The sequence below is a fragment of the Streptomyces capitiformicae genome (genome assembly GCF_002214185.1).
GTDB lineage: Bacteria > Actinomycetota > Actinomycetes > Streptomycetales > Streptomycetaceae > Streptomyces > Streptomyces capitiformicae.
The window spans coordinates 7,561,660-7,790,582 of sequence record NZ_CP022161.1 but is presented as its reverse complement, the minus strand read 5'-3'; the positions used below and the strand labels follow the sequence as shown (position 1 = coordinate 7,790,582).

General features: G+C 70.7%; 206 protein-coding genes and 8 pseudogenes (2 of these 214 only partly in view). 101 read left to right on the top strand and 113 right to left on the bottom strand.

Annotation, left to right across the window (positions count from 1 at the left end):
- The 5 genes from icmF to CES90_RS34895 form a co-directional block, all read right to left on the bottom strand.
- Positions 1–1,633, bottom strand: the 5' portion of a protein-coding gene (gene icmF / locus CES90_RS34915) for a fused isobutyryl-CoA mutase/GTPase IcmF (RefSeq protein WP_189785736.1). 1,595 nt of this gene lie to the left of the window's left edge; only the first 1,633 of its 3,228 coding nucleotides appear in the window; its start codon is at positions 1,631–1,633; its stop codon lies beyond the left edge, outside the window.
- Between the two features lie 82 nt (positions 1,634–1,715).
- A complete protein-coding gene (locus CES90_RS34910; protein WP_189785735.1) occupies positions 1,716–2,684 on the bottom strand; it encodes a PDR/VanB family oxidoreductase in 969 nt (322 codons plus the stop codon).
- 19 nt (positions 2,685–2,703) lie between these two features.
- A complete protein-coding gene (locus CES90_RS34905) occupies positions 2,704–3,894 on the bottom strand; it encodes an acetyl-CoA C-acyltransferase (RefSeq protein ID WP_189785734.1) in 1,191 nt (396 codons plus the stop codon).
- Positions 3,895–3,923: 29 nt separating this feature from the next.
- Positions 3,924–4,529 carry a histidine phosphatase family protein gene (locus CES90_RS34900; protein ID WP_189785733.1) on the bottom strand — a complete coding sequence of 202 codons (606 nt, stop codon included), beginning with the start codon at positions 4,527–4,529 and terminating at the stop codon, positions 3,924–3,926.
- 63 nt (positions 4,530–4,592) lie between these two features.
- Positions 4,593–6,131: an AMP-binding protein gene (locus CES90_RS34895; RefSeq protein WP_189785732.1), complete on the bottom strand. Its 1,539-nt coding sequence runs from the start codon at positions 6,129–6,131 to the stop codon at positions 4,593–4,595.
- Positions 6,132–6,326: 195 nt separating this feature from the next.
- On the opposite strand from CES90_RS34895, the gene CES90_RS34890 reads away from it, so the two are divergent.
- The 3 genes from CES90_RS34890 (at position 6,327) to CES90_RS34880 (ending at position 9,206) form a co-directional block, all read left to right on the top strand.
- Positions 6,327–7,568 (top strand): acyl-CoA dehydrogenase family protein, encoded by a 1,242-nt coding sequence (locus CES90_RS34890; protein ID WP_189785731.1) that lies wholly within the window; start codon positions 6,327–6,329, stop codon positions 7,566–7,568.
- A gap of 72 nt (positions 7,569–7,640) precedes the next feature.
- Positions 7,641–8,405 carry an SDR family NAD(P)-dependent oxidoreductase gene (locus tag CES90_RS34885; RefSeq protein ID WP_189785730.1) on the top strand — a complete coding sequence of 255 codons (765 nt, stop codon included), beginning with the start codon at positions 7,641–7,643 and terminating at the stop codon, positions 8,403–8,405.
- A gap of 3 nt (positions 8,406–8,408) precedes the next feature.
- Positions 8,409–9,206, top strand: a complete 798-nt coding sequence (locus tag CES90_RS34880) for a ThuA domain-containing protein (protein ID WP_189785729.1) — start codon at positions 8,409–8,411, stop codon at positions 9,204–9,206.
- Positions 9,207–9,242: 36 nt separating this feature from the next.
- Here the strand turns inward: CES90_RS34880 and CES90_RS34875 are convergent, their stop codons facing one another.
- Genes CES90_RS34875 through CES90_RS34860 form a run of 4 tightly spaced genes read right to left on the bottom strand, consistent with a single transcriptional unit; the run spans position 9,243 to position 14,061 of the window.
- Positions 9,243–10,286, bottom strand: coding sequence for an NAD(P)-dependent alcohol dehydrogenase (locus tag CES90_RS34875; RefSeq protein ID WP_189785728.1), 1,044 nt, complete (start codon positions 10,284–10,286; stop codon positions 9,243–9,245).
- Positions 10,283–11,383 (bottom strand): ABC transporter permease, encoded by a 1,101-nt coding sequence (locus CES90_RS34870; RefSeq protein WP_189785727.1) that lies wholly within the window; start codon positions 11,381–11,383, stop codon positions 10,283–10,285. Before CES90_RS34870 ends, CES90_RS34875 begins: the two co-directional genes overlap by 4 nt.
- Positions 11,384–11,410: 27 nt before the next feature.
- The gene (locus CES90_RS34865; protein WP_189785726.1) at positions 11,411–12,922 is read right to left on the bottom strand and encodes a sugar ABC transporter ATP-binding protein; all 1,512 of its coding nucleotides are present in this window, start codon (positions 12,920–12,922) and stop codon (positions 11,411–11,413) included.
- Entirely contained in the window at positions 12,919–14,061 is a 1,143-nt protein-coding gene (locus CES90_RS34860) for a sugar ABC transporter substrate-binding protein (RefSeq protein ID WP_189785725.1), read from the bottom strand. Before CES90_RS34860 ends, CES90_RS34865 begins: the two co-directional genes overlap by 4 nt.
- Positions 14,062–14,429: 368 nt before the next feature.
- Between CES90_RS34860 and CES90_RS34855 the strand changes: the two genes are divergently transcribed.
- From CES90_RS34855 to CES90_RS34840, 4 genes are read left to right on the top strand one after another with little or no spacing between them, the layout of a single operon-like run.
- A complete protein-coding gene (locus CES90_RS34855; RefSeq protein ID WP_232791341.1) occupies positions 14,430–15,836 on the top strand; it encodes an aromatic ring-hydroxylating oxygenase subunit alpha in 1,407 nt (468 codons plus the stop codon).
- Complete coding sequence (locus tag CES90_RS34850; protein WP_189785756.1) at positions 15,833–16,147, top strand: 2Fe-2S iron-sulfur cluster-binding protein; 315 nt, start codon at positions 15,833–15,835, stop codon at positions 16,145–16,147. The genes CES90_RS34855 and CES90_RS34850 overlap by 4 nt, the downstream gene beginning before the upstream one ends.
- 6 nt (positions 16,148–16,153) lie before the next feature.
- Complete coding sequence (locus tag CES90_RS34845; protein WP_189785723.1) at positions 16,154–16,369, top strand: transposase; 216 nt, start codon at positions 16,154–16,156, stop codon at positions 16,367–16,369.
- A 4-nt stretch (positions 16,370–16,373) separates the two neighbouring features.
- Entirely contained in the window at positions 16,374–17,405 is a 1,032-nt protein-coding gene (locus CES90_RS34840) for an NADP-dependent oxidoreductase (RefSeq protein WP_189785722.1), read from the top strand.
- Positions 17,406–17,449: 44 nt separating this feature from the next.
- Here CES90_RS34840 and CES90_RS34835 read toward each other — a convergent pair whose 3' ends face one another.
- The 4 genes from CES90_RS34835 to CES90_RS34820 form a co-directional block, all read right to left on the bottom strand.
- Complete coding sequence (locus CES90_RS34835; protein ID WP_189785721.1) at positions 17,450–17,764, bottom strand: putative quinol monooxygenase; 315 nt, start codon at positions 17,762–17,764, stop codon at positions 17,450–17,452.
- Between the two features lie 79 nt (positions 17,765–17,843).
- Positions 17,844–19,580, bottom strand: coding sequence for a PEP-utilizing enzyme (locus CES90_RS34830; protein WP_189785720.1), 1,737 nt, complete (start codon positions 19,578–19,580; stop codon positions 17,844–17,846).
- Between the two features lie 52 nt (positions 19,581–19,632).
- Positions 19,633–20,424 carry an SDR family NAD(P)-dependent oxidoreductase gene (locus CES90_RS34825; protein ID WP_189785719.1) on the bottom strand — a complete coding sequence of 264 codons (792 nt, stop codon included), beginning with the start codon at positions 20,422–20,424 and terminating at the stop codon, positions 19,633–19,635.
- A gap of 29 nt (positions 20,425–20,453) precedes the next feature.
- Positions 20,454–21,620: an aromatic ring-hydroxylating oxygenase subunit alpha gene (locus tag CES90_RS34820; protein ID WP_229914147.1), complete on the bottom strand. Its 1,167-nt coding sequence runs from the start codon at positions 21,618–21,620 to the stop codon at positions 20,454–20,456.
- 305 nt (positions 21,621–21,925) lie between these two features.
- Between CES90_RS34820 and CES90_RS34815 the strand changes: the two genes are divergently transcribed.
- The 4 genes from CES90_RS34815 to CES90_RS34800 all read left to right on the top strand — a co-directional run bounded on the left by CES90_RS34815 (position 21,926) and on the right by CES90_RS34800 (position 25,878).
- Positions 21,926–22,372 carry a VOC family protein gene (locus CES90_RS34815; protein WP_229914143.1) on the top strand — a complete coding sequence of 149 codons (447 nt, stop codon included), beginning with the start codon at positions 21,926–21,928 and terminating at the stop codon, positions 22,370–22,372.
- A 103-nt stretch (positions 22,373–22,475) separates the two neighbouring features.
- On the top strand, positions 22,476–23,480 hold the full coding sequence (locus CES90_RS34810) for a thiamine pyrophosphate-dependent dehydrogenase E1 component subunit alpha (RefSeq protein ID WP_229914142.1): 1,005 nt from the start codon (positions 22,476–22,478) through the stop codon (positions 23,478–23,480).
- Positions 23,481–23,485: 5 nt separating this feature from the next.
- Entirely contained in the window at positions 23,486–24,496 is a 1,011-nt protein-coding gene (locus CES90_RS34805; protein ID WP_189785716.1) for an alpha-ketoacid dehydrogenase subunit beta, read from the top strand.
- 5 nt (positions 24,497–24,501) lie between these two features.
- Entirely contained in the window at positions 24,502–25,878 is a 1,377-nt protein-coding gene (locus CES90_RS34800) for a 2-oxo acid dehydrogenase subunit E2 (protein WP_189785715.1), read from the top strand.
- 43 nt (positions 25,879–25,921) lie between these two features.
- On the opposite strand, the gene CES90_RS34795 is transcribed toward CES90_RS34800, so the two are convergent.
- Positions 25,922–26,527, bottom strand: a complete 606-nt coding sequence (locus CES90_RS34795; RefSeq protein ID WP_189785714.1) for a TetR/AcrR family transcriptional regulator — start codon at positions 26,525–26,527, stop codon at positions 25,922–25,924.
- Positions 26,528–26,672: 145 nt separating this feature from the next.
- On the opposite strand from CES90_RS34795, the gene CES90_RS34790 reads away from it, so the two are divergent.
- The gene (locus CES90_RS34790; protein ID WP_189785713.1) at positions 26,673–27,335 is read left to right on the top strand and encodes a TetR/AcrR family transcriptional regulator; all 663 of its coding nucleotides are present in this window, start codon (positions 26,673–26,675) and stop codon (positions 27,333–27,335) included.
- Between the two features lie 65 nt (positions 27,336–27,400).
- Here the strand turns inward: CES90_RS34790 and CES90_RS51395 are convergent.
- The 7 genes and pseudogenes from CES90_RS51395 to CES90_RS34760 form a co-directional block, all read right to left on the bottom strand.
- Positions 27,401–27,805: pseudogene (locus CES90_RS51395) on the bottom strand (SDR family NAD(P)-dependent oxidoreductase); the annotation flags it as partial.
- Positions 27,802–28,956, bottom strand: coding sequence for a thiolase family protein (locus CES90_RS34785; protein ID WP_189785712.1), 1,155 nt, complete (start codon positions 28,954–28,956; stop codon positions 27,802–27,804). The gene CES90_RS34785 and the pseudogene CES90_RS51395, both read right to left, overlap by 4 nt.
- Positions 28,953–29,414, bottom strand: a complete 462-nt coding sequence (locus tag CES90_RS34780; RefSeq protein WP_189785711.1) for a Zn-ribbon domain-containing OB-fold protein — start codon at positions 29,412–29,414, stop codon at positions 28,953–28,955. The genes CES90_RS34785 and CES90_RS34780 overlap by 4 nt, the downstream gene beginning before the upstream one ends.
- 21 nt (positions 29,415–29,435) lie before the next feature.
- Positions 29,436–30,614 carry an acyl-CoA dehydrogenase family protein gene (locus CES90_RS34775; RefSeq protein WP_189785710.1) on the bottom strand — a complete coding sequence of 393 codons (1,179 nt, stop codon included), beginning with the start codon at positions 30,612–30,614 and terminating at the stop codon, positions 29,436–29,438.
- Entirely contained in the window at positions 30,611–33,196 is a 2,586-nt protein-coding gene (locus tag CES90_RS34770) for a putative PEP-binding protein (RefSeq protein ID WP_189785709.1), read from the bottom strand. The genes CES90_RS34775 and CES90_RS34770 overlap by 4 nt, the downstream gene beginning before the upstream one ends.
- A complete protein-coding gene (locus tag CES90_RS34765) occupies positions 33,193–33,825 on the bottom strand; it encodes a hypothetical protein (protein ID WP_229914141.1) in 633 nt (210 codons plus the stop codon). Before CES90_RS34765 ends, CES90_RS34770 begins: the two co-directional genes overlap by 4 nt.
- A gap of 94 nt (positions 33,826–33,919) precedes the next feature.
- Positions 33,920–34,756, bottom strand: coding sequence for an enoyl-CoA hydratase/isomerase family protein (locus CES90_RS34760; RefSeq protein WP_189785708.1), 837 nt, complete (start codon positions 34,754–34,756; stop codon positions 33,920–33,922).
- A gap of 118 nt (positions 34,757–34,874) precedes the next feature.
- Here CES90_RS34760 and CES90_RS34755 point away from each other — a divergent pair, with 118 nt between their 5' ends.
- From CES90_RS34755 to CES90_RS34745, 3 genes are all read left to right on the top strand, one after another.
- On the top strand, positions 34,875–36,092 hold the full coding sequence (locus CES90_RS34755) for an acyl-CoA dehydrogenase family protein (protein ID WP_189785707.1): 1,218 nt from the start codon (positions 34,875–34,877) through the stop codon (positions 36,090–36,092).
- Positions 36,093–36,568: 476 nt separating this feature from the next.
- Positions 36,569–37,375 carry an SGNH/GDSL hydrolase family protein gene (locus CES90_RS34750; protein ID WP_189785706.1) on the top strand — a complete coding sequence of 269 codons (807 nt, stop codon included), beginning with the start codon at positions 36,569–36,571 and terminating at the stop codon, positions 37,373–37,375.
- An 11-nt stretch (positions 37,376–37,386) separates the two neighbouring features.
- Entirely contained in the window at positions 37,387–37,584 is a 198-nt protein-coding gene (locus CES90_RS34745) for a hypothetical protein (RefSeq protein ID WP_189785705.1), read from the top strand.
- A 160-nt stretch (positions 37,585–37,744) separates the two neighbouring features.
- Here CES90_RS34745 and CES90_RS34740 read toward each other — a convergent pair whose 3' ends face one another.
- Positions 37,745–38,320, bottom strand: coding sequence for a PadR family transcriptional regulator (locus CES90_RS34740; protein WP_189785704.1), 576 nt, complete (start codon positions 38,318–38,320; stop codon positions 37,745–37,747).
- Between the two features lie 133 nt (positions 38,321–38,453).
- On the opposite strand from CES90_RS34740, the gene CES90_RS34735 reads away from it, so the two are divergent.
- The 6 genes and pseudogenes from CES90_RS34735 to CES90_RS50240 all read left to right on the top strand — a co-directional run bounded on the left by CES90_RS34735 (position 38,454) and on the right by CES90_RS50240 (position 42,010).
- Positions 38,454–38,846 (top strand): nuclear transport factor 2 family protein, encoded by a 393-nt coding sequence (locus CES90_RS34735; protein WP_189785703.1) that lies wholly within the window; start codon positions 38,454–38,456, stop codon positions 38,844–38,846.
- Between the two features lie 23 nt (positions 38,847–38,869).
- Positions 38,870–38,974: an NAD(P)-binding protein gene (locus tag CES90_RS34730; protein WP_229914140.1), complete on the top strand. Its 105-nt coding sequence runs from the start codon at positions 38,870–38,872 to the stop codon at positions 38,972–38,974.
- 431 nt (positions 38,975–39,405) lie between these two features.
- Positions 39,406–39,588, top strand: a pseudogene (locus tag CES90_RS34725) (DUF418 domain-containing protein); the annotation flags it as partial.
- A 7-nt stretch (positions 39,589–39,595) separates the two neighbouring features.
- Positions 39,596–39,979: a PrnB family protein gene (locus CES90_RS34720; protein WP_189785702.1), complete on the top strand. Its 384-nt coding sequence runs from the start codon at positions 39,596–39,598 to the stop codon at positions 39,977–39,979.
- A gap of 173 nt (positions 39,980–40,152) precedes the next feature.
- On the top strand, positions 40,153–41,442 hold the full coding sequence (gene kynU, locus CES90_RS34715) for a kynureninase (protein WP_189785701.1): 1,290 nt from the start codon (positions 40,153–40,155) through the stop codon (positions 41,440–41,442).
- A gap of 109 nt (positions 41,443–41,551) precedes the next feature.
- Positions 41,552–42,010, top strand: coding sequence for a hypothetical protein (locus CES90_RS50240; protein WP_229914148.1), 459 nt, complete (start codon positions 41,552–41,554; stop codon positions 42,008–42,010).
- Positions 42,011–42,069: 59 nt separating this feature from the next.
- On the opposite strand, the pseudogene CES90_RS34705 reads toward CES90_RS50240, so the two are convergent.
- The 3 genes and pseudogenes from CES90_RS34705 to mhpA all read right to left on the bottom strand — a co-directional run.
- A pseudogene (locus CES90_RS34705) lies at positions 42,070–42,414 on the bottom strand (dioxygenase); the annotation flags it as partial.
- Positions 42,415–42,422: 8 nt separating this feature from the next.
- Positions 42,423–43,520 (bottom strand): alpha/beta hydrolase family protein, encoded by a 1,098-nt coding sequence (locus tag CES90_RS34700; RefSeq protein ID WP_229914139.1) that lies wholly within the window; start codon positions 43,518–43,520, stop codon positions 42,423–42,425.
- Positions 43,517–45,082 carry a bifunctional 3-(3-hydroxy-phenyl)propionate/3-hydroxycinnamic acid hydroxylase MhpA gene (mhpA, locus tag CES90_RS34695; protein ID WP_189785700.1) on the bottom strand — a complete coding sequence of 522 codons (1,566 nt, stop codon included), beginning with the start codon at positions 45,080–45,082 and terminating at the stop codon, positions 43,517–43,519. The genes CES90_RS34700 and mhpA overlap by 4 nt, the downstream gene beginning before the upstream one ends.
- Before the next feature lie 180 nt (positions 45,083–45,262).
- Between mhpA and CES90_RS34690 the strand changes: the two genes are divergently transcribed.
- The 6 genes from CES90_RS34690 (at position 45,263) to CES90_RS34665 (ending at position 51,524) form a co-directional block, all read left to right on the top strand.
- Entirely contained in the window at positions 45,263–45,910 is a 648-nt protein-coding gene (locus CES90_RS34690) for a TetR/AcrR family transcriptional regulator (protein WP_189785699.1), read from the top strand.
- Between the two features lie 205 nt (positions 45,911–46,115).
- Entirely contained in the window at positions 46,116–47,309 is a 1,194-nt protein-coding gene (locus tag CES90_RS34685) for a cytochrome P450 (RefSeq protein ID WP_229914138.1), read from the top strand.
- A 5-nt stretch (positions 47,310–47,314) separates the two neighbouring features.
- Entirely contained in the window at positions 47,315–47,509 is a 195-nt protein-coding gene (locus CES90_RS34680) for a ferredoxin (protein WP_189785698.1), read from the top strand.
- A complete protein-coding gene (locus CES90_RS34675) occupies positions 47,506–48,636 on the top strand; it encodes an NAD(P)/FAD-dependent oxidoreductase (RefSeq protein WP_189785697.1) in 1,131 nt (376 codons plus the stop codon). Before CES90_RS34680 ends, CES90_RS34675 begins: the two co-directional genes overlap by 4 nt.
- 10 nt (positions 48,637–48,646) lie before the next feature.
- Positions 48,647–49,837, top strand: coding sequence for a cytochrome P450 (locus CES90_RS34670; RefSeq protein ID WP_229914137.1), 1,191 nt, complete (start codon positions 48,647–48,649; stop codon positions 49,835–49,837).
- Positions 49,838–50,285: 448 nt separating this feature from the next.
- A complete protein-coding gene (locus CES90_RS34665; protein WP_232791340.1) occupies positions 50,286–51,524 on the top strand; it encodes an MFS transporter in 1,239 nt (412 codons plus the stop codon).
- A gap of 457 nt (positions 51,525–51,981) precedes the next feature.
- Here CES90_RS34665 and CES90_RS34660 read toward each other — a convergent pair whose 3' ends face one another.
- A complete protein-coding gene (locus CES90_RS34660; RefSeq protein WP_189785695.1) occupies positions 51,982–52,314 on the bottom strand; it encodes a hypothetical protein in 333 nt (110 codons plus the stop codon).
- Entirely contained in the window at positions 52,278–52,550 is a 273-nt protein-coding gene (locus tag CES90_RS34655; protein WP_189785694.1) for a transposase family protein, read from the bottom strand. The genes CES90_RS34660 and CES90_RS34655 overlap by 37 nt, the downstream gene beginning before the upstream one ends.
- A 71-nt stretch (positions 52,551–52,621) precedes the next feature.
- Between CES90_RS34655 and CES90_RS34650 the strand changes: the two genes are divergently transcribed.
- The 3 genes from CES90_RS34650 (at position 52,622) to CES90_RS34640 (ending at position 55,283) form a co-directional block, all read left to right on the top strand.
- The gene (locus CES90_RS34650) at positions 52,622–52,960 is read left to right on the top strand and encodes a cupin domain-containing protein (RefSeq protein ID WP_229914136.1); all 339 of its coding nucleotides are present in this window, start codon (positions 52,622–52,624) and stop codon (positions 52,958–52,960) included.
- A gap of 150 nt (positions 52,961–53,110) precedes the next feature.
- A complete protein-coding gene (locus CES90_RS34645) occupies positions 53,111–53,989 on the top strand; it encodes an amidohydrolase family protein (RefSeq protein ID WP_229914146.1) in 879 nt (292 codons plus the stop codon).
- An 898-nt stretch (positions 53,990–54,887) separates the two neighbouring features.
- Positions 54,888–55,283, top strand: a complete 396-nt coding sequence (locus tag CES90_RS34640; protein ID WP_189785693.1) for a PucR family transcriptional regulator — start codon at positions 54,888–54,890, stop codon at positions 55,281–55,283.
- Between the two features lie 70 nt (positions 55,284–55,353).
- Here the strand turns inward: CES90_RS34640 and CES90_RS34635 are convergent.
- A pseudogene (locus tag CES90_RS34635) lies at positions 55,354–55,521 on the bottom strand (transposase); the annotation flags it as partial.
- Positions 55,522–55,776: 255 nt separating this feature from the next.
- Here CES90_RS34635 and CES90_RS34630 point away from each other — a divergent pair.
- Positions 55,777–56,475, top strand: coding sequence for a TetR/AcrR family transcriptional regulator (locus CES90_RS34630; RefSeq protein ID WP_208921479.1), 699 nt, complete (start codon positions 55,777–55,779; stop codon positions 56,473–56,475).
- A 23-nt stretch (positions 56,476–56,498) separates the two neighbouring features.
- Here CES90_RS34630 and CES90_RS34625 read toward each other — a convergent pair whose 3' ends face one another.
- The 3 genes and pseudogenes from CES90_RS34625 to CES90_RS34615 form a co-directional block, all read right to left on the bottom strand.
- On the bottom strand, positions 56,499–57,521 hold the full coding sequence (locus CES90_RS34625; protein WP_189787386.1) for an aldo/keto reductase: 1,023 nt from the start codon (positions 57,519–57,521) through the stop codon (positions 56,499–56,501).
- A gap of 99 nt (positions 57,522–57,620) precedes the next feature.
- A pseudogene (locus CES90_RS34620) lies at positions 57,621–58,385 on the bottom strand (VOC family protein).
- 83 nt (positions 58,386–58,468) lie between these two features.
- Positions 58,469–58,861 (bottom strand): VOC family protein, encoded by a 393-nt coding sequence (locus CES90_RS34615; RefSeq protein WP_189787387.1) that lies wholly within the window; start codon positions 58,859–58,861, stop codon positions 58,469–58,471.
- A 76-nt stretch (positions 58,862–58,937) separates the two neighbouring features.
- Between CES90_RS34615 and CES90_RS34610 the strand changes: the two genes are divergently transcribed.
- Entirely contained in the window at positions 58,938–59,477 is a 540-nt protein-coding gene (locus CES90_RS34610; RefSeq protein ID WP_189787388.1) for a GNAT family N-acetyltransferase, read from the top strand.
- 3 nt (positions 59,478–59,480) lie between these two features.
- On the opposite strand, the gene CES90_RS34605 is transcribed toward CES90_RS34610, so the two are convergent.
- The gene (locus tag CES90_RS34605) at positions 59,481–60,164 is read right to left on the bottom strand and encodes a glycerophosphodiester phosphodiesterase (RefSeq protein ID WP_189787389.1); all 684 of its coding nucleotides are present in this window, start codon (positions 60,162–60,164) and stop codon (positions 59,481–59,483) included.
- Between the two features lie 340 nt (positions 60,165–60,504).
- On the opposite strand from CES90_RS34605, the gene CES90_RS34600 reads away from it, so the two are divergent.
- The 6 genes from CES90_RS34600 (at position 60,505) to CES90_RS34575 (ending at position 65,514) form a co-directional block, all read left to right on the top strand.
- Positions 60,505–61,902, top strand: coding sequence for a DUF6421 family protein (locus CES90_RS34600; RefSeq protein ID WP_189787390.1), 1,398 nt, complete (start codon positions 60,505–60,507; stop codon positions 61,900–61,902).
- A 47-nt stretch (positions 61,903–61,949) separates the two neighbouring features.
- Positions 61,950–62,702 carry an SDR family NAD(P)-dependent oxidoreductase gene (locus CES90_RS34595; protein ID WP_189787391.1) on the top strand — a complete coding sequence of 251 codons (753 nt, stop codon included), beginning with the start codon at positions 61,950–61,952 and terminating at the stop codon, positions 62,700–62,702.
- Complete coding sequence (locus tag CES90_RS34590) at positions 62,699–63,769, top strand: threonine aldolase family protein (protein WP_189787392.1); 1,071 nt, start codon at positions 62,699–62,701, stop codon at positions 63,767–63,769. Before CES90_RS34595 ends, CES90_RS34590 begins: the two co-directional genes overlap by 4 nt.
- Positions 63,770–63,844: 75 nt before the next feature.
- Positions 63,845–64,417, top strand: a complete 573-nt coding sequence (locus CES90_RS34585) for a transglutaminase domain-containing protein (RefSeq protein WP_189787393.1) — start codon at positions 63,845–63,847, stop codon at positions 64,415–64,417.
- An 8-nt stretch (positions 64,418–64,425) separates the two neighbouring features.
- Complete coding sequence (locus CES90_RS34580) at positions 64,426–65,121, top strand: B3/B4 domain-containing protein (protein ID WP_189787394.1); 696 nt, start codon at positions 64,426–64,428, stop codon at positions 65,119–65,121.
- A 39-nt stretch (positions 65,122–65,160) separates the two neighbouring features.
- Positions 65,161–65,514 (top strand): hypothetical protein, encoded by a 354-nt coding sequence (locus tag CES90_RS34575; RefSeq protein WP_189787395.1) that lies wholly within the window; start codon positions 65,161–65,163, stop codon positions 65,512–65,514.
- A gap of 46 nt (positions 65,515–65,560) precedes the next feature.
- Here the strand turns inward: CES90_RS34575 and CES90_RS34570 are convergent, their stop codons facing one another.
- Both CES90_RS34570 and CES90_RS34565 read right to left on the bottom strand, forming a co-directional pair.
- The gene (locus CES90_RS34570) at positions 65,561–66,289 is read right to left on the bottom strand and encodes a lysophospholipid acyltransferase family protein (protein ID WP_189787396.1); all 729 of its coding nucleotides are present in this window, start codon (positions 66,287–66,289) and stop codon (positions 65,561–65,563) included.
- A 185-nt stretch (positions 66,290–66,474) separates the two neighbouring features.
- Positions 66,475–66,891: a DUF4395 domain-containing protein gene (locus tag CES90_RS34565; RefSeq protein WP_189787397.1), complete on the bottom strand. Its 417-nt coding sequence runs from the start codon at positions 66,889–66,891 to the stop codon at positions 66,475–66,477.
- 75 nt (positions 66,892–66,966) lie between these two features.
- Between CES90_RS34565 and CES90_RS34560 the strand changes: the two genes are divergently transcribed.
- The 5 genes from CES90_RS34560 (at position 66,967) to CES90_RS34545 (ending at position 70,307) form a co-directional block, all read left to right on the top strand.
- Positions 66,967–67,380 carry a thioredoxin family protein gene (locus CES90_RS34560; protein WP_189787398.1) on the top strand — a complete coding sequence of 138 codons (414 nt, stop codon included), beginning with the start codon at positions 66,967–66,969 and terminating at the stop codon, positions 67,378–67,380.
- 91 nt (positions 67,381–67,471) lie between these two features.
- Complete coding sequence (locus CES90_RS52120; protein WP_373313591.1) at positions 67,472–67,546, top strand: putative leader peptide; 75 nt, start codon at positions 67,472–67,474, stop codon at positions 67,544–67,546.
- Positions 67,547–67,595: 49 nt separating this feature from the next.
- Positions 67,596–68,105: a flavin reductase family protein gene (locus tag CES90_RS34555; protein WP_189787399.1), complete on the top strand. Its 510-nt coding sequence runs from the start codon at positions 67,596–67,598 to the stop codon at positions 68,103–68,105.
- A gap of 231 nt (positions 68,106–68,336) precedes the next feature.
- The gene (locus CES90_RS34550) at positions 68,337–69,125 is read left to right on the top strand and encodes an electron transfer flavoprotein subunit beta/FixA family protein (RefSeq protein ID WP_189787400.1); all 789 of its coding nucleotides are present in this window, start codon (positions 68,337–68,339) and stop codon (positions 69,123–69,125) included.
- A gap of 219 nt (positions 69,126–69,344) precedes the next feature.
- Positions 69,345–70,307, top strand: coding sequence for an electron transfer flavoprotein subunit alpha/FixB family protein (locus CES90_RS34545; protein ID WP_189787401.1), 963 nt, complete (start codon positions 69,345–69,347; stop codon positions 70,305–70,307).
- Between the two features lie 57 nt (positions 70,308–70,364).
- Here the strand turns inward: CES90_RS34545 and CES90_RS34540 are convergent, their stop codons facing one another.
- Positions 70,365–71,270, bottom strand: a complete 906-nt coding sequence (locus tag CES90_RS34540) for an endonuclease/exonuclease/phosphatase family protein (protein WP_189787402.1) — start codon at positions 71,268–71,270, stop codon at positions 70,365–70,367.
- 193 nt (positions 71,271–71,463) lie between these two features.
- On the opposite strand from CES90_RS34540, the gene CES90_RS34535 reads away from it, so the two are divergent.
- Both CES90_RS34535 and CES90_RS34530 read left to right on the top strand, forming a co-directional pair.
- Positions 71,464–72,792 (top strand): DUF6986 family protein, encoded by a 1,329-nt coding sequence (locus CES90_RS34535; protein WP_189787403.1) that lies wholly within the window; start codon positions 71,464–71,466, stop codon positions 72,790–72,792.
- Positions 72,793–72,893: 101 nt separating this feature from the next.
- Positions 72,894–74,618 (top strand): serine/threonine-protein kinase, encoded by a 1,725-nt coding sequence (locus CES90_RS34530; protein WP_189787404.1) that lies wholly within the window; start codon positions 72,894–72,896, stop codon positions 74,616–74,618.
- A gap of 26 nt (positions 74,619–74,644) precedes the next feature.
- Here the strand turns inward: CES90_RS34530 and CES90_RS34525 are convergent, their stop codons facing one another.
- Both CES90_RS34525 and CES90_RS34520 read right to left on the bottom strand, forming a co-directional pair.
- The gene (locus CES90_RS34525; RefSeq protein ID WP_189787405.1) at positions 74,645–75,412 is read right to left on the bottom strand and encodes a hypothetical protein; all 768 of its coding nucleotides are present in this window, start codon (positions 75,410–75,412) and stop codon (positions 74,645–74,647) included.
- A 3-nt stretch (positions 75,413–75,415) separates the two neighbouring features.
- Positions 75,416–76,492 carry a LacI family DNA-binding transcriptional regulator gene (locus CES90_RS34520; protein ID WP_189787406.1) on the bottom strand — a complete coding sequence of 359 codons (1,077 nt, stop codon included), beginning with the start codon at positions 76,490–76,492 and terminating at the stop codon, positions 75,416–75,418.
- A 245-nt stretch (positions 76,493–76,737) separates the two neighbouring features.
- On the opposite strand from CES90_RS34520, the gene CES90_RS34515 reads away from it, so the two are divergent.
- The 3 genes from CES90_RS34515 (at position 76,738) to CES90_RS34505 (ending at position 79,405) form a co-directional block, all read left to right on the top strand.
- Positions 76,738–77,694 (top strand): ROK family protein, encoded by a 957-nt coding sequence (locus CES90_RS34515; RefSeq protein ID WP_189787407.1) that lies wholly within the window; start codon positions 76,738–76,740, stop codon positions 77,692–77,694.
- Between the two features lie 231 nt (positions 77,695–77,925).
- Complete coding sequence (locus tag CES90_RS34510) at positions 77,926–78,198, top strand: hypothetical protein (RefSeq protein WP_189787408.1); 273 nt, start codon at positions 77,926–77,928, stop codon at positions 78,196–78,198.
- Positions 78,199–78,364: 166 nt separating this feature from the next.
- Complete coding sequence (locus CES90_RS34505; RefSeq protein ID WP_189787409.1) at positions 78,365–79,405, top strand: NUDIX hydrolase; 1,041 nt, start codon at positions 78,365–78,367, stop codon at positions 79,403–79,405.
- Positions 79,406–79,425: 20 nt separating this feature from the next.
- On the opposite strand, the gene CES90_RS34500 is transcribed toward CES90_RS34505, so the two are convergent.
- A complete protein-coding gene (locus CES90_RS34500; protein WP_189787410.1) occupies positions 79,426–80,781 on the bottom strand; it encodes a dipeptidase in 1,356 nt (451 codons plus the stop codon).
- 182 nt (positions 80,782–80,963) lie between these two features.
- Here CES90_RS34500 and CES90_RS34495 point away from each other — a divergent pair, with 182 nt between their 5' ends.
- Entirely contained in the window at positions 80,964–82,169 is a 1,206-nt protein-coding gene (locus CES90_RS34495; RefSeq protein ID WP_189787411.1) for a geranylgeranyl reductase family protein, read from the top strand.
- A gap of 49 nt (positions 82,170–82,218) precedes the next feature.
- On the opposite strand, the gene CES90_RS34490 is transcribed toward CES90_RS34495, so the two are convergent.
- Positions 82,219–82,668: a nitroreductase family deazaflavin-dependent oxidoreductase gene (locus CES90_RS34490; protein ID WP_189787412.1), complete on the bottom strand. Its 450-nt coding sequence runs from the start codon at positions 82,666–82,668 to the stop codon at positions 82,219–82,221.
- Positions 82,669–82,847: 179 nt separating this feature from the next.
- On the opposite strand from CES90_RS34490, the gene CES90_RS34485 reads away from it, so the two are divergent.
- From CES90_RS34485 to CES90_RS34475, 3 genes are all read left to right on the top strand, one after another.
- Positions 82,848–83,579 (top strand): TetR/AcrR family transcriptional regulator, encoded by a 732-nt coding sequence (locus tag CES90_RS34485; protein WP_189787413.1) that lies wholly within the window; start codon positions 82,848–82,850, stop codon positions 83,577–83,579.
- A gap of 229 nt (positions 83,580–83,808) precedes the next feature.
- Positions 83,809–84,978, top strand: coding sequence for a sensor histidine kinase (locus CES90_RS34480; RefSeq protein WP_189787444.1), 1,170 nt, complete (start codon positions 83,809–83,811; stop codon positions 84,976–84,978).
- Positions 84,975–85,640, top strand: coding sequence for a response regulator transcription factor (locus tag CES90_RS34475; RefSeq protein WP_189787414.1), 666 nt, complete (start codon positions 84,975–84,977; stop codon positions 85,638–85,640). Before CES90_RS34480 ends, CES90_RS34475 begins: the two co-directional genes overlap by 4 nt.
- On the opposite strand, the gene CES90_RS34470 is transcribed toward CES90_RS34475, so the two are convergent.
- The 4 genes from CES90_RS34470 to tgmA all read right to left on the bottom strand — a co-directional run bounded on the left by CES90_RS34470 (position 85,601) and on the right by tgmA (position 87,995).
- Complete coding sequence (locus CES90_RS34470; RefSeq protein WP_189787415.1) at positions 85,601–85,900, bottom strand: DUF6332 family protein; 300 nt, start codon at positions 85,898–85,900, stop codon at positions 85,601–85,603. The genes CES90_RS34475 and CES90_RS34470 overlap by 40 nt on opposite strands.
- Before the next feature lie 62 nt (positions 85,901–85,962).
- On the bottom strand, positions 85,963–86,712 hold the full coding sequence (locus CES90_RS34465; protein ID WP_189787416.1) for a maleylpyruvate isomerase family mycothiol-dependent enzyme: 750 nt from the start codon (positions 86,710–86,712) through the stop codon (positions 85,963–85,965).
- A gap of 73 nt (positions 86,713–86,785) precedes the next feature.
- Complete coding sequence (gene tgmB, locus CES90_RS34460) at positions 86,786–87,787, bottom strand: ATP-grasp ribosomal peptide maturase (protein WP_189787417.1); 1,002 nt, start codon at positions 87,785–87,787, stop codon at positions 86,786–86,788.
- 16 nt (positions 87,788–87,803) lie between these two features.
- Positions 87,804–87,995, bottom strand: a complete 192-nt coding sequence (tgmA, locus tag CES90_RS34455) for a putative ATP-grasp-modified RiPP (RefSeq protein ID WP_149822920.1) — start codon at positions 87,993–87,995, stop codon at positions 87,804–87,806.
- A gap of 368 nt (positions 87,996–88,363) precedes the next feature.
- Here tgmA and CES90_RS34450 point away from each other — a divergent pair, with 368 nt between their 5' ends.
- Positions 88,364–89,011 (top strand): phosphoribosyltransferase, encoded by a 648-nt coding sequence (locus tag CES90_RS34450; RefSeq protein ID WP_189787418.1) that lies wholly within the window; start codon positions 88,364–88,366, stop codon positions 89,009–89,011.
- Here CES90_RS34450 and CES90_RS34445 read toward each other — a convergent pair.
- Together CES90_RS34445 and CES90_RS34440 are read right to left on the bottom strand one after the other, a co-directional pair.
- Positions 88,965–89,705, bottom strand: a complete 741-nt coding sequence (locus tag CES90_RS34445; RefSeq protein ID WP_229914352.1) for an MBL fold metallo-hydrolase — start codon at positions 89,703–89,705, stop codon at positions 88,965–88,967. The two genes, CES90_RS34450 and CES90_RS34445, sit on opposite strands and share 47 nt — an antisense overlap.
- Positions 89,702–90,883, bottom strand: coding sequence for a CapA family protein (locus tag CES90_RS34440; protein WP_189787419.1), 1,182 nt, complete (start codon positions 90,881–90,883; stop codon positions 89,702–89,704). The genes CES90_RS34445 and CES90_RS34440 overlap by 4 nt, the downstream gene beginning before the upstream one ends.
- A gap of 102 nt (positions 90,884–90,985) precedes the next feature.
- Here CES90_RS34440 and CES90_RS34435 point away from each other — a divergent pair, with 102 nt between their 5' ends.
- A complete protein-coding gene (locus CES90_RS34435; RefSeq protein ID WP_189787445.1) occupies positions 90,986–92,398 on the top strand; it encodes an RtcB family protein in 1,413 nt (470 codons plus the stop codon).
- 23 nt (positions 92,399–92,421) lie between these two features.
- On the opposite strand, the gene CES90_RS34430 is transcribed toward CES90_RS34435, so the two are convergent.
- Positions 92,422–92,877, bottom strand: coding sequence for an archease (locus CES90_RS34430; RefSeq protein ID WP_189787420.1), 456 nt, complete (start codon positions 92,875–92,877; stop codon positions 92,422–92,424).
- Between the two features lie 179 nt (positions 92,878–93,056).
- On the opposite strand from CES90_RS34430, the gene CES90_RS34425 reads away from it, so the two are divergent.
- On the top strand, positions 93,057–93,722 hold the full coding sequence (locus CES90_RS34425) for a dienelactone hydrolase family protein (RefSeq protein ID WP_189787421.1): 666 nt from the start codon (positions 93,057–93,059) through the stop codon (positions 93,720–93,722).
- A gap of 235 nt (positions 93,723–93,957) precedes the next feature.
- Positions 93,958–94,938: an SMP-30/gluconolactonase/LRE family protein gene (locus tag CES90_RS34420; protein WP_189787422.1), complete on the top strand. Its 981-nt coding sequence runs from the start codon at positions 93,958–93,960 to the stop codon at positions 94,936–94,938.
- Here the strand turns inward: CES90_RS34420 and CES90_RS34415 are convergent.
- Positions 94,935–95,403 (bottom strand): annotated as a pseudogene (locus CES90_RS34415) (HAD family hydrolase); the annotation flags it as partial. The gene CES90_RS34420 and the pseudogene CES90_RS34415 overlap by 4 nt on opposite strands.
- Positions 95,404–95,550: 147 nt before the next feature.
- On the opposite strand from CES90_RS34415, the gene CES90_RS34410 reads away from it, so the two are divergent.
- Positions 95,551–96,528: a hypothetical protein gene (locus CES90_RS34410; protein WP_189787423.1), complete on the top strand. Its 978-nt coding sequence runs from the start codon at positions 95,551–95,553 to the stop codon at positions 96,526–96,528.
- A gap of 42 nt (positions 96,529–96,570) precedes the next feature.
- The gene (locus CES90_RS34405) at positions 96,571–97,395 is read left to right on the top strand and encodes a class I SAM-dependent methyltransferase (RefSeq protein WP_189787424.1); all 825 of its coding nucleotides are present in this window, start codon (positions 96,571–96,573) and stop codon (positions 97,393–97,395) included.
- Between the two features lie 8 nt (positions 97,396–97,403).
- Here CES90_RS34405 and CES90_RS34400 read toward each other — a convergent pair whose 3' ends face one another.
- Together CES90_RS34400 and CES90_RS34395 are read right to left on the bottom strand one after the other, a co-directional pair.
- Positions 97,404–98,915 carry an amidase gene (locus CES90_RS34400; RefSeq protein ID WP_189787425.1) on the bottom strand — a complete coding sequence of 504 codons (1,512 nt, stop codon included), beginning with the start codon at positions 98,913–98,915 and terminating at the stop codon, positions 97,404–97,406.
- Positions 98,912–100,243 carry an Nramp family divalent metal transporter gene (locus CES90_RS34395; protein ID WP_189787426.1) on the bottom strand — a complete coding sequence of 444 codons (1,332 nt, stop codon included), beginning with the start codon at positions 100,241–100,243 and terminating at the stop codon, positions 98,912–98,914. The genes CES90_RS34400 and CES90_RS34395 overlap by 4 nt, the downstream gene beginning before the upstream one ends.
- A 198-nt stretch (positions 100,244–100,441) precedes the next feature.
- Here CES90_RS34395 and CES90_RS34390 point away from each other — a divergent pair, with 198 nt between their 5' ends.
- The 4 genes from CES90_RS34390 to CES90_RS34375 are packed head-to-tail and all read left to right on the top strand — an operon-like array spanning position 100,442 to position 104,055.
- The gene (locus tag CES90_RS34390; protein ID WP_189787427.1) at positions 100,442–101,443 is read left to right on the top strand and encodes an Lrp/AsnC family transcriptional regulator; all 1,002 of its coding nucleotides are present in this window, start codon (positions 100,442–100,444) and stop codon (positions 101,441–101,443) included.
- 28 nt (positions 101,444–101,471) lie between these two features.
- Positions 101,472–102,362 carry an SIS domain-containing protein gene (locus CES90_RS34385; RefSeq protein ID WP_189787428.1) on the top strand — a complete coding sequence of 297 codons (891 nt, stop codon included), beginning with the start codon at positions 101,472–101,474 and terminating at the stop codon, positions 102,360–102,362.
- 13 nt (positions 102,363–102,375) lie between these two features.
- Positions 102,376–103,269, top strand: coding sequence for a class II fructose-bisphosphate aldolase (locus CES90_RS34380; protein WP_189787429.1), 894 nt, complete (start codon positions 102,376–102,378; stop codon positions 103,267–103,269).
- 12 nt (positions 103,270–103,281) lie between these two features.
- Positions 103,282–104,055: an AraC family transcriptional regulator gene (locus CES90_RS34375; protein ID WP_189787430.1), complete on the top strand. Its 774-nt coding sequence runs from the start codon at positions 103,282–103,284 to the stop codon at positions 104,053–104,055.
- 9 nt (positions 104,056–104,064) lie between these two features.
- Here the strand turns inward: CES90_RS34375 and CES90_RS34370 are convergent, their stop codons facing one another.
- Positions 104,065–105,228 (bottom strand): methyltransferase, encoded by a 1,164-nt coding sequence (locus tag CES90_RS34370; protein ID WP_189787431.1) that lies wholly within the window; start codon positions 105,226–105,228, stop codon positions 104,065–104,067.
- Positions 105,229–105,295: 67 nt separating this feature from the next.
- Here CES90_RS34370 and CES90_RS34365 point away from each other — a divergent pair, with 67 nt between their 5' ends.
- Together CES90_RS34365 and CES90_RS34360 are read left to right on the top strand one after the other, a co-directional pair.
- On the top strand, positions 105,296–105,946 hold the full coding sequence (locus CES90_RS34365; protein ID WP_189787432.1) for an alpha-ketoglutarate-dependent dioxygenase AlkB family protein: 651 nt from the start codon (positions 105,296–105,298) through the stop codon (positions 105,944–105,946).
- Between the two features lie 45 nt (positions 105,947–105,991).
- Entirely contained in the window at positions 105,992–107,233 is a 1,242-nt protein-coding gene (locus CES90_RS34360) for an ROK family protein (protein WP_189787433.1), read from the top strand.
- Here CES90_RS34360 and CES90_RS34355 read toward each other — a convergent pair.
- From CES90_RS34355 to CES90_RS34330, 6 genes are all read right to left on the bottom strand, one after another.
- Positions 107,202–107,669 carry a GtrA family protein gene (locus CES90_RS34355; protein ID WP_268257062.1) on the bottom strand — a complete coding sequence of 156 codons (468 nt, stop codon included), beginning with the start codon at positions 107,667–107,669 and terminating at the stop codon, positions 107,202–107,204. The two genes, CES90_RS34360 and CES90_RS34355, sit on opposite strands and share 32 nt — an antisense overlap.
- The gene (locus tag CES90_RS34350; protein ID WP_189787434.1) at positions 107,669–108,655 is read right to left on the bottom strand and encodes a glycosyltransferase family 2 protein; all 987 of its coding nucleotides are present in this window, start codon (positions 108,653–108,655) and stop codon (positions 107,669–107,671) included. The genes CES90_RS34355 and CES90_RS34350 overlap by 1 nt, the downstream gene beginning before the upstream one ends.
- Before the next feature lie 22 nt (positions 108,656–108,677).
- A complete protein-coding gene (locus tag CES90_RS34345; RefSeq protein ID WP_229914353.1) occupies positions 108,678–111,329 on the bottom strand; it encodes a YfhO family protein in 2,652 nt (883 codons plus the stop codon).
- A gap of 304 nt (positions 111,330–111,633) precedes the next feature.
- On the bottom strand, positions 111,634–111,828 hold the full coding sequence (locus tag CES90_RS34340) for a DUF1272 domain-containing protein (RefSeq protein ID WP_189787435.1): 195 nt from the start codon (positions 111,826–111,828) through the stop codon (positions 111,634–111,636).
- A gap of 93 nt (positions 111,829–111,921) precedes the next feature.
- On the bottom strand, positions 111,922–112,515 hold the full coding sequence (locus CES90_RS34335) for a DUF4865 family protein (RefSeq protein ID WP_189787436.1): 594 nt from the start codon (positions 112,513–112,515) through the stop codon (positions 111,922–111,924).
- A gap of 31 nt (positions 112,516–112,546) precedes the next feature.
- Positions 112,547–113,107: a TetR/AcrR family transcriptional regulator gene (locus CES90_RS34330; protein WP_189787437.1), complete on the bottom strand. Its 561-nt coding sequence runs from the start codon at positions 113,105–113,107 to the stop codon at positions 112,547–112,549.
- Positions 113,108–113,338: 231 nt separating this feature from the next.
- On the opposite strand from CES90_RS34330, the gene CES90_RS34325 reads away from it, so the two are divergent.
- The gene (locus CES90_RS34325) at positions 113,339–113,620 is read left to right on the top strand and encodes an SHOCT domain-containing protein (RefSeq protein ID WP_189787438.1); all 282 of its coding nucleotides are present in this window, start codon (positions 113,339–113,341) and stop codon (positions 113,618–113,620) included.
- A gap of 89 nt (positions 113,621–113,709) precedes the next feature.
- Positions 113,710–113,889 (top strand): ABC transporter permease, encoded by a 180-nt coding sequence (locus tag CES90_RS34320; protein ID WP_229914355.1) that lies wholly within the window; start codon positions 113,710–113,712, stop codon positions 113,887–113,889.
- A gap of 39 nt (positions 113,890–113,928) precedes the next feature.
- On the opposite strand, the gene CES90_RS34315 is transcribed toward CES90_RS34320, so the two are convergent.
- Together CES90_RS34315 and CES90_RS34310 are read right to left on the bottom strand one after the other, a co-directional pair.
- Entirely contained in the window at positions 113,929–114,456 is a 528-nt protein-coding gene (locus tag CES90_RS34315; protein WP_189787439.1) for an ATP-binding protein, read from the bottom strand.
- A gap of 282 nt (positions 114,457–114,738) precedes the next feature.
- Complete coding sequence (locus CES90_RS34310; RefSeq protein WP_189787440.1) at positions 114,739–115,062, bottom strand: hypothetical protein; 324 nt, start codon at positions 115,060–115,062, stop codon at positions 114,739–114,741.
- A 365-nt stretch (positions 115,063–115,427) separates the two neighbouring features.
- Between CES90_RS34310 and cds1 the strand changes: the two genes are divergently transcribed.
- A complete protein-coding gene (cds1, locus tag CES90_RS34305; protein ID WP_232791339.1) occupies positions 115,428–116,552 on the top strand; it encodes an L-cysteine desulfhydrase Cds1 in 1,125 nt (374 codons plus the stop codon).
- Between the two features lie 22 nt (positions 116,553–116,574).
- Here the strand turns inward: cds1 and CES90_RS34300 are convergent, their stop codons facing one another.
- Positions 116,575–117,405, bottom strand: coding sequence for a DeoR/GlpR family DNA-binding transcription regulator (locus tag CES90_RS34300; protein WP_189787441.1), 831 nt, complete (start codon positions 117,403–117,405; stop codon positions 116,575–116,577).
- Positions 117,406–117,861: 456 nt separating this feature from the next.
- Between CES90_RS34300 and CES90_RS34295 the strand changes: the two genes are divergently transcribed.
- Positions 117,862–120,150: a hypothetical protein gene (locus CES90_RS34295; RefSeq protein WP_189787442.1), complete on the top strand. Its 2,289-nt coding sequence runs from the start codon at positions 117,862–117,864 to the stop codon at positions 120,148–120,150.
- On the opposite strand, the gene CES90_RS34290 is transcribed toward CES90_RS34295, so the two are convergent.
- Complete coding sequence (locus CES90_RS34290) at positions 120,147–121,643, bottom strand: alpha/beta hydrolase (RefSeq protein WP_373313590.1); 1,497 nt, start codon at positions 121,641–121,643, stop codon at positions 120,147–120,149. The two genes, CES90_RS34295 and CES90_RS34290, sit on opposite strands and share 4 nt — an antisense overlap.
- An 88-nt stretch (positions 121,644–121,731) precedes the next feature.
- Entirely contained in the window at positions 121,732–124,173 is a 2,442-nt protein-coding gene (locus CES90_RS34285) for a right-handed parallel beta-helix repeat-containing protein (protein ID WP_189787449.1), read from the bottom strand.
- A gap of 668 nt (positions 124,174–124,841) precedes the next feature.
- Between CES90_RS34285 and CES90_RS34280 the strand changes: the two genes are divergently transcribed.
- Both CES90_RS34280 and CES90_RS34275 read left to right on the top strand, forming a co-directional pair.
- Positions 124,842–125,918, top strand: coding sequence for a heavy metal transporter (locus CES90_RS34280; RefSeq protein ID WP_189784630.1), 1,077 nt, complete (start codon positions 124,842–124,844; stop codon positions 125,916–125,918).
- Positions 125,919–126,258: 340 nt separating this feature from the next.
- Positions 126,259–126,693, top strand: a complete 435-nt coding sequence (locus CES90_RS34275) for an ATP-binding protein (RefSeq protein WP_189784631.1) — start codon at positions 126,259–126,261, stop codon at positions 126,691–126,693.
- A 135-nt stretch (positions 126,694–126,828) separates the two neighbouring features.
- Here CES90_RS34275 and CES90_RS34270 read toward each other — a convergent pair whose 3' ends face one another.
- Together CES90_RS34270 and fdxA are read right to left on the bottom strand one after the other, a co-directional pair.
- Positions 126,829–127,923, bottom strand: a complete 1,095-nt coding sequence (locus CES90_RS34270; protein ID WP_189784632.1) for a bifunctional succinyldiaminopimelate transaminase/glutamate-prephenate aminotransferase — start codon at positions 127,921–127,923, stop codon at positions 126,829–126,831.
- 195 nt (positions 127,924–128,118) lie between these two features.
- Positions 128,119–128,436, bottom strand: a complete 318-nt coding sequence (fdxA, locus tag CES90_RS34265) for a ferredoxin (protein ID WP_005480604.1) — start codon at positions 128,434–128,436, stop codon at positions 128,119–128,121.
- A gap of 141 nt (positions 128,437–128,577) precedes the next feature.
- On the opposite strand from fdxA, the gene CES90_RS34260 reads away from it, so the two are divergent.
- Together CES90_RS34260 and CES90_RS34255 are read left to right on the top strand one after the other, a co-directional pair.
- Positions 128,578–129,660 (top strand): GNAT family N-acetyltransferase, encoded by a 1,083-nt coding sequence (locus CES90_RS34260; RefSeq protein WP_189784633.1) that lies wholly within the window; start codon positions 128,578–128,580, stop codon positions 129,658–129,660.
- 17 nt (positions 129,661–129,677) lie between these two features.
- Positions 129,678–130,538, top strand: a complete 861-nt coding sequence (locus CES90_RS34255; protein ID WP_189784634.1) for a transglutaminase-like domain-containing protein — start codon at positions 129,678–129,680, stop codon at positions 130,536–130,538.
- 67 nt (positions 130,539–130,605) lie between these two features.
- On the opposite strand, the gene CES90_RS34250 is transcribed toward CES90_RS34255, so the two are convergent.
- The 4 genes from CES90_RS34250 to CES90_RS34235 form a co-directional block, all read right to left on the bottom strand.
- Positions 130,606–132,771 (bottom strand): hypothetical protein, encoded by a 2,166-nt coding sequence (locus CES90_RS34250; RefSeq protein ID WP_189784635.1) that lies wholly within the window; start codon positions 132,769–132,771, stop codon positions 130,606–130,608.
- 160 nt (positions 132,772–132,931) lie between these two features.
- Positions 132,932–133,363 carry a DUF6113 family protein gene (locus tag CES90_RS34245; RefSeq protein ID WP_189784636.1) on the bottom strand — a complete coding sequence of 144 codons (432 nt, stop codon included), beginning with the start codon at positions 133,361–133,363 and terminating at the stop codon, positions 132,932–132,934.
- A 64-nt stretch (positions 133,364–133,427) separates the two neighbouring features.
- Positions 133,428–134,504 carry an N-acetyl-1-D-myo-inositol-2-amino-2-deoxy-alpha-D-glucopyranoside deacetylase gene (gene mshB / locus CES90_RS34240; protein WP_189784637.1) on the bottom strand — a complete coding sequence of 359 codons (1,077 nt, stop codon included), beginning with the start codon at positions 134,502–134,504 and terminating at the stop codon, positions 133,428–133,430.
- A 108-nt stretch (positions 134,505–134,612) separates the two neighbouring features.
- On the bottom strand, positions 134,613–134,807 hold the full coding sequence (locus CES90_RS34235; protein WP_189784638.1) for a hypothetical protein: 195 nt from the start codon (positions 134,805–134,807) through the stop codon (positions 134,613–134,615).
- A gap of 225 nt (positions 134,808–135,032) precedes the next feature.
- Between CES90_RS34235 and CES90_RS34230 the strand changes: the two genes are divergently transcribed.
- The gene (locus CES90_RS34230; protein WP_189784639.1) at positions 135,033–137,189 is read left to right on the top strand and encodes a S9 family peptidase; all 2,157 of its coding nucleotides are present in this window, start codon (positions 135,033–135,035) and stop codon (positions 137,187–137,189) included.
- A 245-nt stretch (positions 137,190–137,434) separates the two neighbouring features.
- On the opposite strand, the gene CES90_RS34225 is transcribed toward CES90_RS34230, so the two are convergent.
- From CES90_RS34225 to CES90_RS34190, 8 genes are all read right to left on the bottom strand, one after another.
- Positions 137,435–138,484: an ABC transporter ATP-binding protein gene (locus CES90_RS34225; protein ID WP_189784640.1), complete on the bottom strand. Its 1,050-nt coding sequence runs from the start codon at positions 138,482–138,484 to the stop codon at positions 137,435–137,437.
- Positions 138,477–139,460, bottom strand: coding sequence for an ABC transporter ATP-binding protein (locus CES90_RS34220; protein WP_189784641.1), 984 nt, complete (start codon positions 139,458–139,460; stop codon positions 138,477–138,479). Before CES90_RS34220 ends, CES90_RS34225 begins: the two co-directional genes overlap by 8 nt.
- Before the next feature lie 216 nt (positions 139,461–139,676).
- The gene (locus CES90_RS34215; protein ID WP_189784642.1) at positions 139,677–140,675 is read right to left on the bottom strand and encodes an ABC transporter permease; all 999 of its coding nucleotides are present in this window, start codon (positions 140,673–140,675) and stop codon (positions 139,677–139,679) included.
- Positions 140,668–141,591 (bottom strand): ABC transporter permease, encoded by a 924-nt coding sequence (locus tag CES90_RS34210; RefSeq protein WP_189784643.1) that lies wholly within the window; start codon positions 141,589–141,591, stop codon positions 140,668–140,670. The genes CES90_RS34215 and CES90_RS34210 overlap by 8 nt, the downstream gene beginning before the upstream one ends.
- A gap of 7 nt (positions 141,592–141,598) precedes the next feature.
- The gene (locus CES90_RS34205; protein WP_189784644.1) at positions 141,599–143,221 is read right to left on the bottom strand and encodes a peptide ABC transporter substrate-binding protein; all 1,623 of its coding nucleotides are present in this window, start codon (positions 143,219–143,221) and stop codon (positions 141,599–141,601) included.
- A 211-nt stretch (positions 143,222–143,432) separates the two neighbouring features.
- The gene (locus CES90_RS34200; protein WP_189784645.1) at positions 143,433–143,846 is read right to left on the bottom strand and encodes a VOC family protein; all 414 of its coding nucleotides are present in this window, start codon (positions 143,844–143,846) and stop codon (positions 143,433–143,435) included.
- A gap of 143 nt (positions 143,847–143,989) precedes the next feature.
- A complete protein-coding gene (locus CES90_RS34195) occupies positions 143,990–144,328 on the bottom strand; it encodes an HAD-IA family hydrolase (RefSeq protein ID WP_229914005.1) in 339 nt (112 codons plus the stop codon).
- A 638-nt stretch (positions 144,329–144,966) separates the two neighbouring features.
- Entirely contained in the window at positions 144,967–145,482 is a 516-nt protein-coding gene (locus CES90_RS34190) for a DinB family protein (protein ID WP_189784646.1), read from the bottom strand.
- Between the two features lie 507 nt (positions 145,483–145,989).
- Here CES90_RS34190 and CES90_RS34185 point away from each other — a divergent pair.
- From CES90_RS34185 to CES90_RS34155, 7 genes are all read left to right on the top strand, one after another.
- Positions 145,990–146,538: a hypothetical protein gene (locus CES90_RS34185; RefSeq protein WP_189784647.1), complete on the top strand. Its 549-nt coding sequence runs from the start codon at positions 145,990–145,992 to the stop codon at positions 146,536–146,538.
- A gap of 271 nt (positions 146,539–146,809) precedes the next feature.
- A complete protein-coding gene (locus tag CES90_RS34180) occupies positions 146,810–148,666 on the top strand; it encodes an ABC transporter substrate-binding protein (RefSeq protein WP_189784648.1) in 1,857 nt (618 codons plus the stop codon).
- Positions 148,659–149,723, top strand: coding sequence for an ABC transporter permease (locus CES90_RS34175; protein WP_189784649.1), 1,065 nt, complete (start codon positions 148,659–148,661; stop codon positions 149,721–149,723). The genes CES90_RS34180 and CES90_RS34175 overlap by 8 nt, the downstream gene beginning before the upstream one ends.
- The gene (locus CES90_RS34170) at positions 149,720–150,868 is read left to right on the top strand and encodes an ABC transporter permease (RefSeq protein WP_189784650.1); all 1,149 of its coding nucleotides are present in this window, start codon (positions 149,720–149,722) and stop codon (positions 150,866–150,868) included. Before CES90_RS34175 ends, CES90_RS34170 begins: the two co-directional genes overlap by 4 nt.
- On the top strand, positions 150,865–151,842 hold the full coding sequence (locus CES90_RS34165; protein ID WP_189784651.1) for an ABC transporter ATP-binding protein: 978 nt from the start codon (positions 150,865–150,867) through the stop codon (positions 151,840–151,842). Before CES90_RS34170 ends, CES90_RS34165 begins: the two co-directional genes overlap by 4 nt.
- Entirely contained in the window at positions 151,839–152,879 is a 1,041-nt protein-coding gene (locus tag CES90_RS34160; protein ID WP_189784652.1) for an ABC transporter ATP-binding protein, read from the top strand. The genes CES90_RS34165 and CES90_RS34160 overlap by 4 nt, the downstream gene beginning before the upstream one ends.
- A gap of 457 nt (positions 152,880–153,336) precedes the next feature.
- Complete coding sequence (locus tag CES90_RS34155) at positions 153,337–153,882, top strand: hypothetical protein (protein WP_189784653.1); 546 nt, start codon at positions 153,337–153,339, stop codon at positions 153,880–153,882.
- A 193-nt stretch (positions 153,883–154,075) separates the two neighbouring features.
- On the opposite strand, the gene CES90_RS34150 is transcribed toward CES90_RS34155, so the two are convergent.
- From CES90_RS34150 to CES90_RS34130, 5 genes are all read right to left on the bottom strand, one after another.
- Entirely contained in the window at positions 154,076–155,224 is a 1,149-nt protein-coding gene (locus CES90_RS34150) for an ABC transporter ATP-binding protein (protein WP_189784654.1), read from the bottom strand.
- Positions 155,217–156,275, bottom strand: coding sequence for an ABC transporter ATP-binding protein (locus tag CES90_RS34145; protein ID WP_189784655.1), 1,059 nt, complete (start codon positions 156,273–156,275; stop codon positions 155,217–155,219). Before CES90_RS34145 ends, CES90_RS34150 begins: the two co-directional genes overlap by 8 nt.
- 14 nt (positions 156,276–156,289) lie before the next feature.
- The gene (locus CES90_RS34140) at positions 156,290–157,237 is read right to left on the bottom strand and encodes an ABC transporter permease (protein ID WP_189784656.1); all 948 of its coding nucleotides are present in this window, start codon (positions 157,235–157,237) and stop codon (positions 156,290–156,292) included.
- The gene (locus CES90_RS34135; protein ID WP_189784657.1) at positions 157,230–158,156 is read right to left on the bottom strand and encodes an ABC transporter permease; all 927 of its coding nucleotides are present in this window, start codon (positions 158,154–158,156) and stop codon (positions 157,230–157,232) included. Before CES90_RS34135 ends, CES90_RS34140 begins: the two co-directional genes overlap by 8 nt.
- A 143-nt stretch (positions 158,157–158,299) precedes the next feature.
- Positions 158,300–159,913, bottom strand: coding sequence for a peptide ABC transporter substrate-binding protein (locus CES90_RS34130; RefSeq protein ID WP_189784658.1), 1,614 nt, complete (start codon positions 159,911–159,913; stop codon positions 158,300–158,302).
- An 881-nt stretch (positions 159,914–160,794) separates the two neighbouring features.
- Here CES90_RS34130 and CES90_RS34125 point away from each other — a divergent pair.
- The 4 genes from CES90_RS34125 to CES90_RS34110 all read left to right on the top strand — a co-directional run bounded on the left by CES90_RS34125 (position 160,795) and on the right by CES90_RS34110 (position 162,892).
- Complete coding sequence (locus CES90_RS34125; RefSeq protein ID WP_189784659.1) at positions 160,795–160,935, top strand: hypothetical protein; 141 nt, start codon at positions 160,795–160,797, stop codon at positions 160,933–160,935.
- A 9-nt stretch (positions 160,936–160,944) separates the two neighbouring features.
- Positions 160,945–161,307 (top strand): hypothetical protein, encoded by a 363-nt coding sequence (locus CES90_RS34120; RefSeq protein WP_189784660.1) that lies wholly within the window; start codon positions 160,945–160,947, stop codon positions 161,305–161,307.
- A 230-nt stretch (positions 161,308–161,537) separates the two neighbouring features.
- Positions 161,538–162,077 (top strand): SigE family RNA polymerase sigma factor, encoded by a 540-nt coding sequence (locus tag CES90_RS34115; protein ID WP_189784661.1) that lies wholly within the window; start codon positions 161,538–161,540, stop codon positions 162,075–162,077.
- A gap of 26 nt (positions 162,078–162,103) precedes the next feature.
- Positions 162,104–162,892 (top strand): hypothetical protein, encoded by a 789-nt coding sequence (locus CES90_RS34110; protein WP_229914006.1) that lies wholly within the window; start codon positions 162,104–162,106, stop codon positions 162,890–162,892.
- Between the two features lie 65 nt (positions 162,893–162,957).
- Here CES90_RS34110 and typA read toward each other — a convergent pair whose 3' ends face one another.
- The 3 genes from typA to CES90_RS34095 form a co-directional block, all read right to left on the bottom strand.
- The gene (gene typA, locus CES90_RS34105) at positions 162,958–164,865 is read right to left on the bottom strand and encodes a translational GTPase TypA (RefSeq protein ID WP_189784663.1); all 1,908 of its coding nucleotides are present in this window, start codon (positions 164,863–164,865) and stop codon (positions 162,958–162,960) included.
- Positions 164,866–165,023: 158 nt separating this feature from the next.
- The gene (locus tag CES90_RS34100; RefSeq protein ID WP_189784664.1) at positions 165,024–165,713 is read right to left on the bottom strand and encodes a hypothetical protein; all 690 of its coding nucleotides are present in this window, start codon (positions 165,711–165,713) and stop codon (positions 165,024–165,026) included.
- Positions 165,714–165,840: 127 nt separating this feature from the next.
- Positions 165,841–168,099 carry an ABC transporter family substrate-binding protein gene (locus CES90_RS34095; RefSeq protein ID WP_189784765.1) on the bottom strand — a complete coding sequence of 753 codons (2,259 nt, stop codon included), beginning with the start codon at positions 168,097–168,099 and terminating at the stop codon, positions 165,841–165,843.
- Between the two features lie 362 nt (positions 168,100–168,461).
- Between CES90_RS34095 and CES90_RS34090 the strand changes: the two genes are divergently transcribed.
- The 4 genes from CES90_RS34090 to CES90_RS34075 all read left to right on the top strand — a co-directional run bounded on the left by CES90_RS34090 (position 168,462) and on the right by CES90_RS34075 (position 172,433).
- Positions 168,462–168,752: a hypothetical protein gene (locus CES90_RS34090; protein ID WP_189784665.1), complete on the top strand. Its 291-nt coding sequence runs from the start codon at positions 168,462–168,464 to the stop codon at positions 168,750–168,752.
- 107 nt (positions 168,753–168,859) lie between these two features.
- Positions 168,860–169,696 carry a hypothetical protein gene (locus tag CES90_RS34085; RefSeq protein WP_189784666.1) on the top strand — a complete coding sequence of 279 codons (837 nt, stop codon included), beginning with the start codon at positions 168,860–168,862 and terminating at the stop codon, positions 169,694–169,696.
- Positions 169,696–171,660, top strand: coding sequence for a fumarate reductase/succinate dehydrogenase flavoprotein subunit (locus CES90_RS34080; RefSeq protein ID WP_189784667.1), 1,965 nt, complete (start codon positions 169,696–169,698; stop codon positions 171,658–171,660). Before CES90_RS34085 ends, CES90_RS34080 begins: the two co-directional genes overlap by 1 nt.
- Positions 171,657–172,433, top strand: coding sequence for a succinate dehydrogenase/fumarate reductase iron-sulfur subunit (locus CES90_RS34075; RefSeq protein WP_189784668.1), 777 nt, complete (start codon positions 171,657–171,659; stop codon positions 172,431–172,433). Before CES90_RS34080 ends, CES90_RS34075 begins: the two co-directional genes overlap by 4 nt.
- On the opposite strand, the gene CES90_RS34070 is transcribed toward CES90_RS34075, so the two are convergent.
- Together CES90_RS34070 and CES90_RS50235 are read right to left on the bottom strand one after the other, a co-directional pair.
- Positions 172,408–173,415: a phosphotransferase family protein gene (locus tag CES90_RS34070; RefSeq protein ID WP_229914007.1), complete on the bottom strand. Its 1,008-nt coding sequence runs from the start codon at positions 173,413–173,415 to the stop codon at positions 172,408–172,410. The two genes, CES90_RS34075 and CES90_RS34070, sit on opposite strands and share 26 nt — an antisense overlap.
- Complete coding sequence (locus CES90_RS50235; RefSeq protein ID WP_229914008.1) at positions 173,412–173,702, bottom strand: hypothetical protein; 291 nt, start codon at positions 173,700–173,702, stop codon at positions 173,412–173,414. Before CES90_RS50235 ends, CES90_RS34070 begins: the two co-directional genes overlap by 4 nt.
- A gap of 170 nt (positions 173,703–173,872) precedes the next feature.
- Between CES90_RS50235 and CES90_RS34065 the strand changes: the two genes are divergently transcribed.
- On the top strand, positions 173,873–175,309 hold the full coding sequence (locus tag CES90_RS34065; protein WP_229914009.1) for a hypothetical protein: 1,437 nt from the start codon (positions 173,873–173,875) through the stop codon (positions 175,307–175,309).
- A gap of 134 nt (positions 175,310–175,443) precedes the next feature.
- On the opposite strand, the gene CES90_RS34060 is transcribed toward CES90_RS34065, so the two are convergent.
- The 6 genes from CES90_RS34060 to CES90_RS34035 form a co-directional block, all read right to left on the bottom strand.
- A complete protein-coding gene (locus tag CES90_RS34060; RefSeq protein ID WP_373313443.1) occupies positions 175,444–178,218 on the bottom strand; it encodes a SpoIIE family protein phosphatase in 2,775 nt (924 codons plus the stop codon).
- Between the two features lie 318 nt (positions 178,219–178,536).
- Entirely contained in the window at positions 178,537–178,944 is a 408-nt protein-coding gene (locus CES90_RS34055; protein WP_189784670.1) for an ATP-binding protein, read from the bottom strand.
- A 620-nt stretch (positions 178,945–179,564) separates the two neighbouring features.
- Entirely contained in the window at positions 179,565–179,972 is a 408-nt protein-coding gene (locus CES90_RS34050; protein ID WP_189784671.1) for a (deoxy)nucleoside triphosphate pyrophosphohydrolase, read from the bottom strand.
- Between the two features lie 45 nt (positions 179,973–180,017).
- Complete coding sequence (locus tag CES90_RS34045) at positions 180,018–180,218, bottom strand: SPOR domain-containing protein (protein WP_189784672.1); 201 nt, start codon at positions 180,216–180,218, stop codon at positions 180,018–180,020.
- Positions 180,219–180,692: 474 nt separating this feature from the next.
- Positions 180,693–181,445: a GntR family transcriptional regulator gene (locus CES90_RS34040; RefSeq protein ID WP_189784673.1), complete on the bottom strand. Its 753-nt coding sequence runs from the start codon at positions 181,443–181,445 to the stop codon at positions 180,693–180,695.
- A gap of 147 nt (positions 181,446–181,592) precedes the next feature.
- Positions 181,593–182,840 (bottom strand): DUF4190 domain-containing protein, encoded by a 1,248-nt coding sequence (locus CES90_RS34035; protein WP_189784674.1) that lies wholly within the window; start codon positions 182,838–182,840, stop codon positions 181,593–181,595.
- 146 nt (positions 182,841–182,986) lie between these two features.
- Between CES90_RS34035 and CES90_RS34030 the strand changes: the two genes are divergently transcribed.
- On the top strand, positions 182,987–184,258 hold the full coding sequence (locus tag CES90_RS34030; protein WP_189784675.1) for a serpin family protein: 1,272 nt from the start codon (positions 182,987–182,989) through the stop codon (positions 184,256–184,258).
- Positions 184,259–184,286: 28 nt separating this feature from the next.
- Here the strand turns inward: CES90_RS34030 and CES90_RS34025 are convergent, their stop codons facing one another.
- The gene (locus tag CES90_RS34025; RefSeq protein WP_189784676.1) at positions 184,287–185,855 is read right to left on the bottom strand and encodes a S8 family peptidase; all 1,569 of its coding nucleotides are present in this window, start codon (positions 185,853–185,855) and stop codon (positions 184,287–184,289) included.
- Between the two features lie 264 nt (positions 185,856–186,119).
- Here CES90_RS34025 and CES90_RS34020 point away from each other — a divergent pair, with 264 nt between their 5' ends.
- A complete protein-coding gene (locus CES90_RS34020) occupies positions 186,120–187,232 on the top strand; it encodes a threonine synthase (protein WP_189784677.1) in 1,113 nt (370 codons plus the stop codon).
- A gap of 57 nt (positions 187,233–187,289) precedes the next feature.
- Here CES90_RS34020 and CES90_RS34015 read toward each other — a convergent pair whose 3' ends face one another.
- The 5 genes from CES90_RS34015 to CES90_RS33995 all read right to left on the bottom strand — a co-directional run bounded on the left by CES90_RS34015 (position 187,290) and on the right by CES90_RS33995 (position 192,195).
- Positions 187,290–187,463, bottom strand: a complete 174-nt coding sequence (locus tag CES90_RS34015) for a hypothetical protein (RefSeq protein ID WP_189784678.1) — start codon at positions 187,461–187,463, stop codon at positions 187,290–187,292.
- Between the two features lie 213 nt (positions 187,464–187,676).
- The gene (locus tag CES90_RS34010) at positions 187,677–188,849 is read right to left on the bottom strand and encodes an ROK family transcriptional regulator (protein WP_229914010.1); all 1,173 of its coding nucleotides are present in this window, start codon (positions 188,847–188,849) and stop codon (positions 187,677–187,679) included.
- A 60-nt stretch (positions 188,850–188,909) separates the two neighbouring features.
- Positions 188,910–189,575, bottom strand: a complete 666-nt coding sequence (locus CES90_RS34005; protein WP_189784679.1) for a haloacid dehalogenase type II — start codon at positions 189,573–189,575, stop codon at positions 188,910–188,912.
- Positions 189,576–189,660: 85 nt separating this feature from the next.
- A complete protein-coding gene (locus CES90_RS34000; RefSeq protein WP_229914011.1) occupies positions 189,661–190,653 on the bottom strand; it encodes a phosphotransferase in 993 nt (330 codons plus the stop codon).
- Between the two features lie 114 nt (positions 190,654–190,767).
- A complete protein-coding gene (locus CES90_RS33995; protein WP_229914012.1) occupies positions 190,768–192,195 on the bottom strand; it encodes an aspartate aminotransferase family protein in 1,428 nt (475 codons plus the stop codon).
- Positions 192,196–192,346: 151 nt separating this feature from the next.
- Here CES90_RS33995 and CES90_RS33990 point away from each other — a divergent pair.
- From CES90_RS33990 to CES90_RS33980, 3 genes and pseudogenes are all read left to right on the top strand, one after another.
- Positions 192,347–192,694, top strand: a pseudogene (locus CES90_RS33990) (DNA-directed RNA polymerase subunit alpha); the annotation flags it as partial.
- A pseudogene (locus tag CES90_RS33985) lies at positions 192,687–194,984 on the top strand (thioester reductase domain-containing protein); the annotation flags it as partial. The pseudogenes CES90_RS33990 and CES90_RS33985, both read left to right, overlap by 8 nt.
- A 221-nt stretch (positions 194,985–195,205) precedes the next feature.
- Positions 195,206–195,880, top strand: coding sequence for an NAD(P)H oxidoreductase (locus CES90_RS33980; RefSeq protein ID WP_373313586.1), 675 nt, complete (start codon positions 195,206–195,208; stop codon positions 195,878–195,880).
- Between the two features lie 141 nt (positions 195,881–196,021).
- Here CES90_RS33980 and CES90_RS33975 read toward each other — a convergent pair whose 3' ends face one another.
- The 6 genes from CES90_RS33975 to CES90_RS33950 all read right to left on the bottom strand — a co-directional run bounded on the left by CES90_RS33975 (position 196,022) and on the right by CES90_RS33950 (position 204,164).
- On the bottom strand, positions 196,022–197,662 hold the full coding sequence (locus tag CES90_RS33975) for an MFS transporter (protein WP_189787375.1): 1,641 nt from the start codon (positions 197,660–197,662) through the stop codon (positions 196,022–196,024).
- 141 nt (positions 197,663–197,803) lie between these two features.
- Positions 197,804–199,408, bottom strand: a complete 1,605-nt coding sequence (locus CES90_RS33970; RefSeq protein ID WP_189787374.1) for an FAD-binding oxidoreductase — start codon at positions 199,406–199,408, stop codon at positions 197,804–197,806.
- Positions 199,409–199,460: 52 nt separating this feature from the next.
- A complete protein-coding gene (locus tag CES90_RS33965; protein WP_189787373.1) occupies positions 199,461–199,661 on the bottom strand; it encodes an acyl-CoA carboxylase subunit epsilon in 201 nt (66 codons plus the stop codon).
- An 11-nt stretch (positions 199,662–199,672) separates the two neighbouring features.
- A complete protein-coding gene (locus CES90_RS33960) occupies positions 199,673–201,205 on the bottom strand; it encodes an acyl-CoA carboxylase subunit beta (protein ID WP_189787384.1) in 1,533 nt (510 codons plus the stop codon).
- A 41-nt stretch (positions 201,206–201,246) separates the two neighbouring features.
- The gene (locus CES90_RS33955) at positions 201,247–202,836 is read right to left on the bottom strand and encodes an aspartate aminotransferase family protein (RefSeq protein WP_189787372.1); all 1,590 of its coding nucleotides are present in this window, start codon (positions 202,834–202,836) and stop codon (positions 201,247–201,249) included.
- Between the two features lie 140 nt (positions 202,837–202,976).
- Positions 202,977–204,164, bottom strand: coding sequence for an acyl-CoA dehydrogenase family protein (locus CES90_RS33950; protein WP_189787371.1), 1,188 nt, complete (start codon positions 204,162–204,164; stop codon positions 202,977–202,979).
- Positions 204,165–204,459: 295 nt separating this feature from the next.
- Here CES90_RS33950 and CES90_RS50230 point away from each other — a divergent pair, with 295 nt between their 5' ends.
- Positions 204,460–206,643: an alpha/beta fold hydrolase gene (locus CES90_RS50230; protein WP_229914347.1), complete on the top strand. Its 2,184-nt coding sequence runs from the start codon at positions 204,460–204,462 to the stop codon at positions 206,641–206,643.
- A complete protein-coding gene (locus tag CES90_RS33935; RefSeq protein WP_189787370.1) occupies positions 206,640–207,392 on the top strand; it encodes a thioesterase II family protein in 753 nt (250 codons plus the stop codon). The genes CES90_RS50230 and CES90_RS33935 overlap by 4 nt, the downstream gene beginning before the upstream one ends.
- 451 nt (positions 207,393–207,843) lie before the next feature.
- Here the strand turns inward: CES90_RS33935 and CES90_RS33930 are convergent, their stop codons facing one another.
- Both CES90_RS33930 and CES90_RS33925 read right to left on the bottom strand, forming a co-directional pair.
- Positions 207,844–210,144 (bottom strand): AfsR/SARP family transcriptional regulator, encoded by a 2,301-nt coding sequence (locus tag CES90_RS33930; protein WP_189787369.1) that lies wholly within the window; start codon positions 210,142–210,144, stop codon positions 207,844–207,846.
- Positions 210,145–211,400: 1,256 nt separating this feature from the next.
- Complete coding sequence (locus CES90_RS33925; protein ID WP_189787368.1) at positions 211,401–212,018, bottom strand: TetR/AcrR family transcriptional regulator; 618 nt, start codon at positions 212,016–212,018, stop codon at positions 211,401–211,403.
- Between the two features lie 297 nt (positions 212,019–212,315).
- Between CES90_RS33925 and CES90_RS33920 the strand changes: the two genes are divergently transcribed.
- The gene (locus CES90_RS33920) at positions 212,316–213,500 is read left to right on the top strand and encodes an IS701 family transposase (RefSeq protein ID WP_189787367.1); all 1,185 of its coding nucleotides are present in this window, start codon (positions 212,316–212,318) and stop codon (positions 213,498–213,500) included.
- Between the two features lie 497 nt (positions 213,501–213,997).
- Here CES90_RS33920 and CES90_RS33915 read toward each other — a convergent pair whose 3' ends face one another.
- The 3 genes from CES90_RS33915 to CES90_RS33905 form a co-directional block, all read right to left on the bottom strand.
- Positions 213,998–214,753: an SDR family NAD(P)-dependent oxidoreductase gene (locus tag CES90_RS33915; RefSeq protein WP_189787366.1), complete on the bottom strand. Its 756-nt coding sequence runs from the start codon at positions 214,751–214,753 to the stop codon at positions 213,998–214,000.
- A gap of 129 nt (positions 214,754–214,882) precedes the next feature.
- Positions 214,883–215,752 carry an NAD(P)H-binding protein gene (locus tag CES90_RS33910; protein WP_332836407.1) on the bottom strand — a complete coding sequence of 290 codons (870 nt, stop codon included), beginning with the start codon at positions 215,750–215,752 and terminating at the stop codon, positions 214,883–214,885.
- The gene (locus CES90_RS33905) at positions 215,752–216,381 is read right to left on the bottom strand and encodes a ScbR family autoregulator-binding transcription factor (protein WP_189787365.1); all 630 of its coding nucleotides are present in this window, start codon (positions 216,379–216,381) and stop codon (positions 215,752–215,754) included. Before CES90_RS33905 ends, CES90_RS33910 begins: the two co-directional genes overlap by 1 nt.
- A 142-nt stretch (positions 216,382–216,523) precedes the next feature.
- On the opposite strand from CES90_RS33905, the gene CES90_RS33900 reads away from it, so the two are divergent.
- The 4 genes from CES90_RS33900 to CES90_RS33885 all read left to right on the top strand — a co-directional run bounded on the left by CES90_RS33900 (position 216,524) and on the right by CES90_RS33885 (position 223,136).
- The gene (locus CES90_RS33900; protein ID WP_189787364.1) at positions 216,524–217,549 is read left to right on the top strand and encodes a ScbA/BarX family gamma-butyrolactone biosynthesis protein; all 1,026 of its coding nucleotides are present in this window, start codon (positions 216,524–216,526) and stop codon (positions 217,547–217,549) included.
- A 188-nt stretch (positions 217,550–217,737) separates the two neighbouring features.
- Positions 217,738–218,451 carry a FadR/GntR family transcriptional regulator gene (locus CES90_RS33895; RefSeq protein WP_189787363.1) on the top strand — a complete coding sequence of 238 codons (714 nt, stop codon included), beginning with the start codon at positions 217,738–217,740 and terminating at the stop codon, positions 218,449–218,451.
- 98 nt (positions 218,452–218,549) lie between these two features.
- Positions 218,550–221,468 (top strand): ATP-binding protein, encoded by a 2,919-nt coding sequence (locus tag CES90_RS33890; protein WP_189787362.1) that lies wholly within the window; start codon positions 218,550–218,552, stop codon positions 221,466–221,468.
- A gap of 39 nt (positions 221,469–221,507) precedes the next feature.
- Positions 221,508–223,136: a carboxylesterase family protein gene (locus tag CES90_RS33885; RefSeq protein ID WP_189787361.1), complete on the top strand. Its 1,629-nt coding sequence runs from the start codon at positions 221,508–221,510 to the stop codon at positions 223,134–223,136.
- A 181-nt stretch (positions 223,137–223,317) separates the two neighbouring features.
- Here the strand turns inward: CES90_RS33885 and CES90_RS33880 are convergent, their stop codons facing one another.
- The 5 genes from CES90_RS33880 to CES90_RS33860 all read right to left on the bottom strand — a co-directional run.
- Positions 223,318–224,235, bottom strand: coding sequence for a TauD/TfdA family dioxygenase (locus CES90_RS33880; RefSeq protein ID WP_189787360.1), 918 nt, complete (start codon positions 224,233–224,235; stop codon positions 223,318–223,320).
- An 85-nt stretch (positions 224,236–224,320) separates the two neighbouring features.
- Complete coding sequence (locus CES90_RS33875) at positions 224,321–225,913, bottom strand: AMP-binding protein (RefSeq protein ID WP_189787359.1); 1,593 nt, start codon at positions 225,911–225,913, stop codon at positions 224,321–224,323.
- Positions 225,900–226,538, bottom strand: coding sequence for a thermostable hemolysin (locus CES90_RS33870; protein WP_189787358.1), 639 nt, complete (start codon positions 226,536–226,538; stop codon positions 225,900–225,902). The genes CES90_RS33875 and CES90_RS33870 overlap by 14 nt, the downstream gene beginning before the upstream one ends.
- A 5-nt stretch (positions 226,539–226,543) precedes the next feature.
- Positions 226,544–227,926 (bottom strand): aspartate aminotransferase family protein, encoded by a 1,383-nt coding sequence (locus CES90_RS33865; RefSeq protein ID WP_189787357.1) that lies wholly within the window; start codon positions 227,924–227,926, stop codon positions 226,544–226,546.
- On the bottom strand, positions 227,923–228,923 hold the 3' portion of the coding sequence (locus CES90_RS33860) for an aminotransferase class III-fold pyridoxal phosphate-dependent enzyme (RefSeq protein ID WP_189787356.1). It continues 244 nt past the right edge of the window; 1,001 of the gene's 1,245 nt are visible here — the last part of the coding sequence; its start codon lies beyond the right edge, outside the window; it ends in the stop codon at positions 227,923–227,925. Before CES90_RS33860 ends, CES90_RS33865 begins: the two co-directional genes overlap by 4 nt.

Below are 228,923 nucleotides of genomic sequence, written 5' to 3'. Positions count from 1 at the left end.
CGCCGTGGTCGGTGAAGCGGGGCAGGGCGACTCGGGGGATCTTGTTGCCGGACAGGGACTCGCGGGTGAGCTTGGTGCGGATCTCCTTGTCGCGGATCGTCACGACCTGCTCGTCGCCGGAGTAGGAGGCGATGACAGCGGGCCAGTTGTCGATCTGCTCCCTGACGTCGAGCGGGAGCCGCTTGTGGGCGTCATCGAGCAGCGCCTGAACGTTCCCGGCGTCGGAGCCCGCCTCGACGAGCTCGCCCTTGACCGCCTCCAGGCGCTGCACCCGCCGGGCCGCCTCGGCCAGCCGCCCGGTTTCCGCGTGGTACGTACGGACGGAGTCGGTGATCTCGGCGAGGTAGCGCACCCGGTCCGCGGGAACCACCTGCCGGATGCCTGAGGAGTGGCGCACGTCGACCGGTACCAGCGCGCCCTCGGACAGCGACAGCCCTTTCTCGGCCAGGCCGGTCCGCAGGTGCTGATAGAGCGCGGTCACGCCGTCGTCGTTGAAGGTCGCCGCCGAGGTGCCGTACACCGGCATGTCCTCGGGCCGCATGTCGAACGCCTCGCGGTTGCGGATCAGTTGGCGGCCCACGTCGCGCAGCGCGTCCTTGGCGCCGCGCCGCTCGAACTTGTTGATCGCCACGACATCGGCGAAGTCGAGCATGTCGATCTTCTCCAGCTGCGAGGCGGCGCCGAACTCCGGCGTCATCACGTACAGCGAGGTGTCGACGAACGGCACGATCGCCGCGTCGCCCTGGCCGATGCCCGGCGTCTCGACGATCACCAGGTCGAACCCGGCGGCCTTCACGACGTCGATCACATCGGACAGGTGCTGGGGCAGCTCATGGCTGCCGCGGGTGGCCAGGCTCCGGAAGAACACCCGGTCCCCGTCCAGGGAGTTCATCCGGATCCGGTCACCGAGCAGGGCGCCGCCGCCTCGGCGGCGCGTCGGGTCGACCGCGATCACCGCGATCCGCAGCTTGTCCTGCTGGTCGACACGGAAGCGGCGCACCAGTTCGTCGGTCAGCGAGGACTTGCCCGAGCCGCCGGTGCCGGTGATGCCGAGCACCGGTACGACCCGGGCCGCGGCGGCACGCAGCCGCTCCAGGAAGCCCGTGGGCAGCTTGCCGAGTTCGGCGCCGGTGATGGCGCGGGCGACCGCGAACCGGTCACCGGCGAGCACGGCGGCCGCATCGGTCGGCCTGCCGTCCCAGAGGTCGAAGTCGCAGTCCCGCACGACCGAGTTGACCATCCCGGCGAGGCCCATCCGCTGCCCGTCCTCCGGGGAGAAGATGGTCACCCCGCTCCCACGCAACCGGGCGATCTCGTCGGGCACGATGACGCCGCCTCCGCCGCCCACCACCCGGATGTGCCCCGCTCCCCGTGAGCGCAGCGACTCGACCAGGTACTCGAAGTACTCGACGTGCCCGCCCTGGTAGGAGGAGACCGCCACGCCGTGTGCGTCCTCCTCCAGCGCCGCGTCCACGATCTCCCGCACCGACCGGTTGTGTCCGAGGTGGATCACCTCGGCGCCCTGGGACTGGAAGATGCGCCGCATGATGTTGATCGAGGCGTCGTGCCCGTCGAACAGAGCCGAAGCGGTGACCAGGCGGACGGGGTGCACGGGTCGATGCAGATCGCTCATGAGGGCCTTCCCGGGCAGGGCGGGGTGGTGCGGGACGATGAAATACTAGGACGTCCTAGTAAATCCCTGGGGGTGATCGCCGTCACAGGTCGAGGACCAGGCGGGGTCCGCACGAGCGGGAGACGCAGATGAGCATGGTGTCGCCGGCGGCCCGCTCGTCCTCGGTCAGCAGCGAATCGCGGTGGTCGGGCCTGCCGTCGAGTACGTCGGTCTCGCAGGTGCCGCACGTGCCTTCCCGGCAGGAGAAGTCGACCGTGACGCCGGCCGCCTCCACGGTTTCGAGCACCGAACGGTCCGGGGGCACGGTGAGGGTGAGCCCGGAACGGGCGAGCTCCAGTTCGAAGGCCCCGGTCGGGCCGGGTTCGGCCGTCCGCGTCGGGGCGAACCGTTCGACGCCCAGGGTGCCGGGCGGCCAGCCCGCGCAGTGCTCCTGCACCGCCTGCAGCAGGGGTTCGGGACCGCAGGCGTGCACCAGGGTGTTCTCTTCGGGCTCGCCGAGGTGGGCGGCGAGGTCCAGTAGGCCGTACTCGTCCTGCGGGCGGATGAGCACACGGTCACCGTGCGGGGCGAGGCGGTCCAGGAACGCCATGGAGGCGCGGGTGCGGCCGCCGTACAGCAGACGCCAGTCGGCCCCAGCGGCCTCGGCGGCCTCGACCATGGGAAGGATGGGCGTGATACCGACACCGCCGGCGATGAACAGATGGCGCGCGGCGGGCCGCAGCGGGAAGTTGTTCCGCGGTCCGCGGACTCGCACGGTGGCGCCTTCGCGCAGGTGGTCGTGGATGTACGCGGAGCCGCCGCGGCCCCCTGGCTCGCGCAGCACGGCGATCTGCCAGGCCCCGCGTTCGGCCGGGTGTCCGCACAGGGAGTACTGACGGATCAGATCGCCGTCGTCGCTGTCCAGGAGTACGTCGATGTGGGCGCCCGGCGTCCAGGAGGGGAGCGGACCGCCGTCAGGGCGGCGAAGGGTGAGGGAGGCCACGCCGTCGGCGGCGAGGACGCGGGCGGTCACCGTGAGGGCTGTCGGGGCCGGGGGCAGTCGGTCGTTCATGGTGGTTCAGCTCCGCATCTCAGGCCTGCGTCGGTACATGCAGCAACAGCGCGTCGCCCTGGCCGCCGCCCCCGCACAGCGCCGCCGCTCCGCTGCCGCCTCCGCGCCGCCGCAGTTCCGCCGCGAGAGTCAGCACCAGCCGGGCTCCGGTCATGCCGACCGGGTGGCCGAGCGCGATCGCCCCGCCGTTGACGTTCACCTTGTCCAGCGGGATGTCCAGCTCCCGCACGGAAGCCAGGGCCACTCCCGCGAACGCCTCGTTGATCTCGAACAGGTCGAGGTCGGCGGCCTTCAGCCGGCCGTCCCGGGACAGGGCGTCGCGAACCGCGCCGGCCGGCTGCACGAGGAGCGAGGGATCGGGTCCCGCGACCGTGCCGTAGGCGCCGATCTCGGCGAGCGGCGTCAGGCCCTCCCGCCGGGCGCGCTCCGCGCTCATCACCACGACGGCCGCGGCGCCGTCGGAGAGTTGTGACGAGTTGCCCGCGGTGATGGTGCCCTCGCCGGAGAAGGCCGGCTTCAGGCGCCCAAGGCCCTCGGTGGTGCTTCCCGGCCGTACGCCCTCGTCGGCCTCCACCACCGTCCCGCCCCGGCGTCCGGCCACGGTGACGGGGGTGATCTCCTCGGACAACGCGCCCGACTCCTGGGCGTGGGCGGCCCTTTGATGGGACCGCGCGCTGTACTCGTCCTGTTCCTCACGGGTCAGGGCGAACGGCTGCTGGTACCGCTCGGTGGCGGCGCCCATGGAGACGCCGTCGAAGGCACAGACGAGGGCGTCGCGGTCGAGGGCGTCCTCCGCGGCGGCCGAACCGTACTTCCAGCCGGTGCGAGCCGTACGCAGCAGATGCGGGGCGCCCGACATGGACTCCATGCCACCGGCGACGACCACCTCGTGACGGCCGGAGGCGATCATGAGGTCGGCCAGGGCGATGGCATGCAGACCGGACAGACAGAGCTTGTTGACGGTGCTCGCGGGGACGGAGAACGGAACGCCGGCGAGGGTCGCGGCCTGCCGGGCCGAGTTGGGGCCGGCCCCGGCCTGCACGACATGTCCCATGACGACGGCCTGCACGGCGGCCGGGTCCAGGTGGACGGCGGACAGGGCCGCGCCGATGGCGTGGGCGCCGAGGTCGACCGCGGACAGGGTGCTCAGGGCGCCCATCAGCTTGCCGATGGGCGTCCTGGCTCCGGCGACGATGACGGATCCGGGCATGACCGGGACCTCCTGGGTGTGGGGCGGGGTCAGGCGACCGCGTCGACGGCACGTTCGGCGATCATGTGGGCCATCTCGTTCACCGAGTGCGGAACGATCCGGCCGCCGGGCATGCGCCGCACCCGGCTGACGGACGTGTAGCCGGGGTGGAACCAGAACATCGTGGGCAGTTGGAGCACCGTCGCCAGGTAGGTGTTGGTGATGCCGCCGTGGCACACGGCCGCGACCCGCTCGCCGGGGTGAGCGTCCAGCATGGTGTCCATCGCGCGCACCGCCCGGTCCCGGAAGGCGTCCCAGTCCAGATCGGGCACGAAGTCCTCGTACCGTCCCTCGGAGAGCGCAACGGACCGGGGGTCGTCCGCGTTGATCTGCTCCGGTGGCGTGTAGGGGTGCGAGACGTCGGTGTCCCACTCGCGCAGGTCGTCCAGCACGGTGGCGGTCATGCCGGTGAGCCGTTCCAGGGGCGCCGCCGTCTCCCGCGCCCGCTGGAACGGGCTGGTGTACAGGGCGTCGATGTCCTCGTGCACGAGCCAGGCGGCGAGGCGTTCGGCCTGCGCGGTGCCCTCCGGCGACAACCCGGGGTCGTACACGCCCGCCTGGGGGAGGCCGTGCCGGATGAGGAGCAGTTCGGTCATGGGTGGTCCTTCGGTCCTTTGTGCTGGGGTGTGTTGCGGCAGGCGGGGCTTTCGCGACACGCCCTAGCCGGCGATGGTGCGCTCGGAGCGCCAGTAGGGGCGGCGCATCGCGCGTTTGTCGAGCTTGCCCATGGCGTTGCGTACGAGCTCCGGGACGAACTCGTACGACTTGGGGCACTTGTAGGCGGCCAGCCGCTCGCGGCAGAACCGGTCCAGCTCATCGGCAGGCGGCTCGTCCGCGGCGGGCACGACCAGCGCCCGCAGGGATTCACCGAAGTCCGGGTCGGGCACGCCGATGACCGCGACCTCGGCTACCGCCGGGTGCCGCCGCAGTACGGCCTCACTCTCCGCCGGGTAGAGGTTGACCCCGCCGGAGACCACGACGTCCGCGGCCCGGTCGGTGATGAAGATGTAGCCGTCTGCGTCGACATAGCCGATGTCGCCGAGCGTGAAGACGCCGGGGGAGAGATAGGCGGCCTTGGTCTTGTCCGGGTCCGCGTGGTACCGGACGCCCTGGTCGTCGGGCGCCCGGAAGGCCAGCAGCCCACGTTCGCCGGACGGCAGCCGCCGGCCGTCCTCATCGGTGACCAGCACCTCGAACGGGGGCCGGACGCGCCCGACAGACCCGGGGTGCGCCAGCCACTCGGCGCTGCTGATGCGGGCCACGGTTCCCGCCTCGCTGGCGCCGTACGACTCGGTCAGCACCGGACCGAACCAGTCGATCATGGCTCGCTTCACGTCCGGTGGACACGCGGAGCCGGTGTGGGAGACCTGCCGAAGGCTGGAGACGTCGTACCGGGCGCGGACCTCTTCCGGAAGGGCGAGCAGCCGTTGGAAGTGGGTGGGCACCATCACCGCCGAGGCGACCTGCCACTTTCGCACACTGTAGAGGAACGTCTCCGCGTCGAATCTCCCGAGGACGACCACCGGCTGACCGGCCGTCAGGTGCCGTAGCGAGGTCAGCGGCGCGTTGTGCTGCAGGGGGCCGCACACCAGGTGCGGGCCCGGAGGGAAACCGGGCCGGGCGGACATCGCGGCGAGATAGGCGGAGGCATCGGCGACCGGGCCGCTCACCCAGCGCACCTCGGTGCCGCGCGCCCGTCCGGTGGTTCCCGAGGTGTAGACGAGCGGAGGCCGGGCGGGCCGGTCCGTGGGGAGGACGCGTCCGGCCGGTGCGGCCGCCAGCCACAGATCCCAGTCGAAGGCGTGCCCGATCGCCGCGGTCCCGTGCATCACCAGCGGCAGGCCCAGTTCCCGGGCCGCGTCGAGGGCGGCACCCGCGCCGACGGGTCCGGTGACGATCCCGGTCACGCCCGCGTCGATGATCTGGTCGACGAGTTCCCCCGAGGTGAGGTTCCGGGACGTGGCCACGGTCCCGACCCCCGCCCGCAGGCCGGCCAGATGGGTCACCAGGGTCGGGATCGCGTTGTCGCCGAGGACGGCGACCCGGTCGTCGGGGCCGGGCGCCAACTCCAGCAGCCGTGCCGCCGCCCGTGCGACCTGGTCGACGAGTCCGGACCAGGACAGCACGGCCAGGTCGTCCGCCAGGGCGGGTTCGTCGGGTGTCTCCTGGGCACGACGGTCGAGTGGCAGCAGCGACATGGCTCCTCCGGCGGCTCCTCGGTCCTCTCCCGATTCGAGGGGAGAGGGGATGCGGAGACTGTAGCGTTTATCAAGAAAGTACGGAACACTCTGATCCCAGAAGGAGCCATTCCCCCATGCTCCAGCAGTGAGGGGGACGTACGTCCCACTCCCCGTTACTGAATCTGCCGTCTGGTAAGTGTCCGAGGAGGAGCCATGTCCCAGCCCGATCCGGACGCATGGCGCACGCAGGTTCGGCAGTGGCTGGCCACTGTGCTCGAACCGGCGCGGGCGCCGGAGTCCGCCCAAGAGGCCGCCGACCTCGCCGTGTTCCACAACCTCCCGGAGGACGAGGAACGCCTGCTGCTGGAGCGCTGCCGTCGCTACCAGCGGGCCCGCTTCGACGCCGGCTACCAGGCGCTGACCCTTTCCGCGGACAAGGGCGGCGCGGGCCTGACCACCGCCCACGCGGCGGCCTTCGCCCAGGAGGAGTCCGCCTTCGAGGTGCCACCGTCCACCGAGCTGATCAGCGTCACCGTGCGGCTGGTCGCGATGGCCGTCTCCCTGTTCGGGACGGCCGAGCAGCGCCATGACTACGCACGCGCGTTCCTGCGCACCGACCTGCTGGCCTGCCAGCTCTTCAGCGAGCCCGGTGCCGGATCCGACCTCGCGGCCGTGCGCACCCGCGCCCGGCAGGAGGACGGGGGAGAGTGGGTCATCGACGGCCAGAAGGTGTGGACTTCGGGCGCCCAGTTCGCCGACTACGGTCTGCTGCTCGCCCGCACCGACCCGGACGTCGTCAAACAGGCCGGCATCACCGCCTTCCTGGTCCCGATGGACGCCCCCGGCGTGGAGGTGCGCCCCATCCGCCAGATGAGCGGCGGCGCCTCCTTCAATGAGGTCTTCCTGAGCGGCGTACGCGTCCCGGACCGGCTCCGGATCGGGCGCCCGGGCCAGGGCTGGGAGGTCGCCACCACCACCCTCGCCTTCGAGCGGACCGCCTCCGGCAGCGGCAACCGCCGCAAGGGCGGCACCTTCTCGGACGTTCTCGCCCTCGCCCGCTCCCTCGGACGGACCGGAGACCCGCTGGTCCGTCAGCGTCTCGCCGACCTGTACGTACGTGCCGCCCTGCGAGCGGCCACCGTCGACCGCGTCGCCAGGACGAGCGCCGCCGGCGGCCGGCCGGGCCCGGAGGCGTCGTTGACCAAACTCATGGCCTCCGACCTGCTCACCCGCACGGGACAGGCAGCTGCAGAGCTGATGGGAGCGCGGATCAGCGCCGACACCGGGGAACCGGGCACCTTCGCCTGGACACAGCACCTCCTCGGCGCCCCCGGCTACCGGCTGGCCGGAGGCACCGATCAGATCCAGCGCAACCTGATCGGCGAGCGGGTGCTGAAGCTGCCGCCGGAGCCGCGGGCGGACCGGGCGCCGTTCTCGCAGCTGCCCGGTAACTGAAGGGCTTCTCCCGGCAGTTGAGTGACCGGGACCGTTTCGGCCATCACGGGCCATCACAAAGGAGTGACATCGATGGATCTGGGACTGACAGGCGCGAAGGCGCTGGTGACAGGGGCGAGTCGGGGCATCGGCCGGGCGATCGCCGCCACCCTGGCGGCCGAGGGCTGCGCGCTGGCGCTGTGCGCCCGGGGCGAGGAGCAACTCGCCAAGGCCGCCGCCGAGCTGCGCGGCGAGGGTGCCACGGTGTTCGCGGAGCCCGTCGACGTCACCGACCCGGCCGCCCTCGCACGCTTCGTGGAGCGGTCGGCCGGTGAACTCGGCGGCCTTGACCTGCTGGTGTCCAACGTGTCGGCGGGCAACGTGAAGGGCCCCGAGTCATGGGAAGCCAGCCTGCGCGGCGACCTGATCCCGTTCGCGGGACTCGTCGAGGCGGCCCTGCCGCACCTGGAGGCCTCCGACCGGGCCGCCGTCGTGGCCATCGGCACCACCAACGCCTCCGACACCGCGCGTCCGGCCGGAGCGAACTCCTACTCCGCGCTCAAGGCGGCCGTCGTCCAGCACGCCTCGGCCCTCGCGCACGCCCTCGCGCCGAAGGGCATCCGCGTCAACACCGTCTCGCCCGGCCCGATCGACTTCCCCGGCGGCGCCTGGGAGACCATCCGCACCAGCCGCCCCGAGGTGTACGAGGAGGTCCTCGCCAAGCTGCCGATCGGCCGCTACGGCACCGCGGAGGACGTGGCCGCGGCAGTGGCGTTCCTGCTCGGGCGGACCGGCTCCTTCTGCGTCGGGGTCAATCTCGTGGTGGACGGCGGGCTGCTCACCCGCGTCCAGTACTGAGCCGTGGCGGGCCCGGCCGGCCGCCTGGACGCCGTACTGGTCTGCGGTGGCCGGTGGCACGACTTCGACCACGCGCGGCTGCGGCTGCTGGAACTGCTCGGTGAGCATCCACGGGTACGCACGACGGCGTATCAGGACTACGACTGCCTGGCCGCCCTCGACAAGGCCGACCTGCTGGTCACCTACACCTGCGACGTCCGGCCCCGCCCGGCGCAGCGGGCCGCACTGGCGCGGTTCGTCGAGCGGGGCGGGCGCTGGCTCGCCCTGCACGGCACCAACGCGGTGATCGAGCCGTCGACCAGCGGCGGGCCGCGGGTGTTCACGACTCCACGGCTCCTCGGGGAACTGGCGGAGGTGCTCGGCAGCCAGTTCCTGGCCCACCCGCCGATCGAGCCGTACGAGGTGCGGGTGACCCGGCCCGACCATCCGCTGGTCGCCGGGATCGGCCCGTTCACGGTCACCGACGAGCTGTACGTGTGCGAGCTGCACGGGGAGCTGGACGTACTGCTGCACACCGAGTACACGGGGCCGTGCCGCGGTTTCGCCGAGGGCGACACGGCGGCGCTCGACCACGCGCCCCGACCGGTGCTGTATCTCAAACGGCACGGCCTCGGCGAGGTCTGCTACTTCACCCTCGGCCACTGCCGGGGCCGCTACGACATGCAGGACCTGGGCGTGGACGACACCGGGCGCGTGGACGTGGGGCCGTGGCGGACACCGGAGTTCCTGACGGTGCTCCGGCGTTGTGTGGAGCGGATGGTGGGTGCGCGAAGCCCCGACGAAGAGCGGGCCGGCGCCTGAGCGAGGCTCGGGCGCCGGCCCTGCGGGAATCGCGGCTCAGGCGTGCGGCAGCACCACCGCGCGGCCGCTGATCTCCCCGGCGTGCAGACGCTCGTACGCCTCGGGCGCCTGCTCCAGCGTGAAGGTCTTGACGTGGGCGGACACGAGACCCCGCCGCGCGAGTTCGAGGACTTCCATGAGCTCCGTGCGGCTGCCCCAGTAAGGGAAGGAGGCCGATACCTCGAACGGCAGCCCGCCCCCGAAGCCGACGGCCAGCGTCCCTCCGCCGAGGCCGACGACGGTGACGTCGCCCTCCACCGCCACCGACGCGGCGGCGACTGCCAGGGTCGTCTCGGCTCCGACGAAGTCCAGGACGACCTCCGCTCCCGTACCACCGGTGAGTTCCTTCAGCCGTGCGGCCGCCTCGCCGTCGGACAGGAGCACCTCGTGGGCGCCGACCTCGCGTGCCAGCTCCAGCTTGTCCTTGCCCACGTCGAGGGCGACCACCCGGGCCGGGGTCAGCGCGCGCAACAGCTGCACGGCGAGATGCCCCAGACCGCCGACGCCGATCACCACCGCCGTGCTGCCGGGCAGCAGCTTCGGCAGCGATCTGCGGATCGCGTGATACGGGGTCAGCCCTGCGTCGGTGAGAGGCGCGGCCTGGACGGGGTCGACTCCGCTGAGCGGAACCAGGTGGCGGGGCGAGTCCACCAGCATGTACTCCGCCAGGGCACCGGGCGAGCCGAGTCCCGGCGGCAGGATGCCGAGCCCGGCGGCGTGCGGACAGCAGTTCTCCTTGCCCTCGGCGCACTTGTGGCAGCGCCCGCAGCCCCATGGCCCGTACACCGCCGCCGCCTCGCCCTCCACCACGGCGGTGACACCGGCGCCCACCGCCGCGACCGTCCCGACACCCTCGTGACCGAGTGTCATCGGCAGCGCGTAGGGGAACTGTTCCTCGGGCCAGCCCATCACCGCCAGATCGGAGTGGCAGAGTCCCGCCGCCGTCACCTTCAGCAGCACCTGGCCCGGGCCGGGTTCCGGCACCGGGATCTCCACGACCTCGGGGGCGTGCCCGACCCGCCGGTACTGAATGGCCTTCATCCTCGGACCTCCTTGCTGGTGGTTGTCTTCGGACGGGTTCCCGTCCGGCGGCGCAGAACGGCGGGCAGGGCGATCCGGCCACCCGTGAGGACCAGCGCCACGATGAGGACCGAGCCGGTGAACAGGCTCGCGGCCCACTGCGCGCTGGTGGCGAGCCCGAGTCCGGTGATGCCCGTGCCGAGCAGGAGTACGGCGAGTACCGTTCCCCAGGCGTTGAAGCGGCCCGCGCGCAACTGGGTTGCCCCGACGAAGGCGGCGGCGTAGGCCGACAGCAGATACGGGGTGCCCGCGGTCGGCGATCCGGAGCCCACCGAGGACGCGAAGACGACGCCGGCGAGACCGGAGAGCAGCGCCGAGGCCACCAGGGTCAGAAAGCGCAGCCGGTCGGTGCGCACGCCCTGCAGCCGGGCCGCGTCGGCGTTGAAGCCGGTGGCGTACAACCGGCGCCCGGTCGCGGTGTGTTCCAGCACGAACCAGATGGCGAGGGCGGCGAGCAGCAGATACAGCACCGGCAGGGTGATGCCGCCCGCGTCCAGCTGGGCGATGTTCGCGAACGGCTCGGCCAGCAACTGCACTCCGGTGATGGAGCTGTCGTTGGTGACCATGGTGATCAGGGACTGGATCAGCGCTCCGGTGGCCAGGGTGGCGATGAACGAGTCGACGCGCAGGACCACCACGACGATTCCGTTGACGACCCCGATCAGCAGCGCCGCGGTCATCGCCAGGGCGATGGCCGCGCCGGGCCCGAGTCCGGCGGAGACCATGAAGTGGGCGGTCAGCACGCTGGTGAGCGACATGGTGTAGGCGATCGAGAGGTCGAAGACACGCGCGGCCAGCGGCGGGACGACGCTGAGTGCCACCAGGCCTGCCACGGCGTTGCCGTTCAGTACCTGCTTGACCGTGACGGCGGTCGGGAACGTGTCCGGCGCCCAGACGGAGAAGAGCACGACGATGACCAGCCACACGTACACGGCGCCGATGTTCCGGAACGACAGGGCCGCCGTCGCCCGTCGGACCGGTGTCCCGGGCAGGGACACCGCGGATCTCTCCGGTGCGGACGGCGGAAGTTCCCCCGCCCGGGTCGAGGTGGACGTCATGTCGCTCGGTCCCTTCCAGGGCTCATGTCACTCGGTTCCTTCCATGGCGTGCACGAGTGCGGACTCGGTGACTTCCCGGCCGCTGATCTCCCGCGCGATCCGGCCGTCCCTGACCACCAGGACGCGGGTGCACAGCGCGAGCAGGTCCTGCGTGTCGGAGGAGGACACGATGACGCCCATGCCCTCACCGGCCTGACGCTCTATCAGGTCGTACAGCTGCAGACGGGTGGTGATGTCCACTCCCGCCGTGGGTTCGCACATTGCCAGCACCGGAGGGTGCTGGGCCAGACAGCGGGCCATGACGACCTTCTGCTGGTTGCCGCCGCTCAGCGTGGTGATCCGCGCCCGGCGTCCGGCCGTTCGGACGCCGACCCGCCGGATCCAGTCGTCTGCCAGGGCGGACTCGCGGCGTCGGCGCAGCCGCCCGGAACGGGCGCGCAGCCGGTCCAGCAGGGGGAGAGTGAGGTTCTCGCCGACCGAGAAGTCGCCGATCACCCCCTCGCCCGCCCGGTCGGCGGGGACCAGGGGAAGGCCCAGGCCGTCGGCGTCACGCGCCTCGGTCCACCGCTCGGAGTGTTCCGGCAGCCGCAGCCTGCCGCTCACCGGCCCGGCATGGGCCCCGCACACCGCGTACGGCACGATCTCGTGGCCGGAGCCGACCAGCCCGGTGATGCCCAGGCGCTCGCCCCTGGCCAGATCGAAGCCGACTCCCCGTAGTGGCCCGGCCCACAGGTCGCGGACCTCCAGCACGGGGGCGGCGGGACCGGAAGGGGGCGCGGGACGGTGGTCGGTGTCCATCTCCTCGCCCGCCATCAGTTCCGCCAGCGAACGCGGAGTGAGCTCGGCGACCGGGCGCGTGGCGATCCGGCGTCCGCCGCGGATCACGGTGACCCGGTCGGCGAGCGCGAAGATCTCGTCCATCCGGTGCGAGACGTACAGGACGGAGGCGCCGGCGTCGCGGACCTCCCGCACGATGTCGAACAGGCGGGCCACCTCACCGGGCGGCAGTACGGCGGTGGGCTCGTCGAGCACCAGGACACCGCGACGGCCCTCCCAGCCCTGCAGGGCGGCGGCGATGGCCACCACCGTGCGCTGGACGGGGGTCGCCGTCGCCAGGGGCCGGCGCACGTCGATGCCGAGGCCGAACCGTTCGACGAGGGCGCTCGTCCGCCGCTCCATCTCCGGCCAGCGGATGTTGCCGAAGGCCGTGCGGGCGAAGCCATGGCTGAGCGCGAGGTTGTCGATGGCGCTCAACTCGCCCACCAGCCCCAGCTCCTGGTGGACGAAGCGGAGACGGTCGTGCCGGGAAGCGGTGACATGGCCCAGGTCGAAGGGCTCGCCGTCGAGTTCGGCCACCGCTCCCGGCTCCGCGTGGTGGTAACCGGCGAGGATCTTGATGAGCGTGGACTTGCCGGAGCCGTTGGGCCCGATCAGGGCGTGGATCTCGCCCGGCGAGACCTCCAGGTCGACGTCCTTGAGCGCCTGGGTGCCGCCGAATCTCTTGGACAGGGCGGCCACCCGTAGGACCGCCCCGGTCAACTCAGGCCCCACAGCGCCTTGAACTGCGCCTGGTAGTCCTCGACGATCGGGAAGTCGCCGTCGGCCGAGGGCAGGTTGTCCTTGGTGACGAGCATGTTGGGGAGTGCGGCCTTCTGGTCCACGTCCATGGGCTGGCCGGTGAAGTGCCGGGCCAGCGCGTCGGCCTGGAGCCAGGCCGTCTCGTGGGAGTTCAGCGCCATCGCGCCGTCGGTGAGACCGCTCTGGATGTACTGGTAGTTCTGCGCGTCACCGACGTTGACGACGATGCGCTTGCCGGTGATGCCGGCGGTCTTCAGCGCGGCCGGCACACCCACGTTGAGCAGACCCAGGGAGAAGACGACATGGGTCACCTTCGGGTGCGACCGGAGGTACGACACCACGCGGTCCGGCATGTCCTTGCCCACCGCGGTGATCGGCACGTCCACCTGGTCCAGCGCGCAACCGTCGCACCATTCCTCGTACTTGGCCGCGAAGGAGTCCTTGACCGGCTTCAGGATCGTGTAGGCGGGCAGATCGAAGTAGACGGTGTTCGCCTTGGCGCCGCTGTTCGACACCACCCATGAGGCGAGCATCTGGCCCTGGACGCCGACGTCGTCGGGCCCGTTCTTGAGCAGGGAGATGCCGTCGCCCAGCAGGTCGTCGGCGTTCGACTGGATGACGGGGATGTCGGCGGCCTTCAGCTGGGCCAGCTGCTTGGCGTAGACGGCGCGTGGGAAACCGGAGGCGACGACGGCGTCCGGCTTGTCGCGTAGGGCCTGCTCGTAGGCGGCCTGGACGGACTCCGGGGTGCCCTGGGTGGCGATCTGCTTCACCTGCCAGCCGAGTTCCTCGGCGGCCTCGGTGAAGAAGTCGGCGAGGTCCTTGCAGGACTGGACGCCGCAGAGGATGAAGTCGATCTTCTTGCCCTTGGGGATCGCCCTGCCGACGGGCTGGGTCACGGAGATCGTGGCCGGGCGCTCGGAGTACTTCGCCAGGGCCGCGCGGGCCGCCGTCAGGCCGGGGGAGCCGGGTGCCGCCGCCTGCGTCGAGTCGGCGGCCGGAGTGGTGCCGGTGCCGCACGCCGCCAGGGCGAGCAGGGAGGCGACGGGGACGGTCGTGGTGAGGGCGCGGCGGACCGCGCGACGGGGTCTGGAACTCATCGTTGAGTACTCCCGTGGTGTGACGCCTGTGCTGCCGCGCCCCGCGTCGCTGCCGCGTCCGCAGGGGTCGGCTCCAGTCAGGCGGATCGATTCCGTGTCGCCCCGGGGCGAACATGCCGCAGGGCTGGGGCCAGGACGGGCAGAGATCGTCCCGGAACAGAGAAACTTATGAGGAACTACAGCCTCAAGTGGCTCGGAGTGTGACACGCCCCAGGGGGCTTGGGGAGGGGGTGCCGTAAGAAATTCCGGGATCACTGGGGAATTGCAGGTAACCGTGGAGGGGGCGGGCTTGTTCGTCGGCGTGAGTGTTGCTCCCAGCTGCAACAGCTAACTACACTCTCTCTAAAGTTTCTGCCGGAGGAGAGATGATGGACGAAACGTCGGAGCCGGCCACTGCGCGGTGCCCCGGGCCCAGCGTCCAGGACTACCTCGACCAAGACAGCCGCCCCGTTCCCCCCGCCCTGAGGTACGAGCACAACGACTACCTCGGCAGCGAGGACATCGACACCGCCCGCTTCACCTCCCGCGAGTGGGCCGAACGGGAGATGCGGCAGGTCTGGCGGCGCGTCTGGCAGTTCGCCTGCCTGGAGAGCGAGATTCCCGAGGTCGGCGACCACGAGGTGTACGAGATCGGCGACGACTCCCTCATCGTCGTCCGCACGGCCCCCGACGAGATCCGCGCCTTCGTCAACGTCTGCCTGCACCGCGGACGCAAACTGCGCACGGGCGGCGGCAACGTCAGCGAGTTCCGCTGCTCGTTCCACGGGTTCACCTGGAACCTCGACGGCACGATGCAGACCCCGCCCTGCGCCTGGGACTTCCCGCACGTCACCCCGGAGAAGTTCGCCCTCCCCGAGGCCCAGGTGGCCACCTGGCGCGGCTTCGTCTTCATCAACATGGACCCGTACGCCGAGTCCTTCGACAGCTACCGCGGCACCTTCGACGACTACTACATCTGGCCGCTGGAGAACCGCTACAAGTCGCTGCACATCGGCAAGGTGCTGCCCTGCAACTGGAAGATCGCCCAGGACGCGTTCATCGAGTCCTTCCATGTGATCGCCACACACCCGCAGATGCTGCCGTGGCTCGCCGACGCCAACTCGCAGTACGACGTCATGGCGGACCAGCCGAACTGGAACCGGATGATCAACATCCAGGGCGCGCCCAGCCCGCACGTGGCGGACTCCGTCACGGAGGAGGACGTCCTGGAGACCTTCTACGACTCGCGCGCCTTCTATGCCGCCGCCCAGGGCCGTGACCTGGTGAGGCAGGAGGGTGACGAACTGCCGGCGATCCCTCCCGGCGGCACCGCCCGCCAGGTCCTCGCCGAGCGGATGCGCGCGCAACTGGCGGCCACCTCGCAGCAGGACTTCTCGGAGACCCCCGACACCGAACTGCTGGACGCCATCAACTACTTGCTGTTCCCCAATTTCAACCCCTGGGGCGGCGCCAAGTCGAACATCATCTACCGGTTCCGTCCCCACGGCCTCGACCCCGACTCCTGCACCGCCGAGATCATCTTCATGTCGTCCCCGAAGCAGCCCGGCGAGATGCCGCCCCCGGCGAGGATCCGCTGGGTGCCCGAGGACATGCTCTTCGCCGACATCCCCGAACTCGGTGTGCTCGGACCCGTCTTCGACCAGGACTGCGAGAACCTGCCCTACGTCCAACAGGGCCTGAAGGCCATGCGCAAGCCGGGCATCACCCTGGCCAACTACCAGGAGAGCCGCATCCGCCACTTCAACCGAACCCTCGACCAGTGGATGGACAAGTGACCCACCGGGTGTCGGTCAGACCCTCCGGCGTCGAGCTCGAAGTCCTCGACGGCGAGGACCTGTTCACCGCCGCCCAGCGACTCGGCTACCGCTGGCCCACCGTCTGCGGTGGCAAGGGCACCTGCCGCACCTGCTTCGTCCGGGTCGAAGAGGGCGCCGAGAACTGTTCCCCCGTGGGCCCGCTGGAGCGCGAGGGCATCGAGTCCTTGCGCAGGCCGGTGGACGGCTCGACCCGGCTCGCCTGCCGGCTCCGGGTCGAGGGCCCGGTGACCGTGACCAAGAGCGGCGTGCGCCGCCGAGTGCAGGAGTGAGGCCCCATGTCCAAGCAAGTGATCCACCCACTGACCGGGCATGTGTACCGGCTCACCGAGGACGGCCTGGTCGAGGTGACCGACCCCAGGACAGGGGCACGGGGCGTCTTCGACTTCCAGGCCCGGTGGCAGTCGGGCGAACTGCGCCACGCCGACCTCCAGATGGCCGGCTGGGTCGGCCGACTCGCCCAGCGCCGCAGCAGCCGACAGCCGGAGGAGTGACCCGGTGACGCCCCGCACCACCCGGGTGGTCTGTCTGGTGCGCAGGCCGGACGGAGAACCGCTCCCCGGTGACTTCGCCGTCGAGGAACGCCCGCTGCCGCCCCTCGGGGAGGGACAGCTCCTCGTGCGCAACCTTTACATGAGCGTCGACCCCTCCATGCGCGGGCGTCTGGAGAGCACCGAGAAGCACTACACACACAACTTCACCCCGGGCTCGCCGCTCGACGGCCGTGCCCTCGGTGTCGTGGAGGAGAGCCGGTGTGCCCAGGTGCCGCCGGGCACGTACGTACGCCATCAGCTCGGCTGGCGGGAGCGGGCCGTGCTCGACGTGGCGGACACCGACGGCGCCGGTCGCATCGACCCCGGGCTCGCCCCGCTGCCCACCTGGCTGGGCCTGCTCGGTCAGACCGGGTTCACCGCGTACGTGGGCCTGACCCGAATCGCGCAACTGCGTCCGGGCGACACCGTCCTGGTGTCGGCGGCGGCCGGCGCCGTCGGCAGTGCCGCCGGCCAGTTCGCGCGCCTGCTGGGTGCGGACCGCGTCATCGGGACCGCCGGAGGGCCGGACAAGTGCGCCCTGCTGGTGAAGGAGTTCGGCTACGACGCGGCCGCCGACTACCGTGCCGAGCCGGTGCGCGACGCGCTGGCCCGGCTGGCCCCCGAGGGCGTCGACGTGTACTTCGACAACGTCGGCGGTGAGCAGCTCGCCGCCGCGCTGCACGCGCTGCGCACCGGTGGCCGGGTCGCCCTGTGCGGCATGATGTCGCAGTTCGGCGGCGACCGACGGCCCGCGGACATCAACCAGTTGATCCAGGCGGTCCTCAAGCGGCTGACCCTGCGCGGTTTCATCGTCCGTGACCACGACGACCTGCGGCCGGAATTCGAGCAGCGGGTCGCGGGCTGGCTCGCCGAGGGCCGGATCACCGCGCGCGAGACGGTCGTGGACGGCCTGGAGAACGCCGCCGGGGCGCTACTGTCCCTGCTCGGTGGCGGCAACGTCGGCAAGATGCTGGTCCGGCTGGACGATTCCCACTGAACGCCAGGAACGGCTTGAACCGGCGCCCCCGCGGGGGCGCCGGTTCAACGCATGGGGCGTGACTCGGCGATCGTATGGGCCGTCAGGCGGACCCCGACCCGGGTCAGCCCGGCCACGGCCGTCCGGAAGTCCTTGATGTGCTCGGTGGTGAAGTGCTCGTCGAGTGCCTGCCGGGACGTCCAGTGCTCGTACACCCGGATGCGCCGCTCGTCGGTGGGGTCGGCGGTCATGGCGTAGTCCAGGCAGCCGGGTTCCTCCTCGCGGGTCCGCCTGCCCAGCTCGACCAGGGCCGCCAGCATCGTGCCGCGGTCGCCGGCTTCGTAGTCCATCCAGCCGGCGACGATGATCTCCTCAGCCACGGGTTTCCTTTCGCGGTGGTCGGTCGTGCCCGAGGGCCCGCCGCTCCGGTGCAGTCGGAGCGACGGGCCCACGGTGTCCTCAGCTGCCGATCGGCGCGGGGACACTGTCCACGGTGACCGTGCCCGCGTTGCCGTCGACCGTGATCACCATGCCGTCCCGGAGCCGTCGCGTCCCGCCCTCGACGGAGATCACGGCCGGGATGCCCAGCTCACGGCAGACCACCACGGCGTGGCTGTTGAGCGCGCCCACGTCCACGACGGCCGCTCCGGCGACCAGGAACAGCGGGGTCCAGGCCGCGTCCGTGATCGGCGCGACCAGCACCTCGCCGGGCTCCAGCGCCTCGCACGAGGCCGGATCGGTGACCACCCGCACCCTTCCGGTGTACGTGCCGTGGCTGCCACCCACCCCACCGAGCACATCACCCTCGACGGCCGCCGGGGTCCGCTCCTCGGCGCGGCGCGGCCAGCTGTCGATCTCGGTCTGCGCGTCGTCGGCGACGAAGAACGGCGGTTCCAACTCGTGCAGGCCCGCGTACTCCTCGAGCCGCCGCGCGATCACGGGACCGAAGGACTCCGGGGCGGCGACATAGTCGTCGAGTTCGGTGTCCAGGAGCATCATCACGTCCTCGGGCCGGGCGAAGAGCCCCGCCTCGACGCCACGGCGACCCAGCTCCCGTACGGCCATGCGGATCTCGTTGACGACGGTGACGCAGTTCGCCTTGGTGCGCTCGCGGGCCGGGATCCACACCTGCGAGGCGTGCATGCCGGCGTCGAACATGGGCTGCGTGTCCTCGGGCAGCAGGGCCCGGATCTCCCGCGCCGTCCGCTCACGCCCCTCCGCCAGCCGAGCCCGTCGGGCGGCCGGGGAATCGTCGTCGGGACTGTGCCGGATCCGGTCGACCAGGGCCAGCGCCTGGACGGGTGCCGCCTCCCAGGACAGCGCGTGGATGTCCCACTCGTTGGGGCCGCGGTCGCCGGACTCTGCCAGGAACTCCTCGAAGGAGTCACGGAACGCCTTCACGTCCCCGGTCGCCCCGTCGAGCGCCTGCTCCACCGCGGCCGGACCCCGGTCGAACAGCGCGCTCAGCTCGGCCGAGGCCGCCACCTGGCGGGAGAGCGTCCACAGCCCGGTCGAGGGGGAGGCGGAGTCGACGTCGCCGAGACCGCCGATCAGGTCGAGCATGGCGCCGGGGCGGTCCACGCTCGCGCACAGCGGGCCGAGGATCGCCGGTCCGACGGACGCGGGCAGCGACGACTCGACGTGCCGCTGGAAGGTCGTCTCCACCTCGTCCAGCAACGACCGTGCGTGCGCCACCAGTTCGGCGTCGGACAGCCGCGTCAGGTCGGGTCGAGAGCGGCGCAGGGCGCGCAGCCGTTCCCGGTCGGCGTCGGCCTCCGGGAAGCCGGCCTGGCCGAGCATCCGCTGCAGCGTCGCGCCCGCCTTGGCGGTCAGCTCCTCGTCGTGGTCGTCCGGGTGCGCGACGTACACCGGCGTGTCGGAGCGCTGACCGACGAAGGCCGTGTCGATCTGGTCCGCCGTCTGGCCCATGCGGATGCCGAACAGCCGCATGTGGGACAGGTTGAGGTAGAAGTGGCCGCCGAACATGCCGACGAACGGCGGTCGGGGGCCGGCCACCTCCTCCTCGCGGTAGATGCCGAACCCGACGAATCCGCGACGCCAGCCCATGAGGCCCCGCCCCCAGACCAGGGTCCAGCCCAGCGGGCTGGCGGGGTCCGGCAGGGTCTCGCCCGCGTTGGCCCGGGTGTAGTGCGGCAGCCGCTCACTGCGCTGCCAGTCCGTGATCCAGCTCTTCATGACCGAGGTCTCCCGCTGTCCGTACCCGTGCCTGCCCCTGCCCGTCCCGCGCCTACCACTGTGCCGTTCCACCGTCGACGCTGATCAGCGTGCCGGTGATACCCGCCCCGGCCTCGCTCGCGAGCAGCGAGGCGACCGCCGCGACCTGCTCCACGGTGGTGATCTTCTTGGTGGCGGCATGCTCGGCGAACCGGCCCAGCCACTGCTCGTACGAGATGCCCTCGGCCTCGGCCGCGGCGGGACCCGCGGCCCGCATGAGGTCGGTGTCGACGGCACCGGGGCAGATGGCGTTGCAGGTGATGCCCTGGGTGCCGTACTCGAAGGCGGTCGCCTTGGTCAGACCGTGGATGGCGTGCTTGTTGGTGATGTAGTGGCTGATCGCGGGCTTGTTGGCCTGCTTGCCCTCCACCGACGAGATGTTGATGATGCGGCCCCAGCCGCCCTCCAGCATCTTCGGCAGTGCCCGGCGGGTGCCGTAGAAGTAGCCGTTGACGTTCAGCCTGAGGGCGTCGTGCCAGGCCTCGTCGCTGAGCTGGTGGATCGGGGCGAAGCCGGAGCTGCCGCCCACGTTGTTGACCCAGATGTCGAGCCTGCCGAAGCGCTCGGCGGCGAAGTCGGCGAGGCCCTCGATGTCCTCCTGGCTGTTGGCGTCGCAGGGGTGGAAGACGGCCCGGTCCCCGGCGCCCATCTCCTCCAGGGCCTGCTTGCCCTTGACCTCGCTGCGGCCGCTGACGACGACCGTGGCGCCGTCGGCCAGGAAGGCCTCGGCGATGGCGCGGCCGATGCTGCGCGTGCTGCCCGTGATCACCGCGACACGTCCGTCGAGGCTGCCCGTAGCCACCATGGTGTTCTCCCGCGAGTGTTGTTGGTATGTCACCTGGCGGCTCTGGGGGCTGCTGTGGCGCCACTGTCCAGGTGTCGGTGAATGGTGCGGTGGAAGTGCTGGAGCCCGGGCTCGTTGCGTCCGAAGACGAAGTCGGTCCCGTCGAGGGCCTTCAGACCCTGCTGGACTCCGTAGGTGGTCGCGTAGTCCTCGTCGCGGACCACCTCGTGGAACCATGCGCCGAACCGGTCGGCGGCCCGGCGCTCTTCCTCGGTGACCGCCGGTTCCCGCAGCAGGATGATCTGCTGGGTCACCGACTCGGTCGCCGTCCGGGGAAGCACTAGGGAGACGGCGATCTTCTGGCGCCAGCCGCCGGCTATCGCGAGGCCCGGGAAGAGCCAGTAGATCGGCCCGACACAGTCCCCGGGGTCGCGCTGGTCCACAGGCAGCTCGGCCGCCCGCGCGATGGGGCGCAGGGCCGGTGCGATGCGCTGGTGGGGGCCCCATGTGTCATGGGCCATCATGTTCGAGAGGTTCGTCTCGAACACCGTCTTCGGGTGCAGCGAGGCGAAGTGGTACGTCTCCAGGTACCCGTCGAGGGTGACCTTCCAGTTGGGACTGGTCAGCTCGCCGGTGGAGTAGTGGTGGCACTCCGCCAGCCGGAGGCCCTCCAGCAGGGGCTGCAGATCGCCCAGCCAGCCGTCCAGGTCGGGCTCGGCCGCCGGGTCCAGCGAGACGAAGACGATCCCCGCGCGCTCCCCGGCCGGGAGCCTGATGAGGCCGCGGCCTTCGCGCGGAACCTCGCCGAAGGTCTTCTCGGCGTACACGCCCCGCAGCTCCCCGGCCAGGTCGTACGACCAGGAGTGGTACGGGCAGGTGAGCCGCCTCGACACTCCGCAGCCGGGTTCGAGGAGCTTGGCTCCCCGGTGCCGACAAGCGTTGATCATCGCGTGCACGGTGCCCTGTCGGTCACGGGTGATCAGCACGGGGACGCCGAGCACGTCGATCGCCTTGTAGGTGTTCGGCCCGGGCAGCTCGCAGGACATGGCGAGCGGCAAGGGGACGCTGCGGTGGACGGCGTCCATCTCGCGCTGCCAGCGGTCGGCGTCGAGGTAGTTGGCCACGGGTTCCGTCCACTGGCCGTCCGCCTCGTGCGTCGTGTTGTCGCGGTAGTGCGCCATCACACGCTCGACGAGTTCGGCGGCCTCTCGACGCATCGTCACGGACGCGGCGTCGGTGGACCGGTCCTGGCTGATCCACGACGAGTATTCGGGGGCCGAGGGGGCCGAGGGGGCCGAGGGGGCCGAGGCCGGCGACCTGCGCTCGGCGTCTGCTTCCCGAATCTCCGGCGAACTGGTCTGGACCACGATGTCCTCACAATCCTCCCAGCCGCGAGCCGGTGACCGGCTTCGGAACGCGACAGCTGGGCTGTGTCCGAAACGACAACAGGACTTAGTGTGGTCTGTCAATAGAAAGTGGCGAAGTTGCCGCTCGGGGTCCCGTGGGGGTGGGAGTGATGGTCATGACGCGGCCGTTCGAGGTGGGTCTGGTGGTGCGGGACCTGGAACTGATGGAGCGCTTCTACTGCGACGTGATCGGCTGTCGCGCCGAGCGTCGCTCAGGCATACCGGAGTCCATCGGGGGTCCGGCCGGGCTCGGCGGCGAGTTGACCGTCGTCTGGCTGCGGGTGCCCTCGGGGGGGTGCGTCAAGCTGCTCCTTCCCCGGTCGGCCCCTGTGTCGGTATATGCGCCGCCCTTGCCGGCCGGGCGTCCGGGGCTGTCGTATCTCACCTTCCATCTCGAGGATATGGACCCGGTGGTGGCGGCGCTCTCGTCCGTGGGTGCCCGGCCTCTGTCGGACCCGGTCGTCGTCCGGGCGCGCGGTCGGCGGATCAGCTTCTGGGCGGATCCCGAGGGTAACGCCGTGGAGTTGGTGGACATGCGGGGCCACGATCCGGGCGAGAGGTAGTAATTAGAGACGCTGTTCAGTAAGGTGCCCAGTGCTAGTTACTGTAGACCGGCATAAGTAAGTCCGATTGCTTGGCAACCTCCCTCGGGCGAAGGGGCGGACGATGGCTCAACGAGCATCAACGGCGTCGAAGAAATCCGCGCAGGTCAGCACGCAGGTCATCAAGGACCTGCACGAGCGCATGGTGCGCATCCGGCTCTTCGAGACCGAGGCGGGAAAGCTCATGGAGGCGGGCAAACTGCCCGGCTTCCTCCACCTCTATGTCGGCCAGGAAGCCGTGGCCGCCGGAGTGATGGCGGCCCTGCGCGACGACGACCAGATCACCTCCACCCACCGCGGCCACGGGCATGCCGTGGCCAAGGGCGTCGGCTTCCGCGAGATGTACGCCGAGCTGTACGGCCGGGTCACCGGCGCATGCCTCGGCCGTGGCGGGAGCATGCACATCAACGACCTCACCCGGGGCATGCTCGGCGCCAACGGCATCGTCGGGGCGGGCGTCCCGATCGCCGTGGGCGCCGCCTTCGCCGCCCGGTACAAGGGCGAGGACAGCGTCGCCGTGACCTTCTTCGGCGACGGCGCCACCAACATCGGCACCTTCCACGAGGGCGCCAACATGGCCGCGATCCTCGGCCTGCCCGTGGTCTTCGTCTGCGAGAACAACGGCTACGCCGAGTTCACCCCGCAGTCCGGGCACATGCTCCTCACCGACGTCGCCGACCGGGCCGCCGCCTACGGCATGCCCAGCGTGATCGTCGACGGCATGGACGCGGTCGCCGTCCACCGCGCCGCGACCGAGGCCGTCGCACGGGCCCGGTCCGGCGCGGGTCCGATGATGATCGAGGCCAAGACCTACCGCTACTTCGACCACCAGGGCGTCAAGGGTCTGCGTCATCCCTACCGCTCGGACGAGGAGGTCGCCGAGTGGAGAGCCCGCGACCCCATCGACCTGATCGAGGCCCGGGCGGTCGCCGACGGCACCGCGACGCGTGCGGAGCTGGACGACGTATGGCGGCGCACGCGCGACGAGATCGCCCAGGCCATCGCGTACGCCGAGGCCAGCCCGCTGCCCGACCCCGCCGACCTGCTGCTCAACGTCTACTCGGGATGACCGCCATGACCACCACCGAAGCACCGGCCGTCGCCACGCGGAAACTCACCTACGTCAAGGCCTTCAACGAGGGGCTCGCGCAGGCCATGCGCGAGGACGAGAACGTCTTCGTCGCCGGCGAGGACGTCGCCGGATACGGCGGCGTGTTCCGTATGTTCGACAATCTGCTCGACGAGTTCGGCCCCCGCCGCATGATCGACACCCCGATCTCCGAAGCCGCCCTGGTCGGCCTCGGCGTGGGAGCCGCCGCCCGGGGGCTGCGCCCCGTCGTCGACCTGATGTTCATGGACTTCATCGGCGTCTGCCTCGACCAGATCGTCAACCAGGCCGCCAAGATGAAGTACATGTTCGGCGGCGCGCTGTCCGTGCCGCTCACCATCACCACCGCCTCCGGCGCGGGCCTGGGCGCCGCCGCCCAGCACAGCCAGAGCCTGGAGGCCTGGCTGGCCCACGTGCCCGGCCTCAAGGTGGTGATGCCCTGCGACGCGTACACCGCCAAGGGCCTGACCGTCTCGGCCATCCGGGACGACAACCCGGTCGTCGTGATGCTCAACAAGGTCCTGCTCGGCAGCACGAGCGAGGTGCCCGAGGAGATCTACGGCATCCCGCTGGGCCGGGCGCACACCGCCCGGCAGGGCTCCGACGTCACGGTGATAGCCCTCGGCCGCATGGTGGGAGAAGCCCTCGCGGCGGCCGACGAACTCGCGGCCGAGGGCGTGGAGATCGAAGTGATCGACCCCCGCACCGTGCAGCCGCTGGACACCGAGACGATGTTCGCCTCCGTCCGCCGCACCAACCGCGTGCTCGTGGTGCACGAGGCCGTCACCTTCGGCGGGCTCGGCGCGGAGATCGCCGCACAGATCCAGGACGCCGCCTTCGACTACTTGGACGCGCCGGTCCTGCGCATCGGCGCCCCCTTCTCCCCGGTGCCCTTCTCGCCGGTCCTGGAGAAGGCGTACGTGCCCGATCGCGCCCGCATCGCCCAGGGCTGCCGGCGCCTCCTCGAAAGGTCGTGACCGACATGGCGGTCGAGGTTCTGCTGCCGAAGATCGGCCTGACCATGCAGGAAGGCACGATCGACGAATGGCTGGTGCCCACCGGCGCGGCCGTCGCGGAGGGCGACGCACTGCTGCGGCTGGCCACGGACAAGGTCGACGTGGACGTCGAGGCGGAGGCCGGGGGACTTTTCCACCCCGTGGTCCCAGCGGGCGCCACCGTCCCGGCCGGGGCCCTCATCGGCTGGCTGCTGGCCGAGGGCGAGCAGCCACCGGAGGCGGCGGGTGCGCCGACGCCCGGCGCGGACACGGCCGCCGTGGCTGCCCTCAGCGGTGCCGGTGTGGCCCCCGGCGCCGCCGGAGCTGCTGCGGCGCCCACCGTCAACGGCACCGGGGACCGGCTTCTGTCCTCGCCGAACGCCCGGCGGGTCGCCGCGGCCGCCGACGTCGACCTCACCGCCGTACACGGCACGGGGCCGGGCGGCCGGATCGTCTCCGAGGACGTGGAGGACTTCCTCGCGGCCCTCCCCGGCGACCCCGCCACGCCCGCTCCGCCGAGCGGCACCCCCTCCTCGCCACTGGTCCGCAAGCTGGCGAAGGAGCGGGGCATCGACCTCTCCGGCGTGAACGGCACCGGACCCGGCGGACGTATCCGCCGGTCCGACCTCGACGCGGTCGCTCCGCCGCCTCTTCGCCGGGACGCGGCCCCTCAGCCCGGCGACATCCTCCCGCTCACCGGAATGCGCGGCACCATCGCCCGCAGGATGCACGCCAGCCTCCAGGAGATGGCACAGCTGACGCACGGCTACGAGGTGCGGATGGACGCCGTGGTGTCCCTGCGGGACCGGCTCAAGGAGGAGTGGGCCGACAGCGAACTGCCGGTGCCCAGCATCAACGACTTCCTGCTGAGGGCCGCCGCCCTGGCCCTGCGCGAGCACCCGCTGCTCAACGCGACGGTGCGGGAGGACGGTATCCATCTGCTCGACGGCATCCACCTGGGCTTCGCGGTGGCCGTCCCGGGCGGCCTCATGGTCCCCGTGATCGAGGACGCGGTGGCGCTGGCGCTGCCCGAGATCGCCCGCCGGTCGAGGTCCCTGGCCCAGGCCGCGCGGGAGGGGCGGATCTCCCCCGCACAGCTGGAAGGGGCCACCTTCACCGTCACCTCGCTCGGTGGATACGGCGTCGACTTCTTCACCCCCGTGATCAACCCCGGCAATGTCGCGATCCTCGGGGTGGGCAGGCTCAGGGACGGTGTCGAGTGGGTGGACGACCGGCCCCTGCGGACGCGGGTGCTCACCCTGAGCCTCACCTTCGACCACCGTGCCATCGACGGGGCACCCGCCGCCGAATATCTGCGCACGGTCGGTGAGTTGCTGCGCAAGCCTCTCCGCCTGCTCGTGTGATCCGAGGTCAGAGGTCAGAGGCCACAGGCCACAGGCCACAGGCCTATCTGGCCGGGTCGGCGATCCGCTCCGCGAGATCGCCGACCTCGCGGACGAAGAAGCGGTGTCCCAGCGACCGGTAGACGTCGTCGCCCCGGACCTGCGAGATCGCCGCGGTCTCCAGCAGCGCCAGCAGGCCCAGGCCGATCACCGCCGCCTCCGCCTCGGAGACGGACTCGCGGGCCTTGCGGATCAGCCGCACCAGCTCGTTCAGCAACTCCGTTCGGCTCTCCTGACGCAGCGTTTCCGCTTCCTGGCTCATGCCGGCCGACGACACGAAGAACACGGTGGCGGCGGACCGGTGTTCGCCCAGCCAGGCCAGCAGTGCGGTGACCGCCGCCCCCACGTCCGAGCCGGGGGCATGGGCCTTGGTGAGCGCCTCCAACTGTTCGCGCAGCGCGGCGGCGAACGCCCGCATCGCTTCCGCCAGGACCTGGTCCTTGGAGGAGAAGTGGTAGTACACCGCCGCCGAGGTCATCTCCGCACGAGCGGCGATGTCGGCCACCGTCACCTCGTCCGGCGGCTGGGTGGCGAACAACTCCGTGGCCGCCTCGACCACCCACTGCTTGCGCGACGGACGGTGAGCGGCGCGGGTTCCGGATGTCGTCATGGTGTCAAGTATGCCGTGACCTCGGTGCTCCCGAGGCGCACGGACAACGGGAATTATGCGGAAGGGTGATCGGAGTTACTGGATAGAATCATCAGTACCCGGGGCGCAGGAAGCGCGGGGTTCACGGCAGCGGGCAGGGAGCATCATGGCCACCACGAAGAACGGCAAGCAGCCCGCCCACCGACCCTCGAGGCGGCAGCACATCATCACCGCCGCCGTGCGGGTGTTCGGCCGCAACGGATTCGCGGAGACCAGCATTCAGGACATCGCGGACGAGGCCCAGGTGGTCCCCACGGCCGTCTACTACCACTTCGACGGCAAGGAGGAGCTGCTCGAACTCGCCATGCGCCGAGTCTTCGACCAGCTGAACGCGGTCGTCGAGGCGGCCCGGCCGGCCTCCGAGCCAGGTGATTCGGAGGCCCTGGTCCGGGTCATCGACGCCGTGTGGGACTGGGTGGAGCGGAACCCGGACGAGGCCCGTCTGTACCAGGTCCAGGTCGCCTCCGCGAGCGGCAACGTCAAGGTGCTGCGGGACGAGTTCGAACAGCGCCACATCCAGCGCGGCTACGACTATCTGCCCGAGGGCACCACACGCAGCCCCAGGGCGGCGAAGGCCCGGCACGCGGCACAGGCGCTCGCGGTCCGCACACTGATCAGTACGACCATGCTCGTCACCGCACTGCGGGCGGAGGGGGGACCGCTCTCCCAGCTGCCCTCCCGGTCCGTACTGGAGGCGGTCAGGGCGCTGGCGCTGCGCATCGTCGCCGCCGAGCAGAAGCCGGCGGACCAGGCCGGCTCACGCACCTGAGGCGGGTCACCAGGGCAGGGGTCCGCGGTCGGCGAACGCGGGGCGGACAGGCCACCCATACCGCTGAGGGTCCAGCCGGGGGCGGCGGCGTCGACCAGGACTCCCGTGCCGGCCAACTCGGCCGCGAGCATCCGGGTCAGGGCGGTGAGCGCCGTCCTGGAGAGCCGGTAGGCGGGGTGCCGACCGGAGTCCACCAGCGCCGGCGAACCGTACGAGCTGGTGACGTTCACGCCCCGGCCGTAGCCGGCTTCCACCATGCCCCGGACGACGGCTTCCGTCACACGCCAGGCGCTGGTGAGGTGGGTGTCCAATGTGGCGCGCAGGATGCCCTCGTCGAGGTACGGGGGCCGCAGCTCCGCGTCCAACGACACACCCGCGTTGTTCACCAGGACGTCGACCCCGCAGTCCTGGTCGGGGCGCGAGTATCGGCGGCCGCACCGTGCCGCATGGCCTGCCCCCCCGCCTCTCACACCGTCAGGACCGAGCACGCGCTGATCCCGGGCGCCCCGTACACATGGGTGAAGCCCACCCGGGGGGCGCCGGGCACCTGCACACCGGGCGCCCGGCCCTGCAACTGCCGTACGACCTCGTGGAACTGACGCAGCCCCGAGGCGCCGACGGGCTCCCCGCCGGCCAGACAGCCGCCGTCGGTGTTGACCGGTATCCGGCCCGCCGGATCGGTGGCCCCGGCCGCCAGCAGCTCCTCCTGCTCGCCATGGCCGCACAGCCCGGTCTCCGCCAGGTGGATCAGCTCCGAGCCGCTGTCGGTGTCCTGCAACTGGGCGACCTGTACGTCAGCGGGCCGCACCCCCGCCGTGCGGAAGGCCGCCTCCGCGGCGTCGACGCTGGGGCTGTGGTGCGGTCCCGGCGGCAGCCAGGGCGAGAACACCTCGAACGAACCGAACCGCCGGGTCCGGAAGGCCAGCGACGCGAGCCTGACCGGCCGTTCGCACAGATCGAACGCACGGTCGCCGAGTGCGAGCACCAGCGCCGCCGCGCCCTGTCCGGGCGAACAGAACATGTACTGGGTGAGCGGGGGACTGACCTCGGCGGAGTCCAGGATCTCCCGCTCCGTCAGCGGCCTGCGGCGCCAGGCCAGGGGGTGGTGCGAGCCGTTGCGGAAGGCTCGTGCGGCGACCATCGCCAGCGCCCGCTCCGAGACCCCGTGCTCGTACAGGTACCGCTGGGTCTTCAGCGCGAAGAACTGGGTCGTGAGCATCATGCCGGTCTCGGCGTACCAGTCGCCCAGGCCGTAGCGGGCCGCGGAGACGTGGAACGCGCCCCGCTCGTGCTTGTCGAACCCCACCGCCAGTCCCAGAGAGGCCTCGCCCGCGCGCAGCGCGTTGGCCACCGCGAGCACGGTGGACGCACCGGTCGCGCAGCCGTTCTGCACGTTGACGAACGGCACTCCGGTGAGGCCCAGCCGGCCCACCAACGTGTCGGGCTTGCCGGACACGTCGGAGCCGCCGGCCGCGTAGCCGATGTCCGCCCAGGCGACGCCGGCGTCGGCCAGCGCCTCCCGTACCGCATGCTCGGCCATGTCCATTCCGGTGACGCTCTCGTCGCGGCCGAAGGGATGCATCCCGCATCCGACCACGTACACGTCGTCGCGCCCGCTCATCGCTCCCCGTCCCGCTCCGGGCGGAACGCGAAGGTCACCACCTCGGTTCCGTCCTCGTCCCGGTACGCGGGCACCGTGGTGAGCCGGACCGGCAGACCGATCCGGATCTCCTCGCGGGGCACCGCCAGCCGCGCTTCGACCAGTACCTCACCGAGGTCCACATAGCCGACGTGGTAGGGCCGGTGGCCGCCGGACGGCGCCCGGTACGGCGGCTTCGGCGGGAACGCCTGGAGCGTCCACGACCACACGCGCCCGCTCACCGGCAGCACCCGCACCGACATCACCCCGTCCGGACACCTGGGGCACGAGTCCTGCCGGGGGAAGACGACGGTGCCGCAGTCAGAGCAGCGTGCGCCCACGAGACGCGGTGGATACTCGCCGTCGAACTCCTGGTTCTCCAGGTTCTCCAGGTTCTTCCGGTTCTCGAACAACGACTCGTCGATGAGTCTGGTGGTCACGTTCCGTCCCTCCTTTCCACGTCACCAGCCCAGCAGCCCGGCCAGCCGTTCCCGATGGTGTGCGGCGCCGCCCAGCAGCACCGCGTCGGACTGGGCGCGCCGGAAGTACAGGTGCGCGTCGTGCTCCCAGGTGAAGCCCATCCCGCCGTGGAACTGCACACACTCGGCGGCGACGGAGACGAACGCCTCGCCGCACCACGCCTGTGCCACCGCCGCCGCCTCGGCCAGCGCCTTGGGCGAGCCGTCCGCCCGGACCGCGCGCACCACGGCCGACCGTGCGGCCTCGACCTGGAGCAGCATGTCGGCGCAGGCGTGCTTGACCGCCTGGAAGCCGCCGATCGCCCTACCGAACTGGGTACGGTCGCGCACATGGGCCACCGTCATGTCCAAGGCGGCCTGCGCTCCGCCCAGTTGCTCGGCGGCCAGGGCCACCAGGGCCACGTCCAGGGCGCGGGAGACGATGTCCGCCCCCTCGCCGCCGACGGTCAGCGGCCGGGCCCGGGCACCGGAGAAGGTGACCACCGCCTGGCCCCGGCTGAGGTCCAGGGTGGGCACCCGGCGCACCGTGACTCCCGGCTCACGGGGGTCGGCCAGGAAAAGGTCGACGCCATCGGTGCCGGCCGCGGCCACCACCAGCGCCTCGGCGTCGGCGCCGTCGAGGACGAACGGCGCCGTGCCGTTCAGCAGGGGGACGCTGCCCTGCCAGGAGGCGGCCACCGGCACGGCGTCGGCCCGCCACGTCCCGTCGGGCGCGGCCACCGCCAAGGCATGCACGGCGCCCCCGGCCAGGTCGGCCAGCGCCTCGCCGGCACCACCGCAGCCGGCCGGCGCCTTGCCGGCACCACCGCAGCCGGCCGGCGCCTTGCCGGCATCACCGCAGCCGGCCAGCACCTGCCCGGCCAGCACGGTGGAGGACAGCAGCGGTACCGGTGCCAGTGTCCTGCCCAACTCCTCGCAGACGGCGGCGATCTCGGCGAGGCCGCCGATGCCTCCCGTCGATTCGGGCAGGCCGAGGGCCGCGAGGCCGACCTGCCGGCCGAGGGTGCCCCACAAGTCGGCGTCGATGCCGGGGGCCTCCTCGGACAGCCGGCGCACCGCGGCGGTGCCGCCGGAGTCCGCGCACACCGAGCGAACGGTCTCGCGCAGCTCCTCCAACTCGGTGTCCGTCAGGGCCGTGCCGTCGGTCATGGTGCTCGTCATCGTGCGCTCCCGCTCTCGTCACGCCGTTCCCGCAGGGCACTGTGCGCGGCCGCCATCCGGGCCACCGGCACGCGGTGCGCGGAACACGAGACGTAGTCGAGGCCGAGGTCGTCGCAGAACGCGATCGACTCCGGATCCCCACCGTGCTCACCACACACGCCCAGCTTGATATCGGGCCGCACGCCCCGTGCCCGCTCGGCCGCCAGGCGGACCAGGGCGCCCACCCCGTGCGGGTCGAGCCGGGCGAACGGGCTGGCGGTCAGGAACCCGCGTTCCTGGTACGAGGCGAGCACCTGCCGTTCGACGTCGTCCCGGGAGAAGCCGTAGGTGAGCTGCGTGAGGTCGTTGGTGCCGAAGGAGAAGAACTCGGCATGCTCGGCGAGTTCGCCGGCCAGCAGCGCGGCCCGCGGGGTCTCGATCATCGTGCCGAGCCGGTACGGGACCTCCACCCCGGTGCGGGCGGCGACGGCGTCGGCGGCACCGCGTACGTACGCGGCCGCGGCTGCCAGTTCCTCCGGCAGGCTGACCAGCGGGATCATCACCTCCAGCTCCGGACGGACTCCGGTGGCGGCGACATCGGCCCAGGCGGTGAAGAGCGCCTCGGCCTGCGCCGGGTAGAGCCTCTCGTGCAGCAGCGCCAGCCGCACACCGCGCAGCCCGAGCATCGGGTTCGCCTCGTGCAGCGCGGCCGCCCGCTGCTCCTCAGCCGCGTCCATGGCATGCCCGGGGGCGGGCAGGAACTCGTGCAGCGGGGCATCCAACAGGCGCACGGTCACCGGGCGGTTCCCGACCGCGGCCAGCAGCGCGTGGAAGTCCTCGTGCTGGGCGCGCTCCAGCGCCAGCAGCGCCTCGTCGCGGGCGGTCTGGTCGGCCGCCAGGAGCACCCGGCGGATCAGCGGCAGCCGCTCGCCGAGGAACTGGTGTTCCGTACGGCACAGCCCGACACCCTCCGCGCCCAGGGCCAGGGCCGTGTCCACCTCGGCGGCGGTGTCGGCGTTGACCCGCACGCCCAGCCGGCGCACGCCGTCCGCCCACTCCAACAAGGTGGACAGTTCGGGTGGCGGTCCGGCCACACTGACGCTCAGCGTCCCCGCGTACACGGCGCCGGTACGGCCGTCCAGCGAGACCGGGTCGCCTTCACGCACCACCCGCTCCCCGAAGCGGACCGTCCCGGCGGCCAGGTCCACGCGCAGCCCCTCGGCGCCGCACACCGCGGGCTTGCCGGCGCCTCGCGCCACCACGGCGGCATGCGAGGCGATACCGCCACTGCCGGTCAGCACGGCGGCGGAGGCCAGCATCCCGGGGACGTCCGCCGGGGTCGTCTCGGCGGCCACGAGCACGACCCGGGTGCCGTCCGCGGCCAGTTCGAGGGCACGTTCACTGGACAGCACGACCGCTCCGGTCGCCGCCCCCGGGGACGCGGGCAGCCCCTTCGCCAGGAGCTCCTCCCCACCGGTCAGCCGTAGTTGGGGGTGCAGCAGTTCCTGCACCTGCGCGGGCGTGACCCGCCTTACGGCCTCCTCGCGGCCGAGCGCCCCGTCCCGGCCCAGGTCCGCGGCCAGACACACCGACGCCCGTAGCGGCGGGCGGGCCTGCGCCGAGGCGGCGAGCAGGGAGATCTCGTCGTCGCGCACCTCGAAGTCGACCGACACCGGCGCGCGCAGATGCCGCTCCAGGGTGAGCAGGGAGTGCTCAAGGAGCGCGGTGCCACCCGCGAGTTGTTCCAGCGGCTCACCGGTGTGCGGCGGCGGAGCGCTGCGGCGCACCCCCCGGAAGAAGGAGCCCTGGGGAGAGAGGCGCCCGGTCTCAGGGTCGCGGCTGACCGCCGTGCCGTAGCCCGAGTGGTCCGCCGGGCCGATACGCAGGCCCTGCACATGCAGGGCGACGGCCAGGTCGGCGGGGAGCCGCTGGGCTCGGCGGGACCTTCTGGCACGCGGCGAGTCCCACCGGGCGAGGAGGGCACGGGCGGCCAGCGCGAGCTGCTGCGCAGGGTCGTCGGGGAAGGGCCGGGAGCCGTGTTCCCCCGTGAGGGACAGCAGCACCTCCACCCGTGCCCGCGGCACGGGCGTGTCCAGGAGGGCGTCGTCGAGCACCGCGCCGGGCACGTCGAGGGCGTACTCGGCGATCACGCGTACGGTGGTGGCCCACACCTCGTACAGCGCGTCCCCCCGCCCGATGAGGGCGCACAGGTCGTCGGCACGGGCCGGAGTGACGCCGAGACAGGCCAGGTCGGGCGGCAGTCCGGCGATCTCGGTCGGCGCGCTCGCCGACAGGCGCAGCAGCAGCGGCCGGGCCGCGTCCCCGATGCGCCGCCCCGAGAGCTGTTCGACCAGGGCCACGGCGGCTTCGGCGGTATCGGGATCGCACAGCGAGGCGGCGGCGCCGGCGGGCACGGTGAGCCCCGGCACGACCGGCAGGCCGAGGGCTACCAGCCGGTCCATCGCCGCGCCGTGCGCGCCGAGTTCGTCGGCGTCGAGGCCCCGGGTCCGTCCCTGCCCGTAGGGCACCAGGATCCGGCTGTGGGTTCCGGAGGGCGCCCCGGACTGTGCGAGCGGGCCCGCCTCGCGGGAGGTGACGCTCAACCCCGGCTCCTGGTGACCAGTTCCTCTTCGCGGGCCTCGTCCTCGGCCCTGCTGATTCCCAGCACGAGCAGCAGCTCCTGGTGCAGCCGCATCCACACGGTGTGGTACGAGTCGCACAGCGGCGAGGCCAGCCACGCCGGCGCGCCGTCGTCGAAGCGGTCGAGGGCCTCCTCCAGGGCCGTCAGGTACCGTCCGCTGCCCGCGAGTACCCGGTCCAGCCTGCGCAGGACGGGCTGGATGGCCTCGTGCACGTCTTCGAGCGACTCGCGCACCTCGGCGTCGTAGGCGTCGTCGGAGTGGTCGTTGGCGGTGCCGTCGGGGCGGCACTGCCATGCCGTGCAGACGTCGCGGATCTTGCGGTTGACCGGCAGGAACGCCTCGTACGCCGCGGTGATCTGCTGCTCCTGGGCAGAGCCCTTGGGAACCCGCAGGATCTGCGCGGCGGCGGTCTTGGCGCGCTCGGTCGGCAGTACCACCGGCCCCTTCACCATCGCCAGCCCGGCGTCGACCAGCGGACGGTGCTCGGACTCCGGCCGGCCGCGCCACATACCACGCAGAACGAGGTCGACGACGGCTTCGGTGAGGGGTTCGTCGGATGCGTCCGGAAGGTCCACGGCAGCAGATTGCATCGCCACACCTTTTCCCCGGTTCTGTGGTGACCGGTTCCTCGGTTCTGTGTTGCCCGGAGGTTACGCCCCGGCGGGACCGTTAGTGAAGAGGAACTCAAGAAACACTTTCCGATTCCATGGTCTCGGCCCGGCGGTCGCCCGCCTTCGGGCGGCCTCCCGCGGCGAGGAACGACGCCATGCGGTCCTGTGCCTCCCGGCCGTCCGCCAGGGCGGCGATCAGCCGCGCCTCTTCGGTGAGGTGGCGGCGTAGTTCCTCACCGCCGCCGGCGCGCAGCAGGGCCTTCGCGGCGTGCAGCGCGTCACCGGCGCCGGCGGCCAGATCGGCCGCGGTCCGATGCGCCGTGTCGTCCAGTTCCTTCTCGTCCACCGACCGGGAGACCAGGCCCCACCGTTCGGCGTCGTCGCCGGTCAGGACCCGATTGGTCAGAATCAGGTCCGCCGCCCTTCGGGGGCCCACCAGGCGTGGCAGGAACCATGAGGCCCCGCAGTCCGGCGTGAGCCCGACCGCCGTGTATGCCAGCCGGAACCGTGCGGACCGGGCCGCCAGGACGATGTCCCCCACCAGGGCGAGGCCGATTCCGCCGCCCGCGGCCGCGCCGCGCACGGCGGTCACCAGCGGTACCGGCAGTTCGTGCAGGGCCTGTATCGCGGCGTGCGCGGCACTCGCCACGGCGTGCACGTAGCTGCCGGTCTCCGCGCCGCGGCCGGCGAATGCGCGCAGGTCACCGCCCACGCAGAAGCTGCCGCCCGTCGATCGCAGCAGGACCGCGCCGCCCGGGTCCGCGGCCACCTCGACGGCCCTGTCCCGCAGCGCCTCGGCCGTCCTCAGATCAAGGGCGTTGCCCCGACCGGGATCGTCCAGCCTCAGCTCCACGACTCCGTCGGGGTGGTGGACGATCCGGACCGGCTCGGTGGTCACGGGCAGGCTCATGGTGTTTCTCCTGTCGTCTTCCCGTCGCAGGTGCTTCCCGGCAAGATACTGAAGACGCTATACAGTTTCTAGGACGCGACGGGCGCCAGTGCTCGTACGCCCGTCGGCGGGAGGTCCCGTGCCCATCCAGTTCGATGTCGATCCGACTGTCGCTCAACTCGCTGCGTCCACCGCCGAGTTCGTGCGCGAGGTGGTCATTCCTGCCGAGCGCGAGTGCGGCGGGTCCGTGCACGACGCTCCCGAGGCGCTGCGGGAAAACCTGCAGAAAGCCGCCCGTGACGCGGGTGTGTTCGCTCCACACGTACCGACGCGGTGGGGTGGACACGGGCTCGACCTGCGAGGGCAGGCGGTGGTGTTCGAAGCGGCGGGCTACTCGCTGCTCGGACCGCTGGCGCTGAACTGCGCGGCCCCGGACGAGGGGAACATGCACCTGCTGGAGAAGGTGGCCACCGAAGAGCAGAAGCAGAGGTATCTGCGTCCGCTCGCCGCGGGCGGGACCCGGTCCTGCTTCGCCATGACCGAACCGGCTCCGGGCGCGGGTGCCGATCCCCGATCCCTGCGGACCACCGCGACCCGGGTTCCCGGCGGCTGGCGCATCGACGGGCGCAAGTGGTTCATCACCGGTGCCCAAGGAGCCGGCTTCGCCATCGTCATGGCCCGGACCTCGGGCAGCCCTGGCGACCCGGGCGGCGCCACCATGTTCCTGGTCGACGCCGGCACCCCCGGCATGAGCATCGTCCGGACCATCGAGACCCTGGACGAGTCACTCTTCGCCGGGCACAGCGAGATCGTCTTCGAGGGGTGCGTGGTGGGGGAGGAGCAGGTACTCGGGGCGGTGGACAGCGGCTTCGAAGGGGCCCAGGTCCGGCTCGGTCCCGCCCGGATGACCCACTGCATGCGCTGGCTGGGAGCCGCACGCCGCGCTCAGGACGTCGCGCTGGAGCGGGCGGGCAGCCGGATGGCGTTCGGCTCGGCGCTGGGCGACCTCGGCATGGTCCAGCAGATGCTGGCCGACTCCGAGATCGACATCGAGGCGAGCCGCGCACTGATCCTGCGTACCGCCTGGGAGCTGGACACCGGCTCCGCCGCCGCCTCTCAGCTCACCTCGGTGTCCAAGACCTTCGTGGCGGAAGCGGTGAACCGGGTGGTCGACCGGGCGGTGCAGATCTGCGGAGCGCTCGGCATCTCGGCCGCCGACGCCCCGCTGGCCCGTCTCTTCAGGGAGGTGCGGCCGTTCCGGATCTACGACGGCCCGTCGGAGACGCACCGTTTCGCCATAGCGCGCCGCGCGGTGCGGCCCTATCGACAGCCGCGCCCAGGTACCGTCGACGGCTGATCGCTCAGGGGCCGGCCACTCCTCAGGTACCGGGTCGGGAGAAGTGAGTGGTCCGGAAGCGAGACGGCAGAACACGGGCACCGCTGCTGGGGGCACATGCGAATCGTTGCACGCTCCGAAGACCGCGGCTTGCTGACCTCCCGTTCGCTGCGCATACACGGGTGCATGATCACTGACTTGCGCTCGGAACGTTCGAAACTCGCCCGACAGTCCCCGTGGCACGGGGCGAGCCAGTACGGGGCGTATTACCGCCACGGGGTTCTCACGCCCGTGAGACGGCCGACACCCGACTGGGCGGTGGACCGGGGCGGTGGACCGTCCTCGACGGCCTCGGCTCCTCCCAGAGCGGCGTCACTTTGCAGGAAGGTGAGCCCGTAGCTATCGTCATATTCAATAATGCGATTAGGTGCTTAGTTGTCCGGCAGTGGCCGTGTGCCACTTCCACCAACAGCGTTGACGAGAGGCGGTCAGTCCCCGTGCCGAGCAGTGGGTATCTGCGCTATGTCGCCCTGGGGGACAGTCACACAGAGGGGCTCGGGGACGGCGACGATGTCCGTGGTCTTCGGGGCTGGGCGGACCGGCTCGCCGAGCAGGTCGCTCGCCACAGTCCCGGCCTGCTCTACGCCAACCTCGCGGTGCGCGGCCGTAAGGCCGGTCAGGTGCGCGCCGAGCAGCTCGGTCCGGCTCTCGCGATGCGGCCCGACCTCGCCACCGTGGTGGCTGGGGTCAATGACGTGTTGCGTCCGAGGTGCGACCTCGACGAGGTGGCCGGCCATGTCGAGGCGATGTTCGCCGCCCTCACCGCGCAGGGCGCCACCGTCGCGACCCTCATGTTTCCCGACGTCGGACGTATGACGCCGTTGGCCCGCCCGATCGGTCACCGTGTACTCGCTCTCAACGCGCGCATCCGGGAGGCCGCCGACCGCCACGGCGTGGTGGTGGCGGAGACGGCCGCGCACGCGGCGGCGACCGATCCGCGGTTGTGGAGTGCTGACCGGCTGCACGCCGGCCCGTTGGGACACACGCGCATCGCGGCTGCTGTGGCCCAGGCGCTCGGTCTGCCAGGCAGCGACGACAAGTGGGCCCTTCCCCTTCCGGCCGCGGGGACGGACATCTCTGCCTGGAGGGCCGTGGGTGCCGAACTGCGCTGGGTCGGCACCTTCCTCGGCCCCTGGATCGGCCGCCGCCTGCGTGGCCGCTCCTCCGGTGACGGCCGCCAGGCCAAGCGGCCGGCGCTGCTTCCGGTGGCCGCGTCCGCTGGGGACGCCTCCCCGACGGTGTGACGCTCTGGCTTGTGACGACGCCGACGGCTCCTCGTGCTGAACTCTCTTCCTTCTTCCGCGCCCGCTGCGAGTTCGAGCCCCGGCGTCAGATCACCGGCATTGTCTGCTCCATCCTCTACTACGACGTCCAGGGCTACGCCGGACTGACCCGAGGCCGGGTGATGCTGGGCGTGAGGCTCGTGGTCGCGCGCCTCTTCGGCGTCGGTTGACCCGGCTCTACGACCGCAAGGGGCTGCATCGCAATCCCGCCGACGAGGAGCCACAGCCGGTCCTCGCTCGGACGTAGACCGACGACCGCTCAGGGCCGGGCTGATCACGAGCGTGCAGCCCCTCACTTTTGACTAATCGTGCAGGTGGGATTGGCGCAGGTCAGCTCTCGGCCCGGAGCGCGGCCGTGCGCTGTTCGAGCCTGCGCAGTGCCATGTCCCCCCACTGGAGGTTCTCCCGCTCGAACGACATCCCGCGCAACAGCGTGAGATACGGGCCGATACGCTCGGCCTCGGCGAAGTACGCGTCCTCAGAGCGCCCGTCGAGCAGACGTTGCCGGAGCCGCTCGTAGCGGGCCAGCTTGGCGGTGGCCCACTCCATGCGCTCGGCGATGGCGGTCCGGACCGCTTCCATGTCGCCCGCGTCCAGGCACTGCACCTTGACCAGCAGCTCGTCCCGGATGACCGCCGGTTTGCCCAAGGGCTCGGCGGTGTAGGCGCGGACGGCCTTCCGCCCGGCCTCCGTCAAGGAGAACAGTCGCTTGTTGGGGCGTCGCTCCTGCTCGACGACGCGGGCCGTGACGAGTCCTTCGGCCTCCATGCGCTCCAGCTCCCGGTAGAGCTGCTGGGGCGTCGACATCCAGAAGTTGGCGACCGTCGCGTCGAACGCTTTCGCGAGGTCGTACCCGGACGCCTCGCCCTCCAACAGCGCGGCCATCAACGCGTTCCGCAAAGCCATGGACACACGCTAGCACCATTGTGATTACTCAACGAAGTGATTGATTGGTCGCCCTTTCCTTGTAGACAAGCCCTGACGGGCTCTCTAATCTCTCATACACCTATTCAAGTTTTTGAGTATAAGAGGTGGGCTCATGCATCCCTTCCGCAAAGCAGTCGAGAGCGGCGACTTGGAGGCCGTGGCCGCTCTGCTGGCCGACGACGTCGTCTTCACCAGCCCCGTCGCCTTCAAGCCGTACCCGGGCAAGGCCATCACCGCCGCGATCCTGCGCGGCGTGTGCCGGGTCTTCGAGGACTTCACCTACATCCGTGAGATCGCCAACCCCGATGGCCGCGACCACGCCTTCGTCTTCACCGCCGCCGTCGCCGGCAAGAAGCTCCAGGGCTGCGACTTCCTGCACTTCGACGACAACGGGAAGATCGACGAGTTCACGGTGATGGTGCGCCCGCTCTCCGCCGCCCAGGCACTTTCCGAGGCCATGGGCGCCCAGTTCGAGCAGATCGCCCGAGAGGCTGCCGAACACTGACCGCGACGACGGACTTCGACGCGGTGGTCATCGGCGCGGGCAACGCCGGACTGACCGCCGTCGCCACCCTCCAACGCGCGGGACTGCGCACCCTCTTGGTGGAGTGCCACAAGGTCCCCGGGGGCTGAGCCACCTCCTTCCAACGCGGCCGCTTCGAGCTCGAGACGGCGTTGCACCAGTTGTCCGAGTCGGCATGGGGGACCAGCAGTACACGCTGCGCGTGCTGTTCGAGATGCTGGGCGTCGCCGATTCGCTGGAGTTCGTCCAGGAGCATGACCTGCACCGCGCCGTGGTACCCGGTCGGCACGATGTGATCCTGCCCGCCGACTGGGCCGGCGCCGTGGACGCCCTGGAGGACGCCTTCCCCGGCAACCGCGCCCGTGTCGAGCGTTTCTTCGCCCTCGCCAGGGACGTGACGTTCTGGTGCGTCGCCGCCCTGCGCAAGATGCCGGCCGACGGCATCGACCCCCACTGGCGAAGTGTCGGTATTCGAGAGTTGCAGTATTCGCCCGCGGGTGAGCTTGTCCTACCGTTGGCGAGCCTGGCCACCATGGTGGCCGCCATCCGCTACATAGCGGATGGCCACTCGTCGGTCCTGTTCGCCACTCTCGCCGGGTTCTCGCTGATGCTGCTCGCCGGCCGCCGCGAGCCGAAGACGGGCCTGGCGGGCCGGCAGGCGAAGGCCCGGATCGCGATCCGCGCCGTGGTCCTGCTGGTGCTGGGCACCGTGATGGCGATGGAGTCCCGCTGTGCGGCCCGGCCCGGACCAGGCCGGTCTCACCGAGGCGCTGCTCGGTATCCGTGATGTCGTCGACAAGGTGACCGACGCTTTCCTCGACGTCGAGCGCTGGTGCGATCACTACGTCTTCTACCACCGCATCAGGCCGTTCCTCACGGGGTGGTCCGCGCCGGGGCTGCGCTTCGAGGGCGTGGACCGGGAACCGCTGGTGCTGGCCGGCGGGAGCGCCGCACAGAGCTCCCTCATCCAGGCCTTCGACGCCGGACTCGACATACCGCACCCGCACGGGATGACGGCGGGATTCCTGACCGGCAGTCCGGGCGCAACCACTTCGACTCTCCCGTGGAACTCGCCGTGCCCTCCGCCCGAGTTCATGCCGAGACCCTCCGTCTGATGGGTCCGGCCACGGCGCGGCGCTGACCACTTCACTCCCAGCCACCAGAGCGACCAGCCCGCTCATGACCACCTTCCGGCTCATGACCACCTTCCGGGCCCACGCGCGCCGCTTCGGCGCCTCCTTCGACCCGCCTCCGGTCATCCGGCTCCATTTCCCAGAAGGGTATTGCCTTGCTCGCGCGATCCACCGCCTCCGAAGCCGAGGCCCACCAGCTCGACGAAGCCCTGCCGGGGCGCCGCGAGCTGTTCCGCATACCGCCGGCCGACGGCGGCAGATACACCGAGACCGCGTACCTCGCGGGCAACTCCCTCGGCCTGCAGCCCAAGGCCACCCTCGTGGAACTGACGGAGGACCTGTCCGACTGGAGCCGCTTCGGCGTCGAAGGCCACCACGACGCCGTACGCCCGTGGTTCGGCTATCACCGCCTGCTGACCGAACCGGCCGCGCGCCTGGTCGGGGCGCTGCCCGAAGAGACCGTCGTCATGAACTCCCTGACGGTGAACCTGCATCTGCTGATGGTCTCGTTCTACCGCCCCCAGGGGGAGCGGACACAGATCGTGATCGAGGACAGCGCCTTCCCCTCCGACAGTTACGCGGTGCGCAGCCACGTGCGCTTCCGGGGCCTCGATCCGGACCAGGCGGTCATCAGGCTGCGTCCGCGTCCCGGGGAGGACTGCCTGAGCACGCAGGACGTCGTCGACTTCCTCGACCGGCAGGGACACACAGTGGCCCTGATGCTGCTGGGCGGCGTCAACTACCTCACTGGCGAGCTGATGGACATCCCCGCCATCACCGCGGCCGGCCATGCCGCGGGCACGACGGTCGGCTGGGACCTTGCCCATGCGGCGGGCAACGTCCCGCTCCATCTGCACGACTGGGACGTCGACTTCGCCGCCTGGTGCTCCTACAAGTACCTCAACTCCGGCCCCGGCGCGCTGTCCGGGGTGTTCATCCACCAGCGGCACGTCACCGACCGGGGTCTGCAGCGCCTGGAAGGGTGGTGGAGCACTGACGCCGCCACCCGGTTCCGGATGGAACCGGTCTCCCAGCCGCCGGCCACCGCCGACGCATGGGCGATCTCCAATCCGCCGATTCTCGCCATGGGCCCGGTACGCACCTCGCTGGAACTGTTCGACGCCGTCGGCATGGCGGAGCTGCGGGGGCGCAGCGAGAAGCTGACCGGGTACCTGGAGGGGCTTCTCGACGCGATCACCCCCACCCGTCCGCTGACGGTGATCACCCCCAGGGACCCGCAACGCCGAGGCGCCCAACTGTCGCTGCGCGTCGGCCGTACGAGCGCGGCCGCCCTTGCCCGCAGGCTCCGCCACGAGCACGGAGTCGTCGCCGACGCCCGCGAGCCGGACATCATCCGGCTGGCGCCGGTGCCCCTCTACTCCACCTTCCACGACTGCTGGCGAGCCGCCGACGCGCTGGCCCACTGCGTACCGGAAGAGAGATGACCCAGACCGGCAACGCGACACCCCTCCCGCCGGGGCCGCCAGCCGCCGCAGGCGGGGACGGAAAGCCCCGGGCGAGCTCGTACGTTCGCTCACCCACCGCCAGACCACCATGATCGGCCTCGGCTGCGCGCTGGGCACCGGCCTCTTCCCGGGGTCCGGTTCGGCCATCGGCACAGCAGGCCCTGCCGTGATCCTCTCCCGCGGCCGTGGCCCGGCTGGGCCCACACCCCCGGTACGGGAACGCACCGCGCTGCTGCGCCGGGCGGCCGACCTGATCGAGCAGCGCTTCGAGGAGTTCGTGGCCGCGGAGGTCGGCGACACGGGCAAGCCCGTGACCCGGGGCGCCGGGGCTGCCGCCGGAAGCCGCGGGCAGGGAGGCCCACAGGTCGCCGTCCTCGTACGGCAGTTGGGCGACGGAAGCGGTGAGGGACTCGCCGATGGCGAGGGCCTCCGCGTAGCCGAGCGAGGTGGTGAGCCGGTCGATGCCGCGTCGCACCCGGACAGGCCTGTGATGACCGGCCGCCAGGTGCGGGTCGCCGCCCTGGAGCGCGGTGCTCGCGACGAGTGACGCGGAGAGCAGCGCGTGGGTGGTGGGGATCTCGGCGGCCGGGGTGAACGCGGGCAGGAGATGGAGTCGCCGAGTTCGCGGCGGGGCGACTCGGTCATGTGGAAGGGGCCGAGGACGGTGCTCTCGGTTCCCTCCTCGGACCCGTTCAAAGTCTCGACGAGCATGGAGACGCCCAGGATGTCGGAGAGCAGGACGAACTCCTGGCGGGTCTCGTCGCACGTGTGGCCGACGGCGGTGAGGAAACCGATCGCGGCCTCCCACTCCTGGATCGTGGGTTCGATGTCCCGTACGAAGGCGTGGAGGTGGCGGGTCAGGCTCTCCATGATCTGCCGCAGCCGCTCGTCCTTGGTCTGCCGGAAGCTCTCCACCACCGCGTCGGTGGCGGTCTCGACGGTGAAGTCCACTGGTGGCCCTAACCTTTCGGGGTGCTCTGGCCGGTGAGGTGGTCGGTGAACCAGTCGCCGGTGAGCGCGTCGCGTTCGGCCGCGTGGTTGTAGAGGGTGTGTTCGCCGTCGGGCCAGATGCGGACGGTCGCGGCGGCGGGGTCGGCGGCGCGCAGGAACGGCTCCTGGTCCTCGTAGCGGGCCAGGGGGTCCTGGCCGCCGTGCAGCAGGAGCAGCGGGCAGGTGATGCGGTGCTTGTCCGGGTCGAAGCGCAGGGCGTCCATGACCTCGGTCACCCGGTCCGGGTCGTCGGTGCCGACCACGGCGGCCATCTGCTCGCGGGCGGTGCGGAATTCGGGGACCGTGGGCGCGGCCGGGGCGCCGTTGACCACCACCGCGCCGACGCGCGGATCGGCGGCGGCCAGGTGGGCGGCGAACAGGCCGCCGAAGCTGATGCCCTGCACCCCGATCGCGCCGCCGAGGCGGGGATCGGCCTCGACCAGGTCGACGAAGCGGGCGAAGCCCTCCGTGACGCGCTCGTCGACGTACAGTCCGTGCCGCAGCCGCGACTCGCCCTGACCGGGACCTTCCGCTAGCAGGCAGGCCAGGCCGCGCGCGGTGTAGGCGTCGGCGACGGGCAAGTACGCGGCGCCCCAGCCGCTGAGCCCGCCCCAGACGATGACGGTGGCCGGGGCGGCGCCGGTCGGCGGCAGGCACAGCCATCCGCCGAGGACGCCGCCGCGGTGAGTGATCTCCACTCGCTCTACGCCGGGTGCGAGAGCGGCGGTCGCGGTGGTGTGCCGGGCGTACAAATCCCGCTTCTCCGCAGTGTCGCTCTGGTACGCCATCTGCGCGAACATCAGGGCCCCGGAGGCGAACCGGTATGCCTGCCGGGCGGTCGTGCGGTGGCCCGCGGCTTCCGACACCCGAGCGCGCTCCAGTTGTACGTCGGCGATCATCGTGGCGGCATCCTGCCAAGGGATTCCGGCGGTGGTGTCGGCGAGCAGCCGTCGGGCGTCGGCGGGATCCATGCCGCAGTCGGTGAGCCGGGTGAAGGGCATGGCCCGGTGCTGGGCGGCGACCAGCACCGGCAGCACGGCCTCCGCTCCAGGATCTCCGGTCGTCATACGGCTGCCCCTACCGTTCCGGACGCTCCGGACAGCGCGGCGTCGAGGTCGTCCACCAGCGCGCACAGGTCCGTACTGTCGACCGCCGTACCGAACAGCACGAAGTCGGGACGCGCCACATACGCGACCGCGCCGAGCAGGTAGAGGTATTCCCGGTGCTGTCCGTCGAGGTCGTCGACGGTGTCGAGGGCGACCATGGCGCAGCCCAGGCGCTCCAGCCGGGCGAGCCGCTCCGGCCCGAGGGCGGCGGTGGAGTCCTCGGCCGTGACGAGGGTGAAGCCGTATCCGGTCAGGTCGTCGAGGCGTCCGGTGCGGCCGTCGGCCAGACGGACGCGGCCCTGCGGGGTGAGGGTGCCGACCGGTGTGCCGGCTTCCTTGCGCAGCACTCCGCCGCTCAGCGGCGGGAACGGGGGCGGCGGGGGTACCTTGCCGGCGAAGAAGGCCGCGTCCCGGGCCGCCGCGGCCTCGACGTCGTGGGTATTGGCGACCTTTCCGAGGCCGATCGCCATGTGGGTGAGGGCGGTGACGTGCGGGCGGCGCTCGCTCTCGTAGGTGTCCAGCAGGGCGTCGGGCGCCAGGCCGCCGAGGACGAGGTGCAGTTTCCAGGCGAGGTTGGTGGCGTCGCGGATGCCGCTGCACGCCCCCTGGCCGAGGTAAGGGGGCATGGTGTGGGCGGCGTCGCCGGCCAGGAAGACCCTGCCGGTGCGCCAGCGGGTGGCGATGCGGGCCTCGAAGCCGTAGACGAGCTGGCGGGTGATCCGCACATCGTCCGGGCCCAGGTCGTGGTAGTCGCGCAGCAGGCGCCAGGCCGTCTCGGGCGCGGTCATCTCCTCGCGGGTCTCGCCCGGCAGGACGGCGAACTCGAAGCGCTGGCGGGTTGTGCCGATGTTGATGGTCATGTGCCCCCGCGCGGGATCGCAGTACTGGGTGCCGTAGGCGAACTCCGGGGGCTGTGGGCGCAACCACTCGGTGTCGATGTTGACCCAACTCTCGTTGAACCCGAAGTCCTCACGCTCCACTCCGAGCAGTTCCCGCACCCCGCTGCGGCTGCCGTCGGCGGCGATCACATAGCGGGCCCGGACCTCGTCGCGCGGACCGTCCGCACAGCTTGTCTCGGTGTTCCAGCCGCACAGGCGCAGGGTGACGCCGTCGTCGTCCTGGTCGAGGCCGGTGACCGCCCAGCCCTGGCGGACGTCGACCGTGCCGTAGCCGCGCAAGCGCTTGTCGATCGCCTGCTCCACGTCCGGCTGGTACATGGAGATGTGGTCCGGATATCCCATCGGGCCGTCGGGGGTCGCCGGGATGCGCACCAGCGTCTCGCCCTTGCCGTTGACCCACAGGTACTCGCACGGGGACGAGTCCCGCAGCGCCTCCTCGACATCGCCCGCCGCCTGGACGGTCCGTGCGGTCTCGTCATCGATGTGGGTGAGCCGGGGCAGCCCGTACAGGGCCGTCCAGCGTTCGCACACCACCACCCGGTGGCCGAGCCGGCCGAGCAGGGACGCCGCGGCGAGTCCGGTCGGGCCGTAGCCGACGACGGCGATGTCATGGTGCGGAGCCATCGGACACCTCCAAAGACAGCCCCGCGCCGTTGCGAGGGGCCGTGGTGGGAAGGAGAGAGGTGCGGCTCGACCGTGCGGTGCAGGCCGCAGTTCGTGTGAATTCAGATTCACACTTGGAGTGAAGCGAGATTCACACGACGGCAACATGGACGTCAAGACCCCGGTCGATAAACTGCGCAGATGACCGAGTCCCCCACTCGCAGGCCTGCCGCCCTCCGGGAAGGCAGTCGCCGTTCGCAGCAGGACCTCATGCAGGCCGGGTACGCGCTGCTCGAAGAGGGCGGAGTGGACGCACTGACCGTGGCCGCGGTCGCGGAGCGGGCCGGCATGGCGGTCGGCAGCATCTACCGCCGGTTCGGCGACAAGGAAGGACTTCTGCTGGCCATCCAGCACGCCTTCACCGAGAACCTCCAGGCCGAGATCAGCCAGCGCATGTCCCCGGAGCGGTTGCGCATCCTGCGCGATCCGGCCGTGGCGGTCGCCGAGGCGGTAGGCGCGATCACCGACGCCTTCCAGGCCTACGAGTCCCTGCTGCGCGTCTTTCTGCTGCTCGGCACCCGGCATGAAGCGGTACGGGTCGAGGGCTCACGCGTCAGCGTCGAGGGCAACCGCAACTTCGCCGAGGCACTGCGTCACATCCCCGTTGCGCACCCGGATCCCGAGGCCGCGCTGGACTTCGCCTTCCGCTTGGTCTATGCCACGATCGCGCACCGCGTCACGCAGGGCGAGTTCCTGGAGTCCGACCGCCCGCTGCCCTGGAGCGAGTTGCGCAGTCACCTCCAGACCGCGGTCATCTCCTACCTCCTCGCCACCCCGGACGGCCGCTGACCTCCTGGCTCGCCGTTGCGCAAGTGCGCGCACAGGGCTTGACGCGGCACGATCGGTTGTGAGCTCATGCTCACCACGTGCGTGAGTGCTGACTCACACATGGGTTCGCTTCTCTTCGCTTCCCACGCCCTCGTGCCGACAGCTCAGGTCCTCTTCCACCTCCGGAGCTCCGTCGTGGCCCGAGCAACTCGAAGGAGAGTTGTCGATGCATGCGACCTTGCCTCTGCCGACCTCCGACGTCGACCTGTTCGCCGACGACGTGCTGCACGACCCGTACCCCGCGCTCCGTGAGCTCCGGGAAGCCGGCCCCGCGGTACGGCTTGCCGCCTACGACGCCTGGGTCCTTCCCCGCTACGACCACGTCCGCGCGGCTCTGGCCGACCACGAACGCTTCTCGTCGGCGCACGGCGTCGGCTACGAGGACCAGTTCAACGCGCAGATGAAGGGCACCGTGCTGGCCAGCGACCCGCCGGACCACACCCGGCTGCGGGCTCTGCTGTCCGACAAGCTCGCCCCCAAGGCCCTGGCGGGGCTCCGTACCCGGATCGCCGCCCTCGCGGACGTCCTTGTCGCCGACGCCGTGGCCAAGGGCGGCTTCGATGCCGTAGCCGATCTTGCCGCGGTGTTCCCGGTGACCGTGGTCGCCGACCTGGTCGGGCTCGCCGAGGAAGCGCGGGGCCCACTGCTGTCGTCCGCGGACGCGGCGTTCAACACCTTCGGCCCGTTCAACGCCCGCGCCCAGGCGTCCATCCCTTTCATCAGCCAGATGTTCGGGTACCTCAACACGGTGATGGTGCCGGAGAACCTCCGCCCGGACGGCTGGGCCGCCGCCGTCCACCAGGCCGCGGACCGGGGGGACATCGAGGCCGCCTCCGTGGTGCCCCTGCTGTCCGCGTACGTGATCGCCAGCATGGACACCACCATCAACGCGATCGGCAACACGATCCTCCTCTTCGCCCGGCACCCGCAGCCCTACCAGGAAGTCCGCGCCGAACCGGCGCTCATCGGCCCGGCGTTCGAGGAGTCACTGCGACTGGAGTCCCCCGCACAGGGCTTCTTCCGGCGCACCACCCAGCCGGTGGACATCGACGGCATCACCATCCCGGCCGACACCAAGGTCCTGCTGTCCTTCGCCTCGGCCAACCGGGACGAACGCAAGTGGGAACGCCCCGAGGAGTTCCTCGTCCGCCGCAACCCGGTCGACCACGTCGCCCTCGGCTACCGCGTGCGCCTCCAGCCGGGCCAGGGGCTGGCCCGGCTGGAGGCGCACGCGGTGCTCGGCGCGCTGGTACGGCGGGTGTCGTCGATCGAGCTCGCGGGCGAGCCGGTCCGCAAGCTCAACAACGTCATCCGGGGCATGGCTTCGCTGCCCGTCACGGTACGCACAGAAAGGCAGTAAGTGAGATGTCCAGGATCGTGGTGGACTTCGACCGTTGCGAGGGCCACGGACTGTGTGAACAGACCGCGCCCGAGGTCTTCCGGCTCGACGACGAGGGCGAGCTGCAGCTGACCCACGAGGAGGTGGCCCCGGAGGACGAAAGGGCCGTCGCCGCCGCCGTGCGGGTGTGCCCCGTCGCGGCGCTGAAGGTCCGGCCGTGAAGCGGATCGTTGTCGTCGGCGGGTCCATCGCCGCGCTGACGGCGGCGGAGAGCCTGCGGGCCGAGGGCTTCGACGGACAGGTGACCGTCCTGTCCGAAGAACCCCACCAGCCCTACTCCCGCGTCCCGCTGTCCAAGGGCGTCCTTGCCGGCCGCGAACGCGCGCACTCCGCCCTGCTTCCCGCGCCGGGCGAGGACATCGAGTTCCGTACCGGGGCGCGTGCCGTACGGCTGGACGCCCGCTGCCGTGCGGTCACGCTGGCCGACGGCACCGAGGTGCCGTACGACGGGCTGGTCGTCGCCACCGGGGCCCGGGCGCGCCGCCTGACCGGCGGCGCCGACCTGGTGGTGCGCACCCTGGACGACGCCGAGGCCCTCGCCTCCCGGCTGGCCACCGCCCGCAGCGCGATCGTGCTGGGCGGCGGCTTCCTCGGCATGGAGGTCGCCACGACCTGCCGCGCACTCGGCCTGGAGGTCACCGTGGTCGACCTCGTCCCGCCGCTGCTCAGGCTGCTCGGGCCGTGGCTGGCCGATCTCGCCGTCGCGGCCGCCCGGGACCACGGCATACGTATCCGCGTCGCGCCGGACGGCGTCACCGTGATGGACGAACACCGCGTGCGCTGCGGCGAGTCGGTCCTGGAGGCCGACGTGATCGTGTGCGCGGTGGGCGACGTACCGAACACCGAATGGCTCAGGGACTCCGGCCTTCTCCTGGGCGCCGACGGCGGCCTGATCGCCGACGCGTGCTGCCGCGTCGCTCCCGGGGTCGTCGCCGCCGGGGACGTCGTGTCACGGCAGGGACGCCGAACCCCTCACTGGACCAACGCTGTCGAGCAGGGCCGGGCAGCCGCGGCCGGCCTGCTGCACGGCGCGTCGGCACGGCCGTACCACCCGGACCCGTACTTCTGGACCGAGCAGTGCGGACTCGACATCAAGATCAGCGGCGAACTGCCGCTCACCGGGGCCCCCGACATCCTCGCCGGATCGGTGAACGACCGCAGCCTGCTCCTGAGATGGCACCACGACGGGGGCTCGGCCACAGCCGTCGCCGTCAATCACCGCCTCCCCGTCATCAAACTCAAGCGGCTCGGCGCCGGAGCACCCGCCCCTGCCCCAGCCCGTACCTAAGGACATCACCATGGCTCACCCGCACCATGCCCCCTACGATCCGATCGACCCCGCCCACCACGCCGATCCCGCGGCCCGGCTCGCCGAAGCCCGTGATCGCTGCCCGGTGTCCGAACCGCGCCCGGGTGTGCACTTCCTCGCCCGCCACGAGGACGTACGGGGCGTGCTCACCGCCCACGAGACGTACTCGTCGGTCGACAACTTCTCCCTGGAAGGCGGCACCAGGACGGCCGACCTCCCCGCGATCCCGATCACCATGGCGGACCCGCCCCACCACACGGCGCTGCGCGGGCGCCTCAGGCGCTGGTTCGCTCCGGCCCGGCTCCGCGCACAGGAACCGCGCGTCCGCGAGATCGTGGCCGGTGTTCTGGACACGTGGCAGCCCGGCCAGAAGGCCGAGATCTACACCGACCTGGCCCGTCAGATCCCGACCCGGGTGGTGTACGCCTTCCTCGGTCTGCCGGAGCAGGACTGGGAGCGTCTGCACCAGTGGGCCGATGCCATCGACGACATCCTCCCCGAACTGCGGACCGACATGCCGGAGTTCGGGGCCCTCACCGGCTATCTCGGAGAGCAGCTCGCCGCCAGCGCCGCCGCCCCGCCCACCGGGGCGGACGTCCTGGACGGTCTCGCGCACCCCGCCGACGGCGAGACACCGCTCACCCCGGTAGAGGCCGTCATCCACTCCTTCCAGCTGATCCTGGCCGGCACGGACACCACCGCCAGTCTGATCACCAACCTGCTCCACGAGCTGCTCGTCGACCGCACCCGCTGGGAACGCCTCATCGCCGACCGGTCGCTCGTCCCCGCCGCGATCGAGGAGTCACTGCGCCACGACGCGCCGCTGCAGTACGTGCTGCGTACGGTCACGGAGGAACGGGAGATCTCCGGCTGTCCCGTGAAGCCCGGCGACCGCCTCGCCGTCAGCCTCCAGTCCGCCAACTGGGACGAACGGGCCTGGGGCGCCGACGCCGCGGACTACTCGCTCGACCGGCCCACGGGGCAGGCCACCACGATGACCTTCGGCTACGGCATCCACACCTGTCTCGGCGCGCCACTGGCCCGACTGCAGGCCCGCGTCGTCCTGGAGCAGTTGCTGGACCGCTTCCCCGACCTGCGTCTCGCTCCCGGCTACCACCGCGAGCCGCCCCCGGGCCTCGTCATGATCCGCCGCCCGGCCCGACTCGACGTCGTGCTCTGACGTTCGGCAGCCGAGTGTCCCTCCCGGACGCCGACCACCACGAAGGCAGGCATCGCCGCTACGGTCCGCCCTCGGACCGTCGAGGCCGAGCCGGCTGCTGAAGGGCGTGCCCGCCTTCGAAACCCAAGGAATCGCCCAGACCCCATGCTCCGCGACCGGGTCGCTCGGCCAACCGGTCGGAACACTGCAATCACTACCACCCCTCGCGTGAAGCCCCGGCCCTCTGGTGAGGGCATCTATGGGACAGATGACCCCTTCCGGAATATCGACGACATGGAATCCGAACGTCCACGTGAGTTGACTCCCAGTCATCCCTGATTCAAAGACCCCGGATGTCCGGCTCGGAAGACCGACAGCCTCCTTGACGGCCGAGTCGCCCCCCGGCGCGACGGCAGGTCTTGCCACCCCCATCGCCCCAGCGGAATGGAGTTTCAGCATGTCCGAATCCATGTCCGCATCAGTCGGCACCGCCCCCGCAGAGCAGAGATCCTCCGGCCCCGCGCACCTGGTGCGCATCTTCCTCCTGATGGCCGGCAGCTGCCTGCCGGTCATGGGCGCCATCCTCATCGCACCGGTGCTGCCGAGGATGCAGGCCCACTTCGCCGCTGTGCCCGGCGTCGAGGCGCTGGTCGCGCTCGCCCTCACCGCACCGGCCCTCTCGCTGGCGCTGCTGGCACCCTTCGCGGGCGTCATCGTGGACCGGCTCGGACGCAAGCGCCTGCTCGTGGTCGCGACCGTGCTGTACGCGGTGTTCGGCACCACCCCGCTGTGGCTCGACTCGCTGCCCGGCATCATCGCCAGCCGCGCCCTGGTCGGAGTCACCGAGGCCGCCATCCTGACCTGCTGCACCACGCTGATCGGCGACTACTACTCCGGCCGCGTCCGGGACCGGTATCTGGCGCTGCAGACGATGTGCGCCTCCGCCTCGGCGACCGCGTTCTTCGTCATCGGAGGCGCGGTCGGCTCCGCCGGCTGGCGGGCGCCGTTCTGGATCTACGCCGTCAGCCTGCTGCTCGCCCCCGCCATGGCCGCCTTCCTGCCCAAGCCCACCGGCTCGGCCGAGACCGAGGTCACCGCCGATGCGGGGAACCGTCCGTACCCGTGGCGACCGCTGCTGGGAATCTGCGCCGTCTCTGTCTTCGGCGGTGTGGTGTTCTACACCGTCCCGGTGGAGATGGCGTTCCTGATGGACGGCCTGGGCGTGAAGAACCCGGGCATGATCGGGCTGGCCACCGCCGTCGCGAGCGCCGCCACCGTGGCCGGCGCGATCACTTTCGCACGTCTGCGCCGATCCGCAGAGCTCATGCTGCCCGTGATCTTCGCCATCTGCGCCGCCGGATTCGCAGTGATCGCTTTCGCGGGCAACCCTGTGGTGCTGATCATCGGCGCTGTCGCCAACTGCTTCGGCTCCGGCCTGCTGCTGCCGTCCATGCTCACCATCGCCATGTCGAAGCTCGAGTTCGCCGACCGAGGTCGCGGCACCGGGCTGTGGACCGCCACGTTCTTCATCGGCGCGTTCCTCTGCCCGCTGGTGCTCCTCGCCCTCTCGGGCGCAGTCAGCGGCCTGGCCACCGCAGTCGGGCTGCTCGGCGTCACCGCGATCGTCATGGCCGCGGGACTGGCACTGATCGCCCGACGCCGGGCCCTGAGCGGCGGCAACCGCCTGCCACAGGAACAGACCGGCTGACCCCCGCCTGCCAGGAACGGGTCTGTCCAGCCAACGTCTCTGTCTTACATTCGGTGGTGACAGAGCGTGCCGCCATCCGAGGAGGATGCGAAGAGACAACACCATGAGCAACGACACTCTCAACGGGGGCGCCAACACCGACAGCTGTGCTGCGGACCCGGGCGACCCGAGGCTCAACTGCGAGTCGTGAGGCTCACTGAGAAGGCGGCATTCTCGGCTCTCGGCCTTGGATGCCGCTATGGCTCAGCCCTCGCCTGGTCACGCCCACGTGAAGCGGGCCAGTTCCCTGACCGCGACGACCGCAGCCGGCTCCAAGGGCCGCCAGTATGCGCACCGAGGCCAGGCCGGGGTCGAGACCGGGCCTCAGCTCGCCACTGCTGCCTGTCGCGCTGATCTGCCCTGTCAGCGCCGTCACGATCCGGGCCTGCCCGATCCGCGCTGCTGATCGTGGAAGGCCTCACTGGCTGCGCGTGGCGCGAGCGATGCCGTCCGCCGCGTCCGGCCCGGCCTGCGCCCAGATACGCAGGGAGGTCACCAGGACGCGCCCAAGGGCCTCCAAGGCGAAGGTGTCCGCGCACGGCTCGCCCGCGTCCGGGCCCGTCAGCGCGGTGACGGGGACGACGATCCGTTCGGCGACGTCGACAAGCAGCTCAAGCATCCTCGGCTTGGTGCCGGCGAACTCACGGGCGGCTTCGACGTAACCGGCCTGGACGGCGCGGAGGTAGCTGAACGCGCTGATCGCCGCGTCCGGCGTCATCGGGGCGAGCGGCACGGTGGGGTTCTGGAACATGGACGGCTCCTCACGTACGGGCCGCCCCGCCCGGCGAACGTCACCTTGCCGCACGAGGCGTTCTCGCAGTACAGACGGCGCACGCTCAGCTCGATCAGCACCGGACGGCCGCCCAGCGGCGTATCTCCGAGCCGTCTGATGTAACGGCTGTGACACCACTCGCTCGGTGTCCCGCAGCCCGTACATGGTGCGGGTGTGAGCGAGTGCGTACGTGCACGGACAACAATTAACTTCATCGTCCAGGTCGTCGGCGGCGCCAACCAGCGCGCCGACTACCATGTCGGCCCGTTCGAGGAGTGGGCACCAGGTGCGCGGCACCATGTACGTCGACGTCATGACCGAGGACGGCCCGCGCGCCGTCCACATCAGGGAGGGCGAGACCTGGCTGCTGCCCGGGATCGTGCCGCACTCCCCGCAGCGCCCGGAAGCCGACAGCATCGGCCTGGTCATCGAACGCGTCCGCGAGCCGGGCACCCTGGAGAAGTTCCAGTGGTACTGCCCCGCCTGCCACGCCCTCCTCCACGAGGTGGAGCTCCAGGTCACCGACATCGTGGCCGACCTGCCCCCGGTCTTCGCCGCCTTCTACGACGACCGGCAAGCCCGGATCTGCGGCTCCTGCGGGACCGAGCACTCCGGGAAGGGATGACCCCGTGCCCCAGCACTCGCACGAGGCACGACACCATCGACATCCACACCCACTACGTCCCGCACGGCTGGCCCGACCTCCGCGCGGACGCCGGTCCCCAGGCGCCCTGCGCCCTGGCTGCGCGTCGAGTCGGAGGCCGACGCGGTGATCATGCTCGGTTCCCAGGAGTTCCGGCGGATCGGCGCCGAGTGCTGGGACGCCTCGGCCCGTCTGAAGGACATGGACGCCGACGGCATCGACATGCAGGTCGTCTCACCCACGCCGGCCTTCTTCCACTACGGCCGCAGCGGTGCCGAGGCGGCACGGATCGCCCACATCTTCAACGATCTGGCCCTGGACATCGTCGCCCCGGCCCCCGACCGCCTCGTCCCCTTCTGCCAGGTGCCGCTGCAGGACCCCGACGCGGCCTGCCGCGAACTGGAACGCTGCCTGGCCAACGGTCACCGGGGAGTCGAGATCGGCAACCACGTCGGCGACCACGACCTGGACAGCGCGGGCGTCGTCACCTTCCTCCAGCACTGCGCTCTGCTTCAGGTCCCGGTCTTCGTCCACCCCTGGGACATGGACGACTCACCCCGACTGCAGCGCTGGATCGCGCAGTGGCTGACCGCCATGCCCGCCGAGACCCATCTGTCGCTCCTGGCGATGACCCTCGGTGGGGTCTTCGACCGTGTCGACGACCGGCTGAAGATCTGCTTCGCGCACGGCGGAGGGTCCTTCGCCCTCTGGCTCGGGCGCATGGACAACGCCTGGCGGGGCCGCCCCGACGTGGTGGGCACCTCCGCACACCCGCCGTCGCACTACATCGGCCGGTTCCACGTCGACTCCGTCGTCTTCGACCCCCGCGCCCTGCGCCTGCTGGTGGACACCTACGGCGCCGGACAGGTCATGGTCGGCAGCGACTACCCGTACCCGCTGGGCGAGCGGCCCGCGGGCCGGGTCGTGCGCGAGAGCGACTTCCTCTCCACCGAGGAGAAGGCGTCGATCCGCCGAGGCAACGCCGAACGCTTCCTGGGGCTCGCCGGTTGAGAGGCGGTGCCCGGTGCCGCGCCAGGACCCGCGCCCAAGCCGCCTAACATGACTGCCGGACCTGCGGAGGTGAGGGAGATGTCCCAACTGGGCCGCGACGGCACGGCCGGCCGGCGCGAAGACCTGTTCTCGCTCATCGACGCCGCCGGGGAACTCCTCGACGTGCCCATCGTCCTGGAGGACACCGATTTCCGGGTGCTCGCCTGGTCGAAAGGACAGCAGACCGCGGACGAGGAAAGGGTGTCCGGAATCCTGGAGCGGCAGGCCCAGCCCTGGCTCGTGGAGGTGCTGCGCTCCCGGGGGGACATCGCCCGCCTGATCGCCTCCCCTGAGCCCGTCTTCCTGGATCCGGCCTCCGACCGGGCCAAGCCCCGGATGGCCTGCCGGGTCCAGCACGACGGTCCGCACCTGGGATACCTGTGGGCCAGCACCCCGACCCCGTTCGACCCACAGCGGACGGCGCACTTCCGCGCCGCCGCACAGGCGATCGCCGTCCGAATGAGCCGCGACGGACAGGGCACCACCGAGCAGGACGACCTGGAGGCCCTCCTGTTCGGAACGGCGGACGCCGAACAGGCCGCCGCGCGGCTGGGGTTGTCCACCGCCAAGGTCACCGTCCTGGCCGTCGCGCAGGGTCGGCCCGCACACGAGGCGGCCTTCGGCGAGACCCCGTCGGACATGCTGCGTCTGTACCTGACGACCGTGCACCCCCGCTCCCTCGTCACCCGGCACGACCGCGCCACCTACGCGGTGCTGCCCTGGCCGGCGTCCACGGACGACGCCGAGGCCAGGACCCGCTCGGCGAACATCGCACGGGGCCTGTGGGACCGTGCGGCGCTACGGGAGCGCATCGTCCTGGCCGTCAGCGCCGCCGTTGCGGAACCCGGCCGGATCCCGTATGCCAGATCCCACGTCGACCGGATCACCCGGACTGCAACAGCAGTACCCGTCGGCCCCCCGCGTCGCCGCCTTCGAGGACGTCCAGCTGCTGTACGCCCTCTCCCGGCTGCGGGGCGCCCTCCGCCAGGACGGCGAGACCCTGGGCGGCGCCGTCTTGGCACTGGAACGCCACGACCGGCACCAGCACACCCAGCTTCTGGCCACACTCCGCTGCTACCTGGACCACTTCGGCGACACCAACGCCGCCGCCACGCAGCTGCATCTGCACCCGAACACCTTCCGCTACCGCCTCCAACGCATCAGAGAGGTGAGCGGCTTCGACCCGCGCGACGCGCAGACGCGCTTCCTGACGGAACTGCACCTGCGCATCCGCGATCTGGAGCTGCCCGACTGACTAGTTTGGAGACGACGTCGGCGAAGGTCGAGGGAGTGCGCTCGAGGGCCAGACGCCAGCCCGTCCGCGTGATCATCGACCACCGGATCATCGCTTCGCTGGTGGCGGGCAGGGTTTCGTAATCCCTGGCCAGACGGCGGGAGTTCATCAGCCATGCGAATGTGCACTCGGCCACCCAACGCCTGGGGAGCACCAGGAATCCCTTCATGTCGTCGGTGCGCTTGACGATCTGCAGGGTGAGGGCGGGGCTCCGCGCACAGACCACCCTGGAACGCCGGCATCAGGTCCACGACCTGCTCGAGAAGGGCAACACCGTCAGACGCTACGCCCGGGCCACCGCATCCTACTTGGTTAGCGTTACCCTCCGTCACCGCCACATGTGAACCAGGGCCGTTAAGTTCACGCTCGGCGGTTCAAAGAAAGAAAAGATAGTGTGTCGTTTCTTATGCTGTACATGAGTGCGGAGACGACGAAAGGGACAAGCATGGCCGCGGTGAGTGAGAGCAGGCCGCCGGGTCGTCCGTTGGACGCTCGGCGTGAGGCCGCTTTGCTGGACGCGGCGCTGGAGCTGCTGTCCGAGGTGGGTTACGAGCGGTTGAGCCTGACCGAGGTGTGCCGCAGGGCCGGGGCCAGCACGAAGACGGTGTACCGGCGGTGGACGAACAAGGACGAGTTGATGACGGCGGCGTTGCGTCGTGCGGTGGTGCGGGCGGTGGACGAGCCGTTCGAGGTGGTGGCCACCGGGTCGCTGCGGGGTGATCTGCTGGAGAACCTGCGGGCATCCGCCCGGACGCAGCGGCAGTTCACCCCGCAGTACATGGCCGGGCTGCTGGTCGCCGCGTCCAGCGGCAGCGACGCCGGGCGGATGGCCCGGGAGCTGTTCCGCGTCCATTACGCCCGTCACCGGAAGGCCCTCACCTGTTCAAGATCCCTCAGCCGAGACCTGGCTCACCCGTCCACAACCTCCCGGGACAGAACACCTAGGCCGTGTCGTCACATTCCCGTCTGCCTCGCGACGCCATGCACGCTCCCCCACTCTCGGCTCCGCTCGGAGCGGGAGGGGCCCCACCGCCGCACCGGGCACACACCCAAGTACGTCCAGTACGAGGGTGTATGCCCGGCACGCCGAGAGCACGCGCCTACGCGGACATCAGCCGCTGCCGCGGCGGGCGCGGGGCAGCCCTCCGAGTGACGACGGCAATGTGACGACACGGCCTAGTCGGTCGAGGACCGCGGGTTGCGGATGTCCCTCCAGTGAGGGCCGTACACGTTCCGCCGGATGCCGGGCTCCCGCAGGAACTCGTGCGGGAAGCCGAGTGACGGCGCGCTCACCTCGTCGAGGCGGGCGGTCGCGTCGGCGTCGAGGCCTACGTCGAGGCTCGCCAGGTTGTCGGCGAGCTGCCGCTCGTTGGTGGCGCCGATGATCGGCACGACGTTGCCGGGGCGGCCCAGCAGCCAGGCGAGGGCGACCTGGGCGGGGCTCCAGCCGCCCTGCTCGGCGATCTCCAGCACGGCGTCGACCACCGCGTCCTCCCGCGGATCCGTGGCGGTCCCGCCCTCGCCGAGCCGCCCCGTCTCGCCCCGCCGGTACTTGCCGGTCAGCTTGCCCGCCGCCAGCGGCGCCCAGGCGAACACGGCCATGTCGAACCCCCGTGCCTGCGGCAGCAGTTCACGCTCCGGGGTGCGCTCCAGCAGGTTGTAGCGCAGCTGGGAGCCCGCGAACGCGGTCCAACCCCTCAGCTCCGCAAGGGTGTTGGCCTGGGCGATCTCCCATGCGGGCCAGTCCGACACCCCGACGTAGAGCACCTTCCCGGACCGAACGAGATCGTCGAGCGCTCGCATCACCTCGTCGACCGGCGTGAAGTCGTCCCGCGCGTGCACCCACAGGACGTCGAGGCGGTCGGTGCGCAGCCGCTCAAGGCTCGCCTCCACCGAGTGGACGAGGTTCTTGCGGTGGTTGCCCGCCGAGTTCACGTCGTCGTCACTGGTCACGCACGTGTACTTGCCGGCCAGTACGAAGCGGTCGCGGCGGCCTTCGAGGAGCTTGCCGAGGATGGTCTCCGAGGCGCCCTCGGAGTAGATGTCCGCGGTGTCGACGAAGTTGCCGCCGGCCTCCGCGTAGGCGTCGAGGAGCGGCCCGCTCGCGTCGAGGTCCACGGCTCCCCAGCCGAAGGTCATGGCCCCGAGGGCCAGTTCGCTCACCCGCAGACCGGTCCTGCCGAACAGTGTGTAACGCACGATGCATCCCCCTGTTGAACTGCCGAACGGTTTGTGGGTACGACGCTAGGAGATGGAGGGCACTCCAACACAAACACGCCGGCGCGGGCCGTACCCGGTTCAGCCCTCCTCGCCGGCCACGTACACGCCGAACACGGCCCCTTGGGGGTCCCGCAGGACCGCGATCCGGGGCCCCTCCGGCACCGACGTGGGCTCCATGAGCATGGTGCCGCCCGCCTCGGCCGCGATCCGGGCGGTGTCGTCCACGTCCTCGACGGCGAAGTACGGCAGCCAGTGCGCGGGCACCTCGTGCGGGAACATGTCGTCCATCGTGATCATGCCGCCGAAGTCGGCGCCGCCGATGCCCCACTGCGGGTAGCGCTCACCGGCGTTCACGCTTCAGCCGAACACCGTGGTGTAGAAGGCCCTGGCCTGTTCCGGCGCGCGGGTCAGCAGCTCCACCCAGCCGAGCGCGCCGGGCGCGTTGAACAGCCCGGCGCCGGGGAAGGAGCGTGCCTGCCACAGCTGGAAGGCCGCGCCGCCCGGGTCGAGCGCCACCGCGAACCGCCCGATGTCGAAGACGTCCATGGGTTCCAGCACGACGGTCCCCCCGGCCGCGCGTACCGCCTGCGCCGTGGCGTCGGCGTCGCTCACCGCGAACGACACGTTCCAGGCCACCGGCTGCGACTCCTGGTACAGGGGGGTGAGGGCGGCGACCACCGCGTCACCGAGATGCGCGACGGTGTAGCCGCCCGCCTCCTGGCGGGGATCCGTCTCCGGACGCCAGCCGAACAGCTCGGTGTAGAACCGCTTGGCCGCCTCCAGATCACTCGTCCCCAGCTCGGTCCAGCAGGGCCCGCCGGTCACCGGTGCGTCGAGCTTCAGGGCGTTCCTCCTGGAAGGACGACCCCCTCACGCTATGCCCGCGCCCCGGCCCCGGCCACCGCTGGTCATGAACCGGCCCGGGTTCAAATCCCCGGCCGGTACCGCAGCGGATGGTCCGCCGGGACCTCCACCAGCACGATCTCCGTGCCGTCCGGATCGGCGATCCACATCTCGACCAACCCCCATGGCTCCTTCACCGGCGGTCGCCGCACCTCCACCCCGGCGGCCACCAGCTCGTCGTGCGCGGTCTCCACATCCGCCACCTGAAGCCACAGCTTCAACGCGGGCGACGGCGGCGTCTCCGAGCGCCCGGCGACCTCCAGGAAACCACCGCCGAGGAAGTACACGACACCCCGGTGCTCGCCCGTACCGAACTCCCGGTAGACGGGAAGCCCCAGCTGCTCGCCGTAGAAGGCACGCGAACGCTCGGGGTCGGTGGGGCGCAGGAGCGTGCGGCTGCTCAGTACATGGATCATGCATCGGAGACTAACCGGGCGACGGGATAACATCGTCCCTGCCCGAGCCGCGCCGAGATCCCTCAGGAGGCGCCCCATGGACACCGCCGTCACCGGCCTGACCTTCCGTGACGCCACCGACGCCGACGTGGACGCCCTCGTCGCGCTGATCGAGTCGGCGTACCGGGGAGACTCCAGCCGGGCCGGGTGGACCACGGAGGCGGACATCCTCGAAGGGCAGCGCACCGACCCCCAGGGTGTTCTGGAAGTCATCAAGGCGCCCGACAGCCGGTTGCTCACCGTGGAGCGCGACGGCAGGGTGGTCGCCTGCTGCCAGCTCGAGGACCGCGGTGACCACGCCTACTTCGGGATGTTCGCGGTGAGCCCGGCGCTCCAGGGTGGCGGCCTCGGGAAGGTGATCATCGCCGAGGCCGAGCGGATCGTGCGGGAGAGCTGGGGCGCCAAGGAGATGCACATGACCGTGATCTCCGTACGGAACGACCTCGTCGCCTGGTACGAGCGGCGCGGCTACCGCCGTACGGGACGGATGACACCGTTCCCGTACGGCGACGAACGGTTCGGCATTCCCCAGCGCGCGGACCTGCAGTTCGAGCTGCTGGTCAAGGAACTCGGGTAGCCGTCACGCGGTGAAGCGGCCCGTGCGTTTGATGTCCGGGTAGTCGGTCGTCGCGCCGTCCAGTTCCAGCGCGCGCACCAGCCGCAGATGGTCCTGGGTGTTCACGACCCAGCCGATGATGCGCAGGTTCGCCTTGCGGGCGTGCTCGACGATCTCCAGCGTCAGCCGCCGGATGTTCAGCACGACGGCTGAGGCGCCCACGGCGACGGCCCGGTCCACGACGTCGGTGCCGTAGCGGCTGGCGACCAGTGCGGTGCGTACGCCCGGGACCAGCCGGGCGATCTCGGCGACCGCCTCGTCGTGGAAGGACAGCACCTCGACCCGGCCCGCCAGGTCGCGCCGGCGCATGACGTCGGCGAGGGCCCGGGCCGCCGCAACGTCCTTGATCTCGGCCTGGAGCGGTGCCCTCACCGCGTCCAGGACCTCGTCGAAGGTGGGGATCCGCTCGCCGCGGCCCGCGTCCAGGGCGCGCAGCTCGGCGAGGGTCTTGTCGGCGATCGGGCCCGTACCGTCCGTCGTCCGGTCCACGTCCGCGTCGTGCATGACGACGAGCGCGCCGTCCTTGCTCAGATGCAGATCGAGTTCGATGACGTCGAGGCCCGCGCGATCGGCGGCGACGAAGGAACGGAGGGTGTTCTCGGGTTCGACACCCATGACTCCGCGGTGACCGATGGTGAGGAAGTTCAAGGTTGACTCGCTTCCGTCGACTGCGGCTCGGCCCGCGTGACCGGGAGGGGCGGCACGCGGCTGGGCCGCAGCGTAGTCCTCCGGCCGGGCGATGTATCCGCATGTGCACGGCCCTTTCGAGCCGTCCCACGTCGACGAAGAGGACCGTTCCGGCACCGGTGCGCACGACGGGGTCATCCCTGAGTGGGCGAGTCCGGCGCGCGTTGACCCCGGCGTCGCCGTACGGGGCGCCACGGATCGCCACGGGCCCGCCACGGGTCGTTCTTGATCGGTCTTGCGGCGGAGCACCTCGCCTACATACGGTGTCCCTACGAAAGGTTCTCCCGTGGAGGATGGGGTCATGACGGAAATTCTTGCGCAACTGGGTACGGAGGGCGCTGTTCCTTCGGTCGGCAGGGTGGTGGAGCACCCGGCCTGGCCCGTGCTCAAGGATGCCGTGGAGCGGATCCGGCCATGGCAGTCCAAGGACGGTTCGATCGACTTCGACGCCGACGCCGCCCCGGACCCCGCGGACGCCGAACTGGCCGTCCAGGACGTGATCGGCGCGGTCCAGACCATCTCGCCGCTGCTGCCGCACGACGCCGTGTACCACGAGGCGCTCGTCAAGGACCTGCGGCGCTGGGCCGACGACGGCTTCAAGGTGCCCGACTTCCTTGACTCGCTGCTGGCCTTCCAGCCGGCTGCCAACCGCGCGGACGGCCTCCAGCACCTGGTCGTCTTCCCGATGTACACGCAGAACGGCAACCCGGACCGCAACCTCGAAGCGGTCGTGCTGCGCATGGTCTGGCCCGACTGGCTGGCCGAACTGGAGCGCACCCGCTACGACAACCCGCTGTTCTGCGGCATCACCTTCGAGGACTTCACCGCCGGCTACGACACCAACTCGGCCGTCCTCTTTCCGGAGACCATCGCCGTGCGCGAGGCCCCGGCCCGCTTCTCCTGGGGCGGCATCTTCTGTGACCGCGAGGCCGCCCGCTTCCGCCGTGTCACCGACGCCGCCGTCGACATCCTCGGCCTCGAACTGCCCGAGGACGTCGCCGCGATGGTCCACGACCAGAAGCGCTGCGAGGAGGCCTTCGTCCTGTGGGACATGGTCCACGACCGCACCCACAGCCACGGCGACCTGCCCTTCGACCCCTTCATGATCAAGCAGCGCCAGCCGTTCTGGATGTACGGCCTCGAAGAGCTGCGCTGCGACCTCACCGCCTTCAAGGAGGCCGTGAAACTGGAGGCCGACGGCGTCCCGCAGGCCCGCGACGTGCAGTACGCGGTGCTCTTCGACCGTATGTTCCGCTTCCCGGTCACCGGCGAGCGTGTCCGCAACTACGACGGGCTCGGTGGCCAGCTCCTCTTCGCCTATCTGCACAAGCATGACGTGGTCCGCTGGACCGACAACAAGCTGTACATCGACTGGCAGCGCGCCCCGCAGGTCACCAACCAGCTCTGCGCCGACATCGAGAAGCTCTACCGCGACGGCATCGACCGCCCGAAGCTCGTCCACTGGTTCGCCGGGTACGAGCTGGTCGCCGGCTACCTCGCCCCGCACCCCGGCTCCCGCTGGGCCAAGGGCCCGGACGCCCTGGATCTGACGCAGCCGCCGCGCAAACTCGTCGACGACGTGCTTCCGGACGAGTTTCCGCTCAGCATGTTCTATGAGGCGCTCGCCAAGAAGCTGAAGAACGTGATCGCCTCGACCAAGGGCATCACTGCGGCGACCGCCGAGCGGGCCGCCGCGTGAGCGGGCGAGTCGTAGACGTCGTAGGCGCTGCTCAGGAGGCGAAGATCATGGGGAACGACAACGGAGCACTGAGCGGCGCGGTGATCGCGGTGGCCGGCGCGGGCGGACCCGCGGGCCGGGCGGCACTGCTGCGCCTCGCCGACGCGGGGGCGATCGTCGTCGGCTCCGACAACGACCCGGAGCGGCTGTCCGAGGCCGTGGACGCCGCCCGCTACGCGCACGGCGGGGCCACCGTCGTGGGCGACACGGTCGACCTCCTCGACCTCAAGTCGACCCGCGACTGGGCCACCCGCGTCGAGAAGGACTTCGGCCGGGTCGACGGACTCGTCCACCTGGTCGGCGGCTGGCGCGGCAGCGAGACCTTCACCAGGACCAGCCTCGACGACTGGGACTTCCTGGAGATGCTGCTCGTCCGCACCGTGCAGCACACCTCCCTCGCCTTCCACGAGGCCCTGCAGCGCAGCGAGCGCGGCCGGTACGTGCTGATCAGCGCGGCCGGTGCCAGCAAGCCCACCGCAGGCAACGCCTCCTATGCCGCCGCCAAGGCCGCCGCGGAGGCGTGGACGCTGGCCCTGGCCGACTACTTCCGCAAGGCCGGGGGGCCCGACGGGCCGACGTCCGCGGCTGCGATCCTGGTGGTGAAGGCGTTGGTGCACGACGCGATGCGCGCCGAGCGCCCCAACGCGAAGTTCGCGGGCTTCACCGACGTCAAGGAGCTGGCCGAGGCCATCGCCGGCGTCTGGGACAAGCCCGCCGCCGAAGTGAACGGGAACCGTCTGTGGCTCACAGAGAAGCCGTGAACCCACCCAAGACCGACGCTCGTCGCCATCACGACCCCGCGATCCGCGGCTTCGCCAGCGACAACTACGCGGGGGCCCACCCCGAGGTGCTCGCCGCCCTGGCCCTGGCCAACGGCGGGCACCAGGTCGCGTACGGCGAGGACGAGTACACCGAGAACCTCCAGCGGATCGTCCGCAGCCACTTCGGCGCCACCGCCGAGGCGTTCCCGGTCTTCAACGGCACCGGCGCCAACGTCGTCGCCCTCCAGGCGCTCACCGACCGCTGGGGTGCGGTGATCTGCGCCGAGAGCGCCCACATCAACGTCGACGAGGGCGGGGCCCCCGAGCGCATGGGCGGTCTCAAGCTGCTCACCGTGCCGACCCCCGACGGCAAGCTCACGCCTGAACTGATCGACAAGCAGGCGTACGGCTGGGACGACGAGCACCGCGCCATGCCACAGGTCGTCTCCATCACTCAGAGCACCGAGCTGGGCACCCTCTACACGCCCGACGAGATCCGCGCGATCTGCGAGCACGCCCACGCCCACGGTATGAAGGTCCACCTGGACGGCTCCCGCATAGCCAACGCGGCCGCCGCCCTGAACGTGCCGATGCGTACGTTCACCAACGCGGTCGGCGTCGACATCCTCTCCCTGGGTGGCACCAAGAACGGCGCGATGTTCGGCGAGGCCGTCGTCGTCATCAACCAGGACGCCGTCAGCCACATGAAGCACCTGCGCAAGCTGTCCATGCAGCTGGCCTCCAAGATGCGCTTCGTGTCCGTGCAGTTGGAGGCGCTGCTCGCCAAGGACCTCTGGCTGCGCAACGCCCGCCACGCCAACGAGATGGCCCAGCGGCTGGCCGAGGGCGTCCGCGCGGTCCACGGGGTGGAGATCCTCCACCCCGTCCGGTCCAACGCCGTCTTCGCCCGCCTCCCGCACGACGTGAGCGAGCGCCTGCAGAAGCGCTACCGCTTCTACTTCTGGGACGAGGCCGCCGGCGACGTCCGCTGGATGTGCGCGTTCGACACCACCGAGGAGGACGTGGACGGCTTCGTGGCGGCGCTGAAGGAGGAGATGGCACGCTGAGGCGTTCTGCATAAGTATGCGGTCACCCGAAAATGCATTGACTCTCGGGTGATTGCATACCTATGCTCTGCGGGCATGGAGCTGATCCAGAACACCCCCGACCTTTCCGCATACTTGGCCGCTGACGAGGCCATTGACCACGATCACGCCCTGGTCCGCGAGACGGCCGCGCGGCTCGCCAAGGGTGCCGAGGACTCGTATGCCTATGCGCGCCTGGCGTTCGAGTTCGTGCGCGACGAGATCCCCCACTCGCAGGACTCCGGCGACCCGCGTGTGACGTGGCGCGCCTCCGACGTCCTGGAGCAGCGGACCGGCATCTGCTACGCCAAGGCCCACGCCCTGGCGGCCCTGCTGCGTGCCGAGGACATCCCGACCGCGCTCTGCTACCAGAAATTCGACGTGGTCCATGGCCTGGTCGCCGTACGGTTCAACGGCGCCTGGCATCGTCAGGATCCGCGGGGCAACAAGCCGGGCGTCGACGCCCGGTTCTCCCTCGATGGTGAGCGGCTGGCCTTCACGCCAGACCCTGAGTCCAATGAGATGGACTGGCCGGTCCTGTACGCTGAACCTCATCCGGCCGTACTGAGCGCCCTCAAAGCCGCCCCCGACCGGCCGTACCTCTGGAAGACGCTCCCCACCGCACTCTGAGGCAGACGATGACCCTCTCCCTGACCGTGTCCGACGAGGTGCGCGCCCTCGCACCCGGCTTCACCCACGTCGCCGTCGAGGCGTACGACCTGGCCAACGGGCCCAGCACCGCCGAGAGTTCGGCCCTCCTCGACGACGCGGCCCGCCGTCTGGCCGTACGACTGGACGGGCGCGCCCCGCACGAGGACCCGCACATGGCGGCCTGGCGCGAGACGTACACGGCGTTCGGCGCCAAGCCCTCCCGCACCCGCAACTCGGCGGAGGCGCTCGCCAAGCGGGCGCTCTCGGAGGCCGGACTGCCCCGGATCAACGTCCTCGTCGACGTCTACAACGCGATCAGCGTCGCCCATCTGATCCCGGTCGGCGGTGAGGACATCGACCGGATCGAGGGCGGGATGCGGCTCGTGCGGGCCGCCGGCGACGAGGACTTCGTGACCGCCGCGGCGGGCGAGGAGGTCGTCGAACACCCCGAACCCGGCGAGGTGGTGTGGCGCGACGAGACGGGCGTGACCTGCCGCCGCTGGAACTGGCGTCAGGGCCCCCGCACCCGGCTCACCGAGGAATCCACCTCGGCGATCTTCCTCCTGGAGAGCCTGGCACCCATGCCGGTGGCCGACGTCGAGCGCGCGGCGGCGGAACTGGCAGAACTGGTCGAGAAGTTCAGCCCCGGCACGCGTATCACCGTGCACACGCCGTCCGTGTGAAAGGTCCAGCAGGACGAACGTGGACAACGGGGGGTACGGATGAGCGAGGCAGGGAGAATCCAGAGGTTCTTCGAGCGGTCCGAGGGGCATCAGCGCGCGGACATGCGCATCGCCGCGCTGATGGTCGCCGTGGACCTGCTCGTCGTCGGCTGGATCCTGGCCGGTGGCACGGAGGGCGTCTTCACCGAGGACTGGCTTCCCTACCCGGGCATGATGAACCCGACCGGCGAGACCTACCAGCACAACTCCGTGGTGTTCCTCCACCGGTTCGCGGGCGTGAGCGTCGGCCTCGCCCTGCTCGGCCGGCTGTGGCTCACCGCCGTGGCGCAGCTGGTCGTGCTCAACTTCGGGGCGGGCTTCATCGGTTCCCTGTCCACGGACTGGAATCCGTGAAGCCCGCGCCGTGAGGTGAGCTTCCCCGTGAGCCCCGGGGATCGGATCAGTGTGCCTCGGCCTCGCGGACCTGCTCCGGCGTCGGGGCCGTGCCGCCGAGGTGGGCCGGCATCCACCAGGTGTCGTCCGGGCCCTTGGGGCGCACGGGGTAGGCGCGCTGCGCGGCCTCCAGCAGCTCCTGAACGCGCTCGCGCAGCTGCCGGGTGATCGCGCCGGCGTACTTGTCCTTGGAGGCCTCCAGTGCCTCACCGACCCGGATGGTGATCGGGATGTGGCTGCGCTTGAAATTGCGCGGGTGGCCCTTGGTCCACAGCCGCTGCGTGCCCCACACCGCCATCGGGATCAGCGGGACGCCCGCCTCTTGGGCCAGGCGGGCGGCACCCGACTTGAAGCTCTTCAGGGTGAACGACTGCGAGATGGTGGCCTCGGGGAAAACCCCGACGATCTCACCCGAGCGCAGCGAGTCCAGCGCGTGCGCGTAGGCCGCCTCACCCTGCTCGCGGTCCACCGGGATGTGCCGCATGTTGCGCATCAGCGGCCCGGAGATCTTGTGCCGGAACACCGACTCCTTGGCCATGAAGCGCACCAGACGCTTCTGCGGCAGCGCCGCCAGGCCGTCGAAGATGAAGTCCAGATAGCTGATGTGATTGCTCACCAGGACCGCGCCGCCCGAGCGCGGGATGTTCTCCGAGCCCTTGCAGTCGATCTTCAGGTCCCATGCCTTGAACAGGGTGCGGGCGAGACCGATGGCGGGACGGTAGGCAAGCTCTGCCATGGACGGAGTGGACCCTTCTCTCTGCCTGGGAAGGGGGCTCCCGGCGGGAAGTTACGCAGCCGTAGGTTTACGGCATCTCGCAGATCGTGCCCCAAGAACGGACGAGTAGCCAGTCCTGGTGCCGGTGAAGGGCGAGATTCTCGTCACGTCGGACACACGTCCGACCGCCGTGCTTCACCTCACCTTTACTCGGCGCGCACGGTCACCCGCCGGACGAGCAGGTACATCTCGCACCCCAGGCAGTACCCGAACACCGCGTTGAGGAAGGCGGCCGCCAGCGCCGCCCCGGTCGCCGCGAGCCCCAGCCATTCGGGCCCCACCGCGTAGCCGACCAGCCCCACGGCGGCGAAGACCAGGCCCACGGCCTGCGCGAAGCGCGGCGGCTCGGGTGCCTCGAGCTCCGTCGGCGGCCCGATCCGCGGCCGTACGGCCTTACGGAAGACCCAGCCGTACGGCGAACGCGCCGCCCCGCCCGCCGCGCCCAGCGCGAACGCGAACGTCTGCCAGGCCAGCAGCCAGACGCTGCCGGTGATCAGGACGACCGCCAGCACGACGGTCGTCACGGCCGCGCCGAAACGCGGACCTCTCACATCAATGTCCATGAGGCAAGCATTCCGCAAGCCAATCCCCGCCAGGCGCCGGGAATCTTTGCAGTCGCGTGAACGCTGAAGCACGCTGTGACCGGACTCGTGGTGTGTGTGCTGGTGCTCGCCGCGGCGAGCGTCTACGGAGTGCTGCAGCGGCGGCGGAGCGGGAGAGTCAGAGTGCGCGGGCGGGACGGAGACAAGCGGCTCGGCGCGGCGGAGTTGGGGGAGGGGCTCGGTGAACGGGCCACGCTCGTCCAGTTCTCCAGCGCCTTCTGTGCCCCCTGCCGCGCCACCCGCCGGGTGCTCACCGAAGTCGCCGGCATGGTCCCCGGCGTCACCCATGTGGAGATCGACGCCGAAGAGCATCTCGACCTCGTCCGCCGGCTCGACATCCTCAAGACGCCGACCGTGCTCGTCCTCGACGCCGACGGCCGGATCGTGCGGCGGGCCACCGGGCAGCCGCGTAAGGCGGACGTCATCGCCGCGCTCGGCGAGGCCGTGTGAGGTTCGGGAGTTCGAGGAGTGACCTGTGTCGCATCTTCCGGATGACGGAACGTACTTGACTGTAAGCATTATCGATCGTCAGCCTGACGGTATGCCCAGGGAACTCCTTCTCGTCGAGCGCGTCCATGTGGACCTGGTCCGCACGGCGAGTTCGCGCTGTCCGTGAACGTGAGCAGCCACGGTCAGCTCGTCCACTTCAGCAGAAGGACAACTCCATGACGGCCACCCACGGCCTCGGTCTTCCCCAACTCGCCTCCTCCGACCTCCTGCGCTCGGTCTTCCGTCGGCACGCGGCCGGAGTCGCCGTCATCACCGCACAGGACGGCACCGGGCCCGTCGGTTTCACCGCCACCTCGCTCACCTCGGTCTCCGCAGAGCCCCCGCTGCTCTCGTTCGGCATAGGCACCGGCGCCTCCAGTTGGCCGGTGATCTCCGAGGCGGAGTATGTGGGCGTGCACATACTCGGCGAGCACCAGCAGGAGCTGGCGGCCACCTTCGCCCGCAGCGGCGCGGACCGGTTCGGGGCGCCCACCGGATGGCGTAGCGGCCCGGAGGGAGTTCCCGTGCTCGACGACGTACTCGCCTGGCTGGTCTGCCGGGTGGTGGCACGGGTCCCGGCCGGCGACCACCGCATCGTCCTCGCCGAGGTCGTCCTCGGCGACCCCACCGGCGTGGGGCGGCCGCTGCTGTACCACCAGGGACGGTTCAACGGGCTGCGGGACTGAGCCTCGGGACCAAGGCTTCGGGTAGATTCCCATCTGATTACAGAGGGTTGCCTAACTCACAGTCCAAAGCGCTTGCTCAGCGGTGGCGGAGTGCGGGAATGTAGGTGTCGTACTGGCGAGTAATATTTCGTTCGGAGCGCGGGCCGCCCCGATCGGGATCGGCCGCTTCAGGCGCCTATGCTGCCTGCATAGAAGGCAGCCCGGAAAAGACGATGCAGTAGGAGAGCCGGCGTGAGCTTGAGGATCGTTGTCACTGTGAAGTACGTGCCCGACGCCACTGGCGACCGGCACTTCGCCGATGACCTGACCGTCGACCGTGACGACGTGGACGGTCTGCTCTCCGAACTGGACGAGTACGCGGTCGAGCAGGCGCTGCAGATCTCCGAGAACTCCGACGACGACGTGGAGATCACCGTCCTGACGGTGGGCCCCGAGGACGCCAAGGACGCGCTGCGCAAGGCGCTGTCCATGGGCGCCGACAAGGCCATCCATGTCGAGGACGACGACCTGCACGGCACCGACGCCATCGGCACCTCGCTGGTGCTGGCCAAGGCGGTCGAGAAGGCCGGCTACGACCTGGTGATCTCCGGCATGGCCTCCACCGACGGCACCGGCGGTATCGTCCCGGCACTGGTCGCTGAGCGGCTGGGTGTTCCGCAGGTCACGCTGCTCTCCGAGGTCTCCGTCGAGGACGGCGTGGTCAAGGGCCGCCGTGACGGCGACGCCGCGAGCGAGCAGCTGGAGGCGTCGCTTCCGGCCGTGGTCTCCGTGACGGACCAGTCGGGCGAGGCGCGTTACCCGTCCTTCAAGGGCATCATGGCGGCCAAGAAGAAGCCGGTTCAGTCCTGGGACCTGTCCGACCTCGACATCGAGGCCGAGGAGGTCGGTCTGGAGGGCGCCTACACGGTCGTCGACTCCGCGGCCGAGCGCCCGGCGCGCACCGCGGGCACGATCGTCAAGGACGAGGGCGAGGGCGGCAAGCAGCTGGCCGAGTTCCTGGCGAGCCAGAAGTTCATCTAGGGGTCGGTGGCGCGGGCCGGTTGCAACGCGACCCGCGCTCCGGTGGATTGCTTATCAGCAGGAGAGCAATCCCGTGACTCCGCCCGAAGGGGCTTCTCGCTCGACCGAGACGGCCTCACGACGGACAAGCCCTGCCCGATGCCGAACGGCACGCGCCGCGCGTAGCAGTCAACATGTCTTCCCCCGGCCGAAGTTCGGGGTTCTCGCCCAGGAGTAGTAATGGCTGAAGTTCTTGTTTACGTCGACCACGTGGACGGTGCCGTCCGCAAGCCCACGCTGGAGCTGCTGACCCTGGCCCGCCGCATCGGCGAGCCCGTCGCCGTCGCGCTGGGCAACGGCGCCGCCGACACCGCCGCCACGCTCGCCGAGCACGGCGCGACCCGCGTCCTCACCCACGACGCCGCCGAGTACGCCGACTACCTGGTCGTCCCCAAGGTGGACGCCCTGCAGGCCGCGTACGACGCCGTCTCCCCGGCCGCCGTGCTGGTCCCCTCCTCCGCCGAGGGCAAGGAGATCGCCGCCCGCCTCGCGCTGCGCATCGGCTCGGGCATCATCACCGACGCCGTCGACCTGGAAGCCGGCGACGAGGGCCCGGTGGCCACGCAGTCGGTGTTCGCCGCTTCCTTCACCACCAAGTCCCGCGTCGCCAAGGGCACCCCGGTCGTCACGGTCAAGCCCAACTCGGCCGCCGTGGAGGCCGCCCCGGCCGCCGGTGCGGTCGAGGCCCTGTCCGTGACCTTCTCCGACAAGGCCACCGGCACCAAGGTCACCGGCCGCACCCCGCGTGAGTCGACCGGTCGCCCGGAGCTGACCGAGGCCGCGATCGTGGTCTCCGGCGGCCGTGGCGTCAACGGCGCCGAGAACTTCGCGATCATCGAGGCCCTCGCCGACTCCCTCGGCGCGGCCGTCGGCGCCTCGCGTGCCGCCGTCGACGCGGGCTGGTACCCGCACACCAACCAGGTCGGCCAGACCGGCAAGAGCGTCTCCCCGCAGCTGTACATCGCCTCCGGCATCTCCGGCGCCATCCAGCACCGGGCCGGCATGCAGACCTCGAAGACGATCGTGGCCGTCAACAAGGACGCTGAAGCCCCGATCTTCGACCTGGTCGACTACGGCGTGGTCGGCGACCTCTTCGACGTCGTCCCGCAGCTCACCGAGGAGATCAAGGCCCGCAAGGGCTGATCGACTCAGGGCGTACGAGGCCCCCGTGACCGCACGCGCGGTCACGGGGGCCTCGGCTCATCCCAGGGTCAGCGAGGCCTGCACCGGCAGATGGTCGCTCGGGTACATCCCGTCCACGGAGAAGGTGTTCATCGCGGCCCAGTGCGTGGTCACCCCGGGCGTGGTGAGGATCCAGTCGATGCGCCGCCCGCCGGGCCTGAGCCCCCGGTAGCCGTGGTACGTCCCGTACGCCGGACTCCGCGAGGCCGCGGCGTCCCAGGCGTCCACCAGGCCGATGTCCAGCATGAGGTCGTACACCTGGTTGTCGTGGGCTTCGGCGTTGAAGTCGCCGGTGACGATGACCGGTAACGATCGGTCCCACCCGGCGATGGTCTCGCCGATGAGTCCCGCGGAGCGCTCGCGGGCGTACTGGCTGACGCTGTCCAGATGGGTGTTGAGGACGTAGAACTCCCGGCCCCCGTCGTCGAGATCGGCGAAACGCACCCAGGTCACCATGCGCAGCCAGTCCGCGTCCCACGTGTTCGAGGCGATCGTGTACGGGGTGTCGGACAGCCAGAAGTGATCGAACTCGATCGGGTCGAGTCTGCGGGTGTCGTAGAAGATCGCCATGAACTCGTCCTTGCTGCCGCCCCCGCGTCCGGTGCCGATCCAGTCGTAGTGCCCGCCGAGATCCTTCTCGATCATGCGCAGTTGCTGGTAGAGCCCTTCCTGGGTGCCGATGACATGCGGTCGCTCGCGGCGCAGCAGCTCTCGCATCACCGGTCGGCGCACGGACCAGCGCGGTGTCTTGTCGACGACCGTCGAGAAGCGCACGTTGAACGTCATGACGTTCAGGGCGCCCGCGTACTCGCCGGCGGAAGCGGGCTGTGTGGAGCCCGCGGTGGTGAGTAGCGGTCCTGCGATGGCGGCGGCCGCCGCGGCCTTGAGTCCATGGCGGCGCGTCACCCCGACCTCGTTCGGCACGTGATCTCCCTCCCCTTGCAAGTCACGATGAAGCTTGCCTCCTGTCATACGTATGAAGAGAGCGGGTCCGCAGTGACCAGGGGGAAAGGATGGGGAATCCCACTTCGAGACGGTGTTGACCAGGGGGAAGATCGACGGTTAGCTGCGTTATGCGGACTGTTGATTCCGCTGTGCGGAAAATGGAGGGTGTGGAATGGGGCAGGGTCGGCAGGAGAACGTGGCGACGAGTCTCGCGGGCGCCATCAGCGAGGAGATCAGCTCCTCCCTCGCCCCCGTCGACGCGGAGCTGGAGCGCCGCTACCCGGGAGACCCCGGCACCCGTCAGCCCGTGCACACCGTCTACGTCCCCGGTGACGTCTTCGCCGCCGACACCCTCCGCACCTGGGGCGCGCAGGCACTCGCCGCCCTCGACGAGCACGCTCCCGACGCCGCGTCCTTCGCCGCCGTCCTCGGCCTCACGGACGAGCTCGCGGGGCCCGTGTACGACCGGGTCCGCGCCAAGCTGGAGCGTGAACCGATCGAGGACCTGCGCGTCGACTTCGAGGACGGCTACGGGCCGCGCCCCGACGCCGAGGAGGACGAGACGGCCGCCCGCGCCGCCCGGCTGATCGCCGAGGCCTACGCCAAGGGCACGGCCGCCCCGTACATGGGCATCCGGATGAAGTGCATGGAGGCGCCGGTACGCGACCGGGGCATCCGCACGCTCGACATCTTCCTCACCGGCCTGCTGGAGGCCGGCGGCCTGCCCGATGGGCTGGTGCTGACCCTGCCCAAGGTCACCTACGCCGAGCAGGTCTCGGCCATGGTCCGGCTCCTGGAGGCCTTCGAGAAGGCGCGGGGCCTCACGCCCGGCCGGATCGGCTTCGAGATCCAGATCGAGACCAGCCAGGCCATCCTCGCCGCAGACGGCACCGCCACCGTCGCCCGCATGATCGACGCCGCCGAGGGCCGCGCCACCGGGCTGCACTACGGCACCTTCGACTACAGCGCCTGCCTCGGCGTCTCCGCCGCCCACCAGGCCAGCGACCACCCCGCCGCCGACCACGCCAAGGCGATCATGCAGGTCGCGGCGGCGGGCACGGGCGTACGCGTCTCGGACGGCTCCACCAACGTCCTGCCGGTCGGCCCCACGGAGAAGGTCCACGACGCCTGGCGCCTGCACTACGGCCTCACCCGCCGCGCCCTGGCCCGCGCCTACTACCAGGGCTGGGACATGCACCCGGGCCACATCCCCACCCGCTACGCCGCCGTCTTCGCCTTCTACCGCGAGGGCTACGAACAGGCCGCCGCCCGCCTGTCGCGGTACGCGGGCCGCGTCGGCGGCGACGTGATGGACGAGCCCGCCACGGCCAAGGCGCTCAGCGGCTACCTCCTGCGGGGCCTCGACTGCGGCGCACTCGACATCGACGAGGTCTCCAGCGCGACCGGCCTGACCCGCGCAGACCTGGAGGGCTTCGCGGCGCCCCGACGTGCGGATCTGACGATTTCCGGCCGGCAGGAGAGCGGTCCCGGCGACGGGTAAGTAGCGGTCCTGTGCCAGCAGTTGGCACCGGTTCGGGGCGCCCCTCCCGGCACCGTAGGCTGTACGCCCACTCATCGGTTTGTCACAGGAACGGGGCGTAGGTGTCTGCGGGGGCGAACGAACAGGCGGACGGTGTCGGGCGGCTCCTTGTCGGGCGGTACCGGGTCGCGGAGCAGCTAGGACGCGGCGGCATGGGTGTCGTCTGGCGGGCCGTGGACGAGGTGCTCCACCGCGAGGTCGCCCTCAAGGAGTTGCGCACCTACACGGACGCGGCCGGGCCCGAACTCGCCGACCTGGGGCTCCGGATGCAGCGCGAGGCCCGGGCCGCCGCCCGCATCCGCCACCCCGGAGTCGTCGCTGTGCACGACGTGGCCGAGGTCGACGGCCGCCCGCTGATCGTCATGGAGCTGGTCGACGGGCCGTCGCTGGACGACGTCCTGCGCGACCGGGGCCTCCTCGACCCGCGCGAGGCGGCCGCCATCGGGGCCAAGGTCATGGACGCCCTCGCCGCCGCCCACAAAGTCGGTGTACTGCACCGCGACGTCAAGCCCGGCAACATCCTCCTCGACCGCTCGGGCCGCGTCGTGCTCACCGACTTCGGCATCGCCACCATGGAGGACCCGAACGACGGCTCCGCCACCCACCTCACCCGCAGCGGCGAACTCGTCGGCTCTCTCGACTATCTGGCCCCCGAGCGCGCCCAGGGCAACGATCCCGGCCCCGCCTCCGACATCTGGGCACTCGGCGCCACCCTGTACGCGGCCGTCGAGGGCACCTCCCCGTTCCGCCGTACGTCCACCTGGTCGACGCTCACCGCGATCGTCGCCGAACCGCTGCCCGAACCGCAGCGCTCGGGCGCGCTCGGTCCCGTCCTGCAACAGCTGATGGACAAGCGACCGGAGGCCCGTCCGGACGCCGACCGGGCCCGGCAACTCCTGGAGGCCGTGGCCGCCGGGGACGCACCGACGTCGGGCGGGCCCACGCCGCCGCCCAGGCAGGAGACGGAGCGGAGCGTTCCCTCGGTGCCGCCGGGCTTCGGACCGCCGGCGGCGGCTTCCCACGCGGTCCCGGCGTCGGGAGCGGTCACCTCCGTGTCCGCGCCCGGCAGCCGCCCCCGCAAGGGCCGCGCCCTGCTCGCCGCCGTGGCCGTCACCGTCGTCCTTGCGGCCACCGGCGTCACGGTCGCGCTCCTGAACAACCGTGCCGACACCGAGACGGGCGCCCAGCCCTCCGCCACCGAGACCGCCGACCCTTCCGAAGACCCCAGCCGGGGTTCGCTCGGCCTCTCCGACGGCTCCGGCGACAAGGAGAAGGAGAAGGAGAAGGACGACAAGAAGTCCGCGAGCCCGAGCGAGCAGCCGAGGCAGGACGACGAGAAGGGGACCGAGGTCTCCGCGTCCCCTTCCCAGAACGCCAGCGGCGGCACCACGGACGGCAGTTCGGGCAGTTCGGGCGGCTCGGGCGGTTCGTCGGACAGCACGGGCGGCTCCACCGGCGGCGGTACGACGACCGGTGGGACCACCGGCGGCGAGACCACTCCGGAACCCTCCTGCTACTCGATCGGCGGCGGCAAGTACAACTGCACGGTCTGGCGCACGGCCGACTCCTACACGGCCTCCGGCACCAAGGTCGGCGTCCTCAAGCAGGGCACCAACTACTTCTACTGCCAGCAGAACCTCGGCCGGCGCGAGACCTACGGCGAGTGGACCAACGTCTGGTGGGCCAGGACCGACGACGACAGCGGCAACACGAACGTCTTCGTCAGCGACGTCTACATCAAGGGCGGCGACAACGACGCCCCGGTGCCGGGCCTCCCGACCTGCTGAAGCCCGGCCCGGCCCGGGGCGGCGGCCTACGATCGCGGATGCGGCCGTACGTACTGCTCCAGGCCGGACACCGTCGTCCACTTCATCTCGGCGAACAGCTGCCTCCCCCGGACGCACAGCGCCCGGTTGCCGCGCGCCCGGGCGCAGAACTCGTCGGGCGTCGCGCCGAACAGGTCGCGTAACTCCGTTGAGGCGGCGAGCAGTTCGGTGATCAGCGGACGCTGGCGGCCGGGGTGGGAGCGCGGGGCCGGGCCGCCGTTGTGCAGGACGCCCCACCGGTTGACGTAGATCCAGGCGTGGTCCAGCACCTCGCCCGACTCCAGCTCGACCCGGAAGTCGCCGGCGGGCAGGGCGGCACGGTGGAAGTTCCCCGTCGGGGAGTCGACGCCCTCGCTCCTGTCGACGACGGCGAGTTGCCGCTCGTCCAGCCAGGTGATGAAGAGTTCGCTGGTGGAGCCGGGGGAGTGGAAGGGGGACGCGGACATGTAGCCCAGCAGGCTCACATGGGCGGAGACACCGACACCGATGCCCGTGACCCTCGCCTTGACCATGGGGATCCGGCACTCCACGCCGTGCTCCGCCATCTTGTGCACGAGTTGGGCGGGGCAGGCGTTGGAGCCGACCGAGAGCACGGGGACGCGGTCCTCGTGGACGAGTGTGTCCAGGGGCAGCATCCGGTTGCCGTCCAGGAGCGCGGAGCGAGAGGGCCGGGCGCCCGGATAGCTCAGCGGATCCTCGCGCGGCGCCACGGCGAGACCGAGCGTTTCGAGCGTACGGGGGTCGGGGGCGCCCAACGGTCAGTCCGCGGGCGGGAGTTCGCCGGAGCCGCGGGCGATCAGCCGGGTCGGTAGTTCGATGCGCTCAGGGACGACGAGGGAGCCGTCCAGCTGCTGGAAGAGGCGCTCGGCGGCGGTACGGCCCAGCCGGGCGGGATCCTGGGCGACCACGGTGATGCCCGGCCGGAGGAGATCGGCCAGCTCGAAGTCGTCGAAGCCGACCAGGGCGACCCGGCGGGCGTGCTCGGCGAGGACCCGTACGACCGTGACGGTCACCCGGTTGTTGCCCGCGAAGACCGCGGTGACGGGCGCCGGGCCGGACAGCATCTCCTCCGCGGCCCTGCGGACGCGCTCCGGGTCGGTGACGCCCAGGGACATCCACGCTTGCTCGACCGGTATGCCCGCGTCCTCCATGGCCGCCCGGTAGCCGCGCAGCCGCTCGGCGGCGGTGTGGATGCGGGGCATGTCGCCGATGAAGCCGATGCGGCGGTGGCCGTGGGCGATGAGGTGGGCGACGCCGTCGCGGGCCCCGCCGAAGCTGTCCGACAGCACGACGTCGGCGTCGATTCGCCCCGCCGGGCGGTCCACGAACACCGTGGCGACGCCGGCCCTGATCTCTGGCTCCAGATACCGGTGGTCGTCTCCGGCCGGAATGATCACGAGCCCGTCGACGCGGCGCGCGCACAGCGCCAGCGCCAACTCCTGCTCGCGGTCGGGGTCCTCGGCGCTGGATCCGTTGATCAGCAGTGATCCGTGCGCGCGGGACACCTCCTCCACCGCCCGGCTGAGCGGGCCGTAGAACGGGTCGGCGAGGTCTTCGAGGACCAGACCGATGCTGGCCGTACGGCCCTTGCGCAGCACCCGCGCGCTGTCGTTGCGCCGGAAGCCGAGCGCCTCGATCGCCTCCTGGACCCGGCGCTCGGTGTCCGGGGTGACGCCCGGCTCGCCGTTCACCACCCGGGAGACCGTCTTCAGGCCCACGCCCGCCCGTGCCGCGACGTCCTTCATCGTGGGACGGTTGCCATAGCGGTTATCGGGTCGGCGGGCGGTGCTGGGGGCCGTCTCGGGCACGATGCGCTGTCCTGTCCTGTCGTCCACGGGCGGTGTCGTCGTCCACGGGCGTTGTCGGTGATGCCGTGTCGGATTTGTGTCGCTGTTGAGGGTGTGGCGTCGAGCATAGAGCCTGGACAACGTTGTCACAGCCGGGAGAGACTGTCTATCGCATTCTCTGGCCGGCGCCCCCCACCAGGCGAGCGTCGTGCTGCCAGTTTTCCGGCCGGAGATCCGGGTGTCGCTGGATTCGGGTACCCGGTAGGAGACTCGCAGCGGGAGAACTGACACTGATGCAGACCGACCTCGTGGCCGCGCTCGACATCGGCGGCACCAAGATCGCCGGGGCGCTGGTGGACGGCCACGGCCGGATCCTGGTGCGCGCGCAGCGCCCGACGCCCGCGCAGGAGGACGGCGACACCGTGATGCTGGCCGTCGAGGAGGTGCTCGGCGAACTGACCTCCACCCCGCTGTGGAGCGGCGCCACGGCCGTCGGCATCGGCAGCGCCGGCCCCGTGGACGCCTCCGCCGGCACGGTGAGCCCGGTGAACGTCCCCGGCTGGCGCGACTTCCCCCTCGTCGAGCGGGTCCGGGCGGTGACTGGCGGGCTGCCCGTCGAGCTGATCGGCGACGGTGTGGCCATCACCGCCGCCGAGCACTGGCAGGGCGCCGCCCGCGGCCACGACAACGCGCTGTGCATGGTCGTCTCGACGGGCGTCGGCGGCGGACTCGTCCTCGGCGGAAAACTGCACCCGGGCCCCACCGGCAACGCCGGCCACATCGGGCACATCAGCGTCCAACTCGACGGTGACCCCTGCCCTTGCGGTGCCCGCGGTTGCGTGGAACGCATCGCGAGCGGCCCCAACATCGCCCGCCGTGCCCTGGACAACGGCTGGCGGCCCGGCCCCGACGGCGAGAGCTCGGCCGCCGCGGTCGCCGCCGCCGCCCGGGCCGGCGACCCCGTCGCCGTGGCCTCCTTCGAACGCGCCGCCCAGGCCCTCGCCGCCGGCATCGCGGCCACCGCGACCCTCGTCGAGATCGACATCGCCGTCATAGGCGGGGGAGTCGCGGGCGCGGGCGACATCCTCTTCGCCCCGCTGCGTTCCGCGCTCAAGAACTACGCCACGCTGTCGTTCGTCCAGCATCTGACGGTCACGCCCGCCGTGATGGGCACGGACGCGGGCCTTGTCGGCGCGGCCGCGGCGGCACTGGCGGGGCGGCCGAGCACGCCGGTGGCGGGGGTGGGGTAGGGTCCGCGGGCGCTGGGCGCTGGGCGCTGGGCGCTGGGCGCTGGGCGCTGGGCGCTGGGCGCTGGGCGCTGGGCGCTGGGCGCTGGGCGCTGGGCGCTGGGCGCGCCGGATACGGAAGCGCGGTGTCGTCGGGGCCGCAGGTCCGGGGGCGGGGGCCTCGGATTAGTGGGCGCGGGCGAAGCCTCGGGAACCGGCCGTGACCCCTCGCCCCGTTCCAGCGTTGTGCGGGGCATGAAGAAGCGCAGCATGCTCGCCATCGCCTCCCTCGCCACCGGCTTCGTCGTCGCGGCCATCACGCCGTCGCACGGTGCCGAGGCCAGGGAGACACCCGGAAAGACCGACGGGCTCAGCAAACTGGACGTCGAGGGCACCCTCGCCAAGGTCGGCAAGACGGTCGCCGGCGACAGCCTGACCGCCCTCGGTGACGAGGCTCTGGGCGGCAAGGCCGACCAAAAGCAAAAGGGTCAGCAGGGTCAGCAGGGCAAGGGCGGCAGGGCGGGCTGACAGCCTTGTAGGAGGCGGCCGGTTCAACTTCCGTCTCGCCCGACACAGCGGCGGGTTCTCCACACGGTGGGGAACCCGCCACCGTGTTTTCGGCCCTTCATCAGCGGCTGGTTTCCGTGGCGGAGTGGAGGGCAAGCCTCAGGGGGTCAACAGAAGAGGGGGAACCGTGACCGTCGTTTGGATCAACGGCGCGTTCGGTGCGGGAAAGACCACCACCGCACGGGAACTGATCGAACTGATCCCGAACAGCACGCTCTTCGACCCCGAGGTCATAGGCGGCGCACTGACACACATGCTGCCTGCCAAACGCCTCGCCGAGGTCGGCGACTTCCAGGACCTGCCGAGCTGGCGACGGCTCGTGGTCGACACAGCCGCCGCCCTGCTCGCCGAGCTGGGCGGCATCCTCGTGGTCCCCATGACGCTGCTCCGCCAGGAGTACCGCGACGAGATCTTCGGCGGCCTCGCCTCCCGCCGCATTCCCGTACGGCATCTGCTTCTGGCCCCGGCCGAAACGATACTGCGAGAGCGAATAGCCGGTCGGGAGATACCACCCGACCTCCCCGACGGCGAGATGCGGATGCGTCAATGGGCGTACGACCACATCGCGCCCTACCGCGCCGCCCTGGGCGGTTGGCTCACCGCCGACGCCCACCTCGTCGACACCAGCGCCCTCACCCCGTACGAGACCGCACGGCGCATCGCCGACGCCGTGGCCACCGGTGACGTACCCGCGTGCGACATCGTGCAGACCCCAGAGCCGACCGCCGAGACCGTCGCCGCGGGGGTACTGCTGTTCGACGAGGACGATCGGGTCCTGCTGGTCGATCCGACGTACAAGCCCGGCTGGGAGTTCCCCGGCGGAGTCGTGGAGTCCGGCGAGGCGCCGGCCAGGGCGGGCATGCGGGAGGTCGTCGAGGAGACCGGGATACGACTCGACGACGTACCCCGGCTGCTGGTGGTGGACTGGGAGTCGCCCACGCCCCCCGGGTACGGGGGACTCCGCCTTCTCTTCGACGGGGGGCACCTCGATACGACAGGGGCTCAGCGGCCCGTGCTCCCCGGCCCCGAGTTGCGCGACTGGCGCTTCGTGACCGAGGAGGAGGCCGCGGATCTGTTGCCGCCGGTGAGGTATGAGCGGTTGCGGTGGGCGCTTCGGGCGCGGGAGCAGGGGGCCGCGCTGTACTTGGAGGCGGGAGTGCCGGTGTGAACCGGCATTGAGGTGTTCGCTCAGCTCGCCGCGTAGTTGCGCAGGAACAGCGCCTCCGTCACCGCCATGCGCTCCAACTCCTCAGGGCACACGCTCTCGTTGACCGCGTGGATCTGAGCCTCCGGCTCGCTGAGGCCGATGAGGAGGATCTCGGCGGTCGGGTAGAGGGCGGCGAGGGCGTTGCAGAGCGGGATGGAGCCGCCGTGGCCCGCGTACTGCATCTCCTGGCCCGGGTAAGCGACGGCCATGGCGGCGGCCATCGCCTCGTACGCCGGGCTGGAGGTGTCGGCGCGGAAGGCCTGGCCGTGGCCGATCGGCTCGCAGCTCACCCGGGCACCCCACGGGGTGTGCGCCGTCAGGTGGGCTTCGAGCAGCTTCATCGCGTGCCGCACGTCCACGCCCGGCGGGACGCGCAGGCCGACCAGGGCGCGGGCGCTCGCCTGGATCGACGGGGTGGCGCCGACCACCGGCGGGGCGTCGATGCCGAGCACGGTGGCGGCCGGGCGCGCCCAGATACGGTCCGCGACGGTGTCGGCGCCGACCAGCTCCACCCCGTCGAGCACCTTGGCGTCCTTGCGGAACTGCCTGTCGTCGTACGCCAGGCCGTCCCACGTTCCGTCGCTCGCGAGCCCGTCGACGGTCGTCGTACCGTCCTCGGCGCGCAGCGAGTCCAGTACGCGGATCAGCGCGGCCAGCGCGTCGGGGGCCGCGCCGCCGAACTGGCCCGAGTGCAGGTTGCCTTCGAGAGCGTCGATCTTCACCCGCATGAGGATCATGCCGCGCAGGGACGAGGTGACCGTCGGCAGTCCGGCGCGGAAGTTGCCCGCGTCGCCGATGACGATCGTATCGGCGGCGAGCAGCTCCGGATGCTGCTCGGCGTACTGCTGGAGACCGCCGGTGCCCATCTCCTCGGAGCCCTCGGCGATCACCTTGATGTGGACCGGGACGCCACCGTCGGCCTTGAGCGCGCGCAGGGCGAGCAGGTGCATGATCACGCCGCCCTTGCAGTCGGCCGCGCCGCGCCCGTACCACCGGCCGTCGCGCTCGGTCAGCTCGAACGGCGGCGAGAGCCAGGCGGCCTCGTCCAGCGGCGGCTGGACATCGTAGTGCGCGTAGAGGAGCACCGTCTTCGCGCCCTCGGGACCCGGCAGGTAGCCGTACACGGACTGGGTGCCGTCGGGGGTGTCGAGCAGGGCCACGTCCTGGAAGCCCTCGGCCCGCAGCGCGTCGGCGACCCAGTTCGCGGCGCCCTCGCTCTCGCTCCTCGGGAACTGGTCGAAGTCCGCCACCGACTTGAAGGCGACCAGTTCGGCCAGCTCCTCCTTCGCCCTCGGTATCAGTGAGGCGACGGTCTCGGCGACCGGATTCGACGACATGGGCACGCTCCTCATGGGTGCGACGTTGTCCGCTGGGGTAGGTGGGTGCGTACGCGCGTACCCGATGTGTCGGTGTAGGGCGCACGCGCTGCCGATCCTCCCACAGCGGACCTCGGCGACACCCGCCGTAGGATGCGTGGGACAGGTGCGGCAGGCGGCTGGATCGGGAGCAGTAGACCATCGTGAGCAGCGAGAACTCTTCGGCGGACGACGTGCAGCGGGTGTGGGACGTTGTCGTGGTGGGCGCGGGACCCGCGGGGGCTTCGGCCGCCTACGCGGCGGCGGTCGCGGGACGCAGCGTCCTGTTGCTGGAGAAGGCGGAGCTGCCCCGGTACAAGACGTGCGGCGGCGGCATCATCGGCCCCTCGCGCGACGCCCTGCCCCCCGGCTTCGAACTGCCCTTCAAGGACCGGGTCCACGCGGTCACCTTCTCCCTGGACGGCCGCTACGCCCGTACGCGTAAGTCCAAGCAGATGCTGTTCGGGCTGATCAACCGGCCCGAGTTCGACCAGCAGCTCGTCGAGCACGCGCAGAAGGCGGGCGCCGAGCTGCGTACGGGCGTCACGGTCACCCGGGTCGAGCAGCACGGCTCGGCCGTACCGGACCGGCGCACGGTCGCCGTCGTGCTGCAGAGCGGTGAGACGCTGCTCGCGCGGGCCGTTGTCGGCGCCGACGGCAGCGCCAGCCGCATAGGAGCCCATGTCGGGGTGAAGCTGGAGCAGGTCGACCTCGGCCTGGAGGCGGAGATCCCGGTGCCGGAGACCGTCGCCGAGGACTGGAAGGGACGCGTCCTCATCGACTGGGGTCCCATGCCCGGCAGTTACGGGTGGGTGTTTCCCAAGGGTGACACGTTGACGGTCGGCGTGATCTCCAAGCGTGGTGAAGGCGCCGCCACCAAGCGGTACTTGGAGGACTTCATCGGGCGGCTGGGCCTCGCCGGCTTCGAACCGAGCGTCTCCACCGGGCACTTGACGCGCTGTCGGGCCGACGACTCGCCGCTGTCGCGGGGGCGGGTGCTGGTGTGCGGGGACGCGGCCGGCCTGCTTGAGCCGTGGACGCGGGAGGGGATCTCCTTCGCGTTGCGTTCGGGGCGGCTCGCGGGGGAGTGGGCGGTGCGGATCGCCGAGGCGCACGACGCGGTGGACACGCGCCGGCAGGCGCTGAACTACGCGTTCGCCGTCAAGGCGGGGCTCGGTGTCGAGATGAGCGTCGGCAAGCGGCTGCTGGTCGCGTTCGAGCGCCGCCCCGGCCTCTTCCACGCGGCGCTCACCGGCTTCCGGCCCGCCTGGCGGGCCTTCGTGGACATTGTGCGCGGTTCGACCTCCCTGGGGGAGATCGTCCGGAACCATCCGATCGCTCAGCGGGCCCTTACCGCGTTCGACAGGTAGGGCGGGTAGGACGCGTAGGGTGCTTGGGCTGCTGGGCACCGGCGGGGCGCTACTTGTTGACGGTGATGCGGAAGACCGGGTGCCTGGGGGCCGCGGCGAGCAGTTCCTCGTCGGTCGAGTCGGCGTTGACGTCACCGAAGAAGCGGCCCACCTCCCAGCCCCACTTCTTGAGGTAGGTCCGCAGCACGGCGGGCTTATCCTCGTCGGTCAGCTCGACCGCGGTGAACTCCTGCATCCGGCGGCCGACTTGGAGTCGCCCGCCGCCCGCGGCCCGCATGTTCCGGACCCACTCGGAGTGGCCGCGCGCCGAGACGAGGTAGGGGCCGCCCTCGTACGGCAGGGGGTTGACGGGCAGGCGGCGCCACTCGCCGCTCTTGCGGCCGCGCACCGAGAGTTCGGCCGTGCCGAGGAGGCTGACGCCGCGGCGGGCGAGCCAGCCGACGAGGTTGTTGAGCGCCCTGTCGAAGGGATTGGCCTTGATGTAGTGGGTCGACGACATGGTGCGTTCCTTTCGGATCGATGATCTGAATCGAGAGCGGTGCTCTCGCTTGAGAGCAGTGTGCACGGGGCGGGCACTCCGAAGCAAGAGCGGTGCTCTCGGTTTTGGGCGGTGATCTCGAATGTGGGCGGCGCTCTCGTTTGTGTGCACTGCTCCGGCGCTGTGGCACACTGCTTTGCATGAGCACCACAGAAGGAGCCCGCGCCCGCGCCCGGATCGAAGTCACCGCCGCCATCAAGGACGAGGCGCGCAGACAGCTCGCCGCCGAGGGGGCCGCAAAGCTGTCGCTGCGCGCCGTCGCCCGCGAGCTCGGCATGGTCTCCTCCGCGCTGTACCGCTACTTCCCCAGCCGCGATGAGTTGCTCACCGCGCTGATCATCGACGCCTACGACTCCCTCGGCGAGGCCTCCGAGGCGGCGTACGCGAAGGCGCGTGGCGGGAGCCCCGCCGAGCAGTGGATCGCGGTGTGTGAAGGGGTACGGGAGTGGGCGCTGGCGCGGCCCCATGAGTACGCGTTGATCTACGGTTCGCCGGTGCCCGGGTACACCGCGCCCCGGACGACGGTGCCGGCCGCGTCCCGCGTCGGACTGTTGCTGATCCGGATCGTGCGCGACGCCTACCAGGCCAAGGGTGTGGCCCAGTGGAAGGTGCCGGCCGAACTCCGGCCGGAGGCCCGGCGGATTGCCGAGGACCTCGCCCCGGATCTGCCGCCGGAAGTGGCCGTGGTGCTCATCGCGGCGTGGGCGCAGCTGTTCGGGCTGGTCAGCTTCGAGGTGTTCGGGCAGTTCAACCGGCTGGTCGAGGGCCGGGAGACGTTCTTCCGACACGCGGTCGCCCAACTCGCCCATCATGTCGGTCTGGTGTTCCCTCAGCCCACCGGGACGGGCGGTGCCGGCGCGGCCGGGCCCTGACGGAGGATTCGCGCGGTGCGGAGGGCGTACTTCGCCGGGAGTACGTGTGATCACCACGCTCGGGTGACGTCCCATGCCGTGCCCGGCGTCTAGCGTGGCCGTCATGGAAGAGCAGGGCGCGGGCACGTCGACCCCGGCACCGGCCGGACCGCCGTGGCGACGAGGGGCGGGCGGGTATCCCGGCTGGTCGGGCGGGCCTCCGGGATGGCGGGGCGGTCCCCCGTGGTGGATGCGGCCGGACGAGGACGCGGGGCACCGGTGGCCCTGGCGGTCCACGCTGCTGCTCACCGTCTTCGTGCTGGTCGGTTCGAACGCCGCCGCCCAGTTCCAGGAGGGCGAGCGCGCCTCACTAGGCCTGTTCGCGCGCGTGCTGCTGCTCCTCGGCTCGGGTTTGCTGCTGTGGCGGCAGCGGTACCCGGTGCTCGTCGCCTTCGGGACGGCTGCCGCCGCCACGGTCTATCTGGGGGCCGGGTATCCGTACGGTCCGGTGTTCTTCACGGTCGCTCTGGGCTGCTCCAGCGCGATCGTCTCCGGGCACCGCAAGGCCGCCTGGGCGGCGGTCGGGATGCTCTGGGCGGGACATCTGCTGGTGGCGCACTGGCTGTACCGGTGGCTGCCGCCGTCCGGGGACGACGCCGCCCCGTGGGGGACGGAGGTGCCCGTCGCCGCCTGGATCGCGGTGATCGTCGCGGTCTCCGAACTGGTCCGGGTACGCCGCGAGCAGTGGGCCCGCGAACGTGCCGAGCGCGCCGAGGCCTCCCGTCGGCGCGCCGACGAGGAGCGGCTGCGGATCGCCCGCGAACTGCACGACGTCCTCGCCCACAGCATCTCGGTGATCAACGTCCAGGCGGGCGTCGGCCTGGCCCTCCTCGACTCCCACCCGGAACAGGCGCGCACCGCGCTCACCACCATCAAGGCGGCGAGCAAGGAGGCCCTGGGAGAGGTCCGGCAGGTGCTCGACACGCTCCGCACTCCCGGTGACGCGCCGCGCGCCCCGGCACCGGGGCTCGCCCGGCTGTCCGAGCTCGTCGAGCAGGCCGCGGGCGCCGGTCTGACCGTCGAGGTCGAGGGGCAGGCGCCCGCGCTGTCGCCGGGCACCGATCTCGCCGCTTTCCGCATCGTCCAGGAGGCACTCACCAACGTCGTACGGCACTCGGGGTCGCGGCACGCGCGCGTGCGCCTTGAACAGGGCGGTGGGGAGCTACGGCTGCGGATCGACGACGACGGGCCCGCGACCGGCGCCGACGCGGGCGGCAGCGGCAGCGGACTCGTCGGAATGCGGGAGCGGGCCGCCGCGCTGGGTGGCACGATCGAGGCGGGGCCGCGCGACGACGGGGGGTTCCGGGTGCTCGCCGTACTGCCGGTGCGGGCGCCCCGCGAGGTCAAGGAGGACCGGTGATCCGCGTACTGCTCGCCGACGACCAGTCCCTGGTGAGGGCAGGGTTCAGGGCACTGCTCGACGCCCAGGCCGACATCGAGGTGGCCGGGGAGGCCGCGGACGGTGAGGAGGCGCTGCGCAAGGTGCGCGAACTGCGCCCCGACGTCGTCCTGTTGGACATCCGTATGCCGGTCCTGGACGGCCTCGCGGCGACCAGGCGCATCACCGACGAGCAGGGCCTCGAAGACGTCAAGGTCGTCATGCTGACCACGTTCGAGCTCGACGAGTACGTCTTCGAGGCGATTCGCTCCGGGGCGTCGGGCTTTCTGGTCAAGGACACCGAGCCGGAGGAGCTCGTGCGCGCGGTGCGGGCGGTGGTCGAGGGCGACGCGCTGCTGTCGCCCGGGGTCACGCGCCGGTTGATCTCCGAGTTCGCGGCCCGTTCCAAGGAGCCCGCGGCCGCCACCTCGCTCGCCGAACTCACCGAGCGCGAACGGGAGGTGATGGCGCTCGTCGGGATCGGCCTGACGAACGACGAGATCGCCCGTCGCCTGGTCGTCAGCCCCCTGACCGCGAAGACCCACGTGAGCCGCACGATGGTCAAGCTCGGCGCCCGGGACCGCGCCCAACTCGTCGTCCTCGCCTACGAGTCCGGGTTGGTACGACCGGGCTGGCTGGGCTGAGCCGCGGCTGTGCGGCCCGGTCGTGTGGCGCGCCGGAACCGGGTCAGTACGGTCGCCACGACCGCGACGAACACCACCACCGTGAAGGCGAGCGCGAGCGGGCCGATGAGATTCCACCGGCCACGCAGGGAGCCGAAGAGATGGGGCATCAGTTCCGTCACGCCGAAATAGGCCGCGCCCGCCAGTACCGTCCCCGCGAAGAGTGCGAAACCGATCTCCGTGGTCATCGCGTCCCACTCGGCCTGCGTACGTCTCCCCATGCGTCGAGTGTGGGGGCGTCGGGCCTGCCGGACAAGGAAGTCCGCGTACGGGCCCGCTCGGTCTAGATGCCGGAGTTCTCGCGCCACAGCGCGGCGAGCGACGGGTCGCCCGTGACGGTCGGGAACGGGAGCCGGTTCCAGAGTGAGAGGTACAGCTGTGGGGCCGGGCCCGAGATCTCGCAGTCCGCGTCTGCGGACGCGTCCGCCACGTCCGAGGTCGCGGCTCGTTCGGTCACCGGGGGTTCCGAGGACAGTCGTACGGTCCAGACGGTGTTCGCGTCGGTCGCCCGCACCCTCAAAACGCACGGCTTCTCGGTGCGTACCCGGCTCTTGGGGCGGGCGTGGAAGGCGAGCAGCAGTTCATCGATGCCGTCGACCGCGAAGTCCGTGGCGGGCGCGCCGGGCCCGCCGCCGCGAGCGGACTCGGCGTCGGCGCGGTGCACGGCCGTCTCGTGGGCCTGACGCCGCGCCCAGAAGGCGAGCGGGGAGGGCGCGGGCAGGAAGCTCCAGCAGTCGATGTCGGCCGGTGCGCCGCGCAGGGTGTCGACGAGGTGCCGGTGGCCCTCCTCGAACCAGACGAGGAGCGGGGCACCGTCCAGATCCGGCTCGCCCGCCTCGCGGCGCGGCGAGGTGTGGCCCTCGGCGACGAACGCCGTGGCCCACCGGTGCACCGTCCCCGTGTGCCGCAGCAGGTCGCGCACCCGCCAGCCCGGGCAGGTCGGCACCTCGGCGTCGGTACCGGCCTCCCGGGCGGCCGCGGCCAGCAGTCTTCCCTCTTCGTCCAGTGCCTGAATGTGCTCGACAGTCTCCATGGGGCGAGTGTGCCGGATGGAGTGGACTCGAGGCGGCCCCATGTGTGCCAGGGCAGGCAGCCTTTCGGGGGCGTCAGGGGGCCGACCGCATCCGGCCGTTGCGGTGTGTCTCCGTGTCCGGGCCGTCGTGTGACAGCCAGTCGGCGACGCTGCGGGAGATCGGCTGGCCGGTGTCCAGCTCCACGAACCCGAACTGGCCCGACTGGTTGCACTCCAGGAACCACCAGATCCCGTCGGCGTCCTCCACGAAGTCGAAGGCCCCATAGGCCAGTTCGGCGTCCCGCAGGTAGGCGCGTACGGCCGTGGCGGTACGCGCCGGTACGTCGACCGGGTGCCAGGGCGAGCCGGAGGTGGCGTAGCGGACGTCCACCTCGTCGGGGTCCGCGTCCGGGGGCAGGGCTTTGCGGGCGGCCAGCATGCGGTCGCCGACGACCGTGAGGCGGATGTCGGCGACCTTGGCGATCCGGCGTTGCAGCAGTGTCGGACCGAAGGCGACGGCGGCGAAGTCCGTGCCGGGGGCGATACGACTGGTCGGGATCGTGCTGGGCAGCTCCTGGGGGCGTGCGCCGGAGATCGGGTGCGTACCGGAGACCGGTTTCACCACCAGGTCGGGGAAGCGCTCGGCGAAGTCGCGGGCCGCCTGCGGGAACGTGGTGATCAGCGTCGCCGGCACGGGGAGCCCGCTGCGCTGGGCGTGCCGGATCTGCCAGGGCTTGTGGCGGGCCCGCCGGGCCGCGTCGGGGTCGTTCATCCAGCGGGCGCCCGTGCCGCGCAGCATCCCGTACAGGGCCTGTGAGGACTCCTCCGTCAGCCAGGGGGACGGCTCGGCGACCCGGGTGGCCGGCACGCCCGGCCTGCGCAGCCAGATGGAGCGCAGGCCGTTCAGGCTCACCAGACGGCCGCCGGTGGACAGCTGCCCGCGAAAGGCGCCGTTCACGTACTCACCGGAGAGTGCGACCCCGCCGGGCAGGTCGGCGGGGTCGAGGCGGACCATCGGTACGCCGGTCGTGTGGAGCTGGGCCACGACCAGGTCCGCCGTCACATCCTGTTCACACGTCAGGATCAGCACCGTCATCGTTGCCGGTCCGTGTTCAGTCGTCGAAATGGGTCTTCGAGCCCGCCGTGGACGTCGTCGCTCCCAATTCCCGCATCAGGGCCTGGTCATGGGCGGCGATTCGCCCGTCGGGGAGCACGTTCAACTGCAGCCCGGAGTCGTAGGTGTACGGAGCGCTGAACTCCAACTGCTCGGTCGTGCGAGCGTAGTTGAGCACGAACAGTCGCATCGTTTCTCCTTGTTCGGGACCATCCGCCAAAACGGATGGTGACCCTCCGGCCGCAGTCTGTTCGGCCGGGTCGCTGTGCCTCCAGGGAGTTATACGAATCGAACGACTGAATGGTTGCCTCACTTTGTCCGAGGGCTTTCGCCTTGTACCGCGAGGTGCGAGAGGGCAACCGTGTGTGGTTATGGGAAACAGTGCGTGGTCATTTGGTCGCGGTGTGCGGGTGTCGTGAACGCGATGGCGGAGGCGGCCGCGGGGACGGGGAAGGTGTTGGTGAGGTGGACGGTGTGGACGGTGCGCCGTCGGGTACTCGGGGCCGGTGAACAGCCCGTACACCGGTGTTCTCCGGTGTCGTGAGGAAGAAGAAGCGGATGCAGTTCCGTGACCGTCTTCAGGCGGGCCGGGAATTGGCGGAACGGCTTCGGATCCTGCAGGAGAAGGGAACCCTTCCGCATCCCCTGGTCCTCGCCCTGCCCCGCGGCGGGATCCCCGTCGCCCGGGAGGTCGCGCGCGGGCTCGAGGCCCCGCTGGACGTGCTGATCGTGCGCAAGATCGGGGCGCCGTTCCACAAGGAGTTCGGCGTCGGCGCGATCGCGGGCGACGAGCCGCCCCTCTTCAACGAGGACGCCCTGGACCGGCTGGGGCTGAGCCGGGCCGAACTCGCGGAGGTGGTGGAGCAGGAACGCAAGGAACTCCACCGCCGCGAACAGCGCTACCGGCAGGGCCGGCCCGCCCCGGAGTTGCGCGGCCACACCGTGATCCTCGTCGACGACGGACTGGCGACCGGCGCGACGGCGCGCGCAGCCGTGCGTTCCGTACGACGACAAGCCCCCGAGCGCGTGGTCGTGGCCGTACCCGTGGCCTCACCGGAAGCAGTCGACCTTCTGCGGCACGAAGCCGACGAGGTGGTGTGCCTGGCCGCGCCCAGGGAGTTCATGGCCGTCGGCGAGTGGTACGAGGACTTCGCCCAACTCACGGACGACGACGTACTCGAAGCGCTCCGCGACGACGATCGGTGAGCGGGAGCGTCGGGGCGCCATCTGTAGCGTTCTGTAACGCTCGGTTCGTGCCCGGCCCCGGCAACCGCAGCGAGTAGGTGCGGCCCTCGACACCCCACTCACCCATCGGAGGCCTCAGACCGGCGTCGATCGCTCGGAGGGCGGGCCGCCCGATGTGGGCGTGGATCAGCCGGCGTACGTCGTGCCGAACGGCCTGCTCGGCGACGGCCTGCACGCTCGCGTGGCCGCCCACGCCGCCCCGGAACCGTATGGGCCGCCCCCAGGCCGCGGCATCGGCGAACATCAGGTCGGCCCGCGCGGCCCAGGTCGGAAACTCCCAGAACTCCGGCGCCCACACCACGAGGAGGCCGTCCGCCTCGATGCGGTAGCCGTATGTGGGGTGGGAGGTGTGGGCCACCGGGAGGCGGCGCACCCGCACCTCGGCCGCCTCGCCGAGGTCCAGATCACCGGCCCGGACCGACATGTTCCGCAGGGCCGCGCTCCGGCGCAGTGCGGACCTCAGCTCCGAGCGCTCGTCGGTGACCAGCCACGCCGCGAGCGGCCCGGGTGGTGGTTCCGCGCCGGGGCCGCCGTCGAAGGCCGCGCGCTGTCGCCGGTAGCGCAGCAGCAGGCCCGCCGGTGCGAACCGCGGCGAGTTCATCGCGCCCACGCCGAGCAGCGTGAGCCGTAGCCACCGGTGGCGGTTTCGGTTCACGGGCCGTTGCCCCGTACGGGTGGAGCGGCGGCGCGCGGTGCCGCTGTGAGCGTGCCGTCGGGCTCCAGGGTGATGCGCGCTCCCTCGCTGACGCGGTCGAGGGTGGTGCACAGCCAGGCGCGGTCCCCGTCGGGCGCCGGTTCCAGCCGTATACGCCGGGCCTGCAAGGGGATCATGCGCAGGCCGGTCGGTCGGCCTGTGGCCGCCGGATGGTTCATGTCCACCGGCCGGCCCGGGGCCGTCGCCGTCGCCACGGTGACGACGTAGGCGATGCGGAGGTCGTCGCGGTACTTCTCGTAGCCGCCGATGCCCTCGTAGTCGTCGACGAAGTCGCCGCAGCCGTGGAGGATCAGCCGGTCGCGGTAGAACTCGACGGGGCGGGGGTGATGCGAGGAGTGGCCGTGGACGACGTCGACGCCTCCGTCCACCAGGGCATGTGCGAAGCGGATCTGCGCCTGGGGTACGTGGTAGCCCCAGTTGTCCCCCCAGTGCACGGAGACGACCGCGATGTCGCCCGCCCGTTTCGCCTGGCGCACGCGCCGGACGACCGCGGCCGCGGAGTCGGCCGACAGGTCGGGAACGTAGGCGACGCCGGGCAGGTCGGCGCTCGCCGCCCAGCCGGGCGGGATGCCGCTGGTCCGCATCCCGAAGGCCAGGACGAGTACGCGACCGCCCGACCGGAGAGGGACCTCCGCGGGCGCCCACGCCTCGTCGGCGTCCCGCCCCGCGCCCGCCGTACGCAGCCCCGCGTCGGCCAGCGAGTCCAGCGTCTCCTCCAGGCCCGCGCGGCCGAAGTCCAGCACGTGGTTGTTGGCCAGGACGCACACGTCGGGCCGGGCCACGGTCAGCGCGGGCAGGTTGGCCGGGTGCATGCGGTAGTGGACCGCCTTGCCCGGCGCGAACGCGTCGGCGCGCGTCACAGCCGTCTCCAGATTCACGATCCGGACGTCCGGGGCGGCCTCCTCCAGCGACCGCAGCGCCTCGCCCCATGGCCAGGACGGATCGACAGGAGCCGGAACGGGACCGTTGACGGACTCCGCCAGGCGTACGTACGTCCGGGCGTCCCGGACGTAGTCCTCCCGCAGCGCCGGATCACCCGGGTGCGCCAGGATCTGATCGACGCCGCGCCCGAGCATCACATCACCGCAGACGAACAGCGTCACCACGCCGTCGCTCATACCTCCAGATTAGGGATGGTTTCTTCGATAGGGGGCGCTCTCCGCGGGTACTGCGGACGTCGGGTACATGGAAGGCCGACGTTGGGTACATGGGAGGCCGCCGTGGAACTGGTCGAGGAACGCCCCCACCGCTTCCGTATCGACCGGCACGGGCCGATGCGGGTGCCCGGGACGGTGTTCGCGTCCCGGGCGTTGCTGAGGGACGCCGAGCAGTCCCTCCAACAGGTCGCCAACGTGGCCACGCTGCCGGGCATCGTCGGCGCCTCCTACGCCATGCCGGACATCCACTGGGGCTACGGCTTCCCGATCGGCGGGGTGGCCGCGACCGACGTGGACGCCGGCGGTGTCGTCTCGCCCGGCGGGGTCGGCTTCGACATCTCCTGCGGGGTGCGGCTGCTGGCCGCCGACACCGACGGGCGGGAGCTGGAGCCGGCGCTGCCGACGATCATGGACGGCCTGGACCGGTCGATTCCGCGGGGCGCGGGCCCGGGCGGGGTATGGCGGCTGACCGGCCCCGGACAACTGGAGCGGATCCTCCGGGGCGGCTCCCGTTACGCCGTGGAGGAGGGATACGGCGAGGAACGCGACCTGACGCGATGCGAGGACGGTGGGGCGGTCGCCGACGCCGATGTCGGTGAGGTCGGCGGGCGGGCCCGGGAGCGGGGGCTGGGCCAGGTGGGCAGCCTGGGGTCCGCCAATCACTTCCTGGAAGTGCAGCGGGTCGACGAGGTGTACGACGAGACGGCCGCCGCCGCGTTCGGGATCGCCGTCGACCAGCTGTGCGTGATGATCCACTGCGGTTCACGTGGCCTCGGCCACCAGATCTGCACCGATCACGTCCGCGCGATGGACGGCGCCATGTCCCGCTACGGCACCGCCGTCCCCGACCGGCAGCTCGCCTGCACCCCGGTCGACTCGCCCGAGGGGCGGGCCTATCTGGGGGCGATGGCCGCCGCGGCCAACTACGGCCGTGCCAACCGCCAGTTGTTGTCGGACGCGGCCCGCCGGGTCTTCGGCCGCGTCGCGGGGACCCGCCTCTCCTTGGTGTACGACGTGTCCCACAACCTCGCCAAGATCGAGACCCATACGGTGGCCGGAGCGCGACGCCGACTGTGCGTGCACCGCAAGGGCGCCACCCGCGCCTTCCCGCCCGGGCACCCCGACCTTCCGCAGGACCTGCGCGACGTGGGCCAGCCGGTGCTGATCCCCGGAACCATGGGCACCGCCTCGTACGTCCTGGTCGGCGTTCCGGGCGGTGACGCGTTCTCCTCCACCTGCCACGGCGCGGGCAGGGTGCTCAGCCGCCATCGGGCCGCGCGTGCGGTCAGCGGGCAGGAGCTGCGGGCCCGGTTGGAGGCGGCGGGCATCGCGGTGCGCCCCCGGTCGTTGCGCGCTCTGTCGGAGGAGGCACCCGAGGCGTACAAGGACGTGAGCGAGGTCGTGGCGGTCAGCGAGGCCGCAGGGCTGTGCCGTGTGGTCGCCCGGCTGGTCCCGCTGGGTGTGGTGAAGGGCTGAGGCAGGTGAACCCCTCAGACGTCTCACACGTCGATGGTCACCGCGCACGACCAGCCGTAGGGGTCCGGCCCGATGTGCAGCCCGTGCCACGAGACGCCCTTGGGCACCGCACCGATGATCTCCACGTCCGCCAGCTCGGCCAGCGCGAGGCGCACGTCGAGGCCGTCGTCGGCCGGGCCCGCCTCCACGTCGACGGTCACCCTGCCGTCCACCTCCAGACGGAAGACGACCTCTTCCAGAAGCGCGGTCAGCAGATCGTCGTCGCCGCTCTCCGCCAGCCGGACACGCTCCACGAACGTGGGCCGCACTCCGCTGATGTCGGCGAAGCACTCCACCGTCCCCAGTACCGCCTCCGCCAGACATCGTTCCCGGCTCGCTCCCCACGCCTCGACACGCACATCGGCCGTGTGCGGAACCGCCCGGTGACCGCTTCCGCCCTCGCGCCGCAGCCGGATGTCGTCGTCAGTGTCACCGACCATGGCCCACCTCCTGACCGATCCGACCGAGCCGCCGGGCCGACGACTGCCCCTCGGGTACCCGTGACCGGCCGGTTCATACGACAGTGGGTGGCGCCGCGCGGCCGATCGCGGATCCGGATGATCGAGGCCCTGCGCACCGGGTACGCGGAGGGGGACCGGACAGGAAGAAGGCGACGGCGATGATCTCCCAGTCGATCTTGGTGCCCGTCGACGGTGAGGCGCTCGCGGGCGATGTCGTGGTACCGGTGGCGGCCCGGGCGGTGGTGCTGTTCGCCCACGGCAGCGGCAGCTCCAGGCACAGTCCCCGCAACCGGATGGTCGCCGAACAGTTGCGCACCGCAGGACTGGGCACCGTACTGATGGATCTGCTCACCGAGCGGGAAGAGCGCGAAGACGAGTGGACCGCCGAGTACCGCTTCGACATCCCCCTCCTGGGGAGCCGTCTGGCGGTCGTGATCGACTGGCTGGCGGCCCAGCCCGGCATCAAGGAGCTCCCTGTGGCCCTGTTCGGCGCCAGCACCGGAGCGGCGGCAGCGCTGGTGGCCGCGGCGGAGCGCCCGGAGCGGGTCCTGACCGTGGTGTCGCGGGGCGGCCGGCCAGATCTGGCAGGGGACGCCCTGCACCGCGTACGCGCCTCGGTCCTGCTCATCGTCGGCAGTCAGGACACGGAGGTGCTGCGGTTGAACCAGGAGGCGGCCCGGCTGCTGACGGTCCCGCACGCACTGCACCTGGTACCGGGTGCGACCCACCTGTTCGGGGAGCCCGGCGCGCTGGAGGAGGTCGCCGACGCAGCCAGGGCATGGTGCGAGGAGCGCCTCGCGCCTCTGACCGCGACCGACGACTGACCGCCGCGAACGATTCCGCGACGGACGGACTGACCGCGGGACGGGCGGACATGCGGCGTGCCCGTATGCCGCCCCGCTCCACCCGACCCCGGCCGTGCGGGGAACTCGATCGGCCGCATGCCGTGCGCCGTGTGGGCGAACTCCCGGCCCTGACTGCCACCGCCGGCAGCCGGCGCACCGCCATGTTCGTGTCGCGCCGCACACCGGCGCCCCCGCCCCCTCCAAGGAGAGGCCCATGCCCCGACTCCCGTACCTGCCCGGTGTGGCCGTGGCCACCGCCGCGCTCACCGTGCTCGCCGCGGCTCCCGCGCCCGGCGGCGAGCCGGCCGTGTCCCGTCCGCGTATCGTCGCCCACTTCGACTTCGCCAAGGGGCAGACACCGGAGAACATCGCGCTCGAGCCCGACGGCTCCGCCGACCTGACGTTCGCGTCCGCCCGTCAGGTCGCCCACGTCACCAAGAACGGACACACGCGGATCCGTGCGACCCTGCCCGCCGAGGCGAACCCGAACACACCTGTTGTCGGCGACGACATCGTCCTCGGGATCGTCCGTGCCCACGACGGCACGCTCTACGTCACCTACGCCACCGGCACCAGCAAGACCGGTGTCTGGCGCATCGACCCCGACGGCTCCAGGCCCCGCCAGATCGCCCAGCTGCCGGCGGACGGGCTGCCCAACGCCATCGGCCTCGACGAGCGCTGGGGCGTGCTCTACGTCGCCGACTCGGTGCTGGGTACCGTCTGGCGTGTGCCCAAGGAGGGCGGCGAGCCGACGGCATGGGCCACGGCAACCGAACTCGCCCCCGTCCCCGCCTCGGCGGGCGGCTTCGGCGTCGGCGTGAACGGCCTCAAGGTCCACCACGACGCCGTATGGGTGTCCAACACGGACCGGCGTTCGCTGCTGCGCATCCCCGTACGCCCGAACGGCTCGCCGGGCCCGGTCCAGACCAAGGCGACGGGACTCACCGGCATCGACGACTTCGCGTTCACCGGACACGGGGACACCGTCCTCGCCTCCCTGATCGTGAGCAATGAAGTAGCCCTGGTACGCCCGAACGGCAGCCGCTCCATCGTCCTCACCCAGAAGGACGGGCTGTCGAACCCCACCTCCGTGGCCGTGCGCCACGGGACCGTCTACGTGCCCAGCGCCGCCTACTTCACCATGAAGGACCCGAACCTGCTCCTCGCCGACCTCCACCAGCACCACGACCGCTAGACGACGACGAACACCGAGGAGAAGGCCATGGCCGCGCCGGCGATCATCGGGTTGAGGAGGCCGGCCGCGGCGAGCGGCAGTGCGGCCACGTTGTAGGCGAACGCGCAGAACAGGTTGGACGGGATGTGCCCGGCGTGCGGCGGGCGAGGCGGATGGCGTCGGCCGCCGCACGCAGGTCACCCCGGACGAGGGTGAGGTCACCGGCCTCGATCGCGGCGTCCGTGCCCCTGCCCACGGCCGGCCCCAGGCCGACCCGGGCGAGCGCGGCCGCGTCGTTGACGACTCGGCCACGGCCTTGTTGTCGCCGGTCAGCAGGATCGGCGTGAGGCCGAGCGCGCGCAGCCGGGTGATCGCTTCGGCGCTGGTCCCCTTCACAGCGTCGGCGACTTCGAGGACCGCCCGTGCCTCGCCGTCCCAGGCGACGACGGCGGTACGTCCGGCCGCCTCGGCCTCGGACCTGGCCCGCCAGGGAGGGGTATCCGTGAGCTGGAGTCTATATACCCCTGGTAGGTATCAAAGGCAAGTCACCCGGATCGCTTGACTGTATACCCCAGGGGGGTATTGTGAGCTGCGTAGAGGACCAGAGAGCTTTCCATCCCCGAGGAGACGGCCATGAACACCGGGCTGAAGATCACCGCGTTCGCCGCAGCGCTGGCCGCGACGTTCGGCACGGCCTACGGCGTGGGCAAGGGCATCGACCCCGTCGTCGCGGACGTCACGGACGTCGCGGCGAGCGGGGCCGCGCGCCACGACAGCCACGGCGAGGCGTCACCGGAACCCGACGAGGCCGGCGGCGGCGACGCGGAACAGCGCGAAACGCCGGCGGCCGGCGGGCTGCAGATATCCGAGGACGGTTACACCCTCGACCTCGGAACCCCGACCGTGACCGCCGGACAACGCACCGACCTGCGCTTCGTCATCCGGGACGAGAACGGCCGCGCCGTCACCGCGTACCAGCGCGAGCACGACGCGGAACTCCACCTCATCCTCGCCTCACGCGACCTGGTGACCTACCGCCACCTGCACCCCACCCGCGCCGCCGACGGCACGTGGAGCATCCCCGTCGACCTCCCCAGGGCCGGTGGCTACCGGGTGTTCGCCGACTTCACCCCGGCGGCCGAGGGCGCCGAGAATCTCGTACTCGGCGCGGACCTGGCGGCCTCCGGCCCGTACAAGCCGGAGAAGCTCCCGGCGCTGAACGGCACCGCGCGGACCGACGGCTACGAGGTCGAACTGGACGGAGGCATGCGCCCGGGCGCGGCGAGCGAACTGAAACTGAAGGTCTCCCGCGACGGCAGCCCCGTCACCGACCTCCAGCCCTACCTGGGCGCCTACGGCCACCTCGTCGCCCTCCGCTCCGGCGACCTCGCCTACCTCCACGTCCACCCGGGCGGCGAACCCGGCGACGGCAGGACCGCCCCCGGACCGACCATCTCCTTCACGGCCACCGCACCCAGCACCGGCAGCTACCGCCTCTTCCTCGACTTCAAGCACGAAGGAAAGGTCCACACGGCGGCGTTCACGGTCCGGGCCGGAAAGGCGACGGCGTCCGAGACACCGGACGAGCCCTCGGCGGAACACTCGCACTGAGCGCCATGTTCCGCCGGCGGACGGAACTGCTTGGATGTCGTCATGACCGATGCCCATGAGCACTTGATGCGGGCCAACGAGGCCAACTGGGACGCCCGTACGCCTGTTCATCTCGCGAGCCGCTTCTACGGGCTCGATGAAAACCTCGACCCGGCACGGTGGTTCGCCCCATGGGAGTGGGAGGACCTGGGGGAGCTGGCCGGCCGGGACGTGGTCCACCTCCAGTGCCACCTCGGCACCGAGACGCTGGCCTTCGCGCAGCGTGGGGCGCGGGCCATCGGGCTCGACTTCTCCGAGGCGTCCGTGGCGGCCGCCGGGAGTCTCGCGGCGAAGGCGGGGCTGGACGTCGGCTACGTACGGGCGAATGTGTACGACGCCGTCGAGGCCCTGGGGGAGGGGCGGTTCGACGTGGTCTACACGGGCAAGGGCGCCCTGTGCTACCTGCCCGACCTGGACCGCTGGGCGGCGGTCGTCGCTCGACTCCTACGACCCGGCGGGCGGTTGTACATCGCGGAGTTCCATCCGCTGCTCAACTCCCTCGGCCCCAAGCCCGCACCGGACGCAGGTCCCGAATTCCTCCTCCGCAACGACTACTTGGGCGGCCGGGGCCCGGTGCACCGCGACGCGACGTACACCTACACCGACGGTCCCGCCGTCGAGGGCGCCACCGACAGCTACGAGTGGATGCACGGCCTGGACGAGGTGATCAACGCGCTCATCGGCGCCGGACTGAGCCTCCGGCGCCTGCGCGAGAGCGACGAACTGACCTGGCCGCGCTGGCCCCGGATGACCCGCACCCCGTCCGGCTGGTGGCGTCTGCCGGAGCCCAGGATCCCCCTGCTCTACGGGCTCCTCGCGAGCCGCTGAGCAGGGCCCTACGCGCTCACGACCGGCGGTCGGCGCTCGCCGACCCGCGTCGCCTGTTCAAAGGCGTACCCGGCCTTCAGGAGGGACCAGTCCTGGCGGTGCCGTCCCACCAACTGCAGCCCCACCGGCAGGCCCTGCGGGGTGAAGCCGGCCGGGACGGAGAGCGCGGGACAGCCCGTGACGGAGATCAGGTAGGCCGAGCGCATCCAGTCGAGATAGGTCTCCATGGGAGTGCCGTCCACGACCGTCGGGTACGCCAGGTCGATGTCGAACGGCGCGACCTGGCTGACCGGCAGCAACAGCAGATCGTACCGCTCGAAGAACTCGCGGACCCGGTGGAAGAGCGCGCCGTGCAGGGTCTGCGCCCGCCCCAGGTCCGGCCCGGCGAGCTTGCGGCCCTGCTCGATGTTCCACACCACGTCCGGGGCCATCCGGTGGCGGTGCTCGTCCAGCAGCGCCCCGTAGACGAGCTCCACCTGCCAGGCGCGCTGGGCGAGGAACACCTCGTCCGCGCCCGACAGGTCCGGGCAGGCATCCTCGACCTCGCAGCCCAGCGCGGAGAACACCTCGACCGCCGGCGCCAGCGCGTCCCGTACCTCCGGGGCGACGGGCACGGCTCCGCCGAGATCGGGCGACCAGGCGACCCTCAACCCCCGGATGTCATCGCTGAGTTGCCACGCGAAGGTGGAACCGGGCCGCTCCAGGGACCGTGGATCGCGCGGGTCCGGGCCGGCCAGCACCGACAGGGCCAGGGTGACGTCCGCGACGGTCCGGGCCATCGGCCCCTTCACCGACAGCTGACCCCATTGCGCCTTGTCCGGCCAGGACGGCACACGCCCGGGGGAGGGACGCAGACCGACGACGTTGTTGAAGGAGGCCGGATTGCGCAGCGAGCCCCCGGTGTCGCTGCCGTCGGCGATGGGCTGCATCCCGCAGGCGAGGGCCGCCCCCGCGCCGCCGCTGCTGCCGCCCGCGCTGCGGGAGAGGTCGTACGGGTTGCGAGTGGCACCGAAGACGGGGTTGACGGTGTGCGAACCCAGGCCGAGTTCGGGGACGTTGGTCTTGCCGATGGTGATCGCCCCGGCGTCCCGCAGGCGCTGGACGACCAGATGGTCGCGGTCGGGGACGTGGTCGGCGAAGATCGGCGAGCCGTACGTCGTGCGGATGCCCGCCGTGTCGTGCAGGTCCTTGTGCGCCACGGGCAGCCCGTGCAGCGGGCCGACCGGCTGCCCGGCCGCCATCCGCTCGTCGGCGTCGGCGGCCTGCTCCAGCGCCTGGTCCGCGACGAGGGTCACGATGGCGTTCACCGTCGGGTTGACGCGCTCGATCCGCTCCAGATGGGCGGTCACGACCTCGCGCGCGGACACCTCGCGGCGCGCGAGCGCGGCGGAGAGCTCGAAGGCCGTCCGGAAGCACAGGTCGTCCGTGGGGTTCACGTCGCCCGTGGGATTCACGGGGCGCTTCGTACGGCGGTCGAGGTCGACGGAGTGGTCGACGGAGTGGTTCACGAGGTGGTTCACGCCCCTCCCAGGGAATCCTTGAGCTGGACGACGGCGAGTACTCCGAAGAGGACGAAGGAGCCGCCCAGCAGGACGTTCGAGGTGATTCCATTGCGGCACGCCGGGTCCACGCCCCGGCGGTTGAGCAGGACAAGCAGCGCGCCGGACAGCAGCGGCAGGATCAGCGAGCCGACGGCGGCGTAGGTCAGCACCAGGGACACCGGCCGGCCCAGGAAGATGACGGCGACCGAGGTGACGGCGCAGTAGAGGACGAACAGGCGGAACGGAAGGCTGTGCTGCGCGATATGGCGCTCCGCCTCCGCGTCCGGGATGCCGCGCAGCGCCCGCAAGGAGTCGGCGAGCAGGTAGCACAGCCCGTTGAAGCCGCCGACGAGCGCGCTCAGCGTCACCAGGAAGAACGTCCCCAGGAACAGCACGCGGGCCACGGACCCCAGATCGGCGCCGAGCGGATCGGCGAGCGCCGCCAGCCCCTCGTTGCCGGTGATGCTCCCGCCGGTGCCGTACAGCAGCCCCGTACCCACCACTGTCGTACAGAGCACGAACAGGAACGTGATGCCGTAACTCACGGCCGAGTCCGCCCGCATGAGCCGCAGCCGGCTCCGGTCCGCCCAGCCCTTCTCCCGCACCCAGTAGCTGTACGAGGCGATCCCGGCCGTGCCGCCCACCCCGCCGATCAGCGCCAGCACCGTCACGATGTCGCCCTCCGGGAGCCGCGGGCGGAGCGTGCCGAGCAGCCCCGGCAGATCGTCGGCCGTGGCGAGCGTGGCCACCGCCAGTACGGCCATGCCGAGGAACTTGGCGAGCATGAAGAAGCTCATCACCCGCTCGAACAGGGCGTACCGCCCGACGTACACGATCGCGGCCGCCGCCAGCGCGATCACCACGGCGACCGGTCTGACCGGCAGCACGGGGAACAGCGTGGACAGCGCCAGGGACGCCACGGAACTCAGGGCCGCCCCGTAGAGCAGCCCGATGACCAGCACGAAGAGGATGAACGCGAGCGGCAGCCAGCGGGCGGCCGACTTCAGACTCATGATCACGGTCTGCCCGGTGGCCATGTACAGACGGCCCACCGCCTCCGTGAGCGCGTACTTGAGGACGACACCGATGACGATCGCCCACATGAGCGCCATCCCGTACCCGGCCGCGCCCGCGAGCGACGTCACCATGTCGCCCGCGCCCACACTCGCGGCGGCCAGCACAAGCCCGGGGCCGAGGAGCGCGAGCCGCCCGCGCCGGGGGGCGGCGGGGCCGGGCCGCGTGGGCCCGGCGGCGTCGGTCGCCGAGGGACGTGGGGGACTTCCTGGAGTCGCGGTCACGTCAACCATCTCCGTACATCGGGGAGTTACGGGAGTCATGGGTTCGTACGGCGCGTACGGGCCCCCTGGGGACGGAGGGACCGTACGGCGGCGAGACCGTGCGGATGCGGGCGGGGCGTGGGTTGTTGCACGGCAGGCTGGGCCAAGGTGACGGAAGGGAACAAGAACTCCTGCGGGAATGACGGAATCAGCCATAGGTTGGGTCTGATGGACGCACAGCAGAACGCCCCCGTGGCGGATTTACTGGACCGCCGTATCGTCAGCGCGCTGCAGATCGACGGCCGTGCCTCATGGCATCGCATCGCGGCGGCGCTCGGCGAGCCCGAACGCACAGTCGTCCGCCGCGGCACCCGCCTGCTGGAGTCGGGCCTGGTACGGATCGGGGCCATGGCGGTGCGCGGGCGCAACACGGTGGTCGGCGTGCGCTGTGCACCGGGCCGGGCCCGGGCGGCGGCCACGGCACTGGCTCGCCGCCCCGACTGCGTCTTCGCCCATGTCCTCACCGGCCCCCTGGACTGCGTCGCGGAACTGTTCTGCCCCCGCGAACGACTCGCGGGCCTCGTCATGGACGAACTCTCCGGGCTGCCCGGCGTGGTGGAGACCCTGACCCTTCCGGTGCTGCGGCACATCCGCACGATCCGCGAGTGGCACGCCGGCCTGCTCACCGACTCCGAGATCGCGATCCTGCGGGAGGGGGCCCGCCCCGGGATCCCGTCCACCGCCGACCCCTTGCCTCTGCCCGTCGATCCGACCGACGAACTCGCCCGCGCCGACCGCCTGTTGCTGCACGCCCTGGCCGAGGACGGACGCCGCACCTACGACGAACTCGCGCGCGTCGCGGGCGTGTCGGAAGCCACCGCGAGACGGCGCCTGACCACCCTGCGCCGCACGGGCCGGGTCCGTATCCGCGCCGTGATCGAACCGGCCGTCCTCGGACTGCCGGTGGAAGCCGTCCTTCGGGTGCGCACGCCCCCGGTCAAGGTGGAGGCCGTGACGGCGGCCCTCGCCCAGTCCGCCCACGTCCGCTACGCCAGCTTCGTCACCGGCGAACGCCAACTCCTGGTCCTGACCGCGTTCCCCGACGAAGCCGCCCTCCACACCTTCGTCACCCGCTCCCTCTGGCTCCAGGACGTCGACTCGGTGGACCTCTCCCTGGTCCTCACCACCCTGAAACGCGGCGGCATGCTCGCCCCCTGGCTACGGGACTGACCCCGATCGGGTTGGGGAGGGATACCGCATGACCCACGTCGAGGACGAGCTGAACAGCCAGCCCGAGTGCTGGACCCGAGTCGCCGCCGAGGCGGTGGCACACGCGAAGGTCCTCCCGGTGCCGGGGGAGCGCGTGGCCCTCATCGGCTGCGGGACGTCGTACTTCATGGCGCAGGCCGCCGCCGTATCGCGCGAGCGGGCCGGTCAGGGTGAGACGGACGCCTTCGCGGCCTCGGAGTTCCCCCATGGCCGCGGGTACGACCGTGTCGTCGCCCTCAGCCGCTCCGGCACCACCACCGAGGTGCTCGACGTGCTGGGCGCGCTCCGGGGCCGTACGCCTACGACCGCGATCACCGCCGACCCGGACACGCCCGTGATGGCGGCCGCCGACGACGTGGTGGTGCTGGACTACGCCGACGAGCGGTCCGTCGTGCAGACCCGCTTCGCCACCACCGCCCTCACCCTCCTGCGCGCCCACCTCGGGCTGCACACCGACCGGGCCGTGGCCGACGCACGCACCGCGCTGAGCGCACCGCTGCCCGAAGGGCTGGTCGACTGCGCCCAGTTCACCTTCCTCGGCCGGGGCTGGACCGTGGGCCTCGCGCACGAGGCGGCGCTCAAGATGCGCGAGGCCGCGCTGGCGTGGAGCGAGGCGTATCCGGCGATGGAGTACCGGCACGGCCCGATCAGCGTCACCGCCCGGTCCACGGCGACCTGGATGCTCGGCAAGGCACCCGAAGGGCTCGCCGAACAGGTGCGGAAGACCGGCGGGTTGTGGATCGAGGGCGAGCTCGACCCACTCGCCGAGCTGGTCCGCGCCCAGCGGCTCGCCGTCGCCCTGGCCGCAGTCCGCGGCCTCGACCCCGACCGGCCGCGCCACCTCACCCGCTCGGTGATCCTCGACGCGAACCCCCGGTGAACCAGGAGGAGTTGTGCCCCTCACGACAACCGGTGAGCTGATCACCAGAGCGGCCGCGGCACACACCGCGGTGGCCGCCTTCAACGTGATCACCCTGGAGCACGTCGAGGCCGTCATCAAGGGCGCCGAGTCCGTGGACGCGCCCGTGGTCGTCCAAGTGAGCGAGAACGCGGTCAAGTTCCATGACGGGGACCTGCTCCCGCTGGGCCGCGCCGCCCTCACGGCAGCCGAGCGCGCGACCGTGCCCGTCGCGCTCCACCTCGACCACATCCAGAGCGACGACCTGCTGCGCCGGGCCCCCGACGCCGGGTTCAGCTCGGTGATGTACGACGCGTCGCGTCTGCCGTACGCGGAGAACCTCGCCGCCACCCGCTCCGCCGTGGAGTGGGCGCATGCTCAGGGACTGTGGATCGAGGCTGAGCTGGGTCGGGTGGGCGGGAAGGACGCGGCGCAAGTAGGGGGCAAGAACGGTGTCCCGCCGCTCGACGCACACGCACCCGGCGCCCGTACCGACCCCGACGAGGCACGCGCCTTCGTCGCCGATTCCGGCGTGGACGCGCTCGCCGTGGCCATCGGCAGCTCACACGCGATGACCACCCGGACCGCCGCCCTCGACCACACGCTGCTGAAACGGCTGACCGCAGCGCTGGACGTCCCCCTCGTCCTGCATGGCTCCTCCGGAGTCCCGGACGACGAACTGCGGACGGCCGTCGCGGGCGGCATCGCCAAGGTCAACATCGGAACCGCGCTCAACATCGCGCTGACCGGCGCGATCCGGGAGCACCTCGCCGCCCATCCCGAGGTGGTCGACCCGCGCAAGTACCTCACGGTGGGGCGGGCGGCGATGGCGGAGACGGCGGGGCGGCTCATCGGCGTCCTGCGCGCGGAGTGTGACGCCCGTCACTGATATTTTTCCGTCATGCGGGAGACGGAGATCCACCTCGGTGAGCCGCCTGTCGTCGCGGGCATCGGGGTCGGCGTGCACGGTGTGGCCGGGCGGACGGATGTGTTCCGGCTGCCGGAGCTGTGGCAGCTGCATCTCTACCAGTACGAGGCCGAACTGACCGTCGACGGCACGGCACACACCATCCGCCCCGGCCGCGTCAGCCTCGTGCCACCCGGCACCACGGTCCGCTACCGCTACCGGGGCCGCTCGGAACACCTCTTCGCCCACCTGCGCATCGCCCCGGCCGGACCGCCCCGCACGGTCCGGGTGATGCAGGACGCGGGCCCCGAACTCCCGGCGCTCACAAGCCTGTTGCTCCAGGCTATGGCCGCCGCCCCGAGCGAGCCCGACCGAACCCGGGCCGAGATCTGGACCACCCTGTGGCGCGTCGCCCACCTGACCCCGCCCGCCGCCGCGGGCCCCGGCCCGCACCCGGCGGTCACCACCGCCATCGCCCACATCGAGGCGCACCTCGCCGCCCCGCTCACCGTCCCGGAGGTGGCGCAGGCGGCCGGTGTCTCCCACAACCACCTGACCCGGCTGTTCCGCACCGAGACCGGCGGCACGGTGGTCGGCTACATCCGCCGCCGCAGACTCGAACGCGCCCACCATCTGCTGCGCGCCACGACCCTCTCCATCCCCGCCGTCGCCGCGTCCGTCGGCATCCCGGACCTCCACGCCTTCAACAAGGCCTGCCGCCGGGAACTGGGCGCCTCGCCCCGCGCCCTGCGCGGCACCGGTTCCTGAACCGCCGGGCTACTTCCCGACAGCCCGCTTGACCGCCCTGAGAACCACGAACTTGGCGTCACTCGCGACGAGTTCACTGTTGCCGAAGAGCCGCCGCAGCTTCACGTGATAGCCCAGGTGTCGGTTCCCGATCACCCACAGCTCGCCACCCGGCCGCAGCGCCCGCCGCGCGCCGGTGAACATCCGCCAGGCCGTGGCGTCGGTCGTCGCCTGGTGCGAGTGGAACGGCGGATTGTTCAGGACGAGATCGACACTCCCCGGCGCGAACCCCTCCAGCCCGTCACCGACCACGAACTCCGCCTTGCCGTCGGCGTTCGCCCGGTACGTCGCCTCCGCCGAGGCCACCGCCTGGTACGACTCGTCGACGAACACCACCTCGGCATCCGGATCGGCCACCGCGACCGCGGTACCGACCACCCCGTTGCCGCACCCCAGATCCACGACCCGCCGCCCGCCGACACGGCCGTACGGCAGCTGCCCGAGGAAGAACCGGGTGCCGATGTCGAGCCGGTCGGCACAGAACACACCCGAGTGGTTGACGACGGTACGCCCGGCCAACTCGCCGAGGCCACCGGGTAGTTCATAGGTGTACGGCCATGGATCGGCGCCCCGCGCCAGGATGGTCTCCGCGTCCGGGGTGCAGAAGATCAGCCGTGCCTTCTGCTCGGCGAGGGAGGTGCGGGTCGGGCCGAGGATCCGCTCGAAGAGCTTCAACGTCGAGGTGTGGATCTCCTTGACCATCCCGGTGCCGACGACGACGGTCCCCTCGTGCACGGCGGGCGCGAGCCGGTGCAACTGGTCCTCCAGCAGCGCGAGGCTCTTGGGGACCCGCACGAGGAGTACATCGATGCGGTCCGGCGGCGTGTCCTGGGTGGTGAGCAGCCGTGTCGCGTCCGCCTCGATCCCGTTGCGCGCCAGGTTCGCCCGCGTCGCCTCCCGGCTCAGGAACGAGTCGGTGATCTGCGTCGGCCGGTGCCCGGCGAGCGCCGTGGTCAGCGCGCCCCAGCGGTCACCCACGACCACGACCGTCCCGTCCAAGGGCGTCCCGCTCCCCGCGAGGTGGCGCAGCAGATACGCGTCGGACGCGTCCCAGGCACGCAGCCGGTCACGGGGGTCCTCGGGAAAGCGGGCCAGGGCGTACTCGCCCCAGGGCGCGGTCATACGGTCGCTCATCGTGTGCCCAGGCTAACCGAGCCCCAGCTCACGCCCGGTCGGCGGAACCCGGAGGATGATGGAACCCATGGACGCCGAGTTGTTCCGCCGCAGCCGCACCGAGATCGCGCCCGGCGCGGTCCACGTCCCGGACTGGCTCGACGCGGACCAGCAGAGGCGGCTCCTGGAAGCCTGCCGCGACTGGGCCCGCCCACCCGCGGGCCTCCGCACGGTCCGCACCCCCGGCGGCGGCACGATGACCTCCCGCCAGGTCTGCCTGGGCTGGCACTGGTACCCGTACGGCTACGCCCACACGGTCGTCGACGGCGACGGCGCACCCGTGAAGCCGTTCCCCGAGTGGCTCGGCGAGCTGGGCGGGCGCGCGGTGCGGGACACGCTGGGCGAACCGGAGGCGGTGTACGACATCGCCCTGATCAACTTCTACGACGCCGACGCCCGCATGGGCATGCACCGCGACAGCGACGAGAAGTCGGACGCGCCGGTGGTGTCCCTGAGCCTCGGCGACACCTGCGTCTTCCGCTTCGGCAACACCGAGTCGCGGACCCGGCCGTACACGGACGTGGAACTGCGCAGCGGTGATCTGTTCGTGTTCGGCGGGGCGTCCCGGCCGGCGTACCACGGCGTGCCGCGGGTCCACGCGGGAACGGCGCCGTCCGCGTTGGGCCTGACCGGCCGGCTGAACATCACGCTGCGGGTGAGCGGCTTCGAAGGTGGCTGAGGCCACGAGGTTCGAGGCGGTGCGGATCATGGGAGACTCGCCCTCATGGACGGCAAGGCGGCCCCCAAGGCGGGCGAAGGGACAGCTACGACGACGCGTACGCGGCTGGACCGGGGGAGGGGCGCGCTCGGTCCGGCGCTCGAACTCGTGCACACCGGGCGGGCGCCGACCAGAGCCGTGCTGACCGCCGAGCTGGGCGTCACCCGGGCCACGGCGGGTGCCGTCGCCGCCGAGCTGGAGGCGCTGGGTCTGATCCGGGTCGACGCGCACCCGGGTGCCGCCGCCGGATCCCAGGGCCGGCCCTCGCACCGGCTGGAGGTCGCCGAGAACGGTCCCGTCGCGCTCGCCGCGCAGGTGCACGCCGACGGCTGGCGTGCCGCGTTGGTCGGGCTCGGCGGACGGATCGTCGCCACCACGCCCGCCTGCGAGATCGTCGACGCCGACCCGACGAAGGTGCTCGGCTCGGTCGTCGACGCGGGCGCCGCCCTGCTGCGGGAGACCGGCCGACGCTGCGTGGGCGCGGGACTCGCCGTACCGTCGGCGGTCGCCGAACCGGCGGGGCTGGCGCTCAATCCGCTGCACCTGGCCTGGCCCGCCGGGGCGCCCGTGCGGGACATCTTCGCCGAGCGGGTCCGGGCGGCCGGCATCGAGGGACCCGCCTTCGCGGCCAACGACGTCAACCTCGCGGCCCTCGCCGAGCACCGGCACGGCGCCGGACGCGGGGCCCGCGACCTGCTGTGCGTGGCCACGGGGCACCGGGGCGTCGGCGGTGCGCTGGTCCTCGACGGCCGTCTGCACACCGGCAGTTCGGGCCTGGCGCTCGAAGTCGGTCACCTCACCGTCAACCCCGAAGGCCGCCCCTGCCACTGCGGCAGCCGCGGCTGTCTGGACGTCGAGGCCGACCCGCTGGCCTTCCTCACCGCGGTCGGCCGTGACCCGGGCCCCGAGGACTCGACTCTCAAGCAGGCCGACGACCTGATCCGCACCCAGTACGCCGACCCCTCCGTCCGTACCGCCGCCGAGACCCTCATCGACCGCCTCGGCCTCGGCCTCGCCGGCCTGGTCAACATCCTCAACCCCGACCGCATCATCCTCGGCGGTATGCATCGCGCCCTCCTCGAAGCCGACCCCGACCGGCTGCGGGCGGTCGTCGCCGACCGGAGTCTGTGGGGGCAGAGCGGGGTCGTACCGATCCTGGCCTGCACGCTGGACCACAACAGCCTGGTGGGCGCGGCCGAGCTGGCGTGGCAGCCGGTTATCGACGACCCCCTGGCCGCGCTGGCCTGAGCATGATCGTCCGGGACACCACGAACGTCACCGGAATCGCCGCCGCGGACGCGATGAGCGGAGCGAACCGGTTGTCGGCGTGCAGGACGTCGACGATCACATACACGCCTGCCGTCGTGATCACGAAGTTGGTGGCATTGGTGAGCGGGAACAGCAGGAATTTCCGCCAGGTCGGGCGCGTGCGATAGGTGAATCGCGCGTTCAGGAAAAAGGACCCGATCATGCTCAGGATGAAGGCGAGAATGTGTGCGGCGAGATAGGGAAGCCACATGAGCAACAGCAGGTAAAGACCGTAATAGGTCATGGTGTTGACGACGCCGACCAGGGCGAAGGTGAGGATCTGGCCCGATATTCGGCGTTCCGGTTCCGGGCGGGCCTCGGGGAGTGCCTCCCTGTGCGCTGCTGTGTGCGTTGCTGTGTGCGCTGCTGTGCGCATCAGCGAATCAGGTCCTTGTTCGTGGTGCACGGAGTGCGGCCCTCCGTCTTTTCCGCCCGCTCCACGTTGGTTGCCTTCACCAGGAAGTGCGGGCGCCCCTTCACCTCGTAGTAGATCCGGCCGGTGTACTCCCCGATCACCCCGAGCATGATCATCTGCACTCCGGCGAAGGCGGTGACGGCCGTGATGATGGTGACATAGCCGGGCGTCTCCACGCCGTTCACCAGTGCGGCGCCCACGATCCACGCGGTGTAGAGCCCCGCGCACACCAGCAGGCACAGCCCGAGGTAGAGGGCGGCGCGCAGCGGCCTGCTGTTGAAGGAGAGCAGCCCGTCGAGGCCGTAGTTGAGCAGGGACTTGAAGTTCCAGGAGCTGCGGCCGTGCTCGCGTACGGCGTTCTCGTACTCGAAGGTCGTGGCCGGGAAACCCACCCAGGCGAACAGGCCCTTGGAGAAGCGGTTGTACTCGGTGAGGTCCAGGACCGCGTCCACCACGCGCCGGGACAGCATCCGGAAGTCGCCGACGCCGTCGACGAGTTCCACGTCGACGAGACGGTTGACGAACCGGTAGTACAGCCGGGCGGTGGCGGTGCGCAGGAAGTGGTCGCCGGTCCTGGTGCGCCGGGCGATGACCTGGTCGTAGCCCTGTTCGCGCAGCTGGACCATGTGGGAGATCAGCTCGGGCGGGTGCTGGAGGTCGGCGTCCATGACCACCACGGCGTCCCCGGAGGCGTGCCGCAGGCCCGCGAGCAGGGCGGCCTCCTTGCCGAAGTTGCGGCTGAAGGAGACGTACCGCACGCGCGCGTCGAGCTCGGCCAGCTGCTTCAGGACGGTGAGTGTCCGGTCGCGGCTGCCGTCGTCGACGTACACGAACTCCATGTCGTGACCGAGCGGAAGGAGTTTCTCCGAGACCTTCTGGACCTCCTCGTGGAAGCGGGCGAGAACGGCTTCTTCGTTGTAGCAGGGTGCGACGATCGAGATGAGCATGGTTTTCCCCCAGGGGTGCGGGTCAGACGGCGTTGGTCATGCGCTCGCGTGTGGTCGGGTGAGAGTCGAGGGGCTGCGGGGCGGTTTCGTCCGGTGTCCTTCGACGGCGGACGGCGCCCACCGCGCCGGTCAGGAGCGCGGCGGTGAGCGAGACGGCCCCGACCGCCATGCCCAGGCGCAGTCCGGGCGGATGGAACGTGCAGGTCACACTGGTCGCGGAGCCGTACAGGGGTACGGCGGTCAGTCCGTAGTACTCCTTGGCGGGTACGGCGGGAGCGTTGTCGGTGGCACAGTGCCAGCCGGCGATCCGGGGCGTCGCGATGACCGCGATGCCCGTGCTGTGTTTCGGGAATTCGGCCCGGATGGTGCCGTCGGACACGCTCACGCGGTCGGCGCCGGTTTCTCTGAGCTCCGCGACGGCGCCGCGCAGCCGGGCGGTGTCCAGGCAGCCGATCGCGCCGTCCGGGATGAGGCTCGTCTTGTTCGGCGACAGCTCGATCCGGAACTGCCCGGAAGCGGGCACCGTGCCCAGCCGCTGCATCGGAGCGATCTTGGTCACGGGCTGGTCGGACCGGAACCGTCCGGTCAGCGCGTCGGCGGAGGCGCCGGCCGGCCGCGCGGTACCCGAGAAGTGCGGCGCCCACAGATACAGCTCGGCGCCCGCCGGGCAGCTGCCCGTGATCGTCGGCTTCCGCTCGGCCGTCGCGCGGGGCAGCGCGCCCACGCGCAGGCCCGGCCGTTCGTCGTCGCTGGGGGACGGCGGCTTTCCGGCCGCGGTGCGCACGGTGAATTCGGGCACGGTGTACACGCGCGTGCCCAACAGCATTTCCTGGTTGCGGTACGGCGACGGCCCGAAGTCGGCGACGCCGGTACGGCCGGGGAAGTCGCTGTCGGTGGGCCGTACCGTCACCAGCGGCGGCGCGTCCTGCCGCGCCACGGTCACTCCGCGGCCGTCCTGTGGGAACCAGTTCTGGTGCGGGTCCGGCGGGGAGTACACCCGGGCGCCGACCGAGAAGATCGCGTCCGTGACGGCGTTGTCGAGGCTCTGTACGTTCCGGCCGCGCGAGGTCCAGCCGCCGCCGAGGGCGGTCATCGTACGGCTGAGGACGTCGGAGGTGAGGCTGCTGTAGTACTGGGCGCCCTGACCGCCGACCAGCAGCGGATCGTTGCCGACGGTCTGCTCCCGGCCCGGCTCGGTCCGGTACCGGGGCCACTCGTCGGCCCCGGCGATCGCCTCCGCCTGCTCCCGCTGCCGCGCACCCCAGGGCGCGTAGTCGTCCATGTGGCCGAGCCGCAGCCGGGTGTCGACGGCGGCGGTGGCGGCGGCCTCGCCGAACTGCGTGCACACCAGCAGGGCCACGGCGAGGGCGGCCAGCGGTCTGCCGTCCCGGCGCCTGAGCCGCAGCAGCGCCAGCCCGAGCAGCGCGCCCACGGCCGCGAGCAGGGCGAGCGGGAGACTGACGGATTTCAGCGTCCGCTCGCTGGTGCTCGCGACGGCGATGATCAGGGCCAGCAGCGCACCTGCCGCGCTCAGCGCGCGCAGGTCGGGAAGGCCGTACGACAGCGCGTGCCAGGCGGCGATCACCAGCAGCGCGCAGAGCACGAAGGTCTGGCGGTACGAGCTGCCCTGCGGGGTGGCGAACGCGTGCCAGAGCAGATGCGTCGGGCCCCACTGCATCGACAGCGCCACCCCGAGCACCAGCAGCGTCCACCCGGCGCGCACCCGCACCGGGACTGCCCGGTGGAAGGGCAGGGCGAGCGCGAGCAGCAACGCCGTGGTGCCCACGAACACGGCCGGTGTACCGAAGCTGTACGTCGTCGGCAGCAGCCTCGCCAGCAGGTCCTCGGTGGGGACGGGCACGAACTGCCGTACCCGGCCCGGATAGGCGTGCCGGGTACCGAAGTACACGACCGTCACCAGCGGCGCGGCGAGGCCGATACCGAGGACGACGGTCACAAGCGCCCGGCCCGCCGCCCGCAGCCGCTGTCGGCGCGAGAGGTCATCGAGCCACAGCCGGAGCAGCAGCACCAGACCGGCGGCGAGGGTCGCCATGTACGCCGTGTAGAAGTTGGCGATCCAGGCGAGCGCCACGACCACCACCCCGAGCACCGGGCGCCGCCCCCACATCGCCCATTCGCCGACCAGACACAGCAACGGCAGGGCGACCAGACCGTCGAGCCACATCGGGTTGTAGACGGAGTCCGCCAGGGTCCAGCCGCACAGCGCGTACGACGCGCCCAGCAGCCCCGCCGCCCACCACTGGCCGGGGCGCAGCCGGAACAGCAGCCAGGCCATGGCGGCGGCGGCCGCCCCCACCTTCAGCAGAGTGATCACATACACCGCGAGGTCGATCTCGTCGCGCGGGAACAGCGCCACGAGCAGGGCGAACGGGCTGCTGACGTACGTACCGAGGTCCGGCAGGAAACTGGAGCCGAACCCCGACTGCCAGTTGACGAACAGTCCGCCGTCGGCCCGGCCGTGCAGCAGGTCCCACAGATGGGCGTGGAACGGTACGTACTGGTTGCCCAGGTCGTTGACGGCGCGGGTGCGCGGCCCGAAGGGGTAGCTACGGGCTATGACATCGGAGGCGCAGAGCACGGCGACGGTGAACACCGCCGCGAGCAGGGCAGCCTTGCCGGGCTGAGGGGTTGTCGGCGGGGGTGTGGGCTTCACAGCCAGTCCCTGTCCGCCCGGCGCACCGAGTTCCCGTGAGCAATCCCACAATCTTCGGTGGAACCGAGGGAACCACGGAAGACTCCCGTGGGAAAGGTGGAACGGCTCATTCGGGCGGACCCCCAGAGAATTCCGGGGCTGTCACCCCCCGCGCATCGTCCATTCGCCCCATTAGAGGCTCGGAGCGAGGCGAAGGTTGTGCCGCGCCTGAGAACTGAAAGTCATAATTCCGAATACGACAGGGGTTGTGCTTTGGGTAACTGCAACTAGGGGGACATTGGCTGTCTCGAAGGTGCACGGAAGGTTAACTCGGCTGCGCGGCTGCCCGGCGGCGAGGTCTGGCGACCAGCTCCCCGCTGCAGTTGGGGCAGACGTCCCGCATGGCAGTGCCGCACGGGACGCAGAAGGTGCACTCGTACGAGCAGATGCGGGCCGGGGCGTCGGCCGGCAGGGTCGCCGTCTCACAGCGCTCGCAGCGGTCGCGCATTTCCAGTGCCATGGGCGGGCCTCTCCTCGGATCCGGGTGCGGTGGCCTGTCACCTCCCATCCTCGACACGCACGCCGTGGCCGAAAGTGGTGGGTGGGCCAGAGATCAACACGATCGGGCCAGCCGGTCGCACGACAGCCTCTCGCGCTCGGGCGTGTTCAGGTACAGCACCTGGAAGACATCGCCCTCGGCCTTGGGGGAGTCGTGTTCCCAGAGCGAGAAGTGCACCATCTCCCAGTGGTACGGATCGACCCCCGCCGCCGCGCACACCGCCCCGCCGAGCGAGGCCAGCCGCCCGGCCTCAAACACCGCTTCCGCCGTGACCTCGGCGAGCCGCGCGTCGTCCGGCACACTCCACCGGCGGCGCACGGCGACCCGGGGCGTGGCGCCGGCGCTGCCACCCTCCTGGTACGCCAGGCCCGTCCAGTGGCGCACCCGGGGGCGGCCGAAGTGGTCGGACAGCCCCTGGAATCCGGGGCCCAGGAGAAAGGCGTTCATGCCCGCCGGGGCGTTCCAGAGGTAGAACGGGCTGTACTGGTTGACCGGCGACCCGTCCACTCCGCGCTCCCGCATGAGGTACGCCTTCAGCCCCAGTCCGGGAAAGTCGTCCAGCAGAGGGCCGTTGCCGGTCGCGCGGGCGCGAATCACGTCCATGTCGTAGTCGGCGGGCAAGGTGATCTCGTACTGCATGGCCAGCATGAAGTGCCTCCAAGTGTCGCGTCGGACAGGGCTATCGAGCGGTGCGGAGCAGGGCGAGCAGCCCGCGGATCCCCGCGTCGAAGGCCGCCGGTGATCCCGAGGCACGGGCCAGGACGTAACCGCCCTGCACGGTCGCCACGATCGTCGCGGCGATCTCCTCCGCGTCCAGCTCCGGCGCGAACCGCCCCTCCTCCTTGGCCTCTTCGACAAGTCCGGCGAGGCGTTCACGCAACCAGTCGAGCGTCTCGTCCACCGGTGCCCGCAGCTCGTCGCTCGCGATCACATCCGGGTCCATGGTGAGCCGCCCGACGGGGCAGCCGCGCAGCACATCGCGCTCGCGCCGCAGATACGCCTCGATACGGTCGTACGGCGAGCCCGGCCCGTCGAGTACTCCCGCCGCGGTGGCCCGCAGCTCCTCGGCCGTCCGCCGGATCGCGGCCAGCGCGAGGTCCGGCTTCCCCCTGAAGTGGTGATACATGCTGCCTTGTCCGGCACCCGAGCGCTCCAGGATGGCCTTGGGGCTGGTGCCCACATAGCCACGCTCCCACAGCAGCTCGCGGGTGGACTCGATCAGACGCTCCGAGGTGCTCATGACTCCACTGTACATACTAGTAGTTACAGAAGTCGACGCCTTCGGGAGCAGCGCAAACAGCTCCGCGTACGCCCCACGAGGTACGCACACCGCCGCTGGCCGTACGACGACCCCGACCCTCTTCCGGCGCCAGTCTCGAAGCATCACCGAACGAACCGAACGAACCGAACGAACCGAACGAACCGAACGAACCGAACGAACCGAACGAACCGACTCGGGAGATGACTCGAGATGCAGACCCTGGCTCACTTCGCCGACGGCGGGCCCGGCCCGTGGATCCTCCTCTTCCCGCTCATCTGGGCGGCCGTCGTGATCGGCGGCATCGCGCTGCTGCGCCGCTCGGTGTGGCGCGGACGACGCGGCCCTCGGCGGCCCGCCGCCGACGACAACTCACCCATCACCGTGCTCGGCCACCGCTTCGCCGCCGGTGAGATCGACGAGGACGAGTACTGGCGTCGACTGTCCGTCCTGGACGAGCGGTTCGGCCCTACGGGCAAGGGCGGTGCGGCATGACCACCGGCAAGGCGGGATCGGCTTCCCGTTCCTCGAGGGCGACCGGGTGATCAGCGGGCTGTCGATGCCGAGCCGTCCTCGGCGGTGGCATGGCCGCGCTGTTGGTCTCCTCCGACGGCGCGAGCGGCAGTGCCTTCGCCTTCGCGCCGGCGCCGACACAACTCGCCGGGGTGGCCCTCGTGGGACTCGCGGCCGGAGTGCCGGCAGGTCTGCGCCCGGCCCGGCGGGCGGCACGCATGGACGTGCTGCGTGCCATCGCCACCGAGTGAGGTACCGGTCGTCCCAGCGGCCAGTGGGTCACCGCCCGGTCAGCCTGCGACGGCCGACCGGGCGGGAGCGTGTTCGGACCTGCGCCCGCGCGTGGCGGGACGCCGTCCGGCGTCGCACTGCTGGGGCTGCGGCTGTCCGGCGTCGTACGGCGAGATCTTCGGCACCGCGGCCGAGGACGCCGGGAGCGTGAACCACACGACCTTGCCCGACTCGCCGTGCGGCCTGACACCCCAGCTCTCGCTCACCGCGGCGACCATCGCGAGACCGCGCCCACTGGTGGCGAAGAGCTCAGCGTCCTGGACGACCGGAAGACGCGGGTCGTTGTCGTGCACCGAGACCGTGAGCCGACCGAGGAGCAGCTCGATCTCCACGGTGCACATCTTGTCCGGCTCGGCGTGCCGGTGGACGTTGGACAGCAGCTCGGTCACCCCGAGTACGGCCCGCTCTATCAAGGGATCCAGGTGCCAGTAGCGCAATTGCGCAGAGACGATTCTGCGGACCTGGCCGATCCGCGACGGCAGGGCTTGGAGCTCCACCGTGCAGTGCCTGCTGTGCTGGCTGATCACGGCTGCGACTCCCCGAAGTTGAGTCCGGAAGAAGATCGGAGTACGGATCCAGCGAGGTGGCTGGGCGAAGAACGCCGCCTGCTGTGGGGCGGCCGCCTGCTGAACGACTGCCGCCCGTGGGGGCGGCCGCCGGGGCTGCCGCGCTGCTCGTGGGGCGGCCGCGTACGAACCGCCGCCCGCTGTCGTGGCCGGCGGGCTGGTTCGCAGCGTTATCGCCGGTAAACCCAGAGTGACGTGAGAACAGCGTGACCCAGGGGGTACGGTCCCGCAACTCGCGGTCCGTCAGCCGCCGCGTCCCGCGGCCCTGCGCACCGCCTCGATGAACCTGCGTGCCGAGGGCGGCCCGGGCTTCCCAGGAGCCGGGTCGTGCTCGTTCAGGGTGAGCGTGTAACGGGTCCCGTTGACGTCGGCCAACGCCCGGTCCTCGGGCGAGAACCACGGCTTCGACGCCCGCACCGCCTGCACGGGAGCGCTGTCGATCTCACTGCCGTAACTGGTCAGCAACTGCAGCCGGCCGTCTTCTATCCGGACCTGCCCCGCCCGGGTGAGCTGCCGCAGTCGCTTCCCGATCCGCACGCCCGTGGCCGTGAACTCCGGCTCCGCCATGTGCTCCGCCCCCTAGTGCGCTTCGGTCGTCCTTGAGTCGTGATCCGGCACGGACCGTGACCGTGACCGTGATCCAGTGTGCCCGAGAGACTCCGTCCCCTGCGTCGCCCGGTCCGGATCGACTTGTGTCCGTGCCGTGAAGTCTGCACGTCCCTGTCGTCGAGCACCAGTGCGCACGGATGGCCGGGGGCGGCGTTCCGGCGCACGCGCGGCATGCGCCCCCCATGCGCCCCGCGCATCGCTGTCACAGGAGTGCCTTTGAGCTACCCAAAGGCATGTTTATGCAGGTGAGAAGCGTGCGGAAGGTGTTTATCATCGGGACGTCCGACGCGCACGCCGTCGGCGCAATGCGTGAGGAGTACGCCGTGAGCACCCCCCAGACCACTCGCCCGGGCGCGACCCTCGACGTCGACCACAGCGACACGGAGTACCGGAGCTGGCTCAAAGCAGCCGTCCGCAAGGTCCAGGCCGACGCCAACCGCTCCGCCGACACCCATCTGCTGCGTTTCCCGCTGCCCGAGCACTGGGGCATCGACCTGTACCTCAAGGACGAGTCGACCCACCCCACCGGCAGCCTCAAGCACCGCCTCGCCCGCTCCCTCTTCCTCTACGGCCTCTGCAACGGCTGGATCCGGCCGGGCCGCCCCGTGATCGAGGCGTCCAGCGGTTCGACGGCCGTCTCCGAGGCGTACTTCGCGGGGCTCATCGGCGTGCCCTTCATCGCCGTCATGCCGCGCACGACCAGCGCCGAGAAGATCCGCCTGATCGAGTTCCACGGCGGCCGCTGCCACTTCGTGGACGACTCCAGGAAGATGTACGAGGCCGCCGCCGCCCTCGCGGCCGAGACGGGCGGCCACTACATGGACCAGTTCACCTACGCCGAACGGGCGACGGACTGGCGCGGCAACAACAACATCGCCGAATCCATCTTCCGCCAGCTGGAGTTGGAGCGGTTCCCCGAGCCCGCCTGGATCGTCGCCACGGCCGGCACCGGCGGCACCTCGGCGACCATCGCGCGCTACGTCCACTACACCCAGCACGACACCCGCCTCTGCGTCGCCGACCCCGAGAACTCCTGCTTCTTCGAGGGGTGGACCACCGGCGACCCGGACGTCACCTGCGACGGCGGCTCGCGCATCGAGGGCATCGGCCGCCCCCGCATGGAGCCCAGCTTCGTCCCCGGCGCCATCGACCGCATGATGAAGGTCCCCGACGCGGCCAGCGTCGCCGCCGTACGAGCCCTGGAACACTCCATCGGCCGCAGGGCCGGCGGCTCGACGGGCACGGGCCTGTGGAGCGCCCTGAAGATCGTCGCCGAGATGGTCTCCGAGGGCCGCCAGGGCAGCGTGGTAACCCTCCTGTGCGACCCGGGCGATCGCTATCTGGACAAGTACTACTCGGACGAGTGGCTGGCGGAACAGGGCTTGGACATCGCGCCGTACACAAAGGCGATCGAGGCGCTGCTGGAGACGGGCGTATGGACGGACTGAGGGCTCCCTGGCAGGAGCACTCTCAAAGATCGACCCCGTCGTCGTCCTCCCCAGCCACCACCAGGCGCCGCAAATGCTCAGCGATCTCGGCCCGAGCCTGCGGAGCCAACCCCGCATCCGTCACCAACGTGTCGACCTGCTCCAACGCCGCGAACGAACTCAACCCCACCGTCCCCCACTTCGTGTGGTCGGCCACGACAACCACTCGCCGAGCCGACTGCACGAGCCGCCGATTTGTCTCGGCCTCCGCAAGGTTCGGCGTGGACAGGCCGGCCTCGACCGATATCCCGTGCACACCAAGGAACAGCACGTCGAAGTGGAGCGCCGCGATCGCCTGATCGGCCACCGGCCCCACGAGCGAGTCCGACGGAGTCCGCACCCCACCGGTCAGCACGACGGTCGCCGCACCCTGCCGGGGCCCCGACGAGCGCTGGGCGGCATGGAAGACATCGGCGACCCGCACCGAGTTGGTGACCACGGTCAGGTCCGGCACATCCACCAGCCGGTGCGCGAGCGCGTACGTCGTCGTACCGCCCGACAGGGCGATCGCGGACCCCGGCACCACCAGTTCGGCGGCGGCCCGCGCGATGTCCTCCTTGGCGCTCAGCTCCAGCCCGGACTTCGCCTCGAAGCCCGGTTCGTGCGTACTCGCCTCGGCCACTGGTACGGCGCCGCCGTGCACCTTCTCCACCACGCCCTGGCGGGCGAGCGCGTCGAGATCGCGGCGCACCGTCATGTCCGACACGCCGAGCTTGCGCGTCAGCTCGTTGACCCGGACCCCGCCCCGCCGGCGCACCTCGTCGAGGATCAGGGCACGACGCTGCTCCGCGAGGAGGTTCTGGTTCTCACTCACGCTCGCTCCGGTCCTCTCGCCCCATCACGCTCGACACGCCTCCCATACCCCCTTCGACGAGGACATTCCCCCTGTCCCCGGTCCCGAGGACGTCCCATATAAGCACGTCACACCGCAGGTGGCGCCACTACCCGAACATGGGCGGGCACGTCACGCGCCGTCCTCGCGCCCGTCACTATCACACGGATCGGGGAGATTCGGTGACCACAGGTGTGCGAATCCCGCTCAGCGGCGATCATCTGTGCCTGTACATCACATCTGCTTGCGATGCATCACGGGGGAAGCGGGACAGTGGATCGCACGACGGACGACACGACGGACGACAAGAGGCATACGGAAGACAAGAGGCATACGGAAGACAAGAGGCATACGGAAGACAAGAGACATACAGAAGTTGCAGGGCATACCGCCCTCGAACTCCTCGTCCACGGAGTCGGCGGCACCACACCCGAACGCATGCTGGACGACCCCCGTACGGTCCGGGTCACCGGCGACGACACGGCGGCCGTCTTCCGCCGCATCGATGACGCCGACGCGGAAGCCCGGCCCGCGGACTACCGCGGCAAACCGGTGCCCGAGGCCTACGTCTGGTCCAACCTCACCTCGGGCAACGGCTCGCGCGCCCTGTGGCTGTTGCTGCTGCCGTTCATGGTCGTCAACCTCGCCCACTGGATGCGCCCCCACACCTTGAACCGACGGCGAACGGTACGTCTCTACGGCGTTCTGGTGCGCCTGACCGGCCTGACCCTGACCGTGCTGCTCGTCGCCGCCGTCTGCGAGGTCGCCCTTGATCTCACCGCCTGGCAGTGCGCGGGCACGCGCGCGTGCGCCGAGGCGCACACCTGGCTCGGCTTCCTGTCCCCGGATGTCTCCGGCGACGGCTGGTGGAGCCGGCCGGGCCGCCGCCTCGCCCTGGCCGCCCTCGCGCCCACCGCGCTGACCGTCCTCCTGTGGTACCTGTCCCACCGCACCTGGAGCGAGTACGAGTCCCAGCGGCCCATGGACCGGGACGGCGTCCCCCGGCCCGCCACCGCTCAGCCCGTAGTCGACGCGGACACCGAGCGCGTCGCTCTCGGCCGACCCGGCTTCTGGTACGGGCGCCGACTGGTCGCCAGACTGCGGGCCGCCCACGCGGCGGCAGGGTTCCTGACCATCGCGGCGGCTGTCGGCACCTCCGCAGCCCACCACGACCGTCGGGCGGGCGGCCCCGCCGTTCTCGAACTCCTGGGTCGGCTGCTGAACGCGACGCTCGTGCTGGGCGCCGTCGTCGTGGTGTGGGTCGTGTGCCGCAGGGGACGCACCGAGAACCGCCTCGACAAGGACCTGGACGAGCACCTGGTCCGCCGCCTGCCCACCGGCTCGATCGCCCTGCTCGTCCTCGCCATGGTCTACGCCGGCTGGCCGCGCCCCGACTGGACCTCGACGGAACGACTGCCGGGAGACCTGACCTTCGGCGGGATCACGCTGGTCCAGAGCCTGCTCGTCATCGCGCTCGGCGTGGTCGCCCACCTCCTGTACCGCTCCCGCCCCGACCCGCGCACCGCGATGTACGGTCTCGCCGGCCCCGCCGTCGCGATGCTCGCCTGCGCCCTCGGCGGCGTGATGTCCGCCGGTGTCGCCCAACGCGTCGCCGACTGGCTGGGCGGCACCACCGACCCCCTCCCCGGTCCACCCGTACTCCTCACCTGGCAGGCCGCCGTCATCCCACCCCTCCTCCTGGTCGCCCTGACCCTCCTGGCCTGGCTGGCCCGGCGCACATGGGTGCTGCGACGGGAGGAGATGCGAGCGGTGGAGGACGAGTACGTGCCACCGGTAGCAGCCGCACCCCGCAAGCGCGGGCCAGGGAAGGAACGCCTGAACGACGAGCACGAATCCCGTGACGCCGCCCGCACCCGCCGCATCGCACGCACGCGTGCCATGGCGGCCCTGACCGACCGAGCACCACGGATCATCGGAGTCCTCTCCACCGTGACGCTGCTCCTCGGTGCCGCAGCCTTGGTGGGCGCCATGACGACGGGCGAGACGCCGGCCAGGGCGGCCCACCATGCGCCCGCCTTCGTCACCGGCGCCGCCCAGACCGCGCAGGCGCTCGGCTCCTGGCTGATCGGCGTCGGCTTCCTGCTGTTCGTGACCTGGGGCCGCCGGGCCTACAAGGACGCCTCCGCGCGCCGCACGATCGGCATCCTCTGGGACGTGGGCACGTTCTGGCCGCGCGCCGCGCACCCCTTCGCACCGCCCTGCTACGCCGAGCGCGCCGTGCCGGACCTGACCTGGCGGATGGCCACCTGGACGAGCACCACGGGCGGACGGCTGGTCATCTCCGGGCACTCCCAGGGCAGCGTCCTCGCGGCGGCCGCCGCCTGGCAGTTGACCCCGTCGGTCCGCAGCCGGGTCGCGCTGCTCACCTACGGCTCACCACTGGAGCGACTGTACGGCCGCTGGTTCCCCGCCCACTTCGGCCCGACGGCCCTGACCTCCCTGCACCGCGAGCTCGACTGCTGGCGCAACCTGTACCGCCGCACCGACCCGATAGGCGGCCCCGTACGGCTGCCGGGCGACCGCGGACCGCAGGTCGACGCCGAGCCCCTCCAGGACCCCCTCGCCTACGGCCGCACCGCCGCCCACCCACTGCCCGCCCCGATCCTCGGCCACTCCGACTACCAGGCGGACCCGACCTTCGCCGACGAACGCCAACGACTGCTCGCACGGATCGGCCCGGAGGTACCGGGTCCCCGGCAGTGCTAGCAGGAGATGTCCCGCTCGGGGCGCTGCCCCGTGCGCAGGAACGTCGTCACGGCGTCGTTGCCGCACTCGTTGCCCGTGTTCAGGTAGACACCGTGGCCGCCGCGCTCCACCGAGACGAGCCGGGCCCGGTCGTCGAGCGCGGCCCGCATCTTCAGGGCGCCGACGTAGGGAGTGGCCGGGTCCCGCCGGTTCTGGACCAGGAGGATGTTGGAGGGACCCTCGTCGGTGATCCGGGTCGGCTTCTCCACGGGCCGGTTCTTCCAGAAGGAGCACGGCGTGATGTTCACCGGCATCCCGGCCGTGAGCGGATACCGGGCGCGGTCCGCGGCCACCGCCCGCTCGTGCGCCGCCACGGACGCCGGCCAGCGTACGTCGTTGCAGACCACCGCCATGGTGACCGCCGCGTCCTCGTCGCTCATGGGCCCCGCCACGTCAGGGGTGAGGACCGGCATCGCCTTCGGGTCCCGGGCCTGCCGTATCAGCAGGGCCAGGTCATCGAAGGAGGCGTCATTGTACAGGGCGGTCTGCATCGCCTGCCGCAGCCGGTTGCCGGTGAGGGGGACGCCCTCGGTGGTGGTCGTCCGCGGCGCACGATCCAGTTCGTCCGCCAAGGACAGGAACAACGGCCGTACGTCCTCCGGCTTCTCGGCGAGCCGCAGATCTTCCGTCTCCCGGGCCGGGTCCGCGGCCCAGGCCGCGAAGTCCGGGAACCGGTCCTCCGCGCCCTGCGCCGAGTTCGCCAGCCAGCGCCGGGCGACCCGTCGCGGATCGGGGTCGTCGAGGCTGTCCAGCACCCAACGGTCGGTCCGCTCCGGGTACTTCTGCGCATAGACGGCGCCCACATACGTCCCGTACGAGACGCCGTGCGCCGACAGCCGCTCCTCACCCAGCGCCTGCCGGAAGCGGTCGATGTCACGCACCTCGTTGGCGGTGGTGAGGCTGCGCAGCACCGCCCCGCCGTTCGTCGCACAGGCCTCGGCGGTACGCCGGGACCGTGCCACGTTCTCGGCGATGCCCCCGTCCGGCGCGGGCCAGGACCGCAGCGCCACCAAGTTCCGGTCGTCGGCGGGGAGTTGGCAGCGCGCTCGGGTACTGCCGCCCACGCCACGCGGATCGAGGCTGACGATGTCGTAGGCGCCGCCCAGTTCCCGGCTCAGCGCGTTCCCCTGCTGGGTCAGCCGTCGGACGCCGGAACCGCCGGGGCCGCCCGGGATCACCAGCAGCGTGCCGCGCCGGGCCTCGGGTCGCTCGCTGCGCAACCGGGACACGGCGAGCGTGAGCTGCGGGCCGTCCGGGTCTCGGTAGTCCAGCGGTACGGGCAACTCGGCGCACTCCTGCCCGGCGGGACCTCCGGGTTGTGCGCAGGGTCGCCAGTCGAGGGCGGGTGAGGCGGAGGCGGTGGGGCCGGTGACCGCCGTCAGCGTGGTGGCTGCGGCCGAGACGGAGAGGGCGAGGACCAGGGCTCGTCGAGTGCGATGCGTCATGCCGACCATGCTGTCCGCCGCACCACTCCCGCCCCATCCGGCGGCCGCCCCACCTGTGGTGGGGATTACCCCCTCGGGTTCACCCCAGCCAGTCCGACTACGGCAGCTCCGGCAGGTCCTCCGCGTACAGCAACGTCAGGTCGTCCGTGCTCGGTTCGTCGACCTGGGCGACCCGTCCCGCGTGCCGTTCGACCATCGCCTCGAAGGTCTGCCGTGCGGTACGGCCGTTGCCGAAGGCGGGGCCCTTGGGGATCGCCGTGAAGTACTTCAGCAGTGCCGCGCCCGCGCCCGGCGCCAGCCGGTACTCGTGCTCCTCGGCCTGCTGCTCCACGATCCGCAGCAACTCGTCCGGGACGTAGTCGTCGAAGGTGATGGTCCGTGAGAAGCGGGACGCCACACCTGGGTTGACCGTGAGGAAGCGCTCCATCTCGGCCGTGTAGCCCGCGACGATCACCACCACGGCGTCCCTGTGGTCCTCCATCAGCTTCACCAGCGTGTCGATGGCCTCCTTGCCGAAGTCCCTCCCTGAGTCCTCCGGCGACAGCGCGTACGCCTCGTCGATGAACAGCACACCGCCGCGGGCCCGTTCGAACGCCTCCTGGGTGCGGATGGCCGTGGAGCCGATGTGCTCACCGACCAGGTCGACGCGGGACACCTCGACGAGGTGCCCCTTCTCCAGGACACCGAGCGAGGCCAGGATCTCGCCGTAGAGACGGGCGACCGTGGTCTTGCCGGTGCCGGGGGAGCCTGTGAACACCAGGTGCCGCTTGACGGACGCCGCCTTGAGGCCGGCCTGCTGGCGACGGCGGCCCACCTCGATCATGTCGGTCAGGGCGCGCACCTCGCGCTTGACGCTGTCCAGGCCCACCAGCGCGTCGAGCTCACCGAGCACGTCCTTCGACGTCCGTGTCGGCTTCTCGGGCTCGGCGGCGGGCGAGGGGGCGGTCGGCAGCGGTTCGGCGGTGCGCTGGGCCGGGATCGAGCTCAGCAGGCCGGGGGACTGGGCCGTGGTCTGCGTGGCGGTCTCCCGTGCCGCCGAGGGCCGCACCCCTCCGCTCTCGTCGCTGGCGCAGTCCTCGACCACGGGCCCGCTGCCCGCGGTTCCGGGGCCGCCGTCCGCGAACTCGTAACCGCCGCGCGCGCAGCGCTCCGTACGGCACTTGCGCAACGTCGCGCGGCAGCCGTCGATGATGTGGAAGCCGTAGCCGCCGCTGCCGGTCACCCGGCAGTTGAGGAAGCTGCCCCGGCCCTCGGCCGAGACATAGAAGCCCGCCTCGGCGGGCGAGGTCACCGTGCAGCGCTCGATGGTGGGGTCCGCCCCCTTGGTGACGATCACGCCGGTCTGCGTGCCGTCCACCGTGCAGCCGTTGAGCGTGCCCCCGCTGCCGTGGTCGCGGAACCAGGCGCCCGTCGCCGCGTCTCGGATCCGGCAGTCGTCGAGCTGTGCCGTCGCGCCGTCGCTCACCGACACCGCCGTGTTCCGCACCTGCGACAGGTCGCTGTCGACGACGTCCGCGCGCGATCCCCGGTCGAGCACGAACAGCGCGTCCGGCACGTCGTGCACCCGGCAGGACTCCAGCACGGCCGTGGCGCCGTCACTGACCCAGACCGCCGGATAGTCGCCGGTGCTGTCGAAGATCTCGCACTGGTTGGCGTCCACGCGGGTGCCCGGGTCCCACACCGACAGTCCGTTGCGCCCGAACTGCCGTACCGTCGTGCGGGTCAGCGTGAGCACGGAGCGCGAGCGGAGGTCCACCGCGTTCTCCGGGATGTCGTGGATGCGGCAGTCCGCGAGGGTCAGCACGGCGTCCGTGTCGAGCGTGACACCGTCCGCGGTCGTACGGTGCACATCGCAGTCGGTGAGGTGTGCCGTGGCCCGGCCGGTGATCTGTACGCCGCTGCCGCGGACCTCGTAGACCTCGCAGCCGACCGCTTCCAGCGCGGAGTTCTCGCCGGTCGCCGTCAGGCCCGAGCCCGAGGTGTGGTGCACCCGGCACCGGTCGAGACGTGGATGGCCGCCGCCGCGCACCGCGACGCCGGCCTGCCCGGCAGCCACGACCTCGCACTCCTCGAAGACGCCACCGCCGCCGTCCACCACGGCGATACCGATCCCGGCCGGGTTGTCGACCGTGCACCGGCGCACCGTCGGGCGGGCGTCCCCGCGCACCTCGATGCCGGTCGCGGAACGGGTGACGATCCTGAGGTCCAGGAGCTCGGGCGCACCGTCCTCGACGAGCAGTGCCGGCGCCGCCGCGTCCTGGCCCTCCACATGCAGGTCCTGGACCACGGCCGAGGCGGACACCGTCAGCGGGACCCCGTCCACGGGCGCGATGCGTACCGAGCCGGGCGAGCCCTCCGGGCCGCGCAGCGTGACCCCGCGCTGCACGACGAGGTTCTCCCGGTACGTGCCGGGAGCGACGATGAGCACATCGCCGTCGCTCGCGGCCTCCAGGGCCGCGGCGAGCGACGAGTACTCACCCGTGCGGCGCCGCCACCGCGATGTACCGGTGTGCGTCACCTGGACCGTGCCCTGTGCCATGGCGTTGCTGTGCCCCCACCTCGTGGAACGCGGGTCGATGCCGAACAGTTCGGCTGGTCGGTCCACCGTAGCGTGCGTGGGCAGGGGGAGTTGACCGGAGTCGGAAGGCAGCTAGTAGTGCTTCGTTAGGTTGTGGGCTGTCTGCGGCTGCTCCGAGGGCTGGGCAGGGGGTGTCCGCAGGTGGTGCAGGGCACGAGGCCGGGCACGCGGCATGCGCGGGAGCAGGCGGGCAGCGTGCACGACACCAAGCGGACGGCATGCCCGAGACCGGGCGGACGGCATACGCGCGGGCGGGCAGGCAGCATGCGCGGCGCTGGGCGGCGGCATATGCGGGAGCGGGCCGTGTCCGCCGGGGAGGAATCGCCCCGGCTGCCGGCATCGGCGCCCAGCTCGTCGGCGAGTGGCCGCCGTGGCCGCGCTCGTCGGGGCCGAGGGTGCTCGGGGCCTGGGGCCGCGTGGCGCGCGGGCGGTTGCCCCGCCGCCGCCAGGCGCGGCCTCGTCTTCAACGTCACCGCCCTCGCCGCCCCAGCGCTGAGGCGGGCGGGACCGCGAGCGGTGGAGCGGCTGGGGCGGGCCGTGGTGGTGGCTGCGATCGGATCCGGTCACCTCCCGTACTACTGTCCACAACCCCCGACGGACGGCCGTTACCCTCCAGTACCTTGTACCGCGTGTCAGAGCCGTACACCGTTTCTCCTCATTCCCGTCGCCGTCGCGGTGGCTGCTTCCTGCGTTTCGCGGCGGCGTTCGTCGTCCTGCTCGCGCTCGGGGCGTATCTCACGATGCAGTACCTGACCGGGGGCAACGGCACACCGCGGTGCGTGGTCGTGTCGGGCGCCGACGACGGGGTGTCGTACGAGTTCACGCCCGAGCAGGCGGCCAACGCGGCGACGATCTCGGCGGTCGGCACCTCGCGCGACCTTCCCGAGCGGGCCGTGACCATCGCGCTGGCGACGGCGCTCCAGGAGTCCGCCCTGCACAACATCAGTCATGGCGACCGGGACTCGCTCGGGCTGTTCCAGCAGCGGCCGTCGCAGGGCTGGGGCACCGAGAAGCAGATCCAGGACCCGGTGTACGCGGCGGGCGAGTTCTACGACCATCTGGTCAAAGTGGACGGGTATGAGGACCTGCCGCTGACCGTCGCCGCCCAGCGCGTGCAGCGCAGCGGCTACCCGGAGGCGTACGCCAAGCACGAGCCGGACGCCGCGCTGCTCGCCGCCGCCCTGACCGGCCGGGCGGCGGCCACGCTGACCTGCGAGGGGCGCCAGGAGACATCCACCGCCGCCTACGCGGGCGGTCCCGAGGCGGTGCGCAGCGCGCTCGCACGGGACTTCGGGGACGAGATGGACGAGATGGACGAGATGGACGAGATGGACGAGATGTTCGACACAGCGGGGGCCGTGGTGGGTTCCTCGGGTTCCTCGAGTTCCTCGGGTTCCTCGGATACCTCGAACGCTGCCGCCAGTGGTTCGCCGCAGGCGCAGGCGCAAACGAGCCCCGACCCGACGGCCTCCCCCGTCGCCGGCACCGTCACCATCCCCGTCTCGGACGCCGGGGACGCCGACGAAGTCCGGCAGCGCGGCTGGGAGTTGGCGCACTGGGCCGTGGCCAACTCGTCCCGGCTCGGTGTGCAGCGCGTCTCGTACGCGGGGCGGGAGTGGGTCGCCGAGGGCCGGGCCGGCGCGTGGCGCCGGGCCGAGGGGGCGGCCGGCTCCCCCGCCGAGGTCCGAATCGTCACTGGACAGTAGAGGGCACGGCTCACCCGTGCGGGGTACGCGCGACGCACCGTGTCGACGAGGGGCGCAGGTTTTCGCACCCTCACCCCCGTCTCACGACAATCCTTGAGAACAAAGGGCCGTAAGGATTCAGCAGACTTTCGGACCGGGTGGCGTTTGTCCGCCTTCATCCCCATTCGATAATGCGACGTATTGCCAACTCTTTACGTCGGGTCGCCGCAACCTTCACGGCCTTCGAGCGGTAGTCACTGCGTCCGAGCCCGGAACGATCGACTCGACATCCACTCGACTCGACGGTCAACTCCCGGGAACGGCCGGACACTTCAACGTTCTCTTCCGTCAAAGGAGCACCATGTCCCTCCCCCTGACCCGCCGGATCGCCCGTGTCGCGCTGCTCACCGCAGCGGGAGCGGCCTCCGTGGTCGGTGCGGCCGGCTCCGCGAGCGCGGCGCCCGAACTCCCCGCCACCCCGAACCTCGGCGGTCTGTCCGCCGTCGACGCGGCGAACGCCGGTAGCACCGTTGAAGGCGCGACGCAGAGCGTCACCGGGGTCGCGAGCGGTGTCGGAAACAAGGCGGCCAAGGAGACCCTGCCGTCCGTGAGCAAGACCGGTGCGAAGGCGGTCAAGACCAGCGGGAAGGCCGTCAAGAAGACGACGCCCGTCGCGCAGAAGGCTGCCGGGCAGACCGTCGGCTCCACCAGTGACGTCCTGGGTGACACGACCCGGACCGCCACGAAGAGTGGGCTGCCGGCCGGGCAGCTGCCGGGCAGCAACCCCCTGGGCTGACGTCCGGGTTTCGCGGTGAAGGTGAAGGGGTCCGGGGTCTCCCCCGGGCCCTTTCGGCTTGCCACGCCAGGCTCTCTGCCACCCAGGCTCTCTGCCACCCAGGCGCTCTACGGCCTCCCCCAGGCGCTCTATCGCTTACGCCAGGCGCTCCACCGCTGCCGCCACCCTCTCGTCCGTCGCCGTGAAGGCCACGCGGACGTACCACTCGCCGGCTTCGCCGTAGAAGTCCCCGGGGGCGACGAGGATGCCCAGGTCGGCGAGGTGGGCGACCGTGTCCCAGCAGGACTCGTTCCTTGTGGCCCACAGGTAGAGGCTGGCTTCGCTGTGCTCTATGCGGAAGCCGTGGTTCTCCAGGGCCTGACGGAGGGCGGTGCGGCGGGCCGCATAGCGGTCTCGCTGCTCGCGGACGTGAGCGTCGTCACCGAGGGCGGCCACGACCGCCGCCTGGGTGGGGGCGGAGGTCATCATGCCGCCGTGCTTGCGGATCTGCAGGAGGGGGTTCAGCACGGCGGGATCGCCGAGCAGGAAGGCCGCCCGGTAGCCCGCCAGGTTGGAGCGCTTGGAGAGGGAGTGGACCGCGACGATTCCGTCGTACGAGCCGCCGTTCACGTCGGGGTGGAGAACGGAGACGGGGTCGGCCTCCCAGCCCAGCTCCAGGTAGCACTCGTCGGAGAAGAGGAGGATGCCGTGCTCGCGGGCCCACGCCACGATCCGGGTCAGCTCGGCCTTGGAGAGGACCTTGCCGGTGGGGTTCGAGGGCGAGTTCAGCCAGAGAAGCCTGAGGCCGGTGGGGTCCAGGGCAGTCGGATCGTCGTAGACCTCGTGCTCGGCGCGGGCGAGGCGGGCGCCCACCTCGTACGTCGGGTAGGCGAGGCGCGGGTACGCGACCCGGTCGCCGGGGCCGAGGCCGAGCTGGGTGGGCAGCCAGGCGACCAGTTCCTTGGAGCCGACGATCGGCAGGACGTGGTGGTGGGTGATCCCGCGGGCGCCGAGGCGGCGCTCGGCCCAGCCGGTGATCGCGTCGCGCAGCTCGGGCGTGCCCCAGACGGTCGGGTAACCCGGCGAGTCCGCCGCGGCCACCAGCGCCTTCTGGATCAGGTCGGGCACCGGGTCGACCGGGGTGCCGACGGAGAGGTCGACGATGCCACCGGGGTGCGCGGCGGCCGTCGCCTTGTACGGCTCCAGCTTGTCCCAGGGGAAGGTGGGAAGGCGATCGCTGACTGCGGACACGGGATCTGGCTCACTTTCTCGTACGTACGTTCCGCCGCGGTACCGGCGGGCCGCGGGGTCCGAGGCGTTTGCCGTACGTACTGCTCGTACGGCAAACGCCTCGGTCCCGTACGGTGATCATGGTGATCGGGCCGTACGGGACCGAGGCGGCGCGGATGCGGGCCGCCGGCCGGGGCGGCCTGCGGCGTCGCTCTCTCAGGCCTGCGGCGGCAGTGCGGCGACGAACGGGTGATCACGCTCGATCAGGCCGAGCTTGCTGGCACCGCCGGGTGAGCCGAGCTCGTCGAAGAACTCGACGTTCGCCTTGTAGTAGTCCTTCCACTCCTCCGGAGTGTCGTCCTCATAGAAGATCGCCTCGACCGGGCAGACCGGCTCGCAGGCACCACAGTCGACGCATTCGTCCGGGTGGATGTACAAGGACCGCTGGCCCTCGTAGATGCAGTCGACCGGGCACTCCTCGATGCACGCCTTGTCCTTGACGTCGACACAAGGCTGCGCGATGACGTAGGTCACGCTGTCGTTCCTCCTCGATAGGGCGCTGGCGAGCCGTCTTCAGGCTCCGCCACCTGGCGCGCGGGAGCGCGGCGTCGTCGATGCCCGCACCTAGTATCTCCGTTCTTGGGCATGATCCGAACAGGAGGGGTGAACTGACCTGTGGAAATCTCTGCCGGTGGACGGTTCGAGATCCGTGTCTCCGCTGCTGACGTGGGCAAACGTGTCTCCGTACGACGCGTTGCCGCGGATGCCGCCAGCAGTGGGAAATTCACTGACACGGTTGGTGTTCTCACATCATGGGACGACGGTGTGCTGCTGATCACCCGCCGGGACGGGCAGCGGGTGCGGATCGAGGAGTCGTCGCTGGTGGCCGGGAAGGTGGTGCCCGCGCAGCCCGCCCGGCGGCGGGGGCCGGCCGCCTCGTACGAGGAACTGGCCCGGGTCGCCGCGCGGGGCTGGCAGCCGGTCGAACGGGAGCGGCTCGGTGAGTGGGAGCTGCGGGCCGCCTCCGGATTCACCCGGCGGGCCAACTCGGTGCTGCCTCTCGGTGACCCCGGCATGCCCCTGGACGACGCTCTGACGGCCGTACGCGGCTGGTACGCGGCCCGGGGGCTGCCCCCGTACATGCAGCTCGCCACCGGCGCCGAAGGCACGCAGGAGCTGCTGTGCGCCCAGGTGGAGGAGCGCGGGTGGGTCCGCGAGGTCACCGCCGAGCTGTGGATCGGGCCGCTGGCGCCGGTCGGGGACCGGGAGGCCGCCGGGGTGGCGCTGTCCCGGTCGGCGGACGAGGCATGGCTGAGCCGCTACCAGCGCAAGGGCATGAGCGAGGTCGCGCTCCAGGTGCTGGGAAGCGGCCCCTCGGTGTGGTTCGCGACGCTCCCGGGTGCCGAGGGTGAGGGACCGGCCGCGATCGGGCGATGCGTCGTGGACGGGCGGTGGGCCGGATTCGCAGCCGTGGAGGTCGAACCGGGGCGACGTCGACAGGGCCTCGCCTCGACGGTGATGGCCGCGCTGGCCCAGCGAGCCCTGGACGAGGGCGCCTCCGCGGGGTGGTTGCAGGTGGAGACGGACAACGTGGGGGCGCGGGCGCTGTACGGGGGGATGGGGTTCGCGGCGCATCACGCTTATCACCACTATCGAGGGCCTGAGGGAACCGAAGGTGGCTCGGGGGCCGAGGGAGGGCTGGACGCGAGCGGCCGGTTCGAGTCCCGTGGCCGGTTCGAGTCGTATGGATCGTCGTGATGGGGCATTACCCCGCTATGTCCGCGCCCTTTCCTCCGGAGCCGGAGCGGGCCGCTGAGCTGCGGCGGCGGTTCGGGGAGGAGGCGCGGGCCGGGCGGCCGGATCTGGCCACGTTGTGTCTGTTGGTGGGGGCGGCGGGGGACGGGGCGCTGGACGAGGCCGGGATCGACGCGGCGCAGATCGAGCTGGACCGGCTTGCCGGGCAGCTGCCGTTCCGGCCCGGTGGGCCCCGGGCCTGGGCGGACGCGCTGAACGAGCTGCTCGGGGAGCGGTGCGGGTTCCATGGCTCCGCGGCGGACTACCAGCGGCTGGAGTCGTCACTGCTGCATCAGGTGCTCGTACGACGGCGCGGGCTGCCGATCCTGTTGTCGGTGGTGTGGATCGAGGTGGCCAGGAGGGCGGGGGCTCCGGTGTACGGGGTCGCGTTGCCGGGGCACTTCGTGGTGGGGTTCGGGCCGCCGGAGGAGTTGTCGGGGCAGGTCCTCGCCGATCCGTTCGACGGCGGGCGGGTGCTCAGTGGGAGCGACGCGGAGATGCTTGTCGCCGGGGCGACCGGAGGGCCGTTGGACCCCTCGATGCTGAGCCCCGCGGACCCGTTGGACGTGGTGGTGCGGATCCTCAACAACGTGCGGGCGTGGGCCGCCGCCCGGCCCGAGCGGTCGGATGTCGCGTTGTGGGCGCTGGAGTTGTCGTTGGCGATGCCTGCGCATCCGGCTCGGTTGCGGTACGAGTGGGCGCGGTTGCTGGTGCGGCGGGGGGAGTTTCTGCGGGGCGCGGCCGAGTTGGAGGCTTATGCGGAGGTGGTGGAGGCGGTGGATCCGGCGGCGGCGGAGAAGGTACGGCGGCAGGCCGACGCGGCTCGGGCTCTGTTGAACTGAGCCGGGTGACTGTCATACGACGAGGGGGCACCCGGCGGGTGCCGGGTGCCCCCTCGTGGGCGATGCGCTAATTCGGGTTCGTCTCGATGACCGCCGTGCGGTCCGTCGTGCTCTGCAGGGCCAGCCGTAGGGCGCCGTAGACGTCCTCGACGGTGACCGGCGTCTTCTCGCCGTTGCCCCGGGTGATCAGTACGCCGTCGAAGGTGCTGCCGTACAGCTCCTTGAGCGCCTTCTCGTCGTAGGAGTCGACGAGCTTGCCGTCGACGGCCTTGACCCTGAGGAACTTCCACAGGGAGTTCTCCGGGCTCAGCGGGAGCGGGCTGCTCTGCGCCGGCTTCGTCTGCACGGTGACGTTGGCCGACATCGCCGGCTCCGCGAACTCCTTCATGAACCGGTCGACCTCGGCCTTGTCGACGGACGGCTCCTGGGTCTTGGTCGGGAGGTTCACCGCGGCGACCTTGCCGGTCTCGACCTGGGTGCGGTACGCCTCCTCGACGGCCGAGGTGGAGCCGCCGACGTCGATGCCCTTGCCCGCCTTGCCGTAGACGGCGACCGCCTTGCCGGCCTCGAACTTGACGGTGCCGTCGCTCGCCGTGCCGGAGCTGCCCGCGGCGCGCTGGAGGGCGGCCTGGAGCTTCTCCTTGTCGACGGGCATGACGGGCTCTACGACCCGCTTCTGCCCGAAGAGCGCGCCGACCACCGAGACGGGGTTGTAGTCGCTGACGGCGGCCGCGCTGACCGTGGCCTGCTTGTCGAACTGGAGTCCGGCCTGGTCGGGCGTGAGAGAGACGGTCTCGCCGTCGACCGTGAGCTTCAGCGCCTTGGTCGCACTGTCACCGAAGGCCTCGTCGAGCTTGTTGACGGCCTCGTCGCGGGTGCCGCCGCCGATGTCGACACCGAGCACGGTGGTGCCCTTGGGGACGTCGGAGTGGTTCAGGAGGAGGCCGGCGCCGTAGACACCGCCGCCGAGGACGACCACACCGCCGACGAGCAGTCCGAGCTTGCTGCGGCCCTTCTTCTTGGCCGGCTTGGCCGACTTGGCCGGCTTGGCCGACTTGGCCGACTTGGCCGCCTTCGCGTTCTTCGCCTGGCCGGGCTTCTGCTGCGGGCCCGGGTCGGGCAGCCTCGGCGGGGTGTGCTGGGTCGCGCCGTCGGCGCCGCCCGGACCGAACCGGTCGGCCTGCGCGCCGGGCGGCACCACGGGGATGCCGCTGGTCAGGGTGTGCCCGGAGGGGTTGTCGACGACGGGGCCGGGGCCGCCGTAGCCCGGGGTGCCCGGCTCGGGGGCGGGCCGCTGCGGGGTGAGGATCGCGGTGTCGTCGCTGAGGCCGCCACCGGGGCGGGCGTAGTCGCCACCGGGGGCGGAGAAGTCGGTGCCGGGGCCGCCGAAGGGGTTGCTCGGGGCGGCGGGCGAGCCGATCGGGCTGTCACCGGTGACGGGACCGCTGGTCTGGCCCGCCGGGCCGGAGCGACCGTTCGGTCCGGAGGGGCCGCGTCCGGCGTCGGTGTCCGAGAAGTACGGCAGCTCGTCGCGCTCGGGCTTGGTGCCGGCGAGCGCGGCCGACACGTCGAAGGAGCCGGTGCCGCCGCCGTGGCCGGGAGCCACCGGGCCGGCGCCGGTGGCACCGGGGAGCCCGGCACCGTTCGTACCGTTCACACCGCCGGGTCGGGGGCCGCCGTTCATGCCGGGGCGCGGGCCGCCGGGGCGGGCACCGCCGCCCAGCGGACCTGTGCCGGGGCCGCTCGGCGCGCCGGGGCCCGGTGCCGGCGTCGTACCGGTGGAGAACCCGGCGCCATTGCTCGCGCCGGAGCCCGGACCCTTGGGCGGCGCGGAGCTCTTGCGGGGCGCGAACCAGTCGCTCGTCGGCTTGTCGTCGGCCGCCGGGGAGGGCTCCGGCACGGGCGCCGGGGTGTCCGTCAGCACGGGCATGGCCGTCGTGCCGGTGGTCTCCGACTCGGACCCGGCATCGTCCGCGGCGCTCTCGCCGTCACCGACCGGCTTGCGCACGACGACCGGCGGGATGGGCCGGGACCCGGGGATGTTGATCCGGACCCGCGTCGTCAGTGTGGTCTCGGTCTTGGGTCCGTCCGGCCGCTCGCCCGCGCCCGACCGGGCCGCGTCGGCACCGTTCTCGGTGGCCATGGGCGTGCCGTACGGCGGTGTCCCCGACGGGTACGCGGTGCTGCCGCGCCCATTGGCCCCGGAGGACGAAGTGTCAGTTTCACGACTCAAGGCAGGTTCTCCCGGTTTGCTCCGCCGACCGTCACGACCTCAACTCAGCGGGCAGCTCGGCGGCGCGCACCACCATACTGGCCACTTCCGGCGTTTATCCCACGACCGAGTGGGAAACCCACACGGGACCCCCACCTGAGCGCTGTGGCGAAGTAGTACGTCACTTCCCAAGTCGGGCGCGGGGTCCGGTCGGTTGCCGCCCCCATCCAAGCGTGGCGCACATCACAGCTACGGCCATGCCGCCGAGCAGGAAGAAATACGAGCCCGCTCCCGCGGCGAACATGAAGTCGCCTTCCGGCCGGGTGGAGGTGAGCAGGATGACGGAGATCATCCAGCCGATGGCCGGTGCAACGGCCCCCGACCTGGAGCCCATCGCCCGGGCGCCGCCCAGGAAGAGCCCGGCCGCGCCGAGCAGGGCGAGCAGCAACCCGCCGGGGAACCAGGCGGGTTGGACCAGCCCACCGGCCACTCCGACCACGGCTCCCAGCGCGAAGAGCCCCAGATGGGCGGCGCTCCGCCCGAGCGACGGCATCGTCAACGGCTGTGCGAGCGCGCTGCCTTGCCCGCCTGTCGGCCGGTCCGCCCGCGTCATCGCCGGACCGCCTCTCGGCTACCGCCCGCGGGCACCACTCGTTCGTCATGCACATATGTACGCATCACAGGCCCGTTCCGTTCTGAGCAACCTCGAAAGAAGTGCCGGGAGTGCCGTCAGAAGCGCTGGTGGTCCCCTCGGACAGGCCCGTTGCCCCGTCGGACAGGCCCGTTGCCCCGTCGGACAGGCCCGTTGCCCCGTCGGACAGACCGGGGATCCCCTCGAACAAGTCGCTCTCCCGGCTGCCCTCTTCACGTCTGCCGCGCACCAACTCGTAGTACTCGGTGGCCAGAAGAGGCTGCGCGAGCTGGTTGGAGAGGGCGAAATACGGCTCGGCGACCGCGATCTGGGTGGCGTGCGCACGCATCGCCGCGGCCTTCGCTGCCGCGAAGTCGGTACCGTCGATCTCGGTGGTGACGATGTAGTCGTCCACCACTCCGGGCACATCGGTGACGGCGGCGACCTGGGTGAAGGGGAGCCGTCCGGGCTCGGCGAGGTCGCGGCGCAGCCGGGCGAAGCCCTCCACGATCACGCCGCGCGGCATCCGGTTCCAGTAAACCTTGGCGATCTCCCAGGGCCGGCCCAGGTCGGGGCGGAACTCCGGGTCGGGGGTCAGGTCGGCGGCGCGCATGGCGACGCGGTGGGCCTGGATGTGGTCGGGGTGGCCGTAGCCGCCGCCCGGGTCGTAGGTGACGAGGACCTGGGGGCGTACCTCGCGGATCACGGCGACGAGGTGGGCGGCGGCCTCGTCGAGGTCGGCGGACCAGAAGGCGCCGGGCCGCTCGTTCTGCTCGACGCCCATCATCCCGGAGTCGCGGTAGCGGCCGGGGCCGCCGAGGAAGCGGTGGTCGGTGACGCCGAGCTCCTTCATGGCCTCGGCCAGCTCACCCACCCGGTGCGGGCCCAGCGCGTCGTCACGGTCGGGCGCGAGATGCCCGAGGTGGGGCGGGATGACCTCGCCCTCCTCGCCGAGGGTGCAGGTCACCAGCGTCACCCGCGCTCCCTCGGCCGCGTACTTGGCCATGGTCGCGCCGTTGTTGATCGACTCGTCGTCCGGGTGCGCGTGCACCAGGAGCAGTCGGCGAGCGGAGCGAGATGAGGGTCCCCCCGGCCTAAGGCCGGGGGAGGGCAGATCCGTCATGGGCCCACCCTACGAGGCGCCCGGCGCCCGTCGACGGCGGGCACGGGCATTCACAGGGACGGGCGACCACGGGAGGGCGGGGACGGCCCCCGGGTGTGGTCGGAGGTGTCAGAACTTGATGCTGCCGATCATGCCCGCGATGTTGCTCGTCAGCTCGCTGATCGTCGGCGCGATGGTCGAGGAGGAGAGATAGAAGCCGAGCAGGATGCAGATGATCGCGTGTGGTGCCTTCAGCCCTGACTTCTTGATCAGGATGAAGACGATGATCGCCAGCAGCACCACCGCCGAAATCGAGAGTGCCACGGCGGCTCACCTCCAAAAAGTTCCCTGGGACCTGGGGAGTGAAGCAGTAGTCAGGATTGACGCGGATGGGACGGGTCAAACCATGACGTGGGTGACGCATTTGTAAATCCATACAGCGGCCAGCAGGTTCATACCCACCCGGCGGTAGTGATCATAACTATCCATACGCGCGCATCGATCGGCGCACGGCCGCACAAGGGGGCGCATGGCCAATATGGTCGTCGCATGACGACCGAGCCCGAGTCCTTTCCCCGTCGGCACGCACGGACGCAGCGTTTCTCCCTCGGCGCGCCGCGTGCGTTCTCCGTCGCTCCCGACGGTTCCCGTGTGGTGTTCCTGAGGTCCGCGTCCGGCACCGACCGCGCCAACAAGCTGTGGGTGCTGGACGTTCCGGACGGCGACGCGCGGAGCGGGACGGCGATCCCCCCGGGCGAAAGCCGGGAGCGGATCGCCGCCGACCCGGGCGCGCTGCTCGGCGGCTCCTCCGAGGAGTTGTCGGCCGAGGAGCGGGCACGCCGCGAGCGCAGCCGCGAGGGCGGCGCCGGAATCGTCGGCTACGCCACCGACGAAGCCGTGGAGTTGGCCTCTTTCGCCTTGTCAGGGCGGCTTTTCGTGGCCGAGCTGCGGGCCGGGACGGCACGTGAACTCGACGTCCCCGGGCCGGTGATCGACCCCCGTCCCTCCCCCGACGGCCGGTACGTCGCGTACGTCGCCCGGGGTGGCCTGCGGGTCGTCGAGGCGGAGGGCGGCGGCGATGTGGCGCTGACCGAGGAGGGGTCGGAGAACGTCACGCACGGTCTGGCGGAGTTCATCGCGGCCGAGGAGATGGGCCGTTCGCGGGGTTTCTGGTGGTCTCCCGACTCGGACCGCTTGCTCGTGTCACGCGTGGACGACACGCCGGTGCGCCGCTGGTGGATCTCGGACCCCGCGCAGCCGGGAAGTGAGCCGCAGCGGGTGGCGTATCCGGCGGCCGGAACCGACAACGCGGACGTACGGCTCTTCGTGACCGACCTCTCCGGGGCCCGCACGGAGGTGGTGTGGGACCGGGCGCGCTACCCGTATCTGGCGCATGTGCACTGGTCAGCGGCGGGCGCGCCGTTGATCCTGGTGCAGGCGAGGGACCAGCGCAGCCAGCTGTTCCTGGCCGTGGACCCGGACTCGGGGGTGACCCGGATGGTGCATGCCGACGAAGATCCACATTGGCTTGATCTTTTCCCTGGGGTTCCCTCGTGGAGTCCCTCCGGACAGCTCGTGCGTGTCGCGGACGAGGGCGGCGCGCGGGTGCTCGCGGTCGGCGAACGCCCGCTGACCGGACCGCAGTTGCACGTCCGCGCGGTCCTGGACGTCTCCGACGACAATGTGCTGGTCTCCGCGTCGGCCGGCGAGGCGGCCGCCGAGCCGGAGACCGGCGAGGTGCACGTCTACCGCGTGAACGAGCTGGGCGTGGAGCGTGTCTCCCACGAACCCGGCGTGCACTCGGCGGTGCGCTCCGGGGGCGTGACGGTGCTGGTCTCCCATGTCCCCGACAAGGCGGGGGGCCAGGTGCGGGTGTTGCGGGACGGCAAGCAAGTGGCGACCGTGGCGTCGTACGCAGAAGATCCCGGTCTGTCCCCGCGCGTACGGTTCACACAGGGGGGCGCACGCCGCGTACCGTGCGCCCTGCTTATGCCACGGGAGTACGACGGTGACACTCCCCTGCCGGTCCTCATGGATCCCTACGGTGGTCCGCACGGCCCCCGGGTGCTGGCCGCGCACAACGCGCACCTCACCTCGCAGTGGTTCGCCGACCAGGGTTTCGCGGTGGTCGTCGCCGATGGGCGCGGCACCCCCGGCCGCTCCCCCGCCTGGGAGAAGGAGATCGACGGCGACTTCACGCTCTCCCTCGACGACCAGGTGGACGCGCTGCACGACCTCGCGAAGTCGCATCCGCTGGACCTGTCCCGGGTGGCGATCCGCGGCTGGTCGTACGGCGGCTATCTGGCGGCCCTCGCGGTCCTGCGCCGCCCGGACGTCTTCCACGCGGGCATCGCGGGGGCCCCGGTCACGGACTGGCGGCTGTACGACACGCACTACACGGAGCGCTACCTGGGCGATCCGGCGGCGGCCCCGGAGACGTACGCGAAGAGCTCGCTGGTGACGGACGAGGGGCTGTCCGCCCCCGCCGAACCGCACCGCCCGCTGATGATCGTGCACGGCACGGCCGACGACAACGTCGTGTTCGCCCACGCCCTGCGCCTGTCCTCCGCCCTCCTCGCCGCCGGCCGCCCGCACGAGGTGCTCCCGCTCTCCGGGGTCACGCACATCACCCCGCAGGAACAGGTCGCGGAGAACCTGCTGCTGCTCCAGGTGGACTTCCTGCGGCGCTCTTTGAATCTGGGCTGAACACCGGCACTCCACGGAGCACCGCAACCATCAATTGAGAAACCACGACGAAGCACCAGCCCGGTCCGCGAGAGCGGCGCCGGCTTAGGCGCAAAGAACAGCAACGGGCCGGGGCGACATGGCGCGCCCCGGCCCGTTTACGGCACCCGCACGGCCGTACGTGATTCAGACTCGCGCGTCCGTATATCGGAACCGCGTCAGCGAAGTTGCCTGCGTGTTAACGCGATTGGAGATGGTTTGTCCGCCTATTCCACCCCATCCACATGATCGTCCGCCGATTCAATGGATACAGCCTCGGCGAAATGGCAGGCGGAGTCATGGGCCGCAGGCCCGGTCGTGAGCCGGAACTCCGCCGGGACCGCTAGCAGCGGTACCTCCAGCGCGCACCTCTCCCGCGCCTTCCAGCAGCGGGTGCGGAAGCGGCAGCCGGACGGGATGTTCGTCGGGGAGGGCACGTCACCGAAGAGGATGATCCGCTCCCGGTGCTCGCGGGCCTCGGGATCCGGTACGGGCACGGCGGAGAGCAGCGCCTGGGTGTAGGGGTGCGTCGGATGGTCGTAGATCTCGGCGTCGCGGCCGATCTCGACGATGCGGCCGAGGTACATGACCCCCACCCGGTCGGAGATGTGGCGCACGATCGACAGGTCGTGCGCGATGAAGACGTACGACAGCCCGAACTCGCCCTGGAGCCGCTCCAGCAGGTTGATCACCTGTGCCTGGACGGAGACGTCGAGCGCGGAGACGGGCTCGTCGGCGACGATGATCTCGGGGTGGAGCGCCAACCCGCGGGCGATGCCGATGCGTTGACGCTGGCCGCCGGAGAACTGGTGCGGATAGCGGTTGATGTACTCGGGGTTGAGCCCGACCACGTCGAGCAGCTCCTGGACCTTGCGCCGCCGGTCGCCCTTCGGGGCCACCTCGGGGTGGATGTCGTACGGCTCTCCGATGATGTCGCCCACGGTCATGCGGGGGTTGAGGGAGGTGTACGGGTCCTGGAAGACCATCTGGATGTTCCGGCGGACGGACTTGAGGGCCTTGCCGGAGAGCTTGGTGATGTCCTCGCCCTTGTACTTGATCGATCCGGCCGTCGGCCGCTCGAGATTGACCAGCATCCTGGCGACGGTCGACTTGCCGCACCCGGACTCGCCGACGATGCCGAGGGTCTCCCCTTTGCTGAGCGTGAAGTCCACACCGTCAACGGCCTTGACGGCGCCGACCTGCCTCTTCAACAGAATGCCCTGGGTCAGGGGAAAGTGCTTGACCAGTCCACTGACCTCCAGGATCGGCTCAACCATGGAGGCACTCCGTCCAGAAGTGACAGGCACTCACCCGGGTCCCGTCCGCCGGGGTCACGTCGTCCAGCGGGGGAACATCGGTCCGGCACACGTCCCGGGCCATCGGGCAGCGGGGGTTGAAGGCGCAGCCGGGCGGGATGTTCATGAGGTTGGGCGGCAGGCCCTTGATGGCGTAGAGCTCCTGGCCCTTCTGGTGCAGGCGCGGGATCGAGTCGAGGAGGCCTCGGGTGTACGGGTGGGCGGGCGCCTTGTAGATGTCGTGGACGGGGGCGGACTCCACGATGCGGCCCGCGTACATCACGGCGATGCGGTCGGCGACGTCCGCGACCACGCCGAGGTCGTGGGTGATGAGGATGAGCCCCATGTCGAGTTCGCGTCGGAGCTCGGCGAGGAGCTCCATGACCTGGGCCTGGACGGTGACGTCCAACGCCGTCGTCGGCTCGTCGGCGATGATCAGCGCCGGCTCCAGGGCCAGCGCCATGGCGATCATGATGCGCTGGCGCATGCCGCCGGAGAACTGATGGGGATAGTCCCGTACGCGCTCCTTGGCGGCCGGGATGCGGACCCGGTCCATCAGCTCGACGGCCCTGGCCCGGGCGTCCTTCTTCGACATGCCCCGGTGCACGACGAACATCTCGCCGAGCTGGTCGCCCACGCTGAGCACGGGGTTCAACGACGACAGCGCGTCCTGGAAGATCATGGCCATCTCGGCGCCGCGGATCTTCCGGCGTTTCTCCTCCTTGAGCCGCAGCAGGTCCTGGCCCTTGAAGAGGATCTCGCCGCCGGTGATCCGCCCCGGCGGCATGTCGAGGATGCCCATGATCGCCTGCGCGGTGACCGACTTGCCGGAACCGGACTCGCCGAGCACGGCGAGCGTCTGCCCCTCGTCCACCCCGTAGTGGACACCGTTGACGGCCTTGGCGACCCCGTCCCGCGTCCTGAACTCCACGTGCAGATCACGCACTTCGAGCAACATGGCGCCGCCTCACCTCAGCTTCGGATCGAGAGCGTCGCGCACCGGCGCGCTCCGCTGGGGGTGCCGGGACAGGGCCGTCGATCGTCTGCGGCTCCGTTGTGGCTGGTCGCTCCGCCGCTCTCGACTTCGCGCGAGCAGGGGACCCCCATCACGGTGGAGCCGCACATCGACACAGCCCCGCGCCCCCTTGGGGCACTCGACACAACCGTCACACCCTCACCTCAGCTTCGGATCCAGGGCGTCGCGCACCGCGTCGCCGAGCATGATGAACGCGAGGACCGTGATCGCCAGGGCTCCCGAGGGCCACAACAGCGCATGCGGAGCGTTGCGGATGTACGGGGAGGCGGCGGAGATGTCGATGCCCCAGGAGACGCTCGGTGGTTTCAGGCCGACGCCGAGGTACGACAGGGTCGCCTCCAGCGCGATGTAGGTGCCGAGCGCGATGGTGGCCACGACGATGACCGGGGCGACGGCGTTCGGTGTGATGTGCCGCAGCAGCATGCGGGAGTTGGACGCGCCGAGCGCGCGGGCGGCCTGAACGTAGTCGTTCTGCTTGGCGGTGATGACCGAGCCACGGGCGATGCGGGAGATCTGCGGCCAGCCGAGCAGCACCATGAACCCGATCACCGGCCAGATGGAGTTGTCGGTCACCACGGACAGCAGGACCAGGCCGCCGAGGACGACCGGGATGGCGAAGAAGATGTCGGTGATCCTGGAGAGGATCGAGTCCCAGATCCCGCCGAAGAACCCGGCGAGCCCGCCGAGCACGCTGCCGAGGATCGCGACGCCGAGCGTGGCGCAGACGCCGACGGCGATCGAGATACGCGCCCCGTAGACGGTACGGGTGTACACGTCGCAGCCCTGACCGTCGTACCCGAACGGGTGTCCGGGCTCCGGGCCCTGCTGGGCCTTGGCGAGGTCGCACTTGAGCGGGTTGCCGGAGGCGATCAGCGACGGCCAGAGGGAGATGACGACCAGGAAGAGGATCACCAGGCCCGAGACGATGAAGACCGGGTTGCGCCGCAGGTCGCGCCAGGCGTCGGACCAGAGGGAGCGGGGTTTGCCCGTGGATTCCGTATCGCCGCCCGGTTCTCCGCCGGACGCCGCCGGCGGCGGCTTCTCCAGCGTCTCCGCCTCGGTCGTGGCGAGGTCCATCGCCCCGCCGGTGCCCGTCCCCGCAATCACCCCCTCGGACTCCAACGGCTGCTCAGGCATAGCGGATCCTCGGGTCGAGTACGGCGTACAGGAGGTCGACGACCAGGTTGCAGACGAGGAAGACGAGGACGAGGACCGTCACGAAGCCCACGACCGTCTGCGTGTTCTGGCGCAGGATGCCCTGGTAGAGCTGGTATCCGACGCCGTGGATGTTGAAGATCCGCTCGGTGACGATCGCGCCGCCCATGAGGAAGCCGATGTCGGCGCCGATGAAGGTGACGACGGGGATGAGGGAGTTGCGCAGAAGGTGCCTGGTGACGACGCGGTGTCTCGGCAGGCCCTTGGCGATGGCCGTACGGACGTAGTCGGAGCGCCGGTTCTCCGCGATCGACGTGCGGGTCAGGCGGGTGACGTACGCGAGGGAGACCGAGGCGAGGACGAGGCCCGGGAGGATCAGCTCGTCGAAGGGGGCGGCCGGGGAGACGGACGGCCTGATCCACCCCCACTCCACGCCGAGCAGCAGCTGGAGCAGCAGTCCGGTCACGAAGGTGGGGACGGAGATGACGACGAGGGTGAGCAGCAGGACACCGGTGTCCACGGGGCGGCCACGGCGCAGGCCGGTGACGACGCCCAGTGTGATCCCGATGACGACCTCGAACAGGATCGCCACGACGGTGAGCCGGATGGTGACCGGGAAGGCCGTGGACATCAACTCGGTGACTTCCTGGCCGTTGAACGCCGTACCGAAGTCTCCGGTGAAGACGTTCCCCATGTAGGTCAGGTACTGCTGCCACACGGGCTGGTCGAGGCCGAACTCCTTTCTGAGCTGGGCAGCCGTCGCCGGGTCGCACTGCCGGTCGCCGCACAGGCCCGCGACGGGGTCGCCCATCACGTTCACCATGAGGAAGATCAGCAGGGTCGACCCGATGAACACCGGGACCATCTGCAGCAGGCGCCGGACGACGTACCGCCCCATGACGGGCTCAGCCGACCTTGATCTCGTGGTAGACGGGGACGCTGAACGGGTTGAGGGCCACGTTCGACAGCCGCTCGGACCAGCCGGCGCTGCCGTTCTGGTACCAGAGCGGGATGGCCGCCATGTTGTCCCGGACGACCTCCTCGGCCTTCTGGAAGGTCTCGACGGCCTTGGCGACGTCGGTCTCGGCGTTCGCCTGGTCGACGAGCCTGTCGAACTCCTCGTTGGACCACTTGCCGTCGTTGGAGGAGGCGCCCGTGTAGTAGAGCGGCTGGAGGAAGTTCTGGGTCAGCGGGTAGTCCATCTGCCAGCCCGCCCGGAAGGGCCCAGAGAGCTTCTGGGTCGTGCTCTTGCTCCGGAAGTCGGCGAAGGTGCCGATCGGGTTGCCGACGCAGGCCCGGTCGTTGCCCAGGGCGTTGTTGATGGAGTTGCAGACGGCGTCCACCCACAGCTTGTGGGATCCGGTGTCCGCGTTGTACGTGATCTTCACCTGCCCGCCGGGCAGCCCGCCGCCCTCCTCGATCAGCTTCTTCGCCGCGGCGGCGTCGTACTCGCACCACTGACCGCACAGCCCCTCCTGGTAACCGCCGTCCTCGCCGAGCACGGGTGAGGTCCAGTCGGTGGCGGGGGTGCGGGTCTTCTGGAAGATGGTGTCAGTGATCTGCCGGCGGTTGATCGCACGGGAGAGTCCTTTGCGGACCTTGACCGAGCCGGGCTTGTTCCAGGCCTTGTCGTAGTGGGGGAAGGCCAGGGTCTGGATGATGCCGGCCGGGGTGTTGAGGTAGCGGTCGCCGAGGTCGCTGCGGACGTTCTTCAGCTGCTGGGCCGGTACGTCGTCGACGAGGTCGAGGTTGCCGGCCATCAGGTCGGTGTAGGCCGTGTTGTTGTCCGTGTAGACCTTGAGAGTGACGCCGCCGTTGCGGGCCGCGTCCGAACCCGGGTAGGCGTCCCACTTCGTCAGGCGCATCTCGGAGCCCTTGGTGTACGACTCCACGGCGTACGGGCCGTTGCCGACGGGCTTGGCCAGCCAGGCGGCGTGGTCGTCGAAGAACGCGCGGGGCAACGGCACGAAGGCGTTGTAGCCGAGGGTGTCGGGGAAGCTCGAGAATTTCTGGCTGAGCCTGACGGTGAAGGTCCGGTCGTCCACGACCTTCAGCCCGGACATCGTCTCGGCGCTCTGCTCGCCCTTCTCCGGGTGGACCTTGTCGTAGCCCTCGATGTAACTGAAGAAGTAGGCGTTCTTCTGGTTGTTCCTCAGGCTCGCCCCGTAGTTCCAGGCGTCCACGAAGGACCTGGCGGTGACCTTCTCGCCGTTGCTGAAGGTCCAGCCGTCCTTGACGGTGACGGTGTAGTTCCGCGAGTCGGAGGTCTCGATCTTCTCGGCGAGCATGTCCTCGGCCACGCCGGTCTTCGCGTCGTACCGCTTCAGCCCGCGGAAGATCATGTCCAGCACCTTGCCGCCCTGTACCTCGTTGGTGTTGGCCGGCTCCAGCGGGTTCTGCGGATCGGTCCATGAGGAGCTGAGCACCGCGCCGCTGTCGCCGGCGTCGCCCCCTCCACCACAGCCGGTCGCGGCGAGTGCTACGGCCACCGCGCAGGCGACCCATCCGGCGTGCGTGGCTCCGCGCATGGGGTGCCTCCTCGTGAACGCGCAGGTGTGCGCTGTGCTCCAGCGCCGGGGCGCTGTTCCGTTACCGCTACGGATACGGATACCGATACCGATACCGATACCGGAGAATATCGGGCGATACCACACATAGCGCACACCTGTGCAGCCGTACGGGTGCGGAGGGGGGCCATACGGGTGGGGCGAGGCGGGTCGGTGTCCGAGGGGGCTGCCGTCAGCCCAATTCCCCGCGCTCCACACAGAATTCGTTGCCCTCGGGGTCGGCCATGAGCACCCACCCCCCGCCGTCGGGCCGGGTGTGGTCGGCGATCACCCGGGCGCCGAGCGAGAGCGCCCGCGCGACCTCCTCGGCGCGAGTGCGGCCGTGCGGCTTCAGGTCGAAGTGGAGCCGGTTCTTCGCCGACTTGCCCTCGGGCACACGGACGAACAGCAGCCTCGGGCCCCCGGCCGGGTCCTCGATCAGCGCCTCCGGGTCACCGGGCTTGTCGTCATCACCCAGCGGCCTGCCGAGCAGTTCGCTCCAGAAGAGGCCGAGGTCGTACGGGTCGCCGGTGCAGTCGAAGGTGAGGCTGTGGATGGTGGGGTGCTCGGTGCTCAACTGGGGTCTCCGTTGTGAGTCGGTAGTCATCAGTCGCTGTCGTGAGTCGGTGGTCATCCGTCGGTGGTCATCCGTCGGTGGTCACGCGCCGGTGGTCACGCGCCGGTGGTCACGCGCCGGTGGTCATGCGCCGCCGGTCGGCGAGCCGTGCGTGTCAGCCCGGCAGGCCGAGATCAGCGACCCAGGGTCCCGCCACCGGCCACGGGCCCGCCACCGATTTCCCCTCGGCCCCCGTCCTCGTCCGCGCCCGCAGCCCGCAGAACCGCCCCGACCGCCTCCCCCAGCGACCCGAAACACCTGTGCGCGTCCCGGAGTTCCTCGGGGCCCTGCGTGGAGCCCACCGCGTACACCGTGCAGCCGGCCGCGAGCCCCGCCGCGATGCCCGCCGAGGCGTCCTCGACGACCAGGCACCGGACCGGGTCGACGCCCAGTCGGGCGGCGGCGGTCAGATAGCCCTCGGGCGACGGCTTGCCCTCGGAGACGTCCTCGGCGCAGACGCATACCTCGGGCACCACCAGCCCCGTACGAGCTAGTGCCCCGGCAGGCAACGTTTGCCCGTCAAGGAGCGGCGTCCGGTGGGTGCTCTCGGTGTGCCGGCCGGAAGGCCCCGTAGATGGACTGGATGTACTTGGGCTTTCGGCCGGTGCGGCGGTGGGGGCCCCTCCCGCTCATGGGCGCCCCTCCCGCTCATGGGGCCCCTCCCGCTCGAGCGAAGCCGAGAGTGGGGGAGAAGCCGAGAGTGGGGGAGCGTGCCGGGCGTCGCGACGGGGCGAACGTTGCCTGCCGGGGCACTAGCCGCGCGACGGTGGGCTCGGCGCGGCTGGAGGTGACGACGGCCCGGCGGCAGGGCGCGCAGCAGCCCTGCCGCCCCGTCGAAGGCACGGAAGCCGGGCTCCTCGGCCGCCATCAGCTGGTCCAGGGCCCGGTGTTCCTCCACCGGGTCGCGCTCCGGCGCCACCATCCGCAGGAGGCCCGGGAGGCCAGTTCCCTGACGCGACCTGGCCAGTTGGGTTCGGCCAGAGGCGACGGGGAGGCCCCGGACCATCTCTCTGGTGGAGCGGAGGCCCCGCACGCCGGCCGAGTCAAAGCGGCCTCATGTGCACTCCTCGGCGAACAGTTGCCAACCCCCGATCGAACAGCCCCTTCTCGCTCACATACCGGTCTGCCCGTCGACAAGCTCTCGTACGACATCGAGGTGGCCGTTGTGCCGTGCGGTCTCCTCCAGGAGGTGGAGCAGCACCCAGCGGAGGTCGACGTGACGGCCGTCCCTGATCGGCCGCCGGGCCTTGGTGTCCAGGGCGTGGTCGGCGACCAGGCCGCGGTAACGGGCGCTCTGCTCCTCGTACTCGGCGAGGAGTCGAGGCAGTGGCACGTCGACGGCGGTGCGCATCTCCGGGTCGGGGTCGTCGTCGGTCGCCTCGGCGAGCGGTCCGGTCATGTCCTCTCCGAGGAACACCACCTGGAACCAGTAGTACTCGACCCATCTGAGGTGGCTGATCAGCCCGCACAGGGTCATGAGCGGCGATCCCGGCAGCGGCGCCTTCCGCGCGTTCTCCGGTGACACCCCCTCGCACTTGGCCAGGGCGGTGGTCCGGGCGTAGTCGAGGAAAGTGGTCAGCTGGGTCCGCTCGTCCCAGGCGGGAGGCGTATCAGTGCGTTGTGTCATCGCGACCGATCCTCCCTTGCGTCGGCCCGGGTGACGAACGAATATCGCCGCCCCCCCGCACCTCCCTTTTGGACACTACGAAGATCAGCCGCCAGGCCTTATAAATGAGTCAACGAACTGCGGTACAGCACACTCCACTTGCCGTCCCACCAGGACACACCGACCTGACCCGGTGTTCCGGATGGCTCGTTCGACCGCTGCCTCCGCAGGCGCGTTGACCATCTGAACGGGGGTTCTGGTGAGCGGGCTGCTCTTCTCGGTTTCGTGTACGGCCCAACCGGCCTGGGCAGTCGCACTCACCGTCGCCTGTGACATGGCCCCAGCTCTACCGCGAAGTCTGTAACGCCCTGCCCAAACCTCTGCCACGGGACACCGGAGCACGGCCAGTGGAGGCCGCCCGCACCGGACGGACCCGGCGCTGATCGCGCACACGCTCACTCGACGCGGAGCCGCGTCATGGCTCAAGTTCCGTCATGTCCGGGGACATGACTCACCGAAGGAATCTCCATGAAGAGACTCGTTGGCACCACTCTCGCTACTGTCGTCGTGGCCGGCGGCCTGGTGGGCGCCACCAGCGCTCCTGCTTTCGCCGGGTGCGCCCCGGAGCGAGGGACGAAGTACACCATCTACAACAAGTCCACGGTGTACAAGGGCACCAACCTCGCCAGCACCTGGATGGACTTCCGAAGCGCCGAGTCGGTCACGGTCAGCTACGAGGACAACAACACGGCGTCCTGGAACGCCAGCGGCACCGCCGGCATCGAGGCCGAGGCCGGGGTGATCTTCGCCAAGGCGAGCACCTCCTTCAGCGTGACCATCGGCAAGGAGTGGTCGAAGTCCAAGAGCTGGAACTACTCCATGACGGCCAAGAAGCCGAAGGGCAAGAAGCAAGTCCGCATGCGGTACTTCCACGAGGCCAAGAAGTTCTCGGTCCACAAGCAGACATGGGTCATCAACGGTAACTGCAAGACCCTGTACACGACCAAGTGGCGCAAGACCATCGTCGGTCCGGCCAAGCGCAGCTCGAACGACGTCTGGCGTCTCGAGTACAAGTAGGACCCGCCAAGGCGGCCCGTCGGGATGCCCCCGGCGGGCCGCTTTCATTCGCCATGCCGCCGGCTCGCCGCCAGCCCTCTGCCAGATCTCCGCACACCTCTGCCAGCCCTCTGCCAGGGACGCTTCACCGGTGTGGACCAATGTGCGCGACATTCGCATAAGTGCCTTGTTTTCCCAGGCCACTTGGGGTTTTACGCACCGTTGACGTGTGCGGACGTCCGCTGATAGACACAGCCGTCCCTGTGCGAGCGATGACGCGAGGTCACGACCCATGAAGCCACCAGCCCCACCTGGTAGAGCACGTTCGAGTTGGCGCAGCCGACGCTCCCGTGCGCTCCGGCTCGGCACCGCCACCCTGTTGTTGTGGGCCGGTCTCGCGACTCCCCTCTCCCCGGCGCCCCAGCAGGCGGCGGCCGCGGAGGGGAAGAAGGTCCTCACCGTGGCGGTGGCGCAGAGCGTCGACTCGCTGAGTCCCTTCCTGGCGACCCGTCTGGTCAGTACGAGCATCCACCGGTTGATGTACGAGAACCTGACCAACTACGACGTCAAGGACGCCCATCCGATCCCGGGCCTGGCCACCAAGTGGACGCCGTCCGCCGACAAGCTCACCTGGACCTACGCGATCCGTTCCGGCACCAAGTGGTCCGACGGCGAGCCGCTCACGGCCGAGGACGTGGCGTGGACGTTCAACAAGATGATGAGCGACGACGGCGCCGGCACGGCGAACGGCAGCTACATCACCAACTTCGCGAAGGTGACGGCCCCGAGCCCCACTGAACTCGTCATCCAGCTGAAGAAGCCGCAGGCGACGATGACCGCCCTCGACGTACCGATCGTGCCCAAGCACATCTGGGAGAAGGTCGAGGACTTCTCGGAGTTCAACAACGACAAGGCCTTCCCCATCGTCGGCAGCGGGCCGTTCGTCCTCACCGGCTACAAGGCCGACAGCTACGTACGGCTCGAACCGAACAAGAACTTCTGGCGCGGCGCCCCCAAGTTCGACGAGCTGCTCTTCAAGTACTACAAGGACGGCGACGCGGCCGTCGCCGCCCTGCAGAAGGGCGAGGTGTCGTTCGTAAACAATTTGACACCCGCTCAGTCGGCGGCGCTCAAGGGCCAGAAGAACATCAAGGTCAACGACGCTCCCGGCCGCCGCTTCTACGCCCTCGCCACCAATCCGGGCGCCCGCTCCAAGGACGGCGAACGCTTCGGTGACGGTCATCCCTCGCTGCTCGACGAGCGGGTGCGGCACGCCCTGTTCATGGCGGTCGACCGCGAGACCGTCATCGACAAGGTCTTCCAGGGCCACGCCGTCGAGGGCGAGGGGTACATCCCGCCCCGCTTCGCCGACTACTTCTGGAAACCGTCGGCCGACCAGAAACTCGCCTACGACCCCGCGAAGGCGGCCCAACTCCTCGACGAGGCGGGCTACAAGAAGAACAGCGACGGCAAACGGGTAGGCAAGGACGGCAAACCGATCAACTACCGCGTCCTGTGCCACGCCACCGACCCCAACGACAAGGCGGTCGGCCAGTACCTCACGGAGTGGTGGGGCGAGCTGGGCATCGGCGTGACCCTCAACTGCCTCGACAACGTCACCGACCCCTGGCTCGCGGGCACCTACGACCTCGCCTTCGACGGCTGGTCCGTCAACCCCGACCCCGACTTCGTCCTGTCGATCCACACCTGCGCCGCCCTGCCCGCCAGCCCCGAGGAGACGGGCGCGACCGACAACTTCATCTGCGACAAGCAATACGACGACCTGTACGCGAAGCAACTCGCCGAGTACGACCCGGACAAGCGGGCCGACCTCGTCAAGCAGCTCCAGTCCCGGCTGTACGACACGGGGTACATGAACGTCATGGCGTACCCGAACGCCGTCGAGGCCTACCGCACCGACCAGATCGAGTCGATCACGACGATGCCCGAGGACGCGGGCAACATCTACGGCCAGGACGGCTACTGGAGCTGGTGGTCGGCGGTCCCGGCGGCCGCGTCCGGCGACTCCTCCGACGGCTCGGGTTCCGCCGGTGTGCTCATCGGCGTCGCGGCGGGGGTCGTGGTCCTCGTCGGCGCCGGGGTCTTCCTCGCGATGCGCCGTCGTTCGACCGCCGAGGACCGTGAGTAGGGCGGCGTCCGCGGCGGAGGCCACGACCGGTGATCCGGCTCTCGCCGGACCATCGGCCGGTGAGCCGCGGACGCGCACCGCGTACACGTATGCGCGGTACGTCGCGGGGAAGCTGGCCGGCGCCGCCGTGTCACTGTTCGCCGTGCTCGTCACCAGCTTCTTCCTCTTCCGGCTGATCCCGGGCGACCCGGTCAAGTTCATGACGGGCGGCCGCCAGGTGTCGGCCGAGCAACTGGCCACCTATCGCAGGGAGTTCGGGCTCGACCTGCCGCTGTGGGAGCAGTTCACGGACTACTGCGGCAAGGCGCTCACCGGGGATCTCGGCACGTCGTACCAGTTCCGGGCGCCCGTCGTCGACAAGATCACCGAGGCGCTGCCGAACACCCTGCTGCTCACCGGTACGGCCTTCGTGCTGTACACCGTGCTCGGCGTCTTCCTCGGCACCCGCTCGGCGTGGCGCCACGGACGGCTCGGCGACCGGCTGAACACGGGCCTGGCGCTGACCCTCTACTCGCTCCCCTCGTTCTGGCTGGGCCTGCTGCTCATCATCGTGTTCTCGGTGGGCATGGGCCCGATCCCCGGGCTGTTCCCGACCGGCGGCATGGAGTCGGGCGGCGAGGAGGGCTTCGCGTACGTCGTCGACGTGGCCCATCACCTCGTCCTGCCGGTGGTCACACTGGTCGCGGTCGAGTACGGGCAGACGCTGCTGGTCACCCGCTCGGCACTGCTGGACGAGATGGGCGGCGACTATCTGACGACCGCGCGCGCCAAGGGGCTGCGGGACGACCTGGTCCGCCGCCGGCACGCGGTGCCGAACGCGATGCTGCCGACGGTGACGCTGATCTTCGTCAACCTGGGCCGGACCGTCGCCGGTGTGATCCTCGTCGAGACCGTGTTCTCCTGGCCCGGCCTCGGCGGACTCTTCTACCAGGCGCTGAGCGTGCCCGATCTCCCCCTCGTCCAGGGCCTGTTCTTCGTCTTCGCGGCAGCCGTGATCGTGATGAACACGCTGGCGGACCTGATCTATCCACTGCTCGACCCCCGGGTGGGCCGATGACGACCGACGCCACTCCCCCGGCGGACCTGCCGGACCCGCCCGACCCGAGCGGCCCGACGACGACCGACACGACTCCTCCGCCGGACCCGAGCGGCCCGACGACGGCCGAAGCAAGTCCCCCACCGGACCCGAGCAGCCCAACCACGGCCCAAGCAAGTCCCCCACCGGACCCGAGCAGCCCAACCACGGCCCAAGCGCCCGACCCGGCAGCGAAGACCGACCATGCGGCGGAGACCGACACGTCAGCGAAGACCGGAAGCCCCCGCGCCCTCGCCTGGCAGCGTCGGCGCCGTTCCGCCGCCCGGTTCTGGAAGCAGTACCGCACGCACCGGGCCGGACTCCTGGGGCTGGCCGCACTCGCCCTCCTTACGCTGGTGGCGCTGACCGCGCCGTTGACGGTCGGCTCCGACGTGGCCGGTGTGTCCGACGCGCCGGGCCGGCCGATGGAGCACCCGAGCGGTGAATTCCCCCTGGGCACCGACCGGTTCGGGCGCGACCTGCTGGGCCTGCTGGTGTGGGGCTCGCGGGTCTCGCTCCTCGTCGGACTGCTGGCGGCGGTGCTGTCGGTGGTGATCGGCGCGCTGGTCGGGATCACGGCCGGGCACTTCCGAGGCGCGTACGCCACCGTGATGATGCGGATCACGGACTGGTTCCTGGTGATGCCGGCGCTGGTGCTGGCCATCGCCCTCGCCACGGTCATGTCCCGCTCGCTGGGCACGATCGTCCTGGCGATCGGCGTGACGTCCTGGCCGACCACGGCCCGGCTGGTGCGGGCACAGACGCTGGCGGTGGAGTCACGGCCGTACATCGAGCGGGCGAAGGCGCTCGGCGGCGGCCACTGGCACATCATGTCCCGGCATGTGCTGCCCAACGTGATGCCGCTGGTGCTGGCCCAGACGACGCTGATGATCTCCTCCTCCATCCTCGCCGAGGCGACACTGGCCTTCCTGGGGCTCGGCGATCCGACGGTGGTGTCGTGGGGCGGTCTGCTCCAGGAGGCCCGGGAGACGGGCGCGGTGAGCTCCGGTGCCTGGTGGTACCTGGTGCCGCCGGGCATCGCGATCGCCGTGGTCGCGCTGGCCTTCACGCTGTGCGGCCGGGCCGTCGAGTCCGTCCTCAACCCAAGGCTGGGGGTGGCCCGTTGACGCTGCTGGAGGTCCGGAACCTGGAGGTGACGTACCCGGGCGGCGCGGCCGCGGTGCGGGGCGTCGACCTCACGCTCACGGCGGGCCGGAAGCTCGGCGTCGCGGGCGAGTCGGGCTGCGGGAAGTCCACCCTGGCGCTCGCGCTGCTCAGGCTGCTGCCGGCGGGGACGCGCGTCGGCGGGGAGGTCCTGCTGGACGGCGAGAACGTGCTGACGATGCGATGGGGGCGGGTGCGGGCGGTCCGGTGGGCGGGCGCGTCCATCGTCTTCCAGGGCGCGATGCACTCGTTGAACGCCGTGCACCGCGTCGGCGACCAGATCGCGGAACCGATCCTGCTGCACAAGAAGGCGACCACCGCGGCCGCCGCACGCAAGCGCGTCGGCGAGCTCCTCGAACACGTCGGCCTGCCCGCCTCCCGGGCATCCGCGTATCCGCACGAACTCTCCGGTGGCCAGCGCCAACGCGTCATGATCGCCATGGCGTTGGCCTGCGACCCGCGGCTGATCATCGCCGACGAGCCGACCACCGCGCTGGACGTGATGATCCAGGCGCAGATCCTGCGGCTGATCGAACAGCTCGTCACTGAACAGGACCTGGGTCTCATCATGATCAGCCACGATCTGTCGGTCCTCGCCGACACCTGCGACCGGCTCGCCGTGATGTACGCGGGCCGCGTGGTCGAGGAGGGGCCTGCCCGGCAGGTCTACGAGGACGCCCTGCACCCGTACGCCAAGGCCCTGTCGGCCGCGTTCCCCCGCATCGGCGACCCGGCCTCCCGGTTCGCCCCGCGCGGCCTTCCCGGCGACCCGCCCGACCCGGCCGTACTGCCCACCGGGTGTGCCTTCCATCCGCGGTGCCCGGTGGCGCTGGAGGCGTGCCCCGTGGAGGACCAGGTCTTGCGGGACGCGGGCAGGGAGCGGCGAGCGGCGTGCGTACACGTGGGCGCGCCGAAAGACGCGAGGAGCGGCACATGACGACATCGCCACCGGGTCCGGGTCCGAGTTCGGCACCGGCAGCGGCCCCCCTGCTGAGCGCGACAGGGCTGCACGTCACCTTCCCCGGCCGCGCCGGCGCGCCGCCCGCCAGGGCCGTTGACGGCGTCGACCTCGACATCCGCGCCGGGGAGATCGTGGCCCTCGTCGGCGAGTCGGGCTGCGGCAAGACCACGCTGGCCCGCTCGCTGCTCGGCCTGGTGCGGCCGACCGCGGGGAGCGTCGACTTCGCCGGGCAGCCCCTGAAGTACTCCGCGAGCGCCCTCAAGGCCTACCGCAAGCGCGCCCAGCTGGTGCTCCAGGACCCCAGCGGCTCCCTCAACCCCAGGCACACGGTGTACGACGCGGTGGCCGAGGGACTGCGGATCCACCGGTACGCCGGCGACGAGCAGGCGGCGGTCACCCGGGCCCTCTCCCAGGCGGGCCTGCGCCCTCCCGAACGCTTCTTCCTCCGCTACCCGCACGAACTCTCCGGCGGCCAGCGCCAGCGCGTGGTGATCGCCGGCGCCCTCGTCCTGGAACCCGAACTCATCGTCGCCGACGAGCCGGTGGCCTCCCTCGACGCCTCCGTACGCGGCGAGATCCTCGCCCTGCTGCTCCGCCTGCGCGCCGAACTGGGCCTGGCCGCCCTGGTGGTCACCCACGACCTGGGCCTGGCCTGGAACATCGCCGACCGGGTCGCGGTGATGTACCTGGGCCGCATCGTGGAGACGGGCGACGTCGAACAAGTCCTGTCCAAGCCCCGACACCCCTACACCCGGGCCCTGTTGTCCGTCCTCCCCGAGGCCCCCGGTGATCCGGTCGTCCTCACCGGCGAACCCCCGGACCCCACCCGCATCCCCTCCGGCTGCCGCTTCCACGCCCGCTGCCAGATCCTGGCGAGCGGGGAAGCGGAACGGACGGGGGTGGCGACGGCATGCCGGACGGTGGACCCGGAGGTGCTGGGCGGGAGCGGGGAGGCGCAGGTGGCGTGTCACTGGGCGCGGGGAGCGGTCAGGACAGCCGCTGACGCGCCATAGGGGCGCGGCGCGTGGCTCGGCAGGTGATCCACACCTTTACGCTCCGCTTATCCATGCGGTCCGCCGCAGGTCAAGTTGTCCTTTGGATCAATTGCGTCCCTCCAGGAGAAGGAGCATGATCGGCTCACTGCTTCGTGGGATCACAGGAGTAACCGCCCTTACCCACAGGCACACTTGACGCAGTAACGGGGGATATTCCGATGAGGGCACGTTCCGCTTCCTGTGACCGTCCAGTCACGTTCACACCCGGCATTTCGGCGACCGCTTCGCCATTGCCGACACGCTGACTCATTTCCAGCAGCCTCATCTTTCGCACCAGCGGCGACGGTCCAGGGTGCGCCTCCGCACGTCCCGGCACAGCCGCGAGAGCGCCACACCGCCGTGCGAGTTACCGCTCTCGCGACCTCCGGACACCCAGCATTCGCTCTCTGAGGTTCTCGAAGGGAACTGACCTGACATGAATCGCATCATCGGTACGGGCATCGCGTCCGCACTTCTGATCGGCGGCACCGTAGCCTCCGCCGCACCCGCCTCCGCCGCTGCCCAGGGCTGTGCGGACGTGGGCATGAAGGGCTACAAGATCAGCAACGTGTCGACGTTGTACAAGGGAACCAACATCTACAGCGACTGGGTCGACGACACGATCAAGCACTCGATCTCCTACACCAAGACCAAGACGGGCACCGTGCACGCCAGCGGCACCGTGGGCGTCGAAGCCGAGGTCGGGGCCATCTTCGCCAAGGCCAAGACATCGGCCAGCATCACTGTCGGTAAGCAGTGGTCGAAGACCCAAAGCTGGAACTACACGTTCTGGCCGAAGAACAAGGCGGGCAAGACCAAGGTCCGGGCGATCCTGACCCACGAGTCCAAGAAGTTCAAGGTCAGGAAGTGGGTCATCGTCGCCTCCTCGGGCGGCGCCTGCAAGACGTCGTGGAAGTGGACGAAGTGGATCACCGCTCCGGTCAAGAAGGACTCCAACGTCTGGCGCCTGCAATACAAGTAAAGGCACTCGACGACGGTTCCGTCAGCCGCGCTGCGCCGGCCGTGACAAGGACAAGTGAGTGAAAAGACGTAATGGCCCGGCGTCCAGGGGGACGCCGGGCCATTACATATGAGCGTCCACCGCGGAAAACACCCGTTCCCGGCGCCGGAAGCCGATGCCGGGAACGAAATGACATACCGCGTACTCGCGTAGATCAGGCCGCGTGCACCACGTCCTTCTCCTCCGCGAAGTGGCACGCCGACTCGTGCGCCGCTGGGGTGTCCTCGCCCTGGAAACGCTCGGGAATCGCGAGCAGCGGGACCTCCTCGGCACACTTGTCCTGGGCCTTCCAGCAACGGGTGCGGAAGCGGCAGCCGGACGGCGGGTTGGCCGGGGAGGGCACGTCACCGGTGAGGATGATCCGCTCCCGGCCCATCCGGGCCTCCGGGTCCGGGACGGGCACGGCGGAGAGCAGTGCCTGGGTGTAGGGGTGCGTCGGGTGGTCGTAGATCTGCACGTCGGTGCCGATCTCGGCCATCTTGCCGAGGTACATCACACCGACCCGGTCGGAGATGTGCCGGACGATCGACAGGTCGTGCGCGATGAAGAGGTACGAGAGGTTGAACTCGTTCTGCAGCCGCTCCATCAGGTTGATGACCTGGGCCTGCACCGACACGTCCAGGGCGGACACCGGCTCGTCGCAGATGATGATCTCGGGGTTGAGCGCGAGGCCGCGGGCGATGCCGATGCGCTGGCGCTGACCGCCGGAGAACTGGTGCGGGTACCGGTTGATGTACTCCGGGTTGAGGCCGACGACGTCCAGCAGCTCCTGGACCTTCCGGCGGCGGTCGCCCTTCGGCGCCACCTCCGGGTGGATCTCGAAGGGCTCCCCGATGATGTCGCCCACCGTCATACGGGGGTTGAGCGAGGTGTAGGGGTCCTGGAACACCATCTGGATGTTCCGGCGGACGGCTTTGAGGGCCTTGCCGGAGAGCTTGGTGATGTCCTGGCCCTTGTAGAAGACCTCGCCCGCGGTCGCCTTCTCCAGGGTCATCAGCAGCTTGGCGACCGTCGACTTGCCGCAGCCGGACTCGCCGACGATGCCGAGGGTCTCGCCCTGGTACAGGTCGAAGGAGACTCCGTCGACGGCCTTGACGGCGCCGACCTGCTTCTTGAACAGGATGCCCTGGGTGAGCGGGAAGTGTTTCACCAGGTTGCGCACCTGGAGGATCGGCTCACCGCGCTCGACGGGCGCTTCGATGGCGGCTACGGCCTCCGCCTCGGAGTGCGCGTCGACGACCTCGACGTCGGAGACGTTCGGCGTGGCGTCCTGCGGCTCGTCCGTCTTGCTGAGCTCAGCCATGGATCGTCTCCTTCCAGAAGTGGCATGCGCTGCCGCGGCCTGCGAGCTCCGCCCCGTCCCGGTCGGTGACCTGGGCCAGCGGCGGGATCTCCGTACGGCAGATGTCCTCCGCCTTGGGGCAGCGCGGGTTGAAGGCGCAGCCCGACGGAACACGGGTGAGGTTGGGCGGCAGACCCTTGATCGCGTACAGCTCCTGGCCCTTCTGGTCCAGGCGCGGGATCGAGTCCAGCAGACCTCGGGTGTACGGGTGCGCGGGGCTCTTGTAGATGTCGTGCACCGGGGCGGACTCCACGATCCGGCCCGCGTACATCACCGCGATCTTGTCGGCGACGTCGGCGACCACACCCAGGTCGTGGGTGATCAGGATCAGGCCCATGTTGTACTCGCGCTGAAGCTCCGCGAGCAGGTCCATCACCTGGGCCTGGACCGTCACGTCGAGGGCCGTGGTGGGCTCGTCGGCGATGATCAGGTCGGGCTCCAGGGCCAGCGCCATGGCGATCATGATGCGCTGGCGCATACCGCCGGAGAACTGGTGCGGGTAGTCGCCCACGCGGGCGGCCGCCGCCGGGATCTTCACCCGGTCCATCAGCTCGACGGCCTTGGCCTTGGCCTCCTTCTTGGACAGGCCCTGGTGGACGCGGAACATCTCGCCGAGCTGGTAGCCGACGCTCAGCACCGGGTTGAGCGAGGAGAGCGCGTCCTGGAAGATCATGGCGATCTTGGCGCCACGGATCTTCCGGCGCTCCTCGGCGGACATCTTCAGCATGTCCTCGCCGCGGAACAGGATCTCGCCCTTGGGGATACGGCCGGGCGGCATGTCGAGGATGCCCATGATCGCCTGCGCGGTCACGGACTTCCCGGAGCCGGACTCGCCGAGCACGGCGAGCGTCTCGCCCGCGCTCACCGAGTAGTTGACGCCGTTGACGGCCTTGGCGACGCCTTCCCGGGTGTGGAACTCGACGTGCAGGTCCCGGACTTCGAGGAGCGGACCGCCGTCGTCCCCGGAGGAGCGCGGCGCGGGAACGTCCGCGGTTTTGTCGATGATCGTCATCAGGTACGCCCTCCTCAGCGCAGCTTGGGGTCGAGGGCGTCGCGCACCGCGTCGCCGAGCATGATGAACGCGAGCACGGTGATGCTCAGCGCGGCCGACGGGAAGAGCAGGGCGTGCGGCGACGTCAGGAAACGATCCTGTGCGTCACTGATCATCAGGCCCCAGGAGATTTCGGGCGACTGCACACCGACACCCAGGTAGGACAGGGCCGCCTCGGCCGCGATGTAGACACCGAGGTTCATCGTGGTGATGACGATGACCGGCGCCAGCGCGTTGGGCAGCACATGCCGGAAGGCGATACGGAAAGTGCCCGCCCCCAGCGCCTTGGCCGCCGTGACGTAGTCGTTGTGCTTGTTGGCGATGACGGCGCCACGCATGATGCGGTACACCTGGGGCCAACCCACAGCAGCCATGACCAGCGCGACGGTCCATACGTTGCCGGCCTGGAAGATGGCCATCACCAGCAGGGCACCGATGAGCAGCGGGATGGCGAAGAACACCTCTGTCACCCGGGACAGCACGCTGTCGAGCCAGCCGCCGCGCAACCCGGCGATGATGCCGAGCACGCCGCCCACCAACGTGGTGAGGACGCTGGTCACCACACCGACGATGATCGAGTTGCGGGTGCCCCAGACGGTACGGGTGTAGATGTCACAGCCCTGGAGGTCGTAGCCGAAGGCGTGTCCGGAGCCGGGCTTCTCCAGCGAGTGCTGAAGATTGCAGAAGCCGTCCGAGAACGGGCTGCGGGACGTGAACAGGCCGGGCGCGACGGCGATCACCAACAACGCCAGAATGACCAGCGCGGCCACGATGAACAGCGGTCGCCGTACCAGGTCGTGGAAGGCGTCCTTCATCAGGCTCGCCTCGCGGGCCTTCGTCTCGCCTTCGGCCAGCTCCGTCGAAGCGACCGGAGGGACCGCCCCGTCGACGGCAGGCGCCTTCGTGATGGTTTTGTCAGGCATAGCGGATCCTCGGGTCGAGCACGGCGTACAGAACGTCTACGACAAGGTTGGCCACCAGATAGATGAGCACAAGGAGGGTGACCAGACCCACGACCACCGGCTGCTCACGCAGATAGACCGACTGAGCCAACTGCTGCCCGATTCCAGGGAGGTTGAAGACGCGCTCCGTGATGATCGCGCCGCCCATCAGAGCTCCGAGGTCCATGCCCAGAAACGTGACCACGGGGATCAGCGAGTTGCGCATGGCGTGGAAGCCGATGACCCTGCTCTGCGGCAGGCCCTTGGCCACCGCGGTGCGAACGTAGTCGGCACGCACCGCCTCCATCAGGCTGGTCCGCATCAGACGGGCGATGTACGCCATCGAGGTCGAGGCGAGCACGATGCCCGGCAGAATGTAGCTGGTGGGCCACCCGTCCTGCACACCGGCGACCGGGGTGAGCTTCCACTCCACGCCGAGCTGCAGCTGGAGAACCGAACCGAGTACGAACACCGGCAGCGACACCAGGACCAGCGTGCTGATCAGCACCACGTTGTCGAGGAACTTGCCCTTGCGCAGCGCCGCCATGGCACCGGCGAGCACACCGATGACGGCCTCGATCCCGAAGGCGGTCAGGGCGAGTTGGAGAGTGACCGGGAAGCGCTCAGAGACGATCTCCGAGACCTGCCGTCCCGTGTACGTCTCGCCGAGGTCACCGGTGAAGATGCCGCCCATGTAGTGCAGATACTGCATGTAGAGCGGCTTGTTGAGGTGGTACTGCTCGCGCAGCATCGCCGCGATGTTGGGGTCGGCGCGCTTGTCACCGGCCAGTGCCTGGATCGGGTCGCCGGGCAAGGCGAAGACCAGGCAGAAGATCAAGAATGTGGCGCCGATCAGGACAGGGATCGCCTGAAGGAGTCGGCGCGCGACGAATCGGCCCATTGGTTCTCCTGGGGGTTCTGTTCGCCCGAAGCCGGAGGGGGGTGGCTGACGGACGACGGACGGCAGACAGGGTGGACAGGGAAAGGCGCGCTTTCCGCCTTCCCCCGTCCACCCTTCAGCCCGCTATGAAGGCTGGTTGCTCGTTAGGAGAGCTTCACCGTGTCCCACAGGACTTCACCACCGGCGATCTTCAGGCTCTTGATCTTGTCGCTGTAGCCGGCGTTCAGCTTGTAGAAGTAGACCGGGATGTACGGCAGTTCCTGCAGGAGGATGTCGTCGGCCTGCTGGTACAGCTTCTGCGCCTTGGCGGCGTCCGGCTCTTCGTCGGCCTTCTTGACCAGCTTCTCGAAGTCCTCGTTGACGTACCCGGCGTAGTTGGAGCCGTTCTCGATCGCCTTCTTCGTGAAGATCGGCGCGAGGTAGTTCTCCATGTGCGGGTAGTCCATGTTCCAGCCCATGCGGAAGCCGGCCTGGAGCTTCTTGTCGCCGAGGTCGTTCAGGATGCCCTGGAACTGCTCGTACGGCTTGACCGTGACCTTGATGCCGAGGTTCTGCTGGACCTGGTTGGCCACGGCCTCGATCCAGGCCTTGTGGTCACCGTCGGCGTTGTAGCTCAGCTCGAGGGTGTCGTTCGGCAGGCCCGCGCTCTCCTTGTAGAGCTTCTTGGCCTCGGTGGGGTTCAGCGTGCAGGCGTCGCCGCAAACACCCTCGCGGTAGCCGGGGATGATCGGGCTGATGAAGTCGTCGGCCGGCATACGCGCGTTGAGGAAGATCTTCTCGGAGATCGCCTTCCGGTCGATCGCCATCGAGATCGCCTTGCGCAGCTTCACGTCCTGGAAGCTCTTGTTGTACGCCAGCGGGAAGCCGATGTAGCCGACGCCCGAGTCCGACTCCTCGATGTAGCGGTCGCTCAGGTCCGTCTTGGCGGTGGCCAGACCCGAGGTCGGAATGGTGTCCTGGATGTCCAGGTTGCCCGCGACGAGGTCCTTGTAGGAGGTGTCGGCGTTCGAGTAGATCTTGAAGTTGACGCCCTTGACCTCGATGCTCTTGGCGTTCGGGTGCTTGTCGTACTTGACCACGCTGATGTGGTCGTTGTGCTCGAACTTGCCGTCCATCTTGAAGGGGCCGTTGCCGATCGGCGCCTCTTCGAAGGCCTTCGGGTCGTCGAAGAAGACCTTGGGCAGCGGGGCGAAGCCGGCGAAGGACAGCTGGGTCGGGAAGGCCGAGAAGGGCGCGTCCAGGGTCACTTCGAGCGTCAGGTCGTCAACGGCCTTGAGGCCGGACATCTCCTTCGTCGCGACCTTCTTCTCCGGGCCCGGGTTGAGGTCCGCGTAACCAGCGATGTGGGAGAAGAGAGGGTTGGTCTCCTGCGCGTTGTCCTGGTTGGCGCCGTAGTTCCAGGCGTCGATGAAGGACTGCGCCGTGACCTTCTCACCATTGTGGAAGGTGTAGCCGTCCTTCAGCTTGATCGTCCAGACCTTGGCGTCCGGGGACTCGATGGACGCGGCGAGGTCGTTCTCGACCTCGTTGTTCGCGTTCAGCTGGGTGAGGCCGGTGAACAGCGCGGCGATGACCTCGCCGCCTTCGGTCTCGTACGTGTTCGACGGGATGAGGCCGTGCTGCGGCTCACCGATCTCCATCGACACGATGCCGTCGTTCTTGCCGTCGTTCGAGCTGCCACCGCCACCACAGGCAGTCGCAGAAAGCGCGACGACGACTGCCCCCGCGACCCACTTGGCGCTCCTGGCACCACGCATGGGTTCCTCCTCATGAGTCCACTTGTTCACTGCAAGAGGGGGCACAAGACACAACGACGCCACTTTTGGCGTCGAGGATTCGAGTGCCCCAGTGTGCTCGTGAGTCGGCGCTCCCCACCGCGCGTGACCCATTGACCCGAGCTCTACGCGCCTAACTATCTGCCATGGACCAACGCCGAACCACATCAACAAGGTCTCGGTTCGATCACACCTCGCGCCTACTTCTTCCAAAAACCGGACAAAGGGTTTGGTGAGAGATGCCTGCGAAACGGACTTGTTACACACGTATCGGAGCCGACTGTCCGCATTCCGGACGCTCTCGGAAGAAAAATGAGTTGCGGATCCACGCGGTCGCGCGATAGGGGCGACACCCGGATGGCAAGGCCGTCGAGAGACGAGCCCGCACCGCCCGCCCCCGGCTCGATCACGGCGTCACGCCGCCAGGCGGCCGGACACGCTGTGAGCCCACTGAGAAACAGGCAACGGCAGTCAGAGTAGTGCGGATCAGCCGACCGGGGAGCCCCCCGGACCACGACGAAGGGTTTTCCCTTACCGGGCGATTCTCGCCCCACACCGACCCCCACACCCCCTTGAATATCCACCAAACAGTCAAATTCACAGCAAAGCCGATCACGGATGAAATGCGGCATTGACTGGCAGGAACACCTCAAGGATTCCTCAACTTGGTTGATTCTCAGCCACCTTGGCGATTGACTCATCACCGCAACCAGCCAGGAGGCGGTCTTCACGGGGGAGACGCCGACTGGGCGGCGCGGTGTCGTCATGCCGCCCGCTCCTCGGACATCCCCGTGCGCGCTTGGCGCCGCATCGAACGACCAAACAGACGTGCCCCACCGGGGCACCGAAAACGGGGAGCATTCGTGAGAAGAGTTACCAGCGGGGTCCTCACCCTTGCGCTGGCCGGGTCCGGCATGGTCGCCGCGGCCGCACCGAGCTACGCCGCGTGCGCGCCGGAGAAGCCGGTCTACAACATCACGAACATCAAGCGCATCGACAAGTAGACCAACCTGGTGAGCGCCGCCATCCAGGGCCCGGGGACCATCACCTACGAGGAGAACAAGACGGCGACCTCGTCCTGGGGTGGGGCCACCGAGATCGGCGGGGAAATCAACCTGATCGTCGGCAAGCTCAACAGCAAGGTCTCGATCAACCACACCAAGACCTGGTCCAAGTCGAAGACCTGGCGGTACTCGCTGGAGATCGCCAAGGGCAAGACCCAGCGCATCCGCATGTTCCACCGGCACAGCAAGTTCACGGTGACCAAGAAGTACTTCCACACCGGTCTGTGCAAGTACAAGACGCAGTGGACCAAGAAGGTTCACGTGCCGTACTCGGGCAGCCAGGACAACGTGTGGAAGCGCGAGAACGTCTGATCTCCTTCCGCCGCACATGCCACGGGGTCCGAGGGCCGTTCGAGCGCACGCCCGTGCGCCAGGAAGGCCGCGTGAGAGCCGGATGAACCGGCCCCACCCGTGAACCAAGCCCCAAAGCCGATGGATGGCCCGGGCGCTCCCTCGATGGAGCGCCCGGGCCATCCGCGTATCCGGGGCGAGGCAACGGTTCCGCGTGCCCATGGACTCAGTTGCTCATCAAGGAGGTGCCCATGGGGGATCAGAAGCGAGCTCGGGACGAGGAGTTCCAGAGCTTCGTCATCGGCTGCTGGCCAGGCTTGCTGCGTACGGCCTTTCTCCTCTCCGGAGAGCAGCATGCCGCGGAGGACCTCGTTCAGTCCACGCTGGAAAAGGTGTACGTGGCATGGCGCCGCGTCAGCTCGGCGGACGCACCGGAGGCGTACGTACGGCGCGTGCTCATCAACACGCACGCGCGCAGACATCGCAGACGTCTCAAGGAGTTCCTGTCGCCCAAGGACGACTCCGGCCTCGCCCACGAACGGCCCGACCCCGGCGACCAGATGGCCCGGGCGGACAGCCGCAGCGCCCTGCTCAAGGCCCTCGCCCAACTGCCGCCCCGGCAGCGGCAGGCGGTGGTCCTGCGCTACTGGGAGGACCTGACCGAAACCCAGACGGCGCAGGCGATGGGTTGCTCGGTGGGCGCGGTGAAGAGCAACGCGGCCAAGGGCATCGCGAAGCTCCGCGCCATACCGGGGCTGGACGAAATGGTGACGACGGGAGGGCGGAAGTGATGAACGCAGGCCAGGAGAACCACGACGTGACACACAGGGACATCGCCCTCCTCCTCGCGGACGCCGCCGACGAGGTCGAGATCGGCATGGCGCCGGTGCAGGCGGTGGTACGCGGCGGCCGCCGGCGCAGGACGCGCCGGTGGGCGGTGGCGGCGGCCGCGGCGGTGGTGATCGCCGGGTCGACGGGGACGCTGGCGGTGGCTGGGCTTCAGGGCGGGGACGGGAACCGGGGGGCACCGGCGGCCACGCAGCCGTCGGCGACCGCGGTGCGGAATGTACCAACGCCGCGACAGACCCTTCTGGCGGTCGGCACCTTCAAGGGACAGTATTGGCAGGTGGTCGTCGACGTGTGGAAGGCGCCTCACGACGAAGCGGAGGCCCGGGAGCAGTTGGCGGCGATGGCCGCGCGCGGAGAGCGCCCCACGGATCTCCGTCAGGCCTCCGAACTGATCGGCAAACACTGGACGTTCGTACAGTTCACGCTGGGAGACGCCGATCCGAGAACGAAGCTGGCGATGTCGTCCGAGGAGGAAACCACCCTGTCAGGCAAGGAATTCGAGGTGCTCACGACACCGTCCGATCCGTCCGACTCGCTCTTCGACCGGCTGGTGATCGGTAACGTCGCGAGGTCCGCCCAGCGCGTCACGTGCACCTGGAAGGACGGCACGACCACTGTGGTGCTCCGAGAATCCCTGTACAACGACGACTTCAACAGCGACGAGTTCTTGATCCGCCCGGTCGAGGGCTCTTATCGGAGCTGGTACCTGTGCCTGGCACCGGACGGCACGGCGTACGAGTCGACGAAGGTGGGGTAGCAGAAAAGCAGTCTGGCCGCTCCGCGGAAGGCGGAGCGGCCAGACTGTTCCCGTCTGTCCTGCGATCAGCCGTGCTTCGCCCGGCTCGCCGCGCGCGCACGCTCGCGCGCGTCCAGGTTGACCTTGCGGATGCGCACCGCCTCCGGGGTCACCTCGACGCACTCGTCGTCGCGGCAGAACTCCAGGGACTGCTCCAGGGAGAGCTTGCGGGGCGGGACGATGGATTCGGCGACGTCGGCGGTCGAGGACCGCATGTTCGTCAGCTTCTTCTCCTTGGTGATGTTGACGTCCATGTCGTCGGAACGGGAGTTCTCACCGACGATCATGCCCTCGTACACCTCGGTGCCGGGCTCCACGAACAGCACACCGCGCTCCTGGAGGTTGGTCATCGCGAACGCGGTGACGGCGCCGGAGCGGTCGGCGACGAGCGAGCCGTTGTTACGGGTCTGCAGCGCACCGAACCAGGGCTCGAAGCCCTCGTGGATGGAGTGCCCGATGCCCGTACCGCGGGTCTGGGTGAGGAACTCCGTACGGAAGCCGATGAGACCGCGCGACGGCACCACGAACTCCATGCGGACCCAGCCCGAGCCGTGGTTGGACATGTTGTCCATCCGGCCCTTGCGGACACCCATGAGCTGGGTGACGGCGCCCATGTGCTCCTCGGGCACGTCGATCGTCATGCGCTCGACCGGCTCGTACGTCTTGCCGTCGATCTCCTTGGTGACGACCTGCGGCTTGCCGATGGTCAGCTCGAAGCCCTCGCGGCGCATCTGCTCGACCAGGATGGCCAGCGCCAGCTCACCGCGGCCCTGCACCTCCCAGGCGTCGGGGCGCTCGGTCTCCAGCACGCGCAGCGACACGTTACCGATCAGCTCGCGGTCGAGGCGGTCCTTGACCTGGCGGGCGGTGACCTTGCGGTCCTTGACGGCCGCCTTGGCGTCGGCGCCCTTGCCGGTGCCGCCGCGGCCGACCAGCGGGGAGGTGTTCGTACCGATGACCATGGAGATGGCAGGCTCGTCGACCGTGATCAGCGGCAGCGCGACCGGGTTCTCCGGGTCGGCCAGGGTCTCGCCGATCATGATGTCCGGGATACCGGCCACGGCGCAGATGTCACCGGGGCCGGCCTTCTCGGCGGGCTTGCGGGTGAGCGCCTCGGTCATCATCAGCTCGGAGATGCGGACGTTGGTGACGGACCCGTCGCGCTTCATCCACGCGACCGTCTGGCCCTTCTTCAGCTCGCCCTGCTGCACGCGCAGCAGCGCGATACGGCCGAGGAAGTTGTCGGCGTCCAGGTTGGTGACGTGCGCCTGGAGCGGGGCCGTCTCGTCGTACGTCGGCGCCGGGATGTGCTCCAGGATGGTCGAGAAGAACGGCTCCAGGCTGGTGGAGTCGGACGGGACCGTGCCGTTGTCGGGCTTGGTGAGGGAGGCGACGCCGTCCCGGCCGCACGCGTAGACGATGGGGAACTCGATCTGCTCCTCGTCGGCGTCCAGGTCGAGGAACAGGTCGTACGTCTCGTTGACGACCTCGTCGATCCGGGCGTCGGGGCGGTCCGTCTTGTTGATGCACAGGATGACGGGCAGCCGGGCCTGCAGCGCCTTGCGCAGCACGAAGCGAGTCTGCGGGAGCGGGCCCTCGGAGGCGTCGACGAGCAGCACGACACCATCGACCATGGACAGACCGCGCTCGACCTCACCGCCGAAGTCGGCGTGGCCGGGGGTGTCGATAATGTTGATGGTGATGACGTCCCCCCCGTCCTTCGGGTGGTACTTCACCGCCGTGTTCTTGGCGAGGATCGTGATGCCCTTCTCACGCTCCAGGTCGTTCGAGTCCATCATGCGGTCGTCGACGGAGTCGAGCTGGTGGGCGGCGAAGGCACCGGCCTGCTTCAGCATGCCGTCGACGATGGTCGTCTTGCCGTGGTCGACGTGGGCGACGATGGCGACGTTGCGGATGTCGTGGCGCGTGGCCATATTGCGGCGTTCTCCCGGAGTGTGAGGACGGCCCTGCTGCGTACGCCTGTGTTACGCGGGCCCTGCCGGGCGGAACATGCCACGGCCTCACCCCATGGTACGGGGCCGCGGGGAGAGCGGCTTCCGGGGCCGTGCGGCACGGGCCTCGGAGGGGTTGATCAGGCGCTCTCGGTGGCAGCCGATCCCTCTTCACAGGAGTGCCGGGCGGCTTGGAGGGCAAGGTCGGAGCCGTCCACCTCCTCGTCGCACTGGAGTACGCCGGTGATGTCGATCTGCCAGGTCCGCGCGTGCCCCGTGGTGGTCTTGCCGTCCGGGCAGGCGTAGCTGAAGTCGCCTGCCACCTCCCGTACCCCAGCGAATTCGACGAACTCTCCGGCACCGTCGACCTCGGTGGAGCCATCGTTGATGTCCGGCGCCTTGACGTTCACGTCGGTGAAGCTGCTCGTGTCGCCTTCCGCCTCCGCCTCCGCCAGCGTGCGGGCGTCGGACTGGATCTCGCCGATCTTCTTGCCCAGCGAGAAGAGAACCTCCCCCGAGGAGATGGCCGGCCCCGTGGTCTCCACCGACGGCCGCGGTGTGTAGACCCGCTCCAGCCGCTCTGTCAGCTTGCCACCGCCGGCGCCCACCGACTCGATCTGGGAGACGCCGGTCAGCTTCTCCGTCTTCTTGACGCCGGTCCAGGTGAAGGTGCCATCGGCGCACGCCTTCACCGCGGCCTTGTCGCTCTTGCCGCTGCTCTTGGGCTCGTCCTTCTCGTCCCCGGTACAGGCCGTCAGCCCCACCACCAACGCCACCGCGGCCAGCCCTGCCGCCGCCGAATTCCGACCTGCCATGACGCGCATGCCCATGACGCTCTCCCCCGGTTCCTCGTGGTCCGATCACCGAGCGGCGATCGGGGTCGTGACCATCGTCACGGCACAAGAACGGGAGCGGTAGGCATTTGAGCTAGCCCAGAGGTGACATGAGCCCGACAGCTCACTCCCGCGACGCCGGGCTCGCCGACGTCTTCGCCCCCTTCTTCAAGAACCCCATGTCCTCGTACACCGGCGTCTGGAAGCCGAACGCCCCCACGTTCGCCAGGTTCTTCCGTGCCGCTACCAGCTGGGGCCGCTGGTAGAGGGGAATGGACCCGGCGGCGGCCCAGATGCGGGCGTCCGCCTTGCGGATCAGGGAGCGGGTCTTGGACTCGTCGAGGGTGGCGATGGCCTCGTCGAAGAGCTGGTCAACCTGGTCCGTGCCGACTCGCGTGTAGTTCTGCTCGACGCTCAGCGAACCGTCGGCCGCCGGGACCGGCTTGGCGTAGATCGGGCGGGCGTCGGTGGCCGGGTACGCGGAGGTGGGCCAGGAGTACAGGGCGAGGTCGTACTGCCCGTTCGCGATGTGGTCCTTGAAGTAGCTCGCGTCGGCGACCTTGCTGATCTCCGTACGGATCCCGATCCGGTCCAGCATGACGGCGATCCGCCGGCCGACGGTCCGCAGTGACTCCGTACCGGGGCCGGACGGCAGCACGAACCGGAGCGTCAGCGTCTTGCCGTTCTTGGTGAGCGGTCCGCGCGCGGCGCCGGCGGGCGCCGGGGTGCCCTGCGGGGCGTACGCGCCCGGGGCTCCGCCGGGTGCGAACTGCTTGCCGTCCTGGGCGAGATTCGCCCTGTCCTCGTCGGTCTCGTACGGCTTGTTGTCATCGCCGACGATGTACGTGCCGTCATCCTCCGAGGACCGGGACCGGGAGGACGCCGAGGAGCCGCCCTTGTCCTCGCTCTTCTCGCCCTTCTCGCCCTTCTCGCCCTTCTCGCCCTTCTCGCCCTTCTCCCCTTCCGACCCGGCCGCCTTCTTGCCCTCCTTGAGCGGCGGGCCCTGTTCCCACCCGGCGTCGGCCAGTAGCGCCCGGGCCTCCTTGGGGTCCTTGCCGCCGAGGGCGCCGCTGTTGTCGGCGTACGCGGCCTGGCCGGCGAGGGCGAGGTGGCTGCCGACGGGGACGGCGGGCAGGCCCAGGGGTTTCAGGACAAGGGCGGCGAGCTCCTCGCGGTCGAGGGCGCGGGCGATGGCGCGGCGGACGCGCTCGTCGGAGAGGGGGCCGTCGGAGCCGTTCAGGGCGAGCTGGGTGAAGGCGGGTTCGAGGGAGCGGCGGACCGCGAAGTCGCGCAGGGCGGACTGCTCGGCGGTGTACTCGGCGATCGCATCGCGCCGCTTCTCGCGGGCGCTGTTCTCCTTGTCGGCGGCCTTCTCGTCCGAACCGTGCGCGATCGCCCAGGAACGCAGCGACTTCGCGGGCGGCAGCCCGGGGCCGTGGGCGTACGGGCCGCCCTGGGCGAGGGGGCCGCTCATGCCCTTGGCGCCCCGGTCGCCCCGGGTGTCGTCGGAGGCCAGCATGATCCGCTGGGACTGGGCCGCGTCGATCTCGGCGACGTCGACCTTGTTCTCGGCGAGCGCCTTGGTCCGCTCGTCGCGCGGTACGGCGCGCAGCACCAGCGCGGAGAGCTTGGCGGGGCGGCCCCACCAGCGGGGGTTTCGGGTGAGGGTGACCTCGCCGTCCTCGCGGTCGATCTCCTTCAGCGCGAAGGGGCCGGCGGTGACCTTGAGCCTCTTGCGGGCGCCGTCGTTGAAGGAGTCGGGGGTGCCCATCACCTGCTTCGGGTACAGCGGCGAGAACAGCGACTTCCAGTCGGCGTAGGCGCGGGAGAAGGTGACCCGGACCTCCAGGTCGTTGGCGCCGCGCTCGATCTTGGCGATGCGTTCGTAGCCCGCGTTCCGGGCCGTCCAGTACGCCGAGTCCTTGCCGGACAGGGCCCGCCACTGCGCGGCGAAGTCGGCGGCGCCGATCTCCCGGCCGTCGCTCCACACGGCCTGCTGGTTGAGTTTGTAGAGGACGACCTGGCGGGGTTCGCGTTCGACGACCTTCGCGGACTCCAGGTAGTCGGGGTTGAGCTGGGGGCGTCCGCTGCTGTCGAGGCGGTACATCGACGGCAGTACGGCGCCGGCGATCCGGGTCGTGGCCTGGTCTGCGTCCGCCTGGAACGTGTTGAACGTCTCCGGCACGGCGTCCACGGCCCAGCGCAGGGTCCCGCCGTCCTTGAGCAGGCTCCGGTCCGCCGGGGCGATGTCCTGGCCGGCGACGGGCTTGCCGGCCGGGTCGTCCTCGCCACACGCGCTGAGCAGGGGCACCGCGAGCGCACCCGCGGTGAGGAAGGCGACCGAGCGCATGACCGCGCGCACGCCGAGGCCGTCGTGGGACATCTCTGCTACCTCCGACAGGGCCGCGCCATCTGCGACCAGGGGGTTTATGATCACGTTTGGGGGCATATGGAGCTGATCAGATCTATGGCCACCCTGGAGAGGAAAGGGTTCACCGACCGAGACGACACGGCGACGCGGAGCGAGAATCCACCCGTGCGGCCCAACGCACCACACCGGGTCCCGGCGCAACGCACCACACCCGACCCCCGGCGCACACCGAGCGTGCGAGGGCGTGCAGAGGAGGCTTGCAATCCGCCAATCGATGCACATCCCTTCACAGCGCAACGTGTGACGCGCAACACTCGCAGGCGCATGAACGTTGCCGCCTCGGTCCTCCCGATCCGCGGAAGTGAGGGCAAGTCATGTCCGTGCAAGATGAACTGACATCGGTCCAGCGGTGCCTCGACGACCTGTACCGGTCGGTAGGGCGCCTGGAACAGCAGATCGGCGGGGGTGGGCTCGACATGCGTCGCGTCCGCACCGACACCGATCACCTGCGCGAGAGCGTCGCGCTGCTCCGTGAGACCGCCACCGGCGCCGCGCCCCCCAAGCGCCCGGAACTCGTCACGATCCCCGACACGCCGTACGACGACACCCTGTGGACGGACTCGGACGACGAGGGCCTGGGCGCCCGCGACCGCCACGCTCCCTGACCTCGATCGAGCACTCGGCACCCGAAAGCACCCGAGAACACCCGAGAACACCTGAGAACACCCGAGAACTCGACAACCGAAGAAAAAGACCCGACCGGGAGTCCCCGTTGGCCACTGGTACGGAACCACCAGCAACAGAACCCCATCCCGGACCCGGCGGCGTACGCACCAGTACGCGCGCCGCGATCACCGCCCCGCATCTGCGGACCGACCGTTGGTGGCTGGCGCCCGCGGCCACGGCCGCCGGGCTGCTGGCCTTCATCGTGTACTCGACCTGGCGAGCCTTCGCGGACGAGTACTACTACGCGGCCCCGTACGTCTCGCCGTTCTACTCCCCCTGTCTGGCGGAGCGCTGCGAGCCGATGCACGCGGGCCCCAACTGGGAGATCTTCGGCGGCTGGTGGGGCATCTCGCCCGCGATCATCATCCTGATCTTCCCGCTCGGCTTCCGCCTGACCTGCTACTACTACCGCAAGGCGTACTACCGCGGCTTCTGGGCGTCCCCGCCCGCGTGCGCGGTGGCCGAGCCGCACAAGAAGTACACCGGCGAGACCCGCTTCCCGCTGATCCTGCAGAACATCCACCGGTACTTCTTCTACGCCGCGATCGTCGTCGCCGGGATCCTGACGTACGACACCGTCCTGGCCTTCCGAGACGAGAACTACGAGTGGGGCCACATGGGCCTCGGCACCCTCGTCTTCCTCGTCAACATCGTGCTGATCTGGGCGTACACCCTGTCCTGCCACTCGTGCCGGCACATCGTCGGCGGCAAGCTCAAGCACTTCTCCAAGCATCCCGTGCGCTACCGGATGTGGCAGTGGGTCGGGAAGCTGAACGCCCAACACATGCTGCTGGCCTGGGCGTCGTTGGTGAGCGTGGCGCTCGCCGACTTCTACGTGTACCTGGTCGCGTCCGGCGCTTTCGACGATCCGAGGTTGTTCTGATGTCCGTGGTCGACCGGCAGAAGTGGGACGTCGTCGTGATCGGTGCCGGCGGTGCGGGACTGCGCGCCGCCATCGAGGCCCGGGAGCGCGGCGCCCGTACGGCCGTGATCTGCAAGTCCCTGTTCGGCAAGGCCCACACGGTGATGGCCGAGGGCGGCATCGCCGCCGCCATGGCCAACGTCAACGAGAACGACAACTGGCAGGTCCACTTCCGCGACACCATGCGCGGCGGCAAGTTCCTCAACCAGTGGCGGATGGCCGAGCTGCACGCCCAGGAGGCGCCCGACCGCGTGTGGGAGCTGGAGACCTGGGGCGCCCTCTTCGACCGGACGAAGGACGGCCGCATCTCGCAGCGCAACTTCGGCGGCCATGAGTACCCGCGCCTCGCGCACGTCGGCGACCGTACGGGCCTGGAGCTGATCCGCACGCTCCAGCAGAAGATCGTCGCGCTCCAGCAGGAGGACCACAAGGAGACCGGGGACTACGAGTCCCGGCTGAAGGTGTTCCAGGAGTGCACGGTCACCCGTGTCCTGACTGTGTCTGACAGCGGCTCCGCCGCGGGCGGCAGCCGGGTGTCCGGCGTCTTCGGCTACGAGCGCGAGTCGGGCCGTTTCCTCGTCCTCGAGGCGCCCTCCGTCGTCATCGCCACCGGTGGCATCGGCAAGTCGTTCAAGGTGACGTCGAACTCGTGGGAGTACACGGGTGACGGGCACGCGCTGGCACTGCTCGCGGGGGCGCCGCTGCTGAACATGGAGTTCGTGCAGTTCCATCCGACGGGCATGGTCTGGCCGCCGTCGGTGAAGGGCATCCTCGTCACCGAGTCGGTGCGCGGCGACGGCGGGGTGCTCCGGAACTCCGAGGGCAAGCGGTTCATGTTCGACTACATCCCGGACGTCTTCAAGGAGAAGTACGCGGAGTCCGAGGAGGAGGGCGACCGCTGGTACGAGGACCCGGACCACAACCGCCGCCCACCCGAGCTGCTCCCCCGTGACGAGGTGGCCCGCGCCATCAACGCGGAGGTGAAGGCCGGCCGGGGCTCCCCGCACGGCGGTGTGTTCCTGGATGTGTCGACGCGGATGCCCGCCGAGGTCATCCGGCGTCGGCTGCCGTCCATGTACCACCAGTTCAAGGAGCTGGCGGACGTCGACATCACGGCGGAGGCAATGGAGGTCGGGCCGACCTGTCACTACGTGATGGGCGGCATCGCGGTCGAGTCGGACACGGCGGCCGCACGCGGGGTGCCGGGGCTGTACGCGGCCGGGGAGGTGGCCGGCGGTATGCACGGCTCCAACCGGCTGGGCGGCAATTCCCTGTCCGACCTGCTGGTCTTCGGCCGCCGGGCCGGGCTGCACGCGGCCGAGTACGCGGCGGGGCTCACCACTCGTCCGGACGTGGACGACAGTCAGGTCGACATCGCCGCCGCGGAGGCCCTGCGCCCGTTCTCCGCCGAGGGTCCGGTACCCAGCGAGCAGGAGGGACGCCCGCCGGAGAACCCGTACACCCTCCACCAGGAACTCCAGCAGGCCATGAACGACCTGGTCGGCATCATCCGCCGGGAGGGCGAGATGGAGCAGGCGCTGGAGAAGCTGGCCGATCTTCGGGTACGGGCACGCCGGGCGGGGGTCGAGGGGCACCGGCAGTTCAACCCCGGCTGGCATCTGGCGCTGGACCTGCGGAACATGCTGCTGGTCAGCGAGTGCGTGGCGCGTGCCGCGCTGGAGCGCACCGAGTCGCGCGGCGGCCACACCCGCGAGGACCATCCGACGATGGAGCGCGAGTGGCGCCGTATCAACCTCCTGTGCCGGCTGGCCGATCCGACGGGCGGGTTGGCGGCCACGGACCCGGTCGTCGGCCAGATCGCCCTCACCCGCGAGACCACCGATCCCATCCGCCCCGACCTGCTCGCCCTGTTCGACAAGGAGGAGCTGGTCAAGTACCTCGCCGAAGAGGAGCTGTACGAATGAGCGGCTACACGGCCCACTTCAGGGTGTGGCGGGGTGACGTCGAGGGCGGCGACCTGGAGGACTTCAAGGTCGAGGTGAACGAGGGTGAGGTCGTCCTCGACATCATCCACCGCCTCCAGGCCACCCAGGCCCCCGATCTCGCCGTCCGCTGGAACTGCAAGGCCGGCAAGTGCGGTTCGTGCTCCGCGGAGATCAACGGGCGGCCCCGGCTGATGTGCATGACCCGTATGTCGGTGTTCGAGCGGGACGAGACGATCACGGTGACACCGCTGCGGGCCTTCCCCGTCGTACGGGACCTGGTCACGGACGTGGGCTTCAACTACCAGAAGGCGAGGGAGGTACCGTCCTTCGTCCCGCCTTCCGGACTCGGCCCCGGCGAGTACCGCATGATGCAGGAGGACGTGGACCGGCCGCAGGAGTTCCGCAAGTGCATCGAGTGCTTCCTGTGCCAGGACACCTGCCATGTCGTCCGCGACCACGAGGAGAACAAGCAGGCCTTCGCCGGCCCCCGCTTCCTGATGCGCGTCGCCGAGCTGGACATGCACCCGCTGGACGCGGCCGAGGACACCGGCATCGACCGCAAGACCACCGCCCAGGACGAGCACGGCCTCGGCTACTGCAACATCACCAAGTGCTGCACGGAGGTCTGCCCCGAAGGGATCAAGATCACGGACAACGCGCTGATCCCCTTGAAGGAACGGGCGGTCGACCGCAAGTACGACCCGCTGGTGTGGCTGGGGTCGAAGATCAGGAGGCGTTCCTCAGCAGGCTGAGGGCCTGCTGGAGATTGTGCTCGGCGATGTCCCGCATGAACTCCCGGTCCGGGAAGTCGCCGTCGAGGAGGCGGAGGGGGCCGGCGACGAGGGAGAGGCGCATGGCCAGGCGGTAGAGGCGAAGTCGGTCCTCGTCGAGGGCGGGGCCGCGGCTGCGCAGGACGTCGTAGTGGCGGCCGAAGCGGAGCTCCAGGAACACGTGTTCCCACTCCGGGTCGAAGTACATCAGACCCTCGATGTCGATGAGGACCGGATGTCCGTGGGCGTCGATGAGGACGTGGTCGGGGCCCAGCTCGCCGTGGATCAGGGTGTGGTGGTCGCGGGGTCGGACGGCCGACGTGAGGTTACGTATCCGCTCGTCGAGCGCCTCGCACGCCCCGGCGATCCGGGCGTCCCGGCCGGCCGCCTCCGCGATGTCGAGCAGGGCCCGGTCCCGTACGACCTCCGCGCAGGACGTGCCGTGCGAGGTGCCTCCACCGTCGACGAGGGCGACCTTGCCGAAGGCGCGTGTGGCGTGGGCGCGCATCGCCTCCAGCGCCTCCGCCAGCCGCTCCAGGATGGCCTTCGCCGGGTCCGGATCGCGCTGCAGCGCCTCCTCCAGGGTCCCGCCGCGTACGTCCTCTACGACGGCCGCGTCCGCCGGGAGGTGGCGGCCGGTGCGGTCGGCGAGGAGGAGGCGCGGGGTGCGGACGCCGAGGTCCGCGAGCCGGTCGTGGGCGGCGGTGAACAGGTCGATGCCGGAGGCGTGCGAGAAGGGGGCGCGGGGGTCCGACTCCCCAGCTCCGCTGTTCCAGTAGTCCTCGTCCGGCGACCAGACGTACGCGATCGCCGTGCGGCGGTCGTCGAAGGTGAGCCGGTAGACGCCCTTCTTGCTGCCGCCGCGCAGGCGGGTGACGGCGGTGAGCCGACGGGCCGGGCCCAGGGCAGCGTGGGCGAGGGGCTCCAGGTCGGCGCGGGTGAGGAGCTTGCGCGCGCCCGTCACGGGGTGACGCGGCCGGGACGGGTCGCGAGGAACGACAGCACCGAACTCACGAGGAACAGCACCACGGCCGCCGCGCCGATCGCGGACGAGCGCTCGGTGGCGAAGGCGTAGGAGAACAGGGCCAGCGCCACGCCGCCGACGAGCGTCGCGTACCCCCACATGCGCGGCCGCAGGGTGCTGCGTCGCAGCCAGGGCAGCAGCCACGCGGTACGGATCGCGATGACGGCGAACACGACGACGACCAGCGAGACCGTCGCGAGGAACCCGGTGACGATGTTTTCCGGCACGTCCTGCCTCCCCCTGGGGACAATGAGGTTCCCTGAACAACGGGGCGATCATGGCATGCCCTCGCCATGGCGACCAGTCCGGTCTCACCCCGCGTTCCCAATCGCCCCGGCCACCTCTCTCCGCCCCATCCCGGTCGCGACCACGCGATAACCGCCATACGCTCCGAAATGTGACGTCGCGTCTGAGGAGAAGCAGGCCGCGGGGCGCCACGTCGCACATAGGTGTGCGGGTGGCGCACGCCGCGCTCGGAGGGCTGGCGGCCGTGGGCTGGCTACTGCTGCCCTCGGCGACGGACACGACGGACACGACGGACACGACCGTCGTCGATCGCCCCGCCGCCCCCGCCGTCGTGGCGCAGACGGAGGACGGCGAGTCCTCCGCCACCGATCTGATACTGCCGGTGGCCGCCGCGGGCGCGGCGGCGGCGGTCGCCACGTACTCACTCGTACGGCGCAGACGGCGCACCGCGCTGCGCACGACACCGACCGCCACCTTCGAAGAGCACCTCGCCCCGTTGTCCGACCTCCACCGCCGTGGACAGCGGTTGCTGGTGGAGACGGACGACAGCGTGCGTACGAGTGCCGAGGAACTCCGTTTCGCGGCGGCCCGGTCGGGCGATGAGGCGGCCAAGCCGTACGTGGAGGTGCTGACGGAGGCGCAGGGCGAACTGGCGATCGCCTTCCGGCTGCGTCAGCGGCTGGACGAACCGGGTGAAGGCGCCGACACCCTGTCGCCCGACGACGAGCGGGCCCTGCTGGAGGAAATCCTCGCCCGCTGTACGACGGCACAGCGACGGCTCGACGCGGCGGCCCCCGGCTTCGACCAACTGCGCGCCCTGGAGCGGGAGACGACCCCGGCCCTGGAGTGCGCGGAGGCCCGCTTCCGTGAGCTGACCGGCCGTACGGCGACCGCGGCCACCACCCTCGCCGGGCTCCGCGAGCGGTACGCGCCCACCGCCTGCCTCCCTGTCGTCGGCCATGTCGAACAGGCCAAGGACCGCCTGGTGTTCGCCACGGTCGAGCTCAACCGGGCCCGCCAGGCCGCCGACACGGGCAACCGGGAAAGGGCCGCGATGCACCTGCGGGCCGCCGAGGGCGCGGTGGACCAGGCGGACGTCTTCGTGACCGGCGTGGAGCGGCTCGCCGTCGAGCTGGCCCGCGCCGCCGAGACCGCGAAGCGGGGGGCACCCTTCACCGGCCCCTACGACGACCCTCTCGGCGTCCTCCGCCGCCAGGGCCGCTGGCCGCTCCCGGCCCACAGCGCGGTGACCGCCACGGCGGACTTCGTCACCACGCATCGCGGGGCGGTGGGCGTACGGGCGAGAACCCGCCTGGCGGAGGCGGAACGCCACTTGGTGCGGGCCGAGGACGAGGGTGCCCAGCGGTCCCACACCCTCGCCCAGGAGGCCCGGCACCTGGCCGAGCAGGACGTACGCGCATACGGCAACCCGTACGGCGGCCCGGTCGGCGACGGCATTGCCGGTGCCTTACTGGGCGGCATCCTGCTGAGCGAGGCACACGGCGGGGAACGAGGCGACCTGAAGGGGCCGGCCTGCTACGGCGGAACGGCTACGCGTGGCCGCAGGGCGGTGGGCGGCCAGTTCTGAGCCCGCCTCTTATGACCGCCCGCCCCGCACCCGCACCCGCACCCTTAAGGGGCGCGGGGAACTGCGCGACAAGCCCCCACGAACCCACAGACGGGTACGACTCGAAGCACCCCTCCGCTGACGCTCCCTCGCCCCTAAAACAGGCTCAACAACGCCTCCGCCGGATCCGTGAGCCCGTTCTCACCGCCCGGCAGCGGCAACTCGAACCACACGGTCTTCCCCCGAGGCGTCCGGCGGGAGCCCCACGCGGCGGAGAGCAGACCGACAAGTTGCAGCCCCCGGCCCCCCTCATCCGTGTCGCGGGCGCGTCGGCGGCGCGGCTGGACGAGCCCGGCGTCCCAGACCTCGCAGACGAGGGTTCTGTCGAGCAGCAGCCGGAGCCGGATCTCGCCCTCGCCGTACCGCAGGGCGTTGGTGACCAGCTCGCTGACCAGCAGTTCGGCCGTGTCGACGAGCGGCTCCAGGTCCCAGCTGAGGAGCTGCCCGCGGGCGTACTCCCGGGCGCGGCCCACGCTGCGCGGCTCGCGCGGCAGGGTCCAGTCGCCGACGGAGTCGGCCGGCAGGCCCTGGACACGTGCCATCAGCAGGGCGATGTCGTCCTCGCCGTGGTGGGTGTCGAGGGTGTTGAGAACGTGGTCGCAGACGTCCTCGAGGGACCGGGGCGTGTCGGCGCGCAGCGCGGTCGGCGGCTGGGCGGGATCGGTGAGCGCGCCGACGAACGCCTGGAGACCCTCGTCGAGGGGATGGTCGCGGGATTCGACCAGTCCATCCGTGTAGAGCGCGAGCAGCGCGCCCTCGGGGAGCTCGACCTCGACTTCCTCGAACGGCTCACCACCGACGCCCAGCGGCATGCCGGGCGGCACGTCGAGCATGAGCGCGCTCTCGCCGGGTTCGACCAGTACCGGCGGCAGATGGCCCGCGTTGGCGAAGGTGCAGCGGCGGGTCACCGAGTCGTAGACAGCGTAGACACAGGTCGCGAGGTACACCTCGGAGAGGTCCTTGTCCCGGGGCCGGCTGGCGGCGGTGCGGGAGGCCGACTGGACGCCGCCGGAGGTGCCGAGGCCGCGGGCGATCTCGTCAAGTGCCGAGAGGACCTCGGCGGGTTCGAGGTCCAGCAGGGCCAACGTTCGGACCGCCGTACGGAGTTCGCCCATGGCCACCGCCGCGCGCAGTCCGCGGCCCATCACGTCGCCGACGACGAGCGCGGTGCGGTGGCCGGGGAGTTCGATGACGTCGAACCAGTCGCCGCCGACCTCGGTGGCCGCGTTGCCCGGCAGATAGCGGCACGCGATGTCGAGCCCGGAGGCCTCGGGGTCGCCCGGGGGCAGCAGGGAGCGTTGCAGTATCAGCGCGCGCTCGTGCTCGCGGCGGTACAGCCGCGCGTTGTCGATGCAGACGGCGGCGCGCGCGGCCAGTTCCACGGCGAGCGCACGGTCGCGTTCGCCGAACGGCTCGCTGCCCTTCGTCCGGGAGAACTGGACGAGTCCGACGACGGTGTCGTGGGCGACCATCGGGACCGCGAGCGTCGTCTGGATCAGGTTGCCCTCCTCGGGCACCTGTTGCGGGCGGGCGGTGCGCAGGGCGTCCGCGCAGGGCGAGTTGAACGGGTAGTGGTGGACCGCGCCGACGCGCACCGGGGCCGGTCCGCCGACGAAGGGCGCGTCGGAGACCGCGCTGGCGAAGGCTACCCGGCGCAGTTCGGCGCTGCCGTCGGCGAGCCCGGGCGGGGACTCGTCGCCGACCAGGAGGCCCTGGTAGAGGTCGACGGTGGCGAGGTCGCAAAAGCCGGGGACGACGACGTCGAGGAGTTCGCGGGCGGTGGTCTCCAGGTCGAGGGAGTTGCCGATGCGCGAGCCGGCCTCGTTCAGGAGGGCGAGATTCCGCCGGGCGGCGGCGGCCTCGCGGGCGGCGGCACGACGGGCCGTGACGTCGGTGCCCAGCCAGGCGATTCCGATGGGACGACCGCTGCCGCTGTGTACGCGGTAGAGGTTGACGGACCAGTGGCGGCGCTCGTCGGTGCCGGGGACGAAGCCCGTGATGTGCATGTCCGTGATCGAGTCGCCGGTCTCCATGACCCGGCGCAGGGTCGCCTCGACCCGCTCGGCCTCCGGGGACCGCAGATAGTCGTGGACGCCCTTGCCGCGATGGTCGTCGACGCTGCCGCCGTAGACGGAGGCGAAGCGGTGGTTGACGCGCCGTACGCGGAGGTCGGGGTCGATCAGCAGGAACCCGAACGGAGATTGGCCGAAAATGGACTGCGAAGCGGCGAGGTCGGTCTCGATCCGGCGCAGGGTCCGGACGTCCACGACGATGCACACGGCGGCCCGTTCGCCGCCCTCCACCGTGGTGGGCATCACATAGACCTCGGCCAGACCGTCGACCCCCTCGCCCCCATCGGGCCCCGGCACGCGGAACGGGACCACCCCGGTCCACTCCCGGCCGTCGAGGACCTCGGCCATCTTGCGCTGGCCCTCTTCACGCCGGTCCGGGTCGATGAAGGCCTCGATGGGGTCCATGCCCACGGCCCGCTCGGCCGATATGCCGAACAGCTGCTCGGCGCGCAGACTCCACTGGTCGACGAGGCCATCGGCGCCTATGGAGAACGAGGCGACCTTGATGTAGTCGTATATGGATCCGGGCGGGCTGATCTGCCACATCGAGTCACCGGACCCATGTCCGGCCATGACTCCCGGGACACCTGGGACACCCGGGGGCACGGCCTCCGCATCCGCGGCACCGCCGCCCGCGCCGCCCCCTGCACGGCTCCCGGCCGCCTCGCCGCCCGTCGTGTCGCGTGCGGCGGCAGGCAGGCCGGAGTCGCCTGCGGCCCTCACACCGTCCGACAGGCCCTTGGACTCCGCGTCCTTGGACTCCGTGGACTCCGTGGCCTTCGCTGGTATCTCGCTCACGCGAACCGTCCCCTCCAGCTCACCGCGTCCGGCTTCGGTCACCAGGGGCGGCTGCCCGCAGTATCCAGCACTACGGCGCCGCGCAACACGGTGTTCACGATCACAGCACGGTCCCGATCGTTTTTGGACCGGCCGGGACATACTCCCAAGTCTTCTAACCAGGCGGCGCCTGCTCGAACCAAAGAGTCCAGCCAGCGCTACTGGCTGGAACCAGTCGGTCGCACGCGCGCCCTGGGGAGCCGCCCCCTCCCCCGGCCCGTACGCCGTGGACGCCCGTCGTGCATCAGGACCTTCGCCCCTTACGTCGAAACGGGCCTCTCAGCCGGGAACCGCCAGCTCGAACCAGACCGTCTTGCCCGCCTCACCGGGGCGGGTACCCCAGGCACGCGAGGAAAAGGCGACGAGTTGCAGACCGCGGCCGCTCTCGTCGTCCAGTTCGGCGGCGCGTTCGCGGGGCGGGTCGGGCAGTGGGTCGGAGACCTCGACGAGGAGGGTGCGCGGGGGGCCGTCGGGGCGCACAAGTCGTACGCCGATGGGGCCGGTGGCGTGGCGCAGGGCGTTGGTGACCAGTTCGCTCACCAGCAGCGCGGTGATGTCGCCGAGGGTGTCCAGGCCCCAGTCGCGCAGTCGGGTCCGGACGACTGCGCGTGCGGTGCGCACGGCGTCGGGCTCTGCGGGGAAGGTCCACTCGGCGCAGTCGTCTCCGGTGTCGATCACGCCGATCACTTCCCAGTCCAGAGACGGATCCTGTCCGGTTTCATGGGGTTAATGGGCACATACCCGATATACGAACCGGCGTACCGCGCACGGGGGCGCACGGGGGCACGAGCGGCGTACCGGGTGCGGGGGGCTGCCGCCCTGTGACACCGCCTCGCCTTCCGATTCGGTGCAGTCGGTTTGGTGGCGGCTACGGGTGGTGTGTGGTTGCTCGCGCCCACGCGGCGGAGCCGCATATCGATACAGTCCCGCGCCCCTAAGAGCCCGGGGGTGCCACCAGTCTTTGCAGGGGCGCGTCGAACTGCGCGAGCAGCCCCCACTCTCCCGCAGCCGCCGGACAGCCGCGGCACCCGAGCTCCTGGGCCGTGTCGTCACATTCCCGTCGCCGCCCTCAGGGCGGCCTCGCGCCCGCCGCGGCAGCGGCTGATGTCCGCGGAGGCGCGTGCTCTCGGTGTGCCGGGCATACACCCTCGTACTGGACGTACTTGGGTGTGTGCCCGGTGCGGCGGCGGGGGCCCCTCCCGCTCATGGGGCCCCTCCCGCTCGAGCGAAGCCGAGAGTGAGGGAGAAGCCGAGAGTGGGGGATCGTGCCAGGCGTCGGGCGGCAGGCGGGACTTTCGCAACACGGCCTAGGCCCCCTGCGCGCCCCAGGCCAAGCGCGCCGTCTCCATCACCGCCGGGACGTCCTGGTCCAGCCAATCCACGTCCCACACCTCGTCGGCCGTGAGCCAGCGCAGCTCATCGTGGTCTTCCAGGGGGCGCGGCTCGCCCGAGAGGAGGTGGGCGATCCAGACACGCAGGACGTAACCCGGTCTCACCGGCCACTCGCCGGGCACCCGCTCCGCGGACTTCGCCTCGACGCCGAGTTCTTCGCGCAGCTCACGGACGAGTGCCTGTTCAGGAGGCTCACCGGGCTCCACCTTGCCGCCGGGCAACTCCCAGCGTCCGGCCAGCTCAGGCGGTGCACTGCGGCGCGCGGCGAGCAGTCGCCCGTCGCTCAGCAGAGCGGCTCCCACCACCACGATCGGTTCGGTCATGCGCGGGAGCCTACGGGAGCGGGCGTACCCGCCGGGCGGGGTGGATCACTTACTCCCGACCTGTCCGTTCTGTCCGTTCTGGCCGACGCGTTCGACCCAGTAGAGCTGTTTGTGCCCGCGACGGTCGAGGCTGTCCGCGATTTCCTGGGCCTCGGCCCGGGTCGCGTACTGCCCCACCCGGTAGCGATTGCCGTTGTCGTCCTGCCTTATGACCAGCCAGGGAAGAGTGATCGTGCCGTCGTTCATCGAGCCCCACCGCTCCTTCCTGCCCCGGCCCGCCCAGGTCCCACCCCCGGATGCCGTCGCGCCCCACCAGCCAAGGAAACCGCAATCCGCATATGCCTGAGCGTACGCCTAACCTTCACGCAGCGAATCCGACTTCTCACAAAGAGGTACGCAACCAGCCAGGACGGGGGCAGCGCACTCCGTCGAACGCGCCGTCGATCGCTACCCGCACACCCCCCAGTGCCGCAACGAGCAGCGAGCCAGGGCCGTTCGAACAAAGCGGGGCACCGCCGGATCTCATGGCGCCCCGACGGCGAGAACGACCGGATCCGAACTACGTTCGGACAGACCTCAAAGCCTCCGAAAGCTCCAACTTCCGCCAGAAAAAGGCAACTTGACCCATTCCCGCACCGTCGCCCCCTACACACGGAGTCGGCCGATTTCCCGTACGGGCGGCGCGCCGGTCAGTCACTCACGGCGCCGACAAGACACCGTTCACTTCACCGGCAGGTGATACGCCACCCGGTACCGGTCCGCCGGCACCACCACGTCCGCCGTCTCGACCGGGCGGCCCGAGGCGTAGTACGTCCGCTGGACGACGAGGACGACATGGCCGGGTACACCGCCGAGGGCGAGGAGCTCCTCGGCGAGACCGGGGCGGGCGCCGACCTCCTCGGTGACGTTGTCGACGACGACGTCGATGGCGGCCATGCGCTCGACGACGCCCATGCCGCCGAGCGGGCCCTCCTCGGGGAGCATGACCGGTGTGCGGCCGGTGAGGGCGAGGGGCTCCCAGGAGGTGGAGAGCATCATCACCTCGCCCGCGTCCCGGAAGGTGTACTTGGTGCACATCACGCGGTCCCCGGGCTGGATGGCCAGTCGCTCGGCGATCGCGCCGCTCGCCTCGACCTGTTCGCTGCGCGACTCCCAAGTGCCCCGCGCGGCGGCGTCGGCCTGCTCCTGCCGGAAGGGCGTGGCACCACCGGCGGGCCGGAACCCGGAGCGGGCCACCCGGCGCGGCACCGGCCGCTCCCGCACATACGTGCCCGACCCGGAGCGGCCCTCCACCAATCCCTCGGCCATGAGGACCTTGCGGGCCTCGAGCGCGACCGTGTCCGAAACGCCGTACTCCTCACGGATACGAGCCTGGGAGGGGAGGCGGGTGTGCGGCGGCAGCGAACCGTTCACGATCTTCTTGCGGAGATCACCCGCGACACGCAGGTACGCCGGTTGCTCACCGAAAGTCACTGGCCGCTCCCATCTGGCTGTACAGACAGCAACAGCGTGGCAACCGTGGGTTGTGCCATGCAAGCAAAGGCCAGAGAATCACTCGATGTGATGACATGCCCCCGGTGAGGGCTTTACGCAGGCACTTTCTCCCCGCTATGGGAGCCGTCACACCTGCGCATCGGACTCCTCCCCTCCGCCGGCCTCCTCGGCACCCTCCTCGTCGTACGTCGGCGGCGTCGTGGCCAGACCCAGAGCCTCGCGTGCCGTGACCGCCTTCGAGCCGTCGGTGAGGCGGTGCGCCTTGTCCCAGTGGTCGCTGAAGGTGCCGGCGTCACTCGCGTCGGCCGCCCCCTGCCACTCCTCGCGCGCGTCGTCGAGCGCCTTGGCGTAGTCGGTCACGGCCTTCTCCGTACGGGCCTCCCAGTCGTGCGCCCGCAGCGCCGCCGTCTGTCGGTCCAAGGCGTCGACCACCTGCGCGGCCCATTCCTTGTGGGCGGGCAGGTCGTCCTCGACGTACTCCGTGTCGGGTACGTCCTCGAAAGCCTCGTCGAGGACGGCGTCGGCCTCCAGGAAGGTGAACTGGTCGGGGTCGAGGGTCGTCTCGTCCTGCCGCAGCGAGCCCGTCAGGCTGGCCTCGGCGTCCGCGTTGCCGAACATGCAGGTGATCTCGCGGTCGCCGTACCGCCAGCTCTGCCGGGTGGGCGTGAAGTAGTACACGTCGACGTCGTCCGGGAGCGCCCAGCTGTCCATCGCGTATGACTCGGAGAGGTCGTAGCACCTCGCGTCCGCGACATCGGTGACCGCGTCGTCGCCCGGGTAGTCCCCCGCCGGCATCTGGATGTTGGCGAAGACCTCGGCGTCGTGCCGCCCCTCGCACGGCACGGTGTCGACGTCGTACGCGTAGCCCTCCAGGGACCCGCTCGGCGCGTCGAAACACTCGCCCTTCTCCACCGAGAAGGTGGTGCCCGCGCCGCTCGCCGCGTCCCGGAAGCCGTCCCACGCGTCGCGTGCGCCGCCTGTGGTGAACGCGAGCGTCATCAGGAGCGCGCCGATCGTCGACAGCACGATTCCGGCCACCGCCATGCCCTTGCCGCGCTCCCCCTTCTTCCTGATCTGCACCAGCGCGACGATCCCCAGCAGCAGCCCCACGCCCGGCAGGAAACACAGCACACCGAGCACCAGTGCGGCGATCGCGAGCCCGTTGACGGGCGGTGGCGGCTGGAGCGCGGGATACCCCTGCCCCCAGCCCTGGCCCCAGGGCTGAGTGGCCGCCTGCGACGGGTACGGCTGCCCCGGCACCTGCGGGTACGACTGCGCCTGCGACTGACCCGGCACCTGCGGCTGCGGCTCACCCGGAGGCGTGAACGGGTTGCCCTGGGGCTGCTGAGGCCCGGAGGGCGGGGGTGTGGCCACGAGTACCGTGCTCCTTGTCCGAGGGGCGAGTGCGGAATCGGGCGGGATCGTGGGGGGATCACGCGAGACGCCGGAAACCGCCGGGAACTGACGTACGAACGCTGTACGACTGGGCGCATGGTAAGCGTGGGAGGGGCGGGGACGGTATGCGAGGGACCGATGAGGCGGGCCGGGCTGCCGACAAGGCGGTCGCCACGGTCGAGGCGATCGGGGCGATCGGGGCGGTCAACGGGCTGACGGCCCGCTGGGCCGGCGCGATGTCCGACCGGACCCTGTCGTCCGACGGGACCGTGTTCTCGGCGGCAGGGGTGTGGCCGCTGCTGGCTTTCCTCGCGGACGGGGCCGCGGGTGCGGCTCGGAGCGAGCTGGGAGAGGCGTTGGGCCTGCCCGCCGACCGGGCGGCGGGCGCGGCGCGGGAGTTGCTCGACGGCCTGGCGGGCGTGCGCGGGCTGGATTCCGCGCTCGGTCTCGCGCTCGGGCTGTGGACCTGGCGGACCGTCGAGCTGCGGGACGAGTGGGCGGCGGGGCTGCCCGCGGGGACGCACGGGGTACTCACCGGGGACGAGGGCATTGACCGGAGGGCACTGGACGCCTGGGCGGCGAAGCACACCGGCGGACAGATCGACCGTATGCCGGTGACACTGCGACCGAACACCGCCCTTGTGCTGGCCACCGCCCTGACGCTGCGCACCGACTGGGAGGTCCCGTTCCAGGGCGACCTCATGCCGTGGCGGGACGCCGACCGGGCCGGGCTCACCCGGACCACCCCGGACCTCGACGCCGTGGCGGTCGCACGGACGCCCTCGGGTGCGGTGACCGTGGCGACCGTGCGGGGGACGAACGGTCTCGACGTCCTTCTGCTGCTGGGCGACGAGGAGTTGGGGCCGGGGGAGGTCATCGGCGCGGGTGTGGAGGTCCTCGCGGGCACGCGGGCGGCGGTCCCCGGCAGCCGCCTCCCCCTCGGGCAGGCCGGCCCCGGACTGCTGATTCAGAAACTCCCCTGCTTCGCCCCCGAACCACCGAGCCTGAAGCTGGACACCGTCGAGTTCACCCTGGCCGCCGAGCACGATCTGGCGGCCAGGCCCGAACTGTTCGGCCTGGCCACGGCCACGGACGGCGCCTCCGGCCACTTCCCGGGCATCAGCGCGGCCCCGCTGGCCCGGATCTCCGGTCGGCAGTCGGCGACGGCGAGCTTCAGCGCGGAGGGGTTCCGGGCGGCCGCCGTCACCGCGTTCGAGATGCTCTGGCTCGGACTGCCGGAGAACGAACCGCAGCACGAGACCCTCCGGGTCCACGCCACCTTCGACCGCCCGTTCGGCTTCCTCGCCGTCCACCGCGACACCCGGCTCGTCCTCGCGGCAGGGTGGGTCATCGACCCGGAGCCCTTCCGCGAGGACGACTTAGACGAGGCAGGCTAGAGACAGGGCGGGCTGGAGACGGGACCGGCTAGAACTGCAGCGCCCACGAGTCGATGCGCCCGGTGTCCTGCGCGGCGTTGTCGCTCACCCGGAGCTTCCACACACCGTTCGCGACCTCCGAGGAGGCGTTGACCGTGTACGTGGTGTTGATGTTGTCCGAGCTGCCACCGGTGCCGTACGCCTTCAGCGTGTACGCCGTGCCATCGGGTGCGATGAGCTGCACCTGAAGGTCACCGATATACGTGTGAACGATGTTCACAGGCACACTCAGTGACGACGGCGCGTTACCGGAAACGCCGCTCACAGTGATCGGGGATTCGACGGTGGAGTTGTCGTTGACCGCGTAGTCGGCCGTGTTCTCGAAACGCGGCCCGGTCGGCGGCGGCGTGGTCGACCCGCTGCCCACGTTGAGCAGACGGTTGGGCGAACCGCTGCCGGGGCCGGTGACGACGCCGGTCGAGGAGGCGTTCACGAGGGCCGTGGCGACCTGGGCCGGTGTGGAGGCGGGGTTGTCAGCCAGGTGGAGCGCCGCCGCACCCGCGACGTGCGGGGTCGCCATCGACGTACCGGAGATGGTGTTCGTCGCGGAGTCACTCGTGTTCCACGACGAGGTGATGGAGGAGCCCGGCGCGAAGATGTCCAGCACGGAGCCGTAGTTGGAGAAGCTGGAGCGCGCGTCGGAGGATGTGGTGGAGCCGACGGTGATGGCCTCGGTGACACGGGCGGGCGAGTAACCCGACGCGTTGGAGCTGTCGTTGCCGGCCGCTACGGCGAAGGTGACGCCGGAGGCGATGGCGTTGCGTACCGCGGTGTCGAGCGCGGTGTCCGCGCCGCCGCCGAGCGACATGTTGGCGACGGCCGGCTTGACCGCGTTCCGGGCGACCCAGTCGATGCCCGCGACGACCTGGGCGGTCGTACCGGAGCCGGAGTTGTTGAGCACGCGGACGCCGACGATCTTGGCCTTCTTGGCGACGCCGTACGCCGTGCCGCCGACCGTGCCCGCGACGTGCGTGCCGTGGCCGTGGCCGTCCTGGGCGGTGTTGTCGTTGTCGATGGCGTCGTAGCCGTAGGAGGCGCGGCCGCCGAAGTCACTGTGGGTGATGCGTACGCCGGTGTCGATGATGTACGCGGTCACGCCGGTCCCGGCGGAGTCCGGGTAGGTGTAGGAGCTGTTGAGCGGGAGTGCCTTCTGGTCGATCCGGTCCAGGCCCCAGGAGGGCGGGTTGGGCTGGGTCGTGTCGATGTGGAAGGTGCGGTTCTGGACGACGGAGGCGACATCCGGATCAGCGGCGAATCGTTTCGCCTCGGCCTCGGTGGCCTCGATCGCGTAGCCGTTGAGCGCCTTGGTGTACGTACGCTCGATGTCGGCGCCGTACTCCTTGGCCAGGGCCCTGCCCCTGCTGGAGTCGGCCCGGGCGTCCGCCTTGAGGGTCACGATGTAGCTGCCGGCGACGGCGTTCGCCGCGCCCTCGTACTGGATACGGCCTTCGGGCGCGGCCGTGGCGGGGAGGGCGGAGACGAGGCCGGCGGCGAGTGCCGCGGTGGCCGCCGCACTTATCACGGCCAGTCTTCGCCGGGTCTGACGCATCACTGCCATCTGAGGGTCCTCCTCGATCGGTGGTGCGCGGGTGGGGGTGGTGCACGCACGGGAATGGAAGGCATGCACATGTCAATCCAGCTGTGAGGCGCTCCTGTGCGTCAGCCGAAAGATTGAGGCCTCCACAGGAATTGCACAAGGGGCCTAACACGAACGTAACCGCGGATACGATCACGGGGGCGTGGGTCGCAGGCGGCGCAACACGGCCACCACCCATCGCCCATGACACACCATCACCAACCACCCTCCATCTACCCTGCGTTCATGACACCTCTGCCGGATCGCTTCTGCCCGACGGACGGCACGCGCGTCCCCGCCGCCTCCCTCGCCTGGTGCTGCCCGGCCTGCCGGGGTCCGCTGGATCTCGACTTCGCGCCCACGCCGGCCCCACTCAAGTCCCTGGCCGGCCGGGTGAACTCCCTCTGGCGCTACGCGGAGTGCCTGCCCCTCGCGGCGCCCTCGGTGTCGATGGGCGAGGGGCGGACCCCGCTGGTCGAGCTGAAGGACGGCGTATCGGCGAAGCTCGACTTCCTGATGCCGACGTTGTCGTTCAAGGACCGGGGCGCGGTGCTCCTCGCCGAACTGGCCCTGCGGCTCGGGCCGCGGCGGGTGGTCGCCGACAGCAGCGGCAACGCGGGCACGGCGGTCGCCGCGTACTGCGCCCGGGCCGGGCTGCCCTGCACGGTGTACGTCCCCGACGGCACGTCGGCCAAGAAGCTGGAGCAGATCGGGGCGCACGGCGCGCGGCTCCAGGTCGTCGACGGCAATCGCGAGGCGGCGGCGCGGGCGGCCCGTGAGGCGGCGGACGCGGACGGCGTCTTCTACGCCTCGCACGTCTACAACCCGTACTTCCTGCACGGTACGAAGACCTACGTCCACGAACTGTGGGAGGACCTCGGCGGCCGCCTCCCCGAGGTGATCGTCGTCCCGGTCGGCAACGGCACGCTGCTGCTGGGCGCCGCCCTGGCCGTGTCCGAGCTGTACTCGGCGGGGCTCATCGACCGACGCCCCGCCTTCCACGCCGTCCAGTCGGCGGCGGTCGCCCCGCTGGCCCACGCCTTCGCCGAGGGCGCCGACGACCTGGTCGGGGTCACCCCCATGGCCCCCACACACGCCGAGGGCATCGCGATCCCCCGCCCACCTCGAGCCCGCCAGATCCTCCGAGCCGTACGCGCCTCCGGCGGCACCTTCGTCACCGTGACAGAGGACCAGATCCGCCACGCCCAACGCGACCTGGCCTCACGCGGCTTGTACGTCGAGTCCACGGGCGTGGCCTGCTGGGCGGCCGTGCGAGAGGGGGCGCTGGGGGCGCGTACGGCGGTGGTGCCGCTGTGCGGGGCGGGCTTGAAGACGGGGTTGGCTTCCCACCCCGGCTGAGGCGAGCGCCCCCATAGGGCGCAGCTTCTGCCGGATGGGACGGGTAAACGCTCGGCGTCAATACACCGCGAACAACATCAGCGCGAGAAACCCCGCCCCGACCGCCATCAGCACCACACTGCTCCGCTTGTGCCCGACCCACAGCAGGAGCGCCGCCGCGGCGACCGCCAGCACCCGAATCTCACCGTTGAACACAACAAGCACGCCAAGAATCGCCAGCGTCACCCACATGCGGCCCCCCTCTCCCCACGGACTGCCTGCCCGCTGAAGGCCTTCCCCCGCCGCTAGATCAACACCCCCCGAACCCCCACGATCCCGACACGGAAAAGTCCAAGGGCCGAACCCCTGGGGGGACATCCACATCAACAGCTCACGAGAGGCCCCGGCCCCAGGATCTGCATGGTTGACGGACCGTCGAGGGGCGCCTCATGCGCGCGGTCCGGCTCAGAACGCCGGCGCAGCTTGCTCCTGCCGTGGTCCCTGACTGCGTGCCTTGAGCAGCGCGTCCCGTAGGCGGTTGTCGGTCATGGCCAGGCAGGCGTGCACCGCGCCGCGTGCTACCGAGAGTCCCAGAACCTGGGAGACGGTCGTGATCCGGGGGATGACCGGCAAGGTCTGTTCGAGTCGCTTGCGTACCTCGGGGAGCACCTCGTCCACCAAGGGGCGCAACCGGCCGACGAAGTAGACGGATTCGGGATCGAGTGTCACGGCGACGATACTCACGGCGGTCGTGACCGCCGTCGTGAACGCCTTCAGTATCTCCGCACGGGCTCGATGGTCCTGTGGTGCCAGCCACAGGTCCTCGACGCGTTCGATGTCCAGTCCGTGTTCACGAGCGAACTTCACAAGCCCTGCGGTGCTCAGCAGCCCGTTGAGGGTGCGGTCGTCGATGCCCGAGGAGAGGGAACCGATGTCACCGAACGCAGGAGTACGTCCCCGAGCCAGTTCCTGGTCCCTGCAGGTGGCGAAATTCAGAGTGCTGCTGACGCTGAACAGGGCAGCGTTATGGATGCTCGCGTCGTCCGTGAGCACTTGGAGCAACGACGCGTTCGCGTCACTGTCGAAGGTCACTGGAGCATCGACGAGCTTTTCAACGGTTCGGTGGAGGTCTCTTCCGGAGAAGATTTTCATCGGATCGGCAGGCCGAAAGACCTCGGCGCCGTCGCGGACATGGGCGGGCAGTGCCACGACGACCTGGCGCAGTGGCCCTCGTGCGGATGCGCTGGTCTGCGCGATCAGGTTGACCAGCCACCGGCCGGCAGCGGGGACGTCGTGGTGCTCGACCGTCGGAACGGTCACGTGTCCGATCTCACGGCCGCGTAGGTCGGTGACCAGCACGCCGGTGGTCACGGCGCCGAAGCCGACCCCCACGACATGTCCGGCCGTCTCGGGCACATCAAGGTACGTCGACGGACGGCCACGCCCGGCGACGGCGTCGACTCCCCCGTCCACGACGAACCCGTCAGAACGCAGTTCCTCGACGGCCCGCGACACCGTCGCCTTGCTCAACCCCGTGAGCTCGATGAGCTTGTTCCGGGTCAACGGCGCATGGGAGAGAACCACGTCAAGGACACTTGCCTTGTTGTAGTCGCGTGGTGTGGGGTTGATGCTGCTCACCTCATGACCTTAGCGAGACCATACGCAGCCCGAACCAGCGGTCTCTGCGGTCGGCCCGGATCAGCAGCCGAGGAGCTCGGGCAGGCCCGACAGGTCGGGCAGCTCGTCGTAGGGCTGGTAGTCGGCGCTGCCGGGGTGACCGTAGCGGTTGATCCACACGCGGCGCTTCAGGCCGAGGTCGCGGGTCGGGATGTGGTCGTACTCCCAGCCCTGGGCGGTGTGGATGACCTGGGACGGCTCGACGCCCATGGTCTTGAAGGCGTACTCGAAGGTCTGGCGGTCCGGCTTATAGGCGCCGGCCTGCTGGGCGGTGATGACGTAGTCGAACTCGACGCCGATGTTCTCGACGTTCCGCGCGATCAGGTCGTCGTCGGTGTTGGAGATGATGGCGATCTCGTACTTGATCTTCAGCGCGCGCAGAGCGTCCGGGACCTCCGGGAAGGGACCGAAGGTGGGGACGGCCTCGACCAGTGCGTCGCCGTCGGACTCGCGGTACTCCAGGCCGTGCAGGCGCATGGCGTTGCGCAGGCTGGAGTGCAGGATCTCGTGGTACGGGCGGTAGGCCTCCAGGACGGCCTGGAAGCGCATGACGCGGAAGTCGTCGAGGAACTCGTCGACATCCAGGTTGTCCAGATCCAGCCGGTCCTCGAGGACCTTCAGGGTCGTGGGGCCGAGCTCGAAGTTGATCAGAGTGGCGTAGGCGTCGAAGGTGCCGATCTCTCGCATGGGGTTCGGCCTCGATTCTTAGTGATGGTGAGAAAGTCGGGGCTCGGACAATGCGGTCGTCGGGGTGACGATCCCGCGACGCCGCTCAAGGCCTGTCATGGCGGGTGCTCAGCAAGCGGGCCACGACCTCCTCCATGGCGACGGCCATGGCCCGCTCCACGTTGACCCAGTCGTCTCTCGCGTGCTCGAGCAGGTAGTCGCGACGCTCCGGCACTCGTTCCGCGCGCCAATGGGTGACCAGCGCGCGAAGGGTGAGGCGCGCCAGCGCGGCAACAGGCAGGAGCGGGAGTTCGGTGTCCTTGATCGGCCGGGCCCGCTCGTATCCCGCGACGAAGCTGCTTGCCTCACGCCAGGGATCCCGCGGTGTCCGGCCGAGAAGGTTCGCGAGAGACACAGCAGGATCGAAGATCAAAGCGCTGCGCATGCTGTCACCGAAGTCGATTACTCCTGTGACGAAGCTGTCTGTCCGCGGATCCACCAGGACGTTGTAGGGGCTGTAGTCACCATGGATCACCTGGGTCTCGAGATCACCCAGCCTCGGAACAATGGCCTCGTGGAAAAGGCGGAACACTTCTTGAGCCAGCCGGCGGTGCGCGGCGCTGGGCGTGTACTCGATGAGCTCCCGGAGCTGGTCGAAGTGTCGAAGGTCCCACACAAGGCGCCGCTCGTCCGCTGGATGCCTGAATGACCGCAGAGCCAGATCCACTCGCCCGAGCATCTGCCCGGCCTTGGCGAGCTGGTGGGAATCGGGGTTCGTCCGCGCCAGGACGGCACCTTCGACGAAGTCGAAGACGCGCAGGACTCGAACCCGGCCGTCTTTCGTCTCGATCGGTACGTCGTCGCTGCCTTCGGTGGTCTCCTTGACCCGCTGGACGGGGAGATGGGGAGCTTCGGTTTCGAGGTGGCGCATCACAGCCGTCTGCAGAGCTACGACAGCTACCGCCTCGTCGGGCGGGGAAACCTTCACGAGATGGTCGGCTGTGCCGGTCCGCAGCCGGAACGTGTCGTCCTTCTCGGTTGCCAGCCGCTCGAGATGTCCGCTCAGCCGGTAGTGCCGGGCGAGGAGGGCGTCCACCACGTTCGTCTCGATGGGCTCGTGGGACGACGCCAGGCCGCTCTCCTCGAACAACTGCTGGGCAATACGTGCGGGGTGCGACGTGTTCACCGTTCGGTCCCTTCGGCTTTCGGCCTGCTACAGGCGCATCTCGGCGATCTCCGCGAAGGTCTCGAGGAATCGCGTCACGTCGGTCGAGTCGAAGGCCAACGGCGGTCGGATCTTGAGCACATTGACTGCTTCCCCGGTGCCGCTGATGAGGACGCGACGCTCGCGCATGTCGTTGATGACCTGGTCGGCGCGGACACGATCGGGCTCCAGCGACTCTCGGTCCTTCACGAGTTCGACGCCCACATACAGACCACTGCCGCGGACCTCCGCGACGTGGGGAGACTCGCGAGTGATCTCCTCAAGGCCGGCTCGAAGCGCCCTGCCGTTGTCGAGAACTCGCTGCTGCACGTTCTCCGCTTCGAAGACGTCCAGAACCGCGGCACCGGCGGCAACCGCGATCGAACTGCCCGCAAAGGTGTTGAAGTAACGGACATTCTGCCCGAACTCGTCACACACCTCGGGCCTGAACACCACGCCGGAGATCGGCATGCCGTTGCCCATGGGCTTGCCCATCGTGACGATGTCCGGAAGCACCCCATGGCGGCTGAACCCCCACATCGACTCTCCGAGCCGGGCGAATCCCGACTGGACCTCGTCGGCGATGTACACGCCGCCCGCGGCGTGCACCTCCTCGACCATGTCACGCAGGTAACCGACGGGATCGGTGTAGATGCCGTCGCTGGAGTGCGCGCAGTCGGTGATCAGCGCCGCAAGCCTGTAGCCGTGGCGCTCGAGGTCGTTGATCGCGCCGCGCACCTGGCTTCGCATGTGGTCGGGGAGCGATGAACCCGGCGGGACGAGTCGTGGATCAGGAGCATCGATGACCCGCACGTTCGGTCCGAGCGGTGACCCCGCGCCGAGCGTCGGCGAGAAGCTCGCGACCTCGCGAGTGAGACCGTGGTAAGCCCAGCGAGTCACTATGATTCCCTCGCCGCCCGTGTGGAAGCGAGCCACGCGCATGGCCAGGTCGTTCGCCTCCGACCCGCTGCACGCGAAGCTGACCTTCGAGAGCGCTTCGGGCATGGTCGCGAGAAGGCGCTCGGCGTAGTCGACGAGTGATTCCTGCACATAGCGCGTGTTGGTGTTGACCGCCGCCATCTGGCGGGACACGGCCTCGACAACGTGCGGGTGTGCGTGACCGACGCACGGCACATTGTTGTAGGCGTCAAGGTAGTCGTTGCCATCCCGGTCGAACAGGTGAGCGCCTCGGCCGGAGACGAACTCGACCGGCTCCCGGTAGTTCAGCGCGTAACCAGGGCCCAGCACCTTGTTTCGCCGCTTGACGGTGGACTGCAATCGCTCAGGCAGTCCACCGAGCGCTGCGGGATCGAACCTGTTGGGGTAGTTGGCCAGCGCTCGACTCAGCGTGGGAGTCATCCGCAGATCCCCTCCTTCATGGCGTGCATCTCGTCCTTCATGGCTTGCATCTCGTCGCGCCTGCTTCGGCGGCAGCATATCAGCTTTTGTTTCAGTTCCAACCTGAAACTTATTTGCTGCGCGCGAGGCGCTCAGCCCCGCCGGAGACCGTATCGCCCGTAGGGCCCGTACTCTTCGTCATGTCTACGGCGTCACATAGCGGGCGCAAAACCACTGGAGGCAACATCCCGTGCTGATTGCTCAGCGTCCCTCGTTGACCGAAGAGGTCGTCGACGAGTTCCGCTCCCGGTTCGTGGTCGAGCCGCTGGAGCCGGGCTTCGGCTACACCCTCGGTAACTCCCTCCGCCGCACCCTCCTGTCGTCGATCCCCGGTGCGGCTGTCACCAGCATCCGGATCGACGGTGTCCTGCACGAGTTCACCACCGTGCCGGGCGTCAAGGAGGACGTCACCGACCTGATCCTCAACATCAAGCAGCTGGTCGTGAGCAGTGAGCAGGACGAGCCGGTCGTGATGTACCTGCGCAAGCAGGGCCCGGGTCTGGTCACCGCCGCCGACATCGCGCCCCCGGCCGGTGTCGAACCCCCACGGCACCGTGCTCATCACCGGAGGCACCGGCAGCCTCGGCGCTCTGTTCGCCCGACACCTCGTGACGGAACACGGGGTGCGTCATCTGCTGCTCACCAGCAGGCGCGGCCGCGACGCGGCCGGTGCGGCGGAACTGGCGGACGAGTTGGCCGAGTTGGGGGCGCACGTGCGGATCGCCGCCTGTGACGCGGCGGACCGCGAGGCGCTGGCCACGCTGCTGGCGGACGTTCCCGGCGAGCATCCGCTCACAGGTGTGGTGCACGCCGCGGGTGTGCTGGACGACGGGCTGGTCTCGGCGCTGACGCCCGAGCGGTTGCACGCGGTGCTACGGCCCAAGGTCGACGCGGCCTGGAACCTGCACGAGCTCACCCGCGACCAGAAGCTGACGGCGTTCGTGCTGTTCTCCTCCATCGCGGCGGTGGTCGGCGGCCCGGGGCAGTCCAACTACGCCGCCGCCAACCAGTTCCTGGACGCCCTCGCCCAGCACCGCCGTGCGCACGCTCTGCCGGCCACGGCGGTGGCCTGGGGCCTGTGGGAGCAGGAGCGCGGCATGAGCGGGCACCTGAGCGAGACCGACCTGCGGCGGATCGCCCGCAGCGGGTTCCGGCCGGTGCCGCAGGAGCACGGTCCGGCGCTGCTGGACGCGGCCCTCGCCACCCGGCGGGCGGCCGTGGTCGCCACCCCGGTGGACGTCGCCGCGCTGCGCGAACAGGCAGGACGGATCGCGCCGGTCCTCGGCACGCTGGCTGGGGCGGCCGCGCGCCGAGTGGCCGTGGCCGACCCGGGGGCCGGGTCACTGGCCGACGTGCTCGCCGGGCTGGGCGAGGCCGAGCAGGAACGGCTGGTGCTCGACGCCGTCCTCGGCCGGATCGCCGAGGTGCTCGGGTACCGGGACGCCTCGGGCATCCAGCCCGACCGCCAGCTGACCGAGCTCGGCTTCGACTCGCTGACCTCGGTGGAGCTGCGCAACCGGCTCGGCGCGCTGACCGGCGGCCGACTGCCGGCGACCGTGGTCTTCGACCACCCGACACCCGCCGCGCTGGCCGCCCGGGTACGCCACGAAGTACTCGGCTCCGCGCCTGGCGCGGAGCCGACCGTGGACTTCGTGGCCGACGCACGGCTCGCCGACGACATCCGGCCCGCAGACCGGGTGGCGTCGCTCGAAGCGGACCCGCAGCACGTGCTGCTGACCGGGGCGACCGGCTTCCTGGGCGCCTTCCTGCTCCGCGATCTGATGCGCACCACCACGGCGATCGTGCACTGTCTGGTGCGCGGTCAGGACCACGAGGCGGCGCTCGCCCGGCTACGGGCCAACATGGAGTGGTACCGGGTGTGGGACGCGGTCGACGAGGACCGGCTCGCGATCGTGGTGGGCGACCTGGCCGAGGAACGGCTCGGCCTGTCCGAGGAGCGGTTCGACGAACTCGCCCGCACGGTCGACGTGGTGTACCACAACGGCGCCCGGGTGCACTGGCTCCAGCCTTACCCGGCGCTGCGTGCCGCGAACGTCGGCGGCACCCACGAGGTGCTGCGCCTCGCGGCCCGGCATCGCACGGTACCTGTGCACTACGTTTCCACGGTGGGGGTCTTCGACGGGCCGCGGGAGAAGGGCGTGCCGCTGAAGGTGACGGATCCGACCGGCCCTGCCGAGGCGCTGCCCAGCGGCTATCTGCAGAGCAAGTGGGTGGCAGAACAGAGCATCGAGGAGGCGCGCGAGCGGGGGCTGCCGGTCTCCGTCTACCGCGTCGACGTGATCTCGGGCGACACGGAGAACGGGGCCTGCCAGACCCGGGACTTCGTCTGGCTCAGCCTCAAGGGGATCCTGCAGGTGGGGGCGGTGCCGACCGGTGTGGGCGGGCGCTTCCACCTGCTGCCCGTGGACTTCGTCAGCGGCGCGATCCTCGGCATCTCCCGCCGGCCGGACACGGTGGGCCGTACGTTCCACCTGTTCAACCCGACCTCACTCGGCCTCGACCAGTGCGTGGACCGACTCCGTGCACTGGGCTACGAGTTGGCCGAGCTGGACTGGGAGGGCTGGAGCGAGCGGGTGCGGGCCGACCGTGACAACGCCCTCCAGCCGCTGCTGCACGCCTTCGAGATGATGACCTCGGACACGGACTCCTTCTATCCGCCGATCGACACGTCTCAGACGGACGCGGCGCTCGCGGGCACGGGAGTCGTCTGCCCGCCGCTGACCGACACGCTGTTCTCCCGCTACGTCGAGTTCTTCGTCCGGGTCGGCCACTTTCCGCCGGCTCCCGCCACGGCGCGGGTGGGCTGACGACGCGGACGAACGGCGACGACGAGGACGTACGACAACGACGGGCGGTGGGTCACTTCCTCGAGGTGCCCCGCCGCCCTGCGTGCCGACTGGGCCCAGGACGCCCCGCCCAGCAGGGTCCGGCAGGAATGACCTTGAAGGGGGCCGGTGTTGTCACAACAAACGGAACGCTTCGTCCGTGTCGGCCGCCGCTCCGCGCGTTCGGCGATCCGTCACCATCCTTGACAGAAAGGCTCTTTGTCTTGTCTCTCACCGATTTAACCGCACTCCGGCCGGAGGATCGCTCGGCGCGGGCTCTGCTCGTCCTGGCGCACCCGCGCAGTGCCTCCCTGACGGCAGTGTCCGGCAGGCGGGCGCAGGAGCACCTGGAGCGGCACGGATACACGGTCGACGTGCTCGATCTGCATGGCGAGGGCTTCGATCCGCGCATGTCCCCGGAGGACGAGCCCGACTGGGACGACCCGCACAAGCGGTACTCCGACGAGGTCCACGCCCACATGGCACGCGTCGACGCCGCCGACACGCTGGTCGTGGTCTTCCCGGTCTGGTGGTTCGACGTGCCTGCGATCCTGAAGGGCTGGGTCGACCGGGTCTGGAACCACGGTCTCGCCTACGGTGTCGACCCCTCGCCGCTCGCGACCAAGCGGATCCTGTGGCTGGGTCTGGCCGGAGGGTCGCGTGCGGCCTACGGCGAGCAGGGTCTGGACGAGATGATCGACCGTCACCTGCGCGTGGGGATCTCCCAGTTCTGCGGCCTCAAGGACATCGCGGTCGAGCTCATCTACGACACGGTCACGGACGGTCCGGTGGCCAAGACCCGCGAGAAAGTCCTCGCCGCCACCGACGTCATCGTGACCGGCTTCCTGGACGGCGCCCCGACCCCGGCCGGGGTCTGACCGGCCACCGAACACCACTGCGGCCGCCGCACCCGGGGTGCGGCGGCCGCAGTGCGACACGGCCTCGGTCGCGGGCCGGCCGGGGAACCGGCCCCGCGCGAGCCGGCCGGGGGAGATCCGGCTGCGCGCGGGGCCGGTGCTTCAGTTGACTGTCTCCGGCTTGTGCAGCGCGGTCGGCTCCTCGATCGGCGAAGCCACGGCGGAGTGCTCCTCCGGAACCGTGTCGCTCTCCTGAGACGCGTCGCTGCCGATGGCCGGAATGTGACGCAGGAGGGTGAGCACGATGACGGTGGCCACCAGGGCGAAGCCCGCGCTGACGAGGGCGGTGCCGTGGAAGCCGGTGGTGAAGGCATCGCGTGCCACGGTGAGCAGTTGGTCGCCGAGGGCGCCGGGCAACTCCTCCGCCGCCGCGGTGGCGCCACCGACGGTGTCACGGGCGGCCTCCGCCGCATCGGCGGGCACACCGGCGGGCACGGTGTCGGCGACCTCGTTCCGGTAGACGGCGACGGCCACGGAGCCCGTGATGGCGATGCCCAGGGCCAGACCGAGGTCGTAGGCGGTCTGGCCGGCGCCGGCCGCCGCACCGGCCTTCTCCGGGGGCGCCGCGCCGACGGCGAGGCTGGTGCCGAGCACGCTGATCGGGGCGACACCGAACATGATGATGGTCAGGCCGATCGCGGACGGCGCCACGCCGGACTCGTCGGCCGGGGCCACGGCCGTCAGCCAGAAGCCGACCAGGGTGATCACGGTGCCGCCCGCGATGACGAAGGCGGGCCGGATCCGGCGGGCGAGCACCGGGGTGAGCTGGGAACCCACGATCAGACCGATCGCGCTGGGCAGTAGCCACAGGCCCGCGGCCAGCGGGCTCAGCTCGCCGACCACGAGCAGGAACGGCGGAACCAGGTACTCGACACCATTGAGGGCCATCATGCCGAGCAGCAGTGTCAGCAGGGCCCCGGTGAACACCCGGTCGCCGAACAGCCTCATGTCGAGGAGAGGTGCCTCAAGGGTGCGCTGACGCCGGACGAACAGCACGGAGAAGACGACACCGACAGCCATGGCCGCCAGGTAGGTCGCGCTCCAGCCCACCTCGGCGAATTTCTTGATGCCGTACACCACCGGCAGGATGCCGAGCAGGAAGAATGCCACGCTGACCAGGTCGAAGCGGCCGGGGTTGGGGTCGCGGTACTCCGGCACGAGGAGCAGGATCGCCGGCAGGGCCAGCACCATGACGGGCACGCCCACCAGGAACACCGAGCCCCACCACCAGTGCTCCAGCAGCACACCACCGATGACCGGCCCGATCGCGATGCCCGCGGACAGCGCGGTGACCCACATGGCGATGGCCGTCGCCCGCTGCTTGGCGTCCGTGAACATGTGGCTGATCAGGGAGAGGGTGGAGGGCAGTACGGCGGCACCGGCCACGCCCAGCAGCGCGCGGGCGACGATCAGCATCTCTGGCCCGGTCGAGTAGGCGGCGAGCAGCGAAGCCGCGATCACGCCCAGCGAGCCGAGCACGAGCAGCTTGCGCCGTCCCAGACGGTCGCCCAGGGTGCCCATGACGATCAGGAAGCCGCAGGTCATAAAGCCGTAGATGTCGGTGGTCCAGAGCAGCTGGGAACTCGACGGCTGCAGGTCGGCGGTCATGGACGGGGTGGCCAGCCAGAGCACTCCGAGGTCCACGGTCATCAGTGCGACGGGGAACAGCAGCACCCAGAGGCCGAACCACTGCCGCGCCCCGGCGCGCGGTGCCTGCTCCGGAGCAGCAGGACTTGTAGACATAAAAATCCTTCCTTCTATGTTTTGAGCGGAGGAACGGAGGCGCCCGGCGGACGGCCACCCACCGCTCAACACCCGTACCCGGCACGGATCTTCCCGTCTGCGACCGCGACTTTCGGCCAAAGACGGGACGCCGCCGGACGGTCACGCCCTGCGGACCGCCAGCGCGTGCCGGAAGAGGTCACGCGGGTCCCAGCGCTCCTTGACCCGCTGCAGCCTGGGGTAGTTGCCCTTGAAGTACAGCTGGTGCCACGGGATGCCGGAGGTGTTCAGGGCCGGGTCGGCCAGGTCGGCGTCGGCGTAGTTGATGTAGCAGCCGTCGTTGGTCCCGTCCGTGCGCGGCACACCGCCCGTGGAGGCGTAGACGTCCTGGTAGCACTCGCGGACCCATTTCTCGTGCCGGGCGTCGTCGGTGGTGTCGGTCCAGAGGCTGACGTAGAGGATCTTGAGGTGGGAGTCGCGCTGGGCAGCGGCCGTGGCGTCGGACGCGACGGCGTTGATGCGTCCGCCGTAGCTGATCAGGTTGACCACCGCGGTGGGGTTCTCGTAGTCGGTCCGGGTCAACTGCCGGTACATCGCCTTGAGTTGTTCCTGGGGCATGGGCTTGCGGACGTACGCGGACTTGGCCTTCCAGCGGGGCATGGCGGCCTCGACGAAGCCGAACCACTGGGTCACCGCGTACATCCAGGGGGACCTGGTGCGGTCGCCCACCCGGTACGTGGCTCCGGTGCCCTCGGCGACCGCCGCCAGGAACTCGTCGAGGATGTCCTCGGCGTCGGGGGCGGACGCGTCGACCTGGGTGCACATGTGGAAGGAACCGGCGATCCGGTGCTGCACCTTGAGCTGGCTGTAGAGGTGGCGGCCGGGCGAGTCGGGGGCGGAGTTACGGGCGTGCCAGGCGTCGTAGTTGGCGATCAGCCGGGTGAAGGCCCTCTCGTCCAGGTCGTCCCAGGACCAGACGACGTCGGAGAGCAGCACCCCGGAGGGCGCCTTGGGCAGCAGCTGCGCCGGGTCGGTTCCCCGCGCGTCCGGAGAGCGCAGCCAGTACCGGGTGACGACGCCGAAGTTGCCTCCGCCCGCACCCGTGTGAGCCCACCACAGCTCGCGGTTGGGGTCGTCGGGTTCCCGCGTGGCGACGACGGCGCGGGCCCGGCCGTCCGTGCCGACTGTGACGACCTCCACGGCGTACAGGTGGTCCACGGTCAGGCCGCGCGACCGCGACAGCGCGCCGTAGCCGCCGCCCGCGATGTGCCCGCCGACGCCGACCGTCGGACAGGTGCCGCCGGGCAGGACGATCCCCCAGCGCTTGTACAGCGTGCGGTAGACCGTGCCGAGCATGGCGCCCGGCTCGATCGCTATAGCGCGTCTGTTCTCGTCGTACTCGATGCGGCTCATCCCCGACATGTCGATGACCACGCGGACGGCCGGGTCGCTCACGAACGGCTCATTGCAGTGGCCGCCGCTGCGCACCGCGATCCTCAGCCCCTTGTCGACGGCCTCCTGTACGGCGCGCACCGTCTGGTTGGTGCTGTTGACCAGGCGTATGTAGTCCGGGCTGCCGACCCAGCGCTGGTTGGCGCCGGAGACGAACCCCGTGTACCGCGGATCGGTACGGAGGATCCGGAGCGCTTCGTCCGTCGCGGACTGTGCGGCGGCGCGGGCGGGGGACGCTCCGGCGACGGGCAGCGCGAGGGTGCCCCCGGCCGCTGCAGCGCCGCCGATGAGCGACCGGCGCGGGATTGGGGACATGTCAGATACCTCCAGGGCGTCAAGTGGGTGAAGGTGGTGCCGAGACGGGGCGTCAGCCCTGCCAGGAGTGTGGGGGCCGGTAGCCCCGAGCGCGCTCCAGGCGGCGCCAGCCTGCCTTGGTGCGCCCGGGTCGGCCGGGGATGGGTCGGCCGGGGACGGGTTCGGCGGCAGTCCGGGCCAGCAGAACCGCGGTGAGCGCGGCGACCTCCTCGGGCTCGGCACGGCCGCGTTCGACACGTACGACGAGATGCATGGAGGCCTCCGTCACTGTGGCGGGTTGCCGTGCTTGCGGGAGGGCAGGTCGGCGTGCTTGGTCTGCAGCATCGCCAGCGACTTGATGAGGACCTCGCGGGTCTCCGCCGGGTCGATCACGTCGTCCACCAGACCGCGCTCGGCCGCGTAGTACGGGTGCATCAGCTCGGCCCTGTACTCCTTGACCATCTTCTGCCGCATGGCCTCGGGGTCCTCGGCCTCGGCGATCTGACGCCGGAAGATGACGTTGGCCGCGCCCTCGGCGCCCATCACCGCGATCTCGTTCGTCGGCCACGCGTAGGTCAGGTCCGCCCCGATGGACTGGCTGTCCATCACGATGTACGCACCCCCGTACGCCTTGCGCAGGATCAGCGAGATCCTGGGCACGGTCGCGTTGCAGTAGGCGTACAGCAGCTTCGCGCCGTGCCGGATGATCCCACCGTGCTCCTGATCCACGCCCGGAAGGAACCCGGGCACGTCCAGAAGGGTGACGATCGGGATGTTGAAGGCGTCGCACATCTGCACGAAGCGCGCGGCCTTTTCGCTGGCCTCGATGTCCAGCACACCCGCGAGTACCTGCGGCTGGTTGGCGATGATGCCGACCACCTGGCCGTCCAGCCGGGCCAGCGCGCAGATGATGTTCCGCGCCCAGCGCTCGTGGACCTCCAGGTACTCGCCGTCGTCGACGATCTCCTCGATGACCTCGGCCATGTCGTACGGCCGGTTGCCGTCCGCCGGGACCAGGTCCAGCAGGACGTCCGAGCGGCGGTCGACCGCGTCGGTGCACTCCACCCGCGGCGGGTTCTCCCGGTTGTTCTGCGGCAGCAGAGAGAGGAGATAGCGCACCTCGGCGAGGCACGTCTCCTCGTCGTCGTAGGCGAAGTGACACACCCCGGAGGTCTCGGCGTGCACGTCCGCGCCGCCGAGCCCGTTCTGCGTGATCTCCTCACCGGTGACGGCCTTGACCACATCCGGACCGGTGATGAACATCTGGGACGTCTCACGCACCATGAACACGAAGTCCGTCAACGCCGGACTGTAGGCGGCGCCGCCCGCGCAGGGGCCCAGCATCACGCTGATCTGCGGGATCACTCCGGACGCCTTGGTGTTGCGCTGGAAAATGCCGCCGTAGCCGGCCAGCGCGACGACGCCCTCCTGGATGCGCGCACCCGCACCGTCGTTCAGGGAGACCAGCGGGGCCCCGGCCGCAATGGCCATGTCCATGATCTTGTGGATCTTCTTGGCGTGCGCCTCGCCCAGCGCGCCGCCGAAGATGCGGAAGTCGTGGGCGTAGACGAAGACCGTGCGGCCCTCCACCGTGCCCCACCCGGTGATCACACCGTCGGTGTACGGCTTCTTGACCTCCAGGCCGAACCCGGTCGCCCGGTGCCGCCGCAACTGCTCGACCTCCCGGAAGGAGCCGGGGTCGAGGAGCAGCTCGATGCGTTCCCGCGCGGTCAGCTTGCCCTTGGCGTGCTGCGCCTGCGTCGCCTTCTCACCAGGACCCGCCACCGCCCGCGCACGGATCTCGTGCAGCTCCGCCACCCGGCCCGCCATGGGATCCGCGGACGCCGACGCCGTCGTCGTCATGTCGCCTGGTTTCCTTCCTGGTCAGGGGTGTGGTCCACGAGTGCCGCGGCGTCCTGGGCCCGCAGGCCGGCGCAGACGTCGCGCAACCCGGCTTCGAGCTGGGCGACTTCGGCGTCGCCGATGTGGATCGAGGGTTCGAAGCGCAGGGTGTTGGGTGCGCTGGCTGTCGGGAAGGTCCGCACCCGGTGACGCTCGAGCAGGGTGCCCGCGACGGCGTAGCCGAACGTGCCGCCCTCGGCGTGCCGCCGCACCGCGGGGATCGCGGAGGCGGACTGGTCGTGGAACTCCAGCCCCAGCATCAGACCGCGGCCGCGTACGTCCGCCACCACGTCGGGGAAGTCCCGTTGCACCGACCTGAGCATGTCGAGGATGTACGCCCCGCGTTCGGCGGCGCGGGCGTACGCGACGCCGCCGTCGGCCTCCAGGAGTTCGAGCACCTTGAGCGCGATCGTGGTGGAGAAGATGTCCTTGGCAAAGGTCGAGCTGTGCACCAGCTCGAACTCGGGGCGGTAGCGCGAGGAACGGGCCAGCATCACGGCGGTCTTGGCGAGGCCGCCGCCGAGACTCTTGGACAGCGCGTAGTAGTCACCGCGCAGACCGACCGCCGAACTGGCCAGGAACGTTCCGGTGCGGCCCATACCGCTTTGCACCTCGTCGACGACGACCGGGCAGTCGACCCGGGCGCAGGCCGCCTGGATCTGCTCCGCACTGCGGGCGTCGAGGGCACGGATGCCGCCTTCGCCCTGCACCGGCTCCAGAACGAAGGCACAGAACAGCGGCAGGGGCCGGCACACGACCGTGATCTCGGATCCCGTCACGGCCAGGTCGAGAAGATCGACGCGCTCCTCGTCGAAGATCTTCGGCAGGGCGGAGATGTCGACGGGGGCGACGAACCGGACGGAAGTGCCCAGTGCCGCGAAGGGGTTGCGGTAGGCCGCGTTGTGGGTCAGCTGGACGCTGCCCATCAACTTGCCGTGGAAGCCGCCCTCCAGCGCGAACAGCAGCGGCGGTGTGGTCGCGCGTGCCTCGTTCACCTCGCTGATCCGCGCGGCCAGCGACGCGAAGTCCGTGGTGTCGAGGCCGGCCGCGATGGCCGCCTCCCCGCTCACCGACACCTCGCCCGCGGCAACGGCGGCGCGGGCGGCGTCGATGTTGGCGGCGATCTCCTGCCGCAGTTCGGCGACCTTCATGACCCGATCTAGTTCGGCGTGCTTGACCGCCACCTCCACGGCTTCCGCACCGCTGTTGGCGAAGATCACCGAGTACATCTCGTCCGATTCGGTCTCCCGGCGGACTATGGCGTTGAGTTCGGCCGCGAGCCGCTTGGCATACGGGTGGCGGGAGAACTGGGCGTGCACGGGGGCCTGGTGGTCGAGCATCTCCCGTGCGCAGGCGAGGATGTCGGGATGGTTGTGGCCGAGCATGAGGGAGCCGTAGCCGCCCGCGAAGTCGACCACGGGAATCTCGCGCCCCTCGTCGTCGAGCCGGTAGAGGTGGTCGCCCTCTGCGCGGACGTAGTGGGCGTCCAGGCCGACGGTTGCCAGCCAGGAGAGCAGATGGGGCTCCGCGAGGTCGATGTCGTCCATGGTCCGGTCAGGTCCTCCGTCGAGTGGGCTGGGGGGAGTCGTGGGCGCCGGCGGCCGCGGGGGTGACGGCAGGGGCCAGCGGTGGGTGCGGGGGCGACCCGCGGTGGCAGGACTGACGGGGTACTGCGTGATCGCGGCCGTCAGTGGTACTGGGTGATCGTCGGCCCGACGTCGAGCAGGGCCCGGCCGTAGTCCTCGAGGATCATCGGCAGGCCGAGCATGGCGTGCCGGCTGCCGACTTCGAGGTCGCGCCAGTACACCTGCAGTGCGTTGGCGTGTGCGAAGCCGCTCGTGCCCGCGATGTCGAGGAGCTTCTGCATGCCCTCCCGGGCGCGAGCCAGCGCCGACGCCGAGTGCATCCGGGCCCGGGCGCGCGCGACGCGCGACAGCTCCGTGTGCGGCGGCAGGGCGTCGAACTCATCGGCCACGTGCAGCATGTGCAGGGAGGCGGTGTCGATGAGGTGGGTCGCCTCCGTGAAGGCCTGCTGAACGGCCGGGGAGTCCGCGGCGCGCCGGTAGGTGGAGTAGGCGATCGGCTTGTCCCGGGCGAGGGTCTCGCGCACGAGGTCGAGCGCGCCGCGGGCGCCGCCCACGAGGGACGACAGGGAGTGCAGATTGCCCTTGACCAGCTCGGTCGGGGACAGCAGCTCCTCGAGGCGGTCGAGGTTGTCCTTCTCGACGACGAGCGTGCGCCGCTCGGGTACGAACACGTCGGTCACCGTCATGGCGTTGGTGCCGGTACCGCTCATGCCGGCCACGTTCCAGGTGCGCTCGACCTTCGCCTCGCCCAGCGCGACCAGGACGTTGACCGCTCCCTTCACCTGGCCGCCCTCGTACAGCGGGATCCCGATGAGCAGCGCCCAGTCCGAGATCTCACAGCCGGAGGCATACGGGGCACGGGCGGAGACCCTCAGACCGCCGGGCACCCGCTCGGCGCGCGCGTCGGGGGCGCAGCCGGCCGAGAGGAAGATCGCGTCGGGGTTGTCACCGAAGATCTCCTGCGTCGCCTCGTCCGGCAGAATCAGCGTGAACTCGGTGGAGGCGGCGTGGTTGGCCACGATCCATCCGGTCGACGCGCAGCCCCGGCCCACCTCGGAGATGATCTGCACCTGGGTGCGCATGCTCGGGTGGAGACCGCCGTGGTCCGGCGGGGTGGTGAGCCGGAACAGGCCCGCGTCCCGCAGCGCGGCCAGGTTCTCGGGAGCGGGATTCCCCAGTTTTTCCGTCGCCGTGATGTTCGACCGCAGCAGCGGTACGAGGGCGCTCGCACGGGCAATCAGTTCCTGCGTGGTGGGTGCCTGTTCCCCGGCCGGGGGAATCGGTGTCATGGGAGCTCCTCCTGTCGCCCGCGAGAGCGCGGTGTGCGGAATCACGTGTCGCTTGGACGCAGCCGCGACCGAAATGCACAGGCAATCTATTCACCGGCCCACAGGAGCCGGTCATCGAAGGTTCTCGGCTCGGTCATGCGGGTCCAATGGCGGCCGAAGGTCCCTGGATTATCCGGCAGTTGACGTCAATTGACCTGCCCCGACTAGCGTGCCCGTCGTCCCCCCACCGGCCGCGCGGTCCCCCTTGCCGGTGCGTTTCCATGGTCAGCGTGCAGACCAGACGGAGGAGCAAGTCGTGGTGAATTCAGGTCGGAATCGAGCGGTCGTGCTCGGCGCGGGTATGGCGGGTCTGTTCGCCGCGCGCGTTCTCGCCGGTTCGTTCGGCGAAGTCGTGGTGGTCGACCGTGATGTGCTCACGGCCGGAAACGCGCCGCGCCGCCGGGTGCCGCAGGGAAAGCACGTCCACGGTCTACTCGCCCGTGGTCAGCAGGTCATCGAGGAATTGTTCCCGGGAATCACGCAGGAGTTCATCGAGGGCGGTGCCGCACACGGTGATGTCACCGGGAATGTGCGGTGGGTGCTCGACGGCCGGCCGATGCGGCAGCCGTACTCCGGGCTTCAGGTGGTCTCGGCGAGCCGGCCGTTGCTGGAGGACCGGGTACGTGCCCGGGTCGCGGCCCTGACCAACGTCCGCTTCCTGGAGCGGCACGACGTCGTGGAGCCGACCGTGGCCGACAACGGCCGCCGGGTGACGGGCGTGGTGCTGGCCGACGACAACGGCGCGCGCCACACCCTGGACAGCGATCTGGTGGTCGACGCCACGGGCCGCGGCTCGCGCACTCCGGTCTGGCTCACCGAGTGGGGCTACGCGGCCGTCGAGGAGGAGACGGCCAGGGTCGGTCTCGGCTACACCACGCGCCACTACGACATCCCCGACGACGCGATGGGCGACGACCTGTCCCTCCACGTCGTCGCCTCCCCGGCCGCACCGCGTGGTGCGGTCTGCGCCCGGGTCGAGAAGGGCCGTACCGTGGTGACCGCCTACGGCGTCGATGGCGACCACCCGCCCACCGACGAGGAGGGTTTCCTGGCATTCCTCGCCTCGCTGGCGGCGCCCGACGTCCACCAGGCCGTACTCTGCGGCCGTCCGCTCGACGACCTGGTCCCGTACCGCTTTCCCGCGAACCTGCGGCGCCGCTACGAACGCCTGAGGTCCTTCCCCGAGGGCCTGCTGGTCGTCGGGGACGCCGTGTGCAGCTTCAACCCCACCTACGCGCAGGGCATGACCGTGGCAGCGGTCGGGGCGACCGTGCTCCGCGAGCACCTGGCGCGTCCCGACGGACCGCGGGCCGCGGAGTTCTTCGCCGACCTTGCGCGCGAGGCCGTCGACGTACCCTGGAGCATCGCGGTCAGCAACGACCAGGCGCGGCTCGGTCTCGCCGATCCGGGCTCGCCCGACCAGCGTCAGGCGAGCCGCATCACGGCGGCCGCCGCGCTGAGCGACGACGTCGCGGTCGTCTACGCCCGGGTGGTCAGCCTGCTCGACCCGCCGGAGGCGCTCGGCTCACCGGAGTTCGCGGCCCTGCTGGACGCGGCAGACGGCGTGGCCGGCCCGGTCGCAGACACCCGGAAGGTCCTCCAGGTCACCACCGGGGGCCTGACCTTCGACGTGGAGACCGCCGGCCCGGCGGACGGGGACGTGGCCATCCTGCTGCACGGCTGGCCACACTGCTTCGCATCGTGGACGGACGTGGTGCCCGTCCTGAACCGAGCCGGGCTACGTACCATCGCCCCCAACCAGCGCGGCTACTCCCCGAAGGCCCGCCCGGAGCGGGTCGAGGACTACCGACTGCCGCTGCTCGCCCAGGACGTGCTCGGCATCATGGACGAGCTCGGCGTGGCCCGCGCCCATGTGGTCGGGCACGACTGGGGCGCCATCGTGGCCTGGTACCTCGCCGCGCAGCATCCGGACCGGGTCCGCACCCTGACCGCCGTCGCCTTCCCGCATCTGGACGCCTACCAACAGGCCTACCGTGTCGACCCCGAGCAGCAGCAGGCCTCGAAATACATCGACCTGCTCACCGCGGAGGGCTCCACGGAGTACTGGCTGGCCGACGACGCCGCACGGCTGCGCGAACTCCTCGCCGGCGCGGACAACGCCCTCGCCCCCGAGCAGCAGGCCCGTTACATCGACTTCCACACCCGGCCGGGGACGTTCCACGCGTCGCTGAACTGGTACCGAGCGGGCACGATCCTCGACGGACGCAGCGCGCTCGGGAAGGTGCCGGTGCCGACCACGTTCATCTGGAGCGAGGAGGACGAGTCGGTGAGCACCATGGCGGCCGAGTCGACCGGTGCGTTCGTGTCCGGGCCGTACCGTCTGGTCACCCTGAAGGGCGTGTCGCACTGGCAGCCGCAGGAGGTGCCCGGCCTGGTCGCCGAGGAGATCCTCCGGGTCGTCGCGAAGGAAACGCGGTGAACAGGACGTGGTTCCGGCGGTTCGGACCGGCCCTGGAGGGCGGGATCAGGCTGGTGTGCTTCCCGCACGCGGGGGCCTCGGCGACCGCGTATCTGGGGCTGTCGCGGTCGCTCGCCGACAGCCGCGGCCTCGACGTGCTGGCCGTGCAGTACCCGGGGCGCCAGGACCGGCGTCAGGAGCAGCCGCTGCGGACCATCGACGAACTCGCCCGGAGCATCGCGGACGAGTTCGCCCCGTTCACCGACCGCCCGTACTCCTTCTTCGGCCACAGCATGGGAGCGGTCGTCGCGTACGAGACGACGCGCCGACTGCTCGAGCGGCGCCTGCCCGGCCCGGAGCGGCTGTTCCTGTCCGGCCGCGGGGCGCCCGGTCCACGACCGAGCGCGCACGACAGGCTCGACAGCGACGCCGAGATCCTCGCCGCGGTGCGCCGGCTCGGCGGCACCGGATCCGCCCTGCTCGACGACCCGGAGCTGCTCGACATGGTGCTGCCCGCGCTGCGCGCCGACTACGGCGCCCTCGCGCGGTACACGACAGACGCGGCGGAACCGCTGCCGGTCCCGCTGACCGCCCTCGTCGGGGACGCCGATCCCGTGGTCCCGGTCGACACGGCGACCGCGTGGCGCGCCCGCACGAGCCGCGACTTCGCCCTGAACGTGTTCACCGGAGGCCACTTCTACCTCGACGCGCACCCGGCCGAGGTCGCCGCGGTCATCGCGTCGAGCCTGCTGACCGGCTCGACGCCATGACCTTCGTCCCCTGCGCGGGGCCACCCCTCCCGGACCTGCCGTGGCCCATGCCCCGGCGGGTCCGGGCCTACGGCGCATACAGCCGCCGTCCCGGCCGACAGGACTGGGCGGGCCGGGAGGGCACCGCCGACAGGGCGGCACTCCCCGATCAGTCCGGGACCGCGGGGCCGGGCACGCACTTGTGCCGCGTCGGCGTGACCCTGCCCCGAGCTCCCACCGAGCAGGGGGACTCCATCGCGCCCCGCGTCGCCCGCCGCGGATGGAGCCTCCGCTCGAGCGAAGCCGAGAGCGGGGGAAGCTGACGTCACAACCTGACCCACCGTGCAACTGCACGCACCGGCCCCCGCTCCCCCGCGCTTCCGGGCGCCGTCGAGCGGAATGGACCTGATCGGGGAAGACAGGACCCAGGGCCTGTGTCGGACGTGGGCAGGCGCCACTTTCCGACACAGGCCTAGCGCGGTACAGAGCCCTCGGGTGCCCCGTTCAGTGCCCAGACGCCGCCCAGGTTCCGCCGGGGCGGACGCGAGGTGTCCAGGCGCATCAGCCTGCGCAGGATCTTCCGCCTCCCGTCCTGCCCCTCCGGTTCGCCGAGCCGGTCGCCGATCCGGCGGGTGGGAATCGACAGCAGGCCCTGGCGCATCTTGGCGAGCACGATGTCGGACAGCCGGTCCACCACGGCGTCGGACAGCGGCGCGAGGGTGAGGGTCGCGCCCTGGGCCTGGCCGCTGCCCCAGGCCGGCCGGCGGTCGATCAGTTGCGGCCGGGCCGCGAGCACCACCATCAGCGACGGCGGTTCGGTCAAACCCACGAGACTCTCCAGGAAGTCCAGGCTCGCCTCGTCCAGTTCGTGACCGTCGTCGACGAAGATCATCAGTGGCCGCTGGGCGGCGACCGCCCGCAGCAGGGCCCGGCCCGCGGCGCGCAGCGCCGCCGTCCGGTGCGCCGGGGGCCCGCCCGGTCCCGCGCCGGTCAGCTCGGTCACGCACACCTCGATTTCGGCGGCCTCGTCGGGGTCCAGGGCACAGGCGTACACCACCTGGCGCAGGAGTTCGGCCGCCTCGGCGCCGTCGGTGTCGCGTGGCGCGTCACACAGGGCCAGCAGCAGATCCCGGAGCAGCCCCAGGGGACGGTCTGCGACCTCGGGGCCGCTCACCAGGAACTGGACGTCGTCCCACCGCGCCATGGCCCGCCGCTCGAATTCGAGGACCAGCCGCGTCTTGCCCACGCCCACCTCACCGAGAACGGTGACCAGCTGCGGCACCGCCCTGTGCCGGGAGCGGCCGAACAGCCGGGCCAAGACGTCGAGTTCACTCTCCCGGTCGACGATCGGGAGGGAGGGATGGGTCAGCGAGCGCCAGTGGGCGGAGCGCACGCGCCAGCCTGCCGCCGCGCTGCCGGAGTCGCTGTAGGCGATGATCTCGCTCGTGCGTGCCCGTGTCGTCGCGCAGACCCGCACCGTGCCGGTCACCGTGCGGGCCAGCAGCGCCCGGCAGGTGTCGGCAACCGGTCCGCCGACCATCGCCGGCGCCCCGGGGTCCTTGCCGAAGCGGTAGAGGTGCGCTTCGCCGGTTGCCACCGTGGCCCGGATTCCGATGGCCTGCCGACCGGTGTCACCACGCTCGCAGGGCAGGCAGGTGAGCATGGCGAGGGCTGCGGAGACGGCCCGCTCGGGCGCCTGCTCGCCGGTGAACACCGCCAGTAGCGCCGGTCCGGCGGGCGCGACGACGGTTCCCTCGAGGCAGTCGACGGTGTCCCGCAGCGCCTCCGCGACCTGGGCCAGGCTGTTCTCCACGGCGTCGTCCTCGACGAAGACTCCCCCGGCCGTGTGGGCGTCGACCGCCGGATGCACCATGACGACGCTGCACGGCTGGGCGTATCCGGACGACGGCACCTGGGGCTGGGACGGCATCGCCTCGAGCCCCGCGGCCCGCTCGTCGGCCCCACTCCCGGAGACGGGCGCGGGGTCCGGCCGATCGCCGCCGGGTTCGCTGCGGACTGTCACGGCGAGCGGCGCCGCTGTCGCGGAGGCGGTGTCCACCGGACGGGCCGCGATCCGCGGGACGCCGGTCCGGGCGGCTTCCGGGACGAGCAGGCACTCGTCGTGCCGCAGGATGGCCTGTTGCAGTTCCTGCAGCCGCTGGCCCGGTTCCAGGCCGAGCTCGTCGACCAGCCGTTCGCGGATCCGGATGTAGAGGCCGAGGGCCTCCGTGTGACGTCCGCACCGGTAGAGCGCGAGCATGAGCTGTCCGCACAGTCGCTCGCGCAGCGTGTCCCCCTCCACGGCGACCTCGATCTCGCGCAGGACCGAGTGGTGCCGTCCCCGGGCGAGTTCGGCTTCGAAGTAGTCTTCCAGGGCGTCCATCCGCGTGCTCGCGATCCCCGCCAGCTCGGGCCAGGTGAAGCCCTCCTCGACGAGGTCGGCCAGGACGTCGCCGCGCCACAGGCCGAGGGCCTGCCGCAGGGTCGCCGCGGCCGCTTCGGGCGAGCCCGCGGCCAACTGCCCCTGTCCCTCCCCCGCGAGCCGGCGGAACTCGAAGAGGTCTACGTTCTCGGCGGCCACCTGCAGCACGTACCCGGGGGGACGCGTGATCAGGGACGCCTCGCCGTCGGTTCCCTCGCTCGACGACAGCACGCCTCTCAGCCCCCAGACGGCGTTGTGCAGGATCTTCCGCGCTGAGTTGGGTGGCTCGCCCAGCGGCCACAGGACGTCCATCAGCGCGCTGACGGACACCACGCGGTTGGCGTTGAGCAAGAGATGACCAAGGACCGCACGCTGTTTGGATCCCTGGATAGGCACCGTCTCACCGTTGTCGGATAGTTCCAGTGGCCCAAGGACACGGAACCGCATGTGCACTCCTCTCCCCTCATAGGGGCGGCGCGCAGCGCCCAGGCCGCTGCTCAGCGGCCGCGCGACGGGCGCAGCAGGGCCTGTGGGCCGCATCCCGCGCCGTCGCTCTGCCCCCGTTGGCTGTCCGGCTTCCTCCGGTATGGAATGTCCGTCTCCGTCCTCTCCCCTGGACGTCCCGCCCGCCCACCGCCGGTATCGGCGGCGACGACCCGCTGTCCGGGCCGACGGCCAGGCCGGGACGCTGGATCACATACAGCGTCCGGGCCCTGAAATCCACCTGGGGCGACTGTGTGTTCGCTCTTCTGCCGGCCTCGGATCGCTCATGCTTCGATCCTGCGGGGCTCTCGCCGGGCAGGCCACGGAAACCTCAATAAGTCGCAGGGGACGCTTCCGAGACACCGGACAAACGCCAGCGAACGCCTGCGACGCTCACCGGGGCCCGGACCGGCCACGGCGGCTCCTCGCCTCCCGGGCCACCCCGGGACCGCGGGCCTGGCATGCATGTCTCGGCGTCGGGCTGATCCGAAGGACAGGTCCCGGGGGGCAAGTCACAGGTCCCGGGGGTCGAGTCCCGCCGAGTGGCGCGGCGCTGCGGAGCTCAAGACTCGGCAGGCCGCGGCGGCAGCACGCCTGCGATCCCGTCACCATGAGGCGTCGCGCGATCGTCAGCGCCGATGGCGACTCGCGCTGCGCGACATCCCTCGGCACAGGGCCTCGCTGCCCCCTCCGGACCGGTACGGGCAGGATCCCTGCACCACTCGGCGGACGCCACCGGCCCTGGTGCCGGGCCGCGTCCGCGCACGTGGTGCCGGGCTCAGCGATGGCGACTGTCACCAGAGTCCCGACGAGAGTCACCGAAACGCCGGCTCACGGTGGAGACCGATGGGACTCGGCGCCCACGTGTCCGGTAGTCGGGGCCGAACGGTTCGCGGCGACGCGCATCCTGTGTGGGGTCGGATCCCAGGAGGCGCCGCGGCCGGGGGACCGTGGGCCCCTGATGGACACTGCCCTGCGCGGCCTGACCAGGGGGGCGGCCAAAGGCGATGGGGAAGCCACTGACCCGATCGACCCGGAGCGCCGCAAGCCCGCAGGCAGACCATCACACGGATCGAGCTGACTGGACTTCGTGCACACTCTCCCCGGGCGAGCAGCTACCACCCCTACCCGGTGGTCCGCTTTTTCCACCCGCAACCCGGGCCGCACGACAACACATCCCCTTCGGACGGCGCTTCGGCCGGCCCGTCGGGCCGCAGCGCGGCCGCGACCATATCCCAGCTGCGGATGATCTGGTCGGCGCCGGCCGGTGCGCCCGCCCAGCACTGCAGCCCGGAGGCCAACGCCGCGACCAGACCGACGGCCAGCGCGGTGACGTCCTCGGGTGCCGGCTCGGTACGCAGGCACCCGGCCGAGTGCGCCTGCCCCAGCAGCTCTCGGATCTTCGGGACCCAGGTCGCCGTCCAGTCGTAACCGGGGCACGGCCGCTCGACGCCGAGACGAGCCGCCCCGCGGACGACCGCCTCGTGTTCCAGGAGACGGGAGATCGCGACGAGTGTGGCCCGCACCCGGCGCATCGGGCAGCCCGGGATCTCCTCGACCCGCGCCATCTCCCGCTGCGTCATGGTGAGCCCGAGGGCGTGGATCGCCTCGACCAGGCGGTCCTTGGTCGGGAAGTGGAACGTCAGGGCTCCCATGGACATCCCGACCGTCTGGCTGATGGCGGACAGCGACGCCCCGTGATAGCCGCGTCGGTCGAACTCCTCGGCCGCGGCGTGCACCATGGCGCGCCGGGTCCGTGTCGCTCTTTCCTGGACCATCACACCACTACCCGCCCTCGCGATAGCCGCTCTCCTCGCCGCCCGGCCGTCGCGTCCCCGGAGGCCGGCCGAGGCTTGCCGGGGCGCTGACATGCGTCACGCTCCCTCGCCTCCATCCGATCGGCGTGCTCGAGGTTACGCGCTCGCCAATTCAAGGCGGCGACGCAACGTCAACTTACCTAAGCGTGCGGCGATTTACCCGTCCACGACAGTAAAAAAGATTGTATCTTTTTTTATTGTTTCCCCACGGACGGAGTCCTCATGCCCGCGCTCGCCCCCGCCCCCACCCTGGCCGCGCCCTGCGCCGACCTGCTGACCAGCTTCGCCTCCAACGTCTTCGGGTACCTGCCCCGAAGCGACCAGCGCCGGTGGGCGAGCGCCTACCTGCGCGGTCTGCTGACCGCGCAGGGCAAGAAGACCATCCGGCAGATAGCCCGCGCCTCCGGTGCGCCGGAGGCCGCGCACCAGGCCTTACAGCAGTTCATCAGCGCAAGCCCCTGGGACTGGACGACCGCCCGCGAGCTCCTCGCCCAGGAAGCCGCCGCGCGACTGCCGGGGCCCGTGTGGGCCATGGGTTTGACGGTCATAGAGAAGCGCGGAGACCACTCGGTCGGCGTCCATCGCCGCGTCGTTCCGGAGTCCGGACGCACCCTCAACTGCCAGGTGGCCATCGGCCTGTTCCTGGCCTCCGACAGCCGGAGCATCCCCGTCGACTGGCAGCTGCTCCTGCCCGACGGCTGGCTGGCGGACGAACCGCGGCGCAGCCGCGCCCGCATACCCGGCTGGGCGGCCGAACAGCCGGCCTGGGCCCGTGCGCTCGACAGCGCCGACCGGCTGTCCACGCCGTGGATCTCACGCCGTACGACCCTCGTGGCCGACCTGTGCGTCGGCGTGGACCCGGTCCGGCTGGCGGCGCAACTCACCGCACGGGGCCGGGACTTCCTCATCGAGGTACGGCCCAGCCAGCGCGTTGCGGCCCACCGCGCCAGACCTGCCGGTGTCGTCCCCGAGGGTTTCGTCGAGGCCCAGCAGCTGCTGCGGCTCGCGGGCCTGCGGCACCCCCACCCGCTGGGCTCCGACCACTCTGGGCACGGTAGGCGCGCCGCCGTGCGCTCCTCCCTGGTCCGCTTGCCGGGCGGGGGTCCCACGAGCCATGGCGGCCAGCGCGTCCACCGGCTGTTCGCCGAGTTCCTCCCCATGAGGCCGCGCCCGCACCGCTACTGGATCACCTCCCTCGTCGACCACCGCATCGCCGACGTCGTCCCGCTCACCCACCGCGCCGCACTCACCCACGGCGCCATCCGGACCCTGGAGAACGACTACGGCCTGCTCGACTTCGAGGGCCGCTCCTTCCCCGGCTGGCACCACCACATGACCCTCGCGACCGCCGCGTACGTCTACGACCACCTCCGCCACGACGCACTGGACCACCAGGCGGCCGCCTAAGGCCTGTTGCGAACGTGGCGTCGTCGCCCGAGGGGCGGCCGCGCGCCCGCCGCGGCAGCGGCTGATGGGAGTGTCGGTGTGTGCTCTCCGCGTGCCGCCCGGACGCGCTCGTACGGGGTGTACTCGGGCTTTCGGGCGGTTCGGCGAGTGGGGGCACCTCCCACGCCCTTGAGGCAGTGGGGGAGCGTGCCGGGCGTCGGGCGGCAGGCGCCACTTTCTTGCTTCCGGGGCGGCGGTGCCAGGACACTGCGGCCGGTGCGACGGCGACGGGCCACGTGGTCCTGGCGCGGCGGCGCTGTTCGGTCCGCTCCTCGGCTGTACGCAGGCTCGAGGGCTCGGGGAAAGGCCGCCGCCCACCGCAGGGCCCCTCCCCGCATCGGCCTCCGCCCTCCGACCCGGCGGGGTCAGATCGCGCTGCAGCCGCCGTCCACCGCTACCGTGGCGCCGGTGACGAACGAGGAGCGGTCGCTGTGCCTCCGCCCTCCGACCCGGCGGGGTCAGATCGCGCTGCAGCCGCCGTCCACCGGTACCGTGGCGCCGGTGACGAACGAGGAGCGATCGCTGCACAGCCACACCACGGCCTGGGCGACCTCCTGCGGGTCGGCCAGCCGCCGCTGGATTGCACGTGCGACGGAGTGCTCCTCCACCTGCGGATTGCTCTGGATCGCCGCGTCCATCAACTCGGTGCGTGTGCTGCCCACCATCAGCGCGTTGACCCGGATGCCCTGGCCGCCGTACTGCGCCGCGGCCGCCTTCGTCAGTCCGGCGACGGCGTGCTTGGCCGCCACATAGGGAGCCGACGCCCCGGTGGCGAACAGGCCCGCGGTGCTGGAGGTGTTCACTATGGAGCCGCCGGAGCCCTGGGCCAGCATCACCGGTATCTGCTTGCGCAGGCAGTTCCACACGCCACGCACGTTGACGTCCATCATCCGGTCGTAGTCCGCGTCGTCCATCTCGTGCAACGGTGGGCCGATGGTGCCCCAGCCGGCGTTGTTGAACGCGCCGTCCAGCGAACCGAACGTATCCACCGCCGTCGACACCGCTCGCTCGACGTCCGCCGCGGACCGGACGTCGCCCACGGACACCGCCGCCCGGCCGCCCTTGTCCTCGATGTTCCGGGCGAGTTCGCGCAGCCTGTCCGCGCGTCGCGCCATGAGCACGATCGCGGCGCCCTCGGCCGCGAGCAGCCGCGCGGCGGCCTCGCCGATGCCGCTGGACGCACCGGTCACCATGATCGTTCTTCCAGTGAGCACATCATCGCCTTTCGTCGTGCGGGGAGTTCAGCAGGAGGTCGCCGGGCAGTCCGGAGACAGGCTCCCCAGCGAGCCCAGTGGGAAGACTGGCAGCGCGCGGCGCGGCGGACCGCGGTGTTCCACAGCCCTTCAGCGGAAGTACGCCGTATGGTCCCCGGCCCAGGTGGCGAACGTCCTCGCCGTCCGGCCGGTGACGGCGGCCACGGTGTCCTCCGGGTGCGCGGCGGCCACGGCCCCCCGACGCGCGGCAGCCTCCGCCAGGGCATGCGCCACCGGCTCCGGCAGCTTTCTGCGCCATCCGTCCAGGGCCTGATTGAGTGTCAGTTCCTCAAAGCGCAGCGGTCGTTGAAGAACGCGGGACAGCACCCGCGTCTGCTCCCGGGGCGAGAGGGGCTCCGGCCCGGTCAACGCGTACGTTCTGCCCTCGTGCCCCGGCCGGGTCAGCGCCCGCACTGCCACGGCCGCCACATCGCGCGGGTCCACGCAGGCGGTCCGCGCGTCGCCGCCGAGAGCGCGGACCACCCCCTCCTGACGGATCGCCGGCGCCCAGGCCAGCGTGTTCGACATGGGGCTGCGCATGCGGAGCACCGTCCAGTCGAGCCCCGAGGTGTGCAGCAGCCGCTCGCTGTCACGGTTCCAGCGGGCGATGAGGTCGTCCGCACCGGGATCCGCGACGCCGAGCCAGGAGATCTTCACGGCGTGCCGCACACCCCCCAAGCGCGCGGCGGCCAACAGGTTCTCGTCGTGTTCCGGGCGCAGCGGGTTCGCAGTCACGACGAAGACGGCGTCGGCCCCCGTCATGGCCTTGTCCAGCAGTGGGCGGTCGGCATAGTCGGCGGCCACGATCTCCCCGGTGAGCCCGAGCGCGCGGGCCTTGCCGACGTCCCGCACGAGCAGCCGGACCTGCGCACGCCCTTCCAGAAGAGCGGCGACGTGTCGCCCCACCGCGCCTGTGGCGCCGCTCACCACGATCAGCGGTCGTTCCCCCATGCCGGCCATCAAGCCTTCCTGGCGCGCGACTCGCCGAACTCCAGGCGTTTGATCACGCTCGGCACCGCGATGGCCGGGAGCAGACATCGCCACATCTCCTCGATTCGGTACGGCAGGTCGCGGCGCTTGGTTTCGAGATGGGAGTGCATCTGCGCGCCGGTACAGGCGTTGACCACCAGCCGGGCCAGCGCCTCCACGTCGACTCCCGCCCGCAGTTCGCGCCGCTGTTGTGCTTCGCGCAGGTCCTGGCCCAGGATGCGCGTCCACTGCTGGTGGGAGTTCTCCTCGGCCTCGACGAAGTGCTCCTGCTCCATCACCAGCCGTGCCCCGGCGAGCAGCACCGGGTCGTCGATCAGCTGGTACGCCCAGGTCAGGGTGATGTCCACGGCGTGCTGCAACCCTTGGGAGGGATGCGGCGGCAGGACGAGGTCCGGCTGGTTGAGCACGATCTCACGGGCGATGTCGCTCTTGTTCCGGAAGTGGAAGTACAGGGCTCCCAGCGTGAGACCCGCCCGTTCCGCGATGTTCGAGACGTTCGCCCCGGCGAACCCGGACTCGGCGAACACCTCGGCGGCGGCGTGCAGCAGCGCCACCCTGGTCCGCGCCGCACGCTCCTGCTTGATCACTCGACCTACCATGGCACCGCCCGAACTCCGACACTCGACAAAGAAAAGAATAGACTTTATTTTTAACGCTGGCTCCCGAACCGAACAACGGATCGAGCCCTTTCACGGTGTTTGACCAGCTCCGCACCTCGACGTCCCAAGGGGGAGGACGCCCATGCACAGCAGCGCCCGCACCGTTTTACCCACCGCCGATCTGCAGCGATTCGCCCGTAAGTCGAAACCCGACGAGGTGTTCGTCCGTACCTGGCGCGAGGTCTCCCCGCAGACCCATGTCGTCACTCTCGGCTGGCCGCCCTCCCATGATTTCTACACGCTCCGCAGCGGCGTCACCAGCCCGCTGTTCTTCGTCGAAACCGTCCGTCAGGCGCTCGCCGTCCTGTCCCACACATCCCAGGAGATACCCCTCGACCACCGTCTGGGCTGGGAGTACGCCCACTACGCCTTCGCCCCGGCGGCGCTCCGGGAGCGCCACGCACCCACCGACGTGGAACTGCGCATCACGCACGGCGACATCACCCGCCGCCGGCTCGGCTCGGTCCACCTGACCGCCCGTATCGACGCCACCTGCGCCGGTGAGCCCCTCGGCTCCTCCGAGATCAGATACGTCACCCACCCGCCCGCCATCTACAACCGCTTGCGCGGGGAGTACGCCGACGCACAGCAAGCCTTCGCCACCGCACTGCCGCCGGCGCCTCCCGTCCCCCCGTCCCTGGTCGACCGCTCCGCCCCCGGGGACGTCGTCATCGCGCCCACCGCCAGGCCGCACCACTACCAACTGCGCACGGACACCTCGAACCCCGTGCTCTTCGACCACCCGCACGACCACGTGCCGGGCATGGTGCTACTCGAAGCCGCGGCCCAGGCCGTGCACGCTTCGGCGCCGGGGCACGCGCGTCCCGCCGCCTTCGACAGCACGTTCCTCCGATACGTCGAGTTCGACGCGCCTTGCTGGCTCGACCTCACACCCAAGGCCCCGGACGGGTACGGCCGTTCGCGGCTCGTGGTGACCGGCACCCAGAACGGCCAGGAGGCCTTCTCCACGACCGTGACCCTCGAGTCCACAAGCGTCACCGTGGAGTCCGCAAGCACCCTGGAGGCCACGGCGACGACGGCCGTGGAGCCCGGCGGCCTTGCGCGGGTCGACCGCGCGGCCGTGCTGGACGCCAGCCCGGCCCAGTAGGGCACCTCGCGCACAGCTGCCCCGGAAGGCCCGGGCCACCTCATCCGTCGCCCCGGCCTTCCGGGGCTTCGGCACGTCGCGACGGTCACGGCCGCAGGCGTCAAATCCCTTGGCTGGTCATGTGCTTGTGGGCACCTCGGCTCATTGATTAGCCTGACGTCAGTTGTCAGACAACCGAGGAATCGCCCATGCCCCTCCGTCCGATAGGCCGTTCGTCGACGACCCGCGAGGTCCTCGCCCTCCTGCACGGCGAGTTGGCCGCCGGCACCTGGCCCGTCGGATCACGCATCCCCAGCGAGACCGAGCTGGCGGCCGCGCTGGGGGTGAGCCGGCCCACCATCCGAGAGGCGGTCAGCGCCCTCGTCCACACGGGGATGCTGAAGTCGCAGCGCGGCAAGGGGATCTTCGTGCGGTCGGTGTCCGACCCCGCGCCGATGCTCCAGAGCATCGAACTCGCCGATGTCCGCGACGTGTTCGAGGTGCAGCTCTGCTTCGATGTGCAGGCGGCCCACTCGGCGGCCCTGCGCCGCACGCCCGAGGACATGGCGAGGCTGTGGGAGTTGCTGCAGGCCCGACGCGAGGCGGCGGACCGGGAGCCGACCGAGTTCGGCAAGCGGGACGCCGCGCTTCATCTCGCCGTCGTCCAGGCGGCGCACAACGTGACACTCACCGAGTGCTACCGCTTCTTCGTCAAGCGGCTGCAGGAGAGCCTCGACCTGTTCGGCGGCGAGGACACGCAACTGGAGTGCGGCATCGAGGCGCACGAGGCGCTGGTCCAGGCGATCCAGGAGCAGGACGCCGAGGCGGCGGCGACCGCGGCACGACACGTCGTACGGACGAGCCTGCACGCGTTGGAGGGGCTGCTGGCGGTGCGCAAGGCCGCCCAGGGCCGGTCGCTGTGACCGGTCCGACGCCGACACCGTCACCCGGCGGTCTCTCGGCACACACGCGTCGGTCCGGGGGTTCACACGGAGGCCGTGAGACAGGGAGGAGGCGCTTCATGCCACGATCGGGACACCAGCGTCTCGTGGGACGCGACCGCGAACTGGCCGTGCTGCGGTCCGCGTTCGAGGCGACGGCGGCGGGCCGTGGCGCCTTCCTGGTGTTCCACGGCCAGTTCGGCTCGGGCAAGTCCCTGCTGCTGCACACGGCGGCCGAGGAGGCCGAGCGGCGCGGCATGGCCGTGTCGAGTGCCCGGGTGGCGCGGCTGGACCGGCATTCCGCCATGGCCCCGCTGCTCGCGGTACTGAGGGCGGGGCCGCGGCCCGTCATCAACCCCGTCCAGGCGGAGTCGCTGGCCGCCCTGGCCGACCGGCCCACTCATTGGGGCAGGCTCATCGACCTGTTGCGCCGGCTCATCGAGCAGCGGGCCGCCCACTCCCCCATGGTGATCGTCCTGGACGACCTGCAGTGGGCGGACGAGTTGACCGTCGCCGCCCTGGAGACGCTGCTGCCCCGGCTCGCCGACGCACCCGCCCTGTGGCTGGCGAGCTACGCCGATTTCCCCGTCGCACGCCCCGCGCGCGGAGCCCTCGACCGCCTCCTGACCTCGCACGCCGAGGTCGTACGGCTGTCCCCGGTCGACGAGGCGGCCGCCGCGGAACTCGGTGCCCGGCTGCTCGGCTGCGCACGGCCCGAGGACGTGCGCCGGCTCACGAGCGCGGCGGGCGGCAGCCCCTTCCTCGTCGACTGCCTCGTCCAACTGCTGCGCGAGGAAGGGCGCGTCCGCTCCGAGGAGGACGGTACGGTGCGGGTGGTCGGCAGACACCTGCCGGCCGGGCTCGGCAGGGCGACGGCCCCCGTCGTCTCCGGCCTCTCCCAGCAGACCCATGACCTGTTGCAGGTCGGGGCGGTCCTGGGGAGGCAGTTCTCGCTACGGCAGGCGGCGGCCCTGACCGGCCGTTCGACCATGGAACTGGCGACAGCGGCTCAGGAGGCCGCCGCGGCCGGCCTGCTGGAGGACGACGGCGTCGCCTTCCGCCACCGTTCGCCACTCGTCCACCTGGCCGTCTACGGCAGCCTCCTCGGCCCCGTGCGCCGGGCCCTGCACTCGGAGGCGGCTCGCCTGTGCGTGTCGGAGGGGCGGCCCTGCCCGGAGACCCTCGCGCATCTGATCCTGGCCGGGGCCGAGGAGGACCTGGAGGAGGGCGTGGCCCGGCTGAAGTGGCTGGAGCGGAACGACGAGTCCGTTCCGACGCGGGAGCAGGAAGAACTCGCCCGCGCCCTGCTGGAGCGCCTGCGTCTGTACGAACCGCTCTCGGCCGCCCCCGTCACCACGGCGGTGCAGCTCTTCCTCACCGCGGGGCGAACCGCCGAGGCACGCCATCTGCTCGACGCCGCGCTGGCCGCGGCGGGGTGGGAGACCGAGGCCGAGGCCGAGGCGTTCGCCGAACTCCTCGAGGTCCTGCTGCAGCTGAGCGGGGCCCGCCACGCCCTGCGGCACCTGCGGCGGGCCCGGAAGGGCGCCCGTCCGCCGGTCAGCCACCAGGCCTGGCTCATGGTGCTGGAGGCCCGGTGTCTGCTGGCGTACTCCGCGGGCGACCCGGGCCGGGCCGCGGCGCTGAGCTGGACCGCGGTGTCCCTCGCCCGACGAGCGGGAGACCAGGCCTCGGTCGTCCTCGGCACGGCCGTGCTGAGCCTGTGCGCCCGGCACACCGGTGACATCGCCGAGTCGCTGCGGCTGGCCGGCGAAGCCGTGGCGCACGGGCCGGTCGATACACAACGGAGTCTCGGCTGGGGCTCTTTGTGGCTGTCTCTCACACTGTGCCTGGCCGGGCGTCCGCTGGATGCCGCGGAGGTCCTGGAGGCGTGGCGCGACGGTGCGGGCGCCGGGGACCGCGTGTGGACGGCGCCGCGGTGGCATATCGCGAAGTCGCTGCAGCTGTGGCACTCGGGACGGCTGGAGGAGGCGGCACGTGAGGCGCACGCCGGTCTGGAGGCCTCCGCTCGGCTGGCGGACCCCGCCGCGCGTACGTTCCTGCTGGGGGTGCTCGCCCTGGTCACGACGGTACGGGGGGACCTGGAGACGGCCGCCGGGCACGTCGCCGCGTTGTCGTCCACCGCGCACACCGCCCTTCCGGGGCTCACCGGGACCCTGTACGCGTTCGTCACCGCGCTGCGCCTCGATGCGGCAGGGGACCCGGGGTCGGCGATGCGGCAGCTGGGGACGGTGTGGTCCGCCCTCGATCTCCACCTGTGGTTCCTCACCGCGGACCCGATGATCCTGCCCCACATGGTCCGCATCGCGCTGCGCGCCGGAGCCGGCGAGCGGGCCGCGGAAGCGGTCGCCGTGGCCCGCCGCCTCGCCCGGCGCAACCCAGGTGTAACGCCGCTGGTCGGCGCCGCCCTGCACGCCCACGGGCTGTATCGCGGCCTGGCCGCCCCGCTGCACCGCGCCGTGCGGGTCTTCCGTACCGGGTCGCATCCCCTCGCGCTGGCCTCCGCCCTGGAAGACGCGGCAGCCGTCACGCAGGCGCAGGGCGACCTCGTACGGGCCACGGAGATGCTGCAGGAGGCGCAGCGCGTCTACGTGGCGAGCGGCGCCGGACTCGGCGCCGAGCGCGTCCGCCGCCGGCTGCGGTCCGCGCAGGGACGGATCTCCGAAGCGGCCGCGACCGACGGTGTCCAGGCACTGCCCGGTTCCCCCGCACCGGCCGCCCGGCCCGCCGCGCAGGACCCGGCGCACACGAGTGCCGACTGGGACAGCCTCACCCCCTCGGAGATCCGGGTGGTGCGGCTGGTGGCGGAGGGCCTGACGAACCGGGAGACCGCCCAGCGGCTCGCCGTCTCGGCGCACACGGTCGACTCCCATCTGCGCAGGGCCTTCGCCAAGCTGGGCGTGTCGCGCCGGGTCGAGCTGGCCCGTTACGTGCTGGCGCACGGCACCTCGGGCCAGGTCCCGGCACACAGCCCGAAGTGAGTCCCCAGGATTCCCCCACGGATACGGAGAAGAGAATCCATGCACCCCGCTGATCCCGGCCCGGCGACGACGGCCATCGAGGCAATCGAGTCCGTCGAGGCAGAGGTATCGGGCGGACCTGTCATCGGCAGGCGGGAGGGACCGGAGCGGAGCGTGGCGGCCTTCCGCGGCGTGCCGTACGTCGCGCCTCCCGTGGGCCCGTACCGGTTCGCCGCGCCCCGCCCGCACGCCGGCTGGTCCTCGCCCCTGCGCACCGACGGCCCCGTCGGCACGGTGCCCCCGCAACTGCCCTCGCCCTTCGCGGCCCTGATGGGTGACCCGGTGGGACCGGACCAGACGGAGGCCTGTCTGACGGTGAACGTGTGGGCGCCCCTCACCGGTCGTGGGCCGTATCCGGTGCTCGTCTGGCTGCCGGGCGGCAGTTTCCTCACCGGCGGCGCCGACCTGCCCCGCTACGACGGGGCCGAGCTGGCGGCGCAGGAGGAGATCGTCGTCGTCCTGGTCAACTACCGTCTGGGGGCGCTGGGTTTCCTCTCCCCCTCCTGGGCGGAGCCGGCCGCGATCGAGGGGGCGGGCACCTCCCTCACGTTCCGTGCGACCGGGGAATCGGGCCATGTCACCAACGCCGGCCTGCTCGACCAGATCATGGCGCTGCGCTGGGTCAGGCGCGAGATCCACGCCTTCGGCGGCGACCCGCACCGCATCACCGTGATCGGCCAGTCGGCCGGCGGTCAGGCGCTTGCGGCGCTGCTGGCGCTGCCCCAGGTCCGCCCGCTGTTCCGGCGCGCCGCCCTGCACAGCGCGCCCCTTGGCATGCCTCCCCTCTCGCGCGCCGAGGCGGCCCGCACCGCCGACGCCTTGCTGGCAGCGCTGTCGGCCGACGGGAACGCCGACGGGATCCAGGCCCTGCGGACGGTGCCCAGTGAGCGGATCCTCCTCGCCCAGCGGCAGATCCTCGCCCGCCCCCGGGCGCGCGGAGACGTGCGACCGCCGTTCCAGCTCGTCGCCGACGGCACCGTCGTGGGGCCCGATCTGCTGGGCGCCCTGCGGTCCTCGCCCCCGCTGCACGGGCTGGACGTGCTGGCGGGCACCACACGGCACGAGTGCGCCCTGTGGTACGGGATGGACGCCTCACTCGCCGCGATGACGCGCGAGGAGGTCGCCGAGGAGTTCGCCGGGCAGTTCGGCGACCGGGCCGAGGAGGCGCTGCGGCTCTACACCTCCGGCCCGGCGGACCGGCCGGCCGCGTTCGAGGAGCTGAAGACGGACGCCTTCTTCGCCGCGCCGACGCAGGAGTTCGGCGACCTGGTCCAAGAACGCGGAGCGGCCGTCAGACTGTTCCGCTTCGACTGGGAGGTGCCCGGCCGGTACTCGGCGCTGCGCGCCTGTCACTGCCTGGAGATCCCGTTTTTGCTGGGCCGCCCCGAGGCGCGCCGTGCCCCGCTGTTCGCCGATGCGGAACCGGCGGACCTGTCCGGGCTGCGCGCCGAAGTGCGGCGCCTGTGGGGTTCGTTCGTTCGGACCGGGTCGGCGTCGGACGCGTGGCCGCAGCACCGCCGGGAGCGTCCCGCGGTCAGAGTGATCGGCGGCGAGCGCAACGGCGTACTGCTGCGTTCGCTGCTGGAGCCGGTCCGGGAGGCGCTGTGGACGGACCGCGGCGCGAACTGACGCCCCCACGACGAGCGGGGCCGCCGGAATCGTCCCGGCGGCCCCAGGCCCTGTCGTCACGTTCCTGCCCGGCACGCGCATCTGCCGCGCTGCGTCGATCGCCGACGCCCATCGCCGCCGGGGCCCGCCCTTCGGACGGACGATGGGAATTGACGGCAGGACCCCGTCACCCGGTGCCCGGTCAGGCGGGCAGCAGCCCCCTGTCCAGATCGCTCTGCGCGTTGTAGATGGTGCGGTCGGGATCGGTGATGGCACGGCGGCCGTGCATGACCCGGGTGTTGTCGATCAGGGCGACATCTCCGTCGGCCCAGTCCAGATCCTCGGTCAGCTCCTCGGTGACGCTCTCGATCTCCTTGAGGATGTGGACGGGGATGTCCCGGCCGTCGGCGAACGTGATGCGAGGCTTCTCGTAGTGGTTCGAGGGACCCAGGATGCTGTTGGCGAAGGCCGGCCGGGTGTCGAACAGCGTCTCGTGCGCCGCGGGAACGCGGTAGGCGTAGTGGATCGCTCCGTCCTGCAGGGGTTCGATGACCGTCTCGCCGGGACCGCTGGTCAGTTCCTGCAGCTGCTCGACCGTCACCGAGGCCGCGTCGGAGGTGCCCAGGTGGAAGGCTGCGAAGGCCTTCCACCGCGCCTCCTCGACCCGCCGGCTGTAGACGATCTCGTGCTGCCGGAACAGACCGCGGGCCTCGTCGCTGAGCGCGTCCCAGACCCGGTAGCCGTCGCACACCGTCGTCTGCGAGCCCGACGAGGCGGCCTTCTCGCAGAAGAACCAGGTCAGGGTCGGGGCAAACGGGCTGTTGCCGTTCTCCAGATGGAGGCCGACCGCGTCGTACCCGGCATCCACCAACTGCGCGGTGGAGCCGCCGTGAAACGAACGGGCCGGGTCGAGGGTGACCCGTTCGGAGTGGGTCGCGACGAACGCCGAGAACTGTTCGAGGTCCGGCCGGAAACCGCGCAACAGCAGGAATCCGGCGTCGCGCAGCACACACACGACCTGCTCGGGCGCGAGGCTCCCCAGGGTCGTGTCCGCGCTCCTCGGCTCGACGAGCAGACCGGTGCCCGAGCCGTACGGGGTGAGGCGTGCAAGGTCGATCATGGTTTCTCCTCCGGATGTGGACCGCCTGCGCGGTCGGATGCGCGGCGCCGCGGGGTGGCCGGCACCGTGCGCGGCGAGCGGGATGTCATGCGAAGCGGCCCGCCGCTATGGCCGCCTGCACAGCGGAGCGGCGCGGTCGTCCGGTGACGGTGAAGAACTCGGCATGGAGGCTCTCGTCGGCAGGCACCACGTGGGCCACCTCGACCCGCTCCACCTGTGAAAGCCTTTCGTGGCCCAGCGAGTCGAGCTCGGCCCGCACCGCCTCGGGCCGGACCCGCGGGTCGACGAGGAACAGTCCGTGCAAGGCGGGCAGACCGTCGCCGACCACCGCGACGGCCAGGACGGCGGGATGGGAGCGGTACTGGGCCTCGACCCACTCGGGCGCCACGTTCCGCCCCGCCGAGGTGATGATGACGCTCTTCTTGCGTCCCCTGATCCAGACGAAGCCGTCCTCGATGACGGCCAGGTCGCCGGTGTGCAGCCAGCCCTCCTCGTCCACGTCGCAGCCCGACGGGTCGTCACCGCCCTTGTAGCCGGCGAACAGCGACGTGCTCTTGACGAGCAGTTCGCCGTCGGGCGCCGTCCGCACACGGACGTGGCGCAGCGGGCGGCCGACGCTGCCGACCCTGCGGGCGGCCGGGGTGTTCCAGCTGACCACGGAGCTGTTCTCGCTCAGCCCGTAGCCCTCATGGACGGCTATGCCGTGGTCGTCGAGGGCGCGCAGCATGTCGGCGTCGACCGGTGCCCCGCCGCAGCACACCAACGGGGCCTCGGCGCGCCCGAACAGGTCGGTCACCGGGTCGCGTCCGGACGCCCGCGCCTCGGCGGCCCGGGACGCCATGGCCTCGGCCAGAGCGGGGGTGATGACGAGCGCGCTGGGCCGGGCCGCCCGGACGTGAGGCAGCACGGCCTGCGGGGCGAACGAGGAGGTCCCCACCAGCGGCACCTCCGGCGGCAGCAGGACGACGGTGCCGGCGTCGCACACCACGAGGTAGACGGCTGTGACCTGCTCGATGAGCAGGCTGAGGGGCACCAGGGAGAGGTAGCGGCGGTACGCGCGGGGTGGCATCGCCGCGCGCAGTGAGCCGATCAGCTCCTCCAGCGCGCTCTCGCGGATGCACACGCCCTTGGGCCGCGAGGTGGTCCCAGAGGTGTGGATGATCTTGCACAGCCGGGCGGTGGCCTCGGCTCGGGGAAACAGCGGGGCGGCGGTCTCACTCGCCGCCGGTCGCTCGAGGTCGAGCACCTGCAGCGGAACCCCGGGCGGCAGTACCTTCTCCGCTCCCCATTCCCGCAGGCGCCGCGCGCCCGCCTCGTCGGCGAGGCAGATGTCGATGTCCTCGAGCATGGCCGCCGCCTGCTCGGCCGTGAACGCGAGCGGCACCGGCACTTCGACGCCGCGCGCGCCGAGCACCGCGAAGTCGGCCACCAGGAACTCCGGCCCGTTGGCCGTCACCACACCCACCTGGAGCTGGCCGGGATCCGTGGGGTCGCCGGCCCCGCGCGCTCCGCGGTCCCGGACGGGCCGCTCGCGCAGGGTTCGGGCCAGTTCCGCCGCGGCCCGCACGACATGCCGGTAGGAGTACGAACGGGCCACCGAGCCGTCGGGGGCAAGCACCTCGACCAGCGGGCGTTCGTCCTCGGCCAGGTCCATGAGACTCTGTTCAAGCGTGCGCACCGGACACCTCCCGCGACGTGCCGACGAGGGTCTGTACAGCGAGCTCTACGAACGTGTAGCGCCCGGTCAGGCTGTTGATCAGCCGCCCGATGCTGTCGAGCGGCACCACGCCCGTGGTCGGTGACCGCTCGTAGTACGAGCCCCACCCACTTCTGGCCTCCTCGTCCATCCAGTCCGCACTCGCCTGTCGCAGCGGCACGAACGGCACTCCCGCACGCGCCATGGCCTCTTCGACCCGGTCCGTGACGGTGGCCAAGATGAAACGTTTCCCCTGGCACCAGGCGATGACCGGCATCAGCCGGATCAACTCCCCGCCCGCACCCCCGGCCCCGGCCAGCGGTCCCACTTCCACCACCTCGCCACGCTCCGGTACGTCCCCCGCCACCGGCGCCAGCGCCCGCTCGACGGGGCAGCCGAGGTAGTTCTCGGAGAAGAAGCCGTCCGTCCCCGGGCCGCTGAGGCCGGCGCAGGCGACGATCGCGCCCCTCGGCGACTCGCGCACGGTCACGAAGCGGTCGGGGCTGGGCGCGGTCGTCGCGCCATAGGTCCTGCGATAGCTGTCCTGGGCGAAGATCCGGGCCTCGTACCACTCGGGCGTACCGGACTCTGCGATCGCTATGTCCATGAAGGTCACCAATTCACTTCGAGGTCGGAGTGCATCAGCTTGAGGACGAGGGTCGGAGGCAGCCGGTACTGGCGGCGCAGCAGCCACGTGATGCGCCGCATGAGCCATGCCGGGCGCCTGTCGAGCCAGTCGAGCGACGCGTCGAGCGCGACCAGCACGCGCTCGATCTCGGCGGCGGAGACGGTCAGCGGCGGATAGAACCTCAGCACGGGCTGGTCCATCTGCTCGTTGAGCGAGTGACCGAGGTGGATGCCACGCGCCGCCATCTGCATGGAGATCAGGTTCTCCACCGACGGGTTCCGGGTGCGCAGCCCGGTCATCAGGCCGATGCCGGGGGCGTCGACGAGGTGCCGCGGATGCTCGCGCACGGCCCGGTGGAGACCTTCGCGCAGCGCCCGGCCGACGGTTTCGGCGCGCTCGGGCAGGTTCTGGTCGCGCACCACACGGATCGTCGCAGCGGCCGCCGCCACCGACAGCGCGGAGCCTCCGGTGCCGTCCAGCACCCCGGGGTACCACTGCGGGGACCGCCGGGCGTCGGAGAGTACCTCCTCACTCATGGCGACCACCGCGACCGGGACGAAGCCTCCGGTCAGCGCCTTGGACAGGAGCATGATGTCGGGGACGACACCGGAGTGCTCGATGGCGAACATCCTGCCGGTACGGCCGAAGCCCGTCTGGATCTCGTCGGCGACGAGCAGCGTGCCGGTCTGCCGACAGGCCCGGGCCACGTCCGGCATGAAGTCCGCGGGCGGCACCCTCAAGTACGCGCCGCCGAGCACCGGTTCGACGAAGACGGCGGCCACGTCCCGGCCCGCGACGGCCTCGCGCACGGCTCCCGCGTCGCCCGGCGGCACGATCACCAGATCGCGGTCGGCGGGGGCGAAGTCGTCCCGGTGCTCCCGCTGGCCGAGCACGGTGAGCGCACCGAGGGTCTTGCCGTGGTAGCCGCCCTCGACGATCACGATCCTGCGCCGCTCCGGCCGGGCCAAGTAGGCGGCGCGCAAGGCGATTTCGGAGATCTCGGCCCCGGAGCAGCCGAGCGCGAAGCGGTCGAGGCCGGCAGGCAGGATCTCCGTGAGCAGGCCGAACAGGTCGGCCGTCGCAGGATGCACGGTCCCCGGTACCAGCGACGGCGCCGTGTCCAGGGCGTCCAGGACGGCGGCGCGGACCGCGTCGTTCTGGTGACCGACGAGGAAGACGCCATAGCTGCCGGCGAAGTCCAGGGCGCGTGAGCCGTCCTCGCCGAACACCTCCGTACCTCGGGCGTGCGACTCGAGCTGGCGTCCGGTCGCGGCCAGCATCAGGGCCGCGGTGGGATTCCAGTGGCGGCCCAGCGTGGTGAGGACCTGCTGCCGGTCGAGGGCAGCCACCGCGGTCGAGGCACTCATCGTCCGGCCTCCTCGGCATCGAGGGCCTTCAGTGACTCGGCGAGCCGCTGCAGGATCTGGTCGATGTCCTCGCGTTCTGCCGTGAGCGGCGGGGTCAGGGTGACCACGTCGGCCACAGGGTCGCGCACCAGCACGCCGCGGTCGGCCAGTTCGCCGGCCAGTCGGCGTGCCGCCGCGGCGCCGCGGGCGCGGACCCACAACAGGGAGCCGTCCGCGTGCAGTTCCCCGAACGCGCCGGCCGGGTCGGCCAGTTCGTCGCGCAGCCGGAGCGCCGCGTGCTCGAAATCCCGTTGCCGCGCCGCGAGATCGTCGCCGACGACGGCGTCGAGGACCGCGCTCACGGCGGCGGCGGACAGGGGGTTGGCGCCGAAGGTGGAGCCGTGCAGGCTGGGATTGCGGCCGCCGTAGACGCGCCGGTAGGCGGCCGGCGTCAACACGGCCACTCCCACGGGTACGGCGTCGGCTCCCAGGGTGTCGCCGAGGATCAGCGCGTCGGGGAACATCCCCAGCGCACCGACGCCGAGATCGCGGCCGAGCCGGGCCGGACCGGTGTGCCGCTCGTCGAGGACGAGCAGCGTGTCCGTGCGGTGGCAGCGCTCCCGCAGCGCCACCCACCAGTCCAGGGGCAGTCGGCCGAGCGGCCGACCGGGCGCCGCGGGAGCGATCACGACCGCCGAGACGGACTCGTCGACCTGCTCCAGCAGTTCCTCGGGTGCCTCCGCGGACACCGTGCGCGGCAGGAACGGGGCCCCGGGCAGCAGGGCACGCCCCTGGCCGAGCGCCTGGCCGTGGCTGAGGGTGCCGAAGTCCTCGCCGCGGATGCCGAGGACGTACGGGCGACGGGGATGGGTGCCCTTGGCCAGCTTCAGGGCCGAGTCGAGGGCCTCGTCCCCGCTGTTGCAGAGGTAGGAGACGGACAGCGGACCGGGGCAGAACTCCGCGAGCGCCGCCACCGCCCCGGCGAGTGGCCGGCTGACCAGGATCCGGCTGGAGAGGG

Coding starts and splice junctions, on each gene's coding strand:
- CES90_RS34760 (WP_189785708.1), bottom strand. CDS start 34,756: ATGAGCCTGCCCGTGACCACCGAGCCGGTCCGGATCGTCCACCACCCC.
- CES90_RS34910 (WP_189785735.1), bottom strand. CDS start 2,684: ATGAACGACCGACTGCCCCCGGCCCCGACAGCCCTCACGGTGACCGCC.
- CES90_RS34555 (WP_189787399.1), top strand. CDS start 67,596: ATGACGGCCACCCACGGCCTCGGTCTTCCCCAACTCGCCTCCTCCGAC.
- CES90_RS34275 (WP_189784631.1), top strand. CDS start 126,259: ATGTCCCTCCCCCTGACCCGCCGGATCGCCCGTGTCGCGCTGCTCACC.
- CES90_RS34680 (WP_189785698.1), top strand. CDS start 47,315: ATGTCCAGGATCGTGGTGGACTTCGACCGTTGCGAGGGCCACGGACTG.
- CES90_RS34600 (WP_189787390.1), top strand. CDS start 60,505: ATGACGGAAATTCTTGCGCAACTGGGTACGGAGGGCGCTGTTCCTTCG.
- CES90_RS34145 (WP_189784655.1), bottom strand. CDS start 156,275: ATGACGATCATCGACAAAACCGCGGACGTTCCCGCGCCGCGCTCCTCC.
- CES90_RS34480 (WP_189787444.1), top strand. CDS start 83,809: ATGCGGCCGGACGAGGACGCGGGGCACCGGTGGCCCTGGCGGTCCACG.
- CES90_RS34365 (WP_189787432.1), top strand. CDS start 105,296: ATGGACGCCGAGTTGTTCCGCCGCAGCCGCACCGAGATCGCGCCCGGC.
- CES90_RS34200 (WP_189784645.1), bottom strand. CDS start 143,846: ATGACTACCGACTCACAACGGAGACCCCAGTTGAGCACCGAGCACCCC.
- CES90_RS34090 (WP_189784665.1), top strand. CDS start 168,462: ATGTCCGTGCAAGATGAACTGACATCGGTCCAGCGGTGCCTCGACGAC.
- CES90_RS34190 (WP_189784646.1), bottom strand. CDS start 145,482: ATGACACAACGCACTGATACGCCTCCCGCCTGGGACGAGCGGACCCAG.
- CES90_RS34510 (WP_189787408.1), top strand. CDS start 77,926: ATGAAGAAGCGCAGCATGCTCGCCATCGCCTCCCTCGCCACCGGCTTC.
- CES90_RS34665 (WP_232791340.1), top strand. CDS start 50,286: ATGTCCGCATCAGTCGGCACCGCCCCCGCAGAGCAGAGATCCTCCGGC.
- CES90_RS34245 (WP_189784636.1), bottom strand. CDS start 133,363: ATGACGCGGGCGGACCGGCCGACAGGCGGGCAAGGCAGCGCGCTCGCA.
- CES90_RS34155 (WP_189784653.1), top strand. CDS start 153,337: ATGAATCGCATCATCGGTACGGGCATCGCGTCCGCACTTCTGATCGGC.
- CES90_RS34875 (WP_189785728.1), bottom strand. CDS start 10,286: ATGAAGGCCATTCAGTACCGGCGGGTCGGGCACGCCCCCGAGGTCGTG.
- CES90_RS34820 (WP_229914147.1), bottom strand. CDS start 21,620: ATGCGTCGAGAGGCCGCCGAACTCGTCGAGCGTGTGATGGCGCACTAC.
- CES90_RS34645 (WP_229914146.1), top strand. CDS start 53,111: ATGCTCGGTTCCCAGGAGTTCCGGCGGATCGGCGCCGAGTGCTGGGAC.
- CES90_RS34595 (WP_189787391.1), top strand. CDS start 61,950: ATGGGGAACGACAACGGAGCACTGAGCGGCGCGGTGATCGCGGTGGCC.
- CES90_RS34290 (WP_373313590.1), bottom strand. CDS start 121,643: ATGGTCGGCATGACGCATCGCACTCGACGAGCCCTGGTCCTCGCCCTC.
- CES90_RS34670 (WP_229914137.1), top strand. CDS start 48,647: ATGGCTCACCCGCACCATGCCCCCTACGATCCGATCGACCCCGCCCAC.
- CES90_RS34340 (WP_189787435.1), bottom strand. CDS start 111,828: ATGGCACTGGAAATGCGCGACCGCTGCGAGCGCTGTGAGACGGCGACC.
- CES90_RS34805 (WP_189785716.1), top strand. CDS start 23,486: ATGACCACCACCGAAGCACCGGCCGTCGCCACGCGGAAACTCACCTAC.
- CES90_RS33910 (WP_332836407.1), bottom strand. CDS start 215,752: ATGGCCGGCATGGGGGAACGACCGCTGATCGTGGTGAGCGGCGCCACA.
- CES90_RS34150 (WP_189784654.1), bottom strand. CDS start 155,224: ATGGCTGAGCTCAGCAAGACGGACGAGCCGCAGGACGCCACGCCGAAC.
- typA (WP_189784663.1), bottom strand. CDS start 164,865: ATGGCCACGCGCCACGACATCCGCAACGTCGCCATCGTCGCCCACGTC.
- CES90_RS34285 (WP_189787449.1), bottom strand. CDS start 124,173: ATGGCACAGGGCACGGTCCAGGTGACGCACACCGGTACATCGCGGTGG.
- CES90_RS34330 (WP_189787437.1), bottom strand. CDS start 113,107: ATGAGCACCTCGGAGCGTCTGATCGAGTCCACCCGCGAGCTGCTGTGG.
- CES90_RS33965 (WP_189787373.1), bottom strand. CDS start 199,661: ATGCATCTCGTCGTACGTGTCGAACGCGGCCGTGCCGAGCCCGAGGAG.
- CES90_RS50240 (WP_229914148.1), top strand. CDS start 41,552: ATGATCGGCCTCGGCTGCGCGCTGGGCACCGGCCTCTTCCCGGGGTCC.
- CES90_RS34545 (WP_189787401.1), top strand. CDS start 69,345: ATGGCTGAAGTTCTTGTTTACGTCGACCACGTGGACGGTGCCGTCCGC.
- CES90_RS34045 (WP_189784672.1), bottom strand. CDS start 180,218: ATGAACGACGGCACGATCACTCTTCCCTGGCTGGTCATAAGGCAGGAC.
- CES90_RS33885 (WP_189787361.1), top strand. CDS start 221,508: ATGCACCCCGCTGATCCCGGCCCGGCGACGACGGCCATCGAGGCAATC.
- CES90_RS34390 (WP_189787427.1), top strand. CDS start 100,442: ATGGACGCACAGCAGAACGCCCCCGTGGCGGATTTACTGGACCGCCGT.
- CES90_RS33870 (WP_189787358.1), bottom strand. CDS start 226,538: ATGGACATAGCGATCGCAGAGTCCGGTACGCCCGAGTGGTACGAGGCC.
- CES90_RS34095 (WP_189784765.1), bottom strand. CDS start 168,099: ATGTCCCACGACGGCCTCGGCGTGCGCGCGGTCATGCGCTCGGTCGCC.
- CES90_RS34610 (WP_189787388.1), top strand. CDS start 58,938: ATGGACACCGCCGTCACCGGCCTGACCTTCCGTGACGCCACCGACGCC.
- CES90_RS34795 (WP_189785714.1), bottom strand. CDS start 26,527: ATGACGACATCCGGAACCCGCGCCGCTCACCGTCCGTCGCGCAAGCAG.
- CES90_RS33970 (WP_189787374.1), bottom strand. CDS start 199,408: ATGTCCCCAATCCCGCGCCGGTCGCTCATCGGCGGCGCTGCAGCGGCC.
- CES90_RS34255 (WP_189784634.1), top strand. CDS start 129,678: ATGTCCGCGCCCTTTCCTCCGGAGCCGGAGCGGGCCGCTGAGCTGCGG.
- CES90_RS34490 (WP_189787412.1), bottom strand. CDS start 82,668: ATGTCGTCGACCCACTACATCAAGGCCAATCCCTTCGACAGGGCGCTC.
- CES90_RS34470 (WP_189787415.1), bottom strand. CDS start 85,900: ATGGGGAGACGTACGCAGGCCGAGTGGGACGCGATGACCACGGAGATC.
- CES90_RS33865 (WP_189787357.1), bottom strand. CDS start 227,926: ATGAGTGCCTCGACCGCGGTGGCTGCCCTCGACCGGCAGCAGGTCCTC.
- CES90_RS34450 (WP_189787418.1), top strand. CDS start 88,364: ATGCAGTTCCGTGACCGTCTTCAGGCGGGCCGGGAATTGGCGGAACGG.
- CES90_RS34160 (WP_189784652.1), top strand. CDS start 151,839: ATGACGACATCGCCACCGGGTCCGGGTCCGAGTTCGGCACCGGCAGCG.
- CES90_RS34900 (WP_189785733.1), bottom strand. CDS start 4,529: ATGACCGAACTGCTCCTCATCCGGCACGGCCTCCCCCAGGCGGGCGTG.
- CES90_RS34825 (WP_189785719.1), bottom strand. CDS start 20,424: ATGGTGGCTACGGGCAGCCTCGACGGACGTGTCGCGGTGATCACGGGC.
- CES90_RS34845 (WP_189785723.1), top strand. CDS start 16,154: ATGTCCAAGCAAGTGATCCACCCACTGACCGGGCATGTGTACCGGCTC.
- CES90_RS34075 (WP_189784668.1), top strand. CDS start 171,657: ATGAGCGGCTACACGGCCCACTTCAGGGTGTGGCGGGGTGACGTCGAG.
- CES90_RS33905 (WP_189787365.1), bottom strand. CDS start 216,381: ATGGTAGGTCGAGTGATCAAGCAGGAGCGTGCGGCGCGGACCAGGGTG.
- CES90_RS34465 (WP_189787416.1), bottom strand. CDS start 86,712: ATGGAGACTGTCGAGCACATTCAGGCACTGGACGAAGAGGGAAGACTG.
- CES90_RS34005 (WP_189784679.1), bottom strand. CDS start 189,575: ATGCGAGAGATCGGCACCTTCGACGCCTACGCCACTCTGATCAACTTC.
- CES90_RS34500 (WP_189787410.1), bottom strand. CDS start 80,781: ATGTCGTCGAATCCGGTCGCCGAGACCGTCGCCTCACTGATACCGAGG.
- CES90_RS34170 (WP_189784650.1), top strand. CDS start 149,720: ATGACGACCGACGCCACTCCCCCGGCGGACCTGCCGGACCCGCCCGAC.
- CES90_RS33890 (WP_189787362.1), top strand. CDS start 218,550: ATGCCACGATCGGGACACCAGCGTCTCGTGGGACGCGACCGCGAACTG.
- CES90_RS34655 (WP_189785694.1), bottom strand. CDS start 52,550: ATGAAGTTAATTGTTGTCCGTGCACGTACGCACTCGCTCACACCCGCA.
- mhpA (WP_189785700.1), bottom strand. CDS start 45,082: ATGGCTCCGCACCATGACATCGCCGTCGTCGGCTACGGCCCGACCGGA.
- CES90_RS34855 (WP_232791341.1), top strand. CDS start 14,430: ATGGACGAAACGTCGGAGCCGGCCACTGCGCGGTGCCCCGGGCCCAGC.
- CES90_RS34325 (WP_189787438.1), top strand. CDS start 113,339: ATGCAGACCCTGGCTCACTTCGCCGACGGCGGGCCCGGCCCGTGGATC.
- CES90_RS34320 (WP_229914355.1), top strand. CDS start 113,710: ATGGCCGCGCTGTTGGTCTCCTCCGACGGCGCGAGCGGCAGTGCCTTC.
- CES90_RS34895 (WP_189785732.1), bottom strand. CDS start 6,131: ATGTCGCTGCTGCCACTCGACCGTCGTGCCCAGGAGACACCCGACGAA.
- CES90_RS34905 (WP_189785734.1), bottom strand. CDS start 3,894: ATGCCCGGATCCGTCATCGTCGCCGGAGCCAGGACGCCCATCGGCAAG.
- tgmA (WP_149822920.1), bottom strand. CDS start 87,995: ATGCGACTGTTCGTGCTCAACTACGCTCGCACGACCGAGCAGTTGGAG.
- CES90_RS33895 (WP_189787363.1), top strand. CDS start 217,738: ATGCCCCTCCGTCCGATAGGCCGTTCGTCGACGACCCGCGAGGTCCTC.
- CES90_RS34080 (WP_189784667.1), top strand. CDS start 169,696: ATGTCCGTGGTCGACCGGCAGAAGTGGGACGTCGTCGTGATCGGTGCC.
- CES90_RS34690 (WP_189785699.1), top strand. CDS start 45,263: ATGACCGAGTCCCCCACTCGCAGGCCTGCCGCCCTCCGGGAAGGCAGT.
- CES90_RS34860 (WP_189785725.1), bottom strand. CDS start 14,061: ATGAGTTCCAGACCCCGTCGCGCGGTCCGCCGCGCCCTCACCACGACC.
- CES90_RS33950 (WP_189787371.1), bottom strand. CDS start 204,164: ATGACACCGATTCCCCCGGCCGGGGAACAGGCACCCACCACGCAGGAA.
- CES90_RS34140 (WP_189784656.1), bottom strand. CDS start 157,237: ATGCCTGACAAAACCATCACGAAGGCGCCTGCCGTCGACGGGGCGGTC.
- tgmB (WP_189787417.1), bottom strand. CDS start 87,787: ATGACGGTGCTGATCCTGACGTGTGAACAGGATGTGACGGCGGACCTG.
- CES90_RS34410 (WP_189787423.1), top strand. CDS start 95,551: ATGAACACCGGGCTGAAGATCACCGCGTTCGCCGCAGCGCTGGCCGCG.
- CES90_RS34405 (WP_189787424.1), top strand. CDS start 96,571: ATGACCGATGCCCATGAGCACTTGATGCGGGCCAACGAGGCCAACTGG.
- CES90_RS34565 (WP_189787397.1), bottom strand. CDS start 66,891: ATGGACATTGATGTGAGAGGTCCGCGTTTCGGCGCGGCCGTGACGACC.
- CES90_RS34385 (WP_189787428.1), top strand. CDS start 101,472: ATGACCCACGTCGAGGACGAGCTGAACAGCCAGCCCGAGTGCTGGACC.
- CES90_RS34020 (WP_189784677.1), top strand. CDS start 186,120: ATGACACCTCTGCCGGATCGCTTCTGCCCGACGGACGGCACGCGCGTC.
- CES90_RS34430 (WP_189787420.1), bottom strand. CDS start 92,877: ATGGTCGGTGACACTGACGACGACATCCGGCTGCGGCGCGAGGGCGGA.
- CES90_RS34230 (WP_189784639.1), top strand. CDS start 135,033: ATGACGACCGAGCCCGAGTCCTTTCCCCGTCGGCACGCACGGACGCAG.
- CES90_RS34735 (WP_189785703.1), top strand. CDS start 38,454: ATGCATCCCTTCCGCAAAGCAGTCGAGAGCGGCGACTTGGAGGCCGTG.
- CES90_RS34225 (WP_189784640.1), bottom strand. CDS start 138,484: ATGGTTGAGCCGATCCTGGAGGTCAGTGGACTGGTCAAGCACTTTCCC.
- CES90_RS33955 (WP_189787372.1), bottom strand. CDS start 202,836: ATGGACGACATCGACCTCGCGGAGCCCCATCTGCTCTCCTGGCTGGCA.
- CES90_RS34100 (WP_189784664.1), bottom strand. CDS start 165,713: ATGGGCATGCGCGTCATGGCAGGTCGGAATTCGGCGGCGGCAGGGCTG.
- CES90_RS34395 (WP_189787426.1), bottom strand. CDS start 100,243: ATGGTTGACGTGACCGCGACTCCAGGAAGTCCCCCACGTCCCTCGGCG.
- CES90_RS33975 (WP_189787375.1), bottom strand. CDS start 197,662: ATGTCTACAAGTCCTGCTGCTCCGGAGCAGGCACCGCGCGCCGGGGCG.
- CES90_RS34135 (WP_189784657.1), bottom strand. CDS start 158,156: ATGGGCCGATTCGTCGCGCGCCGACTCCTTCAGGCGATCCCTGTCCTG.
- CES90_RS33925 (WP_189787368.1), bottom strand. CDS start 212,018: ATGGTGCACGCCGCGGCCGAGGAGTTCGACCGACGCGGCTATCACGGG.
- CES90_RS34025 (WP_189784676.1), bottom strand. CDS start 185,855: ATGGCAGTGATGCGTCAGACCCGGCGAAGACTGGCCGTGATAAGTGCG.
- CES90_RS34685 (WP_229914138.1), top strand. CDS start 46,116: ATGCATGCGACCTTGCCTCTGCCGACCTCCGACGTCGACCTGTTCGCC.
- CES90_RS34570 (WP_189787396.1), bottom strand. CDS start 66,289: ATGGCAGAGCTTGCCTACCGTCCCGCCATCGGTCTCGCCCGCACCCTG.
- CES90_RS34515 (WP_189787407.1), top strand. CDS start 76,738: ATGCAGACCGACCTCGTGGCCGCGCTCGACATCGGCGGCACCAAGATC.
- CES90_RS34360 (WP_189787433.1), top strand. CDS start 105,992: ATGGACGGCAAGGCGGCCCCCAAGGCGGGCGAAGGGACAGCTACGACG.
- CES90_RS34615 (WP_189787387.1), bottom strand. CDS start 58,861: ATGATCCATGTACTGAGCAGCCGCACGCTCCTGCGCCCCACCGACCCC.
- CES90_RS34575 (WP_189787395.1), top strand. CDS start 65,161: ATGAGCGAGGCAGGGAGAATCCAGAGGTTCTTCGAGCGGTCCGAGGGG.
- CES90_RS34185 (WP_189784647.1), top strand. CDS start 145,990: ATGAAGAGACTCGTTGGCACCACTCTCGCTACTGTCGTCGTGGCCGGC.
- CES90_RS34420 (WP_189787422.1), top strand. CDS start 93,958: ATGCCCCGACTCCCGTACCTGCCCGGTGTGGCCGTGGCCACCGCCGCG.
- CES90_RS33900 (WP_189787364.1), top strand. CDS start 216,524: ATGCACAGCAGCGCCCGCACCGTTTTACCCACCGCCGATCTGCAGCGA.
- CES90_RS34810 (WP_229914142.1), top strand. CDS start 22,476: ATGGCTCAACGAGCATCAACGGCGTCGAAGAAATCCGCGCAGGTCAGC.
- CES90_RS33920 (WP_189787367.1), top strand. CDS start 212,316: ATGCCCGCGCTCGCCCCCGCCCCCACCCTGGCCGCGCCCTGCGCCGAC.
- CES90_RS34310 (WP_189787440.1), bottom strand. CDS start 115,062: ATGGCGGAGCCGGAGTTCACGGCCACGGGCGTGCGGATCGGGAAGCGA.
- CES90_RS34775 (WP_189785710.1), bottom strand. CDS start 30,614: ATGACGAGCACCATGACCGACGGCACGGCCCTGACGGACACCGAGTTG.
- CES90_RS34870 (WP_189785727.1), bottom strand. CDS start 11,383: ATGACGTCCACCTCGACCCGGGCGGGGGAACTTCCGCCGTCCGCACCG.
- CES90_RS34130 (WP_189784658.1), bottom strand. CDS start 159,913: ATGCGTGGTGCCAGGAGCGCCAAGTGGGTCGCGGGGGCAGTCGTCGTC.
- CES90_RS34800 (WP_189785715.1), top strand. CDS start 24,502: ATGGCGGTCGAGGTTCTGCTGCCGAAGATCGGCCTGACCATGCAGGAA.
- CES90_RS34815 (WP_229914143.1), top strand. CDS start 21,926: ATGACGCGGCCGTTCGAGGTGGGTCTGGTGGTGCGGGACCTGGAACTG.
- CES90_RS34790 (WP_189785713.1), top strand. CDS start 26,673: ATGGCCACCACGAAGAACGGCAAGCAGCCCGCCCACCGACCCTCGAGG.
- CES90_RS34210 (WP_189784643.1), bottom strand. CDS start 141,591: ATGGGGCGGTACGTCGTCCGGCGCCTGCTGCAGATGGTCCCGGTGTTC.
- CES90_RS34830 (WP_189785720.1), bottom strand. CDS start 19,580: ATGAAGAGCTGGATCACGGACTGGCAGCGCAGTGAGCGGCTGCCGCAC.
- CES90_RS34425 (WP_189787421.1), top strand. CDS start 93,057: ATGATCTCCCAGTCGATCTTGGTGCCCGTCGACGGTGAGGCGCTCGCG.
- mshB (WP_189784637.1), bottom strand. CDS start 134,504: ATGACGGATCTGCCCTCCCCCGGCCTTAGGCCGGGGGGACCCTCATCT.
- CES90_RS34885 (WP_189785730.1), top strand. CDS start 7,641: ATGGATCTGGGACTGACAGGCGCGAAGGCGCTGGTGACAGGGGCGAGT.
- CES90_RS34485 (WP_189787413.1), top strand. CDS start 82,848: ATGAGCACCACAGAAGGAGCCCGCGCCCGCGCCCGGATCGAAGTCACC.
- CES90_RS34015 (WP_189784678.1), bottom strand. CDS start 187,463: ATGTGGGTGACGCTGGCGATTCTTGGCGTGCTTGTTGTGTTCAACGGT.
- CES90_RS34295 (WP_189787442.1), top strand. CDS start 117,862: ATGCTGGACGACCCCCGTACGGTCCGGGTCACCGGCGACGACACGGCG.
- CES90_RS34660 (WP_189785695.1), bottom strand. CDS start 52,314: ATGTTCCAGAACCCCACCGTGCCGCTCGCCCCGATGACGCCGGACGCG.
- CES90_RS34890 (WP_189785731.1), top strand. CDS start 6,327: ATGTCCCAGCCCGATCCGGACGCATGGCGCACGCAGGTTCGGCAGTGG.
- CES90_RS34350 (WP_189787434.1), bottom strand. CDS start 108,655: ATGCTCATCTCGATCGTCGCACCCTGCTACAACGAAGAAGCCGTTCTC.
- CES90_RS34740 (WP_189785704.1), bottom strand. CDS start 38,320: ATGGCTTTGCGGAACGCGTTGATGGCCGCGCTGTTGGAGGGCGAGGCG.
- CES90_RS34700 (WP_229914139.1), bottom strand. CDS start 43,520: ATGACGACCGGAGATCCTGGAGCGGAGGCCGTGCTGCCGGTGCTGGTC.
- CES90_RS34375 (WP_189787430.1), top strand. CDS start 103,282: ATGCGGGAGACGGAGATCCACCTCGGTGAGCCGCCTGTCGTCGCGGGC.
- CES90_RS34355 (WP_268257062.1), bottom strand. CDS start 107,669: ATGCGCACAGCAGCGCACACAGCAACGCACACAGCAGCGCACAGGGAG.
- CES90_RS34180 (WP_189784648.1), top strand. CDS start 146,810: ATGAAGCCACCAGCCCCACCTGGTAGAGCACGTTCGAGTTGGCGCAGC.
- CES90_RS33880 (WP_189787360.1), bottom strand. CDS start 224,235: ATGATCGACCTTGCACGCCTCACCCCGTACGGCTCGGGCACCGGTCTG.
- CES90_RS33995 (WP_229914012.1), bottom strand. CDS start 192,195: ATGCTGCCGCCGAAGCAGGCGCGACGAGATGCAAGCCATGAAGGACGA.
- CES90_RS34370 (WP_189787431.1), bottom strand. CDS start 105,228: ATGAGCGACCGTATGACCGCGCCCTGGGGCGAGTACGCCCTGGCCCGC.
- CES90_RS34440 (WP_189787419.1), bottom strand. CDS start 90,883: ATGAGCGACGGCGTGGTGACGCTGTTCGTCTGCGGTGATGTGATGCTC.
- CES90_RS34215 (WP_189784642.1), bottom strand. CDS start 140,675: ATGCCTGAGCAGCCGTTGGAGTCCGAGGGGGTGATTGCGGGGACGGGC.
- CES90_RS34115 (WP_189784661.1), top strand. CDS start 161,538: ATGGGGGATCAGAAGCGAGCTCGGGACGAGGAGTTCCAGAGCTTCGTC.
- CES90_RS34785 (WP_189785712.1), bottom strand. CDS start 28,956: ATGAGCGGGCGCGACGACGTGTACGTGGTCGGATGCGGGATGCATCCC.
- CES90_RS34765 (WP_229914141.1), bottom strand. CDS start 33,825: ATGCAATCTGCTGCCGTGGACCTTCCGGACGCATCCGACGAACCCCTC.
- CES90_RS34205 (WP_189784644.1), bottom strand. CDS start 143,221: ATGCGCGGAGCCACGCACGCCGGATGGGTCGCCTGCGCGGTGGCCGTA.
- CES90_RS34220 (WP_189784641.1), bottom strand. CDS start 139,460: ATGTTGCTCGAAGTGCGTGATCTGCACGTGGAGTTCAGGACGCGGGAC.
- CES90_RS34335 (WP_189787436.1), bottom strand. CDS start 112,515: ATGCTGGCCATGCAGTACGAGATCACCTTGCCCGCCGACTACGACATG.
- CES90_RS34580 (WP_189787394.1), top strand. CDS start 64,426: ATGACCCTCTCCCTGACCGTGTCCGACGAGGTGCGCGCCCTCGCACCC.
- CES90_RS34640 (WP_189785693.1), top strand. CDS start 54,888: ATGCCAGATCCCACGTCGACCGGATCACCCGGACTGCAACAGCAGTAC.
- CES90_RS34585 (WP_189787393.1), top strand. CDS start 63,845: ATGGAGCTGATCCAGAACACCCCCGACCTTTCCGCATACTTGGCCGCT.
- CES90_RS34050 (WP_189784671.1), bottom strand. CDS start 179,972: ATGACCGAACCGATCGTGGTGGTGGGAGCCGCTCTGCTGAGCGACGGG.
- CES90_RS34030 (WP_189784675.1), top strand. CDS start 182,987: ATGCGAGGGACCGATGAGGCGGGCCGGGCTGCCGACAAGGCGGTCGCC.
- CES90_RS34535 (WP_189787403.1), top strand. CDS start 71,464: ATGGGGCAGGGTCGGCAGGAGAACGTGGCGACGAGTCTCGCGGGCGCC.